A 223,584-nucleotide genomic window follows, 5' to 3' on the forward strand; every position below is an offset into this window, starting at 1 on the left:
TTCGCCGCCCAGCGCCTGCCACAGGGCGAAGCACACGTGCGGGGTGAACGGATACAGCATGCGAACGACGGCCAGCAGCGCTTCCTGCAGCAGCGCGCGATCCTGCTCGCTCTCCTGCGGCGCACGGGCCAGTTTGTTCATCAGCTCCATCACGGCGGCGATCGCGGTGTTGAAGGTCTGGCGGCGGCCGATATCGTCGGTCACTTTGGCGATGGTTTTATGCAGATCGCGGCGCAGCGCTTTCTGCTCTTCGTTCAGCGACGCCACGTCCAGCGGCTGCACCGCGCCTTTTTCCACGTGATCGTAGGCCAGTTTCCATACGCGTTTCAGGAAGCGGTTAGCCCCTTCCACGCCGGATTCCTGCCACTCCAGCGTCATTTCTGCCGGTGAAGCGAACATCATGAACAGACGCACGGTGTCCGCGCCGTATTTTTCCACCATCTCCTGCGGGTCGATGCCGTTGTTCTTCGACTTCGACATTTTGCTCATGCCAGCATAGACCAGTTCACGGCCTTGCGGATCGGTGGCCTTGATGATGCGGCCTTTGTCGTCGCGCTCGACGGTGGCGTCAACCGGGGATACCCAGACGCGCTCGCCGCTGTTGCCGGTGTAGTAGAAGGCGTCGGCCAGCACCATGCCCTGACACAGCAGGCGCTTGGCCGGCTCATCGGAATCCACCAGGCCCGCATCGCGCATCAGCTTGTGGAAGAAGCGGAAGTACATCAGGTGCATGATGGCGTGTTCGATACCGCCGATATATTGATCGACCGGCAGCCAGTAGTTAGCGGCGGCCGGATCCAGCATGCCCTGGTCATACTGCGGGCAGGTGTAGCGCGCGTAGTACCAGGAGGACTCCATAAAGGTGTCGAAGGTGTCGGTTTCGCGCAGCGCTGGCTGGCCGTTGACGGTGGTCTTCGCCCACTCAGGGTCGGCCTTGATCGGGCTGGTGATGCCGTCCATGACCACGTCTTCCGGCAGGATCACCGGCAGTTGGTCTTCCGGCGTCGGCATCACGGTGCCGTCTTCCAGGGTCACCATCGGGATTGGCGCGCCCCAGTAACGCTGACGGGAAACGCCCCAGTCGCGCAGACGGTAGTTGACCTTGCGCTGGCCGACGCCTTTGGCGACCAGTTTGTCGGCGATGGCGTTAAAGCCCGCTTCGTTGTCCAGACCGTCAAACTCGCCGGAGTTGAACAGCGCGCCTTTGTCGGTCATCGCTTCGGCGCTCACGTCAGGCTGGCTGCCGTCGAGGTTCAGGATCACCGGTTTGATCGGCAAATCATATTTGGTGGCGAATTCCCAGTCGCGCTGGTCGTGCGCCGGCACCGCCATCACAGCGCCGGTGCCGTATTCCATCAGCACGAAGTTGGCGACCCACACCGGCAGCTTCTCGCCGCTCAGCGGATGGACAACGAACAGGCCGGTCGGCATGCCTTTCTTCTCCATCGTCGCCATTTCGGCTTCGGCCACTTTGGTGTTGCGGCATTCGTCGATGAAGTCGGTCAGCGCCGGGTTGTTGCGCGCGCCCTGTTGCGCCAGCGGGTGGCCCGCGGCGACCGCCACGTAGGTGGCGCCCATGAAGGTGTCGGGACGGGTGGTGTAAACCGTCAGCTTCTCTTCGCTGCCAGCCACGTCGAAGGTGATTTCCACGCCTTCGGAGCGGCCAATCCAGTTGCGCTGCATGGTTTTCACCTGTTCAGGCCAGCTTTCCAGCGTGTCCAGATCGTTCAGCAGCTGATCGGCGTAGGCGGTGATTTTGATGAACCACTGCGGGATCTCTTTACGCTCGACCTTGGTGTCGCAGCGCCAGCAGCAGCCGTCGATAACCTGTTCGTTGGCCAGCACGGTCAAATCGTGCGGACACCAGTTCACCGCCGAGGTCTTCTTGTAGACCAGGCCTTTCTCATACAGCTTGGTGAAGAACCACTGTTCCCAGCGGTAGTATTCCGGCTGGCAGGTGGCGATTTCGCGATCCCAGTCGTAGCCGAAGCCCAGCAGTTTCAGCTGGTTCTTCATGTATTCGATGTTGTCGTAGGTCCACGGGGCCGGCGCGGTGTTGTTTTTCACCGCCGCGCCTTCCGCCGGCAGGCCGAACGCATCCCAGCCGATCGGCTGCAGTACGTTTTTGCCCAGCATGCGCTGATAGCGCGAGATCACGTCGCCGATAGTGTAGTTACGAACGTGGCCCATGTGCAGTCGGCCGGACGGGTAAGGCAGCATGGATAGGCAGTAGTACTTTTCCTTGCTGTCGTCTTCGGTAACTTTGAAAGTCTGCTTCTCTTGCCAGTGAAGCTGTACGTTCGATTCTATGTCTTCTGGACGGTATTGCTCTTGCATGGCGGCCGGTGGTCCTGTAGGTGTAAACCGTTGCCCCGGTCAGAGGCAACGCAATGAACATTTAGTATTCGTAGATCCGCATAGCATAGCTGATAAGACCTCCCGGCAACAACTCCAAGCGCCTGACTCGGCGCATTTAAAAAAAACGCCGCCATGACGCGGCTCACAACCTGCGGATCCCGCGTCTTGCCAAGTGACATCAGTCATTTACGGCTAAAATAAGAACAAGTAGCTTAAGGGTATCCCCATGGCCAAGTCCGGCGCAGCGTTTATCGAGGAGAGTCTATGAACAAGGTTGCTCAGTATTACCGCGAATTGGTGGCATCGCTGACCGAACGTCTGAAAAACGGCGAACGCGATATCGACGAACTGGTGGCCAGCGCGGAGCGGCGGTTGAACGAGGCCGAAGATCTGACGCGCGACGAGGTGCGGCAGGTGACGCAGGCGGTGCGGCGCGATCTGGAAGAGTTCGCCCGCAGCTATCAGGAAAGCCGGGACGAGTTTACCGACAGCGTGTTTATGCGGGTGATCAAAGAGAGCCTGTGGCAGGAACTGGCGGATATCACCGACAAAACCCAGCTGGAGTGGCGCGAGGTGTTCAAGGATGTCAGCCACCACGGCGTTTACCACAGCGGTGAAGTGGTGGGGCTGGGCAATCTGGTCTGCGAGCAGTGTCACTACCACCTGGCGTTTTACACGCCGGAAGTGCTGCCGCTTTGCCCGAAATGCGGTCACGACCAGTTCCAGCGTCGGCCATTTGAACCCTGATGACGTCCCCCGCCGCGGCGGGGAACGCTGACGTTTACCGTTAACGGAACAGTTTCTTCAGCAGGTTGCTCAGGAAGCCGCCGCTGACGGCTTCTTGGGCGACGTTTGCCGGCGCCGGTGCGCTGGCCGGGACGGCGACGCCGGCCGGGATTTTCTGCGCGACCGCGATGCGGCTGTCCTGGGCGGCTTTCTCCGCCGCTTCCGGGCCGTAGGCGAAGCCTTCCGCCAGCACGAATTCAACGTCGGTGATGCCGATAAAGCCCAGGAACAGTTTCACGTACGGGGTGATCAGATCCGTCGGCGTGTCGGCGTGGATGCCGCCGCGGCTGGAGATGACGATCGCTTTCTTGCCCGTCACCAGCCCTTCGGCACCGGCGGAGGTGTAGCGGAACGTCTGACCGGCGCGGGCGATCAGATCGAAGTAGATCTTCAGCTGCGTCGGGATGTTGAAGTTGTACATCGGGGCGCTGATGATCAGCGTGTCGTGCGACTTCAGCTCGGCAATCAGCTCATCGGACAGCGCCAGGGTGCTTTGCTGATGCGGCGTCAGCGGGTTGTCGCCGGCGGTAAAGCCGGCCATCACTTCGCCATCCAGCTCCGGCAGCGTTGGGTTGGCCAAGTCGCGCACGGTGAAGGTGTCTTCAGGATGAGTTTCACGCCATTGTTCAACAAAAAAATCGACTAATTTTCCAGACTGGGAATATTCACCCAGAATACTTGATTTCAGGACCAGTACGCGGCTCATTGGCTTATCTCCAGGCGAAGTGTAATCGGTAACGGTGTCAATCGGTGTAAACGCATGGTAGAGGCAAGCCATCAACAGTGATAGCGCAAAAATTCGCTGAGTTAAATCAAAAAAGTTGAATGAGGGCGCGAGCGCGCCCCGAGAGGATCAATAACGCGCGACGCGCTCGGCCAACAGATCGATAAAGCCTGCGCGATCGATGCCGGTCAGCACTTCCACGTTGGCCGCGTTGCCGGTTTGCTGGAAATAGTCCACCACCGTCATGCCGACGGTGTACTCCCCTTTGGTTTCCACACCGACCCAGCGTTCAACGCCGGTAAACAGCTGCGGCGCCAGCAGCCAGGCGATGGTGCAGGGATCGTGCATCGCCGCGCCAGGCAGGCCGCGCGGGTGGCTGAGATACAGCGGCAGGTAAAAATCGAGCATCTCCGCCACCGCCTGCGCGACCGGATTGGCTATCTGACGAATGCGCTCGATATCCTGCGGCAGCACCAGCGCCTGGTGGGTGACGTTCAGCCCGGCCATGGTCAGCGGCACGCCGGATTTCAACACCATCTCGGCGGCTTCGGGATCGACGAAGATATTGAATTCCGCCACCGGCGTGGTATTGCCGGCATTCATGCCGCCGCCCATAAATACGATGCGCTCGATACGGCTTTTCAGCTCGGCATGCTGGGCCAACAGCAGGGCGATGTTGGTCATCGGGCCGGTCACCACCAGGGTGATTGGCTGCGGGCTGGCGCGCAGCAGGTCGGCGATCAGCTCGACGGCGCCGCGGGGATCGGGTTTGAGGGCCGGCGTCGGCAGGTGGGTGTTGCCCATGCCGGTTTTGCCGTGGACATAGTCGGCGATCACCAGCTCGCGCATCAGCGGGCGAGCGGCGCCGGCGGCGACAGGGATGTCCTCGCGTTGCATCAGGGTCAACAGACCCAGCGCGTTATGCAGGGTTTTCTCCGGCGTCTGGTTGCCGGCGGAGGTGGTGATGGCTTTGATGTCCAGCTCCGGCGAGCGCAGCGCCATAGCCAGCGCGATGGCGTCGTCGAGGCCGGGATCGCAATCGATGATAATAGGGCGGGGCATGTTCTTTCTCCTCTGTTTGTTATCCGGCGAGCATCGGATCAAAAACGAGGAGATACAAGCGCTTTTCGTGCCGGGAGAAAAGATGCGCCCCTGGCGGGGCGCATAGCGAGAACTTAGTGCAGGATCTTGGCGAGGAAGTCCTTGGCGCGATCGGACTCGGGGTTGTTGAAGAAATCGTCTTTGTTGCGGTCTTCGACGATTTTGCCTTCGTCCATAAAGATCACGCGGTTCGCCACCTTGCGGGCGAAGCCCATTTCGTGGGTCACCACCATCATGGTCATGCCTTCGTTCGCCAGCTCGACCATCACGTCCAGCACTTCGTTGATCATTTCCGGATCGAGCGCCGAGGTCGGTTCGTCGAACAGCATGGCGATCGGATCCATGCACAGCGCGCGGGCGATGGCGACGCGCTGTTGCTGGCCGCCGGAGAGCTGACCGGGGAACTTGTTGGCATGGGCGGACAGGCCGACGCGTTCCAGCAGCTTCAGGCCCTTCTCGCGTGAGGCGGTCTTGTCGCGCTTGAGCACTTTTACCTGCGCCAGCGTCAGGTTGTCGATAATGGACAGGTGCGGGAACAGTTCAAAGTGTTGGAACACCATGCCGACCTTGGCGCGCAGCTGCGCCAGGTTGGTTTTCTTGTCGTTGACGGGCGTGCCGTTCACCAGGATGCTTCCCTGCTGGATCGGCTCCAGGCCGTTGACGGTTTTGATCAGGGTGGACTTGCCGGAGCCTGAAGGACCGCAGACGACGACCACTTCGCCTTTTTTCACTTCGGTGGTGCAATCGGTCAACACTTGAAAGTGACCGTACCACTTGGAAACATTTTTCAGGGATATCATCAAACAGTCCTTTTCTTCAAATAGCTTACCAGCGCCGAGGCGGCGAGGCTGATAACAAAATAGACAAAGCCGGCGAACAGGATCATTTCAACCTGGGTGCCGTCGCGTTCGCCGATGGTCGATGCGGTGCGGAAGAAGTCGGCCAGGCTCAGTACGTAAACCAGCGAGGTATCCTGGAATAGGACGATGCCCTGGGTCAGCAGCAGTGGCACCATGGCGCGGAACGCCTGCGGCAGGATCACCAGCCGCATGGATTGCCAATGCGTCATGCCCAGCGCCAACGCGGCGGAGGATTGGCCGCGCGAGATGCTGATGATACCGGCGCGGATGATTTCCGAGTAATAGGCCGCTTCAAACAGGGAAAAGGCTACCATAGCCGAGATCAGGCGAATATCGGTTTTCGGCGACAGGCCTAGAACCTGTTGTAATAAGCTTGGAACCACAAGATAGAACCACAGCAGCACCATCACCAGCGGCACCGAGCGGAACAGGTTGACATACAGGGTGGCGAACCAGCTGATGGGCTTGAACGGCGACAGACGCATCACCGCCAGCACGGTGCCCCACAGAATGCCGACCACGATGGCGGTCACGGTGATCTTCAGCGTGATCGCCATGCCCTGCAGCAGATAAGGGAAGCTTGGGACGATCGACGCCCAGTCAAATTCGTACATTATTTACTCCCCAGGTTGCCAGGCAACTGCACTTTCTTTTCGACCAGACGCATAAACAGCATGATCACGGCGTTGATGCCGATATAAGCCAGCGTAATGGCGGTAAAGGATTCATAGGCGTGTGCGGAGTAATCCAACAGCTTGCCGGCCTGTGCGGCCATGTCCACCAGGCCGATGGTGGAGGCGATGGCGGAGTTTTTGACCAGGTTGAGCATCTCCGAGGTCATCGGCGGCACGATAACCCGGTAGGCGTTCGGCAACAGCACGTAGCGGTAGGTTTGCGGCAGCGTCAGGCCCATCGCCAACCCGGCGGCTTTCTGGCCGCGCGGCAGGGATTGAATGGCGGCGCGCACTTGCTCGCAAACGCGGGCGGCGGTAAACAGCCCCAGACAGAGCATGGAAGAGACGAAGAACTGCACGTTGGGATCCAGCTCGGTCTTGAACCAGGTGCCGATATTGGCCGGCAGCAGCTCGGGGATCACCAGATACCAGGTAAAGAATTGCACGATCAGCGGCACGTTGCGGAACAGTTCGACGTAACAGGTGCCGAGAGTGGAAAGAAAGCGGTTGGGCACGGTACGCAAGATACCGAACAGTGAACCGACGAAGAAAGCGATAATCCATGCACAGACGGAGAGGGCCACCGTGACCTGAAAGCCGGACCAGATCCAGCCGAGGTAAGTGGTGTTCCCAAACGGGGCCTGCTGCAGGAAGATACCCCAGTTCCAATCTATTGACATAACAAACTCCGATAAACGGGCGCAGGGCGCCGAAAAGTGATGACTTGATAGGCGCCGATCGCCGCGCGGCCAGTCGGGCTGGCTTGTTGTGTGCGGAGATCGGTGACGCGCCTTGGGGAAAATGAGGGAGGGGAACGGCCCCCCTCATTCCTGTCTGTCCCAGTCATCAACTGGGCCGGTTTGGCTTGGCGGCCGCCCCGGCTTTATTCTATTGAGTCAGTTCAACGCTTTGTCGTTAGGCGCTTTGAACAGTTGCTTCATGTCGTCCGACAGCTCGAAGTTCATGTTGAGGTTTTTCGGTGGGATAGGCTGCTTGAACCATTTATCAAACCACTTGGCCGCTTCACCGGAGGTTTGCGCCTGGGCGATAGTGTCATCGACCAGTTTCTTGAACTCAGGATCGTCTTTACGCAGCATGCAACCGTAGGCTTCTTTCGACTGCGGCGTGCCGATGATTTCCCATTGATCCGGCTTCTTGGCTTTGGCGCGCTCGCCCGCCAGCAGGGCGTCATCCATCATGAAGGCCACCGCGCGGCCGCTTTCCAGGGTGCGGAAGGAGTCGCCGTGGTCTTTGGCGCTGATGATGCGCATGTTCATTTTGTCGCTGTCGTTCAGTTTGTTCAGCAACACTTCGGACGTGGTGCCGGAGGTGACCACCACCGGTTTGCCGGCCAGGTCTTTAAAGTCTTTGATGTCGGAGCCTTTCTTCACCAGCAGGCGGGTGCCGACCACAAAGATGGTGTCGGAGAAGGCGGCCTGTTTCTGGCGCTCTACGTTATTGGTGGTAGAGCCGCATTCGAAGTCATAGGTGCCGTTTTGCAGCAGCGGGATGCGGTTCTGCGAGGTAATCGGCAGCATTTTCACCTGCAGATTCGGTGCATTCAGCTTTTTCTTAACGGCTTCAACGATTTGGTTGGAGTAGTCCTGAGAGTAGCCCACAACTTTTTGCTGGTTGTCGTAGTAGGAAAAGGGCACAGACGATTCGCGGTGGCCGACAACGATAACGCCGTTGTCTTTGATTTTCTTCAGCGTACCGGTCAGGTCTTCCGCGTGCGCCACGCTACCTGCCATACCGAGCAGCAGTAACGATAACGCCAATTTACGCATTTGCATGGTCCAACTCCTTTGCTGTTGTGGTGGCTCTGACTAAAGAGCGTCAGGTTTAAATCGACTATTTATTGCTCAGGTTATAAAGATAGTCTTAGAACGGATAGCCGTTAAAAAATAACCGATTGTGAATATCTTGAAACTAAAATGTTTCATTTTTTGAGACGCCGCGCGCACCAAATCAATGCAACCAAACCCAGACGCACCTGCATGGTGCGTTCGGCGCCTCCAAAATGTGCACGGGTGCGACAAAACGTCAGCAAAAGTTAACCGACGTGCGATGTCACCTTAGATAAAGCAAGGAGTGTGCCAGCCGCGTTGATTTAACGACGTTTTCTGACCGAGGTGGGGGAACGTTTACGGAAACGCGGGGCGCGGCGGGCGCGCCCCGGCGAAGAGGACTATTTGCGGCGCAGGCCCAACATCAGCGCCCAACCGCCCAGCAACAGGGTGATCACCCACAGCGGCGTGGCGCCGAAACGCGCGTAAGGCGTGACGCCGGTGGTCGGTGTGACCTTCACTTCAAGCACCTGACGAGTGAACTGCGGGATCTCGGCGATCACGTCGCCGTTCGCGTCCACCGCGGCGGTGACGCCGTTGTTGGTGCTGCGCAGCAGCGGCCGGCCCAGTTCCAGCGCCCGCATGCGCGCCATCTGGAAGTGCTGCCATGGGCCGATGGAGTGGCCGAACCAGGCGTCGTTGGAGATGGTCAGCAGGAAGTTGGTGTCCGGGCGGAAGTTATCGCGCACCTGCTGGCCCAACACGATTTCGTAGCAAATGGCCGCCGTCAGGTTGTAGCCGCGTACGCTGAGCTGCGGTTGTACGTAGTCGCCGCGGCTGAAGGAGGACATCGGCAGGTCGAAGAACGGCGCCAGCGGCCGCAGCAGCGTCTCCAGCGGCACAAACTCGCCGAACGGCACCAGGTGGTGCTTGTTGTAGCGATCGTTGGCGGGGTACCTGTACGGCGTCGGTTCACCGAGCACGATGGCGCTGTTGTAGATTTGCTGGCCCTGCGGCGTGGCGCGCACGTCGACGATGCCGGTGATGAGGCTGCTGTTCTTCGCCCGCATCAGGTCGTCCATCATCGTCAGGAAGCCGTTCTGATTGGCTTCATAATCCGGGATGGCGGATTCCGGCCAGATGACGATCGGCGCCTTGCCCATGTAGGGACGGGTTTCGTCCAGATAGGTTTGCAGCGTGCTGACCAGCGCTTTCGGATCCCATTTCATCGATTGAGCGATGTTGCCTTGCACCATGGCGACATTCACCGCTTTATCCGTCTGCGGAGTAAACCACTGCAGCTGGCGCAGCGGCCATGGCAACAACAGCAGCGCGGCGGCGATCACCGCCGCCGAGAGGCGGCGCTGATTGACGGCGTACACCAGCAGGCCGGCGATGGCCATCAGCACAAAGGTGATGGCGTCGACGCCCAGCAGCGGCGCGATGCCTTTCAGCGGGCCGTTGATCTGGCTATAGCCGAACTGCAGCCACGGGAAGCCGGTCAGCACCCAGCCGCGCAGGAATTCCGTGACCTGCCACAGCGCCGGCGCGGCGATGGCCAGCCGCCACCAGCGAGTCGCCGGCCACAGGCGGGTCAGCAGCCCGGCGAACAGCCCGGTATACAGCGACAGGTAAGCGGCGAGCAGCGCCACCAGGAAGACGTTGACGGCGAAGGGCATGCCGCCGAAATCGGCGATGCTGACATACACCCAGTTGATCCCGCTGCCGAACAACCCGAAGCCCCAGACAAAGCCGAGCAGGGCGGACTGTTTGGTGGTGCGATTGAGGGTAACGGCCAGCAGGCCGAACAGGGAGACGATGGCCGCGGGCCAGAAATCGTAGGGCGAGAACGCCAGCGTCCCGCCGGCACCTGACAACAGCGCCAGCAGGGCGCGAACCCACTGGCGTTCAAGTAATGAGGCTTTAGCCATGTTGGATTTAATCTTCCAGTTTCGGTGGTGGAGAGTCGTCCGGAATTTTTACATGAACCTGGATGATACGTCGACTGTCTGCCATGGCAACTTTAAATAGGTAACCTTCGATTTCAATGGTTTCCCCGCGCGCAGGCAGATGGCCGAAGGCCTGCATCACCAAACCGCCGATGGTATCGACCTCGTCGTCGCTGAAATGGGTGCCGAAGGCTTCGTTGAAGTCTTCGATCGGTGCCAGCGCGCGTACGGTGTACATGTGGCGGCTGAGCTGGCGGATATCCAGATCGTCTTCGTCGTCGTATTCGTCTTCGATCTCGCCGACGATCAGTTCCAGAATGTCTTCGATGGTGACCAGGCCGGACACGCCGCCGAATTCGTCAATGACAATCGCCATGTGGTAGCGCTGGGAGCGGAACTCTTTCAACATCCGGTCGACGCGCTTGCTTTCCGGCACCACCACCGCGGTGCGCAGCACTTTGTCGATGCTGAACGGCTCGGAGTCTGCGCGCATGAACGGCAGCAGATCCTTGGCCATCAGGATGCCTTCGATGTGATCTTTGTCTTCGCTGATCACCGGGAAGCGCGAGTGGGCGGAGTCGATAATCACGTCCAGGCACTCTTCCAGCGTCTGGTTGCGCTTGAGCGTCACCATCTGGGAGCGGGGGATCATGATGTCGCGCACGCGCTGTTCGGCGATATCCATCACGCCTTCCAGCATGTCGCGGGTATCGGGATCGATCAGGTCGTTTTGTTCGGAATCACGGATCAGCTCGACCAGATCGCCACGGTTTTTGGGCTCGCCGTGGAACAGCTGGTTAAGGATAAGAGTAAAGAACCCCTTCTTGGGACTGGGGCTGTCATTGCTTTGTGAATGGTCGTCGCTCATGGCGTTTTCGTTACTGTCACTCATGTCAGAGTTAAGGGGCGTCAGCGACAGCCCCGTTAGGGGCTGTAAGGTAAACGGCTGACGTCAGACGGGGTCTTTTTCCGCCAGGTACGGATCAGGGTAGCCCAGTCCGTGCATGATTTCGGTTTCCAAAGACTCCATTTCTTCGGCTTCATCGTCTTCGATGTGGTCATACCCTAGCAGATGAAGGCTGCCGTGGACAACCATATGCGCCCAGTGGGCCTCCAGCGCCTTGCCTTGCTCAATCGCTTCCTGTTCAACCACCTGGCGGCAGATGATCAGATCGCCGAGCAGCGGCAGCTCGATGCCCGGCGGGGCTTCGAACGGGAAAGAGAGCACGTTGGTCGGCTTGTCTTTGCCGCGATAGGTCAGGTTCAGCTCGTGGCTTTCCGCTTCGTCCACCAGACGTACGGTGACCTCGGCCTCTTCCTGAAATTGCGGCAGCACGCCTTCCAGCCAGCGCTGGAACGTGGCTTCATCCGGCAGGCCGTCGCTGCTTTCACAGGCAATCTGCAGATCCAAAATCACCTGACTCATGGTGTCTCCTGCTCGGAAGCGGCGAGCGCCTCGCGCTTACGTTGTTCGGCAATTGCGTCTTTGCGTTTCTGTTCGGCCGCTTCCCAGGCCTCATAAGCGATGACCACGCGGGCCACCACCGGGTGGCGCACCACGTCTTCGCTGTGGAAGAAGTTGAAGCTCAGTTCTTCCACGTCCGACAGCACTTCCACCGCGTGGCGCAGGCCGGATTTCTGGTTGCGCGGCAGGTCGATCTGGGTGACGTCGCCGGTGATGACCGCCTTCGAGTTGAAACCGATGCGCGTCAGGAACATCTTCATCTGCTCGATGGTGGTGTTCTGGCTCTCATCCAGAATGATAAAGGCGTCGTTCAGCGTACGGCCGCGCATATAGGCCAGCGGCGCGACTTCGATCACGTTGCGCTCAATGAGCTTCTCCACGCGCTCGAAGCCCAGCATTTCGAACAGGGCGTCGTACAGCGGGCGCAGATAAGGATCAACCTTCTGGCTCAGATCGCCCGGCAGGAAGCCCAGCTTTTCGCCGGCTTCGACCGCGGGACGGGTCAGCAGAATGCGGCGAATTTCCTGGCGTTCCAGCGCATCCACCGCGGCGGCGACCGCCAGGTAAGTTTTGCCGGTACCGGCCGGGCCGATGCCGAAGGTGATGTCGTGATCGAGAATGTTGGCGATGTACTGCGCCTGGTTAGGCGTGCGCGGTTTCACCATGCCGCGCTTGGTTTTGATGGTGACCGCCTTGCCGTAATCCGGCACGCTGTCCGCCACCTGTTCCAGCACCCGGCTCTCTTTGATAGCCAGATGGATTTGCTCCGGATCGATATCCGGGATCACGCCGCGAATCGGCGCGGTATCCACGTACAGATGGCGCAGGATATCGGCGGCGGCGACCACGCACAGGTTTTTGCCGACCAGCTTGAAGCGGTTGTCGCGACGATTGATTTCGATGCCCAATCGGCGCTCGAGTTGCTTGATGTTGTCATCAAACGGGCCGCACAGGCTGAGCAAACGCTTGTTGTCTGCGGGCTCCAACATAATTTCTTGTGTTGCGACGTTCAAACTATTCCTCTAGGTCACATCGGGCCTGGTTGATGTCACATAGCGCGTCCGGGACGCGCGCGTTCAGGGCGAGCCTGAATACTCTCTTTCTTGAATTATTCATGGTGCGCCGCAACGGCGCAAGTTTACCGCTGATCTATCTGTGCGCCGTCGGCGGAATTCAAGGGAAGATAAGGAAAAAACGCGGCGGGGCGCAAAGCCCGCCGCGTCATCACAGGACAAGGCCGCCGAGAATCAGTTCTTTTTCACGAACTCGGATTTCAGCTTCATCGGGCCGAAGCCGTCGATTTTGCAGTCGATGTTGTGGTCGCCTTCCACCAGACGAATGTTTTTCACCTTGGTGCCGATCTTCAGCATCGAGGAGCTGCCTTTAACCTTCAGGTCCTTGATCACGGTGACCGCATCGCCGTCCGCCAGCAGGTTGCCGTTGGCGTCTTTGACGATCAGCGCGTCCTGATCTTCCGCCGGGGCGCTGTCGCTCCACTCGTGAGCGCACTCAGGGCAGATGAACAGGGCATTGTCCTGGTAGGTGTATTCGGAGTTGCACTTCGGGCAGTGTGGGAGTTGCATGTTATGTCGCCTCTTCAACAATAAAAAATAAAAAAAGAACATCACCGGGCGCGGACGCCCGGCGGAGAAACGGTAAGGAGTAGCGCGAACGGGCGGCGATAAGGCGGGCCGCCGCGGCGTCAGGGCTGGTAAATGCCGACGCCCAGCGCGTTTTCTTTGCGGGTACGGGCGATCACCGACTGCGGGGATTCATGTACGCGCAGATCCATCTGCTGTTCGGTGCGCACCACTGCGCCACGCAGGGTGTTGGTCAGCACCTCGGTAATTTCCACGTCGACAAACTGGCCGATCATGTCGGGCGTGCCTTCGAAGTTTACCACACGGTTGCACTCCGTGCGCCCGGCCAGCTCCATCACGCTTCTGCGCGAGGTGCCTTCCACCAGAATGCGCTGGACGGTGCCGAGCATGCGGCGGCTGAACTGCAGCGCCTGCTGGTTGATGCGATCCTGCAGAATATACAGCCGCTGTTTTTTCTCTTCTTCGCTGACGTCGTCAACCATGTCCGCCGCCGGCGTACCGGGGCGCGACGAATAGATGAAGCTGAAGCTGACGTCGAAGTTGACGTCGGCGATCAGGTTCATGGTTTGTTCGAAGTCGGTCTGGCTCTCGCCCGGGAAACCGACGATGAAGTCGGAGCTGAGCTGGATGTTCGGGCGCGCCTTGCGCAGCTTGCGGATAATCGCCTTATACTCCAGCGCGGTATGGGCGCGTTTCATCATGGTCAGGATGCGATCCGAACCGCTCTGCACCGGCAGGTGCAGGAAGCTGACCAGCTCCGGTGTGTCTTCGTACACCGCGATGATGTCATCGGTGAACTCGATAGGGTGGCTGGTGGTGAAGCGAATGCGATCGATGCCGTCGATGGCGGCCACCAGGCGCAGAAGTTCGGCGAACGAGCAGATATCGCCGTCATGCGTGGCGCCGCGGTACGCGTTGACGTTTTGGCCGAGCAGGTTGACTTCGCGCACGCCCTGCGCCGCCAGTTGGGCGATTTCGAACAGCACGTCGTCGCTCGGGCGGCTCACTTCCTCGCCGCGGGTGTATGGCACCACGCAGAAAGTGCAGTATTTGTTGCAGCCTTCCATGATCGACACGAACGCGGTCGGGCCTTCGGCGCGCGGCTCCGGCAGGCGGTCGAACTTTTCGATCTCCGGGAAACTGATATCGACCACCGGGCTGCGGGTGCCCTGAACGTGGTTGATCATTTCCGGCAGGCGGTGCAGGGTCTGCGGGCCGAATACCACGTCGACGCAAGGCGCGCGGCTGCGGATCAGTTCGCCTTCTTGCGAGGCCACGCAACCGCCGACGCCGATGATGACAGACGGGTTCTTCTCTTTCAGCAAGCGCCAGCGCCCCAGCATGGCGAAAACTTTTTCCTGCGCTTTTTCACGGATCGAGCAGGTGTTTAGCAACAGCACGTCCGCTTCCTCGGCGTTGTCGGTCCACTCGAAGCCGTGCGTGCTGTTCAACAGGTCGGCCATTTTCGATGAATCGTACTCATTCATCTGGCAGCCCCAGGTTTTGATATGTAGTTTTTTCGTCATTGACTTGCCATTACTCAGTGCGGAGCGAAAGTTGCGTTACGCGACATGCAGGGCGCGTATTGTAATCATTTGCCGCCGTTGTGACCAGCGCGGGGGAAAATGGCACGCAACCTGAAGCCGAAGCGAAAATCCGGTACACTGCGCAAAACGCCATGTCGGGTGGGATGGCGAGCATTCACATAGAAAACATAGCCAATATGAAGACATCTCAAAATCGGTACGACGCGGTGGTGGTGGGCGGCGGCATGGTCGGCGCGGCGGCGGCTCTGGGCCTGGCGCAGGCGGGCTGGTCGGTGGCGTTGCTGGAACATCAGGCGCCGCAGGCGTTCGAGGCGCAAAGCCCGCCGGACCTGCGCATTTCCGCTATCGGCTGCACCTCGGTGGGGCTGCTGAAACAGCTCGGCGCCTGGCCCGCCGTGACGGCGATGCGCACGGCGCCATATCGCCGGCTGGAGACCTGGGAATGGGCGTCGTCGCGCGTGGCGTTCGATGCGCTATCTCTGGGGCTGCCGGAGTTGGGCTTTATGGTGGAAAACCGCATTTTGCAGCTGGCGCTGTGGCAGCAGTTCGCACAGTGCGCCAATTTGACGCTGCTGTGCCCCGCCAGGCTGCAATCGCTGCAGCGGGCGGACAAGGCCTGGCAACTGACGCTGGACAGCGGTGAAACGCTGCAGGCGCGGCTGGTTGTCGGCGCCGACGGCGCCAACTCGCAGGTGCGCAAGCTGGCGGCGATCGGCACCAACGGCTGGCAGTATCGTCAGGCGTGCATGTTGATCACCGTCGATACCGGCGCGCCGCAGCAGGATGTGACCTGGCAGCGCTTCTTCCCGTCAGGGCCGCGCGCTTTCCTGCCGCTGTACGACAGCTGGGCGTCGCTGGTGTGGTATGACAGCCCGCAGCGCATTCGCCAACTGCAGGCGATGCCGCCGGCGCAGCTGGAGCGCGAGATCGCCGCCGCTTTTCCGGCGCGACTGGGCCCGGTCAAGGTGCATGCCGCCGGATCGTTCCCGTTGACGCGTCGTCATGCGCAGCGCTACGTGCTGCCGGGCCTGGCGCTGCTGGGCGATGCGGCGCATACCATCAACCCGCTGGCCGGGCAGGGCGTCAATCTGGGGTATCGCGATGTGGATGCCTTGCTGAACGTGCTGAGCGAGGCGCGAGAGCAGGGAGAAGACTGGAGCGGCGAGGCGGTGCTGCTGCGCTATCAACGCCGCCGCCGTACCGACAATCTGCTGATGCAAAGCGGCATGGATCTGTTCTATACCGCCTTCAGCAATAACCTGGCGCCGCTGACCGTGGCGCGCAATCTGGCGCTGATGGCCGCGCAGCGGGCGGGCAAGCTGAAAGAGCATGCGTTGAAGTACGCCTTGGGATTGTAACCGACAGGGCTCAGCGGTGGCTGGGCCTATTTTAGGTTGGCTGAACGGCAGACAGCAAAAAGCCCGCCGAAGCGGGCTTTTCTAAATATGGCTGGGGTGCCAGGATTCGAACCTGGGTATGCTGGTATCAGAAACCAGAGCCTTACCGCTTGGCGACACCCCAATTATGGTGGCTACGACGGGATTTGAACCTGTGACCCCATCATTATGAGTGATGTGCTCTAACCAGCTGAGCTACGTAGCCGATGTTACTTTTTACTTCTTTGATTTGCAAACAGTTTGTTATGGCTGGGGTACCTGGATTCGAACCAGGGAATGCCGGTATCAAAAACCGGTGCCTTACCGCTTGGCGATACCCCACCTGCAAACAAATCTTATGTTGAAACCCCGTTCCCGAAAGAATATGGCTGGGGTACCTGGATTCGAACCAGGGAATGCCGGTATCAAAAACCGGTGCCTTACCGCTTGGCGATACCCCATCAACATACTGCGCCGACGATGAAGAGAAATGGTGCGGGAGGCGAGACTTGAACTCGCACACCTTGCGGCGCCAGAACCTAAATCTGGTGCGTATACCAAATTTCGCCACTCCCGCATATTAGCTACGACAGGATTTGAACCTGTGACCTCATCATTATGAGTAATGTGCTCTAACCTACTGAGCTACGTAGCCCTCTTTTTTTTGCTTTGCCTTCATCGGCGTTGCGGGGCGCATTATGCGTATATGACCGATTTGCGTCAACAAGTTTTTTCCCGAAAAAGCGCCCGGAAGCGCCGTTTGTCTGGGTTGTGAACATTATGGCGATAAAATCGGCAATTCAGGCAGTTGGCGGGCGGAAAAGGCAACAAAAAGGCGGGCCAAAAGGCCCGCCCCGGGGAAAATGCCGCGCGATTATTTATAGGCGGCCTGGTGCACGCCGACGGCGCGGCCGGAAGGATCGTCCATCTTCTTGAACGATTCATCCCACTCGATGGCCTTGGCGGACGAGCAGGCGACGGATGGGCCGCCCGGCACGCATTCGGCGGCGCTCGGCAGCGGGAACAGCTCCTCGAAGATTTCGCGGTACAGGTAGCCTTCTTTCGACGTCGGCGTGTTGTACGGGAAGCGGAAACGCGCGGTTTCGAGCTGTTGATCGCTAATTTGCTGCGCAGCCACCTCTTTTAGCGTGTCGATCCAGCTGTAGCCGACGCCGTCGGAGAACTGCTCTTTCTGGCGCCAGGCCACGCTGGCGGGCAAATAGGACTCGAAACATTCGCGAACGATGTGTTTTTCCATTTTGCCGTTGCCGCACATTTTATCTTTCGGGTTGATGCGCATTGCCACATCGAGGAATTTCTTGTCCAGGAACGGCACGCGGGCTTCGACGCCCCAGGCGGACATCGCCTTGTTGGCGCGCGCGCAGTCGAACATGTGCAGCGCCAGCAGTTTGCGTACGGTCTCTTCGTGGAATTCGCGGGCGTCCGGCGCCTTATGGAAGTACAGGTAGCCGCCGAACACTTCGTCCGCGCCTTCGCCGGAAAGCACCATCTTGATGCCCATCGCCTTGATTTTGCGCGACATCAGGTACATCGGCGTCGACGCGCGGATGGTGGTGACGTCATAGGTTTCGATGTGGTAAATCACGTCGCGGATGGCGTCCAGCCCTTCCTGCACGGTGAAGTGGATCTCATGGTGCACGGTGCCCAGATGGTTGGCCACCTCCTGCGCGGCGCGCAGATCCGGCGAGCCTTCCAGCCCGACGGCGAAGGAGTGCAACTGCGGCCACCAGGCTTCGCTGCGTTCCTGATCTTCCACGCGGCGCGCGGCGTACTTCTTGGTGATCGCCGAAATGACCGAGGAATCCAGCCCGCCCGAGAGCAGCACGCCGTAAGGCACGTCGGACATCAGGTGGCTTTTCACCGACTCTTCCAGCGCGGTGCGCAGGGCGGCGGCGTCGGTCACGTTGTCCTTGACGCTGTCGTAATCGAACCAGTCGCGGCGATAGTATTCGCGGATCTGGCCGTCCTGGCTCCACAGGTAGCTGCCGGCCGGGAATTCCTTGATGGTGCGGCACACCGGCACCAGCGCTTTCATTTCCGAGGCAACGTACAGGTTGCCGTGTTCGTCATGGCCCATATACAGCGGGATGATGCCCAGGTGATCGCGGCCGATCAGGTAGGCGTCTTTTTCGGTGTCATACAGGGCAAAGGCGAACATGCCTTGCAGATCGTCGAGGAACTCCGGGCCTTTCTCCTGATACAGCGCCAGGATCACTTCACAGTCGGAGCCGGTCTGGAAGGCATAGCGGTCGCTCAGCTGTTGGCGCAGCGCCTGGTGGTTGTAAATTTCGCCGTTGACCGCCAGAACGTGGGTGTGCGCAGCGTTGTACAGCGGTTGAGCGCCGTTGTTGACGTCGACGATCGACAGGCGTTCGTGAGCCAGAATGGCTTTGTCGCTGGCGTAAACGCCGGACCAATCCGGGCCGCGGTGGCGCATCAGACGTGACAGCTCCAGCGCTTTCTTACGCAGTTCAACGGGATCGGACTTCAGATCGAGCACACCGAAAATAGAACACATACAACTCTCCTAACGGGCTTTTATGACTGTGATGTTGTTTTTACTGTTATGGGCAGCATTGCCGATTTATCAGCGATAACGCGGTTTTGCTGCGCTGTGGTTATGAAAATGCGCCAAAAGCTGCAGAGGATGCAAGCGTTTTAGCCATGCGCTGAGAAATAGTTGTTTGCGTAGCTGAGGTTTTTAACGGATTTTCAGTTATCGGCGTGAAAAATTATCGATTATGCAATTTTTAGCGTGATGGCGGGATTGCCGGCCAGTTTGACCGGCAATCGATTAGCGATTAGGCGATGAGCTGCCAGAGGGTGAACGCGGCATCCGGCGTCCAGCCGGCATTGGAGGTGTGCGCCTGAATACAGGTGTATTTCTTGCCTTTATAACTCACGACGTCGCCGGCTTTGTAGCTGTGGTTGTTCTGCCACTCGGGCGCGCCCGGATCGGGCGGCGTACCGTCATTGGCGGTTTTGACCGCCAGCGCGCTGCTCGGCAGGGAGGTATTGCCCAGGGTGTCGGTCGCGGTAACGAAGTAGCTGTACTGGGTTGCCGGCGTCAGACCGCTGTCGGCCAGCGACAGACCGGCGGTTTGGCCGATCGGGTTGCCGTTGCGGTAGACGGTGTAGCTGGCGATCGGTGAGGCGCCGGTGGCGGCGGCCCAGCTCAGTTTCAGCGAGGTGGCGCCCAGCTCGGCGACCGTCAGCGCCGTCGGCGCATTAGGCTTTCCCGGCGGCGGGGTGACGCCGCCCTGAATCAGCGGCGCATAGCGGGTTTTGAACTCCCAATTGTAGGCGACGCCGGCTTTGCTCTTGCCGTTATCCCAGTTGATTGACCAGGTCATCAGGCCCTTGATCGACAGGTTTTTGGCGTCGAGACGCGAGAAAGCGTTATACACCGCCTGTTTGTTGACCACGTAGCCGGTGGCGGCGGCATCGTTATTGCTCGGCAGGCCGATGACGAATTTCGCCGCCGGGATCTTCGCATAGCCGCGGGTGCCGGTAACCAGGCTTTCCGTCAGGTAGTAGAGGAAGTCCTCTTTCATTGCGTCGTTATTCTGCGTGATCCAGGCATTGAGTTCATCCACCCAAATACCGTCGCCGCCCTGGTTATAATATTGCGGCGCGATAAAGTCGTAATAGCCTTCGAGGGCGTTAATATAATCCAGGTAGGTGCCGTTGGTGCGTAAATACGGGAATTCCGGCGCCATGCTGATAATAAAGTTTTTCCCCTGGGCAGCGTAATGGTCTTTTACTTTTTTCAGCGCAGCAGGCAAGACGGTTTTATTATTGGCGGCGCCGATCGCCGCCTGTTCCAGATCGATATCCAGGCCGTCGAAGCCATAGACTTCCACCAGGCGAATAATCTCGTCTTTCAGCTTGTCTTCGTCGCCGGTTTTCAGCTCGATATGCGCGTCTGCGCCGCCGAGGGAGATCAGCACCGCGCGGCCCTGGCTGTTCAGCACGCCCACCTGGCGGCGGAACTCGGCATCGGACAGGTTGTAAGGCTTGAAGGTCGGGATGCCCTGGCCTTTCATAAAGGCGACGGCCACCACGTTGTACTCGGCGGGAATGTCGGTCAGGTTCATATTGGTGAACTGGCCCTGCTGATAGCCGTCACTGGCGCCGGCGGCCCAGTTGTGCCAGAAACCCATCAGGATCTTTTTATTGGCGATAGACGGCATAATGGCCGCGTCATCGGCGGCGCCGGCATTAATCGTGTTATTTGTGCTCATGGTAGCCTCATTCATTAGGGGTAAGAGTTTTTCGCTCGCCGGCAATATCAGCTATTGGCGGGGCGTAACGTTATAATGAGGATTTTTAACGCAGGCAGGCTGAAACCTTTTACGGCCATGAACGAATTAAATTCAAACTGACGCTGAGGGAGAAGGAAATAATGGCGGCCGGGCGGCCGCCATGGCCGCATCAGAAGATGGTGATATCGGCGACGGAAGGGTAGACGTAGCTCGGGCGGAACGGCATGGTTTCGATGTCGCTCAGCGTGGAGACGCCGGACAGCACCAGCACGGTTTCCAGGCCGGCCTGGAAGCCCGCCAGAATGTCGGTGCGCAGGTTATCGCCGACGATCACCGTCTCTTCCGAGTGCGCCTGCATTTTGTTCAGTGCGGCGCGAATGATCCACGGGCTGGGCTTGCCGACGTAAAACGGCTTGCGGCCGGTGATCTTCTCAATGGGGGCGCACAGCGCGCCACAGGCCGGCGAGAAGCCGTGGCCGTGACTATCCGGGTTGGTGGCGATAAAGCGCGCGCCGTTGCTCACGAAGTAGGCGGCTTTATGCATCATGTCCCAGTTGTAAGAGCGGGTTTCACCGACGATCACGAAGTCGGGGTTGATGTCGGTGATGGTGAAACCGGCTTTGTACAGCTCATGGATCAGGGCGCCTTCGCCGACCACATAGGCTTTTTTGCCTTCCTGACGGCGCAGGAAATCGGCGGTGGCCATCGCCGAGGTGTAGAACGCGCTCTCCGGCACTTCCAGCCCGGCGGCGGCGAAGCGGTTCGCCAGATCCTGCGCGGTCTGTGACGGGTAGTTGGTCAGCACCACCAGCGGCATGCCTTGTTCCTGGATGCGCGCCAGGAACAGGTCGGCGCCGGGCACCGGCGTATTGTCATGCAGCAGCACGCCGTCGATATCGCATATAACGTTTTTGATTTTCATTTGTCGCTGTTTCTCATGATTACGGCAGGCGAAGGGTGAAGATAACACGCCTGCCAGAAGCGGCGGATCAGCTTTCCAGCAATCGCTGCAAGAGCACGCCGTTGAGCATCGCGCGTTTGGCCAGGGCGAAAGCGCCGATCGCCGAGCGATGATTGAGTTCGGAGGTCACCACCGGCAGATTTTTGCGGAAGTCCTTCAGCACCTGGGTATTGATGCAGCTCTGGATCGCCGGCAGCAGCACCTTGTCCGCTTCGGTGATCTCACCGGCGATCACCACCTTCTGCGGATTGAACAGGTTGATGGCGATGGCCACCGCTTTGCCCAGATAGCGGCCTACGTGTTCGATCACTTCGCTGGCCAGCAGATCGCCGCGGTTGGCGGCCTTGCAGATGGCGTTGATGCCGCAGTCTTCCAGCGTCAGTTTGCTCGGGTAGCCCTGGCTCAGCAGCTGGCGCACGCGCTGTTCGATCGCGGCGTTGGCGGCCACGGTTTCCAGGCAGCCGAAGTTGCCGCAGTGGCAGCGTTCCCCCAACGGATCGATCTGGATATGGCCGATCTCGCCGACGTTGCCGTTGTTGCCGAGAAAAATCTGCCCGTTGACGATGATGCCGGCGCCGGTGCCGCGGTGCAGGCGCACCAGAATCGAGTCTTCGCAGTCGCGGGTGGCGCCGAAGTAGTGCTCCGCCAGCGCCAGGCTGCGGATGTCGTGGCCGACGAAGCTGGTGACGTTAAAGCGCTGCTGCAGGTTGTCCACCAGCGCCCAATTGCTGACGCTGATGTGCGGCATGTAGCGCACCACGCCCAGCGCCGGATCCACCAGGCCGGGCAGGATCACCGCGATGGCGATCAGCTCGCGCAGGCGGCGCTGGTTAGCGTCGATGAATTGGGCGATGGCGGCGAACAGCGCATTCTCCAGCGTTTCTTGAGTGCGTTCCGGCAGCGGATAGTGTTCTTCGCTGAGCGACTTGCCGCTCATGTCATACAGGGTTATGGTGGCGTCGTGGCGGCCGAGACGCACCGCGACGGTATGGAAATGACGGGTTTCCGACACGATGGAGATCGCGCGGCGGCCGCCGGTGGAGGCCTGCTGATCGACTTCTTTGATCAGCCCGCGCTCCAGCAGCTGGCGAGTAATTTTGGTGACGCTGGCGGGGGCGAGCTGGCTGAGTTCGGCAATCTGAATGCGCGAGATCGGGCCCTGCTGGTCGATCAGGCGGTAAACTGCCGCGCCGTTAAGTTGTTTGACTAAGTCAACGTTCCCTATTTGTGCTTGTCCGCCAGTGCTCATCAATAATTTTACTCGCTGTTCATTGAATTAAACCTCGTTACCGTTAACGAGCGTTTTGGTGATCTTGAAATCACGGGTGAAGGCGGTCAGGTTAGCCACCTTGCCGGCTTCGAGGGTGCCCAGACGGTGATCGACGCCGATGGCGCGCGCCGGATACAGCGTCGCCATGCGCAGCGCTTCGTCCAGCGCGATACCGATATGCTCGACGCTGTTTCGCACCGCTTCGATCATGGTCAGCGCGGAACCGCTCAGGGTGCCGTTCTCATCCACGCACAGCCCATCCCGATAGTATATTGTTTTACCGGCGAAAATAAATTGGTCAATATCTGCACCCGCCGGTGCGGTGGCATCGGTGACCAAGACCAATTTATCACCTTTCAGGCGTTTGGCGTTACGGATACTCGCCCAGGCCACGTGATGGCCGTCGGCGATGATGCCGGTATAGACCTCCGGCGTATCGAAGATTGCCCCCATCAGCCCCGGTTCGCGGCCGGTGATATAAGGCATGGCGTTGTACAGGTGGGTGGCGAAGCTGATGCCGGCGGCGAAACCGGTGCGCGCCTGATCGTAGGTGGCATTCGAGTGGCCGGCGGAGATCACGATGCCGGCCTCGGTCAGCTGCTTGATAAAGTGCGGCTCAACCATTTCCGGCGCCAGCGTCACCTTGGTGATCACGTCGGCGTTGGCGCACAGGTAATCGATCATTTCCTGGGTCGGCTTGCGAATGAACGCCGGATTGTGGGTGCCTTTTTTCACCGGGCTGAGATATGGCCCTTCCAGGTGCAGGCCCAATGCCTGGTTTTGGTGCTTTTTCAGATAAGCGCGCATCACGTCGACGCTGTGCTTCATGAATTCGTCGCTGCTGGTGATCAGCGTCGGCAGATAGCTGGTGCAGCCGGATTTCTCGTTGGCGCGCTGCATGATCTCCAGCGTTTCTTCCGAGATCGCTTCCAGCGAATCGTTGAACTGTACGCCGCCGCAGCCGTTCAGCTGCACGTCGATAAGCCCGGGGGCCAGGATGGCGCCACCCAGGTCGCGCGTTTCGATGCCGGCGGGCAATTCAGCCGCCGGGCAGACTTTCTCGATCAGCCCATCAGCGATAATGACTGCATGGTCATCAAGTACGTCGTGGCCGGTATAGATTCGGCCGTGGGTTAAAGCGAACATCGTAGCCCCCTGCAAAGATTAAAGACTTTTAACGCTTTCCGCTTCTAACTCGCGGAAATATTTGACGGTTTTGACTTTCAGCTCCATGGTGGCCGGTTCGTCGCACACCACTACCGCTTTGGCGTGCAGCTGCAGACAGCTGATGGTCCACATGTGGTTGATATTGCCTTCCACTGCGGCTTCCAGCGCCTGCGCCTTGGCGTGGCCGGTGACCAGGATCATCACTTCTTCCGCGTCCAGCAGCGTGCCCACGCCGACGGTCAACGCATATTTCGGCACCAGGCTGACGTCGCCGCCGAAGAAGCGCGAGTTGGCGATGCGGGTGTCTTCGGTCAGCGTTTTGATGCGGGTGCGCGAAGCCAGGGACGAAGCCGGCTCGTTGAACGCGATATGGCCGTCGATGCCCACGCCGCCCATGAACAGGTTAATTTTGCCGTAAGACTTGATCTTCTCTTCGTACTGGCGGCACTCGGCGTCGACATCCGCGGCGTTGCCGTTCAGCAGGTTGATATTTTCGCGAGGGATATCAACGTGATCAAAGAAGTTGCGGTACATGAAGGTGTGATAGCTTTCCGGGTGTTCCTGCGGCAGGCCAACGTACTCGTCCATGTTGAAAGTCACAACATGCTTAAAGCTTACTTCACCTGCTTTGTGCATCGCAATCAGATGTTTGTAGGCTTCCAGCGGCGTGCCGCCGGTGGGCAGGCCGAGAACAAACGGGCGCTCTGCGGTTGGCTTGAATGCGTTGATGCGTTGAACGATATGACGCGCGGCCCATTTGCCGACTTGTGCGGTATCTTTCAGTGGGATAAGTCTCATCTAACACCTCTTGGGATAAGTAAACTAAAGCTATACTGTACGGGCCTGCGGGAGTCGTAAGCGTAACCCAGCTTTATGATTCTCGCGTGAATCGTCCGTCCGGTTGATTTTTTGAATGATAAAATAAGTTTTGTGTGATGGCCAGCAATCTGGGAGGTAAAGACTACTTTTTGGTGATATTTATCACAAAAAGGGAGGTTTTAATTTGCGATACAAAATAAATTTTTTACACTCGGCATGAGTGATACGTGCCAAGCGCTGTTTCTAAAAAGGTAGTGAGAGCTCCAAATAAACTACTAATAGGGTCCGTCCGCGGACAACATAGGGGGAAAAGGTGAACATTCTTAGTTATTTGCAAAAGGTGGGACGGGCGCTGATGGTGCCGGTCGCCACGCTGCCCGCCGCCGCCATCTTGATGGGCGTCGGGTACTGGATTGACCCTGTTGGTTGGGGCGGCGACAACGCGCTCGCCGCTTTCTTCATTAAATCCGGCTCCGCTATCATCGACAACATGTCGGTGCTGTTCGCTATCGGCGTGGCCTACGGCATGTCCAAAGACAAGGACGGCGCCGCCGCGTTGACCGGCTTCGTCGGCTTCCTGGTGCTGACCACTCTCTGTTCGCCGGCCGCCGTGTCGATGATTCAGAAGATCCCGCTCGATCAGGTGCCCGCCGCGTTCGGCAAGATCCAGAACCAGTTCGTCGGTATTCTGGTGGGCATCATCTCCGCCGAAGTGTACAACCGCTTCAGCGGCGTCGAGCTGCCCAAGGCGCTGTCGTTCTTCAGCGGCCGCCGTTTGGTGCCGATCCTCATTTCCTTCCTGATGATCCTGGTGGCTTTCATCCTGATGTACATTTGGCCGGTGATCTTCAACGGTCTGGTGAACTTCGGTGAACACATTCAGAAAATGGGCTCGGTCGGCGCGGGCATTTACGCCTTCTTCAACCGCCTGCTGATCCCGGTCGGCCTGCACCACGCGCTGAACTCGGTGTTCTGGTTCGACGTGGCCGGCATCAACGATATTCCTAACTTCCTTGGCGGCCAGCAGTCGATCGAAGCCGGTAAAGCGGTTGTCGGCATCACCGGCCGTTATCAGGCGGGCTTCTTCCCGATCATGATGTTCGGTCTGCCGGGGGCGGCGCTGGCCATTTACCACTGCGCGCGTCCTGAGAACAAAGCCAAAGTGGCGGGCATCATGCTGGCGGCCGCTTTCGCCGCCTTCTTTACCGGTATTACCGAACCGCTGGAATTCTCCTTCATGTTCGTGGCGCCGGTGCTGTACGTGATCCACGCCGTGCTGACCGGTATCTCGGTGTTCATCGCCGCCAGCATGCATTGGATCGCCGGTTTCGGCTTCAGCGCCGGCCTGGTGGATATGGTGCTGTCGTCTCGCAACCCGCTGGCGACCCACTGGTACATGCTGATCCCGCAAGGCCTGGTGTTCTTCGTCATCTACTACGTGGTGTTCCGCTTCACCATCAAAAAATTCAACCTGATGACCCCGGGCCGCGAGCTGGCGGTTGCCGGTGACGAAACCGACGGCTACGACGTCAACGTCGACAGCAACGCCGGTAAAGACGAGAGCGAAACCACCACCCTGGCTCGTCGTTACGTCGGCGCGATCGGCGGTTCCGACAACCTGACCGGCATCGACGCCTGCATCACCCGCCTGCGTTTGAATGTGAAAGACTCCGCGCTGGTGAACGACGCATTGGCGAAACGCCTCGGCGCGTCGGGCGTTATCCGCCTGAACAAGCAGAGCGTGCAAGTGATCGTCGGCACCCGTGCCGAACTTATCGCCAGCGCAATGCGCAACGTGATTGCAGCCGGCCCGGTAGCGGCAGCGGCGGCCCCGGCGGCGGCGCCTGCCGCGGAAGCCAAACCGCAGGCGGTGCCGAACGCGCCGAAAGCCGCGTTTGAAACGCTGGTGGCGCCGGTGACTGGCGAAGTGGTGGCGCTCGAACAGGTGCCGGACGAAGCTTTCGCCAGCAAGGCGGTAGGCGACGGCCTGGCGATTCGCCCGACCGACAAGATCGTGGTGGCGCCGGCTGACGGCACCGTGGTGAAAATCTTCAATACCAACCACGCATTCTGCCTGGAAACCGACAAGGGCGCCGAGATCGTGGTGCACATGGGGATCGACACCGTCGCGCTGGAAGGCCAGGGCTTCAAACGCCTGGTGGAAGAGGGCGCGGAAGTGAAAGCCGGTCAACCGATTCTGGAACTGGATCTGGATTACCTGAATGCCAATGCGCGTTCGATGATAAGCCCGGTGGTGGTCAGCAACTCTGACGAGTACGCCGGCCTGGCGGCGCTGGCCAGCGGCTCTGTGGTCGCCGGTCAAACCAAGCTGTATGAGATCCAGAAATAAGGCTGTTTTTACCTGAGTAGTGCCTGGGGCCGAACACGCATCATGGCGGCGTTTGCCCCGACTTGGCGGGAAGAGAGCGATCTCTTCCCGCTTTTTTTATCCCGTTTCGCCCCACGGCGGTGCGCTGCGCGCCGATGGTGCAACGCGCCGCATTTTTCATGAAACAAACGGTTGTTTCCAGACGTGGCTTGTTGGATCATAGGCGGTTATGTGTAGCGCTTTGCATTGAGGAACAGTGAAATGAGTGAGGCTGAAGCCCGCCCAACCAATTTTATCCGTCAGATCGTCGATGAAGATCTGGCGTCGGGGAAACACACGTCAGTACATACCCGTTTCCCGCCGGAGCCTAACGGCTATCTGCATATCGGCCACGCCAAGTCCATCTGCCTGAACTTCGGCATCGCCAAGGACTATCAGGGCCAGTGCAACCTGCGTTTCGACGACACCAACCCGGTGAAAGAAGACATCGAGTTCGTCGAGTCTATCAAGCACGACGTGGAGTGGCTGGGCTTTGAGTGGAGCGGCAACGTTCGTTACTCCTCAGACTATTTCGATCAGCTGCACCAGTACGCGGTGGAGCTTATCAGCAAAGGGCTGGCCTACGTCGACGAACTGTCGCCGGAGCAGATCCGCGAATACCGCGGCACCCTGACTGCGCCGGGCAAAGACAGCCCGTACCGCGGTCGCAGCGTGGAAGAGAACCTGGCGCTGTTCGAGAAGATGCGCAATGGCGAATTCGCCGAAGGCGCCGCCTGCCTGCGCGCCAAGATCGATATGGCTTCGCCGTTTATCGTGATGCGCGATCCGGTGCTGTACCGCATCAAGTTCGCCGAACACCACCAGACCGGCAATAAATGGTGCATCTACCCGATGTACGATTTCACCCACTGCATTTCCGATGCGCTGGAAGGGATCACCCATTCGCTGTGCACCCTGGAATTCCAGGATAACCGCCGTCTGTATGATTGGGTGCTGGATAACATCACCATTCCTTGCCACCCGCGCCAGTACGAGTTTTCGCGTCTCAACCTCGAATACGCCATCATGTCGAAGCGCAAGCTGCACCAGCTGGTGGCCGAGAAGATCGTCGAAGGTTGGGATGATCCGCGCATGCCGACCGTCTCCGGTCTGCGCCGCCGCGGTTATACTGCCGCCTCGATCCGCGAGTTCTGCCTGCGCATCGGCGTAACCAAGCAAGACAACAACGTCGAAATGGTGGCGCTGGAATCCTGCATCCGCGACGATCTGAACGAGAACGCGCCGCGCGCCATGGCGGTGCTGGATCCGGTGAAAATCGTCATCGAGAACATGGGCGATGCGGTGGAAATGGTCAGCATGCCTAACCACCCGAACAAGCCGGAAATGGGCAACCGCGATGTGCCGTTCAGCCGTGAGATCTATATCGATCGCGCCGACTTCCGCGAAGAAGCCAACAAGCAGTACAAGCGTCTGGTGCTGGGCAAAGAAGTGCGTCTGCGCAACGCGTACGTGATCAAGGCCGAGCGCGTCGAGAAAGATGAAGCCGGCGAGATCACCACCATCTTCTGCAGCTACGATGCGGAAACGCTGAGCAAAGATCCTGCCGACGGCCGCAAGGTGAAGGGCGTGATCCACTGGGTGTCTGCGGCGCACGCGCTGCCGGCGGAAATTCGCCTGTACGATCGCCTGTTCAGCGTGCCTAACCCGGGCGCGGCGGAGGACTTCCTCTCCACCATTAACCCGGAATCGCTGGTGATCAAGCACGGTTTCGTTGAGCCGAGTCTGGCGGCCGCACAGCCGGAGAAAGCCTATCAGTTCGAGCGTGAAGGCTACTTCTGCGCCGACAGCCATTACTCTTCGGCTGAGCACCTGGTGTTTAACCGCACCGTCGGTCTGCGTGACACCTGGGCGAAAATCGAAGGCTAATCTTAATCGCCTCGAAAATTAATGTATCAGCGCGGCTCAGGCCGCGCTTTTTTATGCCTGCTATTGAGTAAATCATCTATTCTCGCCACGTTTTTCCGGGCTGCGTTTAATTAACTGCGGTGCGTTAATCAATAAGTTTTCTTATATTGGGCTTAGTAGTCTTAATCTTTACTTATATATTCGTGATGCGAATTAATTTCATTTAGAGAGCGCTCTCAAATTTTATCTCCTGACTGACGGATTTAGTCAGGCTGAAACCATTAATCGTCTCTGGTTGACCTGGTATCCGTATTTATTCTGATTTAATTGAATTTTTTATTCGACACCTTCCATGAATGCCAGCGTAACAAATTATCACCGATATGTGCTCCTTGTCATACTTTGACAAATCTTCCGCATTTTTCATTTGATAATTCGCGTCGCGAAAAATAGTCTGTCTGTAGCAATTAGTGCTGTGGGAATAACATCTCGTCGGCAATATTTTTTACCCGTTCGGGTTTTTTATTGGCAGTCGTGCAGGGCAGTGGTGAACACAGGCGGCTGCAACTTTTAAGTTAAGTCAAAGAGGAATTTCAATATGGGTACGCACGGTGCTCAGCGTAAAACGCTGGCGCTCGCAGTCGCGGGCGCGCTGTTGGGAACAGGGTTTGCCATGGCGCCTGAGGCGAAAGCCGCAGGGTTTATCGAGGATTCCACGCTGACCGGCGGCATTTATTACTGGCAACGTGAGCGTGACCGTAAAGATCTCAATCCGGACAGCAAGGATTACAATCAATACACCACCAACCTGTCCCACTCTACCGCCAACCTGAGCCTGGATTTCGCGTCGGGCTACGCCTGGGACATGTTCGGTCTGGATGTCGGCACTTTTACCGCCATCGAACTGGCTGAATCCAGCGCCAGCGGTCACCCGAACGAAATCGCGTTCTCCTCGAAGAACCGTACCTACGACGAAGACTACTCCGGTGATAAGGGCGGTATCAGCCTGTACAAAGCCGCCGCCAAATTCAAATACGGCCCGGTCTGGGCGCGCGCCGGCTATATTCAGCCGAGCGGCCAAACCCTGCTGGCGCCGCACTGGAGCTTCATGCCGGGCACTTATCAGGGGGCTGAAGCCGGCGCCAAGTTCGACTACGGCGATGCCGGCGCGTTGAGCTTCTCCTACATGTGGGCCGACAAATACAAAGCGCCGTGGCATATCGAGATGGACGACTTCCGCCAGAACGATAAGAAAACCCGTGTCTCCTACCTGCACTCGCTGGGCGCCAAGTACGATTTCAAAAACGATCTGGTGCTGGAAGCCGCTTACGGCCAGGCCCAGGGGTACGTGAATCAGTACTTCACCAAGGCGTCTTACAAATTCGATCTGCTGGGCAACCCGCTGACCACCAGTTACCAGTTCTATGGCGCGGAAGACCGCATCAGCAACAAGAACGATCCGAACAGCATTTATGACGGCCTGGCCTGGCTGCAGGCGTTGACCTTCGGTTACACCACCGGCCAGTTCAACTGGCGTCTGGAAGGCACCATGGTCAAGGCGGAAGGCAATCAGGGCTTCTTCCTGCAACGTATGACCCCGACCTACGCCTCGTCAAACGGTCGCCTGGACGTGTGGTGGGATAACCGCTCCGACTTTAACGCCAACGGCGAGAAAGCGGTGTATGCCGGCGTGATGTATGACCTCAGCAACTGGAACCTGCCGGGCATGGCGGTCGGCGGCTCTTACGTTTACGCCTGGGACGCCAAGCCGAGCACCAACCCGATCTACGATCAGAGCCAGCGCCTGAAAGAGAGCGCCTGGAGTCTGGACGCGATGTACACCATCCAGGAAGGGCGAGCCAAGGGCACGCTGCTCAAGCTGCATTACACCCAGTATGACAACCACACCAACATTCCGAGCTGGGGCGGCGGTTACGGCAACATCTTCCAGGACGAGAAAGACGTCAAGTTCATGGTCATCGCGCCATTCACCATCTTCTGATGCGTTCCCCGGCCTTGCCGCCGGGGCAGTTAAGGGAATTCAACGATGAAAAAAATCATGCTGATGTTGGCGGCCGCTGCGGCGCTGAGCGCCTGTGCGCAACCCGCCGCGCCGTCGGAAGACGCCAAGTTGAAACAGGCTTACAGCGCCTGCATCAATACCGCGGAAGGCTCGCCGGAGCGTCTGCAGCCGTGCAAGGCGGTGCTGAACGTGCTGAAACAAGAGAAACAGCACCAGCAGTTCGCCGCGCAGGAAACGGTACGGGTGATGGATTATCAGAACTGCATTATGGCGGTTCACAGCGGTAACGGTCAGGCTTACGACGCCAAGTGCGGCAAGCTGTGGCAAGAAATTCGCGATAACAATAATTAAGAAGGACGAGAAGATGAACGCATTCAAACTGAGCGCACTGGCCGCCTTGACGGCAACGATGGGATTCCTGGGCGGCATGGGGAGCGCCATGGCCGATCAACAGCTGGTGGATCAGCTGAGCCAACTGAAGCTGAACGTGAAAATGCTGGATAACCGCGCCGGGGAAAACGGCGTGGATTGCGCGGCGCTGGGCGCAGACTGGGCCTCATGCAACCGGGTGTTGTTCACCCTGAGCAACGACGGGCAGGCGATCGACGGCAAAGACTGGATCATTTATTTCCACAGCCCGCGCCAGACTCTGCGGGTAGACAACGATCAGTTCAAGATCGCTCACCTCACCGGCGATCTGTACAAGCTGGAGCCGACCGCCAAATTCAGCGGTTTCCCGGCCGGTAAGGCGGTGGAAATCCCGGTGGTCGCCGAATACTGGCAGCTGTTCAGAAACGACTTCCTGCCCCGCTGGTATGCCACGTCCGGCGACGCCAAGCCGAAAATGCTGGCGAATACCGACACCGAAAATCTGGATCAGTTTGTGGCGCCGTTTACCGGCGATCAGTGGAAGCGCACCAAGGACGACAAAAATATTTTGATGACGCCGGCTTCGCGTTTTGTCAGCAACGCCGATCTGCAGACGCTGCCCGCCGGCGCGCTGCGCGGCCAGATCGTGCCGACGCCGATGCAGGTGAAAGTGCACGCGCAGGACGCCGATCTGCGCAAAGGGGTATCGCCGGATCTGAGCACGTTGGTCAAGCCGGCGGCGGATGTCGTCAACCAGCGTTTCGCGCTGCTGGGCGTGCCGGTTCAGGCCAACGGTTACCCGATCAAGACCGACATCCAGCCGGGCAAGTTTAAAGGCGCGATGGCGGTGCCGGGCGCTTATGAGCTGAAGATCGGCAAGAAAGAGGCGCGGGTGATCGGCTTCGATCAGGCCGGGGTGTTCTACGGGTTGCAGTCTATCCTGTCGTTAGTGCCGACCGACGGCAGCGGCAAGATCGCCACGCTCGACGCCAGCGATGCGCCGCGCTTCCAGTATCGCGGCATTTTCCTCGACGTGGCGCGCAACTTCCATAAGAAGGATGCGGTGCTGCGCCTGCTGGATCAGATGGCGGCTTACAAGCTCAACAAATTCCACTTCCACCTGAGCGATGACGAAGGTTGGCGTATCGAAATTCCCGGCTTGCCTGAGTTGACGGAAGTCGGCGGCCAGCGCTGCCACGATCTGAGCGAAACCACCTGCCTGCTGCCGCAGTACGGCCAGGGGCCGGATGTCTACGGCGGTTTCTTCACTCGTCAGGACTACATCGACATCATCAAATACGCCCAGGCGCGCCAGATTGAGGTGATCCCGGAGATTGACATGCCGGCGCACGCCCGCGCGGCGGTGGTCTCGATGGAAGCGCGCTACAAGAAACTGCATGCCGCCGGCAAAGAGCAGGAGGCCAACGAGTTCCGCCTGGTGGATCCGACCGATACCTCCAATACCACCTCGGTGCAGTTCTTTAACCGTCAGAGTTACCTGAACCCGTGCCTGGATTCCTCCCAGCGCTTTGTCGACAAGGTGATTGGCGAGATTGCCCAGATGCATAAAGAAGCCGGCCAGCCGATTAAGACCTGGCACTTTGGCGGCGACGAAGCGAAAAACATCCGCCTGGGCGCCGGCTACACCGACAAGGCGAAACCGGAACCGGGTAAAGGCATCATTGACCAGAGCAATGAAGACAAGCCGTGGGCCAAGTCTCAGGTGTGCCAGGTGATGATCAAAGAGGGCAAAGTGGCCGACATGGAGCACCTGCCGAGCTACTTCGGCCAAGAGGTCAGCAAGCTGGTGAAGGCGCACGGCATCGACAGAATGCAGGCCTGGCAAGACGGCCTGAAGGACGCCGAGAGTTCGAAGGCGTTCGCCACCTCGCGCGTGGGGGTCAACTTCTGGGACACCCTGTACTGGGGCGGTTTCGACAGCGTCAACGACTGGGCCAACAAAGGGTATGAAGTGGTGGTCTCCAACCCGGACTACGTCTATATGGACTTCCCTTACGAGGTGAACCCGGACGAGCGCGGTTACTACTGGGGCACCCGCTTCAGCGACGAGCGCAAGGTGTTCAGCTTCGCGCCGGACAACATGCCACAGAACGCGGAAACCTCGGTTGACCGAGACGGCAACCACTTCAACGCCAAGAGCGACAAGCCGTGGCCGGGGGCATATGGACTTTCCGCTCAGCTGTGGAGCGAAACCCAGCGCACCGACCCGCAGATGGAATACATGATCTTCCCACGCGCGCTGTCGGTGGCGGAGCGCGCCTGGCATCGCGCCGGTTGGGAGCAGGACTATCGCGCCGGCCGCGAATACAAAGGCGGGGAAACCCACTTTGTCGATACCAAGACGCTGGAGAAAGATTGGCTGCGCTTCGCCAATATTCTGGGCCAGCGTGAACTGGCCAAGCTGGACAAAGGCGGCGTGGCTTATCGTCTGCCGGTGCCGGGCGCTCGCGTGGCGGGCGGCAAGCTGGAGGCGAATATCGCGCTGCCGGGGTTGGGCATCGAGTACTCCACCGACGGCGGTAAGCAGTGGCAGCGCTATGATGCCAAGGCTAAACCTGCGGTCTCCGGCGAAGTACAGGTGCGCTCGGTCAGCCCGGACGGCAAACGCTACAGCCGCGCCGAAAAGGTCTAAGAAGGGCGGTGCGGCACGCAGTTTTGGCGGCGGGCCGCATCATAACGAAGGGGGAATGCGTTCGTCCGCGCGTGTCGGCGCAGGGCGGACGTTGTAGTGAGAGTAGTACGTGGAGTCGCAGTGCCGCTGCAATTGTGGTATTTCATGACATGATTTTCCCCGGCTGGTCCGGGGATTTTTTTGTCTGCTGCATGGCGGGCATAAAAAAACCGCCTCAAAATGAGGCGGTTTTTCATAGCCGGTCAGGGCTTATTTCTTGTCGTGCAGCGTTTCGTCTTCGCGACAGTCACCGGTTTCACAGTGGCCGTACAGGTACAGACTGTGGTTGGTGAGCTTGATGCCGTGCTGCTTGGCGATGTCACGCTGGCGCACTTCGATGGATTCGTCGCTGAATTCGATCACTTTGCCGCAATCCAGGCAAATCAGGTGATCGTGGTGATGCTGTTGGGTCAGCTCGAACACGGACTTGCCGCCTTCGAAATTGTGACGTGTCACAATGCCCGCATCGTCAAACTGGTTCAGTACGCGATAAACCGTCGCCAGCCCGATCTCTTCGCCCATATCAATCAGTTTTTTGTACAAATCTTCCGCACTGACGTGATGGCATTCTGGATTTTGCAGTACTTCCAGGATTTTGAGTCGCGGAAGCGTGACTTTTAAGCCGGCCTTCTTCAATGCGATGTTGTTGTCGGTCATGCGAATTCAGTCCTGTTACTATGCTAATCAAGTTGAGGCGTACTCGCCTGTGGCATCGGTCGGCACAAAGAGTTAATGCGTCTCATTATAGAACCGGTTGTACTAAATGGAAACCGCCGGTTGTTAACAAAGATATAATTGCACTATTGCATGTTTTGCATGCAACGCCTTGATGGATGGGATAAACCGATATCTCAGTCTACCGTGACGGGGTGGGAAGTTACAAATCTGTAGCTTCTATCGCAGCAATCCCTGTTGCCGATGACGGCCCTGTCGGCACACTATGCACTTTACAGGGCCTTTGTTCAACCTTTCGCCAGTCCCGGCGTTTAGCCGACGATATCGGCCAGGCTCAGCTCTTCGACGATCTGTTTGACCCAGGCGTCGACACGCTCGTTGGTCAGCTCCGGCTGACGGTCTTCGTCGATCGCCAGACCGATGAAGTGGTTGTCGTCCGCCAGGCCTTTGGAGGCTTCGAAGTGGTAGCCTTTGGTCGGCCAGTGGCCCACGATGGCCGCGCCGCGCGGTTCGATGATGTCGCGGATGGTGCCCATCGCGTCACAGAAATATTCCGCGTAGTCTTCCTGGTCGCCGCAGCCGAACAGCGCCACCAGTTTGCCGTTGAAATCGACTTCTTCCAGCGTCGGGAAGAAATCGTCCCAGTCACACTGCGCCTCACCGTAGTACCAGGTTGGGATGCCCAGCAGCAGGATATCGAACCCTTCCAGGTCTTCTTTGCTGCTTTTAGCGATGTCATGCACTTCAGAGACGTCGTCGCCAAACTGTTTCTGGAGAATTTTCTGGATCATTTTGGCAATGTTTTCGGTATTGCCAGTGTCGCTGCCAAAGAAAATGCCTACAGTAGCCATATCGCGTATAACCTTTAAATTCAAGTAATTGCATTACTCGATGCCAGCACTGCCGCCGCTGACGCCGATTAAAATGATGCCATGGCAAGAGCCGTTCGCCGCGGGGGGCGGGGCGCCGACAGGCGCAGTCTCTTACCGGTAAATGCGTATCATGCCAGAAAGTGGCGCCGGGGTTTTATCGCATTTATGCGATGCCGGAGATGAAGAAAAGCGTGCCGATCCGGCGTTGTCCTTAACGCCGTGCCGCGCGTGCGGCCGAAGAGATCAATGTTCCGGCTGTTCTTCCGCCAGTTGCGCCAACAGCATCTGCTCGATGAGTTCGCTGCGGCTGATGTTGCGCTGTTCCGCCAGTTTGTTCAGGGCGTCCACCGCATCCGCGTTGATTTTCAGCTCTACGCGCCGCAATCCACGCACTTTATCGCGCCGTAACTGATTGCGCTTATTGATTCTAAGCTGTTCATCGCGGGAAAGCGGGTTGGTTTTCGGGCGCCCCGGACGGCGTTCATCTGCGAACAGATCCAGCGTCGTGCGATCCGTTTGTTCTTTTGCCATAGGTAGCGGTACTGCAAGGGAGTTTGCATCAAAAAGCGCTCTCACGCTTCCGGAGGCATCGGTTAACACACTTCGGGCCAATAAACCCTAACCCAAATTCACCCCCGACCCGGCGTTCGCGAACGCACTGGCGCGGCGGCAAAATTATAGCGCGCCATATTACCCCAGCAGATGGAGCGGCGACAATGCCTAACTGCGGGCTAAACGCGCTAAGCCGTTATCTTTAGCGCGTTTTTTCGCCAGGTGAGCGTGTTTTTCAGGCTTCGTCGAGGAAACGGTGAATGGCGCGCAGCACCGCCTCCGGTTTTTCGGCGTGCACCCAATGGCCGGTGCCGGCAACGACGTGCGCGCGGGCCTGCGGGAACTGGCGGGCGATGTCCGCACGGTAGCTGTCCTGCACGTACGGCGACAGGCCGCCGCGAATGAACAGGGTCGGGTGCGGCCAGGCCGGCACGTCCTGCCAGCCGGTGATGTCATCATAGCGCTCAATCAGCACCGGCAGGTTGAAGCGCCATTCGCCGTTATGGAAGGATTTCAGCAGGAACTGGATCACGCCTTCTTCCTGCAGGTAATCGCGCATCAGCTGGGCGGCGGCCTGGCGCTGGGTGATGCCGGCGGCGCTGACGGCCTTCAGGGCGGCGAAAATCTCGTCGTGACGTCGGGTCTGGTAATTCACCGGCGCGACGTCGATGACGATCAGCTTGGCGACGCGCTCGGGTGCGATGGCGGTCAGCGCCATCGCCGCTTTGCCGCCCATCGAATGGCCGATGACGATCGCTTTCTCAAGCCGCAGTTCGTCGAGCAGCTCCAGCAGATCCTGCGCCATCGCGGGGTAGTTCATCTCGTCGGCGCGCGGGGAGAGGCCGTGGTTGCGCAGATCGACCTTAATTACGCTGTGACGCTGATGCAGATCGCGCGCCAGCACGCCCAGGTTGTCCAGATTGCCGAACAGCCCGTGGATCAGCAGCACCGGCAGCGCGTCTGACTCGGCGGCCAGCAGTTGATAATGTAATTTCATGGCGAAGTTCATACTGAGAGAGATTCAGATTAGGGTATCATGATTGAATCGCACGATGAATCATGCGGAATTTTCGCGGCGCGGGCTTGGCAGTGCCGGCTATAGGTATTAGTCTGCATTTGCCGTCCGGAGGCACATTGTTGTGTTCGCCCCAGCGCTTTTAACCTTATAATCCCATGGCTTGAATGCAGGATCTGGCTTCAGGTTCTAAGTAGAAAAAACAGTATTGGATAAAGATGAAAACTATTGAAGTCGACGAAGAGCTTTACCGTTATATTGCCAGCCACACGCAACACATCGGTGAAAGCGCGTCCGATATTTTACGCCGCATGTTGAAATTCACCGCCGGTCAGCCGGTGCGCGCGTTGCCTGCCGCCAGTGCGTCGCCGTCCGTCGAACCGGAAAAAGCGGCGCCGGTTCAGCGCCCGCGCGATCGCGTACGCGCCGTGCGTGAACTGCTGCTGTCGGATGAATACGCCGAGCAGAACAAAGCGGTCAACCGTTTCATGCTGGTGCTGTCCACGCTGTATACCCTCGATGCCGCCGGTTTTGCCGCCGCCACCGAGGCGTTGACCGGCCGTACCCGCACCTATTTCGCCGGCGATCAGCAGACCCTGCTGGCCAACGGTACGCATACCAAGCCGAAGCATGTGCCGGGCACCCCTTACTGGGTGATCACCAATACCAATACCGGCCGCAAACGCAGCATGATCGAACACATCATGCAGGCGATGCAGTTCCCGGCGGAACTGATCGAGAAAGTTTGCGGTACCGTCTAATTTAGCGAACAGCCCGTCATGATGGCCGTGCGCGACGTATTTGCCCGGTCACCGACAGGGATGAGGGAGATATGTCGATGGCGAATAATCCACGTGCCGGGCAGCCCGCCCGTCAAAGCGATCTGATCAACGTAGCCCAGCTGACGTCGCAGTACTATGTGCTGCAACCGGAAGCCGGCAATGCCGCACATGCGGTGAAGTTTGGCACCTCCGGCCACCGCGGCAGCGCGCAGCGCCACAGCTTCAACGAAGCGCACATCCTCGCCATCGCTCAGGCGATCGCCGAAGTTCGTCATCAGCAGGGCACCACCGGCCCGTGCTACGTGGGCAAAGACACCCATGCGCTGTCCGAGCCGGCCTTTATTTCCGTGCTGGAAGTGCTGACCGCCAACGGCGTCGATGTGATCGTGCAGGAAAACAACGGCTTCACGCCAACGCCGGCGGTATCGCACGCCATTTTGTGCCACAACCGCCGCGGCGGCGCGCAGGCCGACGGCATCGTCATTACGCCGTCCCACAACCCGCCGGAAGACGGTGGCATCAAATACAATCCGCCGAACGGCGGCCCGGCGGACACCAACCTGACGTCGGTGATCGAAAAGCGCGCCAACGAACTGCTGGCGCAGCAGCTGAAAGGCGTGCAGCGTCAGTCGCTGGACAAGGCCTGGAACAGCGGCCACCTGCACGCCAAAGATCTGGTGCAGCCTTACGTCGAAGGGCTGGTGGAGGTGGTCGACATGCCGGCCATCCAACGCGCCGGCCTGAAGCTGGGCGTGGATCCGCTCGGCGGTTCCGGCATCGCCTATTGGCAGCGGGTGGCGGAACACTACAAGCTGGATTTGACGCTGGTGAACGATTCCATCGATCAGACGTTCCGCTTTATGCACCTGGATCACGACGGCATCATCCGCATGGACTGCTCGTCGGAGTCGGCGATGGCCGGCCTGCTGGCGCTGCGCGACAAATTCGATTTAGCGTTCGCCAACGATCCGGATTACGACCGCCACGGCATCGTCACGCCGAAGGGGCTGATGAACCCGAACCACTATCTGGCGGTAGCCATCAACTACCTGTTCCAGCATCGCCCGCAGTGGGGCGCCGATGTTGCGGTAGGTAAAACGCTGGTGTCCAGCGCGATGATCGATCGCGTGGTGGCCGATCTGGGCCGCAAGCTGGTGGAAGTGCCGGTCGGCTTCAAGTGGTTCGTGGACGGTCTGTTCGACGGCAGCCTGGGCTTTGGCGGCGAAGAGAGCGCCGGGGCCTCGTTCCTGCGCTTCAACGGCCAGCCGTGGTCGACCGACAAAGACGGCATCATCATGTGCCTGCTGGCGGCTGAAATCACCGCGGTAACCGGTGAGAACCCGCAGCATCACTATGACGATCTGGCCAAGCGTTTCGGTGCGCCAAGCTACAACCGCATCCAGGCGCCGGCAACCCATGCGCAGAAAGCGGCGCTGTCCAAGCTGTCGCCGGAGATGGTCAAGGCCAGTACGCTGGGCGGGGACCCGATCACCGCACGTCTGACCGCAGCGCCGGGCAACGGCGCGTCGATCGGCGGCCTGAAAGTGATGACCGACAACGGTTGGTTCGCGGCTCGTCCTTCCGGCACCGAAGAGGCTTACAAGATCTACTGCGAGAGCTTCCTCGGGGCGGAGCACCGCGAGAAGATTGAGCACGAAGCGGTCGAGATCGTCAGCGAAGTGCTGGCTTCCGCCAAGTAATCACTTTTCTTGATTGATAAAAAGCGCTGTTTTTACAGCGCTTTTTTTATGGGCGCTATTTAGATATATCTTTTTCACGGCACGCGCTTGCGCATTTAGATATATCGATCTAGATTAGCGCTATCGATGCTGTTTAGATATATCTAAACAACCTCGTATTGATGTTCCCAACTAAAGCGAGGTCTCACCTTATGTTTCATCGATTAGGTTTACACCAGCATCATCATCACCATGAATGCGAAGAGGGTCGTCGTCATCGCGGCGGGCGCCATCACTTCGGCGGCGAAGGCGAAGAGCACGGCCGGGGTGGGCGCGGCGGCCGGGGCGGGCGTCATCGTCTGTTCGAACACGGCGATCTGCGCCTGGTGCTGCTGGCACTGGTGGCGCGCAAGCCCAGCCACGGGTACGAATTGATCAAGGCGATCGAGGAAGCGTCATCCGGCCTGTACGTGCCGAGCCCGGGGGTGATTTACCCCACGCTGACGCTGCTGGAAGAGCAGGACTTCCTCGAACCGCTCACCACCGGCAACGGCCGCAAAAGCTACCGCATCACCGCGGCGGGCGAGAGCGAGCTGCAAAAGCATCAACAGGTGGTTGAGGTCATTCTGGCGCGTCTGGCGGGCGCCGGCCGCGAGCGTCATCGGCACGGCAACCTGGCGGAAGGCATCTACGACGCCATGAACCGTCTGCGTAGCCTGCTGCGCGGCAACGTGATGCGCGCCGATCTCACGCCGCAGCAGGTGGAGCGCATCAACGCCGCGTTGCTGACCGCCGTGGCGGCGATCGAAAGCGAAATGCAGATTCAACCTTCGCAACAGGAGAAGAACTGATGCCCGGCCACCGTTTTAACATTACCGTTGAAGCCCTGAGCGATCGCCAGGGCAATCCCGTCGAGAAAGCGCCGCTGAGTTTTGAAGTGAGCAACCACGACGATATTCTCGAGATCGTCGAACGCATTCGGGCGCGTGACGATCTGAACTTCGGCCCCGAGCAGAGCGCGGCTTTTGCCGTGGGGTTGAAGCTGTTCTCCGAAGTGATGATCGAAAACCGCAAACACCCGGTGTTCGCTCCGCTGCGCGAGGCGTTTAAGGAGTTTATGGTCGGATTGAAGAAGGGCCCGGCGGCGTAAAGGCGCGGCAAACCGCGCCCTCCGGGGTTAAGGCATGAAGCGATAGCCGACGCCGGTTTCGGTCAGCAGGTGTTTGGGCCGGGCCGGATCGGCTTCGAGCTTCTGCCGCAAATGGCCCATGTAGATGCGCAGATAGTGGCTGTGCTCCACGTAGTTCGGCCCCCAGACGTGGCTCAACAGCTGGCGTTGGGTGATCACCTTGCCGGCGTTGGCCAGCAGCTCCGCCAACAGGCGAAACTCGATCGGCGTCAGATGCAGATCTTCGTCGTTGCGCAGCACCCGGCGATTCACCAGATCGACGGTAATCGCCGAAAAGCTCACCAGCGGGCTTTCCTGTTGGTTAGCTGAGTGGCGGCGCAGCGCGACCCGCACCCGCGCCAGCAGCTCACCGATGCCGAACGGCTTGCTGAGGTAGTCGTCGGCGCCGGCGTCCAGCGCGGCGATCTTGTCCTCTTCGGCGTTGCGCGCCGACAGCACGATCACCGGAATGGCGCTCCACTGCCGCAGATCGCGGATGTAGCTCAGCCCGTCGCCATCCGGCAACCCCAAATCCAGGATGATCAGATCCGGTTTGCGCGTGCCGGCCTCAATCAGCCCCCGCTGCAGCGTTTCACTTTCAAACACCCGCAGGCCTTCGCTCTCCAGCGCGGTGCGCACGAAGCGGCGGATCTCTTTTTCATCTTCAACAATCAGAATGTTGGTTGGCGTTATGCTCACGTTTCCCCTGCGTTGATTACAGATCGAAGGCGTCGCCGTCGATCTCGGGCGGTTTTTCCAGCGGCAGCACGAAGCGGAAGCTGGCGCCGCCGTTGGCGCCGTTTTCCGCCCAGATGCGGCCATCATGCACTTCAATAATGGCACGACAAATCGCTAACCCCAAGCCGACGCCGGGGATCGCCGACTCTTTATTGCCGCGTGAAAACTTGTCGAAAATCAGCTGCAGCTGATCGGCGGGGATGCCGGGGCCGTTATCCCAGACCTCGACTTCCAGCCACTCGGGCAGCGTGCGGGCGCGAATGCCGATGGTGGCCTCGGCGCCGGCGTATTTATTGGCGTTTTCCAACAGGTTGGTGAACACCCGTTCCAGCAGGCTGCCGTCGCAGTTGACCAGGATCTGTTCCGGCGGCAGATCGACCTCGATCGGATGCTGGCTGAGCAGCGGCTCCAGCATGTGCAGCGAAGCGCCGACGATCTCTTCCAGCGACTGCCACTCTTTACGCAGGCTGAAACCGCCGGACTGGATGCGCGCCATATCCAGCAGGTTGTTCACCAGCCGGGTGGTGCTCAGCACCTGCTGGCGGATCTGGCTGGCCTGGGTGGCGTGATTGGAACCTTCGGCCGCCAGGTCCAGCGTGAGAATTTCCGCCTGGCCGAACAACACGGTCAGTGGGGTGCGCAGATCGTGCGACAGCGCCGCCAGCAGCGAGTTGCGCAGCTGTTCGCGTTCGGCGTCCAGCTTGGCTTCTTCGGCGCTGCGCGACAGGTGCAGCCGTTCCAGCGCGCTGGCGATCAGCACTGCGAAGGTTTGCAGCAGCCGCTGTTGTTCCGGCACCATCAGCTGGCGCAGGTTGTTGGGCTCGATCGCCAACAGGCCGAAGGTCTGTTTGGGGGTATTGAGCGGCAGCAGCTGGTAAGGCACGCCGGGCAGGGTGTCGGTGCCAGCGCCGGCCGGCAAGCCTTTATCGAAACTCCAGCGCGCGATGGCTTCGTCTACCGACAGCAGCCCGCCTTCCTCGCCGATCATTTGCTGCAGCCGGCCGTCTTCCTGTGGCAGCAGCAGCACGGTTTTCGCCTGGAAGCTGCTGGAGAGGAAATGACGGCTGGTGTTGGCGATGTCGGCCACGGTCAGCGCGCGGCTCAGCCCGCGTGACATTTCGTACAGATGGCGCGCCCGCTGCTCGCGATAGCGCGCCACCCGGGCCTGATAACGCACCCCGGCGGTCAGGTTGCCGATGATGATGCCGACGGCGAGCATCACGCCGAAGGTCAGCAGATACTGCATATCGCTGACGGCGAACGACCATTCGGGCTGAACGAAGAACAGATCGAAACTGGCGACGTTGATCACCGCCGCCAGCACCGATGGCCAGCGGCCGAAGAACAGCGCGACGATCGCCACGCCGAGCAGGTAGACCATCACCAGGTTGGCCTGATCGAAGCCCGGCAGCAGCCACTGCGAGAGCAGGGTGATCAGCGCGCACAGCGCCACCGCCACGGCGCAGCCGCGCAGCTGCATGCGCCATTTCTCATTGAAGCTGCGGCCGTCGTGCTCCTTGCCCGGCGGCGGCTGCGCGGCGTCGCTGTCCAGCGCGACGATCACCAGATCGAGATCCGGGCCCAGCCGGCCGAGGCGATCGGCGAAACTGCCGCGCAGCTTCCAGCGCTGCTCGCTGCGGCGGCCGATGATGATTTTGCCGAGGTTATGTTCGCGGGCGTAGCGCAGCACTGCGCGCTCTTCGGACGGATCGGCCAGGGTGGCGGTTTCGGCGCCCAGCTCCTGCGCCAGCCGCAGCGCGCGCAGAATGGCGCGGCGTTGGTTTTCCGGCAGCCGGTGCAGCTTGGGGGTTTCCACGTAGACCGCATGCCAGTGGCAGCCGAGCCGCGCCGCCAGCCGTGCGGCGATGCGCACCAGCTTTTCGTTACCGCTGTTGTGGCCGACGCACAGCAGAATGCTGTCGCGGGTATGCCACACTTTCTCGCGCCCCTGGGTGTCGCGAAACTCGCGCATCTGGTCATCGACCCGATCGGCGGTGCGGCGCAGCGCCAACTCGCGCAGGGCGATCAGGTTGCCTTTACGGAAAAAATGCTCGATGGCGCGCTCGGCCTGGCCGGGAATATACACTTTGCCTTCATGCAGCCGTCGGCGCAGATCGTCCGGCGGTAGATCGACCAGCACCACTTCGCTGGCCTCGTCAAACACGTGGTCGGGCACCGTTTCGCGCACCCGCACGCCGGTCACGCCGCCCACCACGTCGTTCAGACTTTCCAAATGTTGCACGTTGACGGTAGTCAGCACGTCGATGCCGGCGTCCAGCAGCTCTTCCACATCCTGCCAGCGTTTGGGGTGGCGCGAACCGTGGGCGTTGCTGTGCGCCAGTTCGTCCATCAGGATCAGCGCCGGATGGCGCGCCAGCGCGGCGTCGAGGTCGAATTCATGCACCAGTCGCCCGCGATGCTGGATGCGCTTTTGCGGCAACAGCGCCAGGCCGTCGAGCAGGGCGGCGGTCTCGCTGCGGCCGTGGGTTTCCACCACGCCGACCAGCACGTCCAGCCCCTGGGCGCGCAAGCGCTGGGCCTCCTGCAGCATGGCGTAGGTTTTGCCCACGCCGGCGCAGGCGCCGAAAAATACCTTCAACCGGCCGCGCGGTTTTTCATTGGCCAGCGCCAGCAGGCTGTCGGGATCGGGACGCTGCTGTTCTTCTTCGACCATGACAATTCCTTGTGTTACCAAGCAAAAAGGGGTTCGGCACGCCGAACCCTATCACTATGCTGAATACCGCGCGTTACTTCAACGCATCCAGCGCCAGGTTCAGCTTCAGCACGTTGACCACCGATTCGCCCATGAAGTTGGGCGTGGCCCGATCGGTGTTGTCTTCGATCAGTTTAGCGATCTGCTCCGGCGGCAGATGACGCGCCGCCGCGACCCGCGCCAGCTGATACCGCGCCGCGGCGATCGAGATCTGCGGATCCAGCCCGCTGCCGGAGGCGGTCAGCAGATCCACCGGGATCGGGCCGCTCATGGCCGGATTGGCCTGGCGCAGCTGCGCCGCGCGTTCGGCGATAGCCTTATCCAGCGCCGGGTTGGTGGCCGCCAGGTTGCTGCCGGCGGAGGCCAGTGGATTATAGGCTGAATCGCCGGTCGCAGACGGGCGGCCCCAGAAATAGTCGGCGCGCGTGAAGTTCTGGCCGATCAGCGCGGAGCCGACCGCCTTGTCGCCCTGGTACAGCAGCGAACCGTTGGCCGCGCCCGAAAACAGCAGCTGCGCCAGCCCGGTGGTCAGCAGCGGATAGGCGATGCCGGTGAGCAGCGTCAGCAGGATCAACATCACCAGCGCAGGTCGTAAATACGTCATGTTCATTTCCCTCAATGGTTAACCGGCGACGTGCAGCGCGACCAGGATCAGGTCGATCAGTTTGATGCCGACGAACGGCACCAGCAGACCGCCGACCCCGTACAGCCACAGGTTGCGGCGCAGCAGAGCCGCGGCGCTCATCGGTTTGTAGCTCACCCCTTTCAGCGCCAGCGGGATCAGAAACACGATCACCAGGGCGTTGAAGATCACCGCCGACATGATGGCGGAGGCGGGGGAGTGCAGGTGCATCACGTTCAGCGCGTTCAGCTGCGGATAGGTGGCCGCGAACGCCGCCGGAATGATGGCGAAGTACTTGGCCACGTCGTTGGCGATGCTGAAGGTGGTCAGCGAACCGCGCGTCATCAGCATCTGTTTGCCGATATGTACCACTTCGATCAGCTTGGTCGGGTTGGAATCCAGATCGACCATGTTGCCCGCCTCTTTGGCGGCCTGGGTGCCGGAGTTCATCGCCACCGCCACATCGGCCTGCGCCAGTGCCGGGGCGTCGTTGGTGCCGTCGCCGGTCATCGCCACCAGACGGCCTTCCGCCTGATACTGGCGGATCAGCGCCAGTTTGGCTTCCGGCGTGGCTTCCGACAGGAAGTCGTCCACCCCGGCTTCGGCGGCGATCGCCGCCGCGGTCAGCGGGTTATCGCCGGTGATCATCACCGTTTTGATGCCCATCTTGCGCAGCTCATTGAAGCGCTCTTTGATGCCGCCCTTGACGATATCCTTCAACGCCACCACGCCCAGCACCCGGGCGCCTTCCGCCACCACCAGCGGCGTGCCGCCGGTGCGCGCCACGCTTTCCACCAGATCGTCCACCGCCCGCGGGAAGTGCCCCTGATTGGTTTCGACGTGACGGCGAATGGCGTCCACCGCGCCTTTGCGGATCATGCGCTCCTGCACGTTGACGCCGCTCATGCGAGTCTGGGCGGAGAAGGGCACGAAGGTGGCGTTCAGCGCCTGCAGATCGCGCTCGCGCAGGTTAAAGCGCTGTTTGGCCAGCACCACGATGCTGCGGCCTTCCGGCGTTTCGTCCGCCAGCGAAGCCAGCTGCGCGGCGTTCGCCAGCTCTTGTTCTTTCACGCCCGGCGCTGGCAGGAACTCCGAAGCCTGACGGTTGCCCAGCGTAATGGTGCCGGTTTTATCCAGCAGCAGCACGTCCACGTCGCCGGCGGCTTCCACCGCGCGGCCGCTGGTGGCGATCACGTTGGCGCCGAGCATGCGGCTCATCCCGGCCACGCCGATGGCGGACAGCAGGCCGCCGATGGTGGTGGGGATCAGGCAAACCAGCAGCGCGACCAGTACGGTGATGGTGACCACGCTGCCGCTGCCGGCCGCCTCGACGCTGTATTGCGAGAACGGGAACAGGGTGGCGGTGGCCAACACGAACACGATGGTCAGCGCCACCAGCAGGATGGTCAGCGCGATTTCGTTCGGCGTTTTGCGGCGTTTGGCGCCTTCCACCATGGCGATCATGCGATCGAGGAAGGTTTCCCCTGGGTTGACGCTGCACTGCACCACCAGCCAGTCGGACAGCACGCGGGTGCCGCCGGTGACCGAGGAGAAGTCCCCGCCGGATTCGCGGATCACCGGGGCGGATTCCCCGGTGATGGCGCTTTCATCCACCGAGGCGCCGCCCTCCAGCACTTCGCCGTCGCACGGAATGGTGTCGCCGGCTTCCACCAGCACGATATCGCCTTTGCGCAGGTTCTCGGCGGCCACTTTCTCCGTGGCGCCGTCGCGGCGCGGGCCGGCCAGTTTTTTCGCCCAGCTGGTTTTCTTGGTGCCTTTCAGGCTTTCCGCCTGGGCCTTGCTGCGGCCTTCGGCCAGCGCCTCGGCGAAGTTGGCGAACAGCACGGTGAACCACAACCACAGGGAGACGCTGCCGGTAAAGGCGGCGGCGCCGTCGGTTTGGCCGGCGAGGATCGCCAGCCAGATGGCGGTGGTCAGCAGGCTGCCGATATACACCACGAACATCACCGGGTTGCGCCATTGAACGCGAGGGTCCAGTTTTTTCACCGCATCGATCAGCGCGGTGCGCACCAGAGCCGGTTCAAACAGCGCGCGTTGTTTGCGAGTCATCTCTTATTCTCTCTCTGTGACGTCTGTTAGTTTGCCAACCAAAGTTGCAAATGCTCGGCCACCGGGCCCAGCGCCAGCGCCGGCACGAAGGTCAGCGCGCCCACCAGCAGCACGGTGCCGATCAGCAGGCCGATAAACAGCGGCCCATAGGTCGGCAGGGTGCCGTTGCCCGCCGGCTGGCGTGGCTTGGCGCTCAGCGAACCGGCGATCGCCAGCACCGGCAGGATCACCCCGAAGCGGCCGACGAACATGGCGAAGGCCAGCAGCAGGTTGTAGAACGGCGTATTGACGCTCAACCCGGCGAAGGCGCTGCCGTTGTTGTTGGCGGCGGAGGACAGGGCATACAGCACTTCGCTGAAGCCGTGGGCGCCCGGATTGAGGATGCCGGCGCGGCCCGCGTCGGTGCCGATAGCCAGCGCGCTGCCCAGCAACACCAGCGCCGGCGTGACCAGGATCGCCAGCGCGGTCATCTTCATGTCGTAAACGTCGATCTTCTTGCCCAGATATTCCGGGGTGCGGCCGATCATCAGACCGGCGATAAACACCGTCAGCAGCACGAACAGCAGCATGCCGTACAGGCCGGAGCCGACGCCGCCGAACACCACTTCACCGATCTGCATCAGCCACATCGGCACCATGCCGCCCAGCGCGGTGAAGGAGTCGTGCATGGCGTTGACCGCCCCGCAGGACGCGGCGGTGGTCACCACCGAGAACAGGCTGGTGGCGAGAATGCCGAAGCGCGACTCTTTGCCTTCCATATTGATGTTGCTGTCGGCGCCCAGCGCGCTCAGGTGCGGGTTGCCCGCCAGCTCGGCGTACATCACCACCACCACCGCCACCACGAAGATCAGCGCCATCGCCCAGATCAGCGCGTGGCCCTGACGGTTTTCACCGGCCAGTTGTCCGAAAGAGAAGCACAGCGCGCAAGGGATCAGGAAGATGGCCAGCATCTGCACGAAGTTGGTCAACACGGTCGGGTTTTCGAACGGGTGCGCCGAGTTGGCGCCGAAGAACCCCCCGCCGTTGGTGCCGAGCATCTTGATCGCTTCCTGCGAGGCGACCGGCCCCATCGGCAGCGTCTGCTGCGCGCCTTCGAGCGTGGTGACGTGCAGGTAAGGCAGGAAGTTTTGCAGCGTGCCCTGGCTGACGAAGAACAGGGCGATCAGAAGCGCGATCGGCAGCAGCACATACAGCGTGATGCGAAACAGATCGGCCCAGGCGTTGCCGACGGTCTTGCCGGCGCGGCGGGTAAAGGCGCGGATCAGCGCAAAGGCCACGGCGATGCCGGTGGAGGCGGAAACGAAGTTCTGCACCGCCAGCCCGGCCATCTGGCTGAAATAGCTGAGGGCGCTTTCACCGCTGTAGGCTTGCCAGTTGGTGTTGGTGACGAAGCTGACGGCGGTGTTGAGCGCCAGATCCCAGGAGAGGCCAGGGAAGCCTTGCGGGTTGAGCGGCAGTGAGCCCTGCGCCATCAGCAGGGCGAACAGCAGCGCCAGGCCGAGCAGGTTAAACGCCAGGATCGCCAGCGCGTACTGCCACCAATTCATCTCGGTGGGGCGGATGCCGCAGGCGCGCCAGACGCCGGCTTCCACTGCGCGCAGCGCAGGCAGCGGCTCACCTTCGATCAGGCGCGCCATAAAACCGCCCAGCGGCCGGGCCAGCAGCAGAAGCACCAGCAGGAAACTGGCGATCAGTAAAAAGGCTGAAGCCGCCATCAGAAATCCTCCGCGTTAAACAGGGCGTAGACCAGATAGGCCAACAGCAGCAGAACCAACAGCGCACCACCAATAACGCTGAAACTCACGGGACACCTCCAGAGGTGTTGTTTTTGATAGAGGCAGTGTAGGGAGCGGGGTAGAAAGAAGATGAAAAAATCGCGCGGGCGGGTGTAAAAAAAGTATAAAAATGGCTGAAATTTCAGCAAAAATTGAGCATTTCAACCAGCAGGTTGGCGGCGAGATTGCGCCTGATGAGTGAATAAGCAAGGGCAGCGGCGTGGAAGCAGGAACCGGATAATAACCACAACGTAACCAATGTTAAGTTAAAAATTAACTTGGTTGTAACAAAATTACGAATCGCCGCGGTGATTAGCGATTTTTTGTGCGATTTAGTGGTCGGATGAGTAGTAAACTTTCATCAAGTGCGCTAAAATTTTGTCCAGTTACCAAATTACCGATTGTTCATTTGATACGCCCACGCCGTTTTCCCTGACAAATCAACGGCAGGCGTTTTTAAGGAGGTTCGCATGTCTACGACCTATCACGCTTATTCACTGCATCGGATTCTCCTGCGCCGCAGCGCAGTGGTGATCGCGGGCATTTTGGCCCTGCCGGTGATGCTGTTCCGCAGCGATCGCGGGCGTTTTTACAGCTACCTGCACCGCGTCTGGTCAAAAACCAGCGATAAGCCGGTCTGGCTGCAGCAGGCGGAACTGGCGTCCTGCGACTTCTACTGAGTCACTGCCGACTCACGAACAACCCTCGCCCTGCGGCGGGGGTTTTTTTATGCCCCAAGCCCGCTGCCGTCAAGCGCAAGGTCGTATTTGGCAAGCCATTCTTCTACACTTTCCTCATCGACCAACACCACGAGAGAACGGTATGAGTGACAAGATCCCTATCGGCATCAGCGCCTGTTTACTGGGCGACGCGGTGCGTTTCGACGGTGGCCACAAGCGGCTGGCCTTCGCGGTGGAACAGTTGGCGCCCTATGTGCGCTTTGAGCCCGTATGCCCGGAAATGGCGATCGGCCTGCCCACGCCGCGCCCGGCGCTGCGCCTGGTGAAACAGGCGCAGCCGTGGCCGGCGATGCGCTACAGCAACGACGCCGGCGTGGATCTGACCGAGGAGATGCGCAGTTTCTCCGCGCAGCGCGTGGCTGCGTTGCAACACCTGTGCGGCTATATCGTCTGCGCCAAGTCGCCGAGCTGCGGCCTGGAGCGGGTGCGGGTCTACAGCGAGAACGGCAAGGACTCGCGTAAAAACGGCGTCGGGCTGTTTACCGCCGAGCTGCTGCGCCAGATGCCGTGGCTGCCGGTGGAAGAGGATGGGCGTTTGCAGGATGCGGCGCTGCGGGAAAACTTTATCGAGCGAGTGTACGCGCTGTATGAGTTGAACATGCTATGGCGTCAGGGGCTGACCCGCGGCGGGCTGATCGCGTTTCACAGCCGCTACAAGCTGTCGCTGCTGGCGCATTCGCAGCCGGCGTACCGCGAACTGGGGCGTTTCGTCGCCGACATTCATCGCTGGGACTCGCTGGAAGACTTCGCCGTGGAGTACCGCAGCCGCCTGATGGCGCTGTTGGCGCACAAGGCGACGCGCCGCAACCATACCAACGTGCTGATGCACGTGCAGGGTTACTTCCGCCGCCAGCTCAGCGCGGCGCAGCGCCAGGAGCTGGCGCACCTGATCGACCGCTACCGGCAGGGCATGCAGCCGCTGCTGGCGCCGATCGCCTTGCTTAAGCATTACATGGCGGAATACCCCGACAGTTATTTGGCGGAACAACGCTATTTCGAACCTTATCCGGAGGCGCTGCGTTTGCGTTACGGCCATTGATTGACAAGGGAATTTTATGACCACGCATCTGGTCTGGTTGCGTAACGATCTGCGTATCACCGACAACAAAGCGCTGCACGCTGCCTGCAGCGATCCCAAAGCCCGGGTGCTGGCGGTGTTTATCGCCACCCCGCAGCAGTGGCGGGAACATGAGATGGCGCCGCGGCAGGCGGCGCTGATCCACGCCAGCCTGCGGGCGGTACAGCAGGCGCTGGCGCAAAAGGGCATTGCGCTGCATTGCCATGCCGGCACGGACTTTGCCGCGTCGATCGACTGGCTGGCGGAGTATTGCCGGCGAGAGCAGGTGGACGCGCTATTTTACAACCGCCAGTACGAACTGAATGAACGGCGACGCGATGCGCGGCTGGAGCAGCAGTTGAATGGACGGGTAACGTGCCACGGTTTTGATGACAGCCTGCTGTTGCCGCCGGGCAGCGTGCTAACCGGCGGCGGCGAGATGTACAAGGTTTATACACCGTTTCGCAACGCCTTTATTCAGCGCCTGACTGAGTCCGACGTGAGCTGCCTGCCGGCGCCGAAGATCCGTGCCGATGGCGCGTTGCCTGCGCCTGAGGCGCCGGCGGCGTTCGATTACCCCGCGGCGGACATCGGGGATGACTATCCCGCCGGCGAGGAGGCCGCGCTGCAGCGGCTGCGCGCCTTTTGTCGTGAGCAGGTGCAAGATTACCTTCGGCAGCGCGATCTGCCCGCCATCGCCGGCACCAGCAGCCTGTCGCCCTATCTGGCGATCGGCGCGCTGTCGCCGCGCCAGTGTTTTAACCGCCTGCGCGCCGAATGCCCGCAGCTGCTGGAAGATCGCGAGAGCGGCGCTTTCGCCTGGCTGAACGAGCTGATTTGGCGCGAGTTCTATCGCCACCTGCTGGTGGCCTATCCCGAGCTGTGCCGCCATCGTCCCTTTATCGCCTGGACGGACAAGGTGCGCTGGAGCGCTGACGCGGCGAAGCAGCAGGCCTGGCAGCGGGGCGAAACCGGCTATCCGATCGTCGATGCCGCCATGCGCCAACTGAACGCTACCGGCTGGATGCACAACCGGCTGCGCATGATCAGCGCCAGTTTTCTGGTGAAGGATCTGCTGATCGACTGGCGCGCCGGGGAGCGCTATTTCATGTCGCAACTGCTGGACGGGGATCTGGCGGCCAATAACGGCGGCTGGCAGTGGGCGGCCTCCACCGGCACCGACGCCGCGCCGTATTTCCGCATCTTTAACCCGACCACCCAGGGTGAACGTTTTGATCCACAAGGCACTTTCATCCGTAAATGGTTGCCGGAACTGGCGGATGTGCCCGACAATGACATCCATTACCCCCACCGCTGGGCGGAAAAGCAGCGCCGTACGCTGAACTACCCGCTGCCGATCGTCGATCACAAACAAGCCCGCGTGGAGACGTTGGCGGCGTTCGAGGCGGCGAAACGGGGAGAGTCTTGAGGCAACTGCAAGGAGCGACGTAATGATGAAAAAGGTGCTGGCCCTGTGCCTGAGCGGCTATTCCGCGCTGGCGATCGCCGGCTTTGACGTGGTGGCGCTGGGCGTCGACGGCGGCGTCAGCGACGGCAACCTGACCTCTTATCTGATCCGCAGCGATAATCAGCCGCAGTATGTGGCGCTGGACGCCGGCTCGCTGCTGCCGGGCATCGCCAAAGGGCTGGAGAAGGGCAGTTTCCCGCAGGTGACCCCCGAGCTGGCTGCGCCTTACACGCCGCAGGGCTATGTGTTCCGGCAGTTGATCGGCGGCTATTTCATCAGCCACGGCCATCTGGACCACGTGGCGGGGCTGATCGTCGGCTCGCCCGAGGATAATAAAAAAACCGTTTACGCCCAGGCGGACACCGTGCTGACCCTGCGCAACCATTACTTCAACTGGAAGGCCTGGCCGAACTTTACCGACGCCGGCAACGGCTCGCGGCTGGGCACCTACCGGCTGCAAACGGTGCGGCCGCAGCAGCGCTTTACCCTCGGCCTGACCGGGTTGACCGGCGTGATGTACCCGCTCAGCCACGATCGCTACCCGTCGTCAATGCTGCTGATTTCCAACGGCAACGAGTTCTTCGCCTACTTCGGCGATACCGGGCCGGACAAGGTGGAGCAGTCGCGCGATCTCGATGCCGTGTGGCGCGTGCTGGGGCCGCTTGTCGAGCAGAAAAAGCTCAAGGGCATGATTATCGAAACCTCTTACCCTAACGGGGTGGAGGACAAACATCTGTACGGCCATCTGACGCCGGCCTGGCTGCTGAAGGAGCTGAAGAACCTGACGCAGTACAGCGGCGGCGAAGGCTCGCTGAACGGTCTGCCGGTGGTGATCAGCCACATCAAACCGAGCCTGAAGCAGGGCGAAGACGCGCGCGCCGCCATTGCGCAGCAGCTGGCGCAGGGCAACGATCTGGGGGTGAAATTCATCCTGATGGCGCAGGGCGACCGGCAGACATTTTGACTATGAAGAGAGAAGAGAATGCGTAACCTCGATCTGGAACAACTGATCAACACGGAACTGAACGCCGCGGCGTTTCAGGACTATGCCCCCAATGGATTGCAGGTGGAAGGGCGCCCGCACGTGCAGCGCATCGTGACCGGCGTCACCGCCTGTCAGGCGCTGTTGGACGCCGCGGTGGCGCATCAGGCCGACGCGATCATCGTGCATCACGGCTATTTCTGGAAAAACGAGGCGCCGGCGGTGCGCGGCATGAAGCGCAACCGTCTGAAAACGCTGTTGACCCACGACATCAATCTGTACGGCTACCACTTGCCGCTGGACGCGCATCCGGTGCTGGGCAACAACGCGCAGCTGGCGCAGGCGCTGGGCATTCGGGTGATTGGCGACGTCGAGCCGCTGGTGCCGCACGGGGAATTCGAACAGCCGCTGACCGGCGAAGCGCTGCAACAGCGCATCGAAAGCCGGCTGGGGCGCGCGGTGCTGCACTGCGGCGATAACGCGCCTGAGCATATTCGCCGAGTGGCCTGGTGCACCGGTGGCGGCCAGGGCTTTATTGACAGCGCGGCGCGCTTCGGCGTCGATGCTTTCATCAGCGGTGAAGTGTCTGAGCAGACCATTCACAGTGCGCGCGAAATGGGCGTGCATTTCTTTGCCGCCGGCCACCACGCGACCGAGCGCGGCGGCGTGAAAGCGCTGGGGGAATGGCTGGCTCAGCACCACGGTTTTGATGTGACCTTTATCGATATCCCGAATCCCGCCTGATTTTTTTCTGCGTCGGATCCAGCCCGGCCTGCGCGCCGGCTGAATCCTTTTATCGCGCTATTTCCTTATTTTCCTTATGGTTGCGTTCTATTGACAGCCGGGGCTGCGTCACGCATAACTGGTGTGTTTTTCAGCGCGATAATAATAAGGAGAATAAGGGTGCAACAAGCGCGTTATTACCTTTTAGGTGAAAGAGCGGTAGTGCTTGAACTGTCACCGCCGGTGACGTTGCCGAGCCAGCAGCGCATCTGGGCGCTGGCGGAAAAGCTGAATCATCATCCTGACGTGCGGGAAGTGGTGCCGGGAATGAACAACCTGACGCTGCTGTTGCATACGCCGCAGGCCGACGCCGAAGCGATGCTCGCGTTACTGCAGCAGGGGTGGGAAAGCAAAGAGCGCCTGACGCCGGAGTCGCGTCAGGTGGAGATCCCGGTTGTCTACGGCGGGGAACAGGGCCCTGATCTGGATGAGGTGGCGCGCCATACCGGCATGACGCCGCGACAGGTGGTGGAATGCCATGCGGCGGCGGCTTACGTGGTCTATTTTCTCGGCTTTCAGCCGGGCTTCTCCTATTTGGGCGGCATGCCGGAAAAACTGGCGACGCCGCGCCGCGCCGAACCGCGTCTGGCGGTGGCGGCCGGCTCCGTCGGTATCGGCGGCGGCCAGACCGGCATCTATCCGCTGGCGACGCCCGGCGGCTGGCAGCTGATCGGCCGCACGCCGCTGGCGTTGTTCAATCCCCATGAAATGCCGCCGACGCTGCTGCGCCCGGGCGATAGCGTACGCTTTGTGCCGCAGAAGGAGGGCGTATGCTGATTATTCTGCGCGCCGGCATCTATACCACGGTGCAGGATTTGGGCCGTGAAGGATTTCGCCGTCTGGGCATCAGTACCGGCGGCGCGTTGGATCAACCGGCGCTGAAGATCGCCAACCTGCTGGTGGGCAACGCGCCGGAGGCCGCCGGGCTGGAGATCACGCTCGGCCAGTTCAGCGCCGAGTTTACCCGTCCCGGCTGGATCGCCCTGACCGGCGCCGGCTGCGACGCGCAGCTGGACGGTAAGCCGCTGTGGACCGGCTGGCGCTACCCGGTGAAAAAGGGGCAGCGGCTGGTGCTGGGCACGCCGAAGCGCGGCATGCGCAGTTATCTCGCGATCGCCGGCGGTATCGCCGTGCCGGAAATGCTGGGCTCGCGCAGCACCGACATGAAAGCCGCTTTTGGCGGGTGCGAGGGGCGTAATCTGAAGGACGGCGATCGGTTGCCGCTGGGCAAATCCACCGCGCTGCCGCAAACCCGCTGTGGCGTGAAGCAGTTGCTGTTCACCAATCGCATCCGTGCGTTGCCGGGGCCGGAGTACGCCGAATTCAGCGAAGAGGCGCAAGATGCGTTTTGGCGCGCCGCCTGGCAGCTCAGCCCGCAGAGCAACCGCATGGGCTACCGTCTGCACGGCGGCACGCCGCTGGCACGCACCACCGACAGAGAGATGCTGTCGCACGGCCTGATGCCCGGCGTGGTGCAGGTGCCGCACAACGGCCAGCCGATCGTGCTGATGGCCGATGCGCAAACCACCGGCGGTTACCCGCGTATCGCCTGCGTGATCGAAGCCGATCTTTACCATTTGGCGCAGATCCGTCTCGGCGAACCGATCCATTTCGTTCTCTGTTCACTGGCCGAGGCGCAGCGCGCCAAGGCCGAGCAGGATCTTTTCCTTCGACAGATTGCCTGGGGGTTACATGATCGTTGATTTGAACGCCGATCTCGGCGAAGGCTGCGCCAACGACCAAGCGCTGTTGCAATTGGTGAGCTCGGCCAACATCGCCTGCGGCTTCCACGCCGGCGATGCGCAGACCATGCGTCAGTCGGTGCGCTGGGCATTGCAGTACGGCGTGGCGATCGGCGCCCACCCGAGTTTTCCCGATCGGGAGAATTTCGGCCGCACTCGCATGCAGCTGCCGCCGGAAACGGTGTACGCGCAGGTGGTGTATCAGCTCGGGGCGCTGGCGGCCATCGCCCGCGCCGAGGGCGGGGTGATGGTGCACGTTAAGCCGCACGGCATGCTGTACAACCAGGCGGCGGTTGAGCCGGCGCTGGCGGAAGCCATCGCCCGGGCGGTGCAGGCGGTCGATCCGGCGCTGCGGCTGGTGGGGCTGGCCGGCAGCGAGCTGATCCGCGCCGGGCAACGGCTCGGTCTGACCACCCGGCAGGAGGTGTTCGCCGATCGCGGTTATCAGGCCGACGGCACGCTGGTGCCGCGCGGTTTGCCGGGGGCATTGATCGAGGATGATGAACAAGCGCTGGCGCAAACCCTGGAGATGGTGCGCCATCACCGGGTGCGCAGCGTCGATGGCGTTTGGACCGCCGTACAGGCGGAGACCGTCTGCCTGCACGGGGACGGCGAGCATGCGCTGGCGTATGCGCGCAAGCTGCGGGACAGTTTTGTTCAACAGGGCATCCGCGTCAGCGCAGAGCAGTAAAGCAAGACACAACATCACAAACAAAAAATTATTAGAAAATATCGAGGGAAGACTATGGAACAGGCCGTGAATCTCTGGCCACTGATCGGCATCGCCGCGATCGTGGTCGGGTTTGTATTGCGTTTCAATCCGGTGCTGGTGGTGATCGCCGCCGGCATCATTACCGGTCTGGCGGCGCTGATGCCGCTGGACGTCATTCTGGAAAAGCTCGGCGAGGGCTTTCTCAATACCCGAAACCTGCCGCTGATCCTGCTGCTGCCGCTGGCGGTGATCGGCCTGCTGGAACGTCACGGGCTTAAAGAGCGGGCGCAGGCGTGGATCGCCAAGATCAAAAGCGCCACCGCCGGCCGTTTGCTGATCGTGTACCTGTTCGTGCGCGAGATCACCGCGGCGATGGGGCTGACCAGCCTGGGCGGGCATCCGCAGATGGTGCGGCCGCTGCTGGCGCCGATGGCGGAAGGGGCGACGGAAAACCGCTACGGCGAGCTGCCGGAGCGTACCCGCCACCGCCTGCGCGCCATGTCGGCCGCTACCGACAACGTCGGGCTGTTCTTCGGCGAGGATATCTTCGTGGCCTTCGGTGCGATCATCTTCATGCATAACTTTATGCTGGAGTCCGGCGGCATTCAGACCGAGCCGCTGCATATCGCGCTGTGGGGCATTCCGACCGCCATTTTCGCTTTCCTGATCCACGCGTTCCGGTTGTATCGGATGGATAAACAGCTGAGCGCCGAGCTGGCGCAGCTGAATCAGGCGGCGCTGCAGGCGAAGGGGGAGGCGCGATGAACTTCCAGCAACAATACCTTTACTGGCTGGCCGGCGCGGTGCTGCTGATTGTGGCGGTGATGTCCTTGCGCGATCGCGCCAACCCGCGCCGCATCACCACCGGGCTGTTTTGGGGGCTGTACGGCCTGGTATTCCTGGTCGGCGACTGGACTTATCGCCTGCTGGGCGATGTACTGGGCGAGGGCAGCAACGAAAAACGCATGCTGCATATCATCGTTGGCGTGGTGGTGGTGGTGATGGCCCTGATTGCCGGCTTCGGCGGCGTGCACCTCGGCAGCTATCACCAGCGGACGCCGCAGGAGCGCGAGGCGAGCGCCAAGCGCCTGGGCAACAAGCTGTTCATTCCCGCGCTGGCGATCCCGGTGGTGACGGTGGTCGGCGTGCTGCTGTTCAACAACGTGCCGGCGTTGCAAAACGCGGTATTCGGCAGCGGTAACCACGCGACGCTAATTACCCTGTTCTCGATGACCGTCGGCTGCCTGATCGGGTTGGCGATCGCGGTGACAATGACCCATGAGAAGGCGCTGCAGCCGATACAGGAAGCGCGGCGCCTGCTGGATTCGATCGGCTGGGCGTTCATTCTGCCGCAGATCCTCGCCTCGCTGGGGCTGCTGTTTACCGTCGCCGGCGTTGGCACTGCGATCTCGCATTTGACCCAGGAATATCTGGCGGTCGATAACCGTTTTATCGCCGTGGCGGTCTACGCTATCGGTATGGCGGTGCTGACCATGGTGATGGGCAACGCCTTCGCCGCTTTCCCGATCGTTACCGCCGGCATCGGCATTCCGATCCTGGTGTTGCAGCACGGCGGCAACCCGGCGGTGATGGCGGCGATCGGCATGTTCTCCGGCTATTGCGGCACCCTGATGACGCCGATGGCGGCGAACTTCAACATTGTGCCGGCGGCGCTGCTGGAGTTGCCGGACAAGAATGCGGTGATCAAGGCGCAGGTGCCGACCGGCGTGCTGCTGCTGTTGGTTAACGTGTTCCTGCTGTATTTCCTGATGTTCCTGTAGGAGTAAGGATGCAAAAAGTATTGATTACCGGCTTCGAGCCGTTTGGTGGTGAGCGCCTCAATCCCTCCTGGGAAGTGGTGAAGCAGCTCAACGATATGGAACTGGTCGGCACGCGCATTGTGGCGCGCCAGCTGCCGTGCGTGTTCGGCGCGGCGCTGGAGGCGCTCAACGCGGCGATCGACGAGGTGCAGCCGGTGATGGTACTGGCTATCGGCCAGGCCGGCGGCCGCACCGACATCACGATTGAACGGGTGGCGATCAACGTCGACGACGCGCGTATCCCCGACAATCAGGGGCAGCAGCCGGTGGACGAACCGATCGTCGCCGGCGGTCCGGCGGCCTATTTCAGCACTTTGCCGATCAAAGCGATGGTGAGTTCGATGCGCGAGGCCGGTATTCCGGCCGCCGTTTCGCAGACTGCCGGCACCTACGTGTGCAACCATGTGATGTATGGGCTGCTGCACCGTTTGAGCGGCCAACGCGAGGTGAAGGGCGGTTTTATCCATATCCCGTATTTGCCTGAGCAGGCGGCGGCGCACCCCGGCGCGCCGAGCATGGCGGCTTCGACGGTGCTGTTTGCGCTGGAGCTGGCCGTTTCCATCGCTTTGCAGGTGGAACACGATCTGAAAGTGGTGGGCGGCGCGACGCACTAATCAAGAACACTCCCGGCGCACCGGGTTGCGCCGGGTCTACGCAAGGAGTGGTCTATGCCGGAAGGACCGGAGATCCGCCGGGCGGCGGACAAACTGGCGGCGGCGGTGATCGATCAGCCGCTGACCGCCGTCGATTTCACTTTTCCCCAGTTGAAGCACTACCGTCAGCGTTTGCTCGGCGAGCGCATCGTCGCCATCGAGCCGCGCGGCAAGGCGCTGCTGACCCATTTCTCCAACGGGCTGACGATGTACAGCCATAACCAGCTGTATGGCGTGTGGAAAGTGGCGGCGGCGGGGGAGACGCCGGAGACCAAACGCGAACTGCGGGTGCGGCTGGAAACCGCTCGCAGCGCGATATTGCTCTACAGCGCGTCCGACATCACCGTCGGGCCGCGCGAGGAAATAGAACAACACCCGTTTTTGCAACGCATCGGTCCCGACGTGTTGGACATGTCGCTGACGGTGGATGAGGTGCAGGAGCGTTTGCTGACGCCGCGTTTTCGCCGCCGGCAGCTGGGCGGCATGCTGCTCGACCAGGCGTTTCTTGCCGGATTGGGCAACTATCTGCGCGCCGAAATCCTGTGGCAGGCCGAGTTGGCGCCGCAGCACAAACCGCAGGATCTGGCGCCGGAAGCGCTTTGGCGTCTGGCGGAGGCGCTGCTGGCGGTGCCGCGTCTTTCCTATCAGACGCGTGGGCAGGCGGATGAGAACCGCCATCACGGCGCGCTGTTTCGCTTCAAGGTGTTTCATCGCAGCGGCGAGCCCTGTGAGCGCTGCGGCGCGATGATTGTGCGCACCGACCTGTCGTCGCGGCCGTTTTATTGGTGCCCGGGCTGCCAGAAATAAGCAAAAAAAACGCCGCCCGAAGGGGCGGCGCTGTGCGGTTTCAGCCGGGGAAGCGGCTTACTTGGTTTTCAGCTGGGATTTGAAATCACGCTCGGCATAGCCGGTGTACAGCTGACGCGGACGGGCAATTTTGATGCCTTCGTCGTGCATTTCGTTCCAGTGCGCGATCCAGCCGATGGTGCGCGCGATGGCGAAGATCACGGTGAACATGGAAGAAGGAATGCCCATCGCCTTCAGGATGATGCCGGAGTAGAAGTCGACGTTCGGGTACAGTTTCTTCTCGATGAAGTACGGGTCGTTCAGCGCGATGTGCTCCAGCTCCATCGCCACCTGCAGCAGGTTGTCGTCCTTCTTGTTCAGCTCTTTCAGCACTTCGTGACAGGTCTCGCGCATCACGGTGGCGCGCGGATCGTAGTTCTTGTACACGCGGTGGCCGAAGCCCATCAGGCGGAAGGAGTCGTTCTTGTCCTTGGCGCGCTTGATGAATTCCGGAATGTGATCGACGGTCTTGATCTCTTCCAGCATTTTCAGCGCCGCTTCGTTGGCGCCGCCGTGCGCCGGCCCCCACAGGGAGGCGATGCCGGCCGCGATGCAGGCGAACGGGTTGGCACCGGAAGAGCCGGCGGTGCGCACGGTCGAGGTAGAGGCGTTCTGCTCATGGTCGGCGTGCAGGATCAGGATGCGATCCATGGCGCGTTCCAATACCGGGTTCACCACGTACTCTTCGCACGGGGTGGCGAACATCATGTGCAGGAAGTTGCCGGCATAGGACAGATCGTTGCGCGGATAAACGAACGGCTGGCCCAGGGAGTATTTGTAGCACATCGCGGCTACGGTCGGCATTTTGGACAGCAGACGGAACGCGGTGATTTCACGGTGACGCTCGTTGTTGACGTCCAGCGCATCGTGGTAGAACGCCGCCAGCGCGCCGGTCACGCCGCACAGCACCGCCATCGGGTGCGAGTCGCGACGGAAGCCACGGAACAGATGGGTGATCTGGTCGTGGATCATGGTGTGACGGGTAACGGTCGTTTTGAAGGTCTCGAACTCTTCCGGCGTCGGGGTCTCGCCGTACAGCAGGATGTAGCACACTTCCAGGTAGGAAGATTCTTTCGCCAGCTGTTCGATAGGGAAGCCGCGGTGCAGCAGCACGCCTTTGTCGCCGTCGATGAAGGTAATCTTGGATTCGCAAGAAGCGGTGGAGGTAAAGCCGGGATCAAATGTGAAATAACCTTTGGAACCCAGAGCGCGGACATCGAGGACATCAGGGCCCAGTGTCGGTGTCAATACGCCCAGTTCGATCGGAGCTTCGCTGTCGTTAATGGTTAGCGTCGCTTTCTTATCAGTCATTTACTGTCTCCTTAGCGCCTTATTTTAAAAACCACTAACAACTGAAATACCTTAAATCTCTGCAGGTTGCCCGCAAAAAATGGTGCGGACGCTAACTCTGTGAGCGACTGCGCAACTGTGCGCGGGTAGGGTACAGAGTGCTGACCAGGCGAACGAGACGGGTGACCAGTTGTTAACGATTCAGAGTAATTCGTTATAGTCTGTTAATCTTACCTATGAGCTGTTCGAAGAGATGTGAACCTATCCCAATAAACTGTTTTTATTTGCTTTATTTGCTTTTTGACGCCGGCAAAATCGAGCGGGAAACAACGGCTATTGGGATAGGTTCGCCAAATACACTGTTGCATAACTCGAACCCGGGGGGAAGTGTATCTGCTGACCCGTAGCGCATCATAGGACCGTTTGTGCCCCTATATGTAATGGAAATGTTGATCTCTTGTCAAATCAGATAATTAATTTTGCACTAATTGTGAAATCCGTGATCTGAATCACTGTTCGGGGGAAATGTTATCAAAGCGGTTGTATGAGAATTGTAATCAGAATGTGATCCTCCTATACTGCCGCCAGGTCTCCGGATTACCCTGAAGTAGGAGCACCCAGCGTTATAAATGCGCGCCGTTTGAGCACAGAGGATGTTGATGTTTGAGCGCGTGACGTGTAAGGGTTTTAGGCTCTTAACGCTGTCTGATCCCCGCCCAGGCCCGGAGGAAGGAAAATAATAAGAGCTGTGTGGGCAAATACGTGAAAAAACAACGACCTGTCAACTTGGATCTGCAAACGATCCGGTTCCCCGTAACTGCGATAGCGTCTATCTTACACCGAGTCTCTGGCGTAATTACCTTCGTTGCCGTGGGTATCCTCCTCTGGCTGCTGGGCCTGTCACTCTCTTCCCAAGAGGGGTTCCTGCAGGCGGCCGCCATCATGAATAGCTTCATCGTCAAATTCATATTCTGGGGCATCCTCACGGCGCTGGCCTATCACATTTGCGGTGGCATCCGTCACTTGTTAATGGATTTTGGCTACATCGAAGAGAGTTTGGCCGCCGGCACCCGTTCCGCCCAGGTGGCGATCGGTCTGACCGTCGTGCTGTCAGTTCTGGCTGGAGTCCTCGTATGGTAAACAACGTTTCTGCATTAGGGCGCAACGGCGTGCACGATTGGCTGCTGCTGCGTGCTTCCGCTATCATCATCACCCTGTACGTCCTGTATATCCTGGGCTTTTTCGTCACGGCTCCGGAACTCACTTATGACATCTGGCGCGGTTTCTTCGCCACTTCCATTACGAAAGTGTTCACTCTGCTGACCTTGCTGTCGATTCTGGTTCACGCCTGGATCGGGCTGTGGCAGGTGCTGACGGACTACGTCAAGCCGCTGGCGGTTCGCCTGGTGTTGCAGCTGGCTGTCGTGGTCGCGTTGCTGGTCTATTTACTGTACGGAACAATCGTAGTGTGGGGTGCTTAAATGAAACTGCCAGTCAGAGAGTTTGATGCCGTCGTAATCGGCGCCGGCGGTGCGGGCATGCGTGCCGCGCTGCAAATTTCCCAAGCGGGCTCGACCTGTGCCCTGCTGTCCAAAGTTTTCCCGACCCGTTCCCATACCGTGTCCGCCCAGGGCGGCATTACCGTCGCGCTTGGCAACAGCCACGAGGACAACTGGGAATGGCATATGTACGACACGGTGAAAGGTTCCGACTATATCGGTGACCAGGACGCCATCGAATATATGTGTAAAACCGGCCCGGAAGCGATTCTGGAACTGGAACACATGGGCCTGCCGTTCTCTCGCCTGGACGACGGCCGCATCTATCAGCGTCCGTTCGGCGGTCAGTCGCTGAACTTCGGCGGCGAGCAGGCGGCGCGTACCGCAGCCGCAGCCGACCGTACCGGCCACGCGCTGCTGCACACCCTGTACCAACAGAACCTGAAAAACCACACCACCATTTTCTCTGAGTGGTATGCGCTCGATCTGGTGAAAAACCAGGACGGCGCGGTGGTCGGCACCACGGCTATCTGCATCGAAACCGGTGAAGTGGTTTACTTCAAAGCCAAGGCCACCGTGCTGGCGACCGGCGGCGCAGGCCGTATTTACCAGTCCACCACCAACGCCCACATCAACACCGGCGACGGTGTCGGCATGGCGCTGCGCGCCGGCGTGCCGGTGCAGGACATGGAAATGTGGCAGTTCCACCCGACCGGCATCGCCGGCGCGGGCGTGCTGGTGACCGAAGGCTGCCGCGGCGAAGGCGGTTACCTGCTGAACAAACACGGCGAGCGCTTCATGGAGCGTTATGCGCCGAACGCCAAAGATCTGGCGGGGCGCGACGTGGTTGCCCGTTCGATCATGATCGAAATCCGCGAAGGCCGCGGCTGCGACGGTCCTTGGGGCCCGCACGCCAAGCTGAAGCTGGATCACCTGGGCAAAGAGGTGCTGGAATCCCGTCTGCCGGGCATTCTGGAGCTGTCCCGCACCTTCGCGCACGTCGATCCGGTGAAAGAGCCGATCCCGGTTATCCCAACCTGTCACTATATGATGGGCGGCATTCCGACCAAGGTGACCGGTCAGGCGCTGACCGTAAACGAGAAAGGCGAAGACGTGGTGATCCCGGGGCTGTTCGCCGTGGGCGAAATCGCCTGCGTATCGGTGCACGGCGCCAACCGTCTGGGCGGCAACTCGCTGCTGGACCTGGTGGTGTTCGGCCGTTCCGCCGGCATGCACCTGCAGGAATCGTTGGAAGAGCAGGGCGTGAGCCGTGACGCCAGCGACTCCGACGTGGAAGCTTCGCTTGATCGTCTGAACCGTTGGAACAATACCCGTTCCGGCGAAGACCCGGTCGAAATTCGCAAAGCGCTGCAGTCTTGCATGCAGCACAACTTCTCGGTATTCCGCGAAGGCGATGCGATGGCCAAGGGCCTGGAAGAACTGAAAGTGATCCGTGAACGTCTGAAGAACGCACGCCTGGACGATACCTCCAGCGAGTTCAACACCCAGCGCATCGAGTGCCTGGAGTTGGATAACCTGATGGAGACCGCGTATTCCACCGCCGTGTCGGCCAACTTCCGTACCGAGAGCCGTGGCGCGCACAGCCGCTTCGACTACCCGGAACGCGATGACGCCAACTGGCTGTGCCATTCGCTGTATCTGCCGCAATCGGAAAGCATGACGCGTCGTGAAGTGAACATGCAACCGAAGCTGCGCCCGGCATTCCCGCCGAAAGTGCGTTCTTACTAATTGCGGAGATCGACAGATGAAACTCGAATTTTCCATTTATCGCTACAATCCGGATGTCGACGACGCGCCGCACATGCAGGACTACACCCTGGAAGCGGAAGAAGGCCGTGACATGATGCTGCTGGATGCGTTGATCCAGCTGAAAGAAAAAGATCCGACTCTGTCGTTCCGTCGCTCATGCCGCGAAGGCGTGTGCGGTTCCGACGGCCTGAACATGAACGGTAAAAACGGCCTGGCGTGCATCACCCCGGTTTCGTCGCTGCGCAAAGGCAACGGCAAGATCGTGATCCGTCCGCTGCCGGGGCTGCCGGTGGTGCGCGATCTGGTGGTGGATATGGGTCAGTTCTACACCCAGTATGAAAAGATCAAGCCATACCTGCTGAACGACGGCAAGAATCCGCCGGCGCGTGAGCACCTGCAGTCGCCGGAACAGCGCGCCAAGCTGGACGGTCTGTACGAGTGCATCCTGTGCGCCTGCTGCTCGACTTCGTGCCCATCGTTCTGGTGGAACCCGGACAAGTTCATCGGGCCTGCCGGTCTGTTGGCGGCGTATCGCTTCCTGATCGACAGCCGTGACACGGAAACGCAAGAACGTTTAGATGATCTGGACGATGCTTTTAGTGTTTTCCGCTGCCATAGCATTATGAATTGTGTCAGTGTATGTCCTAAAGGCTTGAACCCGACGCGTGCGATCGGGCATATCAAGTCCATGCTGCTGCAACGCGGCGCATAAACGGAATGAGATGCTGCGCCGGGCTCTTTTCCGGCGCACATCCCATAGGGGAGGGAACCTCTAAAAACTGACCCGCGGCTGCGGCGCTATGCAGCCTGGTTCTTCCGCCGGTTTTTAGAGGTTCCTTGTAAGGGACCGCAAGGTCCATAACAGAACGTATCGGGCCGTCATGGCCGCAAGTACGTCGAGTGAACCGTTTTACGGCAAACCGTATTCATCACGGTAATTATGTTAACCACGGCGAAAACTAAAGCTTCAAAGCTTAAGGGATCATGATGCAGAACGGCGCAATGAAGGCCTGGCTGGATTCCTCCTATCTGGCGGGCGCGAACCAGTCTTACATAGAGCAGCTCTATGAAGATTTCTTAACCGATCCGGGTTCCGTTGAAGATAGCTGGCGTTCCATTTTTCAACAGCTACCAACCGCGGGTGTCAAACCCGATCAGCTCCACTCTCAAACGCGCGACTACTTCCGCCGCCTGGCGAAAGACTCCGCGCGCTACAACACCACCATCACCGATCCGGCAACCGACGCCAAACAGGTCAAGGTACTGCAGCTGATCAACGCCTTCCGCTTCCGCGGACATCAGCATGCCAACCTCGATCCGCTCGGCCTGTGGCAGCGTGAGCAAGTTCCTGACCTTGAGCCCGCTTACCACAACCTGACCGAAGCCGATTTCCAGGAAACCTTCAACGTGGGTTCTTTCGCCATCGGCAAAGAAACCATGAAGCTGGGCGATCTGTACGCCGCGCTGAAGCAGACCTACTGCGGTTCGATCGGCGCTGAATACATGCACATCACCAACACCGAAGAGAAACGCTGGATCCAGCAGCGCATCGAGTCGGTGGTGGGGCGCGCCAGCTTTACCGCCGACGAAAAACGCCGTTTCCTGAACGAGCTGACCGCTGCGGAAGGCCTGGAACGCTACCTGGGCGCCAAATTCCCGGGCGCCAAACGCTTCTCGCTGGAAGGCGGCGACGCGCTGGTGCCGATGCTGAAAGAGATGGTGCGCCACGCCGGCAAGAACGGCACGCGTGAAGTGGTGTTGGGCATGGCCCACCGCGGCCGTCTGAACGTGCTGATCAACGTGCTGGGCAAAAAGCCGGCCGACCTGTTCGACGAATTCGCCGGCAAGCATAAAGAACACCTTGGCACCGGTGATGTGAAATATCACCAGGGCTTCTCCTCCGACGTGGAAACCGAAGGCGGCATGGTTCACCTGGCGCTGGCGTTCAACCCGTCGCACCTGGAGATCGTCAGCCCGGTGGTCATGGGGTCGGTTCGCGCCCGTCGCGATCGTCTGGACGAAGCGCGCAGCAACATGGTGCTGCCGATCACCATCCACGGCGACGCCGCCATTACCGGCCAGGGCGTGGTTCAGGAAACCCTGAACATGTCTCAGGCTCGCGGCTACGAAGTGGGCGGCACCGTGCGCATCGTCATCAACAACCAGGTTGGCTTCACCACCTCCAACCCGCTGGATGCGCGTTCTACCGAATATTGCACCGACATCGCCAAAATGGTTCAGGCGCCGATCTTCCACGTTAACGCGGACGATCCGGAAGCCGTGGCCTTCGTCACTCGCCTGGCGTTGGATTTCCGTAACACCTTTAAGCGTGACGTGATGATCGATCTGGTCTGCTACCGTCGCCATGGGCACAACGAGGCCGATGAGCCGAGCGCCACCCAGCCGGTGATGTATCAGAAGATCAAGAAACACCCTACGCCGCGCAAAATCTACGCTGACATTCTGACCGAACAGAAAGTGGCCAGCCTGGAAGATGCCACGGAAATGGTCAACCTGTATCGTGATGCGCTCGACCGCGGCGATTGTGTGGTTGAAGAATGGCGTCCGATGAATCTGCACTCCTTCACCTGGTCGCCGTACCTGAACCACGAGTGGGACGAAGAGTACCCGAGCAAGGTTGAGATGAAGCGTCTGCAGGAACTGGGCCGCCGCATCAGCACCGTGCCGGAAGCGATCGAAATGCAGTCACGCGTGGCGAAAATCTACGCTGACCGCGCCGAGATGGCGGCGGGCAACAAGCCGTTCGACTGGGGCGCCGCCGAAACGCTGGCCTACGCCACCATGGCGGATGAAGGCATTCCAATCCGCATCTCCGGCGAAGACGCCGGCCGCGGCACCTTCTTCCACCGTCACGCGGTGGTGCACAACCAGAAAAACGGTTCGGTCTATGTTCCGCTGGCGAATATCCACAGCGGCCAGGGCGAATTCAAGGTCTGGGACTCCGTGCTGTCTGAAGAGGCGGTGCTGGCGTTCGAATACGGCTACGCCACGGCGGAACCGCGCACGCTGACCATCTGGGAAGCGCAGTTCGGCGACTTCGCCAACGGCGCGCAGGTTGTTATCGACCAGTTCATCAGCTCCGGCGAGCAAAAATGGGGCCGTATGTGCGGCCTGGTGATGCTGCTGCCGCACGGCTATGAAGGCCAGGGCCCAGAGCACTCCTCCGCGCGTCTGGAACGTTATCTGCAGCTGTGCGCTGAGCAGAACATGCAGGTGTGCGTCCCGTCCACGCCGGCGCAGGTTTACCACATGCTGCGTCGTCAGGCGCTGCGCGGTATGCGTCGTCCGCTGGTGGTGATGTCGCCGAAGTCGCTGCTGCGTCACCCGCTGGCGGTCTCTTCGCTGGACGAGCTGGCCAACGGCACCTTCCTGCCGGCGATCGGCGAGATCGACGATTTGGATCCGAAAGCGGTCAAGCGCGTCGTGCTGTGCTCCGGTAAGGTTTACTACGACCTGCTGGAACAGCGTCGCAAGAACGAGCAGAAAGACGTGGCCATCGTGCGCATCGAGCAGTTGTATCCGTTCCCGCATCAGGCCGTGCAGGCCGTGCTGGAGCAATACTCGCACGTGCATGACTTCGTCTGGTGTCAGGAAGAGCCGCTGAACCAGGGCGCCTGGTACTGCAGCCAACACAACTTCCGTGAAGTGGTGCCGTTCGGGGCTTCTTTACGTTACGCAGGACGTCCGGCCTCCGCCTCTCCGGCGGTGGGTTATATGTCCGTACACCAGAAGCAGCAGCAGGCTCTGGTGAATGATGCGCTGAATATTGACTAATGTTCGCTCGCTTGCCGGCCGAGGGGCCGGCAAGCAGATGATAAAAAACTTAAGGGAAAGCTAAATGAGTAGCGTAGATATTCTGGTTCCTGACCTTCCTGAATCGGTTGCCGATGCGACCGTAGCCACCTGGCACAAGAAACCGGGCGACAGCGTTCAGCGTGACGAAGTCCTGGTTGAAATCGAAACCGACAAAGTGGTGTTGGAAGTGCCGGCCAGTGAAGCGGGTATTCTCGATGCTATCGTGGAAGAAGAGGGCGCGACCGTACTGTCTCGCCAACTGCTCGGCCGCATCCGTCCGGGCGACAGCTCCGGCAAGCCGACCGCTGAGAAGAGCCAGGAGAAAGAAGCCACGCCTGCACAGCGCGCGACCGCGAGCCTGGAAGAAGAAAGTAATGACGCGCTCAGCCCGGCGATTCGCCGCCTGATTGCTGAACACGATCTCGATGCCGGCGCCATCAAAGGCACCGGCGTAGGCGGCCGCATTACGCGTGAAGACGTGGAAGCGCACCTGGCCAAAGGCGGCGCTGCTGCCAAACCAGCCGCCGCTGAAGCCGCGCCGCAGCCAGCTCTGGCCGGCCGCAGTGAAAAACGCGTGCCGATGACCCGCCTGCGCAAACGCGTCGCCGAGCGTCTGCTGGAAGCGAAAAACAGCACCGCGATGTTGACCACCTTCAACGAAATCAACATGCAGCCGATCATGGATCTGCGCAAGCAGTACGGCGAAGCCTTCGAGAAACGCCACGGCGTGCGTCTGGGCTTCATGTCCTTCTACATCAAGGCGGTGGTTGAAGCGCTGAAGCGTTTCCCGGAAGTGAACGCGTCGATCGACGGTTCCGATGTGGTTTACCACAACTACTTCGACATCAGCATCGCGGTTTCTACTCCGCGCGGCCTGGTGACGCCGGTACTGCGCGATGTGGACGCCATGAGCATGGCTGACATCGAAAAGAAAATCAAAGAGCTGGCCGTTAAGGGCCGCGACGGCAAACTGACCGTGGAAGAGCTGACCGGCGGTAACTTCACCATTACCAACGGCGGCGTATTCGGCTCCCTGATGTCCACCCCGATCATCAACCCGCCGCAGAGCGCCATCCTGGGCATGCACGCCATCAAAGATCGCCCAATGGCGGTCAATGGTCAGGTGGTGATCCAGCCGATGATGTATCTGGCGCTGTCTTATGACCACCGCCTGATCGACGGTAAAGAATCCGTCGGTTATTTGGTGACGGTCAAAGAGATGCTGGAAGATCCGGCTCGTCTGCTGCTGGACGTCTAGTAACCCTTGCCGGGCGCGGCATGCCGCGCCCGCACTCTGTGCTATGTGGCCGGAAAACCATGCGGTTTACCGCGTAATAATGGCCCGGCTAAAAACCTTCAGAACTGAATGGATAGAACATCATGAATTTACACGAATATCAGGCAAAACAGCTGTTTGCTCGGTATGGCATGCCGGCACCAACCGGTTACGCCTGTACCACTCCGCGTGAAGCAGAAGAAGCCGCATCCAAAATCGGCTCCGGCCCGTGGGTGGTGAAATGTCAGGTTCATGCTGGCGGCCGCGGTAAAGCGGGCGGCGTTAAAGTCGTCAACAGCAAAGAAGATATCCGTGCCTTCGCGGAAGCCTGGTTGGGCAAACGTCTGGTGACTTACCAGACTGACGCGCTGGGCCAGCCGGTTAACCAGATCCTGGTAGAAGCGGCGACCGACATCGATAAAGAGCTGTACCTGGGCGCCGTTGTAGACCGCGCGACCCGTCGCATCGTATTCATGGCGTCTACCGAAGGCGGCGTGGAAATCGAGAAAGTGGCGGAAGAAACCCCGGAACTGATCCACAAAATGACCATCGATCCGCTGGCGGGTCCACAGCCTTATCAGGGTCGTGAGCTGGCCTTTAAACTGGGCCTGACCGGCAAGCAAGTCAGCCAGTTCGCCAAGATCTTCATGGGTCTGGCGACGCTGTTCCTGGAGCGCGACCTGGCGATGGTTGAGATCAACCCGCTGGTGATCACCAAGCAGGGCGATCTGGTGTGCCTGGACGGCAAACTGGGCGCCGACGGCAACGCCCTGTTCCGTCAGCCTGAACTGCGTGAAATGCGTGATCCTTCGCAGGAAGACGAGCGTGAATCCCGTGCGGCTCAGTGGGAGCTGAACTACGTTGCCCTCGACGGCAACATCGGCTGCATGGTGAACGGCGCCGGTCTGGCCATGGGCACCATGGACATCGTTAAACTGCACGGCGGCGAACCGGCCAACTTCCTGGACGTTGGCGGCGGCGCGACCAAAGAGCGCGTGACCGAAGCGTTCAAAATCATCCTGTCCGACGACAAGGTGAAAGCGGTTCTGGTTAACATCTTCGGTGGTATCGTACGTTGCGATCTGATCGCTGACGGCATCATCGGCGCAGTGGCTGAAGTGGGCGTTAACGTCCCGGTCGTTGTGCGCCTGGAAGGGAACAATGCCGAACTGGGCGCCAAGAAACTGGCGGACAGCGGCCTGAATATCATTGCTGCGACCAGCCTGACTGATGCGGCTCAGCAAGTTGTTGCAGCAGTGGAGGGTAAATAATGTCCATCTTAATCGATAAAAACACCAAAGTAATTTGCCAGGGCTTCACCGGTAGCCAGGGGACTTTCCACTCCGAACAAGCTATCGCTTACGGCACCAAAATGGTTGGCGGCGTCACCCCGGGCAAAGGCGGCACTCAGCACCTGGGTCTGCCGGTGTTCAACACCGTGCGCGAAGCGGTTGAAGCGACCGGCGCGACGGCCTCTGTCATCTACGTTCCAGCGCCGTTCTGCAAAGACTCCATTCTGGAAGCGATCGATGCCGGCATCAAACTGATCATCACCATCACCGAAGGCATCCCGACCCTGGACATGCTGACCGTGAAAGTGAAACTGGACGAAGCCGGCGTGCGCATGATCGGGCCGAACTGCCCAGGCGTGATCACCCCGGGCGAGTGCAAAATCGGCATCATGCCTGGCCACATCCACCTGCCGGGCAAAGTGGGCATCGTTTCACGCTCCGGTACCCTGACCTATGAAGCGGTGAAACAAACCACCGATGCCGGTCTGGGCCAGTCCACCTGCGTGGGCATCGGCGGCGACCCGATCCCGGGCTCCAACTTCATCGATATCCTGAAGATGTTCCAGCAGGATCCGCAGACCGAAGCGATCGTGATGATCGGTGAGATCGGCGGCAGCGCTGAAGAAGAAGCGGCAGCTTACATCAAAGAACACGTCACCAAACCGGTCGTGGGTTACATCGCCGGCGTGACTGCGCCGAAAGGCAAGCGTATGGGCCACGCGGGCGCCATCATCGCAGGCGGCAAGGGCACGGCGGACGAGAAGTTTGCTGCGCTGGAAGCGGCGGGCGTGAAAACCGTTCGCAGCCTGGCGGACATCGGCGACGCGGTAAAAGCGGTGCTGAAGCGCTAAGCATTGAGTACGAAATAACACTATCTCGACATGTTTGGCCACCCATTGGGTGGCCTTTTTTATGGGTGAAGATCAGAAATCGTTGAGCGCCTTGATCAGCGCGATCCGATCCTGCAGGCGGCGCTGCCGCACCGGATCCGCGGCGGTTTGCCGCTGTTGCTCCAGCGAGGTGAGGGCGGTGCGGTAATCGTCGGCATTGTTGAACAGCGCGTCTTTGACGTTGATCGAGGCGACGTTGGTGTAGCGCCCGTCGTCGGTGGTCGGCACCTGGATAACGCCTTCATTGAGCAGCCGTTTGACGATCGCCCGCTGCGGTTCGTACCCTTCCATGCCAACCAGTTTCCAGCGCTGCGGCGGCACGCTCTGATACTGGCCGTGTTTCACTTCCGTCAGGTAGCGCAGAGTCAGGTTGCGAATGGTGCCTTCTTCTTCACCGTATTGCGCTTTGCTGTCGAACAGCACCGGGAAGGATTGCCCCTCCAGCGCGCCGCCCTTCTGCGTCAGGTGGCCCATACGGTAACTGTTCATGCCCAGGCGGATCGGCATGTCGTCGGTGACCGGCGTGCCGTCTGCCAGGCGCAGACTGACGATGCGTGAACCGGCCGGTTGACGCAGATCGATGGTGTAAGTGACGCCGTCGAAGAAATCGTTGGTGGAATATTTGGACGAGCGCCGCGCCGGGTTAAAGCTGTAGGTGACGTCGCCCGGCTGCAGCTGATTGAAATAATCGGCAGACCACTCCATGTAGCGTTTAAGCGCTTTGCCGTTGAGCTGATAAACGGTGATCTCGCCGCCGGCGTATTGGTAGTTAAAGGCGATATCCTTGGCCTTGATGTCGCCGACATCCAGTTTGGCGCGATCGTTGTCGATCTGCAGGGCGATCACCTGCGCCAGCGGTGCATAGTGACGGGCGGCCTGCTGGAATAACTCACTGATGCCGGTATCTTGAACGTGTACCTGAGGAATGCCGCGGAACTCGTCGGCAGGCACCAGATCGCTGCCGCTCAGCTTCGCCACGACTCGGTTGGCGTTGGCGCGCAAAATGTCATGATACGGCTGGTAGAGAGCCTGCATGGCGCTGTCCGGCGCCAGCCCCTTGATGGAATAGGTGTAGCTGTTTTTGTCGATCAGCGTGAATTTGCCATCGCGGCGTTCAAATTGCAGGTCAATGCGTGACAGCGCGCGACCGTACTTATCCGGCTCCGTGATGATGACGCCGCTCACCACCGCTTTGTCGATTTTCACATGCATGTGGCCGGCGACGATCGCCGCCAGCTCCGGGTTGGCGTTGGCGATGTCCGCCACGCCGGTGCCGGGGCGCTGGTTCTCGTTGTCGATGCCCATATGCGCGACCAGCACGATCGCGTCGACCTGGCCGTCGATCTGCCTGATGACCTGTTTCACCGCCTGTACCGGATCGGTGAAGTTCAGCCCTTTGATGCGATCGGTGCCCTTGGCGAATTCCGCAGTCATCGGCGTGTCCATGCCGATGATGCCGATCTTCACGCCCTGGCGTTCGAGGATGGTATAGGCCGGCAGATAAGGTTTGCCGCTGTCCCAGACGATGTTGCCCGCCAGCGCCGCGCCTTTAAACTGTTTGAGCGGCGTGGCCAGCGCCGGCAGACCGAAGTCGAATTCGTGGTTGCCCATCACCCAAACGTCGTAGTCAAGCGCGTTGAGGCCCAGCATCATCGGGCTGACGGCCTCCTGTTTGAAGGTTTCGACGAAGTTGCCCTGGATGGTGTCGCCGGCGTCCACCAGAATCAGGTTGGGCTGTTCGGCGCGCACCTTTTTGACCTGGGTGGCTATCTGGCTCAGGCTGCCCGCCAGGTTTTCCGTGTCGCTGGCGTAGTCCCAGGGCACGAAAGTGCCGTGCAGATCGGAGGTGCCCAACAGGGTGATATTTACCGTTTCGGCGGCCATGGCGTTTCCCGAGAGTCCCAAGACAGAGGCAAAGATGATTTTTTTCATAAGTTATTGTCACTCAATGCAATTTTAACATAAGTGGTCATTTTGCTACAAAATCGCAACCTTTACGATCCCATTGCGAGAAATAGACTAATATTGGAGAGAGATTTGTTGTTTTGTGACTGCTATCACTGTCACGGCTTATTGGAAATAAAAGGTTAATTATGTCGCATAATAAGTGCGTAATAATACAATGGCGGCTCTTTTTAATTACATTTATTTAACACAAAAATATCATTAAAAAACAATTAAACCATTGCGCAACATGACCCTAAGAAAATTATGCGAAATGTGCTGATGAATATGGAAATAATATGCAGATAGGCTTAAATTGTCTCAGATCAAATTAGGCCGAAGTACCTCTTTCGGCTAAGATTTGACCTGTAACCAAAAGTCCAACCCACGTCACGTAAAAACCTATTTATTGTGTGGGATTGGGCGAGTATCATCCATGTTGTGATTATGGATGGTTGATCTTGTTGCATTTGTTACCCGTTGTCGGTTTTCAGTGGCGTGCTTGTCGACGGCCCGTGCGGGCTATTGGCCGAGTGTGCGGTTGAAAGCGGAGAAGCTGGATCAAATTTGTTGTGTTTAAGGGCATTCACTGCGGGGCGTTACTGGCGGCTTTGAAAGAAGCGTGCCGATAACCGCGTGTCGGAGTCTTCCTGCGAGGAGCAAGGAGTCAAGATGTTTGATATTGTCGAACTGTCGCGCTTACAGTTTGCTTTAACGGCGATGTACCATTTCTTATTTGTCCCATTAACGCTCGGTATGGCGTTCTTGTTGGCAATTATGGAAACGGTATATGTCCTGTCTGGCAAACAAATCTATAAAGACATGACCAAATTCTGGGGAAAGTTATTTGCGATTAACTTTGCTCTGGGTGTGGCCACCGGTTTGACCATGGAGTTCCAGTTCGGGACTAACTGGTCATATTTCTCTCATTACGTCGGCGATATCTTCGGGGCCCCACTGGCTATCGAAGGTCTGATGGCGTTCTTCCTTGAATCGACGCTGGTCGGCCTGTTCTTCTTCGGCTGGGATCGTCTGAGCAAGGTGCAGCACATGGCGGTAACCTGGTTCGTGGCCCTCGGCTCCAACCTGTCCGCGCTGTGGATCCTGGTCGCCAACGGCTGGATGCAGAACCCGATCGCGTCGGATTTCAACTTCGAAACCATGCGCATGGAGATGGTCAGCTTCTCCGAGTTGGTGCTTAACCCGGTTGCGCAGGTGAAATTCGTTCACACCGTGGCTGCAGGCTACACCACCGGCGCCATGTTCGTGCTGGGCATCAGCGCTTACTACCTGCTGAAGGGCCGCGACATCGCTTTCGCCAAACGCTCCTTCGCCATCGCCGCCAGCTTCGGCATGGCAGCGGTGCTGTCGGTGATCGTGCTGGGTGACGAATCCGGTTACGAAATGGGCGACGTACAGAAAACCAAACTGGCCGCCATCGAAGCGGAGTGGGATACCCAGCCGGCGCCGGCGTCCTTCACCCTGTTCGGCATCCCCGATCAGGACAAGATGGAAAACTCCTTCTCTATTCAGATCCCGTATGCGCTTGGCCTGATCGCCACGCGTTCCACCGACACTCAGGTCACCGGCCTGAAAGATCTGCTGGCGCAACATGAAGTGCGCATCCGCAACGGCATGAAAGCCTACCAGCTGCTGGAAGAGCTGCGCGGCGGCAATACCGATCCTGCGGTGCGTGCGGAATTCAACAAAACCAAGCAAGACCTGGGCTACGGCATGCTGCTGAAGCGTTATACCCCGAACGTCAGCGACGCGACGGAAGCGCAGATCCAGCAGGCGACCAAGGACTCCATTCCACGCGTGGCGCCGCTGTACTTCGCCTTCCGCATCATGGTGGCCTGTGGCGTGCTGATGCTGCTGATTATCGGTCTGTCCTTCCTGAGCGTGGTGCGCGGCCGCATCGGCCAGAAAAAATGGCTGTTGCGTGCGGCGCTGTATGGCTTGCCGCTGCCGTGGATCGCGGTGGAAGCCGGCTGGTTCGTGGCGGAATACGGCCGTCAACCGTGGGCGATTGGTGAGGTGCTGCCGACCGCAGTCGCCAACTCTTCGCTGACCGCGGGCGACATTCTGTTCTCGATGGGGCTGATTTGCGGCTTGTACACCCTGTTCCTGGTGGCTGAAATGTACCTGATGTTCAAGTTTGCGCGTCTGGGTCCAAGCAGCCTGAAAACCGGCCGCTACCACTTTGAACAACCGACTGCCGCCGTGCAGGAAGCGCGCTAAACAGGAGTCCACGTATGTTTGACTATGAAGTACTGCGATTTATCTGGTGGGTGCTGGTTGGCGTACTGCTGATCGGCTTCGCCGTCACCGACGGTTTCGACATGGGCGTCGGCATCCTGGTGCGCATCATCGGTAAAACCGATACCGAGCGCCGGGTGATGATCAACTCCATCGCCCCTCACTGGGACGGTAACCAGGTGTGGCTGATCACCGCCGGCGGCGCGCTGTTCGCCGCCTGGCCGATGGTCTACGCAGCGGCCTTCTCGGGCTTCTACGTCGCCATGATCCTGGTGCTGGCGGCGTTGTTCTTCCGCCCGGTCGGTTTTGACTACCGTTCCAAACTGGAGAGCAGCCGCTGGCGCAACATGTGGGACTGGGGCATCTTCATCGGTTCCTTCGTGCCTGCGTTGGTGTTCGGCGTGGCGTTCGGCAACCTGCTGCAGGGCGTGCCGTTCCATGTGGACGAGTACCTGCGTCTGTTCTACACCGGCAACTTCTTCCAGCTGCTGAATCCGTTCGGTCTGTTGGCGGGCGTGGTCAGTCTGACCATGCTGGTCACTCAGGGCGCGACCTACCTGCAGATGCGCACCACCGGCGAGATCCACCTGCGGTCACGCGCCGCAGCGCAGATCGCGACGCTGATCATGGCGGTATGCTTCCTGCTGGCGGGTGTGTGGCTGGTTAAAGGCATCGACGGCTACGTGATCACTTCAGCGCTGGACACCATGGCGGAATCCAACCCGCTGCGTAAAGAAGTGGCGCATCAGGCCGGCGCATGGCTGATCAACTTCAACAAGTATCCGCTGCTGTGGGCTTTGCCTGCACTGGGCGTAGTGCTGCCGTTGTTCACCATCCTGTTCTCGCGTCTGGAGAAAGGCGCGCTGGCGTTCGTCACCTCGTCGCTGACCATCGCCTGCGTCATCCTCACCGCCGGGGTCACCATGTTCCCGTTCGTGATGCCGTCCAGCACCGTGCCTAACGTCAGCCTGACCATGTGGGACGCGACGTCGAGCCTGTTGACGCTGAAAGTGATGACCGTCGTGGCGGCGATTTTCGTGCCTATCGTTTTGGCGTACACCAGCTGGTCGTACTACAAAATGTTCGGTCGTCTCGACAAGAACTACATCGAAAACAACAAGCATTCGCTGTACTAAGGATAAGGAGCTAAACCATGTGGTATTTTGCCTGGATTCTCGGAACGCTTCTTGCCTGCGCCTTCGGCATCATCACGGCGCTGGCGCTTGAGCAGAGCGAAGCGACCAAAGCTCAGCAAGACGGTAAGTAATGAGCTCGTCCGTGATTGACAAGCTGTACGCTGTCACCGACAAGGGCCCGGTTCGGGCCCTTTCCCTGGTGCTGGCGTTGATTTTGGCGGGGTGCGTGTTCTGGGATCCGACGCGTTTCGCCGCCAAAACCAGCTCGCTGGAGGTTTGGGAAGGGCTGTTGCTGATTTGGGCCGTCTGCGCCGGAGTGATCCACGGCTTCGGATTCCGCCCGCAGCGCAGCGTCTGGCGCGCTTTTTTCGCGCCGCTTCCTGCAATTGTGATCTTGTGCGCAGGATTACTTTACGTTTCTTTATAATCTCCCCGATGTCCCCACGTTATGGGCCCTCACGGCCCATAATTATTTTCATTCCCATCTTGTAACCCATTCCCAACCCGATCTGTCTTGCGTATAGTAGCAGCGTTAAATTGCATTGCTGGGAAGTAGAGTGAGTAATACGTTGTTTCGATGGCCGGTTCGCGTTTACTACGAGGATACCGATGCCAGTGGTGTGGTCTATCACGCCCGCTACGTCGCCTTTTTTGAAAGAGCGCGCACAGAGATGCTGCGTCAGCACAACTTTCATCAACAGCAGCTGCTCAGTGAACAAGTCGCTTTTGTCGTCCGGCGCATGACGGTGGATTATCTGGCTCCGGCTCGTCTCGATGAGCAACTGGAGGTCCAGAGTGAAATCACCTCTCTGCGCGGGGCTTCTCTCACGTTTGCTCAACGCATTGTCAATTCTGACGGGGCCCTACTGAGCCAGGCAGATGTCCTGATTGCCTGTATTGATCCACACCAAATGAAGCCAAGAGCGCTTCCTAAGTCTATTGTCGCGGAGTTTAAGCAGTGACTGACATGAACATCCTAGATTTATTCTTGAAGGCGAGCCTGCTGGTTAAGCTTATCATGTTGATTTTGATATGCTTCTCGGTAGCCTCTTGGGCGATCATCATTCAGCGCACCCGCATCCTCAATGCGGCGACGCGTGACGCCGAAGCCTTTGAAGACAAATTCTGGTCCGGTATCGAGCTTTCCCGTTTGTACCAGGAAAGTCAGGCGCGTCGCGATAGCCTGACCGGTTCCGAGCAGATCTTCCATTCCGGCTTCAAAGAGTTCGCCCGCCTGCACCGCGCCAACAACCATGCGCCGGAGTCGGTGATCGAAGGGGCGTCGCGTGCGATGCGCATTTCGATGAACCGCGAGCTGGAAACGCTGGAAACCCATATTCCGTTCCTCGGCACCGTCGGTTCGATCAGTCCGTACATCGGCCTGTTCGGCACCGTGTGGGGGATCATGCACGCCTTTATCGCGCTGGGCGCGGTGAAGCAAGCCACGCTGCAGATGGTGGCGCCGGGTATCGCCGAAGCGCTGATCGCCACCGCGATCGGTCTGTTCGCCGCCATCCCGGCGGTAATGGCCTATAACCGTCTCAACCAGCGCGTCAACAAGCTTGAGCAGAATTACGACAACTTTATGGAAGAGTTCACCGCTATTCTGCATCGTCAGGCCTTCTCCAGCGACAGCAAATAAGTAGGAGGTAGCATGGCGAGAGTACGTGGACGTAGTCGGCGCGAGCTGAAGTCCGAAATTAACATCGTTCCGCTGCTCGACGTGTTGCTGGTGCTGCTGCTGATCTTTATGGCAACTGCGCCAATCATCACGCAGAGCGTGGAGGTTGACCTGCCGGACGCCACCGATTCCAAAACGGTGTCCAGCGATGACAATCCGCCGGTGATCCTCGAGGTTTCCGGCGTAGGTCAATACACCCTGGTGGTGGATCACAACCGTATGGAGCTGCTGCCGCCTGAACAAGTCGCGGCCGAAGCCAAGTCGCGTTTGGCGGCTAACCCGAAAACGGTCTTTTTGATCGGCGGTGCGAAGGAAGTCCCTTACGATGAGATTATCAAGGCATTGAATATTCTCCATCAGGCGGGCGTGGCTTCCGTGGGGCTGATGACCCAGCCGATCTGACCGTAAGGCGAACGGCAACCCGGTTCCTGCGCTGCGGCCCAGGAACCCCGTATAAGCAACACCAGTTTTTGGGAATCTATTTTGGTAAAGGCAACTGAGCAAAACGATAAGCTGAACCGCGCCGTTATTGTTTCGGTCGTTCTGCACTTCATACTGATTGCCCTGCTGATTTGGGGATCGCTGCAGGAAAAGGTCGACATGAGCGCCGGCGGCGGCGGCGATGGTTCTGTAGTGGGCGCGGTGATGGTCGATCCCGGCGCGGTGGTGGAGCAGTACAACCGCCAGCAGCAGCAGAGCAACGATGCGCAGCGTGCCGAGAAGCAGCGCCAGAAAAAAGCGGAGCAACAGGCCGAAGAGCTTCAGCAGAAGCAGGCGGAGCAACAGCAGCGCCTGAAAGAGCTGGAGAAAGAGCGTTTGGCGGCGCAGGAGAAAGCCGCGCAGAACGCCAAGGCGCAGGCTGAGCAACAGCAGAAGGCGGCGGAGCAGCAGAAGCAGGCCGCCGAGCAGCAAAAAGCGGCGGAAGCCGCCGCTGCGAAGGCCAAAGAGCAACAGAAGGTCGCCGAAGCCGCTGCCGCCAAGGCGAAGGCCGAAGCGGACAAGGTCGCCAAGGCGCAGGCGGACGCGCAGAAAAAAGCCGAAGCGGAAGCCAAGAAAGAAGCGGCCGCTGCCGCCGCCGCCAAGAAACAGGCGGAAGAGGCGAAGAAAGCCGCCGCCGCCGCGGCAGAAAAGAAAGCTGCAGAGGCCGCGGAGAAGAAAGCGGCTGCTGAAGCCGAGAAAAAAGCCGCAGCGGAAGCCGAGAAGAAGGCTGTCGCCGAGGCAGAGAAGAAAGCGGCGGCCGAGAAAGCCGCTGCCGCCAAAAAAGCCGCTGCGGACGCCAAGAAGAAGGCCGCCGCCGAGGCTGCGAAACAATCGGAGGAAGTTAGCGATCTGTTTGGCGGCTTGGCGGATGGCAAGAACGCGCCGAAAGGCGGCGGTGCCAAATCGAAGGGCGACGGTAAACCGGCCGGGCAGGGCAATGCCAAGACGGCTGGCGCCAGCGGGGCGGATATCAGCGGTTATATGGGACAGATTCAAGGGGCGATTCAGAGCAAGTTCTATGACGCCAGTTCGTTCGCCGGCAAAACCTGCGACCTGCGTATCAAGCTGGCGCCGGACGGCCTGCTGATAAGCGTACAACCGGCTGGTGGCGATCCGGCATTGTGTCAGGCCGCGGTGTCTGCCGCCAAGTTGGCGCATATACCGAAGCCGCCGAGCGATGCCGTTTATCAGCACTTTAAGAATTCTATACTTGAATTCAAGCCGCAATAACGGTTGATTGAGTGAGTGTTATCACAGGGATGTACTAAGGTAACCAACAGGGATTATGTAGTTTTACGTGAGTTGGTTTGTTAAAATTCTGCTAATTTATCGCAGGCATCCCGCCTGGATAAGGGAGATGAGATGAAGCAGGCATTTCGAGTAGCGCTAGGTTTTTTAATTCTGTGGGCGTCCGTGTTGCACGCGGAAGTTCGCATTGAAATCACCCAAGGGGTCGACTCCGCTCGTCCGATTGGCGTGGTGCCGTTTAAATGGGCGGGCCCAGGCACGCCGCCGGAAGATATCGGCAAGATTGTCGGCGCAGATCTGCGCAACAGCGGCAAATTCAACCCGATCGACGTGGCGCGCATGCCGCAGCAACCCACCTCCGCGTCTGAAGTGACGCCGGCGGCCTGGACTGCATTGGGCATCGACGCCGTAGTGGTCGGTCAGGTTCAACCTGGCGCCGACGGCAGCTACCTGATCTCCTACCAGTTGGTGGACACCTCGGGTTCGCCGGGCACCGTGTTGGCGCAGAACCAGTATAAAGTGACCAAACAGTGGTTGCGTTATTCTGCCCATACCGCCAGCGACGAAGTGTTCGAGAAGTTGACCGGCATCAAGGGCGCGTTCCGCACCCGTATCGCCTATGTGGTGCAGACCAACGGCGGGAAATTCCCGTACGAGCTGCGCGTAGCGGATTACGACGGTTACAACCAGTTCACGGTGCACCGTTCGCCTGAGCCGCTGATGTCGCCGGCCTGGTCGCCGGACGGCAGTAAACTGGCTTACGTGACCTTCGAGAGCGGCCGTTCCGCGCTGGTGGTGCAAACCCTGGCTAACGGTGCCATCCGCCAGATCGCTTCGTTCCCGCGCCACAACGGTGCGCCGGCGTTCTCGCCGGACGGCAGCAAGCTGGCCTTCGCGCTGTCCAAGAGCGGCAGCCTGAACCTGTACGTGATGAACCTCGGCTCCGGCCAGATCACGCAACTGACCGATGGCCGCAACAACAACACCGAACCGACCTGGTTCCCGGATGGCCAGTCTCTGGCGTTTACCTCCGACCAGGGCGGGCGTCCGCAGATTTATAAAATCAGCGCCAGCGGCGGTGCCGCACAGCGTCTGACGTGGGAAGGCTCTCAGAACCAGGATTCTGAAGTCAGCTCCGATGGTAAATTCCTGGTGATGGTCAGCACCAACAGTGGTGCACAACACATCGCCAAACAAGATCTTGGATCAGGCGCCGTTCAGGTTTTGACCGGCACCTTCCTGGATGAAACGCCTAGTATTGCGCCAAACGGCACCATGGTGATCTATAGCTCCACGCAAGGTATGGGCTCCGTGCTGCAGTTGGTGTCAACTGATGGGCGTTTCAAAGCGCGTCTTCCGGCAACTGATGGACAGGTCAAATTCCCTGCCTGGTCGCCGTATCTGTGATGCATGTGTAAATATGTATGGCAAACTATAAAAGGATCAAAGAAATGCAACTGAACAAAGTGCTGAAAGGGCTTCTGCTGGCACTGCCAGTTCTGGCTGTAGCAGCTTGTAGTTCTAACAAAAGCGCGAACAACGACCAATCTGGTATGGGCGCTGGCGCCGGCACTGGTATGGAAAACGGCAGCAGCAACCTGTCTTCCGAAGAACAAGCTCGTCTGCAGATGCAAGAACTGCAGAAGAACAACATCGTTTACTTCGGCCTGGACAAGTATGACGTAAGCTCCGAATTCGCTCAGATGCTGGACGCGCACGCTGCATTCCTGCGTAACAACCCGTCTTACAAAGTGACCGTTGAAGGCCACGCTGACGAACGCGGCACGCCGGAATACAACATCGCTCTGGGTGAGCGTCGTGCTAACGCCGTTAAAATGTACCTGCAGGGTAAAGGCGTTTCCGCTGACCAGATCTCTATCGTTTCTTACGGTAAAGAAAAACCAGCAGTACTGGGCCACGACGAAGCGGCTTATGCTAAAAACCGTCGTGCCGTTCTGGTTTACTAAGAGAATCGCATGAACAGTAACTTCAGACGTCACCTGTTGAGTCTGTCGTTACTGGTTGGCGTAGCGGCCCCTTGGGCCGCTACTGCCCAAGCGCCAATCAGTAATGTCGGCTCCGGCTCGGTCGAAGACCGCGTCACCTCGCTTGAGCGCATCAGCAATGCTCAAGGCCAGCTTTTAAACCAACTCCAGCAACAACTCTCTGACAATCAACGCGACATTGATTCTCTCCGTGGGCAAATCCAGGAAAGCCAGTATCAGTTGAATCAGGTCGTTGAACGCCAGAAGCAAATCTATCAACAGATGGATAGCCTCAGCCAGGGCGGCGCTCAGAGCGCCTCTGCGGCAGCGGGCGCTGCCGGCGGGGCAGCCGCAGGCGCATCTTCCGATGCGGGCAGCAGCGCGCCTGCAGCCGCTTCTGCAACGCCGAGCGGCGGTGATGAGAACAGCGACTACAACGCCGCTGTTTCTCTGGCGCTGGAAAAAAAACAGTATGACCAGGCGATTTCCGCCTTTCAGTCCTTCGTAAAACAGTACCCGAAGTCTACTTACCAGCCCAACGCCAACTATTGGCTGGGCCAGTTGTTCTACAACAAGGGTAAAAAAGACGATGCGGCCTATTATTTTGCGGTGGTGGTGAAGAATTACGCTAAATCACCGAAGGCGCCGGACGCCATGTACAAGGTGGGTATCATCATGCAGGAAAAAGGGCAGGCCGATAAAGCCAAGGCCGTGTTCCAGCAGGTGATTAAACAATACCCAACCAGTGCGGCGGCCAAGCAGGCGAAAAGTCGCGTAGGCGGTTAACGGTTAGAAAAATGAGCCCAGAAGTTAGTCGATTTGACCGATTTCCGGGCTCATTCGCGTGAAGAACAAGCAGTTGAACGCATCGGTAAAAAATTTAGGTTGCGCTGCCAAGATAAATTAGTAATATATGCCGCCGTTGCCAAGACATCTTGCAAGATGTTAAAGCGGCAGGGAAATTGGGTCGTTAGCTCAGTTGGTAGAGCAGTTGACTTTTAATCAATTGGTCGCAGGTTCAAATCCCGCACGACCCACCAATTTCTGAAGTAGCAGTAACCACAACAGTGGGTGATTAGCTCAGTTGGTAGAGCATCTCCTTTACACGGAGGGGGTCGGCGGTTCGAGCCCGTCATCACCCACCACTGTTATGGGTCGTTAGCTCAGTTGGTAGAGCAGTTGACTTTTAATCAATTGGTCGCAGGTTCGAATCCTGCACGACCCACCATTCTTCGAGAATGGCTGCGATAGAGAATCGTAAAGGATGAGAACCGTAAAGGTTCGAGTCTCGCGAAGCGAGACAACATCACTCCGGTGATGGCCCGCAAGGGCGAGGCCAAAGGCCGAGTTATCCTGCACGACCCACCATTCTTCGAGAATGGCAGCTTCAGAATCGGTTTGATGTGGCAAAGTAAAGGTCCGAGTCGAGTACCCGTCGAGTTGTCCTGAACATCCCCATCCTTGTTTTCCGCGAGTCGGTTTTTGTAACCTATTCGCCATCAGCAGTAAACCACATCAGTGGGTCGTTAGCTCAGTTGGTAGAGCAGTTGACTTTTAATCAATTGGTCGCAGGTTCGAATCCTGCACGACCCACCACTCTTTGATAGAGCAGGATGTGAAAAATAGCAGTACCACAGCAGTGGGTGATTAGCTCAGTTGGTAGAGCATCTCCTTTACACGGAGGGGGTCGGCGGTTCGAGCCCGTCATCACCCACCACACTGCGGGTCGTTAGCTCAGTTGGTAGAGCAGTTGACTTTTAATCAATTGGTCGCAGGTTCGAATCCTGCACGACCCACCAATTCAGAAAAAAGCGCCTTTTGGCGCTTTTTTCGCATCTGCGCCTACCTGGCTCTGCCTTTATCTTCTTGCTGACATAGCCCACTGAGTCGTGCGGGTGAGATCCTGCGTTCAGGTTCGAGCATCGCGCAGCGATACGACAACGCGCAGCGTTGCCCGTAGGGTGAGGCCACAGGCCGAATCAATCCTGCACGACCCACCCATTCAGAGAAAAGCGCCTTTTGGCGCTTTTTTCGCCTCCGCAGCACCCCAACCTGAATCCCTGCTTTCTCGTTTCAACTCTGCGCCAATCGGCATCCGGGTCTTCCCTGGGCGTTATGCGTCTTCGCCAGGCCATTATCCGCTGTGTTCTGCGCGGCTCATTCCAGTGTTTTTAATCTATTAAACACTAAGTGCGCAAATTTGAAAATATCAGCGGACTTTTCGCGCAATTTTAGGTATTTTGTTTAGTATATAAAACTAAGGGCGTTGCGGCAGGCGATATTCAAATGGCAGGCGCCCAGCCTAGCATGAGATTGCAGCGATGAGTGAAATGTTTGATGTCAACGCGGCGGTGTATCCTTTCCCGCCCAAACCGGTACCGCTGGACGTAGCGGAAAAAGCCTTTTATCGCGAAAAGATCAAAACCTTGCTCAAGCAGCGCAATGCGGTGATGGTCGCCCACTACTATACCGATCCGGAAATCCAGGCGCTGGCGGAAGAAACCGGTGGCTGCGTGGCGGATTCGCTGGAAATGGCGCGCTTCGGCAGCGCCCATCCGGCTTCCACGTTGTTGGTGGCCGGCGTGCGCTTCATGGGGGAGACCGCCAAGATCCTCAGCCCGGAAAAACAGGTGCTGATGCCGACCCTGTTTGCCGAATGTTCGCTTGACCTGGGTTGCCCGGAAGAGGAGTTCCATGCGTTTTGCGACAGCCATCCCGATCGCACCGTGGTGGTCTATGCGAACACCTCGGCGGCGGTCAAAGCGCGCGCCGACTGGGTGGTGACCTCCAGCATCGCCGTCGAACTGATCGAGCATCTGGATAGCCTGGGCGAGAAAATTATCTGGGCGCCGGATCGCCATCTCGGCAGCTACGTGCAGAAGCAGACCGGCGCCGACGTGCTGTGCTGGCAAGGCGCCTGCATTGTCCATGACGAGTTCAAGACCCAGGCGCTGCGGCGCATGAAGGCGCTCTATCCGCAGGCGGCTATCCTGGTGCATCCCGAATCGCCTCAGGCGGTGGTCGAGCTGGCGGATGCGGTGGGGTCTACCAGCCAGTTGATTCAGGCGGCGAAAACATTGCCGCATCAACAGCTGATCGTTGCCACCGATCGCGGTATCTTTTACAAGATGCAGCAGGCCTGTCCGGACAAGGAGCTGTTCGAAGCGCCGACCGCCGGAGAAGGCGCGACCTGCCGCAGCTGCGCGCATTGCCCGTGGATGGCGATGAATGGCCTGAAGGCGATTGCCGAAGGTCTGGAGCAGGGGGGCGCACAGCATGAGATCCACGTGGACGCTGCGTTGCGTGAAAAGGCGCTGGTGCCGCTGAACCGCATGCTGGATTTCGCCGCTCAGCTTAAGATGCAGGTTAAAGGCAACGCTTAACCGTTTAAAAGGATGACCTCATGAGCTTCTTCAGTACCAGCAATATTTTGGTGCACATTCCGCTTGGCGCGGGCGGTTACGATCTGTCGTGGATCGAAGCCATCGGCACCCTGTTCGGATTGCTGTGCATCTGGTACGCCAGCAAGGAAAAAATCGTCAACTACCTGTTCGGTCTGATCAACGTCACGCTGTTCGCGGTGATTTTCTTCCAGATCCAGCTGTACGCCAGCCTGCTGCTGCAGCTGTTTTTCTTCGGCGCCAATATTTACGGTTGGTATGCCTGGAGCCGCCAGACGCAGGATAATCAGGCTGAGCTGCAGATCCGCTGGCTGCCGCTGCCGAAAGCGCTGGCTTGGGCGGCGGTGTGCATCATCGGCATTGGCCTGATGACCTTTAACATCGACCGCGTGTTCGCCTGGCTGACGCAGATTGCGGTGGCGGTGATGCAAGGGCTGGAGCTGAACGTACAGATGCCGACGCTGCAGCCGGACGCCTTCCCGTTCTGGGATTCGGCGATGATGGTGCTGTCCATCGTGGCGATGATCCTGATGACGCGCAAGTACGTGGAAAACTGGCTGCTGTGGGTGGTGATCGATGTCATCAGCGTGGCGATCTTCGCTTACCAGGGCGTTTACGCGATGGCGCTGGAGTACGTCATTCTGACGTTGATCGCGCTGAACGGCTCCTGGCTGTGGATCAAGAGCGCCGGGCGCAACCATTCCAATCCGTTATCTTCCGCTCCGTAACAACGCAGAGGGCGCCGTGATGGCGCCCTCTTGGCTTAGTGGTGATGCCCCAGGTGCGAATGCGCTTCGGCATGTGAGTGTTCACTAGGCTCCGGCGCCCGATTGATACCGCAGTCCGGCGTCTCGCAGTGCCGGTACTCCATCTGAATGGTCACGTGGCCGATCTTGTAGTGTTGCAACAGATAAGCCTGGATGCGTTGCAACAGCCCATCGTGGTCATGTGGCGGGATCACCTGCGCATGCAGCGTCATCAGCTTCTGTTCGCCGATCTGCCAGACGTGTACGTGGTGGATATTGCGCACTTCCGGGATGTTCAGGCACAGGTCTTTTTGCAGCTTGGCGATATCGACCTCCTGCGGCGTGCCTTCCAGCAGCTCGTGGAAGCTCTCCTTCAGCAGCCGCCAGGCGCTGCGCAGCACCAGACAGGAGACCAGTACCGACAGGATCGGGTCAATCGGCGTCCAGCCGGTGGCGAGAATAACGATGGCCGCGACGATAGCGCCCACCGAGCCGAGCAGGTCGCCCAGCACATGCAGCGCGGCGGCGCGCACGTTGATATTTTTCTCTTCGCTGCCGCGATGCAGCAGCCAGAAGGCGAACAGGTTCGCCAGCAGCCCCGCTATGGCGATGATCAGCATCGGGGTACCCATCACCGGCTGCGGTTCGAAGAAACGCCGTATCGCCTCCCACAGGATGAATACCACGATCACCAGCAGCGCCGCGGCGTTGAGGAAGGCCGCCAGCGTGGTCAGGCGGAGGTAGCCGAAGGTGTGGCGCGCGTTGGGCTTGCGCTGGGAGAAGTGCACCGCCATCAGCGCCACCAGCAGCGCGGCAGCGTCGGTCAACATATGGCCGGCGTCGGCCAACAGCGCCAGCGAGCCGGACAACAGGCCGCCGACCACCTCGGCCACCATAAAGACGGCGGTGACTAAAAAAGCGGTCAGTAGGCGTTTACTATTACTGTCTTTCGGCAGGTGTACGTGTGGAGTGTCCGACATTATTCATCCTTATGCATAGCGAAAGAGGGGGCGGCGGCGAGCAGAGCGTCCAGCTCCGGTTCTATCTGCGCCACTAACGCCTTTAATTTAGTATAAGCGGCGGCGGCAAGCTCGCCCCGACGTGCGGTATCCACCAGCTGTTGGCACAGCTGCGCGGCTTCCGGCAGCTGCAGCATCAGCAGGCTGCCCTTGATGCGGTGTGCCGCCTGCTCCAGGCGAGGCCAGTCGTTCGCGGCGACGGCGTCCGCGAGCCGCTGCCGGTCTTGCCGCAGCGTATCGCCGAGCGTCTGCGCCAGCCGCTGCAGCATGGCGCGATCGCCGCCCGCCATGTCGGCCAGCGTTTGCCGTAGGTCAGTAAGGACTGACTTTTCTTCCTGAGCCTGCGGTTGCTGAGCCAATACCTGGCCGATCGCCGTCAGCGAAATCGGCTTGGTCAGGAAGTGATCGATCGCCACCAGCCCCGGCGGGATGCGGGTAAACTCCTGCACGTCCGCCGAACAGAGCACGATGCGGCAAGGTGGGCGCTGCAGCCGCTGTTCGTCGCGCCGGATCAGCCTGGCCAGCGTCAGGCCGTCCGGGCGCGGCATGTTATAGTCGATAAACAGCAGGTCAAACGGCTGCCGGCGCTGGGCCTTCAGCAGCGCATAGCCTTGTTCGAAACGGGCGGGTTGCTGCCCGAAGTGGCGCAGTTGGCGTTCCAGCAGCAACAAATTGGTGGGATGATCGTCGATCAGCGCGGTACGCAAGGCGGAAGACGGCAGAGCGAAGGTGTGCTCCTCCTGAGCGCCAGCCGGCGCGTCGCCGCTCAGCTCGACCGGTATCACTACCTCGACGCGGGTGCCGACGCCCGGCTGCGAGTGCAGCTCTATGCGGCCGCCCATCTGTTCGACGATTTCTTTGCAGATAGACAGGCCCAAACCGGTACCTTGCACCGAGATGCGTTGCGCGCCGCGCGCGCGGTAAAACGGTTGAAACAGCTTGCCTACCTCATCGGCGGCGATGCCGCAGCCGCTGTCGTTCACCGTTAACTGCAACTCTCCCCGTCGTTCATCCTGCGCGCGCCAGCCGACCTCGACCTGAATGGTTCCGCGCGTCGTGAACTTTATCGCATTGTTTATCAGGTTGTTAGCCACCTGAAGTAAACGCTCACCATCAATGACCACCGCCTCCGGCAGCGCCGGATCTGCTGTCACCTTCAACGTCAACGGCCGTTCGCCGATAAGCGGCCGGTAAAGGGCGTCAATACGCGCGACCCAGGGGCGCAGCGCCACCGGTTTTGGCGCCAACGTCAACGCCCCGGTTTCCAGTCGGGCGTGATCCTGCAGGTCGTTGAGCAGGTTGAGCAGCGATGAGGCCGAACTGTAAATCACCGGCAGGCCTTCCGGCGCCGGTTGGCGTTTGAGCTCCAGTTCCAGCAGGCCAAGGATGGCGTGCATCGGCGTGCGCAGTTCATGGCTGACGGTGGCGAGGAATTTGCTCTTCATGCGGTTTTCCGCTTCGGCGCGGCGGCGCGCCTGCTCGAGCTCTTCGCGTTCGCGTTTTTCACGGCGCTGCAGCATGAAACGGCGCAGCGTCAGCGCCAACAGCAGCACGGTGGCGGCGGCCAACAGCGCCAGCAGCCAAGTGGTCTGCGGCGGCATGCGGTTGTCGTTCACCGCGTCGATAAGGTTGCTGCGGTCGACGATCCACTCATCGCGCAGCGATTGCAGGGTATCCGCCGGGATCTGCATCAGGTTCTTATCGAGGATCGCCAGCAGCAGCGGCTGATCGCGGCGTACGCCGAAGGCTACCGGATAGGGGATGTTGTTGGCGGCGAAGGCCAGTTTGATCGCGCCGGAATAGCGCGACAGCGCCAAAAAGTTGGCGGAAATGACGTTATCCACCAGCGCATCCAACTGGCCGTTGGCCAGCGCGTCGTACATCGACTTGCTGTCGGCGAAGCTGACGGTCTGTTCCTGCTCCGGCACCAGCCCCTGAGCCAAATCGCCCTGCAGCACGCCGATGCGCTTGCCGGCCAGATCGCTCCAGGTCGAGACGCCGTTGGCATACTGGCCGACGTAAACGCCCCACAGCGAACGGTGGATCGGCATACTGGCGCCATAGCGCGCCTTGACGCCGCGCGCCAGCGGCAGGGCGGCGCGGAAGCTGGCCTGGCCGGATTGCACCAGCTGATCGGCCTGCTCGGCGTTGCGCGCCCACAGCGGCGCGAAACGCAGCCCGGTGTTTTGCGCGATGATGTTGAGAATATCGATGGCGTAGCCGCGCGGCTGGCCGTCGGAACCGCGGTAGGCGAACGGGAAGTTGTTCTCGATGGCGGCATAGTAAACCACGCGGTGGCTCGCCACCCAATTCTTCTCCATCGTCGTCAGATCGGCATTGCCGGTATCGAGGTAGCTGGGGATCTTTTTGCTCCAGCGGCTCTGCAGGGCATTCATCAGTTCCATCGGCGCGTCGGCGATGGCGGTGTCCAGTGTTTCTATCAGGCGCGGATCGGCGGCGGCGAACACGAAGGACAGGTTGCCCAGGTTCTCGTTGCTTTCAATTTGATAGAGCTGGCCGAGCTGCAGCTGGTCGATGATAAAGCTGGCGCTGGCCTCGTCGGCGATAAAGTAGTCGCTGCTGCCGTTGAGCAGCGAATAGACCGCCTGCAGGTTGTTGTCGTAGCGCTGGATCTGCGACGCCACCGCCTGCAGGGCGCCGCCGGACTGCATGTCGGTCAGCGCGCCGATCGCGACGCGGGCGTTGGCGGAATTGAGCATCACCGGCCTATCGTTGCTGCGATCGCGCAATACGCGCAGGTTGCTGATGTAGTAAGGCTGGGAGATCTCCAGCCCGTGCAGCGCTTCGCTCTGCGGGATGCCGTACAGCAGATCGACCTTGCCGTCGTGCAGCGCCTGTTCCAGCTGGGTCAGGTCGGCGAAGCCGTAAATGGCGAAGCGGATGCCGGTCACCTGCTGAATGTAGCCGAGGTAGTCGGCGTTCAGCCCATACAGATCGTCGTCCACGATGATGTTGTACGGGCTGGTGTTCTCACTGATGATGCCGACGCGCAGTGTGCGATCGCGCCAGGGATTTTTCTCGCCGACGATCAGCATATTCTCGGGGGTATTGAGGTTGCTGACCAGCTGATAGCGCACCGGCTCCGCCGCCTGCGCCAGGCCGCACCACAGGATCAGCAGCAGCAGGGCGCGGCGCATCATGGCGCCAGCTCTTTAAACACCGCCACCAGCTCCAGCAGGTTGCCGGCGCCGGTTTTGCGCTGGATGTTTTTTTTGTGCGTGCTGACAGTCTTGTTGCTGATGTGCAGCCGGTCGGCGATCTGCAGGTTGGACAGCCCCTGGCTCAGCAAGCCCAGCACCTCGAGTTCCTTAGGGGTGAGCAGCCCGCCGTCCGCCGTCGGCGCCTCTTCGGCCAGCGCGGCGGCGGGGAAGCTGATTTCACCGTCCAGCACCTGCTCTATCGCCTGCACCAACTCCGCCAGTGAGCTGCCTTTATTGACGAAACCGTCGGCGCCGGCGGCATGCGCCATGCGCGCATAGACATCGGCTTCCTGCGCGGTGTAGATCAGGATCTTTTGTTGCGGATAGCGGCGGCGGATTTTTTTCAACAGCTGCAGCCCGTCGACCTGCGGCAGGCCGATATCCAGGATCACCAGGCCGAAAGCGGCCTCGGCCAGCAGGGTCAGCGCCTGTACGTCATCCTGCGCCGCCTGCAGGCGGTAGGGGCGGGATGATTTCATTAGCGCCGCTTCCAGTGCGACATGAACCACCGGGTGGTCATCAACTAATAGCAGAGAGGGCATGTTCAACTCGGGTCACTTTATATTCTGATCGCTAGCATAGCGAAAAAGGAGGCTCTGCGCTCGCCAGATGAAACAGCACAATCTGCTGTTAATTTGGCGGTTCCAGCGGCGGGGGGCAAAGGTGATTTACAGCGCCATTCTCACAGGCTAGATTGTTGGGATCTACACCGTTACGCACTGCGAAATACCCCACGATACCGAATGGAAAAGCTATGAATTACCAAAACGACGATTTACGCATTAATGATATTAAGGAACTCCTGCCGCCGGTGGCTTTGCTGGAGAAATTCCCGGCCACTGAACGCGCGGCAAAGACGGTGTCCCAGGCCCGCAGCGCAATTCACAATATCCTCCGCGGCAGCGACGATCGCCTGCTGGTGGTAATTGGCCCTTGCTCCATCCATGATACCCAAGCCGCCAAAGAGTACGCGGGGCGCCTGCTGGCGCTGCGTGAAGAACTGAGCGGCGAGCTGGAAGTGGTGATGCGCGTGTACTTCGAAAAACCGCGCACCACCGTGGGCTGGAAAGGCCTGATCAACGATCCGCAAATGGACAACAGCTTCAACATCAACGACGGCCTGCGCCTGGCGCGCAAGCTGCTGGTGGAGATCAACGACAGCGGGCTGCCGGCCGCCGGCGAATTCCTCGACATGATCACGCCGCAGTACCTGGCGGATCTGATGAGCTGGGGCGCCATCGGCGCGCGCACCACGGAATCGCAGGTGCACCGTGAACTGGCCTCTGGTCTCTCTTGCCCGGTCGGCTTCAAGAACGGCACCGACGGCACCATCAAGGTGGCGATCGACGCCATCAACGCCGCCGGCGCGCCGCACTGCTTCCTGTCGGTGACCAAATGGGGCCACTCGGCGATCGTTAACACCAGCGGCAACGGTGACTGCCACATTATCCTGCGCGGCGGCAAAGAGCCGAACTACAGCGCGGCGCATGTGAAGGACGTCAAAGCCGGTCTGAGCAAAGCGGGGCTGCCGGCGCAGGTGATGATCGACTTCAGCCATGCCAACAGCAGCAAACAGTTCAAAAAACAGATGGACGTGAGCGCCGATGTTTGCGGGCAAATTGGCGGCGGTGAAAAAGCGATTATCGGTGTAATGATCGAAAGCCACCTGGTGGAAGGCAACCAGAGCCTCGAAAGCGGCGAGCCGCTGGTTTACGGCAAGAGTGTCACCGACGGCTGCATCGGCTGGCAGGATACCGAAACCGTGCTGCGCGATCTGGCGGCGGCGGTGAAAGCGCGCCGCGGTTAATCGCGTAAAGAGGGGCTCGCCAGCGGGCCCTTTTTCTATTTACCTTAAAATTTTATATCTCCTGTCAATTTAAGGCCTACAGTCAATAGGCTTATTAAATCATTAGGCGGCCGTATTCGCATTATTCCTATTTAATAAAAGAATAATTGTCACCGCTCTCGGCATTGTGCTTATATAAGACGCTTTTTTTATTCCATAAACCCCGCAGGCCTAATAAGTGGGGAGTGGTATGACCTTATTCCTTTCAGGATGAAAGAATTATGACAAACAATACCTCGCAGCCGCTGGGGCTGCACCGGATTAAATTCCATGGGAAAGGTGGTGAGTACTTCGCTATTTGGTTAGTCAACGCGTTATTGACCGCTCTGACCCTGGGCATCTATTCCGCCTGGGCGACGGTGCGTCGTCGTCGCTATTTTTACGGCAACACGGAATTGGACGGCGATCGTTTCGATTATCATGCGCAGCCGCTGCAAATTCTGAAAGGACGGCTGTTGGTGATCGGCGGCATCATCGTATTTTATTTCCTGCTGGCGGTGACGCCATTGCTGGGGCTGTTGGCGCTGCTGGTATTGCTTGCCCTGTTGCCGTGGATTGTTATCCGCAGCTGGCGCTACAATGCGATTATGTCGAGCTATCGCGGCGTGCGCTTTAATTATGTCTGCCGCACCGGGCGCGCCTATTGGGCTTTGCTGTTCTGCCCGTTATTGCTGATTATCGGACTGTATGTCGGTCTGATCGTCTTGCTCGGCATTGGCAGCGGTCTTGGCAGCATCAACGCCATCGCATTTATGCTGGTGCTGACGCTGATTTTGGCTGTGCCGGCATTTGCGGCGGTAAACGGCATTATTAGCGCACTGCAGCATGATTTGTACGTTAATAACCTGTTTTTCGGGAACACGCCGTTTATTGCCGAACTGAAGAAATCGGCCTTTATCAAATTTGCCTTGATCGGCCTGCTCATATTCCTGCCGTTCATGTTGGTCGCGCTGGTGTGCATCGGTTCGTTCTTCTTTACCCTCTATCAGATGGTGTTGATGGGCCTGTTGACCAACGAAGCCATCGATGTGCTGGTGCTGGACAATATCAGCAGCCTTCTGCTGATGATGGTGGTGCTGCTGATCGGTGCCCTGGTGGCCAGCAGCTACCAGGTTGTCGCCCAACGCAACTACCTGTTTAACCAGGCAAGGCTGAACGGCGACATCAAGCTGCATTCCTCAATGAAAACGCTGCCGTACATGGGATTGTTGATCACCAATACCCTGATTACCCTGTTCTCGCTCGGTTTGGCGGCGCCGGTGGCGGAAGTGCGTCATGCCCGTTATCTGGCGGCGTGCACGGCGGTTGAAGGCGATCTGGCGCTGCTGGAAATTACGGCGCATCAGGAAACCGCCAACAGCGCGGTGGCCGAAGAAGCGGTGCAGGCGCTGGATCTGGGCGGCAGCTTCTGAGGCGCCGATGATCCTTGAAGGCGCTTATCAGTTGCCGGGGCGGGCCGCACGTGAGGCGGCTCGTCTGCTGGTGAACGAAAGCGGCGAAGGCGTGACGCTGCAGCGGCAGGATGAACAGCGTTACATCCCGCTGACGGACATCACCGTTTCTGCCGCGCTGGGCAATATTCCGCTGACGCTCACCTTCAAGGGGGGCGGGCGCTTTGTGCCCGACGACGACGCGGCCTTTCGCCGCTGGTTCTATCAGCGCCGTTCGCCGGGGTGGGTGCATCGCCTGGAACGCCATAAACGCGGCGTCGCCCTGGCGCTGCTGATGACGCTGCTGGCGGTAGTGGCTTACGTTTACGTGGTGCTGCCGTGGGCGAGCAGCGAGATCGCCATGCGCATCCCCACCTCGGTGGAACAGAAGCTGGGCGAACATACGCAGACGTTCTTGGAGCAGAGTGGCTTCGCGCCCTCGGCACTGCCGGCCGAGCGGCAACGGGCGCTGCAGCAGCTGTTCCGGCAGGTGATGCCGGCCGACATGCGCCAAGAGCGCACGCCGCTCTCGCTGAAGTTGATGGCGGCGCCCGGCGCGCCGAACGCCTTTATGTTGCCGGACGGCACGCTGGTGCTCAGCGATAGCCTGGTCACCTTGTCGAAAAACGACGATGGCTTGGCGGCGGTGATGCTGCACGAAATGGGGCATCACGCTTATCGCCATCCGATGCGCATGTTGGTGCGCTCGTCACTGGTGGCGTTGACGCTGATGTGGATGACGGGTGACGTCAGCGGCATCGGCGATACGCTGCTGCAGTCTGCGTCCTTCGTGAATGAGATGCAGTTTTCTCGCGGGATGGAGCGTGAGGCGGATGCGTTTGCGATAGCGGAAATGCAGCGCCAGGGGCGTTCGCTGGCGGAAATGGCGGCGATCTACCGCGCGTTGGCGCAGGCGCCTGAACGAGAAAAGACCGATGACTGGGCGCTGCCTGCCTGGCTCAGCACTCATCCGGCGATGCAGGAACGGCTGGATGCGGTAAATGAGGCGATGGTGCAGCAGAAATAAAAAAGCCCCCGGTGAAAACCGGGGGCTTTTTCGTGAACGGGCGAAATTACTTCGCTTTACCCTGGTTCGCCACGGCCGCCGCTTTTGCAGCGATCTCATCGGCGTTACCCAGGTAGTAACGTTTGGTTGGTTTGAAGTTCTCGTCGAACTCATACACCAACGGCACGCCGGTTGGGATGTTCAGCTCGAGAATTTCGTCTTCGCTCAGGTTATCCAGGTATTTCACCAGCGCGCGCAGCGAGTTGCCGTGCGCCGCAACGATCACGCGTTCGCCGCTCTTGATGCGTGGCAGGATCTCTTCGTCCCAGTAAGGGATAACGCGATCGATGGTCAGCGCCAGGCTTTCGGTCAGCGGCAGCTCTTGCTCGCTCAGTGAAGCGTAGCGCGGATCGTGGCCAGGGTAACGTTCGTCTTCTTTGGTCAGCTCCGGCGGGGTCACCGCGAAGCCGCGACGCCATTGTTTTACCTGCTCGTCGCCGTATTTTTCAGCGGTTTCCGCTTTGTTCAGACCCTGCAGCGCGCCGTAGTGGCGTTCGTTCAGCTTCCAGGATTTTTCGGTTGGCAACCAGGCCTGATCCAGCTCGTCGAGGATGTTCCACAGGGTGTGGATCGCGCGCTTCAGTACGGAGGTGTAAGCGAAGTCGAAAGTGAAACCTTCTTCTTTCAACAGCTTGCCTGCTGCTTTCGCTTCGGTGCGGCCCTTGTCGGACAGATCAACATCATACCAACCGGTGAAGCGGTTTTCTTGGTTCCACTGGCTTTCGCCGTGACGCACCAGAACCAGCTTAGTTACAGCCATAGCTTAACTCCTTAATAATCTGACATTTCAATGATAACGAAAATCATTATATTGCCGCGGGCCGGGGCTCGGCAATCGATAGTGTCTAACCATAGCCAATTTCTTGCCGCAAAGTAAGGGCTGGAGAAAGGAAAAAGCTGAATCGTTCAGCCTGAGGCGGAAGGGGGAGAAACGGCGCGTCGGAATCGCTTCGGACGCGCCGTGGCAGAGGGAGAATCAGGCCGATTTTTTCAGGCAGTTGCTCATGAAGGTTTTACGCGCGTCGCCCTTCAGATCCTTGGTCTTGGCGTCGGCGTTGCAGGTTTTCATCTTCTGCTGCTGCGGCGTCAGGGTTTTGCCCGTCGCAGCGGCGCCTTCGGATTTCAGACAGGTGCTCATAAAGGTGGAGCGATCCGCGCCTTTCAGCGACTTGGTGGATGCCTGCTGGTTGCAATCGGTCATGCGTTTCTGTTGGGCCGCCTGCGCCGGCGAAGGCGTTTTCGTCGCCGTCGTCGCGTCGGCCGCCATCAGATTGGTGCTCAGCATTAAGCCCGCCAGCAATGGAAGTGCAGTAATCAGACGCATAGGTGTTCCTTCAGCTATTGATTGGCCGCCATCGGCCGAAAATTGTGACGTTGCACAAGGCGTTGTGCTTATCACGGTAGCCTGAGTGTAGTGCGCGCTTTGGAATAAGGGAAGGTGGGCGCCGGCGGGGGGATAGGGCTAAAAGGTAAGCATTTATAACAAATCGCCCCCGGCCGCACGGCGAGGGGCATGGCGGGTTAGATAGGATAAAACTGATAATGCGTGGCGCTGCGGTAGCGGCTCCCCGGCTGCAGCCAGCAATCCGGCTGCGGCCACTCGGGATGGTGCGGGCTGTCCGGCAAAAACTCGCTTTCCAGCGCCACGCCGGCATGGTTGGCATAGCTGCCGCCGTCGCGCGCTGGCGTGCCGGCCAGAAAATTGCCGCTGTAGAGTTGCAGCGCAGGTGCGTCGGTGAACACGCTCATTTGCACCTGCCCGTCGGCGGACCATAAATGGGCCGCCGGGCTTTCCAGCGCGCCGCAGATGCGGTGCAACAGAAAGGCGTGATCGTAGCCGTTGACCCGCTGTTGGTCGCGATCGCGCAGGAAATCCTGCAGCAGCGTTTTCGGTTGACGAAAATCCATGCCGCTGCCGTCCACCGGCGTCAGCTCGGCGCAGGGAATGCCCTCGGCGTCGACGGGCAGATAGCGATCGGCGAACAGCTGCAGCCGTTGGGCGCGGGCGTCGGTGCCGGGGCTGTCCAGATTGAAATAGGCGTGGTTGGTCAGGTTGACCGGGCAGGGGCGATCGGCCTGCGCCAGATAGCTGATTTCCAGACGATTATCGGGGGTCAGGCGGTAGCAAACCTGCACGTCGAGATTGCCGGGGAAGCCCTGATCGCCATCCGCTGAATGCAGCGCATAGCAGACCTGGTGCGCATCCTGCTGTACCCGGCGCCAGCGGCGGGCATGAAAACCGTCGGGGCCGCCGTGCAACTGGTGCGCGCCCTGATTGGCGAGCAGCGCATGGGATTTACCGTCGATGGGCAGGCTGGCATTGGCGATGCGGTTGGCGTAACGGCCAACGGTGGCGCCCAGATAGGCGCCCTGACGTTGATAGTCCGCGGCGCTGCGGCAGCCGAGCAGCAGCTCGCGTTTTTCGCCGGATGTGAGCGGTAATACCGCGGACAACCAGGTGGCGCCCCAGTCCATCAGGGTGACGGTCATGCCGCCGGCGTTTTGCAGCCGCGTCAGCTGGTAAGGCTGCCCATCGGGCGCCGCTTCCGTGCTCACCGTCAGCATGTGCCGGCCCCCTGCGAAGCCTGGCAGACGTAAAACGTTTCCCGCAATCCGCCGGTTTGCAGCGGATACTCGTGCGCCACGGCGGCGCGCACCGTTTCCACGAGGTCCTGTGGCATCAGCGCGACGATGCAGCCGCCAAAGCCGCCTCCGGTCATGCGCACGCCGCCGCGCGGGCCGAGGGTCGCTTTGACAATCTCGACCAACCGATCGATTGGCGGCACGGTGATTTCGAAGTCGTCACGCATCGAGGCGTGGGACTCCGCCATCAGCCGACCCATGCGTTGCAGATCGCCGGCCGCCAGCGCATCGGCCGCCGCCAGTGTGCGGGCATTCTCGCTGATGACATGGCGCGCGCGTTTGGCCACCAACGGATCCAACTCATGTTGACGCGCTGCAAACTGTTCGGGGCTGACGTCGCGCAGCGCCTTGACGCCGAAGAAACGCGCCGCTTCTTCGCACTGTTTGCGGCGGGTGTTGTATTCGCTGTCCACCAGCCCGCGTTGCACATTGGAGTTGATGATCACCACCGCCACGCTGTCCGGCATCGGCACCGCGCGAGTCTCCAGCGAGCGGCAGTCGATCAGCAGAGCGCTGTCGCGCCGGCCGAGCGCGGAGATCAGCTGGTCCATGATGCCGCAGTTGCAACCGACGAATTGGTTCTCCGCCTCCTGGCCGTTCAGCGCCAGCGCCACGCCGTCCAGCGGCAGCTGATAGAGCGCCTGCAGCGCCTGGCCCACCGCCACTTCCAGCGCGGCGGAGGAGCTGAGCCCCGCGCCCTGCGGCACATTGCCGGCGATCACCAGATCCGCGCCGCCGAAATCGGCGTTACGGCGCTGAAGGTGCTTCACCACGCCGCGGACATAGTCGGACCAGCGCTGGTCGGGATGGCTGACGATCGGATCGTCGAGCGAGAATTGATCCTGCTGATTCTGATAATCGGCGGCCAGCACGCGGATCTGACGGTCGTCGCGCTTGGCGCAGGCGATAACGGTTTGGTAATCAATGGCGCAGGGCAGCACGAAGCCGTCATTGTAATCGGTATGCTCGCCGATCAGGTTCACCCGCCCCGGCGCCTGGATGGTCAACGCCGGCGCATAGCCGAAGTGTTCGGTAAACAGGGAATGGGTAAGCGGTTTCAGGCTCATGCTTGGGCTCCGGCTTCACGGTAATGAATATCGCTGACGGCGCGCAGACGCTCTGCGGCCTGTTCGGCGGTCAGGTCACGCTGGGTTTCCGCCAGCATCTCGTAACCGACCATAAATTTGCGCACGCTGGCTGAGCGCAGCAGCGGCGGATAGAAATGGGCGTGCAGCTGCCAGTGCCGGTTGTCGGCGCCATTGAACGGCGCACCGTGCCATCCCATCGAATAGGGGAACGAGCACTGGAACAGGTTGTCGTAGCGGCTGGTCAGCTTCTTCAGCGCCAGCGCCAGATCGCGGCTTTGCGCCGCGCTGAGATCGGTGATGCGCTGCACCGCCGTTTTCGGCAGCAGCAGCGTTTCAAACGGCCAGGCGGCCCAGTAGGGCACCACCGCCAGCCAGTGTTCGGTGTTCACCACGATGCGTTCGCCTGCGGCCAGCTCGCGCTGCGCATAGTCCAGCAGCAGCGGGGAGGCATGTTCCCGGAAATAGTCGTGTTGCAGGCGATCTTCGCGTTCGGCCTCGTTCGGCAGAAAACTGTTGGCCCAGACCTGTCCGTGCGGGTGCGGGTTGGAGCAGCCCATCGCCGCGCCTTTGTTTTCGAACAGTTGCACCCAGGGGTAGTGCTTGCCCAGCTCCTCGGTTTGCGCCTGCCAGGCGGCGATCACCTGCTCCAGCGCCGGCAGCGTCAGTTCGGGCAGGGTCTTGCTGTGATCGGGAGAGAAACAGATAACCCGGCTGACGCCGCGCGCGCTCTGGCTGCGCATCAGCGGATCGTGGCTGTCGGGCGCCGGCGGCGTATCGCTCATCAGCGCGGCGAAATCGTTGGTAAAGACATAGGTGCCGCGATATTCCGGATTGCGATCGCCGGTGACGCGCGCATTGCCCGGGCACAGGAAACAGTCGGGATCGTGCGTCGGCAGCGTTGCCGTGGGGACGCTCTCCTGTTGGCCCTGCCAGGGGCGCTTGGCGCGGTGCGGTGAGACCAGCACCCACTGGCCGCTCAGCGGGTTAAAGCGGCGGTGCGGATGGTCGATAGGGTTAAATTCCGTCATACGGTTCCTTTCTTGGCGTCGACGAGGGTGTAATCGCTTCCAATTACCGTCTTGATACGCCCATTGCTGAACAGGGAGTGGTCAATGCGCAAAAAGATAGCATGGCTACAGCGATAAAAAGGTGATCCAACGCGAAAAATGGAATCGTTTACACTTCGGTGAAAAGCGCCGGACAGGCGGCGTAAAGCAGCATGCAAAGCGGTTGATGGCGGGGCGGTGAGGCGCTTGTGATAGCGTTTTCATCCAGCCACCGGCAGAGAAGCACTCTCTGCCGGCGTCAGACGTTAGGGATGCTGATACAGCGGGTAGGTGAAGAACAGCAGATGGGTCAGGTTCAGTCCGAAATGGAACAGAATCGGCACCCACAGACGGCCGCTCCACATCCACGCCAGGCCGTAGATCACGCCGGCGAGGGTCGCGAAGATCACCATCAGCGTACCGCCCGCCAGATGCGCGGCGCCGAACACCAGGGAGGCGACAATCAGCGCCGGCCAGGCCCCCAGCCACTGGCTGAGGCGCTGCTGCAGGTAGCCGCGAAACAGCGCTTCTTCGGCCATGCAGACGAAGAACAGGTTCGCCATGACGAAGGGCAGGATCCAGGCAGGCGCATGCAGCTCGATTTTTAAGCCGCCCAGCGCTACCGCCAGCAGCAACAGCGCCGGCACGGCCAGCAGCAGCGCAATCCAGCCCGCCTTGCCGCCGTTGCCGCCGCGTTCGGCGGAAAACAATGTGGGCAAGCAGGCGAACAGCAGGAACGGCACCATCGCCTTGTCGAAGTTGTAATACATGGTGAACGGTGCGCTGAGCGGGCCGGCCTTTTCGCCGTCGATCATCAGCTGGTTGTGGATGCCCGGCACCAGATGCAAGAACAGCGCCACGCAGCCGGCGATCACCAACCCTTCGAGCGCGATCGCCAGATTACGTTGCGCGCGAAAATAATGACGTAGACCCGCCAGCGCCACGATGGCCAACAGGCAACCCAGGCTGAGTGGCGTCAGCACCCCATGATAAAGCCCCATGCCCGCCGAGGCGGCCAGGATCACCCAGGCTATCAGCCGGTTAAACGGCAAGAAAAATAACGAAGCAGCCAGTACGCCCCACATAATATATCCCTTAAATATGTACACGGCGCTCAGCGCCTTTGCGGCGTGCGATGATGGCGAAATTGAGCGCTAAAGCGGATAGTAGCACACCAGAATGACGCTAAAGGTCGGGGCAGTGATGCATTCGTGCATTATGCCGGCTGACACAACCGGCGGCGATGCGGGTTAGCCTCTCATCCAGGCCTGCGAACGGGTGATTTCGGCCAGATTTTGCAGGGTATCCAGACTCTGCTGGTGGATCTCCTGCGTAGGGGCTGCGCACAGATCGTGCAATACGGTCACCTGAAAGCCGGCGTCGTGCGCCTGACGCGCGGTGCTTTCGATGGCGAGCGGCGTGCTGATGCCCGCCAGCAGCAAATGGTGGCACCGATGTTGCCGCAGCCAGGCTAACAAATTGTTACCGGAGAAGGCGCTAACCGCCGTTTTTTCAAACTGCAGATCGGTCTCTTCCCGGTGCAGTTCGGGCACCCAGCGGCATCCCGGGCCGTTTAGCCGCAGCGCGCCGATCTGCTTGAGATGGTTGAACAGCGGCGAGTGAGGCGGGATGTCATGATAATCGTCGGCGAATCCCACCCGCACCCAAATTACCGGGATTTTTCGCACCCGCGCATAGGCCGCGGCGGCATTGACGTTGGCGAGCAGGTGGGTCGCCGCCACCTGTTCACGGCAGTGGTTGGCGCGGCCTTTGGGCCCGATAAGATCCTCGATCAGGTCGATGATAATCAACGCAGCGGACATGGCGTCTCCAGAAAATGGCCTTCTTTCTTTCTATGATAAAAGGCCAAATGTGATGTGCTGCGGTGAAGTGTTGCCGGATATGTTTACGCCGCGTTTCAGACGGAGGCTGCCTCCAGCCGCTGGTGTTGATAGCCGTAGCCGCCCTCGCCGTCGGGCACGAAGCTGAGGCGGTGGGTGATGCACTGCGGCGCATCTTCGGCATGGTGCGAAACGAACAGCAACTGCGTGGCGCCCTGGCCGATCAGCACGTCGATGAAGCGGCGCACCAGCTGGCGATTGAGCGGATCCAACCCTTGCAGCGGCTCGTCGAGGATCAGCAGCGCCGGGTGCTTCACCAGCGCGCGGGCGATCAGCGCCAATCGCTGTTGGCCCCAGGAAAGGCTGTGGAACGGGGCGTCACCGCGCGCGCCGTCGAGCCCGAGCAGCGCCAGCCATTGCTCGGTCAGTTGCCGCTGGCGATCCGAGACCGCCTGATAAATGCCGATCGAATCGAAGAACCCCGACAGCACCACGTTGCGCACGCTGGTGTTGACGCGATAATCCAGATGCAGGCTGCTGCTGACGTAGCCGATATGGCGTTTGATTTCCCAGATGGTTTCCCCCGCTGCCGCGGCGGCGGCCGAACAGCGTCAGATCGTTGCTGTAGCCCTGCGGGTGATCGCCGGTGATCAAACTGAGCAGGGTGGATTTGCCGGCGCCGTTTGGGCCGACGATCTGCCAGTGTTCACCAGGGTTAACCTGCCAGTCGAGATGATTGAGGATCGGCCGATCGTTATAGCTGACCACGCCGTCACGCAGGACGATCAGCGGACGATCCGCCGGCAGGACCTCTTTTTGCGTCGGATCCTCCGTTTCCGGCAGCGCCAGCCCGCTGAGGTTTTCGCTGTGCGCCAGCTGCGCCACCAGCGCGTCCGCCATCACCTGGCTGCGCGGCCCGCGGTTGGTCAGGGTGCAGTCCGCCAGCACGCCCACCTGCCGGACAAAATCCGGTATTTCGTCGAAACGGTTGAGCACCAGCACCACGGTCTGCCCCTGGGCGGAAAGCTCGCTCAGCAGCGCGGCGAGCTGCGCGCGCGAGTGCACGTCCAGCCCGTCGAAAGGTTCATCGAGGATCAGCAGGTCGGGCTGCGGCATCAGCGCGCGGCACAGCAGGGTTTTGCGCGTTTCGCCGGTAGACAGGTATTTGAAGCGGCGCGTCAGCAGGGCGGTAATGCCGAACTGCGCGGCCAGTCGCTCACAGCGCGCGGCGTCTTTCACCTCTTCCTGAATGATCTCCGCCGCGGTACGGCCGGTGTCGTCTTCGTCCGCGCTGAGCAGATCGGTATTGTTGCGTTGCCACTCGTCGCTGACCATCTTTTGCAACTGTTCGAAGGAGATGCGCACCGCATGCTGAAAGTCGCTGCGGCGTTCGCCGCGCAGCAGAACCAGTTCGTCGGCCAGCGCGCGCGCCAGGGCGGATTTGCCGCTGCCGTTGGCGCCGACGAAGGCCCAGCTTTCACCGGCCTGGATCGCCAGCGCTTCCAGCGTCAGGGTGCGGGTATCGCTCAAGCGGAATGAACCTTGCGAAATGTGCAACGACGACATCACCTGTTCCTTTTTTTGCAATTATTTGCCTTAGAAATAGGCGCATTGCAGGGTGATGTCAATCAACAAAAACGCAACATCACGTTGCGCTTAACACAACGTGGCGACAATCACCCGATCGGCGTTGAACAGGGCGTGTACGGCGTCGCCGACGCTCAGTTGCAGGCGCTGCAGCTCCGCCGTCGTCAGGGTGGCGCACAGGGTTTCGCCGCCCGCCAGCGTCACCAGCACCTCGCTGTGTTCGGCGCCCGGCTGAATGCCGGCCACCACGCCCGCCAGCGCATTCTCCGCGTCGGCGTTATCGGCCGCATCGACGCTCAGACGCACCCAGGGCGCCTTGATCAGCGCCAGCACCTCTTTGCCGGGCGTCAGCTGCAGCCGATCGGCGCTTTGCTGGGTAATGGCCGCCGTCAGGCGAGTGCTGCCGTCGTTCAGCAGGATCGCCAGATGCTGCTGTACCTGCTGGTGGTCGCGTTCGATCACGGTGCCGAAAAACTGATTGCGCGCGCTGGTTTGCAGCGAGAAGCGCGAGATGGCCGCCAGCAGGCTGTCGAGCGGCAGATCGTCCTGCTGCAGCACGTCGAAGGCTTTTTGCTGCACCTGGCCCAGCAGATCGTACAGCTGGATCAGCCGTTGGCCGTAGTGCGTCAAATGCGCGCCGCCGCCGCCTTTGCCGCCGGTGGCGCGTTCCACCACCGTTTGTTCCGCCAGTTGGTTCATCTCATTGATGGCGTCCCAGGCGCTTTTGTAGCTGATGCCCGCCAGTTTGGCGCCCTGGCTGATGGAGCCGGTGTGCTGCACCTGTTTCAGCAGCGCGATGCGGCGCGGATCGGCGAACAGCTTTTGCTGGAGTTTGAGAGTCAGAAGAATTTCGGCCTGCATAAGCGCATCCTGTCGGCGGCAAAAATCGTATTGTCGCCGATTTGGCGGCAAAGCGCCAAAGGGCACGTTTGGCCGATCACAATTTCGCCTCGCTGGCTAAAATAACTCCGGTTTTAGCGATTTTTTGGGTTAGAATAACCTGATATGCGGTGAAAGGCATTTGCCGCTCAATGGGCAGTTAAGCGAGGCTATCATGTTGGAATTATTGAAAAGTCTGTTATTCGCCGTGGTGATGGTGCCGGTGGTCATGGCGCTCATTCTCGGCTTGATCTACGGTTTTGGCGAAGTGTTCAACGTCTTCTCCAAAGTGGGCCGTTCGAAAGAAAACCGCACCCAGCACTGACCGTTCCCCATCCCGATACCCGTCGGCATCGCCCGGCGGGCATTCCTCAAGTTATCTCACGCTTTGCCGATAAACCGCATGACAAGCTTTCGCGCAACGTTATATTATTTTTTATATAACGAAGAGTGATAATGCACGTTAACTTGCGGAGAAAAACAATGAAACAGCAATGGACCAAATGGGTTGGCGGGATCGTGTTGGCATCAAGCCTGGTGGCTCAGGCCTCGGCAGCGGAAAAGATCACCGTGTTCGCCGCCGCGTCGCTGACCAACGCGCTGCAGGACATCGCCACCCAGTATCAAAAAGGCAAGGACGTGCAGGTGGTTTCCTCCTTCGCGTCGTCCTCGACGCTGGCGCGCCAAATTGAGCAGGGCGCCCCGGCCGATCTGTTTATCTCCGCCGATCAACAGTGGATGGATTACGCCATCGACAAGCAGCAGATGGTGAAAGACACCCGCTATACGCTGCTGGGCAACGAACTGGTGCTGATCGCCGCCAAGAACGATAAACAAGACAAGATCGCCATCGACAAGCAGACCGATTGGGCCAAACTGCTGAACGGCGGCCGCCTGGCGGTGGGCGATCCGGATCACGTGCCGGCCGGCATCTACGCCAAAGAGGCGCTGGAGCATCTGGGCGCCTGGCGCGCGCTGGAGCCTAAACTGGCGCGCGCCAACAATGTACGCAGCGCGATGGCGTTGGTGGAGCGCGGTGAAGCGCCGCTCGGCATCGTCTACGGTTCCGACGCGGTCGCCAGCGACAAGGTGAAAGTGGTGGGCGTGTTCCCGGAAGACAGCCACAAACCGGTTGAATATCCGATGGCGATTGTGAAAGATCGTCAAAATCCGACGGTCAGCGCTTTCTATACCTATTTGAAGAGCCCGGAAGCGGCCGCTATTTTCGAACATTATGGATTCACCCCGCGTAAATGATTCTGAGCGAGTACGAGTGGCAGGCGGTTGAGCTTAGCCTGAAAGTTTCCGGTTTGGCGGTAGTCTGCAGCCTGCCGTTCGGCATTCTGATGGCCTGGGTGCTGGTGCGCTGCCGTTTTCCCGGCAAGGCGCTGCTCGATGGCGTCATTCACCTGCCGCTGGTGCTGCCGCCGGTGGTGGTCGGTTATTTGCTGCTGATCGCCATGGGGCGGCGCGGCGTCATCGGCGAGCGGCTGTACGATTGGTTCGGCTTCAGCTTCAGCTTTAGCTGGCGCGGCGCCGCGCTGGCGTCGGCGGTGGTGGCGTTTCCGCTGATGGTGCGCGCCATTCGGCTGGCGCTGGAGGCAGTGGATACCCGGCTGGAACAGGCGGCGCGCACGCTGGGCGCCAATCCGTGGCGAGTATTTTTCACCATCACGCTGCCGCTGTCGCTGCCCGGCGTCATTGTCGGCGTGGTGCTGGCCTTCGCCCGTTCGCTGGGGGAGTTTGGCGCCACCATCACCTTCGTCTCCAACATTCCCGGTGAAACCCGCACCATTCCGCTGGCGATGTATACGCTGATTGAAACGCCGGGGGCGGAGGCCGCCGCCGCGCGTCTGTGCGTGATCGCCATCGTGCTGTCGCTGGCTTCGCTGATGGTGTCCGAATGGCTGGCCCGCTGGGGCCGCAAACGGATGGGGGTGTAAATGCTGGAGCTGGATTTCTCGCAGCAGCTGGGCGACCTCAATCTCAACGTCCGCGCCGATTTGCCGGCGCAGGGCATCACCGCGATTTTCGGCCTGTCCGGCGCGGGCAAAACTTCATTGATCAACGCCATCGGCGGCCTGACCCGTTTGCAGCAGGGGCGCATCGCGCTCAATGGCCGCACGCTGGTGGATACCGCCGCGGGCCTCTGCCTGCCGCCGGAAAAGCGCCGTATCGGCTATGTGTTTCAGGAAGCGCGCCTGTTCCCGCACTATCGGGTGCGCGGCAACCTGCAGTACGGCATGGCGGCCGGCATGCGTGCGCAGTTCAACACCATCGTCGAGCTGCTGGGCATCGGGCCGCTGCTTAGTCGGCTGCCCCTGACGCTCTCCGGCGGTGAAAAACAGCGGGTGGCGATCGGCCGCGCGCTGCTGACGGCGCCGGAACTGCTGCTGATGGACGAACCGCTGGCCTCGCTCGATCTGCCGCGCAAACGCGAGCTGCTGCCGTATCTGGAGCGGTTGGCGCAGGACGTGAACATCCCCATCCTCTATGTCAGCCACAGCCTGGACGAGATCCTGCGCCTGGCCGAGCAGGTGTTGGTGCTGGATCGCGGCGAGGTGCGCGCGTTCGGCGGGCTGGAAGCCGTCTGGGCCAGCAGCGCGCTGCGGCCGTGGCTGCAACGTGAAGATCAGAGCAGCGTGCTGCGCGTCAGCGTGATTGAGCATCATCAACGTTATGCCATGACCGCGCTGGCGCTCGGCGATCAGCGGCTGTGGGTCAGCGGCATCGACGCCGAGTTGGGCACTCAGCTGCGCATTCGCATCAATGCCGCCGACGTCTCGCTGGTGCTGCAGCCGCCGGTCAACAGCAGCATTCGCAACGTGTTGCCGGCCAAGGTCAGCGAGTGTCTGGACGTGGGCGGGCAGGTGGAAGTGAAGCTGGCGGTCGGGGAACACGTGCTGTGGGCGCGCATCACGCCTTGGGCGCGAGACGAACTGGCGATCCGCCCCGGGCAGTGGCTGTACGCGCAGGTGAAGAGCGTGTCGATCAGCCGCGAGAGCCGTTAAGGCGGGCCCTCCCGGCGGGAGGGCGAAAAGACTAGAGTACGCGGGTGCGGATCACCTCGGCGATGCCCGGCTGCAGGTTATCGGCGATCACCAGATCGGCGCGTTCCTTGATCGCGTCATCGGCGTTGCCCATCGCCACGCCCAAACCGACCGCTTCCAGCATGCTGATATCATTGTAGTTGTCGCCGAACGCCACCACCTGATCCATGCTCAGTCCCTGCGATTCCACCCATTGGCGCAGGCGCTTGCCTTTGCTGTTGCCGCCTTTGGCGATATCCACCTGATCGTGCCAGGACCATTCGCACGCCAACCCCAGCTCTTTTTCCACCGTGTCGGCAAACTTGCGCAGCGCCGGAATATCGGCGTGCGAGGTGGCGAATTTCCAGATCGCCTGCGCGTCGTCGGCCGCCTGCGCCAGGCTGCCGACCTGCAGCAGCGTCGGGCGCTGCGCCGCAGGCAGGGTTTCGGCCCAGGCCAGCGAGCGAGTCACGTGGCCGCTCGGTTCCTGATACAGCATGGCGTCGTCAACGTACATCAGCCCGTGAATGTCGGTCTGTTTGAGCATCCGCAGCACCTGTTTGGCCTGCTCCTTCGCCAAGGGATCGGCGGCCAGCACCTTTTTCTGCTGAAAATCATACAGGTAAGTGCCGTTGCAACAGATGGCCGGGGTGTCAATCTGCAGCGCCTGGTAGAACGGATGGATGGCGACGTGATGGCGGCCGGTGACCACCACCACCTGGACGCCGGCGGCGCGCGCCTGCGCCAGCGCTTCCAGCGACTGCGGTAAGATGCGTTTTTGATTGTCCAGCAGGGTGCCGTCAAGATCGAGGGCGATGACGCGGTAGCTCATAGGGTTCTCGTTATCGTTAGCCATAAAATTAATCCGATGGTACACCGGATAGCCAATGGAGAAAACCGCGTGAGCTTCCGGTGCTAAGCAGGGTTGCCATGCGACGGATGTGCGGTAAGCTAGGGACAATCGAACGGCCTGAAACCGGTTCCTCTTTTACCCTTTGCAAGGAGAACACATGAAGCAAATCGTTTATGTCGCCAGCCCGGAGAGCCAGCAGATCCACGTCTGGCAGTTGGACGACGCCGGCGCGCTGACGCTGCTGCAAACCGTTGACGTGCCGGGCCAGGTGCAGCCGATGACCCTTCATCCGGACAAGACTCACCTGTACGTCGGCGTGCGTCCGGCGTTCGGCATCGTCAGCTACCGCATCGAGGCGGACGGCACGCTGCAGCAGGCCGGCATGGCGCCGCTGCCGGGCAGCCCGACCCATATCTCCACCGATTTGCAGGGGCGTTACCTGTTCTCCGCTTCCTACAGCGGCAACTGCGCCAGCATCAGCCCGATCGGCCACGACGGCGTGGTCACGGCGCCGATCCAACAGATCGACGGCCTGAGCGCGCCGCACTCCGCCAACATCGATCCGACCAACCAGCTGGTGCTGGTGCCGTGTCTGAAAGAAGACCGCATCCGTCTGTTCAACCTGAGCCTGGCGGGCCAGCTGACGCCGCACGCGCAGGACGCGGTGGATATCGCCGCCGGCGCCGGTCCGCGCCATATGGCGTTCCACCACAACGACAAGTTCGCTTATTGCGTCAACGAGCTGAACGGCACGGTGGACGTGCTGGCCATTTCGGAAAACGGCGGCAAATACACCGTGACGCAAACGCTGGATATCATGCCGGACGATTTCGACGGCACCCGCTGGGCGGCGGACATTCATATCACGCCGAACGGCCGCTTCCTGTACACCAGCGATCGCACCGCCAGCATTCTGACCCTCTTCAGCGTCTCCGAAGACGGTGGCACGTTGAGCGTGGTCGGCTATTATCCGACCGAAGCGCAACCGCGCGGTTTCAATATCGATCACAGCGGCCGCTTCGTGATTTCGTCCGGCCAGAAGTCCGATCACATCGCGGTGCATGAAATTGATCAGGCCAGCGGTCAGCTGACTATGTTGGCGCGTTATCCGGTGGGCAAAGGCCCGATGTGGGTAAGCGTGCTGGCGAAGTAATTCGGCGGGCAGAGTAGAAAAGCGCGGTTCGGTTGAGCCGCGCTTTTTTATGGGCGGAGATCAATCAGTTGAACATCACCGTCAGCGTGGCGCTGCCGAGGCTGTGGAAATGCACGTTAAAGCCCACCAACGCGCCGCTGGAACCTTCATCCACCTCAATGCTTTCCACGTCCAGCGCATGCACGGTGAACTGATAGCGGTGGCGTTCGCCATTCGGCGGCGCGGCGCCGCCGTAACCGGCCGAGCCGAAGTCGGTACGGGTTTGCAGCGCGGCGCTCGGCAGCGGCGCTTTGCCGGAGCCTGCGCCCTGCGGCAGCTCGCGCACGTCGGCCGGAATATTGGCCACCACCCAGTGCCACCAGCCGGAGCCGGTCGGGGCATCGGGATCGTACAGGGTGATGACGAAGCTTTTGGTGCCGGCGGGCACGCCGTCCCAGGCCAGGTGCGGCGACAGGTTATCGCCGCGGTAGCCCATGCCGTTGAAGACCTGCGTCTGCGGCATTGTGCCGCCGTCCTGCAGATCGTTGCTGTACAAACGAAAAGCCATAATGACTCCCAGTTGTCGATAAACGCGGACCCTTAAGCTAGATCTTTTCGGTGGAACAATACAACCCCTTGCGCCAGCGGCGGACGGTTGATCTCGACGGTGACATGCACCAGTTCGGGATGCGCGGCCAACAGTTGGCGCACCCGATCGGCGGTGAGGGCGCGATCGGCGCTGCTCAGGGCGAGGACACAATGATATTTTCCTTTGCCGATGCGGCCTACATGCAAATCGGTCAGCGTGAGCGCGTGGCCGGAAGCGGCCAGGGCCTGGCGGATCTCTTGCGCCACCGGGGCGTCCATTTCGGCATCCAGCAAAATCTTTCCGCTATCGCGCATCAGGCTATAGGCCCAGGCGGCCACCATCGCCGCGCCGACGATGCCCATCAGCGGATCGAGCCAGGCGGCGCCCCAAAGCTTGCCGCCGAACAGCGCGACGAGCGCCAGCACCGAGGTGGCGGCGTCGGCGAGCACGTGAACATAGGCGGAACGCAGGTTGAGGTCATGATGAGTGTCGTCGTGGTCATCCCCGTGATGATGATGGTGGCCGCCACCGCGCAACAGCCAGGCGCAGAGCAGGTTGACGGCCAGCCCGATCGCGCCGATGGCGATGGCTTCGTTGTAATGAATCGGGCTGGGATTCAGCAGCCGCTGCCCAGACTGAAACAGCATCAGCGCCGCCACCAGCACCAACAACACCGCGCTGGTGTAACCGGCCAGCACTTCGATCTTCCAGGTGCCGAGGCTAAAGCGGCGATCCTTGGCCAGCCGGCGTGCGGCGCCGTAAGCCAGCACCGACAGGCCCAGGGCCAGCGCGTGCGAACTCATGTGCCAGCCGTCGGCCAGCAGCGCCATCGAGTTAAACAGCCAGCCGCCGGCGATCTCGATAGCCATCATACTGGCGGTGAGTATCACCGCCCATCTGGTGTTTCTTTCGGCCAATGGGTTACCATCGTCAAAAACGTGGCTGTGCTCGCGGTGCAAAACGGGCGCGTGAGACGTCATGGTGAAGTTCCTCAGCAAAAGATAGTGTGCTGAAATATACTATACCCCAGTATAGTAAATAACAATCAGGCGGAAATGATGAGCCATACCCACAGAGATCAAAAGAAGCTGTTGGCGCGGGTGCGCCGCATTAAAGGGCAGGCCGAAGCGCTGGAACGCGCGCTGGAGAGCGGCGGCGAATGTTCGGCTGTTCTGCAGCAGATCGCGGCGGTGCGCGGTGCGGTCAACGGCCTGATGGCGCAGGTGCTGGAAGGGCATGTGCGCGAACATCTGGCTGCCGCGGACGCTACGCCGCAGCAGCGCGAGCAGGACATCGAGCAATTGATGACCGTTTTACGTTCTTATATGAAGTAATCATGATTTCACTGAAAAAACGCACGCCGTGGTTCGGCTGGCTGCGCCGTTGGGCCAAAGGCATCAAGCGCGATATCTACGCGCTGTGGCTGGCCGCCCGTGATAAGCGCACCCCGTGGTACGCCAAGCTGATCGCGCTGCTGGTGGCCGGCTATGCGATCTCACCGATCGATCTGATCCCGGATTTTATTCCGGTGCTGGGCTATCTGGACGATGTGATCATCGTGCCGTTGGGCATCATGTTGGCGGTGCGGCTGATCCCCAAACCGCTGATGGCCGAGCTGCGCGAGAAGGCGCAAAAGCGCGTCGATAATCCCACCGGCCGCATGGCGGCGGCGATGATCATTTTACTGTGGCTGCTGTGTTTGGGATTGCTGGCCCGCTATCTGGACCAGCATTGGTAAGGCATTAACGCGCGGCGGCGGCGACGGCGGCGGTCAGGCGGCTGAGCTGGTCCGCTTCGATGATGTAAGGCGGCATCAGGTAAATCAGCTTGCCGAACGGCCGGATCCATACCCCGCGCTCGACGAACCCGCGCTGCAGCTCGGCGACATCCACCGGTTCGTGCATCTCCACCACCCCAATCGCGCCCAGCACCCGCACGTCGGCCACTTTCGGCAGCGCCGCCAACGGCAACAGTTCCCGCTTCAACTGGGTTTCGATGGCGCTCACCTGCGCCTGCCAGCGATTTTCCGCCAGCAGCGCCAGACTGGCGCCCGCCACGGCGCAAGCCAGCGGATTGCCCATAAAGGTCGGCCCGTGCATAAAGCAGCCGGCCGCGCCGTTGCTGATGGTCTCCGCCACATGGCGGGTAGTCAAGGTGGCGGAAAGGGTCATATAGCCGCCGGTCAGCGCCTTGCCCAGACAGAGAATGTCCGGCACCACCTGCGCGTGCTCGCAGGCGAACAGCTTGCCGGTGCGGCCGAAACCGGTGGCGATCTCGTCGGCGATCAGCAGCACCTGATGGCGATCGCACAGCTCGCGCACCCGCTTGAGATAGGTCGGATGGTAGATGCGCATGCCGCCGGCGCCTTGCACCACCGGTTCCAGGATCACCGCCGCCACTTCACCGGCGTGCTGGTCCAGCAGCGCGGTGAACGGCGCGATATCCTCTTCACGCCAGTCCTCGTCGAAGCGGCACTGCGGCGCGGTGGCGAACAGGTGCGGCGCCAAATACCCCTGATAAAGGCTGTGCATCGAATTGTCCGGATCGCAGACCGACATCGCGCCGAAGGTATCGCCGTGATAGCCGTGGCGCAGCGTCAGGATGCGCTGCCGGCGCTCGCCGCGCGCCTGCCAGTACTGCAGCGCCATTTTCAGCGACACTTCTACCGCCACCGAACCAGAGTCCGCCAGGAACACGCACTGCAGTGCTTCCGGCGTCATTTCCACCAGCCGACGGCACAACGAGATGGCGGCCGGATGGGTAATGCCGCCGAACATCACGTGCGACATCTTCTCCAACTGCTGGCTGGCGGCCTGATTCAGGCGCGGATGGTTGTAACCGTGGATCGCCGCCCACCAGGAGGACATGCCGTCCACCAGACTCCGGCCGTCCGCCAGCTGCAGTTCGACGCCGCTGGCCGATTCGATCGGGTAACAGGGTAACGGGCGGCTCATGGAGGTGTAGGGGTGCCAGATATGGCGTTGGTCAAACGCCAGGTCGGAAGCGGTGACAGACATTGTTGTAAACCAAATTGGATTAAGATTGGTTGACAGTATATCCACAATATTTAAACTGGCGACACTTTTTCGTTTTGGAGACGCCATGATGGCCGACCGCATTCACTGGACAGTAGGGCAAGCCCAGGCCCTGTTTGATAAACCGCTGCTGGAACTGCTGTTCGAAGCGCAAACCGTACACCGCCAGCACTTCGACCCGCGTCAGGTGCAGGTCAGCACGCTGCTGTCGATCAAGACCGGCGCTTGCCCGGAAGACTGCAAATACTGCCCGCAGAGCTCACGCTACAAGACCGGCCTGGAGTCGGAGCGGCTGATGCAGGTCGAGCAGGTGCTGGAATCGGCGCGCAAGGCCAAGGCGAACGGTTCGACCCGTTTTTGCATGGGCGCGGCGTGGAAGAACCCGCACGAGCGCGATATGCCTTATCTGCAGCAAATGGTGCAGGGCGTGAAAGCGATGGGCATGGAAACCTGCATGACGCTGGGCACATTGGATGGCACCCAGGCCGAGCGGCTGGCGGAGGCCGGGCTGGATTACTACAACCATAACCTCGACACCTCGCCGGAGTTCTACGGCAACATCATCACCACCCGCAGCTACCAGGAGCGCCTGGATACGCTCGACAAGGTGCGCGACGCCGGCATCAAAGTGTGCTCCGGCGGCATCGTCGGGCTGGGTGAAACGGTGCGCGATCGCGCCGGGTTGCTGGTGCAGCTGGCCAACCTGCCAAAACCACCGGAGAGCGTGCCGATCAACATGTTGGTGAAGGTGAAAGGCACGCCGCTGGCGGATAACGATGACGTCGATCCGTTTGATTTCATCCGCACCATCGCGGTGGCGCGCATCATGATGCCATCTTCTTATGTCCGTCTCTCCGCAGGCCGCGAACAGATGAACGAACAGACGCAGGCGATGTGCTTCATGGCCGGCGCCAACTCGATCTTCTACGGTTGCAAGCTGCTGACCACGCCGAATCCGGAAGAAGACAAAGACCTGCAGCTGTTCCGCAAGCTGGGGCTCAACCCGCAGCAGACCGCAACCGAACACGGCGACAACCAGCAACAGCAGGTGCTGGCCAAGCAACTGCTGAACGCCGATACCGCCGAGTTTTACAACGCGGCGCCGTGATGAGCTGGCAGCAACGCATCGAGCAGGCGCTGGCTGAGCGGCGCCTGAACGCCGCCTACCGCCGGCGACAGACCACCGAGGGCGGCAACGGCCGCCAGATCCGGCTCGGCGATCGTCTCTATCTGAACTTCTCGGGCAACGACTACCTGGGCTTGAGCCAGGATGCGCGGGTGATCGCCGCCTGGCAGCAGGGCGCGCAGCGTTACGGCGTCGGCAGCGGCGGTTCGGGCCACGTGACCGGTTTTAGCGCAGCGCATCAGGCGCTGGAAGAGCAACTGGCGGCTTGGCTCGGCTATCCGCGCGCGCTGCTGTTCATCTCCGGCTACGCCGCCAACCAGGCGGTGCTGGCGGCGTTGATGCAAAAGGGCGACCGCATTTTGGCCGATCGTCTCAGCCACGCCTCGCTGCTGGAGGCGGCGGCGCAGTCGCCGGCCGAGCTGCGCCGGTTCCAGCATAATCAACCGCAGGCCTTGGCGGATCTGCTGGCCAAACCCTGCGACGGGCAGCGGCTGGCGGTCACCGAAGGGGTGTTCAGCATGGATGGCGACGGCGCGCCGTTGGCAGAGCTGCATCGCTTAACCCGTGCGGCGGGCGCCTGGCTTATGGTGGACGACGCCCACGGCATCGGCGTGCGCGGCGAACAAGGCCGCGGCAGCTGCTGGCAGCAGGGCGTGCGCCCTGAACTGCTGGTGGCGACCTTCGGCAAGGCGTTCGGCGTCAGCGGCGCGGCGGTGCTGTGCGATGAGGCGACCGCCGAGTATCTGCTGCAGTTCGCCCGCCATCTGATCTACAGCACCGCGATGCCGCCGGCGCAGGCCTGCGCGCTGCAGGCGGCGCTGGCCCGTATTCGAGAGGGCGATGATCTGCGCGCCCGGCTGCAGGACAACATCCGGCGTTTCCGCCAGGGCGCGGCGCCGTTGGCGCTGACCCTGACGGATTCCGACACCGCCATCCAGCCGCTGCTGGTGGGGGATAATCAGCGCGCGCTCGATCTGGCGACCCGCCTGCGCGAGTGCGGCCTGTGGGTGAGCGCCATCCGCCCACCGACGGTGCCGCCGGGCGGCGCGCGGCTGCGCATTACCCTGACGGCGGCGCATCAGCCGCAGGATATCGATCGCCTGCTGGAGGTGCTGAATGACGTCAGCCAATGACACAGTGAACAAACAGGCGGTCGCCTCGGCCTTCAGCCGCGCGGCCGGCAGCTACGACGCCGCCGCCGAGCTGCAGCGTGACGTTGGCGAGCGCTTACTGGGGATGGGGAGTTCCCACTCGGGCGAACAGCTGCTGGACGCCGGCTGCGGCACCGGCTATTTCAGCCGTATGTGGCGTGAGCGCGGCAAACGGGTGACCGCGCTCGATTTGGCGCCGGGCATGCTGGACGTCGCCCGCCAACGGCAGGCGGCGCATCATTATCTGCTGGGCGATATCGAACAGGTGCCGCTGCCCGATGCGGCGATGGACATCTGTTTCAGCAGCCTGGTGGTGCAGTGGTGCAGCGATCTGCCTGCCGCGCTGGCAGAGCTGTATCGCGTGACCCGTCCCGGCGGCGTGATCCTGTTTTCCACGCTGGCGGCGGGCTCGCTGCAGGAATTGGGGGACGCCTGGCAACAGGTGGACGGCGAACGTCACGTGAACGCCTTTTTGCCGTTGACGCAGATCCGCACCGCCTGCGCCGCCTATCGACACGAACTGGTGACGGAGTTGCGTATCCTGAACTACCCGGACGTGATGACGCTGATGCGTTCGCTCAAGGGCATCGGGGCGACGCATTTGCATCAGGGGCGCGAGGGCGGCCTGATGTCGCGCGGCCGCCTCGCCGCGCTGCAGGCGGCTTACCCGTGTCGGCAGGGGCAGTTCCCGCTCAGCTATCATCTGGCTTATGGAGTGATTTATCGTGAGTAAACGTTGGTTCGTGACCGGCACCGACACCGAAGTGGGGAAAACCGTCGCCAGCAGCGCCTTGCTGCAGGCCGCCAACCGGGCGGGCTACCGCAGCGCCGGCTATAAGCCGGTGGCCTCCGGCAGCGAGATGACCGCCGAGGGGCTGCGCAACGGCGACGCGCTGGCGCTGCAGGCCAACAGCGGCGTGGCGCTGGATTACGACGAAGTGAACCCTTACGTATTTGCCGAACCGACCTCGCCGCATATCGTCAGCGCCGATGAAGGCCGGCCGATCGACGCGGCGCGGCTGTCCGACGGCCTGCGCCGGCTGGAGCAGCGCGCCGATTGGGTGCTGGTCGAGGGGGCCGGCGGGTGGTTTACCCCGTTGTCGGCGGAGTACACCTTCGCCGACTGGGTGCGGCAAGAGCAACTGCCGGTGATCCTGGTGGTGGGCATCAAGCTGGGCTGCATCAACCACGCGGTGCTGACGGCCCAGGCGGTGCAACAGGCCGGGCTGACGCTGGCCGGTTGGATCGCCAACGACGTGGCGCCGCCGGGGCGGCGGCATCAGGAATACCTGGCTACGCTGCGCCGTATGCTGCCCGCGCCGCTGCTGGGCGAAATCCCGCACCTGCCGCAGGCCGAACGGGCGCCGCTGGGGCAGTATCTGGATATCAGCCTGCTATAAATTCCCATGAGGGGGGCCTCTCCCTCATTCTCCTTCCGATCCCGCCAGCCCGGCGCCGATCAGCGCCTCATCCAGCTGCGCCAGCGCGCCGTGCGCCACGGTGCGCCCGCTATCGAGCAGACAAAAACGATCCGCCACCCGGCGCACGAACGGCAGCTGATGCTCTACCAGCAAAATGGTCATGCCCAACTCATAGTTGAGCCTGCGGATCACGTTGCCGATGTCGGCGGCGATCGAGGGCGGTACGCCCGTTGTCGGTTCGTCGAGGATCAGCAGCGCCGGCTCCTGCGCCAGAGCACGACCAATCGCCAACTGGCGCTGAGCGCCTTCGCACAGATCGCCGGCGCGGCGGGTGCGCATCTGGCGCAAATTGGGAAACAGGCTGTAGATCAGCGGCGGAATGCGGTAAGGGGCGCCGCGCACGGCCATCTGCGCTACTTGCAGATTCTCTTCCACGCTCAGCTGCGAGAAGAGTTGCCGCCCTTGCGGGACGTGGCTGATGCCGAGTGCGGCGCGGCGCTCCATCGGTTGCAGCAGCAGGTTTTGCGGCGGCTGATCCGCCGGCTGCCAGGTCATGCTGCCGCTCACCACCGGCAAATGCCCCATGATGCAGTTGACCAGCGTGGTCTTGCCCACGCCGTTGCGCCCGAGCAGCACGGTGCACTGGCCGCGCGGCAGCTCCAGGTTGATGTCCCACAGGGTATGATTTTGCCCGTAAAATTGATTGACCGATCTCAGACTCAGCATGTGGCATTCTCCTCATAGACATAGGCGCCCGTTCCACTCGTTGGTGGGGTGCTGCAAAGGCCGCATTGGCGGTTGATTTCCCGAGTGTGGCAATGTCCGGAACAAAATGCCGTCCCTCCGATTCACCTGAGCAATGTCTGCGGTGGACGGAAAGACAGTCAATATGTCGTGAAAAACGACGTTTATGACGACTTGGTGTCGTTCTCGCGCTTTTACGAGGCATAGCCAGGCGGCGGTTGCACGCCGCATTCGGCAGCGCATTATGCTGTCGCGCCTCGTTCGCACGCGGGAAGATAAAGCAACTCCCAGGCCAGTTTTGCCACTGGCCGAAAAGAGGGAGTGTTATCGCTTTGTTAACCGCCTGTCAGGCCCGACGCGCTCTGCCGCGGCGGCCTGAAAATACGCCGGGAAGTTAACCCGGACGTTTTTTGCACTCTTGTGGTGCTCTCCGGCGTGGGCGTGGTGCAAGGCGTTGCGCCGCCGTCAAGCGCGATCGGCGTGAAAGGGGGCAATGCGATTTTGGCAATGGGGATTTTTAGTATTAATCGGCATAAACAAAGCGATATTTTTATGAAAAAATAACTAAAAAAGCCATTTTGGCGAGTGTAAAGGGCGAAAAGCTTTCTTTCTCTAACTCCCGCCACGGGCGGGGCGGTGAGAGTTATCCACTATTCCTGTGGATAACCTTGTGCATTAGATTTAGAAAAACGCTGTAAAGCGAGAGCCGACGCGGGTTCTGTTCGCTTTGTCCGCAATCTCGTCTTTTTATTAAAACTATTAATTATCAATAAATTAACTAAAATCAAGACGCCAGAGCATTGATCGGGTTTCTATGTGTGATTTTTCGCCGCGGTGCTATCAATAAGTTAATTTTCGGCAAGTTCTGGGGATAAATCTGTTATTGACAATAAAAATGTCACCCCGCTGTAACCTCACGGTGCAACGGCGTTGCCGCGCTGCCGGGCGCAGCGACGAATCCGCTTGAAGCTGGTTTTATATCCAGTATCATGGGCACTGGCGCAAATCGCCGACACTTTCCATAATTAGGGGCCACGTCCGGCGCAGAGCCGGCTGGCCGCCTGAGCGCGCGCATCTCCACAGGGTAGCCGAGCAATGAGTAAACTTTTCAAACTGCATTCTGATTTCAAACCGGCCGGCGATCAGCCGGAAGCCATCCGCAAACTGGAAGAGGGGTTGGAAGACGGCCTGGCGCACCAGACGCTGCTGGGGGTAACCGGCTCGGGAAAAACGTTCACCATCGCCAACGTGATAGCCGATCTGAATCGGCCGACCATGGTGCTGGCGCCGAACAAGACGTTGGCGGCGCAGCTGTACGGCGAGATGAAAGAGTTTTTCCCGGAGAATGCGGTGGAGTACTTCGTCTCTTACTACGACTACTACCAGCCGGAAGCCTACGTGCCCAGCTCCGACACCTTCATTGAAAAAGACGCTTCGGTGAATGAGCACATCGAGCAGATGCGCCTTTCCGCCACCAAGGCGCTGCTCGAGCGGCGCGACGTGGTGGTGGTGGCGTCGGTGTCGGCGATCTACGGCCTGGGCGATCCGGATCTTTACCTGAAGATGATGCTGCATCTGACCAAGGGCATGATCATCGATCAGCGCTCCATTTTGCGCCGGCTGGCGGAGCTGCAGTATTCCCGCAACGATCAGGCTTTCCAGCGCGCCACCTTCCGCGTGCGCGGCGAGGTGATCGACATCTTCCCGGCGGAGTCGGACGAGCTGGCGCTGCGCGTCGAGCTGTTCGACGACGAAGTGGAGCGGCTGTCGCTGTTCGATCCGCTGACCGGGCAGATTGAGCAGGTGGTGCCGCGTTTTACCATCTACCCGAAGTCGCACTACGTGACGCCGCGCGAGCGGATCATTCAGGCGATGGAAGAGATCAAGGTCGATCTGGCGGACCGCCGCAAGGTGCTGTTGGCCAACAACAAGCTGCTGGAAGAGCAGCGCCTGACGCAGCGCACCCAGTTCGATCTGGAGATGATGAACGAGCTGGGTTACTGCTCGGGCATCGAAAACTACTCGCGCTACCTTTCCGGGCGCGCCGAGGGCGAGCCGCCGCCGACGCTGTTCGATTACCTGCCGGCGGACGGCCTGCTGGTGGTCGACGAATCCCACGTCACCATTCCGCAAATCGGCGCGATGTTCAAGGGCGACCGCGCGCGCAAGGAAACGCTGGTGGAGTACGGTTTCCGCCTGCCGTCGGCGCTGGACAACCGCCCGCTGCGCTTCGAGGAGTTCGAGGCGCTGGCGCCGCAGACCATCTATGTCTCCGCCACGCCGGGCAAATATGAGCTGGAGAAATCCGGCGGCGATCTGATCGACCAGGTGGTGCGCCCGACCGGGCTGCTGGATCCGATCGTGGAAGTGCGGCCGGTCGCCACTCAGGTGGACGATTTGCTCTCCGAGATCCGCAAGCGTGCGGCGATCAACGAGCGCGTGCTGGTGACCACCCTGACCAAACGCATGGCGGAAGACCTGACCGAATACCTGGAAGAGCATGGCGAGCGCGTGCGCTACCTGCACTCGGATATCGACACCGTGGAACGCGTCGAAATCATTCGTGACCTGCGTCTGGGCGAGTTTGACGTGCTGGTGGGCATCAACCTGCTGCGTGAGGGGCTCGACATGCCTGAGGTGTCGCTGGTGGCGATTCTGGACGCCGACAAGGAAGGTTTCCTGCGTTCCGAACGTTCGCTGATCCAGACCATCGGCCGCGCGGCGCGTAACCTGAACGGCAAGGCGATCCTGTATGGCGATCGCATCACCGATTCGATGGCCAAAGCGATCGGTGAAACCGAGCGGCGGCGCGCCAAGCAGCAGGCTTACAACGAAGCCAACGGCATCGTGCCGCAGGGGCTGAACAAGAAGATCGGCGACATTCTGCAGATTGGCCAGCCGGTCAACCGCGCCAAGGGTAAAGGCAGGGGCAAGGCGGCGGACAGCGGCGCTCAGCTGCAGAACCTCACGCCGAAAGCGCTGGATCAGAAAATCCGCGATCTGGAAGCGCAGATGTATACCCATGCGCAAAATCTGGAGTTCGAGCAGGCGGCTGCGCTGCGCGACGAGATCCACCAGCTGCGCGAGCAGTTCATCGCGATTTCCTGACCGTTGGACGGCGCCCGCGCTGTGGGCGTCAAAATTCCTTGTCGGCCGCGTCAAAGCTGTTATGGTGTGCGGCCCGATTTGACCACGAAGAGTACCGAACATGAGCCAACACCAGTCTAAAGACCCGCTGCACGGCGTGACGCTGGAGCAACTGCTGAATAAACTGGTGGATCACTACGGTTGGTCCGAGCTGGGTGCGCGCATTCGCATCAACTGCTTCCGCAGCGATCCGAGCATCAAGTCCAGTCTGAAATTTTTGCGTCGCACGCCCTGGGCGCGTAAAGAGGTGGAAGATCTGTATATCGATATGGTCAGCCATCCCGCCCCAGCCAGCGATAATCCCTGGCTGCGCGGGCGAGACGGTTAAATTCGGTCAGCGGCGGTCGGCCAGCTCCACCAGCGCTTGATCCAGCGCCTGGCGCAGCAGCTGGCGATCGTGGCGATAAGGGATGTCGCTCGCTTCCAGCGGTTGCTGAATCACCACCCGATCCTGCACTTCACTGGCGTCCACCGCCGGGCCGACGATCAGCGCATCGATCATCCGGCGGCCGATCTTCTCTTCCATCAGCGTCAGCTTATCCTTTAACGACAGCGCCGCGGCGGCCACGCTCAGCTCGCGGCCGAGGTTGCCGATATAGATCATGCTGGCGCTGCTGCGGCGCAGCGCCTGGGTGAGATCGTCGAGCAGCAGCAGCGGCATCAGGCTGGTGAGAAAACTGCCCGGCCCAATCAGGATCACGTCGGCCTGCGCGATGGCGTCCAGCGCTTCGCGCGTGGCGTTGACCGGGGGAGACAGCATCAGCTCCTGCGGCATATGAGTCAGTTGGTCAACATTCACTTCACCGTAAACATGGTTGCCTTCGTGATCGTGCGCCATCAAATCCACCGGCTGTTCCGACATCGGAATCAACGCCGCGTCCACCTTCAACAGGCTGCGCACCAGGTTGATCGCTTCCAGCGGGCGCACGCTCAAGTGATCCAGCGCTTTCAACATCAGGTTGCCGAGGTTATGGCCGGCCAGTTCGCCGTTGCCGCTGAAGCGGTATTCGAACATCGCCGAGGCGACGCTCGGCTCGGTGATCAGCTGGTTGAGACAGTTGCGGGTATCGCCCCAGGCAATGCCGCCTTCCGAACGGCGGATGCGGCCGGTGGAACCGCCGTTGTCGGTGGTGGTAACGATGCCGGTCAGGCGGGAGCCTAAGGACGACAGGGCCGACATCACACGGCCCAGGCCGTGTCCGCCGCCCAACGCCACCACGCGGTCGAGATCGGCCAGGGTACGATTACGCATAAATTTCCTTACAAAGGGGCTGAACTGCCCGCATAAGGTAGCGGATCCGGCGTAAAAACGCGATATACCCGTTATCCTTGACGTTGCCTCTGGGGTGAACGCGCTTGCCGTCGGGAGGCGACGCCCATTATTTAGGGGATAAAGAGTGCCATTTGCGTGATTCTGGTCAATTCGCCCTCGTAAGCGATGTTTATCATGGTTTACCCGATTACGCGGCGTCTAAAAGCGCTGTATATACAGTTATATAGCGAATTAACGCGTTGGCTATCGTTGCCGATTAGCGCTAGAATTCTGCAGAAAACCACGGTTTCATTCCGGCTACTCAAGGTAGCGGGAAGAGAAATCAAACTCCTAGCCCCTGCGCCTACGTTGTTCATCCGGAACGATATGGCGCCTGGGCCGTGGCGAAGTCAGCCACCAGGGTGCAGAGGGGAAACGCTCGCATCTCCCGACTTTGGAAAGGTGTTATGGTACCGCAACTCATTGATGCTTATGAGCGCAAGTTCTATTACCTGCGCTTGTCGATCACCGACGTGTGCAACTTTCGTTGCACCTACTGTCTGCCCGACGGCTACAAGCCGAGCGGCAGCCCGAAAAGCTTCCTGTCGCTGGATGAAATCCGCCGCGTCAGCCGCGCGTTCGCCGAACTGGGCACCGAAAAGGTGCGTCTGACCGGCGGCGAGCCTTCGCTGCGCCGCGACTTTACCGAGATCATCGCCGCCGTGCGGGAAAATCCGGCCATCCGCACGCTGGCGGTCACCACCAACGGCTACCGTCTGGCGCGCGACGTCGCCGCCTGGCGTGACGCCGGTCTGACGGCGATCAACGTCAGCATCGACAGTCTGGATCCCCGCCAGTTTCACGCCATTACCGGTCAGGACAAGTTCCGCCAGGTGATGGACGGCATCGACGCCGCCTTCAGCGCCGGTTTCAGCAAGGTCAAGGTCAACGCCGTGCTGATGCGCGACGTCAATCACCAGCAACTCGGCGCGTTTCTCGCCTGGATCAAGGATCGGCCGATCCAGCTGCGCTTTATCGAACTGATGGAAACCGGCGAGGGGGGCGAACTGTTTCGCAAACACCACGTTTCCGGCGAAGTGATTCGCCTGCAGCTGGAGCAGCAGGGTTGGCAGCGCCAGGCGCGCGGCCGCAGCGACGGCCCGGCGCAGGTGTTCAGCCATCCGGACTACCAGGGTGAGGTGGGTCTTATCATGCCGTATGAAAAAGACTTCTGCGCCAGCTGCAACCGGCTGCGCGTTTCTTCCATCGGCAATCTGCATCTGTGCCTGTTCGGCGAGCAGGGGGTGCCCCTGCGCGATCTGCTGGCGGACGACGGCCAGCTCGACGCGCTGAAGGCGCGCATTCAGAGCGGGCTGCTGAGCAAGAAGCAGACCCATTTCCTGCATCAGGGTAACAGTGGGATCACCCAGAACCTGTCGTTTATCGGCGGCTGACAGCCAATAGGAGCTTATTGAACCATGAGCCATGCGAGCAGCGAGTTTATTCCGGCGCATATCGCCATCCTGACCGTGTCCGACAGCCGCGGCGCGGCGGAAGACACCTCCGGCCAATATCTGCAGGAAGCGGCGCAGGAAGCCGGCCATCAGGTGGTGGATCGCGCCATCGTCAAAGATGACATTTACCAGATCCGCGCACGGGTTTCCGCGTGGATCGCCGATGACAACGTGCAGGCGGTGCTGATCACCGGCGGCACCGGTTTTACCGCGCGCGACAACACGCCGGAAGCGCTGTTGCCGCTGTTTGACAGAGAGGTGGAAGGGTTCGGCGAACTGTTCCGCATGGTGTCGTACGAAGAGATCGGCACCGCGACGATCCAGTCGCGCGCGCTGGCCGGCCTGGCCAACCGCACGGTGATTTTCGCCATGCCGGGCTCCACCCGCGCCTGCCGCACCGCCTGGGAGCGGATTATCGAAGAGCAGTTGGACGCGCGCCATCGCCCGTGCAACTTCCAGCCCCATTTGAAGAAGCCCTGAGTCATGACACAGCTAACCCACATTAACGCCGCCGGCGAAGCCCATATGGTCGACGTTTCCGCCAAGGCCGAAACGGTGCGCGAGGCGCGCGCCGAAGCCTTCGTCGACATGTTGCCCGCCACGCTGGCGATGATCGTCGACGGCAGCCATCACAAGGGCGACGTGTTCGCCACGGCGCGCATCGCCGGCATTCAGGCGGCCAAACGCACCTGGGAACTGATCCCGCTGTGCCACCCGCTGATGTTGAGCAAGGTCGAAGTGCAGCTGGAGGCGCAAACGGAGCACAGCCGGGTGCGTATTGAAACCTGCTGCCGGCTGACCGGCAAAACCGGCGTCGAGATGGAAGCGCTGACCGCCGCCTCGGTGGCGGCATTGACCATCTATGACATGTGCAAAGCGGTACAGAAAGACATGGTGATCGGCCCGGTGCGCCTGCTGGCGAAAAGCGGCGGCAAATCCGGCGATTTTAAGGTGAACGCATGATCGATATTCTTTTCTTCGCGCAGGTGCGCGAACTGGTGGGCACCGGCGCGCTGTCGATGCCGGCGGATTACCCGACCGTCGAGGCGCTGCGCCAGGCGCTGTGCGCGCGCGGCGATCGCTGGGCGCTGGCGCTGGAGTCCGGCAAACTGCTGGCGGCGGTCAATCAGTCGCTGGTGGCGGCGGATCACCCGCTGCGCGCCGGCGATGAAGTGGCCTTCTTCCCGCCGGTTACCGGGGGGTAAGCATGGAAAACACCCGCATTCGCGTGGGCGAAGCGCCGTTCAACGTCGGCGACGAGTATCAGTGGCTGGCGCAGTGCGACGCCGACGGCGCGGTGGTGACCTTCACCGGCAAGGTGCGCAACCATAACCTCGGGGACGACGTCAGCGCGCTGACGCTGGAACACTACCCCGGCATGACCGAGAAGGCGCTGGCGGAGATCGTGGCCGAGGCGCGCAGCCGTTGGCCGCTGGAGCGCGTGACGGTGATCCACCGCGTCGGCGCGCTGTATCCCGGCGACGAGATCGTGTTCGTCGGCGTGACCGGCGCGCACCGCGGCATGGCGTTCGCCGCCAGCGAGTTCATCATGGACTACCTGAAGACCCGCGCGCCGTTCTGGAAGCGCGAAGCGACCGGCCAGGGCGATCGTTGGGTGGACGCTCGCGACAGCGATCGTCAGGCCGCGCAGCGCTGGCATGACGCGGCTAAATAACGCCTCAACAGCGGAAACAAATCAAGACCTTTGCCGCTTTCGCGCGGCCTATTCTGTGGTACGCTTATAGCAGGCGAAGCCCCGTTTACGGGGCTTCGGAATCTTGTTTACAACGCAAAAGGTAACCGTCATGGACCGATATCCACGCTCTAATGGTTCAATCGTCGAACGTGCCAACAGCGGCATTCAGGCCTACATGGCGCAGGTTTACGGCTGGATGACCTGCGGTCTGCTGCTGACGGCGTTCGTTTCCTGGTATGCGGCCAATACGCCCGCGATCCTCAACTTCATCTTCTCCAGCCAGATCACCTTCTTCGGTCTGATCATCGCCCAGTTGGCGCTGGTGTTCGTGATTTCCGGCATGGTCAACCGCCTGAGCGGCGCGGTGGCCACCTCGTTGTTCATGCTGTACTCGGCGCTGACCGGGCTGACGCTGTCGAGCATCTTTATCGCGTACACCTACAGCTCGATCGCCAGCACTTTCGTAGTCACCGCCGGCATGTTCGGCGCGATGAGCCTGTACGGCTACACCACCAAGCGCGATCTGAGCGGCTTCGGCAGCATGTTGTTCATGGCGCTGATCGGCATCGTGCTGGCTTCGCTGGTGAACATCTGGCTGAAAAGCACCGCGCTGATGTGGGCGATTACCTACATCGGGGTGGTGGTGTTCGTCGGCCTGACCGCGTACGACACGCAGAAACTCAAGGCGATGGGCGAGCAGCTGAACGCCGATGATAAAGACGGCTTCCGCAAGTACGCCATCGTTGGCGCGCTGACGCTGTATCTCGACTTCATCAACCTGTTCCTGATGTTGCTGCGCATTTTCGGCAACCGCCGCTAAATCCGTCGTCTTTCATGCCTTAGGGTATTTGGCGATCAAAAAGCTCCGCATGTGACATGCAGAGCTTTTTTTATGCGATCTTGCGGCGGAACAGCGCGTAGGCGGCGCTGCCGGTGGTGGCGGTGATCACCAGCAGCGGCCACAGGCTGCGCCAGATAATGCTGAAGCTGGCGTCCTTCAGGTAGATCTGCTTGGTGATGTCGGTGAAGTGGCGTATCGGATTCACCCAGGTCAGATCCTGCAGCCACACCGGCATATTCTCCACCGGCGAGACATACCCCGAGAGCAGGATCGCCGGCATCATGAACACGAACACGCCGATAAACGCCTGCTGCTGAGTGGCGCACAGCGACGAGATCAGCAGGCCGAAACCGACCAGCGACAGCCCGTAGATCAACATGGTGGCGTAGAACAGCAGCAGCGATCCGGCGAACGGGATCTGATACAGGAAGATGCCGATCAACAGCACGATGCTGGCCTGGAAGCTGGCGACGATCAGCGCCGGCACCGCCTTGCCGATAAAGATCTGCCAGGTGGTGAGCGGCGAGACCAGCAGCTGTTCCAGCGTGCCCTGTTCACGTTCGCGCGCCACCGACAGCGAGGTGACGATCAGCACGCCGATGGTGGTGATCATGGCGATCAGCGACGGCACCACGAACCATTTGTAGTCCAGATTCGGGTTATACCAGTTGCGCACCACCAGTTCGCTGTTGTTGGGTTTCGCGCGCTTGCCGAGCAGCTCGTTCTGATATTCCTGCACGATCTGCTGCACGTAGTTGGCGGCGATCTGCGCGCTGTTGGAGTTGCGCCCGTCGAGCAGCAGCTGCAGCGGCGCGGTGTTGCCGGTGGCGATATCGCGCGAGAACTGCGCCGGGAAGCGGATCAGCAGCAGCGCCCGCTGGTTGTCGATGGTGGTCTTTATCTCCTGCGGATTGCGCAGCAGCAGGACATGGGAGAAGGCTTTGGCCTTGGCGAAGCGCTGGGTCAGCTCCACCGAGGCCTGGCCGCTGTCCTCGCTGTAGACCGCGATGGTGGCGTTGGTGACTTCCAGCGTCGCGGCGAACGGGAACAGCAGCACCTGCAGGATCACCGGCATGATCAGGATAGCGCGGGTTTGCGGATCGCGCAGCAGCGCCTGCATTTCCTTGATGATGAGCGTCAACAGACGGTGAAACATCACTCTTTCTCCTCAATCCAGCCGGCGCTGGGTTTTCCAGGCCGTCAGGCCGATGAACACCACGGCGGAAGCGATCAGGAACAGCAGATTGATCGCCAGCACGGTGCCGACGTTGCCCGCCAGGAACAGCGTTTGCAGCGTGCTGACGAAGTAACGCGCGGGAATGATGTAGGTCACCGCGCGTACGATGGCCGGCATGCTGTCGATCTGGAAGATGAAGCCGGACAGCATGATCGACGGCAGGAAGGCGGCGTTCAGCGCCACCATCGCCGCATTGAACTGGTTGCGGGTGAGGGTGGAGATCAGCAGGCCCATGCCGAGGGTGCTGGCGAGGAACAGGCTGCTGATCAGCAGCAGGATCGGCAGCGAACCGCGATAGGGCACGCCGAGCACCCAGACCGCCACCGCCATGCACAGCGCCATGGCGATCATGCCGAGGAAGTAATACGGGATCAGCTTGGAGAGCAGCAGCTCGCTGCGCGTCACCTGGGTGGAGAGCAGGGCTTCCATGGTGCCGCGCTCCCATTCGCGGGCGATCACCAGCGAGGTGAGAATGGCGCCGATCACCGTCATGATGATGGTGATGGCGCCGGGAATGATGTAGTGCCGGCTGATGGCCGCCGGGTTGAACCAGTAGCGCATCTGCACGTCAATCAGCGGCTTGTCGTTGCTCCCCCGATCGGCGGCGCGCTGCTGCTGCCAAACTTGCCATACGCCCTGGGCATAGCCCTGCACGAAGTTGGCGGTGTTCGGCTCGCTGCCGTCGGTGATCACCTGGATGGGGGCGCTGTCGTGCGGGCGCGCCATGCGCTGGTCGAAATCCACCGGGATCACCACCAGGCCGCGGATCGTGCCGGCCTGCATCTGCTGGATCAACTGCCGGCGGTTGTCGCTGATGGTCGGTTCGATATAGGGCGAACCGGCGAACGCCTGGGCCAGATCGCGCGCGTCTTCGCTCTGTTGCTCCATCAGAATGCCCAGATGCAGCTTGCTGGAGTCCAGGTTGATGCCGTAGCCGAAGATAAACAGCAGCATCAGCGGGATAACGAAGGCGATCAGGCCGCTGCTGGGATCGCGCAGTATTTGCCGCGTCTCCTTCAGGCACAGCGCGCGCAGTCGGCGCCAGGAGAAGCCGCCGTCGTCGATTGGGGCTCGGTTGTCGCTCACCGTGGTTCCTCCTCGTCGTAGCCCTGCACCAGTTCGATAAACGCCTGTTCCATCGAGGGGTTGGGGTTGTCGTCGCGCGCTACCTGTTGTTTGAGATCGTCCGGCGTGCCGGCGGCGATGATCTTGCCGCGATACACCAGGCCGATGCGGTCGCAGTATTCCGCCTCGTCCATAAAGTGGGTGGTCACCATCACCGTGACGCCCTTGTCGACCATGCCGTTGATGTGCAGCCAGAACTCGCGCCGCGTCAGCGGATCGACACCGGAGGTCGGTTCGTCGAGGAACAGAATATCCGGTTCGTGCATCAGCGCGCAGGCCAGCGCCAGGCGTTGCTTGAAGCCGAGCGGCAGGGCATCCGGCGTCTGATCGAGGATCGGCGCGAAGTTGAAGGCGCGGGACATCTCGTCGATTTTGTCGCGCTGCGCCTTGCCGCTCAGGCCGTAGACGCCGGAGAAGAACTTCAGGTTCTGCGCCACCGTCAGGTTGCCGTACAGCGAGAATTTTTGCGCCATGTAGCCGAGGCGTTGGCGCGCCTTGCCGGAACTGGTCTTCAGATCCATCCCCAGCACCAGCGCCTTGCCGCCGGATGGCACCAGCAGGCCGCACATCATTTTGAAGGTGGTGGACTTGCCGGCGCCGTTCGGGCCGAGCAGGCCGAAGATTTCGCCACGCCGCACCTGAAAATCGACGTGATCGGTGGCGGCGAAATCGCCGAATTTCTTGGTCAGCTGCACCGCTTCAATCACCGTTTCACCGCTTTCTCCGTCAACGGTCGGCATGATCTCCGCCAGCGCCGAGCGATGGTTGGGGCCGCCGCCGAGCAGATCGATAAACGCATCCTCGAAGCGCGGATCCGCTTCGTCCAGTTCGGCGTCCGGCAGATCCAGCGCCTGCAGCAGCTGCCGATGATCTTCGCCTTCTTTCAGGATCAGGCGCAGGTACTTGCCCTGGATCACGCCGTCGGTGACCGCCGGCAGGCAGATCGCCCGCTGCAGCAACGATCGATGGCTGCCGGGCGGCGCGGCGATCAATACCGTGCGTCCGGCCATGCGCTGGGTCAGATCCTGCGGCGCGCCGCTGAACAGCAGCTCGCCCTCGTTGAGCAGCAGCACTTCGCGACACTGCTCGGCCTCGTCGAGATAAGAGGTGCTCCACAGGATCAACATGCCGTCATTGGCCAGCTCGTGCACCATGCGCCACAGCTCGCGGCGCGAGATCGGATCGACGCCGACGCCCGGTTCGTCCAGCAGCAGCACCTGGGGTTCGCCCACCAGCGTGCAGGCCAGTCCCAGTTTTTGCTTCATGCCGCCGGACAGCTTGCCCGCCAGACGCCCGGTGAAGCGGGTCAGATCGGTGAATTTCAGCAGCCGTTCGAAGGTCTGGCGGCGAAGATCGCCGGTGACGCCGCGCAGATCGGCGTACAGCGTCAGGTTCTCCATCACCGTCAGATCCTCATACAGCCCGAATTTCTGCGGCATGTAGCCGAGGATCGCATGCAGTTGGCGATCCTGGCCGATCGGATCCAGCCCGGCGACCCGCAGTTTGCCGCTGCTTGGCTTCAGCAGCCCGGCCAGCATGCGCAGCAGGGTGGTTTTGCCGGCGCCGTCCGGGCCGACCAGCCCGATGACCGCGCCGCTGTGCAGGGTGGTGGTCAGGCTGGCGACCGCCGGTTTCTCAAGCGACGGGAAGCGCTTTTCCAGCCCTGCCAACTCGATGGTGTGCGCCTGTTCCATGGCCGGCCTCAGGGTTTGGCGAAGCGCAGGGTGACCGGCATGCCCTGACGCAGCGCATCGTCGGCGTCGGTGACGATCACCCGCAGGCGATACACCAGATCGGTGCGCAGATCCGGCGTTTCAACGCTTTTCGGCGTGAATTCCGCGGTCGGCGAGACGAAACCGATCTTGCCGTGGTAAGGCTTGTCGGGGCGGCCGTCGGTGTAGATCTCCAGCTCGGTGCCGGGTACCGCCTGGTTCAGGCTGGTTTCGTTGACGTAGGCGCGCACCCACACCGGCCGGGTCAACGACAGGGTGAACACCGTGCCGCCGGCGCCGAGCATGGTGCCCGGCTCTACCGCACGGGTCAGCACCGTGCCGGCGGAAGGGGAGAGCAGCGTGGCGTCTTGCAGGTTTAATTGCGCCTGCGCCAACGCCGCTTCGCTTTGCGCCACCTCGGCCTTGGCCTGTTCAATTTCTTGCGGGCGGTTGCCGCTGCGGTATTGCGACAGTTTGTCTTTCGCCGCTTGCAGGTTGGCCTGCGCCTGGTTGCGGGCGGTGCGCGCATCTTCCAGCGCGTCGGCGGAGGTGGCGTTTTTCGCCCACAGCCCTTGCTGGCGCTTCAGGAAACTGTCGGCGTAGGCGAAAGCGGACTGGCGCTGCGCCATTTCTGACTGCACCTGGGCTATCTCTTCGCTGCGATAGCCGGCCTGCAGCAGCGACAGTTTGGCGCGCGCGCTGCCGACGTTGGCTTCGGCCTGTTGCAGCGCGTTGCGGTAGGGAGCATCGTCCAGTTTGCCGAGCAGCTGGCCCGGCTGAACGGTATCGCCTTCATCCACCGTCAGCGACGCCAGGCGGCCGTCGACGCGAAAGCCGAGGTTGACCGTGCGGATATCGACGTTGCCGTACAGCGTCAGCGGCCGCTCCTGCTGCTGTTGGTAATGCCATACCCCGTAAGCGACGGCCGCGATCAGCAGAATCAACAACACGATCAAGGCACTGCGTTTTTTGTTCATAACACTCCCTGCCTGAATTTACGCGCCGTGACGTTGGCGCAGCCCAATAACTAAAATCTCGATATGCTCGCTCAGCACCGCCGCGATTTGCGCCGCTTCGCCTTCACCAATCTCTTGCCAGCCGGCCTGACGGCGGATGGTCTCCCGCGCTACGCGGAACGACAGCACCTCGCCGATCAGCGCATGGGTATGCAACACGAGGCGGGCGGCGCGTTCGTCGATGCCGGTGGCGGCCGACAGCAGGCGGCACAGCCGTTCGTGCATCGGCGCGATCACCTGGCGGTGGATCAGCGGGTAGGCGTCGGTTGGGGCAAGCTGTTCGCGCGACATGATTTTGCTCAGATTCAACGTGTGCGGCTGGGTCATCAGCTCGCTGAAGGCCAGCAGGCCACGCTGCAGCAAACGCAGCGCCGCGTCGGGCGATCGCTGTGCGGCAGGCTGCTGCCCAAAGCGATCGACCTCTTCGGCCAGCGGGGCGAACGCCTGCTGGATGAAATCGGCGAGCGACTGCGCCACGGCCAGATACAGCCCCTCTTTGGAGCTGAAGTAGTAGGTGATGGCGGCGATATTCTGGCCGGCGCGCTGGGCGATATCGCGGGTGGTGGCGCCCTGCAGGCCATATTCACCGAACAGGTCGGTCGCCGCGGCGAGCAGTTGCCGACGCGTTTGCTCGCCGCGCGCCCGGCCGGCAGCCTGATGAGGGACGGAAGCTGGCATAGGTCACGCTCAAAGTTAATCAATCATATGATTAACTTTATGCCAGATTGTTTAAAACGCAACCGCTAACCACAATGAGTTATGTGACCGACTTCAGATAATGCTGAATTTACGGCAGATTGTGCTCTCTGCACGTAAAAGTGCTTTTTATTGCGCGACTTCTGTTACAATCGCCGCCTGGTGCACTGCAGTTTGTGCCAATCCCTCGTGGTCATGCTTAATGCCCCGTCTGATCATCCTCCCAGGAAACTGCACCGAACACTGTTAGGTTAGGGGGGATCTGGAGTTTTTCTCTTTATGTCATTTGAAACCCTCGGCTTAAGTGCTGAAATTGTGCGCGCTGTTGAAGAACAGGGCTATCGCGAACCGACGCCAATTCAGCGTCAGGCTATCCCTGTCGTGCTGGAAGGTCGTGACCTGATGGCCAGCGCCCAGACCGGCACCGGTAAAACCGCCGGTTTTACCCTGCCGCTGTTGCAGCTGCTGAGCAAGCATGACCATCCGGTCAAAGGCCGTCGCCCGGTGCGCGCGCTGATCCTGACGCCAACCCGTGAGCTGGCGGCGCAGATCGGCGAAAACGTCGATGCCTACAGCAAACACCTGCGCCTGCGTTCGCTGGTGGTGTTTGGCGGCGTGAGCATCAACCCGCAGATGATGAAGCTGCGCGGCGGCGTCGATATCCTGGTGGCGACGCCGGGTCGTCTGCTGGATCTGGAACATCAGAACGCGGTTGACCTGTCCAAAATCGAAATTCTGGTGCTGGACGAAGCGGACCGCATGTTGGACATGGGCTTTATCCACGACATCCGCCGCGTGCTGGCCAAGCTGCCGGCCAAGCGCCAGAACCTGCTGTTCTCCGCCACCTTCTCCGACGACATCAAGGCGCTGGCCAACAAACTGCTGCATAACCCGGCCTCGGTGGAAGTGGCTCGCCGCAATACCGCGTCCGAGCAGATCGAGCAGAGCGTGCACTTCGTCGACAAGAAGCGTAAGCGGGAACTGCTGTCGCAGATGATCGGCGAAGGCGACTGGAAACAGGTGCTGGTCTTTACCCGCACCAAGCACGGTGCCAACCACCTGGCGGAACAGCTGAACAAAGACGGCATCACCGCTGCGGCGATCCACGGCAACAAGAGCCAGGGCGCCCGTACCCGTGCGCTGGCCGATTTTAAAGACGGCCGCATCCGCGTGCTGGTGGCGACCGACATTGCGGCGCGCGGTCTGGATATCGACCAGTTGCCGCACGTGGTGAACTACGAGCTGCCTAACGTGCCGGAAGACTACGTGCACCGCATCGGCCGCACCGGCCGCGCGGAGCGTACCGGCGAAGCCATCTCGCTGGTGTGCGTGGATGAACACAAGCTGCTGCGCGACATCGAGCGTCTGCTGAAGCGTGAAATTCCGCGCATTGCTCTGCCGGGCTACGAGCCGGATCCGACCATCAAGGCTGAGCCGATCATCAACGGCCGCCAGGGTGGCGGACGCGGCGCGCCGCGCGGCAACGGCGGTGGCCAGCGTTCCGGTAACGGCGGCGGTCAGCGCAGCGGTAACGCCAACGGCGGCCAGCGTGAAAACCGTGGCAACGGTAACGGCAACGCTCGCCCGCAGGGTGACGGCCAGCGCCGTTCCGGCGCGCCGGCCTCGCGTCGCCCGCGCAGTCGCAAACCGGCCGAATAAGCCCGATTGCGCAAAAGCAAGCCGCCTGTATGGGCGGCTTTTTTTTGCCTGGCGGAACGGCATTTTCGTACTAGGCTGGACGGTGGCTACCCCTACATTCCAGGAGACGGAGATGAAATTGAAGTGCGCAATTCTCGATGATTACCAGCAGGTGGCGCTCAACATGGCGGACTGGTCGGCGCTGGCCGATCGGGTGGAGGTGTCCGCCATCAGCGCGCACTTTACCGATGAGGCGGAGCTGGCGGTGCATCTGCAGGAATGCGACATTCTGGTCATCATGCGCGAGCGCACGCCGATAACCGCCTCGCTGCTGGCGCGGTTGCCGCAGCTGAAGCTGCTGATCACCTCCGGCATGCGCAATGCCGCTATCGATTTGGCCGCCGCCGCCGAGCGCGGCGTGGTGGTGTGCGGCACCCGCAGCGGGTCGGCGGCGCCGATGGAGTTGACCTGGGCGCTGCTGCTCGGGCTGGCCAAGCATATCGTGCCGGAAAGCGCCGGGCTGCGGAACAACGGCCCGTGGCAGCTGGGCTTGGGCGTCACGCTGCAGGGGAAGACGCTGGGGCTGCTGGGGCTGGGCAAGATCGGCGGCCAAATGGCCAGGGTGGCACAGGCGTTCGGCATGCGGGTGCTGGCTTGGAGCCAGAACCTGACGGCGGAACGGGCAGCGCAGGAGGGCGCCCTGCTGGCGCCGTCCAAACGTGCGCTGTTCGAGCAGAGCGATTTTGTCTCCATTCACCTGGTGCTGAGCGATCGCAGCCGCGGGCTGGTAGGGCGGGACGAATTGACGGCGATGAAACCCACCGCTTACCTGATCAACACCTCGCGCGCGGGGATCGTCGATCGGGCGGCGCTGGTGGACGTGCTGCAACAGCGGAAGATTGCCGGCGCCGGGCTGGACGTGTTCGAGACGGAGCCGCTGCCGGCCGACGATGTGTTTCGTCAACTGCCCAACGTGCTGGCGACGCCGCATGTGGGTTACGTGGCGGACGACAACTACCGCGCCTACTTCACCGAGGCGGTCGAGGACATTGCGGCGTTTCTCGCCGGTCAACCGATCCGTCGGCTGGGCTGACGGCGTTTTTAATGCCCGCAGAGGCTTGTCTGGCGCGGGCATTCACCCGTATCATTGCGGGTCTTTTTTTAGCTGGGATTGGTCATGCGCGTATTATTGGCTCCGATGGAGGGCGTTCTCGACTCTTTGGTGCGTGAGTTACTCACCGAAGTGAACGACTACGATCTGTGCATCACCGAATTTTTGCGTGTGGTCGATCAGCTGCTGCCGGCCAAGTCGTTCTACCGGCTGTGCCCGGAGCTGCGTCACGCCAGCCGCACGCCGTCGGGCACGCTGGTGCGGGTACAGCTGCTGGGGCAGTACCCGCAGTGGCTGGCGGAGAACGCCGCGCGCGCGGTGGAATTGGGCTCTTACGGCGTCGATCTCAACTGCGGCTGCCCGTCCAAGCTGGTGAACGGCAGCGGCGGCGGGGCGACGCTGCTCAAAGATCCGGAATTGATCTACCAGGGGGCCAAAGCGATGCGCGCGGCGGTGCCGGCCCATCTGCCGGTCACGGTGAAGGTGCGCCTGGGCTGGGACTCTTCCAATCGCAGCTTTGAAATCGCCGATGCGGTGCAGCAGGCGGGCGCCAGCGAACTGACGGTGCACGGTCGCACCAAAGAGGACGGCTATAAGGCGGATCGCATCAACTGGGCGGCGATCGGCGAGATCCGTCAGCGGCTGAGCATCCCGGTTGTCGCCAACGGCGAGATCTGGGATTACCAGAGCGCTCAGGATTGCCTGCAGACGACCGGCTGCGACGCCATCATGCTGGGGCGCGGCGCGCTCAACGTGCCGAACCTGAGCCGGGTGGTGAAATATAACGAACCGCGCATGCCCTGGCCGCAGGTGGTTGAGCTGCTGCAAAAATACGTCCATCTGGAAAAGCAGGGCGACACCGGCCTGTATCACGTGGCGCGCATTAAACAGTGGCTGGGTTATTTGCGTAAAGAATATGATGAAGCAACTGAACTGTTCAGCGAAATACGCGCGCTGACGACGTCCGGGGATATTGCGCGCGTCATCTGCCGCAGCTGAAAATAAACCCGCGCGTGGCGGGTTTATTTAAATCGGCATTATCAGGCGGCTTTATCAAGACGGTTTAATTCTATCTCGATATCCTGAATGGTTTTTTCCAGTCCTTCCAGACAGGCGCCCTGTTTATTCAATAGGTCGTTAATGGCTTCGGCGAATGCCTTATTTTTGCATTCCCCCTGATCGAAGGCCAGCCAGTGTGCGGAGAGCGTCTCGATATTCGACTGCGCGTAGTGGCGCATTTCCTTCAGCTGGGAAGCGACATTGCGTAAATTATCCAGCTGCGCCTGTGCATTTGCATTATTGCTCATGAATTTCTCCTTGAGTTGGCCGTTAAATAATTTCGACTGCGGGATCAAGCTTACCCTATTTAAATAAAAATATCACCCTGAGTGGTCTGGGTGGTTATTTTTGAGTGGGTGTGGATATATTTATTGTTCGGCTGAACAAGGACTTGGGTGGAATTGTAAAAATAGATAAATAAGGTGTTTTTGGCGATTGTTTTCGGCCATCCCGTTCGGGATGGCCGTTATTCTACCCCTTAAGCGTGAGGCCGACTATGCCGCGTCCGCCAGCATAAACATGCCGTAGGGGTGAATTTCCAGATAATACTGCTCGCCGACGTTCGGTTGCAGGCGGGTGGCGTTAACCTGCAGCAAAATCTGTTGCCCGTGCCACGCCACCGTCACCTCAAACTGCGGCCCCATGTAGGCGACATGCTGGATCTCGCAGCGCTGGCTTTCATCGCCATGCTCGCTCAGCGTGATCGCTTCCGGCCGCACGCCCACCGTGCCGGCGCCCTGGGCGGCAAAGTGCGCGGGGCGCGGCAGGCGATAGCCGCTGATATCGACATGATCGGCGCTGAAGCTGGCCGGGAACAGGTTGGCGTCCCCCATAAAGCTCGCCATAAAGCGCGAGGCGGGTTGCCGATAGAGATCCTGCGGCGAGCCCATCTGCATGATATGCCCCTTGTTCATCACCAGTACGGTGTCGGAGACTGCAAAAGCCTCGCTCTGATCGTGGGTGACGTACAGCGACGTGATATCAAACTGCTTTTGCAGCTCGCGGATCTTTTCGCGCATGCTGCGGCGCAGGTTGGCGTCGAGGTTGCTCAACGGCTCGTCGAACAGCAGCACTTTCGGCTTGAGGATCAGCGCGCGCGCCAGCGCCACGCGCTGCTGTTGGCCGCCGGAGATCTGATCGACATAGCGATCGTCGAACCCCGCCAAGTCCACCATCGCCAGCGCTTCCTGCACGCGCGCTTTCACTTCGGCGCGCGGAATGCCGAGCATCTTCAGGCCATAGCCGACGTTCTCCCCCAGCGACATGTGCGGGAACAGGGCATAAGACTGGAATACCATGCAGATGTCACGCTGCTGGATGGAACGATGGGTGACGTCTTCACCATCAATGAATATCTGCCCGTCGCTCGGTTTTTCCAGCCCGGCGACCAGGCGCAAAATGGTGGTCTTGCCGCAGCCGGAAGGGCCGAGCAGCGTCACCATTTGCCCCCGTGGGATGGTGAGCGTGATGTTATCGATTACCGTGTTGCTGCCGAACCGTTTGGAGACGTTACGCAGTTCAACGAAATTTTTCTGGCTCATCATGGGCTCCATTACGCCTGGTTTTTGGCTTTTGAACGGGAGATGCGTGCCTCGCCGATCAGCCAGTCAAAGAGGAAAATAATCGCCAGCATCACCACGATCAGAATTGAACCGTAGGCGATCGCCACGCCGTATTCGCCGTCTTCCACGCGGTTGAGGATGTAGGCGGTGGCCACGCGGGTATCGGGGGTGACCAGGAAGACGATGGCGCTGACGGTGGTGATGGCGCGCACGAAGCTGTAGATCAGCGCCGACAGGATCGCCGGGCGCAGCAGCGGCAGCAGGATGTGCGTGATGGTGCGCAGCGAGCCGGCGCGCAGGCTGAGCGAGGCTTCGTCCAGCGATTTGTCTATCTGGCCCAGCCCGGCGATCCCGGCGCGAATGCCCACCGGCACGTTGCGCATCACCATCGAAATAATCACGATGGCGGCCGTCCCGGTGAGGTACACCGGCGCGCCGTTAAAGGCGAGAATGTAAGAGACGCCGGCCACGGTACCCGGCACCGCAAAGCACAGCATGGTGGTGAACTCGATGGTCTTTTTGCCCTTGAACTGTTGGCGCACCACGATCCAGGCGATCAGCAGGCCGAACGCGGCGGTGATCGGCGCGGCGATCCCGGCGTACAGCAGCGTGTCGAGCAGCGAAGGCCACGCGCCGTCGCTCATGCCCTGGCCGAACAGTTTGATGAAGTTATCCAGCGTCAGCGTGTAATCCACTCCCCAGTTGACGGTGAAGCTGCCGTAGAAAATGCTGCCGTAAAGCAGGGCGTTAAAGGCTACCCACACCGCCAGCAGCGCGATCACGCCCCACACCAGCGTGGCCGGCAGCGGCTGCACGTCGCCGCGATACGATTTGCCGGACACGGTGACGTAAGAACGTTTGCCGATCCACATATACTGGATGCAGAACACCAGCAGTGAGAACAGCAGCAGGAAGGCGCCGAGGGTGCTGGCGGCCTGATAATCGAGCTGCGAACCGGTGATGTAAAAATAGATTTGCGTCGCCAGCACGTCGAAGTTGCCGCCGAGCACCAGCGGGTTGCTGAAATCAGCCAGCGATTGCACCACCACGATCAAAAACGCGTTGGCCAGCGCCGGTTTCAGCAGCGGCACGAACACGCCGTTAAAGGTTTGCCAACGGCTGGCGCGCAGGGTGTAGGAGGCCTCTTCCAGCGAAGGATGAATGGTCTTGATCGCGCCGTCGAGGATCATGAACGCCATCGGGGTGAACGCCAGCACCTGCGCCAGCCAGATGCCGGTAAAGCCGTACAGCCAGTTGGTGTTGGTCAAACCGAACCAGGCCACCATCCACTCGGTGACGTAGCCGGAGCGCCCCATCATCAGCGTGACCCCCAGGCCGACGACGAACGGCGGCGTGACGATGGGCAAGATGGAGAAGATGCGGCCGATAATGGCGCTGCGCCTGGCGATGCGGGTAGTGTAAATCGCCAGCACCAGGCCGAAAAAGGTGCAGCCGGCGCCCACCGCGATCGACAGGGCGATGGAGTTGAGGATCACCTGAATGATATGCGCCTGCGACAGCACGTTCATAAAGGCCAGCGGCGCGAACGCGCCCGTCTGGTCGGTGAACATCGGAATGAAAATCGCGATGCTCGGCCAGACGATGAAGACGCCGATCAGCGTCACGATGGTGACCAGCGCGCCGATAACGAAACGGTCGCCGCCCAGCCAGTCGAGGCGGGTCAGCGCCAGCGTCATGATGGCGCCCAGCGCGGTCAACTGCACCAGGGTGGCGTAGCCTAAACCGCGTCCCGCCACCGTGGCGCTGACAACGATAAAGGCCATGCACAGCAGCGCCCAGCCGGCATCGAACGCGTGGCGGCGCCGCTGCTCACGGCCCGCCGCAGCGTAAGGGCGCAGCAGCAGCAGGCTCGGCAGCAGGCACCAAAGCCAGCTGATATTGCGGTGTGACCAGCCGTAGGCCGCGAGGATCTCTTCGCCGGTGGACTCCAGCAGGCCGTAATCCAGGCTCCAGCTCGGCAGCAGGGCGAACGCCAGCCAGCCAAGCAAAACCCAAAGGGATATCGCATCTCGTTTTTTCACGAGATGGAGTGCATGTGTATGTGACATAAGTTTCCCGGATGTTCAGGCCGGGCAAGCCGTGAGGCTTACCCGGCAACAGGCGCAGAATGTGGGCTTATTTACCCATCTTGACTTCGCTGACCCATTTATTGATCAGCGCCTTGCGGACCTCGGTCGAACCGTACTTGTCCATGTCGTAGTTGATCAGCTTCAGGTCGTCGAGCTTCAGCGAGTTCGGCGAGGTATCGGCGGTGGTGTTGGTCAGGATCTGATAGGACTTGCCTTGCTTCCACGCCAGCTCCTGCGCCTCTTTCGACAACACCCAGTCCACGAACAGCTTGGCGTTATCGAGGTTGCGCGCGCCTTTGAGGATGCTGACGCCGCCGATTTCGTAGCCGGTGCCTTCACACGGCGAGATCAGCTCAAGCGGCGCGCCCTGTTCCTTTTCGAGCGAGTAATCATGCAGGAAACCGATGCCGATCGCCGTTTCGCCGCGGGCGGCGTTGCGCGCCGGGGCAATGCCGGACTTGGTGTACTGCGAGACGTTGGCGTTCAGCTGTTTGAGGTAAGCGAACGCCTGATCGTCTCCCCACAGCTGGGCAAAGGTCGCCAGCGCGGTGTAGGCGGTGCCGGAGCTTTGCGGATCGGCGATTTGAATTTCGCCTTTGTATTCCGGCTTGGTCAGGTCTTTCCAGCACTTGGGCACCGGCAGGTTTTTCTCTTTCAGGCGCTGGATATTGACGCCAAAGCCGAGAATGCCGACGTAGACCGCCGAGGAGTAGTTGCCTTTCAGCTTGGCCGGATCGCGGAATTGCGTCATGACCTGGTCGAGATTCGGCGATTTGTACGGCTGCAGCAGCCCCATTTCACCGGCCTGGGATTGCGGATCGAGCGTGCCGCCGTACCAGACGTCCGCCTGCGGGTTCTTCTTCTCGGCGTCCACTTTTGCCAGCGTGCTGCCGGAACCGTTGCGGATGAACGCGGTTTTCACGTCATATTTCTCGCCGAAGGCTTTGGTTTCCGCTTCGCACATTTCATTGGTGGCGCTGCAGTAGACCACCAGGCGGCCCTTGGCGTGCGCGGCGCCGCTCAGGGTCGCCAGCGCGATGCCGGACGCTATCAGGGTAGTGACCCACGTTTTTTTCATTGTTTTATCCTTCTCTCGGTAGAGGTGGTAACGCTCGCCATCAGCAGCGGCATCAGCAATAAACCCATAAGAACGGCGGCGATCGACAGCAAACTGAACATGCCTGACCAGCCGTAGCCTTCGATGACCCGCGACAGCGGCCAGCCCGCCAGCGCCGCCCCCAGATAGGCGAACAGGCCGAGAAAGCCGGTGATGGAGCCCGCGGCGCCTTTGTGCCCGCATTCCACGGCGGCGAGGCCAATCAGCATCTGTGGGCCGAAGACAAAAAAGCCCACCGTAAAGAAACAGCCCGCCAGCAGCGCGTAGTGATGCACCGGCGCCAGCCACAGCGCGGCGACGGAAACCATCAGCCCGAGCGTGAACAGCAGAATCATCGGCGCGCGCTGCCCGCCGAACAGCACATCCGAGCCCCAGCCGGCGAACAGCGCGCCGAGCAGGCCGCCTATCTCGAACAGCATCACCGTCGCATTGGCGCTGAGCAGGTTGACGCCGTGGCTTTCCGTCAGCCACAGGTTGCCCCAGTCGTTCAACGCAATGCGGATCAGGTAGACCAGCACGTAAGAGACGCCGAGCAACCAGATCATCGGGTTCTTCAGCATCGTGGTGCGCAACATTCGCCACAGCCCCATCGGCGGGCTTTGCTGTTCCTGGCGCAGCTCCAGCGGATCGTGGCGCCACTGGCCGACCGACGGCAGGCCTTCTTCCTGCGGCGTGCCTGTCAGCTGCCGCGTGAGCCAGATGCCCAGCACCATGCTGACGGCCCCCGGGATCAACATCGCCGCCTGCCAGCCCCAGCGCTGGGCGGCGAAGGCGCTGATCAGCGGCACAATCGCGCCGCCGAGGTTGATCGACATATTCCAGCAGCCCCACCAGAAGCCGCGCTCGTTGCGCGAATACCAGTGGGTCAGCAGCCGCGCGCAGGGCGGCCAGCCCCAGCCCTGAAAGAAGCCGTTCAGCGCCCAGACCGCCAGCAGCAGCGTCAGCGATTCGCCGAAGGCGAACGCCACGTTCAGCAAACCGGTGGCGAACAGGCCGATCCCCATAAACCCGCGCTGCCCATGGCCGTCGTGCCACAACCCGGCAGCGAATTTCGACAGGCCGTAGCTCAGATAAAACAGCGAGCCGAGCAGGCCGATGTCTCCTTTATCCAGCCCCAAATCCGTTTGCAGCGCCGGCAGCACGTAATTCACGCTTTTGCGCGTCAGGTAAAAGGCGGCGTACCCGATGACCATGTACAGCAGCAGCGGCGGGCGCAGCGCGCGGTAACGATGATCGATTTCAGATGCTGAGCGTGCTTGCATAGCCGCCTCCCTGGTGCTGACTATAAGAAGGTGAAAAGGAAAGGGGATGAGATAAAGTCCGGAGTGGCTAAGACTTTTTCCTAGTTAGTCGGCGGTTTGTTGCAAATTTGTGGGCAGGTTAACAATTACCCGGGTGCCGCGCTGCGTTTCCAGCGTCAGTTCGCCGCCGAGCGCGCTGACCCGTTCGCGCATTCCCTGAATGCCGAAGCCCGGCGCGTTGCCCGCATGGATGCCGACGCCGTTGTCCCGTACCTCGAGGTGCAACATGGCGCCTTGCTGATACAAAACGATGGCGACTTCGCTGGCCTCGGCGTGTTTGCACACGTTGTTGAGCAGCTCTTGCAGCAGCCGGTAGAGGGTGAAGCGCACCGTCTCGCCGGCGGGCGTGTCGGTCAGGCGGTAGTCGAAACGGCAACGGATGCCCCGTTCGCTAAAGGCGAATTCGCTCAGCAGGTGGTGAAGCGCGTCTTTGAACGCCAGCTCGTCCAGCGCGGGCGGGCGAAGTTGGCGCAGCAGCTGGCGCGTGGAGTGATGAATGCGCCGGGCGAGATCGCCTATCTGGTTCGCGGCGGCCTGGGTTTGCGCCGGATCGCGCGCCCGCTTGACCAGCTGCGACTGAATTTGAATGGCGGTGATGTTCTGGCCGATTTCATCGTGCAGCTCGCGCGCCAGGTTCTTTCGCGTGTCTTCTTCGGTGTGGATCAGTTTTTCGGTTAATGCCCGCCGCGCCGCCAACTCTTCTTCCAGGCGTCGGCGATAGTGGTGCAGGTTTTGCGCCAGGTGCTGCTGACGGCTGATGGCGATGCCCAGACCGATGCCGAGCAGCGCCTGGGTCGCCAGAAAGATTTCCAGCTCGACCAGATTGCCGAACCCCACGCCGACCTGCCGCGCGAGGGTGATCATCATGCTGCCGAGCAGGCCGGACAGCACGCCGCCCTGCCAACCGAACTTCCATGCCATCACCACGTTCGGCAGAAACACCACGATCAGCAGCAGGCGCTCGATTTCCGGCGACAGCACCATCTGCGTACCGATGCCGATAACGAAAAACAGGCTGCACCAGATGATTAAGGACGCGCGCAGCGGCGGGTTGGCGGTGTCCAGCCCCAGCAGATGGTAGCGGTGCTGCTGGCGCAGAAATTCAAAGATCAGGTAGACGAACGGGGTCAACAAAACACCGCCGGTAAACGACGCCAGGCCGAGCAGCATCGCCGGGCTCTGCGCGAAAGGCGACAGCAGGGCGGTATTGAGCAGCGAGGCGGCGGTCACTGCGGCCAGCAGCAGCGTCAGCCGTTGCCAGTAGAGCGGAAAACGGCGCCAGAATCGCTGCGCGAGCGCGGCCGGGAGCAGGGTGATGAACGGCGCGGCCAGCAGGCCATAGCCGCTCAGCAGGCGTTCGCCGTGCAGCCAGAACAGCAGCAGCGCCGGCGGCGCTATCAGGGCGGGCCAATAGCGGCGCGCCAGCAAGATCAGCAGCGCGAGATAGACACCGTGAGACAGAAACAGCGCCGCCTGATTGCCGTTGTGGGTCAGATAGAAACCGAGCGTCCACAGCATCAGCCAGCCGCTGCCCCAGGCCAACAGGATAAACAGCGAGATAACCCAGCGCCGTGAGCGGAGTGACATCAATGCCCCGCCAGCAGCTGATGATCGAGGGCGAAATGCACCAGCTCGATGGTGCTGTTGCACTGCAGCTTGCCCAGGACGTTGGCGCGATGTACGTGTACCGTTTTATGGCTGAGATCGAGCTTGAAAGCGATCTCCTTTACGCTGTCGCCTTTGACCAGCAGCTCGAAGATTTCACGCTCGCGCGGGGTCAGCACTTCCAGCGCCGTGGCCGGCTGCTCGCCGCCGCGCAGCGCCCGCAGCGCGTCGGCGCACAGGTAATGGCCGCCCATATCGACGGAGCGCACCGCCTGCACCAGCTCTTCCGGCCCGCAGCGTTTGGTCAGATAACCGCTGGCGCCGGCATCCAGCGCGCTCTGCACGAAGGTGGGGGAGTCATAAATGCTGAGTATGATCGCGCGAAACTGCGGCTTCTGCGCCCGCAGGCGTTTCAACAGGCTCAGGCCGTTTTCATCCGGCATGGCGATGTCCATCACCGTGACGCTGACGTCGTCGCGCAGCAGCGCCGGCCAGGCCGCCGCCGCGCTGCTGTATTGCCCCGCCACGTCGATGTCTGCTTCGAGGCTGAGCAATTGCGCAAACCCGGAGCGCACCACCACATGGTCATCGACCAGTATCACACGGATCATTTTTCGCACTCTGTTGCCGAATTATGATCCTATGATGCCTGCCGCCGCGATGCTGGCAATCAGCCAAGCGCGGTTATGCAATCGATGTAACAGAATCGTAATAAAAGGACGCCGCCCGCGCCGTCAACGATCCACATCGATGGCGAAATGCCGCCACAGCGCGGCTCGCTGTTCCTCTTCCGAATGCAGCGTCGTTTCGTGGCGTTGGTGATCTTCGGTCACGATCAGCTTCATGTCGCTGAGGGTCACCCGGCCCTGTTCGGTCGGCCGTGAACACACCAGGCGCTGGGTGAAGTGCGACTGCGGCGAGGTGCTGTGGAAGTGGCACATCTCGTCGAATTCATGCGGTTCGCGCGGCTGAACGGTAAAGCGATACAGGGTTTTGGCATGCGAGCGCTGGTCGCCGTTGCGGCGTTCCAGCAGGTAATATTCGCCTTCCCGCTCCAGGTGGAAGGTGCCGCTGGCCTGCGGTTGCGGCTCGGCAACGACGATTTTGAGCGGCGTCAGGAAGGAATCGCCGAAACCGACGTCCACCAGCCAGGCCTGGCCCGCCAGATCCACCCGCAGCGCCAGATGGTCGTAAGGAGGGCCGAAATGGCCGTCGCGCGCGCGGATCTCGCCGGAGATAAAGCTCACCCTGAAACCGATCTCCCGCAGCAGCAGGGCGAACAGCGTATTCAGCTCATAACAGAAACCGCCGCGGTTACGCTCGATCACTTTGCTGAACAGCGCTTCGGGCGCCAGCTGAATACCCTGATGATAAATAATGCTCAGGTTCTCGAACGGCACGCTCAGCATGTGGCGATGGTGCAGCTGTTGCAACGTGGGGAGATCGGGGCGGGCGACGCCGGTAAAGCCGATATGCTGCAGGTAGCGTTGGGTGTCCACAGGGTGTCTCGCATGAGAAAAAGTAGGCTTAAAATAGCGGGCTTTGCGGCGTTTGTGAGCGCATTACGTGCTGCGCCACGGCAGCCGGATTACTTTCCCGACGGGCGTCTTAGGTAAAGCGCCGGGTTCAGTGAGCGCAGATGCATTTTCAGTACGGCACCCCGTTGAAAGAGATAGTTGAGTACGGTCAATGACAGCAGTTCGGTCAGCAAGGTGCTGTAAGCGGCGCCCATCATGCCGTATTGCCGAATCAGGCCGTATGACAGGGGAATGTTAATGATAAACACCAACAACATTTTGCGGGAAAGGAAGCCGTAACCGGAAAACAGCACGATGTATTTATAGGCCACGGTCCCCAGGGCGGAGAGCAGGGTGGCGACGGCCAACACCCCCATGGCGGCATAGGCCGCCAGGTATTGCTCGCCGTACAACAGTGCGATGACCGGTTTGCCCAGCCAAACGATCCCGGCGACGATGGCTAAGGCGATGGCCAGCACCAACCCATTCAGTTTGGCCGCGGCGCGCATCGCGTCTTCGCGCCGATAGGCGAATATTTTCGCGAAGAACGAGGTGATGACGGCATCGGTAACGAACATCCAGGCGGTCGCCAGGGTAATGGCGACCGAGTAAATGCCCAGTACCGCGGCGGAAACGAACCACATCAAAAACAGCTGCGCCAGCCGGGTATAGATGGCGATGGAAACATTGGATACCGCCAACGGCAGGCCGCTGGCGAGCAGATAGCGCACATATTTGCGCCGAATACGGCCGGGGGCCGAAAAGCCCGGATGGCGGCGATGATAAAGGTGATGACGGATCAGATAGGGGATGAGGTACACCATCACGATAGGGATGGCCAGAAAGTACAGGTGCAGATCAAAAAACACGATCAGCCAGCGAGCCAACAATGCGCTGGCTAAGCCGGCCACGTTGGCCAGGGTATTGAAACGCGATTCCAGCCGGGCGTCATGGTAAATGGCGAAGACGTCTTTGAGTGAAAAAAACGAGGCCAGGAATGTGGCGGCGCAAAAGTAAAAGGTCGTGAAGTCTTCCCGCAGCCCGGTATAAAGCAAGATGATCGCAGAAAAGGCCAGGAAACAGGCTTGCCTCAGCCGGTTGGTGGAGAACATCAGCGCTGCGCCGGAGCGCGGATTACGGCTAATGCGTTTGAAGAGGATGGTGTCCGACCCCAGCAGCGCCAACGTTTGGGTAATGGCGAAAATCGCCGTGGCAAAGGTAATCTTTCCGAAGCTTTCCGGCCCAATATATTTGGCCATGTAGGCGGTGATGAATATAACGCCGAGGATTGATACCGTCTTTTCCGCTATCATCCAGGAAGCGTTTCTTATTATGCTGAAGTCTATGATCTTTAGTTTCACTGACGCTTCCCTGAATACCTTATGATATAGGATTATTCCGTTTTTTATCCTTTAATAATCACCAAGGCTTTTTTTATATTTTACAATTGAAGTCAATTGCATTTAAACTTTAGCTGGGTCTTTTGTTATGTTGGATTAATGGATGAATCAACGGAATGAGAAAATTCGTAAAATACCTCTATAAGGTTTCGCCTGACTTTATTTATTATCAGCTGTCGCATTATTCTGTTCACGGAAGCTTTGTCAACTTTTTGAATCCTAAAAGTTTTTCCGAAAGGATTTACCACAGAATGCGCTACCCGCGCGAAGAGTTCAGCCTGTTGGCGGACAAGGTGGCGGTGAGGGATTATATATCCAGTCGCGTTTCGGAAAAATACCTAACGCCGGTCATCATGATAACGGAGAACTTCACTGAGCAAGACTATTTGTCGTTGCCTCAATCTTTTGTTATCAAAACAAATAATGCCTCGCAGCAAGTTAAGATTGTCAGAGATAAAGCGCGGGTGAGTTATGATGAGATTGCAAGCACTCTCAAGAAATGGTCAAAAATAACGTATTGGAAGCGCTTTCGTGAGAAGCACTATGCGAAGATCCCACTGCAAATTGTGGTTGAAAACCTGTTGGACATCGAACGCGACGGTGAATTGATCGACTATAAAGTGCATGTTTTTAACGGCAGCCAGCCTTATCTGTTCGTGGAGTTGCTGCGGGGCGGCCCGGAGCCGACGTCGCTGGAGTTTTTGGACCGCCATGCGCATCACTGCTTTTTTACCCAGAAAGATATTCCCCAGATCAACACGTTGCACGCGAAGCCTGACTTTTGGGATGAGATGATTGAGGTCGCCCAAGCCGTTGCCGCCGATCTGGACTACTGCCGGGTCGATTTCTACCTGACGCAAGACAGGCTCTATATCGGCGAGCTGACGCTCACCCCCGGTGCAGGCAATGAAGTGTACCAACCGCGCGCCACCAACCTGCTGCTGGGCGAGCTGATGGCCAAAACCTGAACGCTATGCCGAGCGTTGAGCCAGCTCCCGCAGCCAGCCCAAAAACGCCGCGGCGCCGGGTTTTTCCAGCGTGCGCGGCGGGTAAACCACGTAGTAGGGCTTGCTAAGCGGCAGCGCCGGTTCGGCCAGGGTGACCAGCCGGCCCTCCGCCAGTTCACGGGCGATCAGCCGCCGCTGGCCGAGCAGCACCCCGCGTCCTTGCACGGCGGCGTCGATGGCCAGCGAAGTCAGGTTATAGGTCAGCCCGCGGCGCGGCGGCGGCGAACGGTCGGCGGCGGTGAACCATTCGTGCCAGCCCGGCAGAAACTGGCTCTCCTTGCCCCAATCGACGTGGAGCAGCGGCAGTTGCGTCCAGTCGCCGCGATCGCGCAGCGCCGGGCTGCATACCGGCTGCACCCGATCCTGAAACAGCTGCACCTTTTCCAGCAGCGGGTAATCCTGATCGCCGAAGCACAGCGCGAAATCCGCCGCCGAATGGGCGAAATCGACCGCCGCATGGGTCGCGTGCAGCCGCAGATCGCCGTCGGGGCACTGCGCCAGCCAGTCGCCCAGCGCCGGATTCAGCCATTTAGACGCCAGCGCCGGCAGGGCGAACACCGTCAGCGCCTGTTTGCCGCGCTGGCGTTCCACGTGTTGCTGCGCCACGCGCAGCGTTTCAAACGCCTCCTGCACGTAGGCCAGGTAGTCCGCGCCCTGTTCGGTCAGCGTGACGCCGCTTTTAGCGCGAATGAACAGCGTGATGCCCAGATGTTGTTCGAGCTGGCGGATCTGTTGGCTGACGGCGGCGGCGGTCAGCGCCAGCGCATCCGCCGCACGGGCCAGGCTGCCGGTGCGAGCGGCGGTTTCGAAAGCCAGAATGGCGCTCAGCTTGGGCAAGCGCGCACGGGACGGTGAGTGCATGAGCAGGGCTTATCGCTAAGAATTCGTTAGCTTATCCATAACGTATTTTTGTTATGGCGGCAATGCGGCATTCGCTACAGTGGGAGGCATCCGGCTTTCGCACACGAGGGGAACGTCATGCCGCAACTTGCCGATATTATCGATCTGTCCGCCCACCCCATCGACGACGCCGCGTTCCGCGTCCGCTGCCGGCAAACGCTGGCGCGCGCCGGCGCGCTGGTGCTGCCGGGATTTCTGCGCGAAGCCGCGCTGGCGACGGTGCGGCTGGAAGGCGCCGAACAGCACCATGCGGCGTTTTACGCCACCAGCAAACACAACGTGTATCTACGGCCGCAGGACGACGCGCTGCCGGCCGAGCATGCACGCAACCGGCTGGTGGTGTCGTCCAAGGGCTGCATTACCGACGAAGATATTCCGCCGCAGTCGCCGCTGCGCACGTTGTACGACGCTCCGGCGTTTCGCGCGTTCCTGTGCGCGGTGCTTGACGAGGCGCAGCTCTATCCCTACGCCGATCGTCTGTCGTCGATCAACCTGCATTATGCCCACACCGGCCAGGAGCTGGGCTGGCATTTTGACAACTCCTCGTTCGCCATCACGCTCCTGATCCAGAAACCGCAGGCGGGTGGGCGCTTCGAATACGTGGAGAACCTGCGCGATGCCGATCGCGGCGAGATGAACTATGCCGGGGTCACGCAGGTGCTGGACGGCGAGCGGGCGGTCAAACAGCTGGCGATGGAGGAGGGGGATTTGGTGCTGTTTCGCGGGCGCAACGCCATGCACCGGGTGACGCCGACCGAAGGCGACACCACGCGCATGCTGGTGGTGCTGGCCTACAATGCGCAGCCGGACGTGATGCTGTCGGAAAGTGCCAGAATGACGTTCTACGGGCGGTTATAGCGGATAAAAAAACCGCCCCGGAGGGCGGTTTGTCGATTCAGTGCGGGTTCTGCTCTTCGTGAGCCTGCTGTTCCAGCTTCACTTCCTGCGCGCGTTTGCGCAGGCCGAACCAGCCCAGCGTCAGCAGCACCGCCAACACCGGAATGGTGGCGATGGTCCAGGTGCCGTTCGGGTAGTCGAAGGCCATCATTACCACCACGATCAGCAGGAACGCCAGCGTCAGCCACGAAGTGAACGGCGCGCCCGGCATTCTGAACGACACCGGCTGAGCGCGGCCTTCGCGCACGGCTTTGCGCAGGCGCATCTGGCAAACGATGATAAACGCCCAGGAGGCGATGATGCCCAGCGAGGCGATGTTCAGCACGATCTCGAACACCTGCGACGGCACCAGGTAGTTGAGCACCACGCCGATCACGTAGATGCCGCAGGTGACCAGGATGCCGGCGTAAGGCACCTGCTGGCTGCTCATTTTGGCCATCAGCTTCGGCGCGGAGCCGCCCATCGCCAGCGAACGCAGGATGCGGCCGGTGGAGTAGAGGCCGGAGTTGAGGCTGGACAGCGCGGCGGTCAACACCACGATGTTCATGATGGTGCCGATGTAAGGCACGCCCAGCTTGCTGAAGAAGGTGACGAACGGGCTTTGGCCGGCCTGATAGGCGTTCCACGGCAGCAGCAGCACCAGCAGCACCACGGAGCCGACGTAGAACAGACCGATACGCCAGATCACGCTATTGATCGCTTTAGGCATCATTTTGGCCGGATCTTTACACTCGCCGGCGGCGGTGCCGATAAGCTCGATGCCGGCGAAGGCGAAGATCACCCCTTGCACCAGCACCAGCGCAGGCAGTAGGCCGTGCGGGAACATGCCGCCGTTTTCGGTGATCAGGTGCATGCCGGTGGTGTGGCCGGCCACCGGCGTGCCGGTACCGAGGAAGACGACGCCGACAATCAGGAACAGCGCGATGGCGGCGACCTTGATCAGCGCGAACCAGAACTCCATCTCGGCGAACCACTTCACGCCGATCATGTTCATGGTGGCGACGATGCCGAGCGCGCCGAGGGCGAACAGCCACTGCGGCACGTCGGCGAAGGTGCCCCAATAGTGCATGTACAGCGCCACGGCGGTGATGTCGACGATGCCGGTCATCGCCCAGTTGAGGAAATACATCCAACCGGCGACGTAAGAGGCTTTTTCACCGAGGAACTCGCGAGCGTAAGAAACGAAGCTGCCGCTGGAAGGGCGATGCAGCACCAGTTCGCCCAGCGCGCGCAGGATGAAGAAAGAGAAGATCCCGCACACCAGATAGACCAGCGCCAGCGCCGGCCCGGCCAGTTCGAGACGGCCGCCGGTACCGAGGAACAAGCCGGTGCCGATGGAGCCGCCGATGGCGATCATTTGGATTTGCCGGTTGCCCATGCTTTTGTGATAACCGGATTCATGAGAGTCTAGCCAGCGTCTTCTGGCGGCGTGTTTTTCATCCGCAGACTGTTTTTGTGAGTGCATTATCCGTCCTGTTTACCTGTCTATGTTAACCCTGCTCTTACCGAGAGCAAACGATTGCTATGACCAATCGTCATGAGAATGAGGTCGTGGCATCATTCCGCTGTTTATTGTGTATACAGCCATCATTAAAATAACGGCGAAGCATGCTACCTTTTCTCCGTAATGGTGGCAAAAAATACTGCGCATAAAACGTGAACAAGTGTGTTTATTTTTTAATCCAAATATAAAAGGATATATTATTCAAAAAGATGTGATGTTTTATCAAGACGGAAATATCGAGGAATAAAAAGTGATTAAAATCACAAAATAATAATTACCGTGCAAATTACAGGGTGTTGTTCTTATATTTCGCGGTGAGAAATAAGGGGAAAGGAAATGGCGACCCGCGCAGAAAATGGCATCAGCAGCGGGTCGGTGGGCGCGTAACGAGTCTTAGGCCGATTCGCCGGCCGGCAGGGCCGATGCGGGCAGGCCGAACAGCTTGTCGAATGCCCAATTGAACACGAAGGTATAACAAGGAATGATGACGATCAACGCCATATCCAGCAGCAGCGCCTGCCACAACGTGATGCCCATCCACCAGGCGATCAGCGGGATCAGATACACTACCAGCGTCAACTGAAAGCCGACGGCGTGCAAAATGCGGCGTTTGAGCGTGCGGGCGCGCGACGCCTGGCGGCTTTCCCACCACTCGAATACATAGTTGTAAATAAAGTTCCAGCTTACCGCGATGGTGGTGATCACCACCGCCAGCGGCCCGGTGCTGCTTGGCGCGTGGCCCGACAGCAGCGCCAGCCCCAGCGCCGAGATCGCCATGCCGATGATTTCATAAGCGGTGACATACACCAGTTTGCGTTTGACGCCTTGCATCGTTTTCTCCCGATCTGTTTTTAGTTGCCTCTGTGGCGACGGCGGCTAAGATAACGTCAATCACATTGATAGAAAAAGTCAGGAGTTGTCAGTTTTTCTGACAGGTTGAACAATGAATTTTTCCAGCGATAACATCGAACTGTTTTTGGCGGTGCTCGATCGCGGCTCGTTTTCCGCCGCCGCCCGCGCGCTGCGGCGCGTGCCCTCCGCCGTCAGCATGGCCATCGCCAACATGGAGGCGGAGCTCGGATTCGCCTTGTTCGACCGTTCTCACCGTGAACCGACGCCGACCGCACTGGCGTTGGCCCTGGCGCCGCACGCCCGCCTGATCGCCGGGCAGCTCAAGCAGCTGCAGGTGCACGCCATCGAACTGTCCCAGGGGCTGGAGAGCCGGCTTTCGATCGGCGTGGCGTCGGATATCAACGGCGCCGGCCTGCTGGCGGCGGTGAAAACGCTGTCGCAACGTTATCCGCTGCTGAACATCGAAGTGCTCAGCGCGCCGCAGGACGACGTGTTGCACATGCTGCACGAGGGGCGCATCGGCGTTTGTCTTGCGTTCGGCGGGCTGAACGTCAACAGCGCGGAACAGTTCCACTTCGTGGGCGCGGAATCGCTGGTGGCGATGCTGTCGCCGCAGCACCCGGCGCTGGACGGCGCGGCGGGCGAGCTGTTTCTCGAGGATCTGGTCAACGTGCGGCAGATCATGGTGGCCAGCCGCGATCTGCCGATCGGCGATCTGCGTCCCCAGGTGGCGGAGGCTTACTGGCGCACCGACAGCCTGCCGATGGCGCTGAACATGGTGGAAGCGGGTCTGGGGTGGGGCAATTTTCCGCTGTCGTTGGCCGAGCCGCTGCTGGCGCAGGGGCGGTTGGTGCGGCTGAAGTTCAAAAACACCAAGAACGAGCTGCGCTTGCCGATGCATTTGATCTGGCTTAAGAATCGCCCGTTGGACAAAGCGGCGCGCGAACTGGTCGCGCTGATGCGCGAGGCGCCGCAGGAAAGCTGACGCCCGCTGCGTTTGCTTACTCCGGGTGGCGTTTACGCCACCAGAAACGCACCAGCAGGATGGCGGCGATCGCCAGCGCGACAAACAGCAGGCTGGATAGCTTTTTGTCGAAGCCGGTAACGAAGCGTTCGATCGCCTGGCCGCCAAAATAACCGAGCATGACGAAGATCGTCGCCCATAAAATGGCGCCGAGGATGTTCAACGGCACGAAGCGCGACGGCGGCAGGCGGCTGGCGCCGATCAACACCGGGCCGATGATGCGGAAACCGTACATGAAACGCACCCCGATAACGAACAGCATCGGGTGGCGGGCGATCAGCCTTCTGGCGCGCGCGATGCGCTTTTCCTGTCCCTTGAGCCGCGAGATGACGCGGCCTTCAAACCGGCGGCCGGCGAAGTACAGCAGCTGGTCTCCCATCATGCCGCCCAGCGCCACCACTGCGATCACCCACGGCCAGTGCAACAGCCCTTCATGAGCGGCGATGCCGCCCAGCAGCGTGATGGTTTCCCCTTCCGCCAGGCAGCCGATAAACAACGCCCAGTAACCGTAGTCCGTAATATAGTGGGCTAAATCGGTCATTCCTTACTCCTTATGTGGCTGACGCATAAGGGCAAGTATACGCCCGATTGCTAACCTTGGGCGATCTGGGCCACCAACGCTCTGCGCCGCTGCAGGCTCTCCGCCATCTGCGCCTGTACCCTGGCGTAAATGTGCGGCGGGGCCAATTCCGGCGTGCCGCCCTCGAACGGCGGCGCCGGGGCGTATTCCAGATAGAGCTGGATCATTTGGGCGGTCTCTTCGCCGTGCAGTTCGGCGATCAGCGCCAGCGCGAAATCGATGCCGGCGGTGACGCCGCCGCCGCTGATCACATTGCCGTCGCGCTCCACGCGCGCTGAGCTCGGCACGGCGCCGAACAGCTTCAGGCTGTCGCGCATCGACCAGTGGCAGGCGGCGCGTTTGCCTTGCAGCAGACCGGCGGCGGCCAGGATCAGCGAACCGGTGCACACCGAGGTCAGGTAGCGGGCATCGGCGCCCAGCCGACGGATCTGCTGCATGAAGGCCTCATCTTGCAGCGCCTGGGTGCAGCCGCTGCCGCCCGGCACGCACAGCACGTCGCAGCGCGCGATCTCCGGCAGCGGGCGCAGCTGGGTGAAGTGCAAGCCTTCCGACTCGACATCCGCGCCGTCTACCGAGGCGACGATGATTTCCGCGCCCGGCATGCGGCGCAGGAACTGCAAGGGGCCCGTGAAGTCGAGCTGGGTGACGCCTTGATAGATGGGAAATACAATCACGAGTGATTCAGACATGATATTCGCCTCATTTTTATCGTTGGACCTGGGTCATAATAGCCGCCCTGTTTTTGGCTGATATGACAGATAACCCTCAAAAAGCGCCATCATGAAAACGATCGGTTTTGTGGTTTTTCCCGGTTTTAACCTGCTGGACTTTGCCGGGCCGCTGGCGGCGTTCGATAACGTCAGCCAGTTCACCGACCCGCCGGCCTACCGGTGTGTGGCGATCTCGCCGCAGGGCGGCATGGTCGCCAGCTCGGCCGGGGTGGAAATCGCCACGCAGCCGTGCGGCGACGAGCGTTTCGATACGCTGGTGGTGGCCGGCGGCAGCGGCAACGTGATGGCGGCGCAGTCACCGGCGCTGACGGGGTTTCTGACTACCCACAGCCGGCGAGCGCGGCGCATCGCCAGCGTATGTACCGGCGCGTTTATTCTGGCGGCCTGCGGGCTGCTGGACGGCAAGCGCGCCACCACTCATTGGTATCACGCGGCGCGGCTGCAGCAGAACTACCCGCGCATTCGCGTCGACAGCAACCGAATCTTCATTCGCGACGGGGATATCTGGACCTCGGCCGGCATCAGCGCCGGCATCGATCTGGCGTTGGCGCTGATCGAAGACGATCTGGGCGCCACCCTGGCGGCGGCCGTGGCGCGGCAGCTGGTGGTCTATCACCGCCGCCCCGGCGGGCAGTCGCAGTACTCACTGCTGCTGGCGCTGAATCCGTCGTCGGATCGCATGCGCACCGCGCTGTCGTACGCGCGCGAGCATTTGCATCTGCCGCTGTCGGTGGCGGATCTGGCCGACGCCGCCTGCCTGAGCGAGCGGCAATTCGGCCGGCTGTTCCGCGCCGAAACCGGGCAGACGCCGGCCAAGGTGATCGAGCAGCTGCGGGTAGAGGCGGCCAGAGGGCGTATTGAAGAGAGCGCCGAACCGCTGGAGGCGATCGCCCGCTCGGTGGGGTTCAGCGATCCGGAGCGTATGAGGCGGGCGTTTATCCGCGTATTTGGCCTGTCGCCGCAGGCGATCCGCCGGCTTGGCCGCGCGGGATAACTTTTTTGCCACGCCTGGCGGCGGGGCGCATCAGAGGAGCAACGGATGTATCAGGATTTTGAGAGCGAATTGAGCTGGGCGATGCGTCATATGCCGCGCACCCGGGCGGCGGTGGCGGCATTGCCGGACCTGCACGGGGTGCGGTTGGCGTGCAATATGCACCTGGATCTGAAAATGGCGCCGCTGGTGGCCGGCCTGCTGGACAAGGGCGCGGCGATCTTTCTGACCACCTGCAATCCCACCACGGTACAGAACGACGTGGTGGCCTGGCTGGAACGGCGGGGCGCGCAGGCTTACGCCTGGCGCGATATGAGCGCCGGCGAATGGTCGGAATCTTTCGATCGCGCGCTGGCCTGGCGGCCGACTCACCTGTGCGAAATGGGAGCGGATCTGACCACCCGTCTGCACCAATCGCCGAACGGCCCGCAGATCGTCGCCGGGCTGGAGGCCACCGGATCAGGCATCAGCCGGTTGAACGGCGTGGCGCCGCGCTACCCGATCTTCAACTGGGACGATCTGCCGGTGAAAGAAGGGCTGCATAACCGGCACATGGTTGGGCTGACCGCCTGGCATACCTTCTTCCAGACCACCCATTTGACGCTGCACGAGAAGCGCGTGCTGGTGATCGGTTACGGCCTGGTCGGGCAGGGTACGGCGGCCGCGGCCAGAGCCTACGGCGGCCAGGTGATGGTGGCGGAAATCGATCCGGCGCGTGCGCTGCAGGCGCGTTATGACGGCTGGCAGGTGGTGGATCTGGCGAGCGCGGTCGCGCAGGCGGACGTTATCGCCACCGCGACCGGCGCGAAAAACGTGCTCTCGGCGCAGCATCTGCAACAGGCGCAGGACGGCGTATTTATCCTCAACGTCGGCCACGTGGCCGAAGAGATCGATGTCGGCTTCCTCAAGAGCCTGCCGCACCACGAGCCGATGCCTTATGTGAATGCTTACCAACTGAATGAAAAGACGGTCTATTTGCTGGCCAACGGCTCGATGTTCAACCTGACCGCCGGCTATGGCGACAGCCTTAACGCCTTCGACGTCACGCTGGCGGTGATGGCGGCCGGCATCGGCCATATCGTTGGCGCGGGAGCGCGGCAAACGCCGGGGCTGTACCTGTTGCCGCAGTCGGCGTGGCAGCCGGCACTGTAACTTTTTCCCCGCGGGCGTTCATCCCAGAGCGCCCGCGGGCTGTACCGATTTTCGGCCGACAGAATTTGTCACAAATCCGCCATACAATCCCAGTGCCAAGCGCTGAACCCTCACATATAATTCGCTGAGTTCAAGCCCCCATTTCAGAGTAATGCCTGTGAAAATACGTGTTTTGGTTCTGACTCTGCTCGCTTTACAGACGGGCGCGGGCTTTGCGCCGCGCGCGCTGGCCAGCGATAACGCCGCCGCCCTGCACGCCGCCCAGCCGGAGCTGGCTTCCGGCAGCGCGATGGTCGTCGATATGCAAACCCATAAGGTGATGTACGCGCGCAACCCGGATGAGGTGGTGCCGATCGCCTCGATCACCAAGCTGATGACCGCCATGGTCACGCTGGACGCGCACCTGCCGCTCGACGAGATGCTGTCGGTGGACATCCACCAGACGCCGGAGATGAAAGGGGTGTATTCGCGGGTGCGGCTGAACAGCGAAATCAGCCGCAAGGATATGCTGCTGCTCGCGCTGATGTCGTCGGAAAACCGCGCGGCCGCCAGCCTGGCGCACCACTATCCGGGCGGCTACAACGCCTTCATCAAAGCGATGAACGCCAAGGCCAGGGCGCTCGGCATGACCAATACCCATTATGTGGAACCGACCGGGCTTTCTATTCATAACGTGTCGACGGCGCGCGATTTGACCAAACTGCTGATCGCCACCAAGCAATATCCGTTGATCGGCCAGCTCAGCACCACCACCGAACGCATGGCCAGCTTCAAGGATCCCAACTACACGCTGCCGTTCCGCAACACCAACCACCTGGTGTACAACCCGAAATGGAACATTCAGCTGACCAAGACCGGCTTCACCAACCAGGCGGGGCACTGCCTGGCGATGCGCACCGTGATCGGCAACCGCTCGGTGTCGCTGGTGGTGCTGGACGCCTTCGGCAAATACACCCACTTCGCTGACGCCAACCGGCTGCGCAGCTGGATTGAAACCGGCAAGGTGACGCCGATCCCGGCCGCCGCGCGTGACTATCGCCGCCAAAAAGACGCCCGTCTGGCGAAGAACGACAGCGAATAACCCGCCTGGCGGTCCGCCCGTTTGCGGCGGGCCGCTATCGGCCCTCGGGCCGTCTGATGACAAATCCCCGCTCGCGATCGCCGTCGAAGCCCGCTTTCAGGTAGAGCTGGTGCGCGCCGGTGCGTTGCTGCCCCGACAACAGCATCACCTTGTAACAGCCTTTGCGCCAGGCCAGCTGCAGCGCGTATTCGATCATGGCGAGCGCCACGCCGTGGCCGCGGTAGGGCTCCGCTGTCACCACGTGTTCAATGACGCCGAACGGCTGCGCCTGATGCGCCAGCCCCGGGATCAGCGCCAGCATGCAGGTGGCGATCGGGTATTCTTCTTTCGCCGCCACCACCAGACGGATCGCCGGATCGTCCAACAGGCGTTGCAGGGTACGGCGCGCATCGTCGGCGCGCAGCGGCGCGTCCTGCGGGCGCAGCTCGCGATACAAGGCTAACAGGCCGTTGAGATCGTCCGGCTGCGCCAGGCGATGAATGATGCTCATGGTTGCTCCTTTCCGCCGCTTCAACGGTAATCCGCTATCCTCCATTAATACCACAACGTTTGCCGGAGGGGATGTTATGAGCCAGGTTTCGACCTTTGTCATGTTCCAGAGAGAGGCGCAGCGGGCGATCGATCTCTACAGCCAGGTGTTCGAGCGTTTTCGGCTCATGCAGGTGCAGCATTACGATCCGACGCCGGACGGCCGGCGGTTGATCAAGCATGCGTCCATCGATTTTGATCGGCAGAACCTGGTGTTTACCGATAGCCCGATCAGCCATGACTTCAGCTTTACCCCGGCGGTGTCGCTGTTCATCAACCTGCCTAACGAAGAAGCGTTGGAGCGGGCGTTCCACCGGCTGGCGGAGGGCGGCAAGGTGCTGATGCCGCTCGATGACTACGGATTCAGCGCCCGTTTCGGTTGGCTCAACGATCGTTTCGGCCTTTCCTGGCAGCTCAATGTGCCGGCGGGCGATCTGCCCTGAGCTCAGCGCGCGGCGTGCAAAAGGGATGGTAGTGCCTACTGTTGTTTCATATGCTTATCGGCATGGCGGCAGGGCTCTCTGCCGTAGGAAATACCGACAACATCATGGAAAGGTGCGCTTTGATTGATTTTGACCGCTATGTTGAGCAAGCGAAGTCTTACGGCGAGTGGCCGGGCGGGCATGTGGACATGTCGTCCGGTTGCGTCGAGGGGTTGAGCTATCGTCTGTATCGGCACGCAGCCGAGAGTGAAGACGCGATCGTGGTTTATCACGGCGGCGGGGTTAACAGCGCTGCCGGGTATGACGTTCTTGCGCGCCAGCTGGCCGCCGAGCCAACGCTCGTGGTGTGCCTGGTGGATATCCGCGGACATGGCGATTCCACGGGAGAGCGGGGGACGGTTGAGCGGCCTGAGCGTATTTGGCGCGATGTCGATGTCATCCTGGCGGAAATGCGCCGCCGGTTTCCGTTGGCGCGCAGGCACCTGCTGGGCCATTCGAGCGGCGCCGGCATGTTGCTCAACTACCTGACCCGTTACCCTGGCGAACAGCAGGCGGACAGCCTGATCATGCTGGCGCCCGAGCTGGGGCCATTTTCCGGGATGGCCCGCGATCTGGCGGCGACGGCCCGTTTTGCGCAGGTGCGACAATGGCCGTTTGTCGCCAATGCGCTCAGCGGCGGGCGCTGGTTTGGGCACGTTCGGGCGGTCAGCCTGAATTTTCCCCCGGCTGTGCTGGCCGCCGCCCCCGATTTTGTCTGCCAATACAGCGTCAATATGGCTAACGCGTTGACGCCTCGCGCCCCGGCCAGGCAACTGGCGGCGCTGCGATTACCGACCTTGCTGCTGGCGGCAGCGCAGGATGAGTTGTTCAATGCGCAAGCGATGCAGCGCTTCGTCGAACAGCATGGCAACGCCCAAACCGCCTTTGGTTTGCTTGAAGGCAGCACGCATTTATCGTGCGTATTTGATGCCCATCGCCTTGTCCTTCAACATATCTCGCGTGCGGCCGCTACCGGATCCGATGAGGGGCCGGCGGGCGAGGGGGCTTAACGTCGGCGCGGGGCGGCCATTGCTGGCCTGGCGTTTTCCTCTCTCATCCTATATCCCTGCATGGCGCTTAACCGCTATGCTAAACAAATAATAAATGTGAATGTAAAAGGATGAATCATTTTGGCAGGAAGTAGCTTACTCACTCTCATCGACGACATCGCCTCATTGCTGGACGATGTCTCTTTAATGAGCAAGATGGCGGCGAAAAAAACCGCCGGGGTGCTGGGGGACGATCTGGCGCTCAACGCGCAGCAGGTCACCGGCGTTAAAGCCGACCGCGAGCTGCCGGTGGTGTGGAGCGTCGCCAAAGGCTCGCTGATCAACAAGGCGATCCTGGTGCCGTTGGCGCTGCTGATCAGCGCCTTCGCGCCCTGGGCGATTACGCCGCTGCTGATGGTGGGCGGCGCCTACCTGTGTTACGAAGGGTTCGAAAAGGTGTTCCACAGCCTGAGCCCCGGCAAGGCGGCGCAGGAGGAGACATCGGACGGGCCCGGCGCCAATGAGGACGCCGCGGCCTATGAAAAGCGCAAGGTGAAGGGGGCGATACGCACCGATTTTGTGCTGTCCGCCGAGATTATCGCCATCACCTTGGGCACGGTCGCCGGCGCCACCTTCAGCCAGCAGGTGATCGTCTTGTGCGGCATCGCCGTCGTGATGACGCTCGGTGTGTACGGCATTGTCGCCGGCATCGTCCGCCTGGACGATCTGGGGCTGTATCTGAGCCGCAAACGCAGCGCGGTGGCGCGCTCCCTCGGCGGCGGCATCGTGCGCGCCGCGCCTTATTTGATGAAAACGCTGTCGATCGTCGGCACTGTCGCCATGTTTATGGTCGGTGGTGGTATTCTGACCCACGGTTTGCCGCCGGTGCATCATCTGTTCGAAGACTGGGCCTCGTACACCACTGTGGTGCCGACGTTTGGCCATCTTTTGCAGGGGGTGATCCCGGCGCTGTTGAACGTGGCGTTCGGGCTGGTGGCCGGCGGTGTCGTGCTGGCGGTGGTGTCGGCGCTGGGCGCCGTGCGCGCGCGTTTCAAGGCTTGATGAAAAGTCTCGCCCCGGGAGGGGCGGGACGTATCAGACGAATTAAAAGATCAGTTTGAGAACGCCGGTAATCGTCAACAAACCCACGATGAAGATGATGGCGACAATCCACAGAATAATTTTCATTGGCTTCTTCCTTACCGGTTAAAGGTGGGGCGCGATTGGCGCTAACTTAATGAAATCATTCTTCACTATAGACGCTATCTCTCTATCGTGCGTCGTCATGCCTTCACGGGCGCCGCTTGTCGCCCGCGCCCAGCGCGCGCTGCATAATCTGCGTGTCGCGCCATTCCCCCAGCTTGAACCCCACCGCTTTTAACGTCCCTGCACTGGTGAAGCCGAGTGACTGATGCAAGGCCAATGAGCCGCGGTTGGCGGCGGAATCGCCGACGATCGCCAGCATCTGGCGCCAGGGGCCTTGTTCGCAGCGGGCGATCAAGGCGCTCAGAAGCGCGCTGCCGATGCCTTTACCCTGTTCCCCTTCGGCGATGTACACCGAGTCTTCCACGGTAAAGCGGTAAGCCGGCCGGGGGCGATAAGGCGTGGCATAACAGTAACCCACAATGACGCCTGCGCTTTTCGCCACCAGCCAGGGCAGGCCGGCCTCCCGCACCTTGCTCAGGCGCAACTGCATTTCCGCCAGCGTCGGCGGCTGCTCTTCAAATGAGGCCGCGCCGTACAGCACGTGCTGGGTGTAAATATGCAGCACGGCGGCCATATCGTCCGGTGTGGCGTCAAGAAGGCTGAGTACGGGGGCGGAGAGCGTTGTCACGTGTCTGTTTACCTTGAAAATCAGCGGATAAACGCCATTATGCGCGCTGCTCGCCGCCGGGATAAATCGGGTTTTCTTATGGTGAGATAAGAAAAGGCGATGATGAGCGGGAAGGGGCTCTTTGGGGAGAGCCCCTGAGGCGGTTTGCCTGGCATTACCAGCCTTTCACCGCGCCGCCGTTGAAGATTTTTTCGGCGGCTTTGGCCACTTCATCCGATTCATAGGCCTTGATGAAGTTCTGCACGTTCGGCGCGTCCTTGTTGTCTTCGCGAGTGACGATGATGTTGGTGTACGGCGAGTCTTTATCTTCGATGAAGATGCCGTCTTTGGTCGGCGACAGGCCGGTTTGGTTGATGTAGGTGGTGCTGATGACGGCGACGGTGACCTTCGGATCGTCCAGCACATGCGGCAACTGCGCGCCTTCCAGCTCCATGATCTGGTAATGATGCGGGTTGGCGCTGATGTCCAGCGCGGTAGGCAGCAACCCTTTGCCAGGCTTCAGGCTAATCAGCCCGGTTTTTTCCAGCAGCAGCAGGGCGCGTCCCAGGTTGGTCGGATCGAGCGGAATGGCGATCACCGCCCCGTCCGGCAACTCTTTCAGCGATTTTATCTTTTTGGAGTAGCCGGCCATCGGGAAGACGAAGGTATTGCCGACCGCCACCAGCTTATAGCCGTGATCTTTGTTTTGCTGTTCGAGGAACGGGCGGTGCTGGAACACATTGGCGTCCAGTTCGCCTTTGTCGGTGGCGTCGTTCGGCAGCAGCGAGCCGCTGAAACCGACCAGTTCGACGTCCAGCCCGTATTTCTCTTTCGCCACCTGCCTGGCGACTTCCGCCACGTCCTGTTCCGCGCCGTTGATGACGCCGACTTTGATATGGTTTTGGTCGGTTTTTTGATCGCAGCCCTGAAGCGCCAAGACGGCGGCGAAGGCCGCCGCCAGAGGGGTGATACGCCAGCGTAAGGTCATCGAACTCTCCCTGAAAAGAACAATAAAATCAGTTGGTTTTTGTTCTTACAGCTAAGCCTGAACCGCCGATGAAGTCAAACGCTCGTTCAGCATAAACGGCTATAGCTTATAGCCGTTATGCGATGGGGGATTATCGGCTGAGCGAACGCAGCACCACGATGCCCGGCGTGGCCATCACATAATCCATAAAGGGCGAATCGACGACCTGCATGTTGGCCTTGCGCGATGAGGCGTTGCGCAGCACCGGGCCGTTGTCGGTCATGACGAAGATGCCGGTATGGGTCACGTCCAGCCCGGCGAGGTTGGTGTAAATGCCGATGTAGTCGCCGGTGCGCAGCTGGGCCAGCACCTTGTCGTCGACGCGGTCGCTGGGAATGTAGGTCACGCTGCGCTGCACGACGGGCAAGCCGGGCAGGTAACTGCCGCCGTCGGCTTTCTGATTGAGGTTTTTCACGAGGCTGACGGCGTGCGGGCTGAGCTGGGCGGTGATGTCTTCGGCCACTTTTTTCGGCCGCTGCGCCCAGTCGGTGAAGAAGTGTTTGCGCTGCGGGAAGGCGATTTTGCCGTCGACATAGCGGATGTCCACCAGGCGCTGAACGAACTCGGCTTCGCTGCGGGCGGTGCTGAGCGCTTCGACATAATCGATGTAGGTGAAGCAATCCAGCCCGCGGAAGTCGATCACCAACTGCTCGGGCGTGCTCTGCGAACCGATCAGGCGGTTGGCGAGATAGGGCGTGCCGAGGAATTCGCGCGAAATCAAATCGACGGTGCGGCCATGCGGCTGCGCGGCGGGCCAACCGGCGCGCAGCGCGAGGATCTCACGCAGCTTGCTGCGGGTGCTGTCATCCATCTGCGGTTGCAGGTTCGGCGGCGAAACGGCGGCGTCGGTCGGCGGCGTTGCGGGGGTGACGGCGGTGGGGCGATCGGCGCATCCGCTCATGGCGATAGCTAACATCAGTAAAACAGCCTTGTTCTTGTTCATACGGCCCTCCATGGGTGTCGCTGGCTTATCAGAGTAAGTGATAACAGTTCTCATCCGATGGTAGGGGTTAAAAAGTAAACATAACCTCAATGGCAATCGATAAATCAGTAACCGATTTCGCTATTGAACGGCAAATACCAGAACAGCGCGATTTCGTGATCGGCGATCTCCGGTTCGGCGCGGTACAGCAAGCGGTCGATGCCGCCGAGGATAAACCCATAGTGCTGGTAGCAGCGGCAGGCCGCCAGATTGTTGTTCTGCGTTTCGAGCATCATACCTGAGGTTTCCTGCTGCCGCGCCCACTGTTTGGCGCAGTCCAGCAGCGCCCCGGCGATGCCTTGGCGGCGCGCGTCAGCGCTGACGGCGATCTCGTCGATCAGGGTGTAGCCGTTCCAGTTTTTGCTCAGCGTGATGTGGCCAACGGCATCGTTCTGGCGATAAGCCAGGAAGGTCACGCTGTCTTCGTTGGCGAACGGCGCCAGGGGATAGCGTTTGCGAAACGGCGCCACCGGGCGGGTTGGCCAGCTGTCCACCGGGCTGTCGAACTGCGGCAGGGCGTAACAGGCGATGGTGAAGCTGAAATCGCCGCGGGCCAGATAATCGTCGGGCAACGTCTCAATGGCAGCGATGCGGATGGCCGGGTTCATTACGGCAGCTCCCGCAGCAGACGCGCCGGGTTGCCGGCGTAGATCCCCTTGCGGGTGATGTCGCGGGTCACGACCGCCCCGGCGCCGATCACCGTGTCGCTGCAGATCGTCACCGCCAGGATCGTGGCGCCGGAACCGATGGACACCCGATCGCCGATGCAGGTGCGCCCCCAGCTGGCCGGATCGGCGTTGGGCGCGCCGTCTTTGAACAGATCGTTGGCGAAGGTGACGCCGTGGCCGACAAAGCACGCTTCGCCGAGGGTAACGTATTCGCAGATAAAGCTGTGCGACTGAATTTTACTGCGCGCGCCGATGCTGACGTGGCGCTGGATCTCGACGAACGGGCCGACGAAGACATCGTCGCCGAGCCGGCAGCCGTAAAGATTGCAGGGTTCTACCACGGTGACGTTGCGCCCGGCGTCGACGTCGACGATCCCCGCCTGGCGGGTGATGATAGCGGATGACATAACCTTCCTCACAGCCTGGGTTTAATGGGGGGAGTATAAGACAAAGCGCCGCGCCTTTCGCTTTCCGCACGTTTTTTCGCCAAAAGACTATAATTAGTACAGGGGAGAGAGCCCCGTGGCCGCAATCCTCGCACGGGTAGCTGTCCGTCAGAGGTGTGAAATTCGTTCGCCGATCGCGGCCTACGGCGAGATAGGAGGTGTCTCATGGTCAGTCATGTTTGGGGACTTCTGGCGCATCCCAGCGCCGAGTTCGAACAGATCAAAAGCGAGAATGAAAGCGTCTCGCACCTATACACCCATCATGTGTTGCTCTTGGCAGCAATCCCGGTGGTCTGCGCCTTTATCGGCACCACCCAGTTGGGCTGGCTCTCCGGCGAGGGACATGCCATCAGGCTCGACATGTTTACCGCGTTTTATACCGCCGTGGCGTTCTACCTGCTGATGCTGGCAGGCGTAGCGGCCATGGGGAAAGTCATTCACTGGATGGCGCGGCGTTATGAATCGCGCCCAAGCCTGCACCGCTGCATGGTGTTCGCCGGCTACGTGGCGACCCCGATGTTCCTCAGCGGGGTAGTGGCGCTTTATCCGGTCGTCTGGCTGTGTCTGTTTGTCGGCATTATCGGCCTGTGCTATTCGGGCTATCTGCTGAATCTGGGGATCCCGCACTTCCTGAATATCGACAGTAAGGAAGGGTTCATCTTCTCCAGCTCGACCTTCGCCATCGGCATTCTGTTGCTCGAGCTGCTGCTTGGGGTGACGGTGCTGCTGTGGGGGTACGGTTCCTGGTTGTTCTGAGTTAACGGTTGTTGTTATCGCCCCCGCGCCGGTGGAACGGCGCGGGGGCTTTTGTTTTTAGGCTATGCGCGGCGGAAAACCAGCATCACGCCGAGCACGATGCCCACCATGCCCAGCAGGCTCAGCGCGGCCAGCGCGTGGCCGAGCAGCAGATAATCCAGCAGGGCGGTGACCGCCGGGATCAGGTAGAACAGGCTGGTCACCTGCACCAGGTTGCCGCGCTGGATCAGCCGATACAGCAAGAACGTCGCCAGCACCGAGATCACCACCGCCATCCACAGCAGCGGCAGCACGAACTCAGGCTTCCATTCGACCCGCAGCGGCTCAAACGGCAGCGCCAACGCACACATCAACAGCCCGACGGCATACTGCAGCGGCAACACCGCCAGCGGCGGCTGCGTCATGCCCTTTTGCAGCAGGGTGCCGGCGGTCATGCAGCCCAAGGCGATAAAGGCGAACAGCATGCCGCTCAGCGAGAAATGGGCCACCATCAGGCTTTGGTACACCACCAGCGTCAGCCCCGCCAACGCCAGCGCCAACCCGAGCGCGCGCAGCCCGGCGCAGCGCCGTTCGGTAATGAACTGGGTCAGGATCGGCTGTACGCCAAGCAGCGTGGCCAGCACGCCGGGGGTAATGCCCCGTTCGAGGGCCAGCAGATAGCAGATCTGATAGCTGCCGATCATCAGCACGCCGATCAACGCGACGCGCCGACGGGTGCCGGCGGCGGGCAGGCACTGGCGCTGCCACAGGCCGATGGCCAACAGCACCGCCAGCGCGATGGCGCAGCGGAAGAACAGAAAAGCGAAGGCGGAGGCGTGCTCCAACCCCCAACGGGAGAAGATCGCGCCGCTGCTCCAAAGCAGGACGAACAGCGTAGCCAGGCCGGCATTGGCCCAGAGAGAAGGTAATCGCATATCAATTTCACCTGTCGTGAAAATTACAGGCTCCGGCGCGCGCGGCGGTCTACGCCTGAACGCAACAAATCAACATAAGCCGGAGGTAAAAAGTCGGTGTGGCTTAGCGCACGACCACAAGGCGTGGCGGGTAAGCGGCAACCGCGGAAACGACAGAGAAAACGGCGGGTGGAGCGGAGGAAGCACACAGCAAAACGACGGCCGGAACGGTCGCGTTTGTCGGATCTGTGCTGTGCGCCAGGTAGGTCATGTGAGTTCCTGAAAACCGTGAATGAAACCAATCGCTTCAAACATAGCCAAGTTCAGCGGGGCGCGCAACCGAAAATCACAGAAGCTTAAGTGATAATGAAAATCATTATCATTAAATTAAAGGTGTGCTATGTTGCTGCAAAAACGCAGTTTTAACGCCAGCGCGAGGCGCAAGGGGGTAGGCTCCCCGCCGCCGTTTCCCGTCATGCGTGCGGTGAGAGACTTTACGATTCGTTTTTGCAGAGGGCGCGCAATCGTGATAAAAATATTGATATGTTATAATATAACAATTAACGCATGATGAATTCAGCTCACGACATCCTCCATGTTGATGGGGTTAGCCTGACCGGCCGCGGCGGGGCCTCGATACTCGACAACATCCATTTCACGCTGCGCGCCGGTGAGAAGCTGGCGGTGATCGGCCCTAACGGCAGCGGCAAATCCAGCCTGTTGCGCACGCTGATCGGCGAAACGCGGCCGGACAGCGGCGAGATTTACTGGCGAGGGCGCGCTTTGTCCGGCTTGTCGGCGGCGGAACGCGCCAGAAGCATCGCCTTTCTGGCGCAAAACGATCTGCCGGATTTGCGGCTGTCGCTGGAGGACTATGTGGCGTTAGGGCGTTTGCCGCATGGCGAACGGCCCGCGGCGGGAAAACGCATCGTTGACGAGATCATCGGGGAAACCGGCCTGGCGCCGCTCAGGCACCATCCGTTGGGGCGGCTCTCGGGCGGCCAGCGTCAGCGCGCTGCGTTGGCCCGGGCGTTGGCGCAGACTCCCGACCTGTTGTTGTTGGATGAGCCGACCAATCACCTCGATCCTCCCGGGCGTTCGGCGCTGCTGTCGTTAGTAAAACATAAAGCTATCGCCGTGATTGCGGTGCTGCATGACCTGCCCGTGGCGGAGGCGTTCGCCGATCGGATCCTGGTGCTCAACGAAAGCCGCCAGGTGGCCTGCGGCTCGCCCGCGGCGGTGTTGCAAACCCCGGTAATTCTGCCGGTGTTCGGCATGCACAGTTTCAGCGTGGCGCATCCCGTCAGCGGGAAAACGCTGCGTATTTTTGAAGTTCCCCATTGCGCTTGATAAACCAGAGAGAAACATGAACATACGCGTATTCCCCTTGCTCCTGCTGTTGGCCGGCGGAGCGGCAGCGGCTGAAAAATTTCCCGTCACCGTAGAAAGCTGCGGTAAGCCGATCACTTTCAATCAGGCGCCGCAGCGCGCCGTCATCAACGACATCAATATGGCCGAGATGGCCTTTGCGCTTCATCTGCAGGATCGGATCGTCGGGCTGACCGGCATCACCGGCTGGTACAAATTGACGCCTGATTTCAAGGCGGCGATGGGCGCCATTCCCGAACTGGCGCCGAAGTATCCCGCTCTGGAAACGTTGCTGGCGGCGCAGCCGGACTTTTTCTTCGCCGGTTGGAATTACGGCATGAAGATCGGCGGCGACGTCACGCCGGAGACGCTCGCGCCGTTCGGCATCAAAACGCTGGTGCTGAGCGAGAGCTGCGTACAGGCCGGCGGCCGGCCGCAGAAGGCCGATATGAACCTGCTGTATGACGATGAGCTGAAGCTCGGCAAGATTTTCGGCAAGCAGCGAGAGGCCGCCGCGCTGGTTGAGGGCTGGCGCCGCCGATTAGCCGCACTGCCCGCCAGACCGGCGGGTCAGGCGCCGCTCAAGGTGTTCGTGTATGACTCGGGAGAAGAGAAGCCTTTTACCAGCGGTAAATACGCCATGCCGACGGCGATTGTCGAAGCGGCGGGCGGCCGCAACGTGATGGACGGTTTGGCGGCGAGCTGGACGACGGCATCCTGGGAGGCGGTGGCGGCGGCGGAACCCGACTTCATCATTCTGCTGGATTACCAGACCGGGTCAGGCGCCGAGGCGCTGCGGCGTTTCCTCGAGTCTCATCCGTTGATGAAGTTGACGCCTGCGGTACGGCACCATCGTTATCTGAAACTGCAGTATGCGGAGCTGACGCCGGGGCCGGCCAACATCGGCGCGGTGGAAAAGCTGGCGCGGGCGCTGTACGCGCCGGAGGCTGAATGAACTCGCCGACACGGCGGTTTATGGTGCTCGCGCCGCTGGCGCTGTTGACGTTGTGCGGATTAATGGTCTGGAGCCTGCAATTGGGCAGCGTCGCGCTGTCATGGCGGCAGGCGTTGGCGGCGTTAGGGATAGGTTCGGCGCCGCTTTCCGGCATGTTGGACACTATCGTCGTGCAACTGCGCGTGCCTCGGGCCTTGTTGGCGGCGTTGACCGGCGCCGGGCTGGCGATGACCGGCGCGCTGCTGCAGACCACCACCCGCAATGAGCTGGCCGATCCTTTTTTGTTTGGGCTCTCCTCCGGCGCCGCCGCCGGCGCGGTGCTGGTCATCACGCGCTTCGGCGATGCGCTGGGGGCGCTGACGTTGCCGCTGTCCGCTTTCGTCGGCGGCATTCTGTCCGCGTTGGCGGTGATGATCCTGTTTCGCGTCAGCCGGGTCAGGCGCGCCGAGCAGCTTATCGTCTGCGGCCTGGCGGTCTCATTTTTGTTCAGCGCGCTCACCAGCTATCTGGTTTTTTCCGGCGATCAGCGGGCGGCCGGTTCAGTGTTGTTCTGGTCGCTGGGCGGCTTGGGGTTGGCGCGTTGGGATAATCTGTTCATTCCGCTGGTGAGTTTCGCGCTGCTGGTCGGGTTTACGGCGCTGCGTTGGCGGGCGCTGGATGCGCTGCTGGCGGGCGAGCAAACCGCCCATTCGATGGGCGTCAACGTGGCGCGCCTGCGCACCGAGACCTTTCTGTGCTGCGCATTGTCTACGGCGTTTCTCGTTTCGCTGACGGGCGTGATCGGTTTTGTCGGGCTGATGGTGCCTTATCTGGCCCGGCGCCTGGTAGGTGTGCGCCACCGCTTGTCCGTGCCGATGTGCGGCCTGCTGGGGGCGATGCTGCTGACCGGCGGCGACATGCTCAGCCGCAGCCTGATCCCCAATCAGGAGCTGCCCATCGGCATCATTACGGCGGGGCTGGGGGGCGCGTTCATCGTCTCCTTGCTGTTGCGCGCGGAGCGGTGAACGCCGCCCTGTCTCAATAGAGTTCCAGGTGCAGCCGCTGCTGCTCAATCAGCGTCTGCCACAGGTTTTCCGCCCCGCAGGCTTGCTCCAGCGCCGTCGCCACGGCATGTTCCAGATACTGACGATTGCCGCACAGGTAGACATGCGCGCCCCGTTGCAGCAGGCCGCTGACGGCATCGGCGTGATCGTCGATGGCGTGTTGCACGTAATACTTGTCGGCGGCGTCGCGCGAGAATGCCGTGATGAGCCGTGTGAGTACGCCCGTCGCGTTCAGCGTGACCAACTCCTCGCCATACAGGAAGTCTTCATCGCGCCTTTTCTCACCGAAGATCAGGACGGTTTCACGCCGTTCGCCCTGGGCGGCCATTTCGCGCAGTAAGCCAATCAACGGTGCGATGCCGGTACCGGTACCGATAAGCAGCACCGGCAAGGCGGTGTCGCGCGGCAGGTAAAAGCCGGGGTTGGCGCGGCAGAAGAGGCGGAAAGGGCCGGGGTGCTTGAGCAGCCAGCCGGTCGCCGTGCCGCGCCGCGTGCGGCCGCCGCGTTCATAACGCACGTCGCGCACGCACAGATCAAGGCTCTCTTCCCGCGTTGCCGAAGCGATGGAGTAGGCGCGCGGCAGGCAAATGGGCAGCAGCGCCAACAGGTTCTCCAGCGTGATCGCGTGCGGCGGGCAAAAATCGTGCAGCACGTCCAGCAGATCGGCGCCGTACAGATAACTCTCTAGGGATTTGCGCTGACGGATCTTGAGCAGGCTTTTGAGCTCTTCGCTGTCGGCCAACTGCGCCAGTTCGCGCAGCGTCGTTTTGCTGATCTGGCGCAGCTCCCGGCGCCGCAGCGCGTCGATGGCCTCCGTCCTGCCGAGCCACTCTGCCAGCCGGATCAATAATCCTTCGTCGTTCTCCGGCAACAGATAGACGGTATCCCCTGCCCGGTAAACGATGCCGCTGCCGGCGATATTCAGCCGCAGATGCCAGGCTTGCGGCGTGCGTGCGCTAAGCGGCCGCCGTTCGAGGAGGGCGGCGTTGAACGCATGGTCTTCACCGTAGGCGGTCACGCGCAGATGCAAATCGCGGCCCGCCTGGGCATCGCCGGCCAGCACCTTATCCAGCGTCGTTAGCCAGGTGGTGAAGAACCGTTCGACGTTAACGTCGGCGTCAACGCGATTGATGATGGCACGGGCGCCGTATTGCGTCAGGCGCGCATCCAGCGCCTGGGTAAACCCGCAGAAATGCGGGTAAGCGGTGTCGCCGAGACCGAAGATGGCGTAGCGCAACCGGTGGCGATCCGGCCATTGCGCCAGCGCGTCGGGAAAACGTTCGGCGTTGGCGGGCGGTTCGCCGTCGCCAAATGAGCTCGAGACAATCAACAGGGCGTCGCGTTCGCCCACATCGGCGGGCTGGATGGCGTTGAGTTCTTTAACGACGGGGCGGTAGGGTTGCAGGCTGCTTTGCTCGCCCAGACGCATCGCCAGCGCCCGGGCGTTGCCCGACTCCGAACCGTAACCAATCAGGATGCGTTCGATAATGTCGGCCATAGCGGTTACTTGTCGTAGTGGTTGTCGAACTGTTCTTTGGCGAATTCCACCGATTCGAAGTCGGTCATCAGATCGTTAATTACGCGGCGGATGCTGATATAAGCCTCGATATTGCCTTGGGCGTCATACAGCGGTTGCACCGTGGTGTCGACCACGTACAGCACGCCGCCCTTGCCGACGTTCGGGATGATGCCGGTCCAGATGCCGCCCGCCTTGATGGTGTCCCACATTGCTTTGTAAACGGCTTTCGGCACGGAAGGGTGACGCACGATGCTATGGGGCTGGCCCACCAGCTCTTCCCGGGAAAAGCCGGTCAGTTGGCAGAACAGGTCGTTGACGTAGGTGATGGTGCCCTGCAGATCGGTGGTGGAGATCACCATCACTTTATCGAGCGCGGCCAACAGCTGGGCGGAATCGAGGGTCTGACTCATGGTAGGTTCCTTCTCATTAAGTTCGCGGTGAATGCCACGGCGGATGTCATGTATCCGTCACGACAGCTTTGTAATTAATTCTCATTTGCGATGAATGGTAATCGGGAGTTTTATAAGTTGCAATAAAAATGCATCTTTATAAGCGGAAAGGTCATGACGAGGCGGGCAGGGGCGGTGAGGCCCGCGCCGGGTGGGCGGCGGGCCGATCGTGCGGCGTTTAGCGGGGGGCTTCGGCCCAGCCTTTGCGTTTGCTGGTTTTGCCGATGCCGGGGTTGAAGCTGTTGGTCGGATCGGCGGTGCGGTAGAACGCTTGCAGATCCGGTTTGGCGTGGTACAGGTGGCCGACGTTATGCTCCGCCGGGTACTCGGCGCCGCGCCGGTTGAGGATCTCGAGCATCTTTTCTTTCAGTGCATGGCTGTCCACGCCTTTTTTCACCACGTAGTCCTGGTGGAAGACGTGGCACATAAAGTGGCCGTAGTACAGCTTATGCACCAACTGACTGTCGATTTCCGGCGGCAGCGTTTCGAACCAGTCGGTGTCGTTGCGGCGCAGGGCGATGTCCAGCGCCAAAATATCCTCCACCTTGTCGGCGTGCACCGCGTGGTAGCGCACGGCGGCGCCGGCGGCGGCGAAGCGGTGCAGGAAAGCCTTTTTGCCCTCGTCAGGCGTGCAGGCGAAGAAGGCACCTTCGGCCTGGGCGAAATAGTCGGTCAGGTAGCGCTGGGCCTCTTCCACGCCGGGGCCGGCCATCTTCAGCAGCAGATGGTGTTCGAAACGTTCGCGGTATTCCTTCATGCGTTTCGGCAGGTGGCTCGGCGCCAGATGGCTCAGGCTCTGCATCAGCCGATCGGTCAGGTTGTGCGGCAGCAGCGGCAGCTTGTTGAGGCTGGCGTCCATGCGGCCTTTCAGGGTGAAGAAGCGCGGCATCTGATCGGTGCCGAGCTTGTCGATCATCATGAAGGTGTCTTTGCCGTACACCTCGGCGATGTCGAAGATATCGCGGTGCATGTATTCACCGGCCACCGGCAGGTTTTCGAACTGGCTCAGCATGTGGCGGCGCAGTTCGGTCAGCACCGCGGTGTCGTTGGTGCCGATATAGAACACCTGCTCTTTGCCCTCTTTCTCGAAGGTGTCGAGCCGCACCGCGAACACCGCCAGCTTGCCGGCGCAACCGGAGGCTTCGTACAGGCGGCGTTTGTCGGCGTTAAAGCGGGAAGGGGTGTCGGCGTCGACGTCGCGCACCCGGCTGGCGTACTCGTTATCCGAGGCGCGCAGCTCGCCGTATTCGACGTCGCTCGGGCGATAGTCGCCTTTTTCCAGCCGGGTGAGGATCTCTTCCGGCGTGTCGCCAAGCCGGATGCCCAGATGGTTCACCAGGCGCAGCTGGCCGTCTTCTCCTAACTGGGCGTACAGCGCCATTTCGGTATAGGCCGGGCCGCGTTTCACCAGCGAGCCGCCGGAGTTGTTGCACACGCCGCCGATCACCGAGGCGCCGATGCAGGAAGAGCCGATCACCGAATGCGGTTCACGGCCGTAGGGCTTGAGCAATTTCTCGAGGTGGTGCAGGGTGCTGCCGGGGAAGCCGACCACCTGCTTGCCGTTGTCCAGCACCTGAATATGGTCGAGGCGCAGGGTGCTGACGATGACGATATCGCGATCATAGTCGTTGCCGCTGGGGGTTGAGCCCTCGGTCAGGCCGGTGTTGGCGGCCTGCATGATGACGATTTTATCGGCGGCCACGCAGGCCTGCAGAATGCGCCACAGCTGCAGCAGGCTAGTGGGAAACACCACCGCCAGCGCCTGGCCTTCGCCGGAGCGGAACCCTTTGCGATACCGTTCGGTGTTGCGATCGCCGGTCAACAACTGCGGGCCGCCGACGATGTCCTTAAGCTGGTTGAGAAACGCCTGATTGCCTGACTGCATGCTGCCTGTCTCCCTGTCATCCCCGTCGCTTTAACCGCGGCGCCGGAGTGCCGCGCAGTCAGCTAAGAGGCTATCAATTAAATAACTTATCAAGCCATTAGCTTATTAAGCTAATGGCTTGCGGATTTAGTAGCGTTCGGCGTAACCGGCCCGACGCTCTTCGTCGCGCAGCGTCAGGATTTCCACGCCGTCGGCGGTGACCGCTACGGTGTGTTCCCACTGCGCCGACAGTTTTTTGTCGCGTGTCACCACCGTCCAGCCGTCCTTCTTCTGCTTGATGCGGCGGTCGCCCTGGTTGATCATCGGCTCGATGGTGAACACCATGCCTTCCTGCAGCGCCATGCCGCTGCCGGGTTGGCCGTAGTGCAGCACCGCCGGCTCTTCGTGCATGTCGCGGCCGATGCCGTGGCCGCAATACTCCCGCACGATGCTGTAGCCGGCCTGCTCAGCGTGGCGCTGGATGGCGTGGCCGATATCGCCCAGGGTGGCGCCCGGTTTCACCGCGCGAATGCCCTGCCACATCGATTCATAGACGTTGTTCACCAGCCGTTTGGCCAGCGGCGTCACCTGGCCGATGCAGTACATCTTGCTGGAGTCGGCGATGTAGCCGCCGTTTTCCAGCGTGATGTCCACGTTGACAATCATGCCGGAACGCAGGATTTTGCTGGCCGACGGCACCCCGTGGCATACCACGTCGTCTACGGAGGTGTTGAGCACATAGGGGAAATCATACTGCCCCTTGCTGGCCGGGCGCGACTTCAGTTCTTCGACGATAAACGCCTCGGCGCGGTCGTTGATCTCCATGGTTGAGATGCCTTCGACGATGACCTCATCGAGCATAGCAAACACTTTAGCCAGCAGGGCGCCGGAATGGCGCATTTTGGCAATCTCTTCCGGCGTTTTAATCACAATCTGTTTCACCCGACAATCTCCTTCAGCGTCAGCGCATTATCTTTCATCATTTTTTTTACCAGCTGCGGGTAGGTCAGTTCCGGATGGAACTCCGCCAGCATGCCGATCTTGATCCAGTACTCGGCCTGCGCGTTGATCGAACGCGTCATGGTCAGGCTGGCGAGGCGCAGATCGTCATGCAGCGCGTCCGAAATTTTTACGATGCCCATCGGCGTCTCCATAAATGAACGATATACGAAGTGTATACGCTTTGGATGGTCGCGATGTGGCATTCTGTGGCGTAAGAAGATTCTGGCAACAACGATTGCCGCCGCCAGGCAATGCGTTTATTGTGATGAACGACTTTTTTGCCATGATTTTTCAGAAGGATTTAAGGCGTGACTAAACTACGTGTTGGGGTGATTTTTGGCGGTAAATCGGCGGAGCATGAGGTGTCGCTGCAGTCGGCCAAAAACATTGTGGATGCAATCGACAAAGAGAAGTTTGACGTCACGCTGCTGGGGATCGACAAACAGGGGCAGTGGCACATCAACGACGCCTCCAACTACCTGCTCAACGCCGAGAACCCGGCGCTGATCGCGCTGAACCGCTCGAACAAGAACGTGGCGCTGATCCCGGGCCAGGAAAAACAGCAGCTGATCGAAGCGGGCAGCGCCGGCGCGCTGGGCCAGCTCGACGTCATCTTCCCGATCGTGCACGGCACGCTGGGGGAAGACGGCTCGCTGCAGGGGCTGCTGCGCATGGCCAATATGCCGTTCGTCGGCGCCGGCGTGCTCGGCTCGGCGGTCAGCATGGATAAAGACGTGACCAAGCGCCTGCTGCGCGACGCCGGGCTGGCGGTGGCGCCGTTCGTCACCCTGACGCGCGCCAACCGCGCCGGGTTCACGTTTGAGCAACTGAGCGAGCGCCTCGGCCTGCCGCTGTTCGTCAAGCCGGCCAACCAGGGCTCGTCGGTCGGGGTCAGCAAGGTGGAGAACCGCGCCGAGTTTGACGCGGCGGTGGCACTGGCCTTCAGTTTCGATCATAAAGTACTGGTGGAGTCGGCGATCGTCGGCCGCGAGATCGAGTGCGCGGTGCTGGGGAACGACGATCCGCAGGCCAGCGTGTGCGGCGAGATCGTGCTGAGCGACGCTTTCTACTCCTACGACACCAAATACATCAATGAGCAGGGCGCTCAGGTGGTGGTGCCGGCGGCGATCGCGCCGGAAGTGAGCGACCACATCCGTGAGGTGGCGCTGAAGGCGTTCCGCGCGCTGGAGTGCTTCGGGTTGGCGCGGGTGGATGTGTTCCTGACGCCGGATAACCAGGTGGTGATCAACGAGATTAACACGCTGCCGGGCTTCACCAACATCAGCATGTATCCCAAGCTATGGGCCGCCAGCGGCGTCAGCTACCAGGCGCTGATCACGCGCCTGATCGAATTGGCGCTGGAGCGCCACCAGCAGGATCGCGCGCTGAACAGTTCGGTGTTCGATCGCTAAACGCGGCAGGGGGCGGCGGTGCCGCCCTCGTCCATCACTTCACCGTCACGTCGATATCGCCGAAATACTTCTTCGACAGCGCCGTCACCGTGCCTTGTTGTTTCACTTTGGCGATGGCGGCATCCAGTTTCTTCTTCAGCGCCTCATCCCCTTTGCGCAGGCCGAAGGCGATGCCTTCACCGAGGATCTTGTCGTCGCGCACCGCCTCGCCGACGAAGGCGAAGCCTTTGCCGTCCGGCTGTGACAGGAAGCCGCTTTGCCCCGAGGGCGCCATCACCAGCGTGGCGTCGAGCCGACCGGCCGCCAGATCGAGATACACCTGATTCTGATCCTGGTAAGACACCACATCCACGCCCGCCGGCGCCCAATGGGTTTTGGCGTAAATCTCCTGAATCGAGCCTTGCAGCACGCCCACGTGTTTGCCCGCCAGCGCTTTGGCGTCCGGCAGCAGGCCGCTGTCGGCCTTGGCGATCAGGCGGTTCGGCACCTGATAGATGGCGTCGGTAAAGGCGATCGCCTGGCGCCGCTGTTCGGTCACGTTCATCGCCGAGTTGATGGCGTCGAACTTGCGCGCCTGCAGCGCCGGGATCAGGCTGTCGAACGAGGTTTCCACCCAGCTGCATTGCAACTGCGCGGCGGCGCACACCGCGTCGCCCAGTTCAATGTCGAACCCTTCCAGTTTGCCGCTGGCGGATTTGGATTCGAACGGCGGATACAGCGCTTCCAGACCGAAGCGCAGGCTGTTTTCCGCCGCCAGAGAAGAGCCGGCGGCCAGCAGGCATCCGGCGGCGAACAGCGTTTTCAAAGCTTTCATAGGCAGTGCCCCTTTCCCATGGTCGGACAAAAAATTACACCTGGCTCAGGCGGCGCGCGCCTTCCAGCAGGGTCTCGTTATCTTTGGAAAAACTCAGCCGAATAAGGCCGGTATCGGTGCCGTCGCTGTAGAACGCCGACAGCGGGATCGTCGCCACCTTCGCTTCGCGGATCAAGCGCACGGCGAAATCATTGTCGCTTTCGTGACTGAAGCCGCTAAAGCGGGCCAGCATGAAGAAGCTGCCGCGGCTGGGCAGCAGCTCAAAGCGCGAATCCTGCAGGGCGTTGGCCAGCAGATCGCGCTTTTGTTGGTAAAACGCCGCCAGCCCCAGGTAACTCTGCGGGTTGGCGAGCGCGGCGGCGAAGGCGTGCTGCATCGGCGTATCGGCGGAGAACACCATGAACTGGTGCACCTTGCGGATCTCGTCCATCAACGCCGCCGGCGCCAGGCAGTAACCGACGCGCCAGCCGGTGACGTGGTAGGTTTTACCGAACGACGACACGACCACGCTGCGTTCCGCCAACTGCGGGTAGCGCGCCATGCTGTGGTGAATATCGCCGTCGAACACCACATGCTCGTAGACCTCGTCGGACAGGATCACGATGTCGGTGTTGCGGGTCAGGGTGGTCAGGTGGTCGATATCCTGCGCGTCGAACACCGCGCCGGTCGGGTTGTGCGGCGTGTTGACGATGATCATGCGCGTTTTGCCGTTGATGGCGGCGGCCACTTCGTCCCAGTCGACGCGAAAGTCCTGCAGCGACAGTTTGATCGCCACCGGCGTGGCGCCCTGCAGGCGCACGATCGGCGCATAGCTGTCGAACGCCGGTTCGAAATAGATCACCTCGTCGCCGGGATGCACCAGCGCGCTGATCGCCGAGTACAGCCCTTCGCTGGCGCTGGCGATCACCGTGATTTCTTCGTCGGCGTCATAGCGCGCGCCATACAATCGTTCAGCTTTTTCCGCCAGAGCAGCACGTAACGTCGCCACGCCGCTCATCGGCGCGTATTGGTTATGACCTGCGCGCATGGCTTGCGCCGTTGCCTCGATCAGCTGCGGGTCACCGGCGAAGTTGGGCGCGCCCTGCGACAGGTTGAGGGCCTGATGTTCGGCGCTGAGTTGGCCAATAACGGTGAAGATGGAGGTGCCGACGTCCGGCAGCTTCGAGCGGGATGAGCAGGCGCTCTGCATGATGGGCTCCAGGCAAACAGGGAAGTGTTGAGCGATTAAGCATCAGGCGGCGTAGGCGGACAAGGGAAAGTTTGTCATACTTGCCATGCACTACGATCATACCTAATCGAGGCACGCTATGCCGATATCCCTGCCGTCGCTCGACGTATTGAAAACCTTTGTGGTGGTGGCGCAACGCCTCAACTTTACCCATGCCGCCCGGCAGCTGCACCTGACGCAGGGGGCGGTCAGCCGGCAAATTCTCGGGCTGGAACAGCGTCTGGGCTATCCGCTGTTCAGCCGTCAGGCGCGCGGTTTGGCGCTGACGCCGCAGGGCGCGCAGCTGCTGGCGCCGGTACAGCAGGCGCTGGGGCAGTTGGATGAAGCCCTGACGCGGGCCGCCGCTCCGCCGGGGGCGCTGCGCATCAAATGCCCGACCTGCGCCATGCGCTGGGTGCTGCCGCGCATCATTCGCCTGCAAAATGAACGGCCGGACATGCATATCGAGCTGACCGCCTCGGTGTCGCACGGCCTGGATTTCAGTACCGAGCAGTTTGACGCCGCGGTGGTATTCGGCCGGCCGCCGGGTAAAAAGCTGACCGCGCACTTGCTGTTCGATGAAATCCTCACGCCGGTCTGCACGCCGACGTTCCTGCCGCCGGCAGCCCGGTTGACGGACTTGACGGACAAAACCCTGCTGCACCCGACGCGCGATCGGCGCGACTGGCTGCGCTGGCTGAAGGCGGCGGGCGCCGATGTGTTGCCGTCCGGCAAGGCCCAGCATTTCGATACCCTCGATCTGGCGATGAGCGCTGCGCTGCAGGGATTCGGCATCGCCATCGGCGATCTGTGCCTGCTGGAGGAGGATATTCAGGCGCAGCGCATCGTAACGCCGTTCCCGCTCTGCGTCAGCAGCGGCGCGGCCTATTATTTGGTCTATCCTGAACGCACGGTGGCGCCGCCGACGTTAACCGCGCTGATCGATTTTCTGGCGACGGAGGCCGCCGACAGCCGCGCCCGGCTGCAGAATTACCTGCCGATAACCTGTAATGCTTTGTAAACATTAGCGATGCGAATTCCCTTGGCGATGAAACAGAGTGTGGCAAACTGTTTCTTCACTCCGATTAAACTCCGCGGCGTTGGCGGCGGAAACACGCCTGAGATAAAACAAGATGAAATGGCTTTGTGTGGTGAGTATGTTGTCCGGTCTGGCCCTCAGCCCGGTTTTTGCGCAGGAAACGCCGATAACGCAGGGCATTCACGCCCAGCAGCGCGACGCCTTCGTGTCCAATTTGATGAAGCAGATGACGCTGGAAGAGAAGATTGGCCAGCTGCGGCTGATCAGCGTCGGGCCGGATAACCCGAAAGAAGCGATCCGCGAGGGGATCCGCAAAGGGCAGATCGGCGCCATCTTCAATACCGTCACCCGGCCGGATATCCGGGTGATGCAGGATCAGGCGATGCAGCTCAGCCGCCTGAAAATCCCGTTGTTCTTTGCCTATGACGTGGTGCACGGCCAGCGCACCGTGTTCCCGATCAGCCTGGGGCTGGCGGCCAGCTTCGATCTGGAAGCCATCGCGCTCAGCGCCCGGGTCGCGGCGCAAGAGGCCAGCGACGACGGCCTGAACATGACCTTCGCGCCGATGGTCGATATCACCCGCGATCCGCGCTGGGGCCGGGTCTCCGAAGGCTTCGGCGAAGACACCTGGCTGGTCTCGAAAATCGCCAAGGTGATGGTCGACGGTTTCCAGAACGGCGATCCGGCCAAACCCGGCTCGGTGATGGCCAGCGTTAAGCACTTTGCATTGTACGGCGCCGTCGAAGGCGGCCGCGATTACAACACCGTCGACATGAGCCCGCTGCGCATGCATCAGGACTATCTGCCGCCTTACAAAGCGGCGGTGGACGCCGGCAGCGGCGGAGTGATGGTGTCGCTCAACTCGGTGAACGGCGTGCCGGCCACCGCCAACCCGTGGCTGCTGAAAGATCTGCTGCGCGAGCAGTGGGGTTTTAAAGGCATCACCATCAGCGACCACGGCGCGATTAAGGAACTGATTAAGCACGGCGTGGCCGCCGACGCGCGCGACGCGGTGCGCCTGGCGATCACCTCCGGCGTCGACATGAGCATGAGCGACGAGTTCTACGACAAATACCTGCCGGGTCTGGTGAAGGACGGACTGGTGTCTGAAAGCGATATCGACCGCGCCTGCCGCGACGTGCTGAACACCAAATACGACATGGGGCTGTTCACCAATCCTTACGTGCATCTGGGCCCGGCGGGTTCCGATCCGCAGGACACCAACGCCGAAAGCCGTCTGCACCGCGCCGAAGCGCGGGTGGTGGCGCGCAAGACGATGGTGCTGCTGAAGAACGATAAGCAGACGCTGCCGCTGAGCAAGCAGGCGACCATCGCGCTGGTCGGGCCGATGGCCGACAGCCAGCGCGACGTGATGGGCAGTTGGTCGGCCGCCGGGGTGGTCAAGCAGTCGGTCACCCTGCGCGAGGGGCTGGAGCGGGCGGTGGGCGACAAGGCGCGCATTCTGTACGCCAAGGGCGCCAACGTTACGCAGGATAAAGGCATCATCGACTATCTGAACGAGTATGAGCCGGCGGTGGCGTTCGATACCCGTTCGCCGCAGCAGATGATCGACGAAGCGGTGCAGGCGGCGAACAAGGCCGATGTGGTGGTGGCGGTGGTGGGGGAATCGCAGGGCATGGCGCACGAGGCCTCCAGCCGCGCCGACATCACGATCCCGCAGAGCCAACGCGATCTGATCGCCGCGCTGAAAGCCACCGGCAAGCCGCTGGTGCTGGTGCTGATGAACGGCCGCCCGCTGGCATTGAGCTGGGAGAGCGAGCAGGCGGACGCGATGCTGGAAATCTGGTACAGCGGCACCGAGGGCGGCAACGCGGTGGCGGACGTGCTGTTCGGCGATTACAACCCGTCGGGCAAGCTGCCGATGACCTTCCCGCGCTCGGTCGGCCAGATCCCGATGTACTATAACCACCTGAACACCGGCCGGCCGTTCGGCAAGGAGAACCCGGGCAAGTACACCTCGCGCTACTTCGATTCGCCGAACGGCCCGCTGTATCCGTTTGGTTACGGTTTGAGCTACACCACCTTCAGCCTGTCGGATCTGAAGTTATCCAGCCCGACGATGGCGCGCAACGGCAAGTTAACCGCCAGCGTCACGCTGAAGAATACCGGCAAGTACGACGGCGCCACGGTGGTGCAGCTGTATCTGCAGGACGTCACCGCGTCGGTCAGCCGCCCGGTGAAAGAGCTGCGCAACTTCAAGAAAGTGACGCTGAAGGCCGGTCAGTCGCAGCAGGTTGAGCTGCCGATTAGCGAAGACGATCTGAAGTTCTACAACGCCAGCCTGAAGTGGGGGGCGGAGCCGGGCAAATTCAACGTGTTCGTCGGCCTGGATTCCGACAACGTGCAGGCGCAAAGCTTTACGCTGAAGTAACCTTTTCCCCCTCTTTCACTGCGGTGGGAGAGGGGGCATCCATCCCTTTCCGCTAACGTCACCGGAGCTTGCCTCATGAAACGCTATCTGGACTGCAGCGCCAGCGATCTGGCCGATATCGGCAAAGCCGATCTGCTCTACGCCATCCGCGCCAGCGAAGGGCGCATCTTGGTCAGCGAAACCATCGCGGTCACTCAGCCGCTGCTCAATAACGTCACCAACGCCGAACTGGCGGCCAGCCAGGGCGCCGACCTGCTGTTGTTGAACCTGTTCGACGTCGATCGTCCGCATATCGCGGGCCTGCCCGCCGACGTGCCGCCGCAGGAGGCGCTGCGCACGCTGCAGCGCCTGACCGGGCGGGTGATCGGGGTGAACCTGGAGGCCGTCGATCCGGCTTTCGCCAGCGAACATAACGACTTTTGGCAGATGACGGCGGGCCGCGCCGCCACCGCCGAGAATGCGCGCAAGCTGTATCAGCTCGGCGCGCGCATGCTGGTGCTGACCGGCAACCCGAACAACGGCGTCAGCAATCAGGCGATCGCCGCCGCGCTGAAAGCGATCCGCGATGAAGTGGGCGACGAGATGGTGCTGGTGACCGGCAAAATGCACGGCGCCGGCATTGTGCGCGAAAGCGGCAGCCAACTGATCGGCGAGCAGGACATCGCGCTGTTCGTGGAGAACGGTGCGGACATCGTGCTGCTGCCGGCGCCGGGCACCATTCCCGGCATGTCGCAGGAGAAAGTGGCGGCGCTGATCGCTTTTGCCCAGCGGCAGGGGGCGCTGGCGATGACGGCGATCGGCACCTCGCAAGAGGGGGCCGACGTGCAGACCGTGCGGCAGATTGCGCTGATGAGCAAAATGGCCGGCGCGGACCTGCACCATATCGGCGATACCGGCTTTCTGGGGCTGGCGCTGCCGGAAAACATCTTCGCCTACAGCGTGGCGATTCGCGGCGTGCGCCACACCTACAGCCGCATGGCGCGTTCAATTAACCGCTGAAATGGCTGCCGCTTGCGGGCTTTTCTTCCGATAGGCAACACTCGCAACGCATAGCCTAATAACGCCGGCAGACAAAGGTCGGGCTTTGAAGCGTACTGACCACATACAGGTTGCCGAGTACGTGTTCGATGGCGACATGGTAGGAGATTCGGGGATCTTCCGACTGCAAAAAGGTCGCCCAAAGGGGGGCGGGAACCGTATCTCCGGCATGTTTACGGTCGGCGGCGAATCGCAGCGTGTACCCATCGCCGCCGCCATCCTCTTCAGCCGCCTCATCGCCGGGGGTGTCATACACATAGTGAAGTTCGCGGTTCAGCACATAGGTCTTTTCTTGTCGCTCGATAAAGCCATTGAGTCTGATAAAGCCAGTGCCGTTGTGGTAGAGGAAAAAATACATCTTTGCTTTTAAAACCGCGGCGGGCTCCATGGCTGGGCCATAGCGGTTGCGCGCGGTGATCTCCGCTTCGCAACGCAGTAAGGTTTTAGGATGGTGCGACAGCTGGGCGACCTGGCTTGCCAGGGGCGCCATCAGCAATAACAAGCCGACGATAAAGCGTGTTTTTTTGTTCATGGCGTCATACCGTCGGTGTTTTTGATCGTGCGGCACCGGCCATATTGACCGGGTTGCGCCAGATTGCAGATGGCGATGAAGGTGACCTGAAAAGGAAGATTGGGGTTGGCGATTTTGGTGTAGAACAGATCGGCGGGCGTTGTGCCGCAGTCGGTCGCTTCAGCTTTCAATGCAGCGGCAATTTGCGCTTGCGTTTCACGCCGGTCGTTCAGCGCGGCGGTTTCCAACGTAAAAACGTTGCACTGCTCATGGCGATAAAAAAAATCGACCCTGGCGTTTTTGAACGCGTGAACCGGCCGGTTGAACCACAATAAAGCGCAGACGAGGCTAAAGCACGCAATCATCATCAATGCTGCGGCAAGGGGCGCTTTATTTGCCTGGCAGATATTCCCACGCCGTTTTAACAGTGCGCCGGCCCGGGTCAACAGGGTGGGAATAACCGCTTTTTGGTTTTCCGGTGAGCGCATGTTTTCGCATGAGGTAATTTCCGCTTCAAGAATGAACCCCAGTTTGGGGATGGTAATAATGATTTGCGGATCCAGCGCCAGCGATTCAAACGCTTTTCTTATCTCACTGATGCAACCATTCAGATTATTGTTTGAACCCACAAAACCATTATCTTCCCAGACCCGCTGCATCAAATGCCTGCGGGTGAGCATCTCTTTATGATGGGTAACCAACTCTAACAACAAGCGGGTGGCAGGGTTAGATAACGGCATAAAAGATTCCCGTTCATTGATGATGAACAATGCGCGTTCGGCAGGTGAGAAAATAATCATCTGATTAATGACGTATTCCATAATGTGCTGCTTGCCCTTATAGCGACGGCGAAATTTAGCGAGGACAGAGTCATCTATTATTTTTCACCCGTCAAGATGATGGCGATTTTTTCATGTTGTGAAATTTTTGGCGAAAGTTCAAACGTACGGATGTCGCCAGTTTTATAATATTAGGTTTTCTTTGTTTTAGTTTTTAATTCTTTATTTTTATTATTTTTAGGAATTAAAAACTGTTTTTATGGTTAAATTTAATACATATATCTTGATTTTGGCTGCGGCGATACTATGGATCTCGCTGGGGAATGCGACAGGATTTTGCCGGTAATCCACGTTTAAATTGCGGGCTTTCTTTGCTTGAAGCCTGAATGGCCAAGAGGAAAAGGTATGTTTAAAAGAAACTGGACGCTTTTACGCTACAGGCGAAAGCTTTTTGAAGCTATTCAATCTGTCGGGATTGTGATGGCGATAGTTACCGGGCTGGTGTTGCTGACAGGCATTTCTTTTATTGCAATTGAAAAATGGCTTAGCCTTTTCTGATGATTTTTCAGATAGATATTTTGGGATGAAATTATTATGTCTATTCCATGTTTAAAGTTCATGGTGATGGTCTATGTCAGCGTATTGCTTTTGTTGGGTGGCTATATTTATCACTATGATATGAACTATTTCTCGCTGACGTTTCCATATTCTCTTGTGATTGGGATTGTCCTGTTTGCTTTATTGGGCGTCGGCGGCGCGCTCCTTTTTTTGCGAAAAGCGTGGGGGATGACCCCCGCGTGTTTTTTCTTTGCGCTGGGCGCGGTGATATTGCTGCTGCCCCTTTTTTATTCTCGTGCCGAGTGGGGCGTGCTTACCGTCGGGCGAATGGCCTGCCTGTTTGGCAGTTGGATTATTTACTTTATCCTATTGCAATATCGGGTCATGCAACACGTGCGTATTGCGTTTATCTATACGCTGGTATTAGCCGCAGCCGTGGGAGGCATTTGGCTTTTTTCCTCCCCGGCCGAGGCGGCGGCGGGCTATGCCGGCAGCGGGGGGCGTTGGCCGGATGCCGCGAGCAGTTTATTGGCGAGCGGATTATTGGCGGGATGGGGTCTGACGGTGTTGCCTCGGTTCCGCATGTTGCGCCGAGATAACGAGCGATGGCGTATTTTACTCTTGCTGCCGCTCTTGATCGGTTTATCCGCCGCGCTGGGCTGGGGGGCATCGCAGACCGTTTGTCTCAGCGTGCTATTGGGTGCCGCGCTGTTGACCCTGATGTTTGTGCGCAGATACCCGCTGCATTGCGTGCTCGCGCTGCTGATGACGGCATTGGGATTCTGCCTGGCGATATTGGCGGATGAATTGAACGCCGGCGTTCGTTTGTCGAATGCCGCGCCGTGCTGCGATACGCTGCTTGACTCGCTGGCGCTGGTGGTAGAGCGGCCCTGGTTGGGATGGGGCTATGGCCGATTCGAGCATGGCTTTGAGCATTTACAGGCCCATGCGCTGCCCGCGGTGGCGCGGGCAGGCGCAGCGCGGCAACCCTATAATGAGCTCCTGCTGTGGTGAATAGAAGGCGGCGTCGTTGCGTTGGCGGGCATGCTGTGCCTGCTGGCGGGCGTGGCGGCGCTGGTGCACCAAACATGGCGACGGGAGCGCATCGCCGCCCGCTTGCACAGCCCGGCCGCCGGGGAAGAGGCCGCGTTGGCGACGAGCGGCATTCCCTTGCTGCTGTGCGCGCAGTTTTCCTACCCGTTCGGGCTGTCGCTCATCCAATGGGCGGTTTTGACGCTGCTGCTCGTTACGTTGGATGGGCGCAGCAGGCTCAATGCCGGCCGGTTTTGCCGGTTTGTTTTCGCGCGGAGGGAAACGGCGTGAACACGGTCATCAATATCGCCTTCCTGGATATCGACTGCTTTTTTGTCGCCGGGGCGTATCGGGCGTTGAGCGACTATTTTAGTGAACGTGGCATCGAGGCGCGCTGCAGCGAGCCGATGAATGCCGACCTTGTGTTCCAGGCGATCGCCAAAGGCGACATGGCGCGTTTTTGCCATCCTCCCCATGCTCCTCACGCCCTTTATCTCGCCGTTTACGATCTCAGAGAAGCCCGCATTCGCGCCATTTCGGGGTGCCTGAGGGAAGCGGGCAGGGTGTACCGCAATGAAGGCGTCGCAAAGCTGTTGCACACGGTAGCGCGGGTGATAAAAGGCCGAACCGGCGGCGCCTGCGGTTTTTCTTGTTGCGCCTGGTGCCAGCCGTTGCCATTGACGCCGCAGGAAAAACAAGTGATGCGTTACCTGAGTTGGGAAATGACGCCGACCGCCATTGCCCGTCGGCTTCGGGTCAGCATCAAGACGGTGAGCACGCATAAACGGGCGGTGATGAGAAAGATGCATTTTCAGCGCGATGCGGAGCTTTACCGCTGGTTGCGTCTGGGGGAGTTCGGTCAGGGAAATGGCGATAGCCACGTCGTCTGAGCGATGGCATGGCAGGTCCGGGCCTGGCGGCCCGGAGCGACTTACCAAAACAGCGGCGTGGTGCTTTCGGCAAGAAACGCCAGCAGCGTTTCATTGACCGCCGCCGGATTTTCCTTGTTGCTGATATGCCCGGCGTTGGGGATCAGCACATGTCGGCAGCCGAGAAGATCCGCCATGCGCTGGCCTTCCGCCGGCGGGCGCGGCTTATCCTGCGCGCCGGTGATGACGATGCTGGCGGCGGTGATGTGTTCCAGCAGCGCCAGCTTGTCGGGGCGGCCGAAGATCATCCGGCCCAGCGGCACGATGCTTTCGCGCAGGCGCTCGGCGGGCAGGCTTTGCAGATGGGCCAGCAACGGCTGCGACAGCGCAGCGGGCACTTCGTCGGAATAGAACTGCGCGGCGATATATTCCAGCAGCGGCGACGTGATGGCGCCGGCCTGTTCCACGGCGGCCAGCATGCCCATATAGCGCTGCCGCGCCTCTGGAGTTTCGTCGCCCAGGTAGCTGTCCAGCAGCGCCAGCACTTTCACCCGCTCCGGTGCCAGCGCCGCCAGTTCGGCGCCCCACATGCCGCCGACGGACAGGCCGACGATGCCGAACTCTTCAATATCCAAATGATCCATCAGCGCCAAATGATCGGCGGCGATATCCGACAGGCTGTTTCGCCCGGGTGGCAGCGCCGGTGAATCGCCGTGGCCCCAGAGATCCGGTACGATCAGGCGGTAGCGTTTAGCCAGCGCTTCTAACTGCGGCGCCCACATATTCAGATCGAACAGATAGCTGTGGCCCAGCAGCAATGGAAAGCCTGAACCTACGTCGAGATAATGCAGGGATTTGCCCATCGTTGGCATCTTATCGGTTCCTTATATAAAAAGAGTCCCGGCTGCTTATATCACACTCATATTCAACCCACGGTATTAATTTACCTTAAATTACTCAGGTGGAGGCTTATTTTTAATTATCCATTGCTAACAAGACGTCAATAAAAGGTGACATTAAGGATAATATTCTGGTCGATGCCGGAGCCTTGGTTTATGCTGGCGCTCCTTTCGGTATGGAATAGATAAACAGGGAGTCGCGATGAAAAGACTTTTCAGACTATTAATTATTTTGCTTGTCATTTTGCTGCTGGCGGCGGTGCTGTGGTGGTTCTTCGGGCGCGGCAATCCGAATGCGCTGTGGCAGATAGTCAGCCAACAGTGCGTGCCCAATCAGCAGCAGAACCACGATCCTGCGCCCTGCTTAAAGGTGGATTTAACCGAGGGATATGTGCTGTTTAAGGACAGCAAGGGCCCTTACCACGATCTGGTGATGCCGACCGAAAAGGTCAGCGGCATCGAGAGCCCGATATTGCAAGCGGATCGAACGCCGCCTTATTTCGCCCAGGCCTGGAATAACCGCGAACATATATCCAGCGAGCTGGGTAAACCGTTAAAAGACGCATGGGTTTCTCTGGCGGTCAATTCGAAATATGGCCGCTCTCAAAATCAGTTGCATATTCACGTTGCCTGCTTGCGCCAGGATGTCTATAACGCGCTGGGGGAACAGGCTGAGCAATTAGATCAACAGTGGCGGCCGCTGGCGGTGAAATTGGTCGGCCATCAATATCTGGCCAGAAAATTGGCGGGCACCGATTTAACCCAGGAAGATCCTTTCCGCTTGTTGCAAAACTACGTGGTCGAGCAGGGCGACAGCATCGGCAATTACGGCCTGGCGCTGGCGGTCAGCCCGCAGGGCGAGATGCTGCTGTTGGCAAACCGTTTGAAGTTGACCGATCTCAACCTGGGGTCGGCCGGTGAAATTCAGGACTACCGGTGCGAGGTCGCGGGGAACTGAGTTTTTCTTATCGCTCCCCGTCGTTGGGGAGCGTACGCCGTGCGATACAAACTAACCAAATGTATTAAATCGCTTTTATTTTATTCTCCCTCCTCTGCTTGATCCTGTTCTCATGTTCGATCTACTATTTGTTTGCACAAGCAAATAAATAATCGAGAGTAACCCGACATGTCACAACCACGTAAACTTCCTGCTGCACTGGGCATCCATCTGGATGTGACCAATCGCCTGTGGCGCACGGCGATGGACCAGTCGGTGAAAATGACCAATCTGACGCGCCCGCATTGGCTGGCGCTGAGTGCGATTGCCGATCTGGGGGATGGCTGCACGTTGAAAGACGTTTCGCAGCATTTGAACGCCGAAGTCTCGACGATGTCGCGCGCGCTGCTGTTTCTGGAAAAAAATCGGCTTATCGCCCGCGATGCTCTGTCCGAAGATAAGCGCGCCAAAGGGGTGAGAATGACCGAGGCCGGGCAGGAGATGCTGGCGCAGTTGGATCATTCCAGCCAGCAAGCGCGGGAAAAACTGCTCAACGGCATTTCGGCCAACGATCTGGAGGCTTTTTACCGCGTATTGTTTGGCATCAAGCATAACGCGATAGCGATGCTCGAACAGGAAAATCTGTTGCCGGACGAGTTTGCTCTTCTGGCGGAGGAGCGAGCGGGTGCGATGAAGCCGGAAGGTGAAGCGTGAACGGCCGCTGGCGGAGAGCACAACAGCTGTGCGTTATCGCGTTGGGGATCTTCTCCTGCTCGGTCTTCGCCAGCCAGAATGACCAACAGGTCATCGCACGGGGAAAATATCTGGCTACCGCCGCAGATTGCGCGGCTTGTCACCGCGGCAGCAGTCAACAGGACGCCCCCTATGTCGGCGGTTATGCCATCGCGTCGCCGATGGGCGACATCATCGCCAGCAATATCACGCCCGCCAAAGGAACCGGCATTGGCGACTACAGTGAACAAGAGTTTCGCCGCGCGTTAACGCAGGGCATTCGGCGGGACGGCCAACCCTTGTATCCCGCCATGCCTTATACCGCTTATCGGGGGCTGAGTGATGACGATCTGCACGCGCTGTATCGCTATTTTATGGCCGGTGTCGCACCGGTCGATCGTGCGGTGCCTGAGACCCAACTGACGTTCCCTTTTTCCTGGCGTTATGCGATCCACGGCTGGAACTGGCTGTTTCTGAAAAAGACGCCCGTCGATGCAGACGAGAGGAAGGCGCGTGGCCGCTATCTGGTGGATGTGTTGGGGCATTGCTCGGCGTGTCACAGCCCGCGTAACGGGATGATGGCGGAACGCGGCGATCGCTATCTGGCAGGAGGAGAAGCCGGCGGTTGGATCGCGCCGAATATCACCTCGGATCCCGTGAGCGGCATCGGCGGCTGGAGCCAGAAAGAATTGGTGCAGTATCTGCGTACCGGCCGCAATGACAAAGCTCAGGCTGCCGGCGGCATGGCGGAGGCGGTGGAGCATAGCCTGCGTTTCCTGAGTGACGACGACCTCGGCGCCATCGCCGATTGGCTTAAACAAACGCCGCCGATCGTCACCGTACAAGGAACGAAAGCGGCCTATCAATATCAGGGGGGCGGTAAAGGCCGTGCCGCCGGACAGGCGCTGTATGCCGTTTCCTGCGCCAGCTGCCATCGTCTGGGCGGCGAGGGGGCTTATGACGGCCATTTCCCTTCTTTGACGCACAACACCACCGTAGGCAGCGAACGGGCCAATAACCTGATCATGGTGATGCTGTATGGCGTGCAGCGTCAGGGGGAGACGCTGCAGACCTGGATGCCGGGTTTCGCCGATAGTCTGGATGACCGGCAACTGGCTGAATTGGGCAATTACGTATTGCAGCAATTCGGCAATCCGGCGGTCAGGATAACGCCGGAGCAAGTGGCTCTGCAGCGGGCGGGCGGTGAAAAACCGCTGTTGATTACGTCATTGCCTTATGTGTTCTGGGGCGGCGTATTGCTGGTATTGATCGTCATTGGGGCGTGGGTGAAACGTCGGGTGAAGCATTGATCCAAGAGAGGATGGCATGAAGTTCAATCTGAACGGCCAGGCGGTCGAATTTAACGGCGAGCCGGATACGCCGCTGCTGTGGGTGATCCGAGAACATTTTAAATTAACCGGCACCAAGTTCGGCTGCGGTATCGGCGCCTGTGGCGCTTGTACGGTACATGTCGACGGTAAGGCTGTGCGTTCATGCTGTTATCCGCTGCAATTGGTGCGCGATCGGCAGGTGACCACCATCGAAGGGCTGTCCATCGATCGCCGTCATCCGGTGCAGCAGGCCTGGATTGCGGAGGACGTGCCGCAGTGCGGCTACTGCCAATCAGGCATGATCATGGCGGTCAGCGCGCTGCTGGCGGAACACCCGAGGCCGGACGATCGGCAGATAGATACGGGCCTGACCAATCTGTGCCGCTGCGCCACTTACCACCGTATCCGTGCGGCGGTGCACCGCGCCGCCGACAAGGGAGAACCCTGAGTATGGCGATCACCCGCAGAACCTTGATAAAAGGCAGCGCGTTGGCAGTGGCCGCCATGCTGCTGCCGATATCGACGCGCAGCCTGGCGGCCGTGGTTTCACAAGACGTGGCGCCACCGGACAGTCAGCATGAATTGAACGATTGGATCTGGATCGACCGCGATGGGCGCATCGTCATCGGCGTGTCGCAATGTGAGGTTGGGCAGGGGATTTACACCGGCCTGGCCGAAGTGGTGGCGGCGGAGATGGATGCCGATTGGGCGCAGGTGACGGTGAAATTCGTCACCGGCCGTGACGCTTACCGTCAGGTTGCCGGGGGCGAGGCTTTCGCGCAGTTTGTCGCCGCCTCAACCTCCATGACCAAATTTTATCAGCGTGCCCGGCTGGCCGGCGCACAGGCGAGAGATTTCTTTCTGCGGGCCGGCGCAAAACATTTCGCGCTTTCACCATCGCAGTGCCGCACGGAGAAAGGCTGGGTGCTTGAGAAAGACGGGAAGCGCAAGGTCGCCTATGGCGATTTGGTGCGCTATGCCGCCGAACTGCCGTTGGATCCGCAGCCTGCTTTAAAGAGTGAGGCGCAAGAGCGAGAGAGTGTCATTGGCAAGCCGCTGTTGCGGGTCGATACGCCGGAGAAAGTGGATGGCAGTGCGATTTACGGTATTGATATCGACTTGCCGGAGATGCTGATCGGCGTTCCCTGGATGGTGCCCGACCTTAGCGGAAAGCTGGTCGCCGTGCGTAATGAACGACAGATTCGGGCCATGCCGGGCGTGGTGGATCTGGTGTTGACCCGGCAGTGGTCGATGAACAACATGGTCGGATTGGATCATGATATGTCGCTCAATACGGTGATCGTGGTGGCGGCGAGCTACTGGCAGGCCAAAAAGGCGGCTGATTTGCTGGAGGTCGACTGGCTGCCGGGCGCAGGAAAAGCGCTGACCGATAGCGCGATTGCGGCGGAGAATCTGGCGATGTTGGATGGCGATACACTGGTGCCGGCGGTCGATCGCGGCGAGGCGTCGGCGTTGATTCGTGGCGTTGAACAAGGTTCGCGCTTGCATGAGGCGCGTTACAGCGCACCTTATGTGGCGCACGCCACCCTGGAGCCTTGCAATGCCACCAGCCATTACGGCGAGGGCCGTATCGAAACCTGGGGCCCCTTCCAGGGGCAGGACATGGTGCGCAACGTTCTGGCGAAAATGTTCGGGCTGAAGCCGACGGATGTGGTGGTGAATACGACCTATCTGGGGGGCAGCTTTGGGCGCAAATATCTGCCGGATGCCGTGATGCATGCTACCGCCGCCTCCCGGGCGGTGGGGAAACCGGTCAAAGTGATCTATCCGCGCGAGATCGACATGCGGCATGAATACTATCGTCCGGCCTGCATCAGCCATTATCGGGCGCTGTTGGATGAAAACGGCTACCCGCAGGCGCTGTGGGCGCGCTATGCCGGGCAGTCGCTCTTCTGGCAAATGCGGCGCGAAACGGTCAACGAGGCCGGGGGATGGGATGAAAGTATGGTGGAGTGCGTTTACAGCACGCCGTATCGCATCCCACACCTGAAGGTGGAGGCCGGCATCGTCGAACAGCCTATTTCCCTGAGCTATCTTCGCGGTGTCGGCAGCGTCGCCAGTCTGTTCTTTTTGGAAAGCTTTATCAGCGAACTCAGCCATAAGGCCAACCGGGACGAATATTCGTATCGGCGGCATCTGTTGCAGGGCAGCCCGGAAGCGTTGCGCGTCCTGGACGCCACCGCAGCGGCGGCGGGGTGGCAGCATGAGCCGCCGTCGGGCGTTTCTCGCGGTATGGCGTGCAATATTTGGGTCGGCCGCAATAATGCTTTCACCACCTACGTCGGTTTGGTGGTTGAAATCGCCATTCAGGAGGGGCGACTGCGGGTGCTGCGCGCGGTATGTGCGATTGACTGTGGCAAGGTGATAAACCCGAACCTGGTGCGCGCCAACGTAGAGGGCGGCATCGGCTTTGCGCTGACCACCTGTCTGCACAGCGAGCTGCATTTTGAACGGGGCGGCGTGGTGGAAGGGAATTTCGATCGCTATCCGCTGCTCGCGATCGCCGAAATGCCCAAGGTGGAGGTCGTGATACTCGACAGCGCGCGTGCGCCGCAGGGATGCGGGGAAGTGTCGACTGCGGTGGTCGCCCCGGCGATGGCCAGCGCGCTGCATAAGGCCACCGGCAAAACCTATCGTACTATGCCGTTCCCACGCGAGTTCTCGTCGGTGTAACGGCCCGCCGGCTCGATCAGCCGGCGGCTGCCGTGCGGTCAGAGTTTTTTCAGCAGTTCCAGCAATTGCGCTTCGCTTTTCTCCGCCAATCCGTCGATCGCCAGCTTGATGATGTCGGAGCGGGTGATACGCACGATGCCGCTGCGCGCCGCCTGCACGATCACTTCATCGATAGCCTCAATGTGGTTGTCCGTCAGGCTGACGGAGATCGCCTTATAAGTGCGCTTGCGGCCGGCCGGTTTGGTTTCCGGCGCGGGCGCCGCGACCGGCAGTGTGTGTGAGGTGGCGCTGTTGATGAATTCGTCTTCCGACATCCGGTGGGTGGGGGTGCGTTTCTTCACAGGATCACCTCTTTCACCAGGCATTCAATTTCGGTCTGCGCCTTTTCATTATTCGCCTCGTGCACGGTGATGGCTTCACCCCAGGCGTCGCGGTAAATCTTGCGGTCGCACAGGCGATTGCTCACCAGGGTGAACTCCGGGTATTCACTCAGCACCTGCGCCGCTTCGTTGGCTTCATTAATGAAGATATTGGTCGGGCACATGTTCAATACGATGTAGCCTTTGACCTTCTCGTTGTATTCCTGCGCGGTGGAGAACATCTCCGACAGATAGCCGATGGTGTCGAGATCCATCTGCGAAGGGCGCAGCGGCGATAGGAACAGATCGGCGGCCAGCAGGCCGGAGCGCAGTTCGGCGCTGTCGCGGCCGGCGGTATCGACGATCACGTAGTCGTAATGGCGATCGAGCTCCAGCAGCGTTTCCTTGATTTTACCCGACGCGGCCACCACCGGAATGTGCGGCAGCCCCTCGACGTTCTGACGGTCGTTGTACCAGGTCATGATCGATTTCTGGTCGTCGGCATCGACGATGATCGCCGTCTTGCCTTGCTTAAGAATCAGATACCCGGCGATATTCACTGCTTTCGTCGATTTGCCGACGCCGCCTTTTTGCGAGCCAATCAGAACAATCATGCTGCCATCTCTCAAGTTATTAAGCGGGTAACTTATTAAGTTAATGTGCTTATTAGGTTGATAATCAAACAGGTTAACAAGAACAACTCGCGAACAATATGCACCAACTGCGGCGGCTTGCCAAGCCAGTATGTTGTTAACTGCGCAGCTTATTTTGCGGTGAATGGACCGGATGGGTAAGTAGGAATTCTCTGGGAAGTGGCGGAACGGAAGAGTTTTTTGTTAATTTAACAGCTTAATAAGTTAGTGGCTCATTAAGCTGTCGATGGCGTTACTTCTTCATCATTGCCTTCAGGTTGGCGAACGGGTTGTGGGTGGCGACGCCGATATCTTTTTGCGCATCTTCACCGGCCACCACCGTCGAACCGTATTGATCGGCCTCGGTGTATTTCGAGTGTTCGTGGTCGTGGCAATACAGACACAACATTTCCCAGTTGCTGCCGTCTTCCGGGTTGTTGCTGTGATCGTGATCGATGTGGTGCACCGTCAGCTCGCGCAGGTTGGAATAAACGAATTCGCGCGAGCAGCGCCCGCACACCCAGGGGAACAGTTTCAGCGCTTTTTCGCGGTAGCCGGTTTCCAGCTTCGCATAGTTTTTGGGGATATAGGCCATGGTGGTCGTCCGTCGTGAATCACTATGCGGCCAATAATACCACACTGCGTGCGGCTACAACGTGCGGCTCATCCTGCCGCTAGCGAAACGTCTCCACCGCCCAGTCGATAAACGCCCGCAGCTTGCCGCTGAGGTGGCGGTTGGACGGGTAGACCACGTACATCTGCTCCGGCGGCGGCTGCCAGTCGTGCAGCAGGCTGACCAGCTCACCGCTGTCGAGGTGCGGCTGCGCCATAAAGCGATAGGTCTGGATGATGCCCAACCCGGCCAGGCTCGCCGCCAGCAGCGCGTTGCCTTCGTTGATGCTGACCGGATAGCGTTGCTGGATGGCGATCTCTTTGCCGCGCTCGACATAGCGTTGCGGATGGATGCGGTCGTTGACCGGATGGCGATAGTGCACCATCGGGAAACCCTGCTCCAGATCGCACGGGTGGCGCGGCGTGCCGTGGCGCGCCAGGTAGGCCGGGGTGGCGCAGCTCACCCAGTCCAGATCGAACAGGCGGCGGGCGATCAGGCTGGAATCGGCCAGCGGACCGCTGCGGATCACGCAGTCAGCGCTGTCGCTGATCAAATCGATAACGCGATCGCCGATGCTGAGATCGATCTGGATTTGCGGGTAGCGTTCCAAAAAGCCGGGCAGCGCCGGCAACAGCAGTTGGCGGGCGGTGCCGCTGCCGGTATCGATGCGCAGCACGCCCTGCGGAGAATTCTGCGACTCGGTCAGACAGCCCTCCATCTGCTCCAAATCCGCCAGCCATTTCACCGTATTCTGGTAATAGCATTCGCCTTCGCGGGTGACCGACACGCTGCGGGTGGTGCGCTGGAACAGTTTGGTCTGCAGGTGATCCTCCAGATTTTGGATCAGCTTGGTGACCGTCGCTTTCGGCATGCCCAGCGAATCGGCGGCGCGGGTAAAGCCGCCGGTTTCCACGACGCGGTTAAATACCCGGATAGCGAGCAAATGATGGTCCATAGGTTCTCAACGCCATGCCCCGGCGGTGGCCGGGGCATGTTTCTGCAGATAGATAATGATTAACACTGTTTAGCGCCAATCGCGCCGGAGCGCAAGCTGAGGCCGAATACCAGCGTGGCGGAGAGGATCAGCGCGCCGCCAAACAGCATGGCGCTGCTGACGCCCTGCCAGTCCACCACTTCACCGCCCAGCAGTGCGCCGGAGGCCAGCGCGATCTGGATGACGCACACCAACAGCGCCTGACCGGCTTCCGGCGCCTGCGGCACGGCGGCGAACATCCAGTTGGTGGCGCAGACCGGCACGGCGCCAAAGGCCAGCCCCCATACCAGCACCATCAGCGTGGCGCCAGCGAGGCCGCTGAGCAGCGGCGAAACGATCAAAATGCCCGCCAGCATGGCGGCGATCAGTATGAAGGTGGCGCGCAGGCTGTGTTCCGCCAGACGCTCGCCGAGAAAGGTGCCCAGCAGACCGATGGCGCCATAGGCCAACAGCTGCAGCGAGATCGCCGATGGGCTGAGCACGAACACCTGCTGCAGCAGGGGCCGCAGATAGGTATAGGCGGCGAAGTGGCCGATGAACAACAGCACGATGGCGATCAGGCCGATGCGCGCCATCGGCAGGCGTAGCGGCAGCACCAGATCGCGCGGCGTGACCGGTCGGGAAGGCGGTACCGACGTGAGCAAACGCAGCTGCGCCAACAGGACGCCGACTGCCAGCGCCGCACCGCCGAAGAAGGCGGCGCGCCAGCCGAACAGATCGCCGATCAGCGCCCCGGCCGGCACGCCGCATACCGCGCCGACCGAAATGCCGCTGAGGATCAGCGCAGTGGCGCGGCCCTGGCTGGCTTCCGGCACCAGATGGCGGCCGTAGTTGGCGGCGAACGACCAGAAGCCGCCGACGCAGATGCCCAGCAGCACGCGGCCCAGCAGCATCATCGGGAAGTTGACGGCCAGCGCCGCCACCAGGTTGGACACCATCAGCAGCAACGACAGCCCCAGCATCAGCAGGCGTCTGTCCAGCCGGCCGGAAGCCAGACTCAATACCGGCGCGGCCACCGCCGCCACGATGCCGGGCATGGTCACCATCAGCCCGGCGGTGCCGGTGCTGACGCCGAGCGAAGGGGCGATGTTGGTCAGCAGGCCGATCGGCAAAAACTCGGTGGTGACCATGACAAAACAGGCGACCGTCAGCGAGAAGATCGCCGGCCACGGGGATGATGCAGGGTTATCTTTATTATTCAGCATAATGCCGCTCTTCTCAGGTGAATGCGCAGGCCGCGCTCGGGGCGCGGCGTGATCAAAGTCACAATCTACGGCAGGCTGAAGGCGCAGATAAATCCATCTGCGGTGGTTACACTGTTTCTGAGGGGGAACAATGACGGCAGCGAGTTAAAACGCGGCTTGCGCCGCGCCGAGGGGAGCCGAGGGGAAAGGAATAAAACGGTATAAGGTTATGACCGGGCCGCGCGCGGCGCTAGAGCCCCGGCGCTTTCCACAATGAGGTGGTCAGGCCGCTATCCACCAGCGTCAGCTGATCGGCGTAAATCCGCCGCCAGTTTTCTTTCTGTTCCTGATACCGCGCATGGTTGGTGAGATCCGGCTGATGCTCGCGCTCCCAGCGCACCAGCTGCTCGCCGGTTTCAGCCAGCGACGCGTAAAGCCCGGCGCCGACCCCGGCGGCGATCGCGCAGCCCAGCGCGGTGGCTTCTTTCACCACCGGCACCCGCACCGTCAGGCCGGTGACGTCGCTGAGGATCTGGCTCCACAGTTTGCCCTTCGCACCGCCGCCGGCGAACACCAGCGAGCGGGCCTGCACGCCGGAGAAGGCGGCGATCTGCTCCAGATTACAGGCTGAGACGATGGCGGCATTCTCCTCCAGCGCGCGGAACAGCGTCTGTTTGTTGCAGCGTTCAGGATCGATAGACATGTTGATGAACGACGGCGCCGCGTGATACCAGGTTTTGAAATGCATGGCGTCGGAAAAGATCGGCATCACGCCGTAGGCGCCCGGCGGCACCCTGGCCGCCATCTCTTCCAGCAGGCTGTAAGCGTCGAGCCCCAGTCGCTCCGCCAGCAGTTTCTCTTCGGCGCAGAAAGCGTCGCGGAACCAGCGCATGGTCAGGCCGGTAAAGAAGCTGATGGATTCCGCCTGCGCCATGCCGGGAATGACATGAGGGTTAATGCGGATGTTCATTTCCGGATCGATGGCCGGTTCCGGCAGGTTGACGATTTGCTGCCAGAAGGTGCCGCCGAGCACCGCCGTCTGCCCGGCGCGCACGATGCCGAGGCCCAGGCTGCCGAGCTGCACGTCGCCGCCGCCCATCACCACCGGGGTGCCGCGCAGCAGCCCGCTCTCCTGGGCCGCCTGCTCGGTGACGCGCCCCAGCACGACGCCGGTCTCTTTCACCGGCGACAGAATATCGGCGCGCAGCCCGGCCATATCGAGCAGCGCCGGCCGCCAGTCGCGGCTGGTCAGATCCAGCATGCCGGTAGTGCCGGCGTTGGAAGGATCGACCGCCAGCTCGCCGCTCAGCATGTAGGCCAGCCAGTCGCTGATCATGGTCAGCGTCGCCGCCTGGCGATAGATGTCCGGCCGGTGGTGCGCCAGCCACAGCAGGCGCGGCATGGCGCTCAGCGCCAGCGTCTGGCCGGAGTACTGGTAGACCTCACGTTCGAAGCCGTGGTTGTGCAACTCTTTCAGTTCGCTGACTTCATGGCTGGCGCGCGCATCGACATTGGCGCAGGCCCAGATCGGCACGCCGTTGCGATCGTACAGAACGATGCCTTCACGCATCGAGCAGCAGGCTACCGCACGGATCGCCTGCGCGCTCAGCCCCGCGCGCTGCAACGCCTGGCGGATGCACTGGCAGGCCAACTGCCAGTTGCGGTTGAGATCGAATTCCATCGAGCCGGGTACGCCCGGCACCGCGAGGTGTTGCCACTCGGCCTGGCCGTGCGCGATCTGATTGCCCGCCAGATCGAAGATCACCGCGCGAATGCTGCCTGTTCCTGCGTCCAGCGCCATCAAGTAGTTATCCATAGCCTATGCTCTCAGGGGGAGGAATAGTAACTATAGATGCCGCCGTCTTCCCTCGCCGGGGGCGGGGTGGGCATCGCCGGTGCGATTTGTGAGCCAGGCGGCAAAATTGCCGTTGCGGCAGGGCAATCGACGGGAATAAACCTATGGTTGGAAAGCGCCATGCTGCGGCGCACCGTTTAAACAAGGAGCTGTCATGCACGTCACATTGGTAGAGATCAACGTTAAACAGGACAAGATCGACGAATTTATCGACGTTTTCCGCGCCAATCATCTGGGGGCGATCGAAGAGCCGGGCAACCTGCGTTTCGACGTGCTGCAGGATGAGCATATTCCGACGCGGTTTTACATCTACGAAGCCTATCGCGACGAGCAGGCGGTGGCGGCGCACAAGCAGACCCCACACTATCTGCAGTGCGTGGAGAAGCTGGAAGCGCTGATGACCGGCCCGCGCAAGAAAACCACCTTCATTGGCCTGATGCCGGAATAAACGCCGGCGTTTGCCGGTGTCCATGCGCCCGGTTTGGTTGTAACCTGCAAGGCAAAGCGAATTTTCAATGGGATAAGCGGGGCGAGGATGACATTGCGCGATCGGTTGTTGGCGCTGTTGGTGGTGGTGATCTGGGGCGTGAATTTCGTGGTAATCAAGTTCGGCCTGCAGGGGATGCCGCCGTTCCTGTTGGCCGGGATGCGTTTTTTACTGGTGGCGTTGCCGGCGATCTTCTTTATCCCGCGCCCGACCATCCCGTGGAAATGGCTGTTGCTCTACGGCATGACCATGAGTTTCGCGCAGTTTGCCTTTCTGTTTGTCGCCATCAAGGTGGGCATGCCGGCGGGGCTGGCCTCGCTGGTGTTGCAGGCGCAGGTGTTCTTCACCCTGCTGTTGGGTGTCGTGCTGATGGGCGAAAAGCTGCGCGTCAATCATTTCGTCGGCATCGCCATCGCCAGCGGCGGCATGCTGGCGCTGGCGCAGGCCAGCCTGCATAAGCCGGGCAGCGGCGCGGTCCCCCTGGCGGGCCTGCTGCTGACCCTGGCGGCGGCGTTCTCCTGGGCGCTGGGCAACCTGACCAACAAGAAGATCCTGGCCGGTTTCCCGCAGCGCAACATTTTGTCGCTGGTGGTGTGGAGCGCGCCGATCCCGGTACTGCCGTTCCTGATTTGCAGCTGGCTGTTCGACGGCCCGCAGGCGGTGTTGGCCAGCCTGAGCCATGTGCAGGTCGGCACCTGGCTGGCGGTTGCCTATCTGGCGTTCGCCGCCACGCTGTTCGGTTATTCGGTATGGGGCAGCCTGCTGGGGCGCTACGAAACCTGGCGCGTCGCGCCGCTGACGCTGCTGGTGCCGCTGGTCGGGCTGTTCGCCGCCTGGCTGCTGCTGGACGAAGCGCTGTCGCCGGCGCAGTTCGGCGGCGCGTTGCTGGTGCTGGCCGGCATGGCGGTCAATACCTTCGGGTTGCCGCGCCGGCGGGCCGTCGCGGTGCGCTAAACCTAACAGGGCAATTCTGTTCAATACGTTGTCGGCGCGGCCCGGCATTCTGGCGTCTGTGAATTTTTCCTCAGGTGCCCTCATGAATAATATCTACCTTTCCATGGCCGCATTTGCGCTGGCGGCCTCCATCACGCCCGGCCCGGTCAACATCGTCGCATTGAGCGCCGGGGCGCAGTTCGGCTTTGGCGCGACCCAGCGTCACGTGTTCGGCGCCACGCTGGGGTTTACCCTGTTGCTGGTGCTGCTGGGTTTGGGCATGCACCAACTGCTGATCCTGTGGCCGGCGTTGACCCGCTTGATCCAATGGGCCGGCGTGGCCTTCCTGCTGTTTATGGCCTACCGGCTGGCGTTTGACGACGGCAGGCTGGGCAACGGCGAGGCGCAGGCGCCTTCCTGTTGGTACGGCGCGCTGATGCAATGGCTGAACCCCAAGGCATGGCTGGCGTCGGTGGCCAGCCTCGGGGCGTTTGTCGGCGACGGTGACATCCGGCTGCTGTGGCAGTTCGCCGGGCTCTACTTCGTGATTTGCTATGCTTCGGTGGCCTGCTGGGCTTACGTTGGCGCGATGTTGCGCGGCCTGCTCAGGCAGGCGCGCAACGTACAACGCTTCAATCGCGCGATGGCGGCGTTGCTGGCGGCCAGCGCCTGCTATCTGTTGGCGGAGGGTTTTTGATACTGGCCGGGTGTCGCGGCCAGCAGCTGTTTGAAGGTGCGCTGGAAGTGCGCCTGATCGGCAAAGCCGCTTTCGCTGGCGGCCGCGGCGATCGGCAGGCCGCTTTTCAATAGCCGATGGCCGTGCTGCACGCGGCGATTGACCAGATAGGCGTGCGGCGTCATGCCGTAGCGCTGGCGGAAGGCGCGGATCAGGTAGGAGGGCGAGAGCGCGGCGGCGTGGCAAATGTCTTCCAGCGTCAGCGACTGAGTGCAGTGCGCGTCGATAAACGCCGCCGCCGCTTCCAGTCGGGGGTGCGGAGGCGTCTCCGGCTGGCGGCCGCTGCCCAGCGCGAGCTGCAGGGCGCTGAAATACTCCACCAGGGCGATCTGTTTTTCCAGCGCGCCGCACTGCGCGTTCGTCAGCAGCGCGTACAGTTGGTTCAGCCCGTTGAACAGCGCCGGATCGCGGCTGAGCGGCCGGCTGAAGGGGACAAAGCGGTCGCCGTCGCCGCCCATCATTTCCTGCTGCAGCGCGCCGAGCCAGGCGAGATCGAGATAGAACATGATGTATGACCAACGGCGGTCGGCGATCGGGTTGCAGGCATGCGCCTGCTGCGGATTGATGATCACCACATCGCCGGCGCCGACCTGCATGCGCCGCTCGCCGTTGACATAGGTGCTGACGCCGCCGGTGATGGCGCCGATGGAAAAGAATTCGTGGCTGTGCAGGCTGTAGCACACTTTGCGGCCATCATTGATGGCGCGCGCTTCGACAAAAGGCAACTGCGGGTCGCGCCAGAACTGGGGCGTTTTTTCACTCATGCGCTTTCCTTTTCACTGCGGCGGCATCACAGTGTTATAGCCTGAAAGCGACGAAAAGGGGAATGGCGGATGATGATTTTTAACGTGTTCGGCCGCCTGGTAGGCGTGAAGCGTATCGGGGACGAATGGCGGCTGTTCCGCGTGACGCTGCCGGAGCGCAAATATGCCCCCAGCTACGATATCGTGTTGCCGGCGGATCTGCGCGAAGAGGAGATCGCCGGCTATCTGGGGGATATCTATCACGAAGCCGCGACCCCGCAGCGGCCGGACGTGTTTCGCGTCGAGTAGCGCGGGCGTTACTCTTCCGCGTTGCGCGCCATGAGGCGGCGCTGATGTTCCTCGCTGGCGGCCTGGATCTCTTCCAGCACCGAGCCGACGTCGGCGCGCTTCTGAATTTCGCTGAATCGGCCGCTGAGGACGCTGTCCGGCGTCAGCGTGCCTTCCTGATACAGCGCCCAGATCTCTTTGGCATATTGGCTGTCGCGCAGCTCCGGCGCAAATTGGCCGTAATATTCCGCCAGATTGTCGATATCGCGCTCGAACATGCTTTTGGCGTGGTTGTTGGCGGCGGCGTCCACCACCTGCGGCAGATCGATGATCACCGGCCCGTCTTTATCCATCAGCACGTTGAATTCCGACAGATCGCCGTGCACCAAGCCGGCGCACAGCATGCGCACCGCGTAGTTCATCATCAGAGCATGATCGGCGCGCGCCTGTTCCGGCGTCAGGATGACATCGCTCAGACGCGGCGCCACCAGGCCTTCCTCGTCGGTGATCAGCTCCATCAGCAGCACGCCGTCCAGGCAGATGTCCGGCTGCGGCACCCGCACCCCGGCTCTGGCCAGCAGATACAGCGCGTCCACTTCGGTGTTCTGCCAGGCTTCTTCCTGTTGCTGACGGCCGAATTTGGAGCCTTTGCTCATGGCGCGCGCGTCGCGGCTGTTGCGCACCTTGCGCCCTTCCTGGTAGTGCACGGCCTGCTTGAAGTTGCGCTTCTCGGCTTCTTTGTACACTTTGGCGCAGCGGATCTCATCGCCGCAGCGCACGATAAACACGTCGGCTTCTTTGCCGCTTTTCAAACGGCGGATGACTTCGTCGATTAACCCGTCATCCACCAGCGGCTGGAGTCGTTTTGGAATTTTCATGCAGCCTTGTACCCTATTTAGGCTCCGGTGTGAATGGCTTGCGCAGTTGATAGCGTAAGTTAGACCCGAAAGGCAAACATTAGTTTTGCCGCCGCGGCATCATTGCGCGGCGGCGGGCGTTCACAGGCTGCCTGTCGGCACCCAGACGCTGACGCTGCCGGCGTTGACCGGGAAATGGGCGCTGCCCTGGTCGTCGGTGGTGATTTCCTCCTGGCGGTTACCGAGGAAATCGCGCCAGGCGGTGCGCGCCAGATCGGCGCCGAGCGCGACCGTCTTGCCGCTTTCGCCGCCGTTGGTCAACACCACCACGCAGCCGGGGGCGTCGGCGGTGCCGGCGCGGCTGAAGGCCACGCAGTGGCTGTCGTCGAAGTAGTCGGTTTGCGGGCCGTTGGCGAAGCGCTGGCGGGCGGCAATCAGCTTCTCCAGCTCTGGGATCGCCGGCATGTCAATCTGGTACTCGCCGCCGTCACGCCCTTTATCGCGGTAACTGGCGCCATAAAGGTCGGGGTAAAACACGCAGGGCACGCCCTGTTCGCGCAGCAGGATCAGCGCGTAGGCCAGCGGTTTGAACCAGGGTTCCACCGGCGCCTCCAGCGATTGCAGCGGCTGGGTATCGTGGTTGGCGACCAGCGTCACCGCGTGGGCCGGATCGACGGCGGTCAGGGTATCGGTGAAGATCTGCGCCATGTCGAAGCCGTCGCCCTGTTTTGACGCCTGATGAAACTTCAGGTGCAGCGCCACGTCGAACAGCATTACTTTGCCGTCCACCAACTCGATGTATTGTTGCAGCGCGCTGAGATCGTGCGACCAGTATTCGGCGACGATAAACAGATCGCGCTGCGCGCTGTCGCGCACGTGATCCGCCCACTCTTTGAAGAACCAGGCGGGAATGTGTTTGGCGGCGTCGAGGCGAAAGCCGTCGCACGGCAGCGTGTCCAGCAGCCAGCGCGCCCAGTATTTGAGCTCCTCCGTCACGGCGGTATTGCGGAACTCCACGTCGGCGCCCATCAGGTAGTCGTAGTTGCCTTTCTCGTCGTCGACCTGATCGTTCCAGCCGTCGTCGCCGTAGTCGTTGGCGATTTTAAACACCCCTTTATCGTCCGGCTGCTCAACGTAATCGACGCCGCTGAAGCATTTGTAATCCCAGATAAACTCGGAATGCGCGCCCTGGCGGCCGGGGAAGGTAAAGCGGGTATAGGCCAGCGCGTCGAAGCCCTGGTCGTCGATGTCGTTGCGGTTGTTGGCGTCCACCTTGAACACGTGCACCCGTTCTTTCTCGTCCGCGCCGAGCTTGTGGTTGAACACCACGTCGTAGAGCACCCCCACGCCGTGTTCGCGCAGCGCAGTGGCGGCGTGTTCGAGCGCCGCCTTGTCGCCGTATTTAGTGGCCACGCTGCCTTTCTGGTCAAACTCGCCCAGATCGAACAGATCGTAGGTGTCGTAACCGACGGAGTAGCCGCCGGAAGCGCCTTTGTAGGCGGGCGGCAGCCACAGATCGGTAATGCCCAGTTCGGCGAGGTGCGGGGCGCGTTCGGCGGCCTCCTGCCACAGTTTGCCGCCGTCGGGGTAGTACCAGTGGAAGAATTGCAGCAGGGTGGTTTTTTTCGTCATGAGCCAGCGTCCCGGTTAGCCAGAAGGAAAGGAGCAGTTAAAGCATGGGCTACTTTTGGCAAAAGGGACAATGGCGCAGGCAGGCGCGTGAAGGCAGGCGTAAATATGTAACCGACGTTGACGAGATAGCGGTTAAGTTGTTTATATCAAGTTTTCGTTTTTTTATTTTTATTGTTTATTTTTCATGTAGATATTCTCTTTGTTTTTTTATTTATGAATTTTTGATGTTTTTGTGTTCATTTTTTCTGGGTTTTTATTTTAATTTTAAATGCTAATTTGGTTTTTAATTTTAAAAATAATTATTTAATTGGGTTTAAGTTCTTTTAACTGAAATATTTTGACATATTCAGGTGACCTGTTGGTTATTCATTCGCAATTGTTTATGCGTTATCGTTATTTTCGAAATTAGGTAACACTATCAACTAAATCTCATTTTTTATCGGTAGCTAATTGGGGATATCAATTGTGAACATCAGGGATTTCAGAGCATTGGCGCGCAATTTGGTCAGAGAATTCGGCATGTTGAACAAGCAGAGCAACGGCTCGCGCTTTTCGCCGCTGCAGATCCATCTGATGATCGAAGTCAGCGAGCAGCCGCTGGGCGTCACTGAGCTGGCGGCCCGGCTGTGCATCGACAAGGCCAGCGCCAGCCGGGCGCTGCGCAGCCTGGTGGCCGCCGGCGTGATAGAAACGGTAGATCATCCGGATGACAGGCGGCACAACCTGCATCGGCTGAGTAAACAGGGCGGCAAGGCGCTGGCCGGCATCGAGAGCGACGCCGACGGCTTTATGCAGGCGGCGCTGGCGCAGTTGGACGACGATGAGCTGGCGAGCACCACTGCGGCGATGAAAAAGATGACTGCGGCGCTGCGCAGCGCGCGCAAACAGCGCGACGCCAACCTGCGGGTGCGGCCGATCGCTGAGCGCGACGATGCGGCGATGGCGGCGATCGTTCGCGAGGTGTTTCGCGAGTACGGCATGGACAAGATGGAAGGGGTCAGCCTGCACGATCCGGATCTCGATCGGCTGACCGGCCTGTATCATGACAACGGCGGCCGCTACTGGGTGCTGGAGCGGGACGGGCTGGTGGTGGGGGGCGTCGGCATGGCGCCGCTGGCCGGCGAAGAGCCCGGCTATTGCGAACTGCAAAAACTGTTCTTCAAACCCGGCGCGCGCGGGCTGGGCATGGCGCGCTATATGGTGGTGCAGGCGCTGAAGGCGGCGCGGGCGGCGGGGTACCGCTACTGCTACCTGGAAACCACCGAACAGTTGAAAGAGGCGATCGGGTTATATTACGCGCTGGGTTTCACGCTGCTGACGGAACGGCGCGGCAATACCGGCCACCACGGCTGCAATGTGTGCATGCTGAAAAATCTGCAGAACGACGATATGTGAGCGGTTTCAAGGTTAACGCCCGCGCCTTGTGTCACCCTGTTAACCGTTTGATAACAATCACAACGTTTTATCAGGGAGAAGAATTATGTTGGGGGATCCCATGGCGCTGTCTGCGCTGGTCACGCTGGTGGTCATCGCGCTATGGGCCAGCGCCCGTTTGCCGGAGTATTTGGTCGCGTTGCTGTTCTTTGCGGCGGTGATGGTATTGCAGCTGGCACCCGCCGCGGTGACCTTTTCCGGTTTCGCGTCTTCCGCATTCTGGCTGGTGCTCAGCGGTTTCGTGTTGGGCACCGCCATCCGCAGCACCGGCTTGGCGGATCGCCTGGCCAACCGGCTCTTGCCGCATCTGGCCGGTTCCTGGCCGCGCCTGGTGGGCGGCGTGGTGGCGATAAGCTACGCGTTGGCGTTTGTCATGCCCTCCAATATGGGGCGCATTACGCTGCTGATGCCGATCGTCATGGCGTTGGCCGAGCGCGCCGGCCTGGCGGAAGGCTCGCGCGGCCGCATCGGTTTGGCGCTGGCGGTGGGGTTCGGCACCTTCCAGCTTTCCGCCAGCATCCTGCCGGCCAACGTGCCTAACCTGGTGATGAGCGGCGCGGCGGAAAGCGCCTACGGCAGCCATTTCGCATATCTCTCTTATCTGCTGTTGCACGCTCCGGTGCTCGGGGTGGCCAAAGGCGCGCTGCTGACGCTGTGCATCTGTGGCCTGTTCCGTGCCCGGCCGCAGCCGGTGGCGGCCGAGGCGGCACAAACGCCGCTCAGTGCCGCCGAGTGGCGGCTGATCGCGCTGTTGGGCATTACGGTGCTGCTGTGGATGACCGACAGCTGGCACGGCATCGCCCCGGCCTGGATAGGGTTGGCGGCGGCCTGCTTCTGCCTGTTGCCGCGCGTCGGTTTTCTCAACGGCGAGCAGTTCGCCGCCGGGGTCAACGTGCGCACCTGTATTTACGTGGCGGGGATCCTGGGGCTGACTGCATTGGTCAGCCACTCGGGGCTCGGCGATCGGTTGGGCGGCGCGCTGCTGGCGATGATGCCGGATCTGCACGGCAAGCCGTTTACCGCATTCGGTTCGCTGGTGGGGGTCACCGCGCTGTTGAATTTCGTGGTGACCGCCAACGGCGTGCCGGCGCTGTTTACCCCGCTGGCGCAGGCGTTGTCCGCAGGCAGCGGCTTGCCGCTGCTGACGGTGCTGATGACCCAGGTGATCGGTTATGCCACGCCGCTGTTGCCGTATCAGGCCTCGCCGATCGTGGTGGCGATGGGGATGGGCAAAGTGCCGGCGCGCGAAGGGCTAAAGCTGTGCCTGCTGTTGGCCGCGCTCAGCTTCGCACTGCTGGTGCCGTTGGACTATCTGTGGTTCAGGCTGCTGGGGTGGATCCCGTAAACAGCCCCGCGCCGCCGGCAAAGCAGTCTTCGTCCAGCGTCAGGGTGGCGATTTTATGCACAGGTCCGCGCATGCTGACCTGAAAATCGCCGCTGAAGGCGATCTGCAGTTCGCCGCCCGGCATCCGCACACTAACCCGATCGCCGACTCGTCCCAACTTGCGCATCACGCTGGCGGCGGCGCAGCTGCTGCTGCCGGAGGCGAGGGTAAAGCCGGCGCCGCGCTCCCAGATGCCGATGCGCAGCGTCTGGCGATCGACCACTTCCACCAGTTGTACATTGGTGCGTTTCGGGAACAGCGGATGGCGCTCAATCTGCGGTCCGAGCCGATGCACCTGCGCCAGATCCAGTTTTTCCACCGGCACCACGCAGTGCGGGTTGCCCATCGACACCAGCGAAACGCTTAACGTCTCCTCCTTCAGGGGCAGCGGATAGTTCAGCGCCTCCGGCAGATCGATCAAGGCCGGCAGCGCCGCCGGGCTGAAATTGGCGCGCCCCATCTCCACGGTTATCTGATGCGCGTCTTCCGCCACCTGGCAACGCACGTCGCCGCCGGCGGTGTGCACCAGAAACGGCTGATGCGCCACGCGCTTGCTGTCGAACAGATACCGCGCGTAGATACGCAAGCCGTTGCCGCTTTTCTCCGCTTCGGAGCCGTCCGGGTTGATGATGCGCAGGGTGGGATTGACGGCGTCGCCGCTGTCGATCAGCAGGCCGTCGGAACCGATGCCGTAATGCGGGTGGCACAGCAGGCGGATTTGTTCCAGGCTCAGGCGATCGGCGACCGAACGATGGCATACCAGGTAGTCGTTGCCCAGACCGTGATATTTGTGAAACAGCAGGGGAGTCATGGCGTTGCTCGGCTCAGCGGGAAGAGGTCGCTACAGCTTACAACAGAACGTTGGCGTTAAAGCAAACAAAAGGCGGCCTGAGCCGCCCTTTTGCACGATTGCCGATCCGGCCATTAATTGTAGATGATCGCGGTGCCGTGCAGTTTGTTGTCACCGGTAGTGGCGATGATCTGGAAGGATTTGGCGCCCGCCGCGTCGGCTTTGGCCGCCAGTTTGTTTTCCAGGCTGCTCAGGTCGGACGCGCCGCTGACGGTAACGACGCCGGCTTTTTGCAGGTCGGCGGGTTGCGCGTTAACCAGTTCGGCGGCGAAGCTGCCGAAGGAGGCGGAAGCCAGTGCGATGGCTGCGATGGTCATTTTCAGGTTTTTCATGGTCTTATTTCCTATCAGTGTTCTTTACGATGTTTGTTTTGTAAGGTCGTTAAATTAATTAACGATCGATAATTTAATGTTAGATGCCGGTTTGACGGATTGCAAGTATTTTTTTAATGCTCGTTAATTAATTTTTTTACGCCCTGGCGTTGTGAGCAATAAGGATATGCAGTCCACAGGCTTAATGCTTTGTTATTGATAGATTTCTGCAGTGCCATGCAGCTGGTTGTTGCCGCCGGCGCTGGTGATGCGGAAGGATTTGGCGCCGGCCTGATCGGCTTTGGCGGCCAGGCTGTTTTCCAGCGAGGTCAAATCGGACGCGCCGCTGACGGTGATGACGCCCACTTTTTGCTGGTCGGCCGGTTGGCTAGTGACCAAATCGGCGGCGAAGCTGCCGAAGGAAACGCTGGCCAGAGTGAGGGCGGCTAAGGTTAGTTTTAAGCTTTTCATGATGTTAATTCCTTTTCGATAACGGTCAATAGAGGGTTTTAATCCGGTTCGCTAATTTTTATTAACGATCGATAACTAAATGCTAATCGGTTCTCGACGAGGGCGCAATATTTTTTTATAATGATCGTTAAGTTATTTGTGCTAAGCCTGCTGTGGAGCGGGATAGGAGAGGAACGATGAGCATCAATGAAGCGGTCTGCGGCAAGAAAAGCCGTGGCAGACCCAAACAATTTGATCGCGACCGGGCGTTGGAAAGCGCACTCGATCTGTTCTGGCGGCACGGGTATGAAGCCACCTCGCTGGCCGATCTGGTGGAAGTGACCGGCGCCAAGGCGCCGACGCTGTATGCCGAGTTCGGCAACAAAGAAGGGATGTTCCGCGCGGCGGTGGAGCGCTATCTGCAAAAATACACCACCTGCACCAACCAGCTGTTGGAACAGGATGTGCCGGTGGCCGAGATCGTCGAGGCCTACGTGCGTTCTTCGGTTCAGGTCTTCACCGATCCCGATACCCCCTCCGGCTGCTTTATGGTGTGTGCCTCCGCTGCGCTGTCGTCCGCTTCCGACGACGTCGCCCAGATGCTGCGCAAAAAGCATCATGCGCAGGAAGCGGCGCTGAAGGCCTGCTTCGATCGCAAGGTGCAGCAGGGCGAGCTGCTGGCGAAAACCGATACCGCGCTGCTGGCGAAATACGTGATTTGCACCATTGAAGGCATGTCGGTGCAGGCGCGAGAAGGGGCAAGCCGGGACGATCTGTTGCGGTTGCTGGAGGCGCTGATGCTGGTGTGGCCGCGGCTCAGCCAGATTGGCAATAAGGTGTAGAAACAGGCCCGGTTTTTACCGCAATGCTGATCAGTTAGCGTTTTTCTGCAGGCGTTCGTGACATTTTCGGTCGATAAAAGTGAGATGCCCCATGTGGCTCAGGCACCTCGACCGAGTCAGGGGCCGAAGGCGCGGCCCCTGGCAACCCGCGCCTTTGCCCTATCAGACGGTTGGCTTTGCCAACTCCCTTGCTCCGCCATAGCGCATTGAGGCCGGTTGCGACAGGCGTCCCTGCCTGTCTCACCTGAAACCGCCGTCCATGGCGGTTTCGCCTAATGCGCTATGCCTGCGTTCGGCGTCTTCAAGGGCGCCCAACACCGCGCTCATCTCCAACTTCTCTACCAGAACCTCATAAGCGACAGATTTCCCGGTAGCAGCCAGCTCAGGTGTTGACCTTTAGCGCGCATCACCGGCTGCCGAGCAAGACGGCGTTGTCAGGGGCAACCGGCCAGGGAAGGCCGGTTGAGGCGAGACTAACAGGGACGTTTGTCGCAGCCGACCCGCCCGACAATGCAGACGCGGCGAGGGTATCCGCATAGCGGACAGACGGTGTTAAGCGAAGGCGCGGGTGGAGGGGCCGCGCCTTCGGCCCCTCCAATTGCCGTTCATATTGGCCACAGAGAAATGCGGACATTTACGGCAATTCCCCTGCACAGAACGTCCAGAGGCTGGATAAAAAAATGCCACTCAGGCTTAAGTGAGCGGCATTGCGGCTTTTACCGGGCCATTTAACCCACTACTGGTTGACCGGGATCACCGCGCCCTGGTACTTCTCGAGGATAAAGTCTTGAATCGGCTTGGAGTGCAACACTTTCACCAGCGCCACGATCTCCGGCTTGTTCACGTCGGCTTTGTGCACGGTGATGATGTTGGCGTACGGGTTGTTTTCGCCGCTTTCGACCGCGATCGGATCCTTGGTCGGATTCAGCCCGGCGTCGATGGCGTAGTTGGCGTTGATCACCACGGCGTCACCTTCGTTGTTGTTGTACATCTGCGGCAGCAGCGCGCCTTCAACGTTAGCCTGGAACTTCAGGTGTTTCGGGTTTTCCACCACGTCGGCGATGCGTGCATCCACTTTGCTCACCCCTGGCTTCAGCTTGATCACGCCTTCCCGTTCAAAGATTGACAGAATGCGGCCTTCTTCCGCCACCGCGTCGCGCATGATGATTTTGCCGTTTTCCGGCAGATCTTTCAGGCTCTTGTACTTCTTCGAGTAGATGCCGATAGGCTCAATATGGATCGCGCCGGCGCTGACGAAGTCGTAGCTCTTGTCGTCGGCGTGGTCTTTCAGCACCGAGTTCAGGTAAGGCACGTGCTGGAAGTAGTTGGCGTCGATGTCGTGGCTGGCCAGCGCGGTGTTCGGCAGGATGTAGTCCTGGAAGCGCTTGATCTGCAGATCGATGCCTTCCTTCGCCAGTATCGGTTTGGCCTGTTCGAGGATCTCGGCGTGCGGCACGTTGGAGGCGCCAACCACCAGCTTGGTTGCCGCGGCGGCGCCGTAAGAGGCGAGGGTGGCGACAGAGGCGAAAGCCAACATCAGTAGGTGCTTTTTCATCATCGTTTTCCTTGGTTAATTAACGTTTATCGAGCGTTCTTGTCAGGGTGTCGCCAATGAACTGAATGACGAAAACGATCAGCAGGATCGTCAGCGTCGCCACCAGCGTCACGTCACTGTGGTTGCGTTGGAAGCCTTCCAGATAGGCCAGGTTGCCCAGGCCGCCGGCGCCGATCACCCCGGCCATCGCGGTGTAGCTCACCAGCGCGATCAGGGTGACGGTGATGCCGGAAACCAGCGCCGGCGAGCTCTCCGGCAGCAAGACGCGGAAAATCAGGGTGCGGTTTTTGGCGCCCATCGAGCGCGCCGCTTCGATTACCCCTTTGTCGACCTCGCGCAGCGCGATCTCCACCAGCCGGGCGTAGAACGGCGCGGCGCCGACGATCAGCGCCGGCAGGGCGGCGTCCGCACCGAGAATGGTGCCGATCAGCGACTTGGTGAACGGGATCAGCAGCACGATCAGAATGATGAACGGAATGGAGCGGAAGACGTTGACCAGCACGGAGATCAGGGTGTAGACCGTGCGGTTTTGCAGCAACTGCCCCTTCGAGGTTAAAAACAGCAGCACGCCGAGCACGATGCCCAGCACCAGCGTGGCCAAACCGGCGATGCCGGTCATGTACAGCGTTTCCCAGGTGGCGTCCCACAGTTGGTCCAGACGCAGGTGGGGGAACAGGGATTCAATCATGTTGGATAACCTCGACGGCGATGTCTCTTTCGTTCAGCAGGCTGAGCATGTCGGCGACGTGTTGTTCGTTGCCTTCGGCGTGGATGTACAGTTCGCCGAACGAACCGTTGAGGGTGTGGCTGATCTTGCCGTGCAGAATGTTGACGGTGAGTGGGTAGCGCCGAATCACCTCGGCGATTACTGCCTGATGAGTTTGTTCGCCGACGAAGGTCAGCTTGAAGATCGCCCCCGGCAGGTGGGCGGTGAGCTGCGGGTTGAAGCTCTCAGCCGTGTCCGCATACTGCGACACCTGTTTGACGAACTGCCGGGTGATCGGCTGCTGTGGCCGGGTGAACACCTTGAGCACCGGCCCCTCTTCGACGATGCGGCCGTTTTCCATTACCGCCACGCGGTGGCAGATTTTGCGCACCACGTGCATTTCGTGGGTGATCAGCACGATGGTCAATTTCAGCTGGCGATTGATGGCCAGCAGCAGGTCGAGAATGGCGTCGGTGGTTTGCGGATCGAGCGCTGAGGTGGCCTCGTCGCACAGCAGCACGCTCGGGTTATTGGCCAGCGCGCGGGCGATGCCGACGCGCTGTTTCTGGCCGCCGCTGAGCTGCGACGGGTAGGCGTTTTCGCGCCCCTGCAGGCCAACCAGCGCGATCAGTTCCGCCACGCGCGGGGCAATCTGCGCCTTGGGGACGCCGGCTATCTGCATGGAAAAAGCGATGTTTTGGCTGACGGTGCGCGACCACAGCAGGTTGAAGTGTTGGAACACCATGCTGATTTTCAGCCGCGCCTGGCGCAGGTGGCTGCCTTTGGCGCGGGCGATATCGAATCCGCCCACGTCAATGCGGCCGCTGGTGGGCTTTTCCAGGCCGTTGAGCAGGCGGATCAGCGTGCTTTTGCCGGCGCCGCTGTAGCCGATGATGCCGTAAATTTGCCCGGCTTCTATCGCCAGGCTGACGTCGTCAACCGCCACGACGCGGCCCTGTGCGCTGTCAAAAGTTTTGCAAACGTTCGAAAGAACGATCATAGCGAAGCGGATCCTTATTGATACATCACAGCATTCCGTCCGGGGCGCGTCGCGCCGGACAAGGATCGTTCGGCTTTTCGGCGGGGCACAACCCGGCGGGAAGTGACGGACGGAACCTCTGTTGCGGGTGAATACCGGGCAATCCTACCGAGGGTTGATAGTGACAGGAAGAATGTAAAATCTATTACTTATTCTGATTTGATATATTAGGTAGCGGGCGAGAGAAGGGGGAGAAAACCGGCCGCAGGGCGGCCGGCGGGGGCGGACTAGCGTTTTTCCAGCTTCATGTGCAGCAGCGGGAACGGGTTGCCCTGGCCGTCGAGCGGTGAGCGGCCGGTGATGACAAAACCGTAGTGGCGGTAGAAGCCGCTGGCCTGCGGGTTTTGCTCGTTCACGTCCAGCTGCAGCTCATCGTGCAGCGTTTCCGCGTGGGTCAGCAGCGCTTTGCCCACGCCTTTGCCGCGCTGATCGGCATCGATAAACAGCATCTCCACCTTGTTGCCGTTCAGACCAATAAAGCCGCAGGGATGCCCCGGCTGCTCTTCGGCCACCCAAACGTTGACCGCCGGCAGGTAGTCGTTCAGCACCAGCGGGAACAGCTGTGCGATGTTGTCTTCGGTTAAAAAGTGGTGAGTGGCGCGCACCGAACGCAGCCAGATATCTGCCAATTGCGCGTTGTCTTCCGCCGCGCGTGCTCTGATGGTAATCATCGAACTCTCTGCTATCTAAGTTGAAGGAAAAGAAACTAGATAGAGGTTTTGTGGGGTTAGTGCCGAATTAACGTGGGTTAACGCCCTGCAAAGCGCCTCTGCAGTGGATCGAATAGGCCCGCCTGGTTGCAAGCGGTATAACAACTGTAATTCAGTAAGTTAAAGCTTTCAACCGCCGCAGGGCGCAATGAGGCGCTCGCCGCGTGATACACTGGCCGCTGAATGAGCAAGAGGGCGGCAGGATGGAAGCGGTACGCGCAGCGATAGAAAAACAGGTGCTCAGCCTGACCGGGCTGGCACTCGGCGGCGTCGATTTTGAGAATCCGCCCGGCGATCCGGGGCTGTTCGGCCCGCAGTCGGTCATCTGGCAGGTACACCGCGATTTCACCCCGATGCTGTGCGGCGGCGTCAGCGCCTTGCTGTTGCAAATGCTGCACCCGTTGGCGCTGGCCGGCGTATGGGATCACTCCAACTTCCGCGACGATATGATTGGCCGCCTGCGCCGCACCAGCCAGTTCGTGTCGGTCACCACCTTCGGCCCGACCGCCGAGGCGGAGCGGCTGATCGCCAAAGTCAAAGCCATCCACCTGCGGGTGACCGGCGTCGGCAGCGACGGCACGCCCTATGCCGCCAGCGATCCAGCGCTGCTGACCTGGGTGCACGTGGCGGAGAGCAGCCGTTTTCTGGCCAGCCACCTGCGCTACCGCAACCCGCATCTTTCCCGCGATTTGCAGGATCAATACTATCGCGAAGCGGCGCGCGTGGCCGCCGCGCTGGGGGCGACCGCTATCCCTCAGTCCTGCGCGGAGGTAGACGACTATCTGCAGGCGATGCGGCCGCAGCTGGTCTGTGACGAACGCACCCAAGAGGTGGCGCGCATTCTGCTGAAGGCGCCGGCGCCGAGCGCGTTGGCGCGCCCGCTCGGCGGGGTGGTGATGCAGGCGGGCATCGATCTGTTGCCCGATTGGGCGCAGCGGCAGTTCGGCTTTCATCCGGGCGCGTTGCGGCGGCGGTTGGTGCGAACGGGGGCTGCAGGCCTCGGCAAAGTGCTGGGCGCGTCGATGCGCAACGGTTCCTATCAGCGCGCGGTGCGGCGCATCACTCAGCCGTCATGAGCCGCAGCCGCTATAATTAACCTTTGTTTATCTTCGTTTACGGCCGTTTTTGAGACTTTTACGGGTGATTCGGCCAGTAATGCGTTTTACACTTGAGGGCAAAGCCACATTCCATTTTTTGCGCGCAGCCGATTCTGCCGCGCCCTGACCCTATTGAGGTGATATGAACGAGTCATACGTACTTGCTGAAGTCAGCAATGAGAACCAGACGCTGGTCGCGGTGGTTCAGCAAGATCACCGGGCAGCCTATTTTTACATTTATCCCGCCGAAGCCTACAGCGATCGCTATCAGGTGCGCGCCTGCTGGCTGCGCAATCTGGCCGCCGCGCCGCTGCAGGAAGATCGCGCCGCGCTGGAGCAGGGGCAACCGCCGATGCTGGCGGCGGAATTTTGCCGCAACCTGGAAGGGGAAGCGCCGCTGAACCCGGAAGGGCTGATGGTGGTGTGGAGCGAAAGCGACGACGGCGCGGCCCTGTGGTATTACGGCCAATTGCTGGCGGTGATCCCCGGCTGGAGCCTGTATATCGACCATTCGGTGTGCTATTCGGCCAGCTGCATCAAGGAGAGCCCGTTGGCCTATCCGCTCGGTTCGGCCTCGACCAACACGCAATATGCGCAGGCGGAAAGCACCCGCCAGTTTTGGCGTAGCTGGCAGCGTGAAGAGGGCAATCCGTGGCCGAAGATGCAGCGCGATTTTCAGGCGCGCTATGAGCAGCATTTCGGCCCTTCGGTAAAATACTACGCCATCGATCAAGGCAAGTGGCCGCCGATGGCCATCACTCAGCACGAGCGCGACGGCATCTATTACTTCCTCACCATGGGCGTCAGCATTCGGCCGATGCCGTGGGTGGAGATCCTGTTCAACGATGAGGCTTCGCGCTATCGCCGCATGGAGATGGCGATCGCCATCGACAGCCAATACATGACCGAAGACAACGCGGTGCAGATGGCCAGCGCGCTGGCCGGTTTCGCTCACGCGCCTTGGGCGCGGCTGACCTGGATCGGCGAAGGTCATACGCTGGAGTCCGACGTGGCGCCGTTGGGCTACGAAGGCTATATTTTATCGTCGTCCTTCTACCCGCATAGTGCGCACCTGACTCTGCCGCAGCAGTACGGCGATCCGGTGAACCTGTTTTGGGCCAGCCCGGTGTTTACCGCCGAGCGGCAGCTGGCGCACGCCACGCCGAACGGCGGGCACGATCTGGTGCACAGGTTGCGCGAGCAGGGCGTCGACCATATTTTCCGCCCGCGCCAGCCGGTGTGCTGACGCGACTTGTCTCGTCTTCTCTTCGGGAGCCGCCATGACCAGCGCGCTGTTGATTATCGATGTGCAGGAAGGGTTGTTTACGCCGCCGCCGGCGGATGCCGCGGGCACCGTTGCGCGCATCAACCAACTGAGCGAGCGCGCCCGCCGGGCGGGCGTGCCGGTGATCGTGATTCAGCACCATACGCCGGACGACGAACTGCCGCACGGCAGCGCCGCCTGGCAAGTGCTTGCGGCGCTGAAGGTGGCGCCGGGCGACCATCGGGTGGATAAAACCACGCCGGACTCGTTCCTGCGCACTTCGCTCGGCGCGTTACTGATCGCCAACGGCGTATCGCAGCTGGTGGTTTGCGGCTATTCCACGCCGTTTTGCATCGATACCACGGTGCGCAGCGCGGCGGCGCACGGCTATCCGGTGACGCTGGCGGCGGATGCGCATACCTGCCACGACAAATCCTATGCCGACGGTTTGCTGATCCGCACCCACCATAACGAGACGCTGTCGAATATCGACAGCTTCGGCGTGCCGATCCGCGCCGTGCCCGCGGCGGACATCGTGTTCTGAGTACGGAAAACGGGGGCCAACGCCCCCGTTCGTTATTTCAGGCCCGCTCGTCGCGCCGCTACCTTGGCCAGCGCCGCCCAGTCCAGATCCGCATCCCCCTGCGCCATCGCGTCGAGGAAATTGTCTTTCAGCACCCCGGCGAACGGCATCGGCGTATGGCTGTCGGCGCCGGCGGCCAGCGCCAGCCCGACGTCCTTCAGCCCCAGCGCCAAGCGGAATCCGGCGGGTGAATACTTCTCGGCGGCGATCAGCGCGCCATAGCCCTGATAGGCCGGGGCGGCGAAGACGGTGCCGCTCAGCATCTGCAGGTAGTCGGCGCCGGAAACGCCGTAGTTGCGCACCAGCGCGCTGCCTTCCGCCATCGCTTCAATGGCGCTGGCCAGCGTAAAGTTGGTGGCGATTTTGACCACGTTGGCCTGCGCCGGATCGGCGCCGAAGTGCCAGGTTTTCTGGCCGAGGGCATCGAACAGCGGCTGCGCTTGCTTCAGCCGCTCGCTATCGCCGGCCGCCAGAATATTCAGCTTGCCGGCGGCGGCCACGTCGACCCGGCCCAGCACCGGCGCGGCGAGATAACCGATGCCGTGTTCCGCATGCAGCGTCGTCAGGCGTTTGGCGAGTTCGACCGAGATAGTCGCCATATTGATATGCAGCGCGCCCGGTTTCATCCGCTGCAGCAATCCGCTGTCTACCACCACCTGTTGCGTCGCGGCATCGTCGGCCAGCATGGTGATCAGCACGTCGGCATCGGCCAACTGTTCCGGCCGTTCGGCCTGCCGCGCGCCGGCGCTCACCAGCGGCTGCGCCGCCTGCGGCGAACGGTTCCATACCGTCAACGCAAATCCCGCCTTCACCAGGTTAGCCGCCATGGCGCTGCCCATCCCACCCAGTCCGGCAAATCCGATCTTCATCATGCGCTCCTTTTTCAGGTTGAAGGTTTTACCCTAGCGCGCCGGGCCAGGAACGCAAATGCCGGAGTGTAACGCCGTCTTACGCGCCGGCGGCGGGCTATTGACGCATTGCCGCTGCGGGTATACCTTGATGGCATGAATATATCTATGCACTCCACCCACAATCAGTCATGGTGGCGCCTCTTCTGAGGCGGCACGAGTATTCACATCTCTTTTTAATGCCGCCGGTTTGGCGGCATTATCTTTTGTGGCGTTGATCCGGCGGTCTACAGACCTTCAGGAGCACTGTCATGAGCTACACCATTCTTACCGGCGATCGCGCCACCGGCCCACTGCATTTAGGTCACTTCGTCGGCTCGCTGCGCCAGCGCGTCGAACTGCAGCACCAGCATAACCAAACGGTGATGGTGGCGGATTTGCAGGGCCTGACCGACAACGGCAACAACCCGCAAAAAATCAGCGCCAACGTGCTCAACGTGGTGGCCGACTATCTGGCGGTCGGCATCGATCCGCACAAGACCACCATTTGCCTGCAGTCGGCGCTGCCGGCGTTGGCCGAGCTGACGATGTACTACCTCAACCTGGTCAGCGTGGCGCGGCTGGAACGCAACCCGACGGTGAAAAGCGAAATCGCCGAGAAGGATTTCGCCCGCAGCCTGCCGGCCGGTTTTCTGATCTATCCGGTCAGCCAGGCGGCGGACATCACCGCCTTCGGCGCCACCCACGTGCCGGTCGGCGAGGATCAGCTGCCGATGCTGGAGCAAACCAACGAGATCGTGCGGCGCTTCAACCACATCGTCGGCCAACCGGTGCTGACGGAGTGCCAGCCGTTGTTAAGCAACGTCGGGCGTCTGCCGGGGCTGGACGGGCAGGGCAAAATGTCAAAATCGCGCGGCAACGCCATCCCGCTTGGCGCCGGCGCCGACGAGGTGCACAAGGCGGTGATGAGCATGTTCACCGATCCCGGCCATCTCAACGTCAGCGATCCCGGCCGGGTGGAGGGCAACATGGTGTTCACCTATCTGGACGCCTTCTGCGAAGACGCCGCGCTGGTGGCGGAGCTGAAGGCGCACTACCGGCGCGGCGGGTTGGGGGACGTGAAAATCAAACGGCTGCTGGAGGATTGCCTGCAGAGCCTGCTCGAACCGATCCGCACCCGCCGCGCCGAATTCATCGCCGATAAAGGCGAGCTGACGCGCATCCTGCAGCACGGCACCCGCCGCGCGCATCAGGTCAGCCAGCAGACGCTGCAACAGGTCAAGGCGGCGCTGGGGCTGGACTTCTTTAGCCTGGAATGATGCGCACGCCGGGGCGGCACGCGTCACGCCCCGGCCATAAAACCATCATCCCACTGTCATAAACTTATCCGTTAATAGGTGCCCATAATGATTAGCCACTGAAACCAGAGAAATCATATGGCTCAGGCACTGTTAAAATTGGCGCAGCACGACTTTCCAGGGCAGCACGCCGCCGCATCCCGCAAAGTGTTATCGGTAAAGGGGCTCGGCAAAGCTTACAAAGCGAAGCAGCGCGTGCTGGATGACATCAATTTCGATCTGCACGCCGGCGAATTCGTGGCGGTGATCGGCCGCTCCGGCGCAGGCAAGTCCACGCTGCTGCATACCCTCAATGGTACCATTCCTTCCAGCTGCGGCGAGATGCTGCACTTCGAAGACGATGGTGTGGCGCAGGATATCGCCCAGCTTGCCGGCCGCCAGATGCGCCAATGGCGCGCGCGCTGCGGCATGATCTTCCAGGATTTCTGCCTGGTGCCGCGGCTGGACGTGATGACCAACGTGCTGCTGGGGCGCCTGAGCCATACCTCCACCCTGAAATCCTTCTTCAAACTGTTCGATGACGCCGACCGCGCTCGCGCCATCGAGCTGTTGCAGTGGCTTAACATGCTGCCGCACGCGCTGCAGCGCGCCGAGCACCTCTCCGGCGGCCAGATGCAGCGCGTCGCCATCTGCCGCGCGCTGATGCAAAACCCGCAAATCCTGCTGGCCGATGAGCCGGTGGCGTCGCTCGATCCGAAAAACACCCGCCGCATCATGGACGCGCTGCAGAAAATCAGCGAAGACGGCATCGCGGTGATGGTGAACCTGCACTCGGTCGAACTGGTGAAAGAGTATTGCTCGCGGGTGATCGGCATCGCCCACGGGAAGATCGTGTTTGACGGGCATCCTTCGCAACTGAACGAACGGATCCTGCACCAGCTGTATGGCGAGGAAGCCAATCAGATCCATTGAAGCACTTTTGACCTTTACCCTTTACACACAAGGCACACCTAATGAAAAAAGTATTGAGTCTGACCACCCTGATGGCCGGCGCGATGATGGTATTTAATGCTGCCGCAGCGGATGCGCCGAAAGAGCTGAACCTGGGCATTCTCGGCGGCCAGAACGCCACCCAGCAGATCGGCGATAACCAGTGCGTGAAGCAGTTCCTGGATAAAGAGTTGAACGTCGATACCAAGCTGCGCAACTCATCCGACTATTCCGGCGTGATCCAGGGCCTGCTGGGCGGCAAGATTGACCTGGTGCTCAGCATGTCGCCGTCGTCGTTCGCTTCGGTTTACATCAAGGATCCGAAAGCGGTGGACATCGTCGGCATCGCGGTTGACGACGTCGACCAGTCGCGGGGCTACCACTCGGTGGTGGTGGTGAAGGCCGGCAGCCCGTACCAGAAACTGGAAGACCTGAAGGGCAAGGCCATCGGCTTCGCCGATCCGGATTCCACCTCCGGCTTCCTGATCCCGAACCAGGCGTTTAAAAAGCTGTTCGGCGGCACGGTCGACAACAAATACAACAACACCTTCTCCAGCGTCACCTTCTCCGGCGGCCACGAGCAGGACATCCTCGGCGTGCTGAACGGCCAGTTCGAAGGCGCGGTGACCTGGGCGTCGATGATCGGCGACTACAACACCGGCTACACCAGCGGCGCGTTCACCCGCATGATCCGCATGGATCATCCGGACCTGATGAAACAGATCCGCATCATCTGGCAGTCGCCGCTGATCCCGAACGGCCCGATCCTGGTGAGCAACTCGCTGCCGGCCGACTTCAAGGCCAAAGTGGTCACCGCCATCAAGAAGCTGGATAAAGACGATCACGCGTGCTTTATCAAAGCGATGGGCGGCAAACAGCACATCGGCGAAACCACCCTGGCGGAATACCAGACCATCATCGATATGAAGCGCGAGCTGACCAAAGGCGACCGTTGATTCCCGGCTGCCTCGGCCGCCCGAATGAAGGGGTTCAGCATGCTGAACCCCTTGTTCCATAACGATGGAAGACCTGTTTTGAATACCGATTTCGCACACTATTACCAACGGATCCGCAGCAAGCAAAAGCGCGAAGCGCTGCTGTGGTCGCTCGGGCTGGTGGTGCTGTACCTGGGCGCCGGCAACCTCGCCGAGTTCAACCTGCACACCGTCTGGGTGTCTATTCCGCACTTCTTCGACTACCTGGCCGAAACCGTGCCGACGCTGCACTGGAACCTGCTGTTCGCCGATGGGCGTACCGAAGGCTCGCTGGCCTACTGGGGCTATCGCCTGAACATTCAGCTGCCGCTGATCTGGGAGACCCTGCAGCTGGCGCTGGCGGCGACCATTTTCTCGGTGCTGGTGGCGACCGTGCTGGCATTTCTGGCGGCCGGCAATACCTATACTCCGGCCTCGGTGCGGCTCGCGATCCGCACGCTGGTGGCGTTCTTGCGCACCATGCCGGAGCTGGCGTGGGCGGTGATGTTCGTGATGGCGTTCGGCATCGGCGCCATTCCCGGCTTCCTGGCGCTGGCGCTGCACACCATCGGCAGCCTGACCAAGCTGTTCTACGAATCGATCGAAACCGCCTCCAACAAACCGGTGCGCGGGCTGGCGGCCTGCGGCGCCACGCCGCTGCAGCGCATGCGCTTCGGCCTGTGGCCGCAGGTGAAGCCGGTGTTTCTCTCCTACAGCTTCATGCGGCTGGAGATCAACTTCCGCCAGTCGACCATTTTGGGGCTGGTGGGGGCGGGCGGCATCGGCCAGGAGCTGATGACCAACATTAAACTCGACCGTTACGATCAGGTCAGCATGACGCTGCTGCTGATCATCGTGGTGGTTTCCGTGCTCGACTACGTGTCGGGCGAGCTGCGCAAGCGCGTGGTGGAGGGGGCAAAATGACAGCGGGCACTCCGGCATCGGCGGAAACGCTTCGCCAGTTGAAACAGCAGCATCCGGCGATCTTCGCGCAGCAGGGGCGCTACCTGCGCACCGTCGGCCTGATCGCCTTGGCGATCGTGCTGTACTACGTGTTCTTCTTCCTGGTCTTCGGCATTAGCTGGCCGCAGTTTATCAACGGCTGCCAGCAGCTGGGGCGCTATTTCCTGCGCATGTTCGTCTGGCATGACTTCGCCAACTGGCCGTTCATGTACTACTTCCAGCAGATCGGCATCACCATCGCCATCGTGTTCGCCGGCACCATCACCGCGTCGCTGATCGCGCTGCCGCTGTCGTTCTTCGCCGCGCGCAACGTGATGTCGACGCCGCTGCTGCGGCCAATTTCGGTGCTGGTGCGCCGCTTGCTGGACGTGCTGCGCGGCATCGACATGGCGATCTGGGGGCTGATCTTCGTGCGCGCCGTCGGCATGGGGCCGCTCGCCGGGGTGCTGGCTATCGTGATGCAGGACGTCGGGCTGCTGGGCAAACTGTACGCCGAAGGCCATGAGGCGGTGGACAAGTCCCCCAGCCGCGGCCTGACGGCGGTGGGCGCCAACGGGTTACAGAAGCACCGCTACGGCATTTTCACCCAGTCGTTCCCCACTTTCCTGGCGCTCAGCCTGTACCAGATCGAATCCAACACCCGCTCTGCGGCGGTGCTGGGCTTCGTCGGCGCCGGCGGCATCGGCCTGGTGTATGCGGAGAATATGCGGCTGTGGAACTGGGACGTAGTGATGTTCATCACCCTGATCCTGGTGGTGGTAGTGATGATCATGGACAAGGTCTCGTCGATGCTGCGCAACAAGTACATCATCGGCGAAGATATCCCGCTGTATCAGCAAAAAAGCCAAATCGATTGAGAAACCCCTTGCCGATCCCTATACTGCCGCACATTCAAGGTGTGTGGCAGTCATTTCGTTTCGCAATGTGCGCACGTCCCCGTTAGACAAGTAAAGGCAATGCAATCCCATGATGAACAACGACGTGCTGCGCAGCGTGCGCTATATGCTGAGCATTAACAACGCCAAAATGGTCGAGATTATCAAACTGGACGATTTCGAGGTGGCGGTGTCGGCGATGGACGCTTACGTGATCAAAGAAGGCGAGCAGGGCTACGAGAAGTGCCCTGACGAAGTGATGGCGCACTTCCTCAACGGCCTGGTGTTCTTCAAGCGCGGCAAGGACGACAAGTTCCCGGCGCCGGCGGTTGAACTGCCGATCACCAATAACCTGGTGCTGAAAAAGCTGCGCGTGGCGTTCGAGCTGAAAGACACCGACATGCACCAGATTTTCACCGCGGTGGACTTCCGCATCTCCAAGCCGGAGCTGAGCGCGCTGTTCCGCAAAGAGGGCACCAAGAACTACCGCCCGTGCGGCGATCAGATGCTGCGCTACTTCCTCAAAGGGTTGGCGCAGCGCGTTCGCGGCGAGTAACGCGCAGCGTTCACCGAACATCAGGCGCAATCGCAAGGTTGCGCCTTTTTTTTGTCTCCTCCCTCCTACCTTTGTTGTACTGGCCCTCAGCCACCCGCCATCGATGGAGGGCGTGCCGCCCATCCGGTTACTTTTTCATGGTCAATTCAATCACCCAAACCATGAGGAAAGCAGGATGCCAACCATCACGAAAACCCAATCACTTTACACGTTGACCCGGCCGGTCTGGCTGGATGCGGCAGGCATGAGCAAAGGCATCGATCACGATCGCCAGCACCTGGGCGTCATTCTCGCCGCCGGGCAGGTGCTGCGAGTGCGTCAGACCAACGCGGCGTTTACCGGCAAGCTCACGCTGCGCTTGCTGAATGACGACAGCAAAACGGAAGCGGAATTCAGCGTCGGCGCGAGCTGGGTCGAGGCCCAGGTCAATGCCGTCTCGGTGCCGTTCATCGATACGCCGTATGGGCAGGGCGAGCCGGCGCTGGAGTTCGAGTACCCGGACACGGCGAAAGCGCTGCCGGTTTATCGCCGTGGCGAAAACGAAGCCGCATTCTTTGCCCGCTGGGACGATCGGGACGCCGAGTTTGCCCTGGTCGATGCGGAATACGCAGTGTTGCTGGTGCCGAAAATCAGTAAACCGACGCTGAAGTCGCTGGGCGACGCGAAAAACATCGACGGGCTGATCGCCTACTACGATCGCATTTTCACTTTCTACAATGCGCTGACCGGTGTCTCGTTCGAGGCTGAACACGAATCCGATCGCAATATTCGCAACCGCTACTTTATGAAGGCCGATAAGCACGGCGCCGGCGCCGCGTATTACGGCGGCCGCTGGACGGCGGAAACCAGCAACTCGGTCAGCAGCTTCTGGCTGACGCCGAAAGACAGCAACTGGGGCAGCCTGCATGAGATCGCGCACGGCTATCAGGGGCACTTTATGGGCGACAAATATTTCTCCACCGGTGAGATGTGGAACAATATTTATGCCGCTTGCTATCAGGACGTGATGCTGGGGGAACGCAAATACCAGGAGGGGTGGCTGTATAACTACGGCAACGCGGCCGCCGTCGAGAAGAAAATCATCGATTTGATCGCTCAGGGCATGCCGCTCAACCAGTGGGATCTGCGCTCCAAGCTGTTCTTTGCGATGCTGATGGTCGACAAGGCAGGCAAGAACGCCTTCACGCACTTTAATCAGCAATATCGTCAAAGCTGCAATACGCCGGGCTTCGTGCCGTCGGAACATGCCTTGCTGGACCTGCTGTCGGCAAGCTTCGCCGCGGCCGGTGAGCAGATCGACGTGACGCCTTTCGTCGAGCTGACCGGCGGCGTGATCACCCAAGCGCAGCGCGATCGCAACGCGTTCAGCCACGCCAAGGCGGTGTATCCGCTGTATCAACTGGTGGACGCGCAGAGTCTGCCGGCGGTGCAGGCGCAGCTGAAACTGGATTCCTCGCTGCGGCTGGTCGATTCCTGCCAGCTCAAGGCCAGCGGGCTGAAAGGCGACGTCACCCTGAGTCTGGATATCGATGACTTTGCGCAGATCTACGGTGAAGACCTGATCCTGATGGAAGGGGCGCGCTATGCCCACAAAGTCCGTATCGACACGCCGACCCTGGCGCTGACTGCGCTGCCGATCGGCGTGTATACCTTGCGGTTGCCGACCGGCAAAGATCGTAAATATCGGCCGACGGCGGGTTACCTGACGGTGAAGCAGGGGAAAAACGCGGTGACGCTTCGCTTCGAGCGCAAAGCCGCTTCGCCGATCGTTTCGCAGGAGATCAATCTGTTGGGCCTGAGCGATGCGGTCTTCGCCACCGTGGTCGTCGATCGCGCCAAAGGAGCGGTGGTGGTTGACGTGACCAGCACCACGCCGCACGCCTACTTCCCCGGTGAAACCTATGCCCGGGTGACGCTGCGCGATCGGCAGGGCGCGGTGCGCTTCAGCAAGGAGATTCAGGGCACTCAGGCTACGTTAAGTCATGACGAGCTGCCGTTTGCCGAGGGCGATGACATCGAGATTTACCATGTGGAGCCGAGCCGGGTGCGTTTGAATCCGGCGGCGGCCGACGTCATCGATAACAAAAACAAAACCAACGTACTGCGCATCGAAACCAGCGGGCTGAAAAACCCGGCGTTGCCCGGCGATCCCGAGCAGGCGCTGCTGGCGCGCCTGGAACAGGCGGC

Annotated in this window: 215 protein-coding genes, 12 tRNA genes, 2 other RNA genes, 1 pseudogene and 1 riboswitch (2 of these 231 cut by a window edge); of the genes and pseudogenes, 121 read left to right on the plus strand and 109 right to left on the minus strand. The window is 60.5% G+C overall.

Going from position 1 to position 223,584, the window contains the following annotated elements; all coding sequences use genetic code 11:
* Nucleotides 1-2,337 carry the 5' portion of a leucine--tRNA ligase gene (gene leuS, locus ACORQT_RS05670; RefSeq protein ID WP_047572364.1) on the minus strand. The gene continues 246 nt to the left of window position 1, outside the view, so the window shows 2,337 of its 2,583 coding nt (coding positions 1-2,337); its start codon is at nt 2,335-2,337; its stop codon lies off the left edge, out of view.
* Between the two features lie 285 nt (nt 2,338-2,622).
* On the opposite strand from leuS, the gene ACORQT_RS05675 reads away from it, so the two are divergent.
* Entirely contained in the window at nt 2,623-3,105 is a 483-nt protein-coding gene (locus ACORQT_RS05675; RefSeq protein ID WP_025301844.1) for a zinc ribbon-containing protein, read from the plus strand.
* A 40-nt stretch (nt 3,106-3,145) separates the two neighbouring features.
* Here ACORQT_RS05675 and ACORQT_RS05680 read toward each other — a convergent pair whose 3' ends face one another.
* The 12 genes from ACORQT_RS05680 to miaB all read right to left on the minus strand — a co-directional run bounded on the left by ACORQT_RS05680 (nt 3,146) and on the right by miaB (nt 14,831).
* A complete protein-coding gene (locus tag ACORQT_RS05680; RefSeq protein ID WP_147880892.1) occupies nt 3,146-3,850 on the minus strand; it encodes an FMN-dependent NADH-azoreductase in 705 nt (234 codons plus the stop codon).
* 147 nt (nt 3,851-3,997) lie between these two features.
* Nucleotides 3,998-4,930, minus strand: a complete 933-nt coding sequence (gene rihA / locus ACORQT_RS05685) for a pyrimidine-specific ribonucleoside hydrolase RihA (protein WP_072628193.1) — start codon at nt 4,928-4,930, stop codon at nt 3,998-4,000.
* Between the two features lie 113 nt (nt 4,931-5,043).
* Nucleotides 5,044-5,769 carry an amino acid ABC transporter ATP-binding protein gene (locus tag ACORQT_RS05690; RefSeq protein WP_004939983.1) on the minus strand — a complete coding sequence of 242 codons (726 nt, stop codon included), beginning with the start codon at nt 5,767-5,769 and terminating at the stop codon, nt 5,044-5,046.
* Nucleotides 5,769-6,443: a glutamate/aspartate ABC transporter permease GltK gene (gene gltK / locus ACORQT_RS05695; protein ID WP_015376945.1), complete on the minus strand. Its 675-nt coding sequence runs from the start codon at nt 6,441-6,443 to the stop codon at nt 5,769-5,771. Before gltK ends, ACORQT_RS05690 begins: the two co-directional genes overlap by 1 nt.
* Complete coding sequence (locus tag ACORQT_RS05700) at nt 6,443-7,183, minus strand: amino acid ABC transporter permease (RefSeq protein ID WP_004939979.1); 741 nt, start codon at nt 7,181-7,183, stop codon at nt 6,443-6,445. Before ACORQT_RS05700 ends, gltK begins: the two co-directional genes overlap by 1 nt.
* Before the next feature lie 216 nt (nt 7,184-7,399).
* The gene (locus tag ACORQT_RS05705; protein ID WP_033642166.1) at nt 7,400-8,296 is read right to left on the minus strand and encodes an amino acid ABC transporter substrate-binding protein; all 897 of its coding nucleotides are present in this window, start codon (nt 8,294-8,296) and stop codon (nt 7,400-7,402) included.
* Nucleotides 8,297-8,691: 395 nt separating this feature from the next.
* Nucleotides 8,692-10,221 (minus strand): apolipoprotein N-acyltransferase, encoded by a 1,530-nt coding sequence (gene lnt / locus ACORQT_RS05710; protein ID WP_047572360.1) that lies wholly within the window; start codon nt 10,219-10,221, stop codon nt 8,692-8,694.
* 7 nt (nt 10,222-10,228) lie between these two features.
* Entirely contained in the window at nt 10,229-11,107 is an 879-nt protein-coding gene (gene corC, locus ACORQT_RS05715) for a CNNM family magnesium/cobalt transport protein CorC (RefSeq protein ID WP_004939973.1), read from the minus strand.
* 84 nt (nt 11,108-11,191) lie between these two features.
* The gene (gene ybeY / locus ACORQT_RS05720) at nt 11,192-11,665 is read right to left on the minus strand and encodes an rRNA maturation RNase YbeY (RefSeq protein ID WP_004939970.1); all 474 of its coding nucleotides are present in this window, start codon (nt 11,663-11,665) and stop codon (nt 11,192-11,194) included.
* Complete coding sequence (locus ACORQT_RS05725; RefSeq protein ID WP_170853105.1) at nt 11,662-12,693, minus strand: PhoH family protein; 1,032 nt, start codon at nt 12,691-12,693, stop codon at nt 11,662-11,664. The genes ybeY and ACORQT_RS05725 overlap by 4 nt, the downstream gene beginning before the upstream one ends.
* Before the next feature lie 258 nt (nt 12,694-12,951).
* Nucleotides 12,952-13,287, minus strand: coding sequence for a zinc ribbon domain-containing protein YjdM (locus tag ACORQT_RS05730; RefSeq protein WP_004939967.1), 336 nt, complete (start codon nt 13,285-13,287; stop codon nt 12,952-12,954).
* A 119-nt stretch (nt 13,288-13,406) separates the two neighbouring features.
* Nucleotides 13,407-14,831 carry a tRNA (N6-isopentenyl adenosine(37)-C2)-methylthiotransferase MiaB gene (gene miaB, locus ACORQT_RS05735; RefSeq protein WP_342174008.1) on the minus strand — a complete coding sequence of 475 codons (1,425 nt, stop codon included), beginning with the start codon at nt 14,829-14,831 and terminating at the stop codon, nt 13,407-13,409.
* Between the two features lie 197 nt (nt 14,832-15,028).
* Here miaB and ubiF point away from each other — a divergent pair, with 197 nt between their 5' ends.
* Nucleotides 15,029-16,210 (plus strand): 3-demethoxyubiquinol 3-hydroxylase, encoded by a 1,182-nt coding sequence (ubiF, locus tag ACORQT_RS05740; protein WP_089191295.1) that lies wholly within the window; start codon nt 15,029-15,031, stop codon nt 16,208-16,210.
* 88 nt (nt 16,211-16,298) lie between these two features.
* On the opposite strand, the gene ACORQT_RS05745 is transcribed toward ubiF, so the two are convergent.
* The 12 genes from ACORQT_RS05745 to nagB all read right to left on the minus strand — a co-directional run bounded on the left by ACORQT_RS05745 (nt 16,299) and on the right by nagB (nt 24,710).
* Nucleotides 16,299-16,373: transfer RNA gene (locus tag ACORQT_RS05745), tRNA-Gln, on the minus strand.
* Between the two features lie 4 nt (nt 16,374-16,377).
* Nucleotides 16,378-16,454, minus strand: a tRNA-Met gene (locus tag ACORQT_RS05750).
* A 41-nt stretch (nt 16,455-16,495) separates the two neighbouring features.
* A tRNA-Gln gene (locus ACORQT_RS05755) sits at nt 16,496-16,570 on the minus strand.
* A gap of 44 nt (nt 16,571-16,614) precedes the next feature.
* Nucleotides 16,615-16,689, minus strand: a tRNA-Gln gene (locus ACORQT_RS05760).
* Nucleotides 16,690-16,719: 30 nt separating this feature from the next.
* A tRNA-Leu gene (locus ACORQT_RS05765) sits at nt 16,720-16,805 on the minus strand.
* 4 nt (nt 16,806-16,809) lie between these two features.
* Nucleotides 16,810-16,883 (minus strand) — tRNA-Met (locus tag ACORQT_RS05770).
* Between the two features lie 219 nt (nt 16,884-17,102).
* Nucleotides 17,103-18,767, minus strand: coding sequence for an asparagine synthase B (asnB, locus tag ACORQT_RS05775; RefSeq protein WP_033642171.1), 1,665 nt, complete (start codon nt 18,765-18,767; stop codon nt 17,103-17,105).
* A gap of 283 nt (nt 18,768-19,050) precedes the next feature.
* The gene (locus ACORQT_RS05780) at nt 19,051-20,493 is read right to left on the minus strand and encodes a carbohydrate-binding protein (RefSeq protein WP_108680280.1); all 1,443 of its coding nucleotides are present in this window, start codon (nt 20,491-20,493) and stop codon (nt 19,051-19,053) included.
* 190 nt (nt 20,494-20,683) lie between these two features.
* Nucleotides 20,684-21,436, minus strand: a complete 753-nt coding sequence (locus ACORQT_RS05785; protein WP_004939957.1) for an HAD-IIA family hydrolase — start codon at nt 21,434-21,436, stop codon at nt 20,684-20,686.
* Nucleotides 21,437-21,503: 67 nt separating this feature from the next.
* Nucleotides 21,504-22,724, minus strand: a complete 1,221-nt coding sequence (gene nagC / locus ACORQT_RS05790; protein WP_019454064.1) for a DNA-binding transcriptional regulator NagC — start codon at nt 22,722-22,724, stop codon at nt 21,504-21,506.
* Between the two features lie 27 nt (nt 22,725-22,751).
* Complete coding sequence (nagA, locus tag ACORQT_RS05795) at nt 22,752-23,891, minus strand: N-acetylglucosamine-6-phosphate deacetylase (protein WP_444859338.1); 1,140 nt, start codon at nt 23,889-23,891, stop codon at nt 22,752-22,754.
* An 18-nt stretch (nt 23,892-23,909) separates the two neighbouring features.
* Entirely contained in the window at nt 23,910-24,710 is an 801-nt protein-coding gene (gene nagB, locus ACORQT_RS05800) for a glucosamine-6-phosphate deaminase (RefSeq protein ID WP_004939952.1), read from the minus strand.
* Between the two features lie 334 nt (nt 24,711-25,044).
* Here nagB and nagE point away from each other — a divergent pair, with 334 nt between their 5' ends.
* From nagE to ACORQT_RS05825, 5 genes are all read left to right on the plus strand, one after another.
* Entirely contained in the window at nt 25,045-27,081 is a 2,037-nt protein-coding gene (gene nagE / locus ACORQT_RS05805) for an N-acetylglucosamine-specific PTS transporter subunit IIBC (protein ID WP_325960404.1), read from the plus strand.
* A 240-nt stretch (nt 27,082-27,321) separates the two neighbouring features.
* Entirely contained in the window at nt 27,322-28,986 is a 1,665-nt protein-coding gene (glnS, locus tag ACORQT_RS05810; RefSeq protein WP_033642175.1) for a glutamine--tRNA ligase, read from the plus strand.
* Between the two features lie 577 nt (nt 28,987-29,563).
* A complete protein-coding gene (gene chiP / locus ACORQT_RS05815) occupies nt 29,564-30,967 on the plus strand; it encodes a chitoporin ChiP (protein ID WP_033642176.1) in 1,404 nt (467 codons plus the stop codon).
* 45 nt (nt 30,968-31,012) lie between these two features.
* Nucleotides 31,013-31,339 carry a ChiQ/YbfN family lipoprotein gene (chiQ, locus tag ACORQT_RS05820; RefSeq protein ID WP_164057452.1) on the plus strand — a complete coding sequence of 109 codons (327 nt, stop codon included), beginning with the start codon at nt 31,013-31,015 and terminating at the stop codon, nt 31,337-31,339.
* A gap of 13 nt (nt 31,340-31,352) precedes the next feature.
* Nucleotides 31,353-34,010 (plus strand): beta-N-acetylhexosaminidase, encoded by a 2,658-nt coding sequence (locus ACORQT_RS05825; protein WP_047572350.1) that lies wholly within the window; start codon nt 31,353-31,355, stop codon nt 34,008-34,010.
* 249 nt (nt 34,011-34,259) lie between these two features.
* On the opposite strand, the gene fur is transcribed toward ACORQT_RS05825, so the two are convergent.
* The 4 genes from fur to ybfF all read right to left on the minus strand — a co-directional run bounded on the left by fur (nt 34,260) and on the right by ybfF (nt 37,157).
* Nucleotides 34,260-34,706: a ferric iron uptake transcriptional regulator gene (gene fur, locus ACORQT_RS05830; RefSeq protein WP_019454058.1), complete on the minus strand. Its 447-nt coding sequence runs from the start codon at nt 34,704-34,706 to the stop codon at nt 34,260-34,262.
* Nucleotides 34,707-35,035: 329 nt separating this feature from the next.
* A complete protein-coding gene (gene fldA, locus ACORQT_RS05835; RefSeq protein WP_004939938.1) occupies nt 35,036-35,575 on the minus strand; it encodes a flavodoxin FldA in 540 nt (179 codons plus the stop codon).
* A 264-nt stretch (nt 35,576-35,839) separates the two neighbouring features.
* A complete protein-coding gene (gene ybfE, locus ACORQT_RS05840; RefSeq protein ID WP_004939936.1) occupies nt 35,840-36,127 on the minus strand; it encodes a LexA regulated protein in 288 nt (95 codons plus the stop codon).
* 256 nt (nt 36,128-36,383) lie between these two features.
* Nucleotides 36,384-37,157, minus strand: a complete 774-nt coding sequence (gene ybfF / locus ACORQT_RS05845) for an esterase (RefSeq protein ID WP_080273370.1) — start codon at nt 37,155-37,157, stop codon at nt 36,384-36,386.
* A gap of 224 nt (nt 37,158-37,381) precedes the next feature.
* Between ybfF and seqA the strand changes: the two genes are divergently transcribed.
* From seqA to ACORQT_RS05865, 4 genes are all read left to right on the plus strand, one after another.
* Nucleotides 37,382-37,924 carry a replication initiation negative regulator SeqA gene (gene seqA / locus ACORQT_RS05850; protein WP_046896779.1) on the plus strand — a complete coding sequence of 181 codons (543 nt, stop codon included), beginning with the start codon at nt 37,382-37,384 and terminating at the stop codon, nt 37,922-37,924.
* 77 nt (nt 37,925-38,001) lie between these two features.
* The gene (gene pgm, locus ACORQT_RS05855; RefSeq protein WP_033638690.1) at nt 38,002-39,645 is read left to right on the plus strand and encodes a phosphoglucomutase (alpha-D-glucose-1,6-bisphosphate-dependent); all 1,644 of its coding nucleotides are present in this window, start codon (nt 38,002-38,004) and stop codon (nt 39,643-39,645) included.
* Between the two features lie 191 nt (nt 39,646-39,836).
* Nucleotides 39,837-40,475, plus strand: a complete 639-nt coding sequence (locus tag ACORQT_RS05860; protein WP_072628181.1) for a PadR family transcriptional regulator — start codon at nt 39,837-39,839, stop codon at nt 40,473-40,475.
* Complete coding sequence (locus ACORQT_RS05865) at nt 40,475-40,774, plus strand: DUF3861 domain-containing protein (protein ID WP_033642181.1); 300 nt, start codon at nt 40,475-40,477, stop codon at nt 40,772-40,774. The genes ACORQT_RS05860 and ACORQT_RS05865 overlap by 1 nt, the downstream gene beginning before the upstream one ends.
* A 27-nt stretch (nt 40,775-40,801) precedes the next feature.
* Here the strand turns inward: ACORQT_RS05865 and kdpE are convergent, their stop codons facing one another.
* From kdpE to ACORQT_RS05895, 6 genes are all read right to left on the minus strand, one after another.
* Complete coding sequence (gene kdpE / locus ACORQT_RS05870) at nt 40,802-41,491, minus strand: two-component system response regulator KdpE (protein WP_016928747.1); 690 nt, start codon at nt 41,489-41,491, stop codon at nt 40,802-40,804.
* A gap of 16 nt (nt 41,492-41,507) precedes the next feature.
* Nucleotides 41,508-44,204, minus strand: coding sequence for a two-component system sensor histidine kinase KdpD (gene kdpD, locus ACORQT_RS05875; RefSeq protein ID WP_164057451.1), 2,697 nt, complete (start codon nt 44,202-44,204; stop codon nt 41,508-41,510).
* A 73-nt stretch (nt 44,205-44,277) separates the two neighbouring features.
* Complete coding sequence (kdpC, locus tag ACORQT_RS05880) at nt 44,278-44,847, minus strand: potassium-transporting ATPase subunit KdpC (protein WP_164057450.1); 570 nt, start codon at nt 44,845-44,847, stop codon at nt 44,278-44,280.
* A gap of 18 nt (nt 44,848-44,865) precedes the next feature.
* A complete protein-coding gene (kdpB, locus tag ACORQT_RS05885; RefSeq protein ID WP_164057449.1) occupies nt 44,866-46,935 on the minus strand; it encodes a potassium-transporting ATPase subunit KdpB in 2,070 nt (689 codons plus the stop codon).
* Between the two features lie 26 nt (nt 46,936-46,961).
* On the minus strand, nt 46,962-48,650 hold the full coding sequence (gene kdpA / locus ACORQT_RS05890) for a potassium-transporting ATPase subunit KdpA (RefSeq protein WP_072628177.1): 1,689 nt from the start codon (nt 48,648-48,650) through the stop codon (nt 46,962-46,964).
* Nucleotides 48,650-48,739 carry a K(+)-transporting ATPase subunit F gene (locus ACORQT_RS05895; protein WP_016928742.1) on the minus strand — a complete coding sequence of 30 codons (90 nt, stop codon included), beginning with the start codon at nt 48,737-48,739 and terminating at the stop codon, nt 48,650-48,652. Before ACORQT_RS05895 ends, kdpA begins: the two co-directional genes overlap by 1 nt.
* Before the next feature lie 441 nt (nt 48,740-49,180).
* Here ACORQT_RS05895 and ACORQT_RS05900 point away from each other — a divergent pair, with 441 nt between their 5' ends.
* The 12 genes from ACORQT_RS05900 (at nt 49,181) to nei (ending at nt 59,474) form a co-directional block, all read left to right on the plus strand.
* Nucleotides 49,181-49,390, plus strand: a complete 210-nt coding sequence (locus ACORQT_RS05900) for a YbfA family protein (protein WP_004939916.1) — start codon at nt 49,181-49,183, stop codon at nt 49,388-49,390.
* 142 nt (nt 49,391-49,532) lie between these two features.
* Nucleotides 49,533-50,489 (plus strand): YbgA family protein, encoded by a 957-nt coding sequence (locus tag ACORQT_RS05905; protein ID WP_033651168.1) that lies wholly within the window; start codon nt 49,533-49,535, stop codon nt 50,487-50,489.
* Between the two features lie 16 nt (nt 50,490-50,505).
* Nucleotides 50,506-51,936 carry a deoxyribodipyrimidine photo-lyase gene (phrB, locus tag ACORQT_RS05910; protein WP_164057448.1) on the plus strand — a complete coding sequence of 477 codons (1,431 nt, stop codon included), beginning with the start codon at nt 50,506-50,508 and terminating at the stop codon, nt 51,934-51,936.
* A 22-nt stretch (nt 51,937-51,958) separates the two neighbouring features.
* Nucleotides 51,959-52,939 carry an MBL fold metallo-hydrolase gene (locus ACORQT_RS05915; RefSeq protein WP_042783859.1) on the plus strand — a complete coding sequence of 327 codons (981 nt, stop codon included), beginning with the start codon at nt 51,959-51,961 and terminating at the stop codon, nt 52,937-52,939.
* An 18-nt stretch (nt 52,940-52,957) separates the two neighbouring features.
* A complete protein-coding gene (locus tag ACORQT_RS05920) occupies nt 52,958-53,701 on the plus strand; it encodes a type 2 GTP cyclohydrolase I (protein ID WP_016928738.1) in 744 nt (247 codons plus the stop codon).
* A gap of 159 nt (nt 53,702-53,860) precedes the next feature.
* The gene (gene pxpB / locus ACORQT_RS05925) at nt 53,861-54,517 is read left to right on the plus strand and encodes a 5-oxoprolinase subunit PxpB (protein ID WP_071997796.1); all 657 of its coding nucleotides are present in this window, start codon (nt 53,861-53,863) and stop codon (nt 54,515-54,517) included.
* Nucleotides 54,511-55,443 (plus strand): 5-oxoprolinase subunit PxpC, encoded by a 933-nt coding sequence (gene pxpC, locus ACORQT_RS05930; RefSeq protein ID WP_069100736.1) that lies wholly within the window; start codon nt 54,511-54,513, stop codon nt 55,441-55,443. The genes pxpB and pxpC overlap by 7 nt, the downstream gene beginning before the upstream one ends.
* The gene (pxpA, locus tag ACORQT_RS05935; protein WP_004939906.1) at nt 55,433-56,173 is read left to right on the plus strand and encodes a 5-oxoprolinase subunit PxpA; all 741 of its coding nucleotides are present in this window, start codon (nt 55,433-55,435) and stop codon (nt 56,171-56,173) included. Before pxpC ends, pxpA begins: the two co-directional genes overlap by 11 nt.
* Nucleotides 56,174-56,227: 54 nt before the next feature.
* A complete protein-coding gene (locus ACORQT_RS05940) occupies nt 56,228-56,959 on the plus strand; it encodes a DUF969 domain-containing protein (protein ID WP_016928734.1) in 732 nt (243 codons plus the stop codon).
* Nucleotides 56,956-57,975 carry a DUF979 domain-containing protein gene (locus ACORQT_RS05945; RefSeq protein ID WP_164057447.1) on the plus strand — a complete coding sequence of 340 codons (1,020 nt, stop codon included), beginning with the start codon at nt 56,956-56,958 and terminating at the stop codon, nt 57,973-57,975. The genes ACORQT_RS05940 and ACORQT_RS05945 overlap by 4 nt, the downstream gene beginning before the upstream one ends.
* An 8-nt stretch (nt 57,976-57,983) precedes the next feature.
* On the plus strand, nt 57,984-58,628 hold the full coding sequence (gene pcp / locus ACORQT_RS05950; protein WP_016928732.1) for a pyroglutamyl-peptidase I: 645 nt from the start codon (nt 57,984-57,986) through the stop codon (nt 58,626-58,628).
* Between the two features lie 54 nt (nt 58,629-58,682).
* Nucleotides 58,683-59,474, plus strand: coding sequence for an endonuclease VIII (gene nei / locus ACORQT_RS05955; RefSeq protein WP_164057446.1), 792 nt, complete (start codon nt 58,683-58,685; stop codon nt 59,472-59,474).
* A gap of 57 nt (nt 59,475-59,531) precedes the next feature.
* On the opposite strand, the gene ACORQT_RS05960 is transcribed toward nei, so the two are convergent.
* Entirely contained in the window at nt 59,532-60,824 is a 1,293-nt protein-coding gene (locus ACORQT_RS05960; RefSeq protein WP_033642196.1) for a citrate synthase, read from the minus strand.
* Between the two features lie 729 nt (nt 60,825-61,553).
* Between ACORQT_RS05960 and sdhC the strand changes: the two genes are divergently transcribed.
* From sdhC to sucD, 8 genes are all read left to right on the plus strand, one after another.
* On the plus strand, nt 61,554-61,943 hold the full coding sequence (sdhC, locus tag ACORQT_RS05965; RefSeq protein ID WP_004939893.1) for a succinate dehydrogenase cytochrome b556 subunit: 390 nt from the start codon (nt 61,554-61,556) through the stop codon (nt 61,941-61,943).
* The gene (gene sdhD, locus ACORQT_RS05970; protein ID WP_004939891.1) at nt 61,937-62,284 is read left to right on the plus strand and encodes a succinate dehydrogenase membrane anchor subunit; all 348 of its coding nucleotides are present in this window, start codon (nt 61,937-61,939) and stop codon (nt 62,282-62,284) included. Before sdhC ends, sdhD begins: the two co-directional genes overlap by 7 nt.
* Nucleotides 62,285-64,051, plus strand: a complete 1,767-nt coding sequence (gene sdhA / locus ACORQT_RS05975) for a succinate dehydrogenase flavoprotein subunit (RefSeq protein WP_015376974.1) — start codon at nt 62,285-62,287, stop codon at nt 64,049-64,051.
* Nucleotides 64,052-64,067: 16 nt separating this feature from the next.
* Complete coding sequence (locus ACORQT_RS05980) at nt 64,068-64,784, plus strand: succinate dehydrogenase iron-sulfur subunit (RefSeq protein ID WP_015376975.1); 717 nt, start codon at nt 64,068-64,070, stop codon at nt 64,782-64,784.
* Nucleotides 64,785-65,059: 275 nt separating this feature from the next.
* A complete protein-coding gene (sucA, locus tag ACORQT_RS05985) occupies nt 65,060-67,867 on the plus strand; it encodes a 2-oxoglutarate dehydrogenase E1 component (protein WP_033644215.1) in 2,808 nt (935 codons plus the stop codon).
* A gap of 64 nt (nt 67,868-67,931) precedes the next feature.
* Entirely contained in the window at nt 67,932-69,146 is a 1,215-nt protein-coding gene (gene odhB / locus ACORQT_RS05990; RefSeq protein WP_033642197.1) for a 2-oxoglutarate dehydrogenase complex dihydrolipoyllysine-residue succinyltransferase, read from the plus strand.
* 122 nt (nt 69,147-69,268) lie between these two features.
* A complete protein-coding gene (gene sucC / locus ACORQT_RS05995; protein ID WP_015376978.1) occupies nt 69,269-70,435 on the plus strand; it encodes an ADP-forming succinate--CoA ligase subunit beta in 1,167 nt (388 codons plus the stop codon).
* Nucleotides 70,435-71,307: a succinate--CoA ligase subunit alpha gene (gene sucD / locus ACORQT_RS06000; protein ID WP_004939878.1), complete on the plus strand. Its 873-nt coding sequence runs from the start codon at nt 70,435-70,437 to the stop codon at nt 71,305-71,307. Before sucC ends, sucD begins: the two co-directional genes overlap by 1 nt.
* A gap of 72 nt (nt 71,308-71,379) precedes the next feature.
* On the opposite strand, the gene ACORQT_RS06005 is transcribed toward sucD, so the two are convergent.
* Nucleotides 71,380-73,278 carry a bifunctional metallophosphatase/5'-nucleotidase gene (locus ACORQT_RS06005; protein WP_197801184.1) on the minus strand — a complete coding sequence of 633 codons (1,899 nt, stop codon included), beginning with the start codon at nt 73,276-73,278 and terminating at the stop codon, nt 71,380-71,382.
* A gap of 684 nt (nt 73,279-73,962) precedes the next feature.
* Between ACORQT_RS06005 and cydA the strand changes: the two genes are divergently transcribed.
* From cydA to pnuC, 21 genes are all read left to right on the plus strand, one after another.
* Nucleotides 73,963-75,531 (plus strand): cytochrome ubiquinol oxidase subunit I, encoded by a 1,569-nt coding sequence (cydA, locus tag ACORQT_RS06010; protein WP_004939873.1) that lies wholly within the window; start codon nt 73,963-73,965, stop codon nt 75,529-75,531.
* Nucleotides 75,532-75,545: 14 nt separating this feature from the next.
* A complete protein-coding gene (cydB, locus tag ACORQT_RS06015) occupies nt 75,546-76,685 on the plus strand; it encodes a cytochrome d ubiquinol oxidase subunit II (protein WP_015376980.1) in 1,140 nt (379 codons plus the stop codon).
* A 17-nt stretch (nt 76,686-76,702) separates the two neighbouring features.
* Nucleotides 76,703-76,816, plus strand: coding sequence for a cytochrome bd-I oxidase subunit CydX (gene cydX / locus ACORQT_RS06020; protein ID WP_004939868.1), 114 nt, complete (start codon nt 76,703-76,705; stop codon nt 76,814-76,816).
* Nucleotides 76,816-77,112 carry a cyd operon protein YbgE gene (gene ybgE / locus ACORQT_RS06025; protein ID WP_164057444.1) on the plus strand — a complete coding sequence of 99 codons (297 nt, stop codon included), beginning with the start codon at nt 76,816-76,818 and terminating at the stop codon, nt 77,110-77,112. The genes cydX and ybgE overlap by 1 nt, the downstream gene beginning before the upstream one ends.
* A 130-nt stretch (nt 77,113-77,242) precedes the next feature.
* On the plus strand, nt 77,243-77,647 hold the full coding sequence (ybgC, locus tag ACORQT_RS06030; RefSeq protein WP_004939863.1) for a tol-pal system-associated acyl-CoA thioesterase: 405 nt from the start codon (nt 77,243-77,245) through the stop codon (nt 77,645-77,647).
* Entirely contained in the window at nt 77,644-78,327 is a 684-nt protein-coding gene (gene tolQ, locus ACORQT_RS06035) for a Tol-Pal system protein TolQ (protein WP_004939862.1), read from the plus strand. Before ybgC ends, tolQ begins: the two co-directional genes overlap by 4 nt.
* A gap of 12 nt (nt 78,328-78,339) precedes the next feature.
* Nucleotides 78,340-78,768: a colicin uptake protein TolR gene (tolR, locus tag ACORQT_RS06040; protein ID WP_004939859.1), complete on the plus strand. Its 429-nt coding sequence runs from the start codon at nt 78,340-78,342 to the stop codon at nt 78,766-78,768.
* An 81-nt stretch (nt 78,769-78,849) separates the two neighbouring features.
* Nucleotides 78,850-80,076, plus strand: a complete 1,227-nt coding sequence (gene tolA / locus ACORQT_RS06045; protein WP_164057443.1) for a cell envelope integrity protein TolA — start codon at nt 78,850-78,852, stop codon at nt 80,074-80,076.
* 132 nt (nt 80,077-80,208) lie between these two features.
* Nucleotides 80,209-81,501, plus strand: a complete 1,293-nt coding sequence (gene tolB, locus ACORQT_RS06050) for a Tol-Pal system beta propeller repeat protein TolB (RefSeq protein WP_004939856.1) — start codon at nt 80,209-80,211, stop codon at nt 81,499-81,501.
* A 44-nt stretch (nt 81,502-81,545) separates the two neighbouring features.
* A complete protein-coding gene (gene pal, locus ACORQT_RS06055; RefSeq protein WP_004939853.1) occupies nt 81,546-82,061 on the plus strand; it encodes a peptidoglycan-associated lipoprotein Pal in 516 nt (171 codons plus the stop codon).
* A 9-nt stretch (nt 82,062-82,070) separates the two neighbouring features.
* Nucleotides 82,071-82,865, plus strand: a complete 795-nt coding sequence (gene cpoB, locus ACORQT_RS06060; RefSeq protein WP_004939852.1) for a cell division protein CpoB — start codon at nt 82,071-82,073, stop codon at nt 82,863-82,865.
* A 178-nt stretch (nt 82,866-83,043) separates the two neighbouring features.
* Nucleotides 83,044-83,119, plus strand: a tRNA-Lys gene (locus ACORQT_RS06065).
* A 29-nt stretch (nt 83,120-83,148) separates the two neighbouring features.
* Nucleotides 83,149-83,224 (plus strand) — tRNA-Val (locus ACORQT_RS06070).
* Between the two features lie 7 nt (nt 83,225-83,231).
* A tRNA-Lys gene (locus tag ACORQT_RS06075) sits at nt 83,232-83,307 on the plus strand.
* A 15-nt stretch (nt 83,308-83,322) separates the two neighbouring features.
* Nucleotides 83,323-83,447: non-coding RNA, RtT sRNA (locus ACORQT_RS06080), on the plus strand.
* A gap of 152 nt (nt 83,448-83,599) precedes the next feature.
* A tRNA-Lys gene (locus ACORQT_RS06085) sits at nt 83,600-83,675 on the plus strand.
* 45 nt (nt 83,676-83,720) lie between these two features.
* A tRNA-Val gene (locus ACORQT_RS06090) sits at nt 83,721-83,796 on the plus strand.
* Between the two features lie 6 nt (nt 83,797-83,802).
* Nucleotides 83,803-83,878, plus strand: a tRNA-Lys gene (locus ACORQT_RS06095).
* 76 nt (nt 83,879-83,954) lie between these two features.
* A non-coding RNA gene (locus ACORQT_RS06100) (RtT sRNA) lies at nt 83,955-84,079 on the plus strand.
* A 321-nt stretch (nt 84,080-84,400) separates the two neighbouring features.
* Complete coding sequence (nadA, locus tag ACORQT_RS06105) at nt 84,401-85,462, plus strand: quinolinate synthase NadA (RefSeq protein WP_015376982.1); 1,062 nt, start codon at nt 84,401-84,403, stop codon at nt 85,460-85,462.
* Between the two features lie 20 nt (nt 85,463-85,482).
* Entirely contained in the window at nt 85,483-86,208 is a 726-nt protein-coding gene (pnuC, locus tag ACORQT_RS06110) for a nicotinamide riboside transporter PnuC (RefSeq protein WP_164057437.1), read from the plus strand.
* Nucleotides 86,209-86,243: 35 nt separating this feature from the next.
* Here the strand turns inward: pnuC and zitB are convergent, their stop codons facing one another.
* The 3 genes from zitB to ACORQT_RS06125 are packed head-to-tail and all read right to left on the minus strand — an operon-like array spanning nt 86,244 to nt 91,008.
* Nucleotides 86,244-87,206, minus strand: coding sequence for a CDF family zinc transporter ZitB (zitB, locus tag ACORQT_RS06115; RefSeq protein ID WP_164057436.1), 963 nt, complete (start codon nt 87,204-87,206; stop codon nt 86,244-86,246).
* Nucleotides 87,206-90,406, minus strand: a complete 3,201-nt coding sequence (locus ACORQT_RS06120) for an ATP-binding protein (RefSeq protein WP_164057435.1) — start codon at nt 90,404-90,406, stop codon at nt 87,206-87,208. The genes zitB and ACORQT_RS06120 overlap by 1 nt, the downstream gene beginning before the upstream one ends.
* Nucleotides 90,403-91,008: a response regulator gene (locus ACORQT_RS06125; protein ID WP_042783867.1), complete on the minus strand. Its 606-nt coding sequence runs from the start codon at nt 91,006-91,008 to the stop codon at nt 90,403-90,405. The genes ACORQT_RS06120 and ACORQT_RS06125 overlap by 4 nt, the downstream gene beginning before the upstream one ends.
* A 212-nt stretch (nt 91,009-91,220) precedes the next feature.
* Between ACORQT_RS06125 and aroG the strand changes: the two genes are divergently transcribed.
* The 3 genes from aroG (at nt 91,221) to ACORQT_RS06140 (ending at nt 94,769) form a co-directional block, all read left to right on the plus strand.
* Nucleotides 91,221-92,273, plus strand: coding sequence for a 3-deoxy-7-phosphoheptulonate synthase AroG (gene aroG / locus ACORQT_RS06130; RefSeq protein WP_025301893.1), 1,053 nt, complete (start codon nt 91,221-91,223; stop codon nt 92,271-92,273).
* A 260-nt stretch (nt 92,274-92,533) separates the two neighbouring features.
* Nucleotides 92,534-93,724: a YjgN family protein gene (locus tag ACORQT_RS06135; RefSeq protein WP_042783868.1), complete on the plus strand. Its 1,191-nt coding sequence runs from the start codon at nt 92,534-92,536 to the stop codon at nt 93,722-93,724.
* Between the two features lie 7 nt (nt 93,725-93,731).
* On the plus strand, nt 93,732-94,769 hold the full coding sequence (locus ACORQT_RS06140; RefSeq protein WP_042783869.1) for a M48 family metallopeptidase: 1,038 nt from the start codon (nt 93,732-93,734) through the stop codon (nt 94,767-94,769).
* A gap of 46 nt (nt 94,770-94,815) precedes the next feature.
* On the opposite strand, the gene gpmA is transcribed toward ACORQT_RS06140, so the two are convergent.
* From gpmA to modE, 9 genes and pseudogenes are all read right to left on the minus strand, one after another.
* The gene (gpmA, locus tag ACORQT_RS06145; RefSeq protein WP_016928714.1) at nt 94,816-95,568 is read right to left on the minus strand and encodes a 2,3-diphosphoglycerate-dependent phosphoglycerate mutase; all 753 of its coding nucleotides are present in this window, start codon (nt 95,566-95,568) and stop codon (nt 94,816-94,818) included.
* A gap of 216 nt (nt 95,569-95,784) precedes the next feature.
* Entirely contained in the window at nt 95,785-96,132 is a 348-nt protein-coding gene (locus ACORQT_RS06150) for a PsiF family protein (RefSeq protein WP_033652343.1), read from the minus strand.
* A gap of 197 nt (nt 96,133-96,329) precedes the next feature.
* The gene (gene galM, locus ACORQT_RS06155) at nt 96,330-97,373 is read right to left on the minus strand and encodes a galactose-1-epimerase (RefSeq protein WP_164057434.1); all 1,044 of its coding nucleotides are present in this window, start codon (nt 97,371-97,373) and stop codon (nt 96,330-96,332) included.
* Nucleotides 97,367-98,518, minus strand: coding sequence for a galactokinase (galK, locus tag ACORQT_RS06160; RefSeq protein ID WP_046686587.1), 1,152 nt, complete (start codon nt 98,516-98,518; stop codon nt 97,367-97,369). Before galK ends, galM begins: the two co-directional genes overlap by 7 nt.
* Nucleotides 98,515-99,567: a galactose-1-phosphate uridylyltransferase gene (galT, locus tag ACORQT_RS06165; protein ID WP_089191311.1), complete on the minus strand. Its 1,053-nt coding sequence runs from the start codon at nt 99,565-99,567 to the stop codon at nt 98,515-98,517. Before galT ends, galK begins: the two co-directional genes overlap by 4 nt.
* Nucleotides 99,568-99,851: 284 nt before the next feature.
* On the minus strand, nt 99,852-100,670 hold the full coding sequence (locus tag ACORQT_RS06170) for a CPBP family intramembrane glutamic endopeptidase (RefSeq protein WP_033652347.1): 819 nt from the start codon (nt 100,668-100,670) through the stop codon (nt 99,852-99,854).
* 165 nt (nt 100,671-100,835) lie between these two features.
* On the minus strand, nt 100,836-101,408 hold the full coding sequence (locus ACORQT_RS06175) for a cysteine hydrolase family protein (protein WP_033642216.1): 573 nt from the start codon (nt 101,406-101,408) through the stop codon (nt 100,836-100,838).
* Between the two features lie 95 nt (nt 101,409-101,503).
* Nucleotides 101,504-102,992, minus strand: a pseudogene (gene modF / locus ACORQT_RS06180) (molybdate ABC transporter ATP-binding protein ModF).
* 90 nt (nt 102,993-103,082) lie between these two features.
* Nucleotides 103,083-103,874, minus strand: coding sequence for a molybdenum-dependent transcriptional regulator (modE, locus tag ACORQT_RS06185; RefSeq protein WP_103101847.1), 792 nt, complete (start codon nt 103,872-103,874; stop codon nt 103,083-103,085).
* A 193-nt stretch (nt 103,875-104,067) separates the two neighbouring features.
* On the opposite strand from modE, the gene ACORQT_RS06190 reads away from it, so the two are divergent.
* From ACORQT_RS06190 to modC, 4 genes are all read left to right on the plus strand, one after another.
* Complete coding sequence (locus ACORQT_RS06190; RefSeq protein WP_004939813.1) at nt 104,068-104,217, plus strand: AcrZ family multidrug efflux pump-associated protein; 150 nt, start codon at nt 104,068-104,070, stop codon at nt 104,215-104,217.
* 158 nt (nt 104,218-104,375) lie between these two features.
* Entirely contained in the window at nt 104,376-105,149 is a 774-nt protein-coding gene (gene modA, locus ACORQT_RS06195; RefSeq protein ID WP_042783875.1) for a molybdate ABC transporter substrate-binding protein, read from the plus strand.
* Nucleotides 105,146-105,835: a molybdate ABC transporter permease subunit gene (gene modB, locus ACORQT_RS06200; RefSeq protein WP_033642225.1), complete on the plus strand. Its 690-nt coding sequence runs from the start codon at nt 105,146-105,148 to the stop codon at nt 105,833-105,835. The genes modA and modB overlap by 4 nt, the downstream gene beginning before the upstream one ends.
* Nucleotides 105,836-106,903 carry a molybdenum ABC transporter ATP-binding protein ModC gene (modC, locus tag ACORQT_RS06205; protein ID WP_164057433.1) on the plus strand — a complete coding sequence of 356 codons (1,068 nt, stop codon included), beginning with the start codon at nt 105,836-105,838 and terminating at the stop codon, nt 106,901-106,903.
* A gap of 31 nt (nt 106,904-106,934) precedes the next feature.
* Here the strand turns inward: modC and ACORQT_RS06210 are convergent, their stop codons facing one another.
* Nucleotides 106,935-107,753, minus strand: a complete 819-nt coding sequence (locus tag ACORQT_RS06210) for a pyridoxal phosphatase (protein ID WP_042785658.1) — start codon at nt 107,751-107,753, stop codon at nt 106,935-106,937.
* 178 nt (nt 107,754-107,931) lie between these two features.
* On the opposite strand from ACORQT_RS06210, the gene pgl reads away from it, so the two are divergent.
* Nucleotides 107,932-108,927 carry a 6-phosphogluconolactonase gene (gene pgl, locus ACORQT_RS06215; protein ID WP_033652352.1) on the plus strand — a complete coding sequence of 332 codons (996 nt, stop codon included), beginning with the start codon at nt 107,932-107,934 and terminating at the stop codon, nt 108,925-108,927.
* Nucleotides 108,928-108,991: 64 nt separating this feature from the next.
* On the opposite strand, the gene ACORQT_RS06220 is transcribed toward pgl, so the two are convergent.
* Both ACORQT_RS06220 and dmeF read right to left on the minus strand, forming a co-directional pair.
* Complete coding sequence (locus ACORQT_RS06220; protein ID WP_072628155.1) at nt 108,992-109,474, minus strand: kinase inhibitor; 483 nt, start codon at nt 109,472-109,474, stop codon at nt 108,992-108,994.
* A gap of 32 nt (nt 109,475-109,506) precedes the next feature.
* A complete protein-coding gene (dmeF, locus tag ACORQT_RS06225; protein ID WP_072628154.1) occupies nt 109,507-110,475 on the minus strand; it encodes a CDF family Co(II)/Ni(II) efflux transporter DmeF in 969 nt (322 codons plus the stop codon).
* A gap of 78 nt (nt 110,476-110,553) precedes the next feature.
* On the opposite strand from dmeF, the gene ACORQT_RS06230 reads away from it, so the two are divergent.
* Complete coding sequence (locus ACORQT_RS06230) at nt 110,554-110,829, plus strand: metal/formaldehyde-sensitive transcriptional repressor (RefSeq protein WP_025301915.1); 276 nt, start codon at nt 110,554-110,556, stop codon at nt 110,827-110,829.
* A 2-nt stretch (nt 110,830-110,831) separates the two neighbouring features.
* A complete protein-coding gene (locus ACORQT_RS06235) occupies nt 110,832-111,233 on the plus strand; it encodes a YkvA family protein (protein ID WP_025301916.1) in 402 nt (133 codons plus the stop codon).
* Between the two features lie 4 nt (nt 111,234-111,237).
* Here ACORQT_RS06235 and bioA read toward each other — a convergent pair whose 3' ends face one another.
* Complete coding sequence (gene bioA, locus ACORQT_RS06240) at nt 111,238-112,512, minus strand: adenosylmethionine--8-amino-7-oxononanoate transaminase (RefSeq protein ID WP_444859339.1); 1,275 nt, start codon at nt 112,510-112,512, stop codon at nt 111,238-111,240.
* An 88-nt stretch (nt 112,513-112,600) separates the two neighbouring features.
* On the opposite strand from bioA, the gene bioB reads away from it, so the two are divergent.
* From bioB to bioD, 4 genes are read left to right on the plus strand one after another with little or no spacing between them, the layout of a single operon-like run.
* The gene (gene bioB, locus ACORQT_RS06245) at nt 112,601-113,638 is read left to right on the plus strand and encodes a biotin synthase BioB (RefSeq protein WP_033652413.1); all 1,038 of its coding nucleotides are present in this window, start codon (nt 112,601-112,603) and stop codon (nt 113,636-113,638) included.
* The gene (gene bioF / locus ACORQT_RS06250; RefSeq protein ID WP_197801185.1) at nt 113,638-114,789 is read left to right on the plus strand and encodes an 8-amino-7-oxononanoate synthase; all 1,152 of its coding nucleotides are present in this window, start codon (nt 113,638-113,640) and stop codon (nt 114,787-114,789) included. The genes bioB and bioF overlap by 1 nt, the downstream gene beginning before the upstream one ends.
* Nucleotides 114,773-115,540, plus strand: a complete 768-nt coding sequence (bioC, locus tag ACORQT_RS06255) for a malonyl-ACP O-methyltransferase BioC (RefSeq protein ID WP_047025676.1) — start codon at nt 114,773-114,775, stop codon at nt 115,538-115,540. Before bioF ends, bioC begins: the two co-directional genes overlap by 17 nt.
* Nucleotides 115,533-116,207 (plus strand): dethiobiotin synthase, encoded by a 675-nt coding sequence (bioD, locus tag ACORQT_RS06260; RefSeq protein WP_089191315.1) that lies wholly within the window; start codon nt 115,533-115,535, stop codon nt 116,205-116,207. The genes bioC and bioD overlap by 8 nt, the downstream gene beginning before the upstream one ends.
* Nucleotides 116,208-116,231: 24 nt before the next feature.
* Here bioD and ACORQT_RS06265 read toward each other — a convergent pair whose 3' ends face one another.
* Nucleotides 116,232-116,954, minus strand: coding sequence for an ATP-binding cassette domain-containing protein (locus ACORQT_RS06265; protein ID WP_033652359.1), 723 nt, complete (start codon nt 116,952-116,954; stop codon nt 116,232-116,234).
* Between the two features lie 453 nt (nt 116,955-117,407).
* Here ACORQT_RS06265 and ACORQT_RS06270 point away from each other — a divergent pair, with 453 nt between their 5' ends.
* The 3 genes from ACORQT_RS06270 (at nt 117,408) to ACORQT_RS06280 (ending at nt 120,447) form a co-directional block, all read left to right on the plus strand.
* A complete protein-coding gene (locus tag ACORQT_RS06270; RefSeq protein WP_255326645.1) occupies nt 117,408-117,536 on the plus strand; it encodes a hypothetical protein in 129 nt (42 codons plus the stop codon).
* 531 nt (nt 117,537-118,067) lie between these two features.
* Nucleotides 118,068-120,080 (plus strand): excinuclease ABC subunit UvrB, encoded by a 2,013-nt coding sequence (gene uvrB, locus ACORQT_RS06275; protein WP_033642236.1) that lies wholly within the window; start codon nt 118,068-118,070, stop codon nt 120,078-120,080.
* Between the two features lie 100 nt (nt 120,081-120,180).
* A complete protein-coding gene (locus ACORQT_RS06280; RefSeq protein WP_004939783.1) occupies nt 120,181-120,447 on the plus strand; it encodes a VF530 family protein in 267 nt (88 codons plus the stop codon).
* A 6-nt stretch (nt 120,448-120,453) separates the two neighbouring features.
* Here ACORQT_RS06280 and yvcK read toward each other — a convergent pair whose 3' ends face one another.
* Nucleotides 120,454-121,371 carry a uridine diphosphate-N-acetylglucosamine-binding protein YvcK gene (gene yvcK / locus ACORQT_RS06285; RefSeq protein ID WP_033642237.1) on the minus strand — a complete coding sequence of 306 codons (918 nt, stop codon included), beginning with the start codon at nt 121,369-121,371 and terminating at the stop codon, nt 120,454-120,456.
* A 336-nt stretch (nt 121,372-121,707) separates the two neighbouring features.
* A riboswitch (molybdenum cofactor riboswitch) is annotated at nt 121,708-121,852 on the plus strand.
* Here yvcK and moaA point away from each other — a divergent pair.
* The 6 genes from moaA (at nt 121,839) to ACORQT_RS06315 (ending at nt 125,401) form a co-directional block, all read left to right on the plus strand.
* Nucleotides 121,839-122,825: a GTP 3',8-cyclase MoaA gene (gene moaA, locus ACORQT_RS06290; protein ID WP_016928681.1), complete on the plus strand. Its 987-nt coding sequence runs from the start codon at nt 121,839-121,841 to the stop codon at nt 122,823-122,825. Its footprint overlaps the riboswitch before it by 14 nt.
* A gap of 24 nt (nt 122,826-122,849) precedes the next feature.
* Nucleotides 122,850-123,365 carry a molybdenum cofactor biosynthesis protein B gene (gene moaB / locus ACORQT_RS06295; RefSeq protein WP_033642238.1) on the plus strand — a complete coding sequence of 172 codons (516 nt, stop codon included), beginning with the start codon at nt 122,850-122,852 and terminating at the stop codon, nt 123,363-123,365.
* A gap of 3 nt (nt 123,366-123,368) precedes the next feature.
* Nucleotides 123,369-123,848: a cyclic pyranopterin monophosphate synthase MoaC gene (moaC, locus tag ACORQT_RS06300; RefSeq protein WP_025301929.1), complete on the plus strand. Its 480-nt coding sequence runs from the start codon at nt 123,369-123,371 to the stop codon at nt 123,846-123,848.
* Nucleotides 123,845-124,090 carry a molybdopterin synthase sulfur carrier subunit gene (gene moaD / locus ACORQT_RS06305; protein WP_004939768.1) on the plus strand — a complete coding sequence of 82 codons (246 nt, stop codon included), beginning with the start codon at nt 123,845-123,847 and terminating at the stop codon, nt 124,088-124,090. The genes moaC and moaD overlap by 4 nt, the downstream gene beginning before the upstream one ends.
* Nucleotides 124,091-124,092: 2 nt before the next feature.
* The gene (moaE, locus tag ACORQT_RS06310; RefSeq protein ID WP_072628147.1) at nt 124,093-124,560 is read left to right on the plus strand and encodes a molybdopterin synthase catalytic subunit MoaE; all 468 of its coding nucleotides are present in this window, start codon (nt 124,093-124,095) and stop codon (nt 124,558-124,560) included.
* Between the two features lie 130 nt (nt 124,561-124,690).
* On the plus strand, nt 124,691-125,401 hold the full coding sequence (locus ACORQT_RS06315) for a Bax inhibitor-1/YccA family protein (protein WP_004939761.1): 711 nt from the start codon (nt 124,691-124,693) through the stop codon (nt 125,399-125,401).
* Nucleotides 125,402-125,471: 70 nt separating this feature from the next.
* Here ACORQT_RS06315 and ACORQT_RS06320 read toward each other — a convergent pair whose 3' ends face one another.
* Genes ACORQT_RS06320 through cecR form a run of 5 tightly spaced genes read right to left on the minus strand, consistent with a single transcriptional unit; the run spans nt 125,472 to nt 131,190 of the window.
* Entirely contained in the window at nt 125,472-126,578 is a 1,107-nt protein-coding gene (locus ACORQT_RS06320) for an ABC transporter permease (protein WP_047025671.1), read from the minus strand.
* A 12-nt stretch (nt 126,579-126,590) separates the two neighbouring features.
* Nucleotides 126,591-127,745 carry an ABC transporter permease gene (locus ACORQT_RS06325; protein WP_108680297.1) on the minus strand — a complete coding sequence of 385 codons (1,155 nt, stop codon included), beginning with the start codon at nt 127,743-127,745 and terminating at the stop codon, nt 126,591-126,593.
* The gene (locus ACORQT_RS06330) at nt 127,742-129,478 is read right to left on the minus strand and encodes an ATP-binding cassette domain-containing protein (RefSeq protein WP_164057430.1); all 1,737 of its coding nucleotides are present in this window, start codon (nt 129,476-129,478) and stop codon (nt 127,742-127,744) included. Before ACORQT_RS06330 ends, ACORQT_RS06325 begins: the two co-directional genes overlap by 4 nt.
* 8 nt (nt 129,479-129,486) lie before the next feature.
* Complete coding sequence (hlyD, locus tag ACORQT_RS06335; RefSeq protein WP_164057429.1) at nt 129,487-130,473, minus strand: secretion protein HlyD; 987 nt, start codon at nt 130,471-130,473, stop codon at nt 129,487-129,489.
* A gap of 18 nt (nt 130,474-130,491) precedes the next feature.
* Nucleotides 130,492-131,190, minus strand: coding sequence for a transcriptional regulator CecR (gene cecR, locus ACORQT_RS06340; RefSeq protein WP_033642245.1), 699 nt, complete (start codon nt 131,188-131,190; stop codon nt 130,492-130,494).
* Nucleotides 131,191-131,487: 297 nt separating this feature from the next.
* On the opposite strand from cecR, the gene rhlE reads away from it, so the two are divergent.
* The 3 genes from rhlE to dusC all read left to right on the plus strand — a co-directional run bounded on the left by rhlE (nt 131,488) and on the right by dusC (nt 134,956).
* Nucleotides 131,488-132,867, plus strand: coding sequence for an ATP-dependent RNA helicase RhlE (gene rhlE, locus ACORQT_RS06345; protein WP_046686602.1), 1,380 nt, complete (start codon nt 131,488-131,490; stop codon nt 132,865-132,867).
* A 112-nt stretch (nt 132,868-132,979) separates the two neighbouring features.
* Nucleotides 132,980-133,939 (plus strand): D-2-hydroxyacid dehydrogenase family protein, encoded by a 960-nt coding sequence (locus tag ACORQT_RS06350; protein ID WP_108680300.1) that lies wholly within the window; start codon nt 132,980-132,982, stop codon nt 133,937-133,939.
* 84 nt (nt 133,940-134,023) lie between these two features.
* The gene (gene dusC / locus ACORQT_RS06355; protein WP_033652368.1) at nt 134,024-134,956 is read left to right on the plus strand and encodes a tRNA dihydrouridine(16) synthase DusC; all 933 of its coding nucleotides are present in this window, start codon (nt 134,024-134,026) and stop codon (nt 134,954-134,956) included.
* Between the two features lie 41 nt (nt 134,957-134,997).
* Here dusC and ACORQT_RS06360 read toward each other — a convergent pair whose 3' ends face one another.
* The 9 genes from ACORQT_RS06360 to ACORQT_RS06400 form a co-directional block, all read right to left on the minus strand.
* Entirely contained in the window at nt 134,998-135,264 is a 267-nt protein-coding gene (locus ACORQT_RS06360) for a hypothetical protein (protein ID WP_033642249.1), read from the minus strand.
* A 246-nt stretch (nt 135,265-135,510) separates the two neighbouring features.
* Nucleotides 135,511-136,557 carry a ferric ABC transporter ATP-binding protein gene (gene fbpC / locus ACORQT_RS06365; RefSeq protein WP_147837725.1) on the minus strand — a complete coding sequence of 349 codons (1,047 nt, stop codon included), beginning with the start codon at nt 136,555-136,557 and terminating at the stop codon, nt 135,511-135,513.
* A gap of 11 nt (nt 136,558-136,568) precedes the next feature.
* Nucleotides 136,569-138,647, minus strand: coding sequence for an ABC transporter permease (locus ACORQT_RS06370; protein ID WP_164057427.1), 2,079 nt, complete (start codon nt 138,645-138,647; stop codon nt 136,569-136,571).
* A 67-nt stretch (nt 138,648-138,714) separates the two neighbouring features.
* Complete coding sequence (locus ACORQT_RS06375; RefSeq protein WP_164057426.1) at nt 138,715-139,746, minus strand: ABC transporter substrate-binding protein; 1,032 nt, start codon at nt 139,744-139,746, stop codon at nt 138,715-138,717.
* Nucleotides 139,743-141,047: an MFS transporter family glucose-6-phosphate receptor UhpC gene (gene uhpC / locus ACORQT_RS06380; RefSeq protein WP_444859340.1), complete on the minus strand. Its 1,305-nt coding sequence runs from the start codon at nt 141,045-141,047 to the stop codon at nt 139,743-139,745. The genes ACORQT_RS06375 and uhpC overlap by 4 nt, the downstream gene beginning before the upstream one ends.
* Nucleotides 141,048-141,131: 84 nt before the next feature.
* Complete coding sequence (locus tag ACORQT_RS06385; protein ID WP_197801187.1) at nt 141,132-142,673, minus strand: MASE1 domain-containing sensor histidine kinase; 1,542 nt, start codon at nt 142,671-142,673, stop codon at nt 141,132-141,134.
* Nucleotides 142,673-143,302 carry a response regulator transcription factor gene (locus tag ACORQT_RS06390; RefSeq protein WP_164057424.1) on the minus strand — a complete coding sequence of 210 codons (630 nt, stop codon included), beginning with the start codon at nt 143,300-143,302 and terminating at the stop codon, nt 142,673-142,675. Before ACORQT_RS06390 ends, ACORQT_RS06385 begins: the two co-directional genes overlap by 1 nt.
* A gap of 123 nt (nt 143,303-143,425) precedes the next feature.
* Entirely contained in the window at nt 143,426-144,190 is a 765-nt protein-coding gene (locus tag ACORQT_RS06395) for an arylamine N-acetyltransferase family protein (protein ID WP_444859341.1), read from the minus strand.
* Between the two features lie 89 nt (nt 144,191-144,279).
* Nucleotides 144,280-145,521, minus strand: coding sequence for an oligosaccharide flippase family protein (locus ACORQT_RS06400; RefSeq protein WP_206191897.1), 1,242 nt, complete (start codon nt 145,519-145,521; stop codon nt 144,280-144,282).
* 203 nt (nt 145,522-145,724) lie between these two features.
* On the opposite strand from ACORQT_RS06400, the gene ACORQT_RS06405 reads away from it, so the two are divergent.
* A complete protein-coding gene (locus ACORQT_RS06405; RefSeq protein ID WP_033652375.1) occupies nt 145,725-146,576 on the plus strand; it encodes an ATP-grasp fold amidoligase family protein in 852 nt (283 codons plus the stop codon).
* Nucleotides 146,577-146,579: 3 nt separating this feature from the next.
* Here the strand turns inward: ACORQT_RS06405 and ACORQT_RS06410 are convergent, their stop codons facing one another.
* On the minus strand, nt 146,580-147,476 hold the full coding sequence (locus ACORQT_RS06410; RefSeq protein WP_033652376.1) for a LysR substrate-binding domain-containing protein: 897 nt from the start codon (nt 147,474-147,476) through the stop codon (nt 146,580-146,582).
* Between the two features lie 117 nt (nt 147,477-147,593).
* Here ACORQT_RS06410 and ACORQT_RS06415 point away from each other — a divergent pair, with 117 nt between their 5' ends.
* The gene (locus ACORQT_RS06415) at nt 147,594-148,373 is read left to right on the plus strand and encodes a HalD/BesD family halogenase (protein ID WP_033652377.1); all 780 of its coding nucleotides are present in this window, start codon (nt 147,594-147,596) and stop codon (nt 148,371-148,373) included.
* A gap of 37 nt (nt 148,374-148,410) precedes the next feature.
* On the opposite strand, the gene ansP is transcribed toward ACORQT_RS06415, so the two are convergent.
* Complete coding sequence (ansP, locus tag ACORQT_RS06420; RefSeq protein ID WP_033642262.1) at nt 148,411-149,877, minus strand: L-asparagine permease; 1,467 nt, start codon at nt 149,875-149,877, stop codon at nt 148,411-148,413.
* Between the two features lie 432 nt (nt 149,878-150,309).
* Nucleotides 150,310-150,747 (minus strand): PACE efflux transporter, encoded by a 438-nt coding sequence (locus tag ACORQT_RS06425; protein ID WP_047025658.1) that lies wholly within the window; start codon nt 150,745-150,747, stop codon nt 150,310-150,312.
* 112 nt (nt 150,748-150,859) lie between these two features.
* Between ACORQT_RS06425 and ACORQT_RS06430 the strand changes: the two genes are divergently transcribed.
* Nucleotides 150,860-151,753 (plus strand): LysR family transcriptional regulator, encoded by an 894-nt coding sequence (locus tag ACORQT_RS06430; protein WP_033642264.1) that lies wholly within the window; start codon nt 150,860-150,862, stop codon nt 151,751-151,753.
* Between the two features lie 16 nt (nt 151,754-151,769).
* On the opposite strand, the gene ACORQT_RS06435 is transcribed toward ACORQT_RS06430, so the two are convergent.
* Both ACORQT_RS06435 and ACORQT_RS06440 read right to left on the minus strand, forming a co-directional pair.
* Complete coding sequence (locus ACORQT_RS06435) at nt 151,770-152,333, minus strand: DedA family protein (protein WP_015377041.1); 564 nt, start codon at nt 152,331-152,333, stop codon at nt 151,770-151,772.
* A 50-nt stretch (nt 152,334-152,383) separates the two neighbouring features.
* Nucleotides 152,384-153,061, minus strand: a complete 678-nt coding sequence (locus tag ACORQT_RS06440) for a DJ-1/PfpI family protein (RefSeq protein WP_033652379.1) — start codon at nt 153,059-153,061, stop codon at nt 152,384-152,386.
* Nucleotides 153,062-153,152: 91 nt separating this feature from the next.
* Between ACORQT_RS06440 and ACORQT_RS06445 the strand changes: the two genes are divergently transcribed.
* From ACORQT_RS06445 to pbpG, 3 genes are all read left to right on the plus strand, one after another.
* Nucleotides 153,153-154,097 carry a GlxA family transcriptional regulator gene (locus ACORQT_RS06445; protein ID WP_089191325.1) on the plus strand — a complete coding sequence of 315 codons (945 nt, stop codon included), beginning with the start codon at nt 153,153-153,155 and terminating at the stop codon, nt 154,095-154,097.
* A 45-nt stretch (nt 154,098-154,142) separates the two neighbouring features.
* Nucleotides 154,143-155,246: an adenosylhomocysteinase gene (locus ACORQT_RS06450; RefSeq protein WP_072628133.1), complete on the plus strand. Its 1,104-nt coding sequence runs from the start codon at nt 154,143-154,145 to the stop codon at nt 155,244-155,246.
* 151 nt (nt 155,247-155,397) lie between these two features.
* A complete protein-coding gene (pbpG, locus tag ACORQT_RS06455) occupies nt 155,398-156,327 on the plus strand; it encodes a D-alanyl-D-alanine endopeptidase (protein ID WP_033652380.1) in 930 nt (309 codons plus the stop codon).
* A 34-nt stretch (nt 156,328-156,361) separates the two neighbouring features.
* Here the strand turns inward: pbpG and ACORQT_RS06460 are convergent, their stop codons facing one another.
* Nucleotides 156,362-156,817, minus strand: coding sequence for a GNAT family N-acetyltransferase (locus ACORQT_RS06460; protein ID WP_033652381.1), 456 nt, complete (start codon nt 156,815-156,817; stop codon nt 156,362-156,364).
* Nucleotides 156,818-156,893: 76 nt separating this feature from the next.
* On the opposite strand from ACORQT_RS06460, the gene ACORQT_RS06465 reads away from it, so the two are divergent.
* The 3 genes from ACORQT_RS06465 to ACORQT_RS06475 all read left to right on the plus strand — a co-directional run bounded on the left by ACORQT_RS06465 (nt 156,894) and on the right by ACORQT_RS06475 (nt 159,388).
* Nucleotides 156,894-157,298: a VOC family protein gene (locus tag ACORQT_RS06465; protein ID WP_072628131.1), complete on the plus strand. Its 405-nt coding sequence runs from the start codon at nt 156,894-156,896 to the stop codon at nt 157,296-157,298.
* Nucleotides 157,299-157,417: 119 nt separating this feature from the next.
* Nucleotides 157,418-158,347: an alpha/beta fold hydrolase gene (locus ACORQT_RS06470; protein WP_239507477.1), complete on the plus strand. Its 930-nt coding sequence runs from the start codon at nt 157,418-157,420 to the stop codon at nt 158,345-158,347.
* 120 nt (nt 158,348-158,467) lie between these two features.
* A complete protein-coding gene (locus ACORQT_RS06475; protein WP_033642270.1) occupies nt 158,468-159,388 on the plus strand; it encodes a DUF808 domain-containing protein in 921 nt (306 codons plus the stop codon).
* A 42-nt stretch (nt 159,389-159,430) separates the two neighbouring features.
* Here the strand turns inward: ACORQT_RS06475 and ACORQT_RS06480 are convergent, their stop codons facing one another.
* From ACORQT_RS06480 to ACORQT_RS06505, 6 genes are all read right to left on the minus strand, one after another.
* Nucleotides 159,431-159,514, minus strand: a complete 84-nt coding sequence (locus tag ACORQT_RS06480; RefSeq protein WP_016928643.1) for a membrane protein — start codon at nt 159,512-159,514, stop codon at nt 159,431-159,433.
* A 103-nt stretch (nt 159,515-159,617) separates the two neighbouring features.
* The gene (locus ACORQT_RS06485) at nt 159,618-160,106 is read right to left on the minus strand and encodes a GNAT family N-acetyltransferase (RefSeq protein ID WP_232091386.1); all 489 of its coding nucleotides are present in this window, start codon (nt 160,104-160,106) and stop codon (nt 159,618-159,620) included.
* Nucleotides 160,107-160,314: 208 nt separating this feature from the next.
* Nucleotides 160,315-161,127: a MetQ/NlpA family lipoprotein gene (locus ACORQT_RS06490; RefSeq protein ID WP_033642272.1), complete on the minus strand. Its 813-nt coding sequence runs from the start codon at nt 161,125-161,127 to the stop codon at nt 160,315-160,317.
* Between the two features lie 130 nt (nt 161,128-161,257).
* Nucleotides 161,258-162,109, minus strand: a complete 852-nt coding sequence (locus tag ACORQT_RS06495) for a DUF1460 domain-containing protein (protein ID WP_033642273.1) — start codon at nt 162,107-162,109, stop codon at nt 161,258-161,260.
* A gap of 104 nt (nt 162,110-162,213) precedes the next feature.
* Nucleotides 162,214-162,756, minus strand: coding sequence for a GNAT family N-acetyltransferase (locus ACORQT_RS06500; protein ID WP_033652386.1), 543 nt, complete (start codon nt 162,754-162,756; stop codon nt 162,214-162,216).
* Nucleotides 162,756-163,223, minus strand: coding sequence for an acyltransferase (locus tag ACORQT_RS06505; RefSeq protein WP_147880372.1), 468 nt, complete (start codon nt 163,221-163,223; stop codon nt 162,756-162,758). Before ACORQT_RS06505 ends, ACORQT_RS06500 begins: the two co-directional genes overlap by 1 nt.
* Nucleotides 163,224-163,427: 204 nt before the next feature.
* On the opposite strand from ACORQT_RS06505, the gene ACORQT_RS06510 reads away from it, so the two are divergent.
* Complete coding sequence (locus tag ACORQT_RS06510) at nt 163,428-164,018, plus strand: Yip1 family protein (protein WP_019453944.1); 591 nt, start codon at nt 163,428-163,430, stop codon at nt 164,016-164,018.
* Nucleotides 164,019-164,080: 62 nt separating this feature from the next.
* Here ACORQT_RS06510 and ACORQT_RS06515 read toward each other — a convergent pair whose 3' ends face one another.
* A complete protein-coding gene (locus tag ACORQT_RS06515; RefSeq protein ID WP_072628124.1) occupies nt 164,081-164,932 on the minus strand; it encodes a DMT family transporter in 852 nt (283 codons plus the stop codon).
* A 546-nt stretch (nt 164,933-165,478) separates the two neighbouring features.
* Here ACORQT_RS06515 and ACORQT_RS06520 point away from each other — a divergent pair.
* From ACORQT_RS06520 to ACORQT_RS06530, 3 genes are read left to right on the plus strand one after another with little or no spacing between them, the layout of a single operon-like run.
* On the plus strand, nt 165,479-166,261 hold the full coding sequence (locus ACORQT_RS06520) for an ABC transporter ATP-binding protein (protein ID WP_239507476.1): 783 nt from the start codon (nt 165,479-165,481) through the stop codon (nt 166,259-166,261).
* A gap of 16 nt (nt 166,262-166,277) precedes the next feature.
* A complete protein-coding gene (locus ACORQT_RS06525; RefSeq protein WP_042783910.1) occupies nt 166,278-167,234 on the plus strand; it encodes an ABC transporter substrate-binding protein in 957 nt (318 codons plus the stop codon).
* Entirely contained in the window at nt 167,231-168,238 is a 1,008-nt protein-coding gene (locus ACORQT_RS06530; RefSeq protein ID WP_164057422.1) for a FecCD family ABC transporter permease, read from the plus strand. The genes ACORQT_RS06525 and ACORQT_RS06530 overlap by 4 nt, the downstream gene beginning before the upstream one ends.
* A gap of 13 nt (nt 168,239-168,251) precedes the next feature.
* On the opposite strand, the gene ACORQT_RS06535 is transcribed toward ACORQT_RS06530, so the two are convergent.
* The 5 genes from ACORQT_RS06535 to ACORQT_RS06555 all read right to left on the minus strand — a co-directional run bounded on the left by ACORQT_RS06535 (nt 168,252) and on the right by ACORQT_RS06555 (nt 173,251).
* Nucleotides 168,252-169,775, minus strand: a complete 1,524-nt coding sequence (locus ACORQT_RS06535) for a flavodoxin domain-containing protein (RefSeq protein ID WP_164057421.1) — start codon at nt 169,773-169,775, stop codon at nt 168,252-168,254.
* Between the two features lie 5 nt (nt 169,776-169,780).
* Nucleotides 169,781-170,206, minus strand: coding sequence for a PAS domain-containing protein (locus tag ACORQT_RS06540; protein WP_023447580.1), 426 nt, complete (start codon nt 170,204-170,206; stop codon nt 169,781-169,783).
* Between the two features lie 217 nt (nt 170,207-170,423).
* Nucleotides 170,424-172,130 carry a D-lactate dehydrogenase gene (gene dld / locus ACORQT_RS06545; protein WP_164057420.1) on the minus strand — a complete coding sequence of 569 codons (1,707 nt, stop codon included), beginning with the start codon at nt 172,128-172,130 and terminating at the stop codon, nt 170,424-170,426.
* 126 nt (nt 172,131-172,256) lie between these two features.
* Nucleotides 172,257-173,051 (minus strand): type I methionyl aminopeptidase, encoded by a 795-nt coding sequence (map, locus tag ACORQT_RS06550; RefSeq protein ID WP_033642282.1) that lies wholly within the window; start codon nt 173,049-173,051, stop codon nt 172,257-172,259.
* Nucleotides 173,048-173,251, minus strand: a complete 204-nt coding sequence (locus ACORQT_RS06555) for a ParD-like family protein (RefSeq protein WP_006324220.1) — start codon at nt 173,249-173,251, stop codon at nt 173,048-173,050. Before ACORQT_RS06555 ends, map begins: the two co-directional genes overlap by 4 nt.
* A gap of 168 nt (nt 173,252-173,419) precedes the next feature.
* Between ACORQT_RS06555 and ddlA the strand changes: the two genes are divergently transcribed.
* Nucleotides 173,420-174,523 carry a D-alanine--D-alanine ligase gene (gene ddlA, locus ACORQT_RS06560; protein ID WP_015377061.1) on the plus strand — a complete coding sequence of 368 codons (1,104 nt, stop codon included), beginning with the start codon at nt 173,420-173,422 and terminating at the stop codon, nt 174,521-174,523.
* 34 nt (nt 174,524-174,557) lie between these two features.
* Here the strand turns inward: ddlA and ACORQT_RS06565 are convergent, their stop codons facing one another.
* Nucleotides 174,558-175,337 (minus strand): ABC transporter substrate-binding protein, encoded by a 780-nt coding sequence (locus ACORQT_RS06565; RefSeq protein ID WP_033633826.1) that lies wholly within the window; start codon nt 175,335-175,337, stop codon nt 174,558-174,560.
* Between the two features lie 34 nt (nt 175,338-175,371).
* Nucleotides 175,372-176,526, minus strand: coding sequence for a methionine aminotransferase (locus ACORQT_RS06570; protein WP_444859342.1), 1,155 nt, complete (start codon nt 176,524-176,526; stop codon nt 175,372-175,374).
* Nucleotides 176,527-176,644: 118 nt separating this feature from the next.
* Here ACORQT_RS06570 and ACORQT_RS06575 point away from each other — a divergent pair, with 118 nt between their 5' ends.
* The 3 genes from ACORQT_RS06575 (at nt 176,645) to ACORQT_RS06585 (ending at nt 180,974) form a co-directional block, all read left to right on the plus strand.
* Nucleotides 176,645-177,565, plus strand: a complete 921-nt coding sequence (locus ACORQT_RS06575) for a LysR substrate-binding domain-containing protein (RefSeq protein WP_164057418.1) — start codon at nt 176,645-176,647, stop codon at nt 177,563-177,565.
* 112 nt (nt 177,566-177,677) lie between these two features.
* Nucleotides 177,678-179,975, plus strand: coding sequence for a beta-glucosidase BglX (bglX, locus tag ACORQT_RS06580; protein ID WP_164057417.1), 2,298 nt, complete (start codon nt 177,678-177,680; stop codon nt 179,973-179,975).
* Between the two features lie 75 nt (nt 179,976-180,050).
* Complete coding sequence (locus tag ACORQT_RS06585; protein WP_069100130.1) at nt 180,051-180,974, plus strand: DUF7916 family protein; 924 nt, start codon at nt 180,051-180,053, stop codon at nt 180,972-180,974.
* Between the two features lie 55 nt (nt 180,975-181,029).
* Here ACORQT_RS06585 and ACORQT_RS06590 read toward each other — a convergent pair whose 3' ends face one another.
* Together ACORQT_RS06590 and ACORQT_RS06595 are read right to left on the minus strand one after the other, a co-directional pair.
* Nucleotides 181,030-181,545, minus strand: coding sequence for a hypothetical protein (locus ACORQT_RS06590; RefSeq protein ID WP_047025645.1), 516 nt, complete (start codon nt 181,543-181,545; stop codon nt 181,030-181,032).
* Nucleotides 181,542-182,345, minus strand: coding sequence for a winged helix-turn-helix domain-containing protein (locus ACORQT_RS06595; RefSeq protein WP_164057416.1), 804 nt, complete (start codon nt 182,343-182,345; stop codon nt 181,542-181,544). Before ACORQT_RS06595 ends, ACORQT_RS06590 begins: the two co-directional genes overlap by 4 nt.
* Nucleotides 182,346-182,708: 363 nt before the next feature.
* Here ACORQT_RS06595 and ACORQT_RS06600 point away from each other — a divergent pair, with 363 nt between their 5' ends.
* From ACORQT_RS06600 to ACORQT_RS06615, 4 genes are read left to right on the plus strand one after another with little or no spacing between them, the layout of a single operon-like run.
* Nucleotides 182,709-182,861, plus strand: a complete 153-nt coding sequence (locus tag ACORQT_RS06600) for a hypothetical protein (protein ID WP_154219866.1) — start codon at nt 182,709-182,711, stop codon at nt 182,859-182,861.
* A 36-nt stretch (nt 182,862-182,897) separates the two neighbouring features.
* A complete protein-coding gene (locus tag ACORQT_RS06605; RefSeq protein WP_444859343.1) occupies nt 182,898-183,875 on the plus strand; it encodes a hypothetical protein in 978 nt (325 codons plus the stop codon).
* Between the two features lie 21 nt (nt 183,876-183,896).
* A complete protein-coding gene (locus ACORQT_RS06610; protein ID WP_444859344.1) occupies nt 183,897-184,184 on the plus strand; it encodes a hypothetical protein in 288 nt (95 codons plus the stop codon).
* On the plus strand, nt 184,181-184,783 hold the full coding sequence (locus ACORQT_RS06615; RefSeq protein ID WP_047572241.1) for a helix-turn-helix transcriptional regulator: 603 nt from the start codon (nt 184,181-184,183) through the stop codon (nt 184,781-184,783). Before ACORQT_RS06610 ends, ACORQT_RS06615 begins: the two co-directional genes overlap by 4 nt.
* A gap of 41 nt (nt 184,784-184,824) precedes the next feature.
* Here ACORQT_RS06615 and ACORQT_RS06620 read toward each other — a convergent pair whose 3' ends face one another.
* Complete coding sequence (locus ACORQT_RS06620; protein ID WP_164057440.1) at nt 184,825-185,625, minus strand: alpha/beta fold hydrolase; 801 nt, start codon at nt 185,623-185,625, stop codon at nt 184,825-184,827.
* 238 nt (nt 185,626-185,863) lie between these two features.
* On the opposite strand from ACORQT_RS06620, the gene ACORQT_RS06625 reads away from it, so the two are divergent.
* From ACORQT_RS06625 to ACORQT_RS06645, 5 genes are all read left to right on the plus strand, one after another.
* A complete protein-coding gene (locus ACORQT_RS06625) occupies nt 185,864-186,619 on the plus strand; it encodes a CDP-diacylglycerol diphosphatase (RefSeq protein WP_033642291.1) in 756 nt (251 codons plus the stop codon).
* 168 nt (nt 186,620-186,787) lie between these two features.
* Entirely contained in the window at nt 186,788-187,312 is a 525-nt protein-coding gene (locus ACORQT_RS06630; RefSeq protein ID WP_080350166.1) for a MarR family winged helix-turn-helix transcriptional regulator, read from the plus strand.
* The gene (locus tag ACORQT_RS06635; protein WP_089191336.1) at nt 187,309-188,640 is read left to right on the plus strand and encodes a c-type cytochrome; all 1,332 of its coding nucleotides are present in this window, start codon (nt 187,309-187,311) and stop codon (nt 188,638-188,640) included. Before ACORQT_RS06630 ends, ACORQT_RS06635 begins: the two co-directional genes overlap by 4 nt.
* A gap of 16 nt (nt 188,641-188,656) precedes the next feature.
* Nucleotides 188,657-189,109 carry a (2Fe-2S)-binding protein gene (locus ACORQT_RS06640; RefSeq protein ID WP_033642292.1) on the plus strand — a complete coding sequence of 151 codons (453 nt, stop codon included), beginning with the start codon at nt 188,657-188,659 and terminating at the stop codon, nt 189,107-189,109.
* Between the two features lie 2 nt (nt 189,110-189,111).
* Nucleotides 189,112-191,355, plus strand: coding sequence for a xanthine dehydrogenase family protein molybdopterin-binding subunit (locus ACORQT_RS06645; protein ID WP_197850103.1), 2,244 nt, complete (start codon nt 189,112-189,114; stop codon nt 191,353-191,355).
* Nucleotides 191,356-191,393: 38 nt separating this feature from the next.
* Here ACORQT_RS06645 and ACORQT_RS06650 read toward each other — a convergent pair whose 3' ends face one another.
* The 6 genes from ACORQT_RS06650 to lsrK all read right to left on the minus strand — a co-directional run bounded on the left by ACORQT_RS06650 (nt 191,394) and on the right by lsrK (nt 196,953).
* On the minus strand, nt 191,394-191,696 hold the full coding sequence (locus ACORQT_RS06650) for a hypothetical protein (RefSeq protein WP_164057413.1): 303 nt from the start codon (nt 191,694-191,696) through the stop codon (nt 191,394-191,396).
* On the minus strand, nt 191,693-192,328 hold the full coding sequence (locus ACORQT_RS06655) for an AAA family ATPase (protein ID WP_016928620.1): 636 nt from the start codon (nt 192,326-192,328) through the stop codon (nt 191,693-191,695). The genes ACORQT_RS06650 and ACORQT_RS06655 overlap by 4 nt, the downstream gene beginning before the upstream one ends.
* A gap of 271 nt (nt 192,329-192,599) precedes the next feature.
* Nucleotides 192,600-192,941 (minus strand): HNH nuclease YajD, encoded by a 342-nt coding sequence (gene yajD, locus ACORQT_RS06660; RefSeq protein WP_004939576.1) that lies wholly within the window; start codon nt 192,939-192,941, stop codon nt 192,600-192,602.
* Between the two features lie 79 nt (nt 192,942-193,020).
* A complete protein-coding gene (locus tag ACORQT_RS06665; RefSeq protein ID WP_164057412.1) occupies nt 193,021-193,914 on the minus strand; it encodes a LysR family transcriptional regulator in 894 nt (297 codons plus the stop codon).
* Nucleotides 193,915-193,973: 59 nt separating this feature from the next.
* Nucleotides 193,974-195,158 carry an MFS transporter gene (locus tag ACORQT_RS06670; RefSeq protein WP_033652404.1) on the minus strand — a complete coding sequence of 395 codons (1,185 nt, stop codon included), beginning with the start codon at nt 195,156-195,158 and terminating at the stop codon, nt 193,974-193,976.
* A 229-nt stretch (nt 195,159-195,387) separates the two neighbouring features.
* Entirely contained in the window at nt 195,388-196,953 is a 1,566-nt protein-coding gene (gene lsrK / locus ACORQT_RS06675) for an autoinducer-2 kinase (protein WP_164057411.1), read from the minus strand.
* A gap of 193 nt (nt 196,954-197,146) precedes the next feature.
* Here lsrK and lsrG point away from each other — a divergent pair, with 193 nt between their 5' ends.
* The 3 genes from lsrG (at nt 197,147) to ACORQT_RS06690 (ending at nt 199,109) form a co-directional block, all read left to right on the plus strand.
* The gene (gene lsrG, locus ACORQT_RS06680) at nt 197,147-197,440 is read left to right on the plus strand and encodes a (4S)-4-hydroxy-5-phosphonooxypentane-2,3-dione isomerase (RefSeq protein WP_033642299.1); all 294 of its coding nucleotides are present in this window, start codon (nt 197,147-197,149) and stop codon (nt 197,438-197,440) included.
* 87 nt (nt 197,441-197,527) lie between these two features.
* On the plus strand, nt 197,528-198,433 hold the full coding sequence (locus ACORQT_RS06685; protein ID WP_033642300.1) for an EamA family transporter: 906 nt from the start codon (nt 197,528-197,530) through the stop codon (nt 198,431-198,433).
* Nucleotides 198,434-198,515: 82 nt separating this feature from the next.
* On the plus strand, nt 198,516-199,109 hold the full coding sequence (locus tag ACORQT_RS06690; protein WP_033642301.1) for a LysE family translocator: 594 nt from the start codon (nt 198,516-198,518) through the stop codon (nt 199,107-199,109).
* Here the strand turns inward: ACORQT_RS06690 and ACORQT_RS06695 are convergent.
* Nucleotides 199,085-199,912, minus strand: coding sequence for an AraC family transcriptional regulator (locus ACORQT_RS06695; RefSeq protein WP_033642302.1), 828 nt, complete (start codon nt 199,910-199,912; stop codon nt 199,085-199,087). The two genes, ACORQT_RS06690 and ACORQT_RS06695, sit on opposite strands and share 25 nt — an antisense overlap.
* 69 nt (nt 199,913-199,981) lie before the next feature.
* Between ACORQT_RS06695 and ACORQT_RS06700 the strand changes: the two genes are divergently transcribed.
* Nucleotides 199,982-200,200, plus strand: coding sequence for a DUF7661 family protein (locus ACORQT_RS06700; protein WP_033642303.1), 219 nt, complete (start codon nt 199,982-199,984; stop codon nt 200,198-200,200).
* A gap of 8 nt (nt 200,201-200,208) precedes the next feature.
* On the opposite strand, the gene ACORQT_RS06705 is transcribed toward ACORQT_RS06700, so the two are convergent.
* Together ACORQT_RS06705 and amyA are read right to left on the minus strand one after the other, a co-directional pair.
* On the minus strand, nt 200,209-201,057 hold the full coding sequence (locus ACORQT_RS06705) for a PA4780 family RIO1-like protein kinase (protein ID WP_033642304.1): 849 nt from the start codon (nt 201,055-201,057) through the stop codon (nt 200,209-200,211).
* Nucleotides 201,058-201,177: 120 nt separating this feature from the next.
* The gene (amyA, locus tag ACORQT_RS06710) at nt 201,178-202,668 is read right to left on the minus strand and encodes an alpha-amylase (protein WP_042783924.1); all 1,491 of its coding nucleotides are present in this window, start codon (nt 202,666-202,668) and stop codon (nt 201,178-201,180) included.
* Nucleotides 202,669-203,157: 489 nt separating this feature from the next.
* Here amyA and ACORQT_RS06715 point away from each other — a divergent pair, with 489 nt between their 5' ends.
* Together ACORQT_RS06715 and ACORQT_RS06720 are read left to right on the plus strand one after the other, a co-directional pair.
* Nucleotides 203,158-204,063 (plus strand): bifunctional helix-turn-helix transcriptional regulator/GNAT family N-acetyltransferase, encoded by a 906-nt coding sequence (locus ACORQT_RS06715; protein ID WP_164057439.1) that lies wholly within the window; start codon nt 203,158-203,160, stop codon nt 204,061-204,063.
* 85 nt (nt 204,064-204,148) lie between these two features.
* The gene (locus ACORQT_RS06720; RefSeq protein ID WP_164057410.1) at nt 204,149-205,447 is read left to right on the plus strand and encodes an SLC13 family permease; all 1,299 of its coding nucleotides are present in this window, start codon (nt 204,149-204,151) and stop codon (nt 205,445-205,447) included.
* Here ACORQT_RS06720 and dapF read toward each other — a convergent pair.
* From dapF to bhsA (ACORQT_RS06735), 3 genes are all read right to left on the minus strand, one after another.
* Entirely contained in the window at nt 205,422-206,297 is an 876-nt protein-coding gene (dapF, locus tag ACORQT_RS06725; RefSeq protein ID WP_042783928.1) for a diaminopimelate epimerase, read from the minus strand. The genes ACORQT_RS06720 and dapF overlap by 26 nt on opposite strands.
* A 113-nt stretch (nt 206,298-206,410) precedes the next feature.
* The gene (gene bhsA / locus ACORQT_RS06730) at nt 206,411-206,668 is read right to left on the minus strand and encodes a multiple stress resistance protein BhsA (protein ID WP_042783929.1); all 258 of its coding nucleotides are present in this window, start codon (nt 206,666-206,668) and stop codon (nt 206,411-206,413) included.
* Between the two features lie 192 nt (nt 206,669-206,860).
* The gene (gene bhsA, locus ACORQT_RS06735) at nt 206,861-207,118 is read right to left on the minus strand and encodes a multiple stress resistance protein BhsA (RefSeq protein ID WP_033642312.1); all 258 of its coding nucleotides are present in this window, start codon (nt 207,116-207,118) and stop codon (nt 206,861-206,863) included.
* A 176-nt stretch (nt 207,119-207,294) separates the two neighbouring features.
* On the opposite strand from bhsA (ACORQT_RS06735), the gene ACORQT_RS06740 reads away from it, so the two are divergent.
* Nucleotides 207,295-207,939, plus strand: coding sequence for a TetR/AcrR family transcriptional regulator (locus tag ACORQT_RS06740; protein ID WP_033642313.1), 645 nt, complete (start codon nt 207,295-207,297; stop codon nt 207,937-207,939).
* Nucleotides 207,940-208,675: 736 nt separating this feature from the next.
* Here the strand turns inward: ACORQT_RS06740 and ACORQT_RS06745 are convergent.
* The 4 genes from ACORQT_RS06745 to ACORQT_RS06760 all read right to left on the minus strand — a co-directional run bounded on the left by ACORQT_RS06745 (nt 208,676) and on the right by ACORQT_RS06760 (nt 211,910).
* Complete coding sequence (locus tag ACORQT_RS06745) at nt 208,676-209,494, minus strand: MetQ/NlpA family ABC transporter substrate-binding protein (protein ID WP_089191343.1); 819 nt, start codon at nt 209,492-209,494, stop codon at nt 208,676-208,678.
* Between the two features lie 19 nt (nt 209,495-209,513).
* The gene (locus ACORQT_RS06750; protein ID WP_033642316.1) at nt 209,514-210,182 is read right to left on the minus strand and encodes a methionine ABC transporter permease; all 669 of its coding nucleotides are present in this window, start codon (nt 210,180-210,182) and stop codon (nt 209,514-209,516) included.
* Nucleotides 210,175-211,200, minus strand: a complete 1,026-nt coding sequence (locus tag ACORQT_RS06755) for a methionine ABC transporter ATP-binding protein (RefSeq protein ID WP_444859345.1) — start codon at nt 211,198-211,200, stop codon at nt 210,175-210,177. The genes ACORQT_RS06750 and ACORQT_RS06755 overlap by 8 nt, the downstream gene beginning before the upstream one ends.
* Nucleotides 211,201-211,466: 266 nt before the next feature.
* Entirely contained in the window at nt 211,467-211,910 is a 444-nt protein-coding gene (locus ACORQT_RS06760) for an acetyltransferase (RefSeq protein ID WP_033642318.1), read from the minus strand.
* A gap of 242 nt (nt 211,911-212,152) precedes the next feature.
* Here ACORQT_RS06760 and ACORQT_RS06765 point away from each other — a divergent pair, with 242 nt between their 5' ends.
* The 3 genes from ACORQT_RS06765 (at nt 212,153) to ACORQT_RS06775 (ending at nt 214,854) form a co-directional block, all read left to right on the plus strand.
* Nucleotides 212,153-213,025 (plus strand): oxygenase MpaB family protein, encoded by an 873-nt coding sequence (locus ACORQT_RS06765; RefSeq protein WP_033652666.1) that lies wholly within the window; start codon nt 212,153-212,155, stop codon nt 213,023-213,025.
* 163 nt (nt 213,026-213,188) lie between these two features.
* Nucleotides 213,189-214,292: a suppressor of fused domain protein gene (locus ACORQT_RS06770; protein WP_042783930.1), complete on the plus strand. Its 1,104-nt coding sequence runs from the start codon at nt 213,189-213,191 to the stop codon at nt 214,290-214,292.
* Between the two features lie 34 nt (nt 214,293-214,326).
* Nucleotides 214,327-214,854, plus strand: coding sequence for a cysteine hydrolase family protein (locus ACORQT_RS06775; RefSeq protein ID WP_042783932.1), 528 nt, complete (start codon nt 214,327-214,329; stop codon nt 214,852-214,854).
* Between the two features lie 32 nt (nt 214,855-214,886).
* On the opposite strand, the gene ACORQT_RS06780 is transcribed toward ACORQT_RS06775, so the two are convergent.
* On the minus strand, nt 214,887-215,762 hold the full coding sequence (locus tag ACORQT_RS06780; protein ID WP_033652668.1) for an NAD(P)-dependent oxidoreductase: 876 nt from the start codon (nt 215,760-215,762) through the stop codon (nt 214,887-214,889).
* 290 nt (nt 215,763-216,052) lie between these two features.
* On the opposite strand from ACORQT_RS06780, the gene trpS reads away from it, so the two are divergent.
* The 7 genes from trpS to ACORQT_RS06815 form a co-directional block, all read left to right on the plus strand.
* A complete protein-coding gene (trpS, locus tag ACORQT_RS06785; protein WP_042783933.1) occupies nt 216,053-217,060 on the plus strand; it encodes a tryptophan--tRNA ligase in 1,008 nt (335 codons plus the stop codon).
* Nucleotides 217,061-217,177: 117 nt separating this feature from the next.
* Nucleotides 217,178-218,011: a phosphonate ABC transporter ATP-binding protein gene (gene phnC / locus ACORQT_RS06790; protein ID WP_042783934.1), complete on the plus strand. Its 834-nt coding sequence runs from the start codon at nt 217,178-217,180 to the stop codon at nt 218,009-218,011.
* A gap of 41 nt (nt 218,012-218,052) precedes the next feature.
* Nucleotides 218,053-218,985: a phosphonate ABC transporter substrate-binding protein gene (gene phnD, locus ACORQT_RS06795; RefSeq protein ID WP_042783935.1), complete on the plus strand. Its 933-nt coding sequence runs from the start codon at nt 218,053-218,055 to the stop codon at nt 218,983-218,985.
* A gap of 78 nt (nt 218,986-219,063) precedes the next feature.
* Nucleotides 219,064-219,927, plus strand: coding sequence for a phosphonate ABC transporter, permease protein PhnE (gene phnE / locus ACORQT_RS06800; protein WP_016928590.1), 864 nt, complete (start codon nt 219,064-219,066; stop codon nt 219,925-219,927).
* Nucleotides 219,924-220,823 (plus strand): phosphonate ABC transporter, permease protein PhnE, encoded by a 900-nt coding sequence (gene phnE / locus ACORQT_RS06805; protein WP_033642327.1) that lies wholly within the window; start codon nt 219,924-219,926, stop codon nt 220,821-220,823. The genes phnE (ACORQT_RS06800) and phnE (ACORQT_RS06805) overlap by 4 nt, the downstream gene beginning before the upstream one ends.
* Before the next feature lie 109 nt (nt 220,824-220,932).
* Nucleotides 220,933-221,397 (plus strand): DUF1456 family protein, encoded by a 465-nt coding sequence (locus ACORQT_RS06810; RefSeq protein WP_042783937.1) that lies wholly within the window; start codon nt 220,933-220,935, stop codon nt 221,395-221,397.
* Between the two features lie 175 nt (nt 221,398-221,572).
* A protein-coding gene (locus ACORQT_RS06815) for a putative mucin/carbohydrate-binding domain-containing protein (protein WP_042783939.1) crosses the window boundary here: on the plus strand, nt 221,573-223,584 show its 5' portion. Its footprint extends 556 nt past the window's final position; 2,012 of the gene's 2,568 nt are visible here — the first part of the coding sequence; its start codon is at nt 221,573-221,575; its stop codon lies off the right edge, out of view.

It is taken from the genome of Serratia sp. (in: enterobacteria) (assembly GCF_052400455.1).
GTDB lineage: Bacteria > Pseudomonadota > Gammaproteobacteria > Enterobacterales > Enterobacteriaceae > Serratia > Serratia ureilytica.

What these genes read in the sequence shown, in the direction of transcription:
- ACORQT_RS06765 (WP_033652666.1), top strand. Translation starts at nt 212,153, where the DNA reads ATGGAAGCGGTACGCGCAGCGATAGAAAAACAGGTGCTCAGCCTGACC.
- ACORQT_RS05960 (WP_033642196.1), bottom strand. Translation starts at nt 60,824, where the DNA reads ATGACTGATAAGAAAGCGACGCTAACCATTAACGACAGCGAAGCTCCG.
- nei (WP_164057446.1), top strand. Translation starts at nt 58,683, where the DNA reads ATGCCGGAAGGACCGGAGATCCGCCGGGCGGCGGACAAACTGGCGGCG.
- ACORQT_RS06415 (WP_033652377.1), top strand. Translation starts at nt 147,594, where the DNA reads ATGCCGCAACTTGCCGATATTATCGATCTGTCCGCCCACCCCATCGAC.
- ACORQT_RS06585 (WP_069100130.1), top strand. Translation starts at nt 180,051, where the DNA reads ATGAAACGCTATCTGGACTGCAGCGCCAGCGATCTGGCCGATATCGGC.
- ACORQT_RS06230 (WP_025301915.1), top strand. Translation starts at nt 110,554, where the DNA reads ATGAGCCATACCCACAGAGATCAAAAGAAGCTGTTGGCGCGGGTGCGC.
- ansP (WP_033642262.1), bottom strand. Translation starts at nt 149,877, where the DNA reads ATGCACTCACAAAAACAGTCTGCGGATGAAAAACACGCCGCCAGAAGA.
- ACORQT_RS05730 (WP_004939967.1), bottom strand. Translation starts at nt 13,287, where the DNA reads ATGCAACTCCCACACTGCCCGAAGTGCAACTCCGAATACACCTACCAG.
- ACORQT_RS06490 (WP_033642272.1), bottom strand. Translation starts at nt 161,127, where the DNA reads ATGACCTTACGCTGGCGTATCACCCCTCTGGCGGCGGCCTTCGCCGCC.
- ACORQT_RS06350 (WP_108680300.1), top strand. Translation starts at nt 132,980, where the DNA reads ATGAAATTGAAGTGCGCAATTCTCGATGATTACCAGCAGGTGGCGCTC.
- amyA (WP_042783924.1), bottom strand. Translation starts at nt 202,668, where the DNA reads ATGACGAAAAAAACCACCCTGCTGCAATTCTTCCACTGGTACTACCCC.
- ACORQT_RS06540 (WP_023447580.1), bottom strand. Translation starts at nt 170,206, where the DNA reads ATGAGTCAGACCCTCGATTCCGCCCAGCTGTTGGCCGCGCTCGATAAA.
- yajD (WP_004939576.1), bottom strand. Translation starts at nt 192,941, where the DNA reads ATGGCCTATATCCCCAAAAACTATGCGAAGCTGGAAACCGGCTACCGC.
- ACORQT_RS06390 (WP_164057424.1), bottom strand. Translation starts at nt 143,302, where the DNA reads ATGATCCGTGTGATACTGGTCGATGACCATGTGGTGGTGCGCTCCGGG.
- gltK (WP_015376945.1), bottom strand. Translation starts at nt 6,443, where the DNA reads ATGTACGAATTTGACTGGGCGTCGATCGTCCCAAGCTTCCCTTATCTG.
- asnB (WP_033642171.1), bottom strand. Translation starts at nt 18,767, where the DNA reads ATGTGTTCTATTTTCGGTGTGCTCGATCTGAAGTCCGATCCCGTTGAA.
- ybfE (WP_004939936.1), bottom strand. Translation starts at nt 36,127, where the DNA reads ATGGCAAAAGAACAAACGGATCGCACGACGCTGGATCTGTTCGCAGAT.
- ACORQT_RS06745 (WP_089191343.1), bottom strand. Translation starts at nt 209,494, where the DNA reads ATGAAAAAGCACCTACTGATGTTGGCTTTCGCCTCTGTCGCCACCCTC.
- sdhA (WP_015376974.1), top strand. Translation starts at nt 62,285, where the DNA reads ATGAAACTGCCAGTCAGAGAGTTTGATGCCGTCGTAATCGGCGCCGGC.
- ACORQT_RS05865 (WP_033642181.1), top strand. Translation starts at nt 40,475, where the DNA reads ATGCCCGGCCACCGTTTTAACATTACCGTTGAAGCCCTGAGCGATCGC.
- ACORQT_RS06690 (WP_033642301.1), top strand. Translation starts at nt 198,516, where the DNA reads ATGAATAATATCTACCTTTCCATGGCCGCATTTGCGCTGGCGGCCTCC.
- ACORQT_RS06670 (WP_033652404.1), bottom strand. Translation starts at nt 195,158, where the DNA reads ATGCTGAATAATAAAGATAACCCTGCATCATCCCCGTGGCCGGCGATC.
- ACORQT_RS06405 (WP_033652375.1), top strand. Translation starts at nt 145,725, where the DNA reads ATGAGAAAATTCGTAAAATACCTCTATAAGGTTTCGCCTGACTTTATT.
- fldA (WP_004939938.1), bottom strand. Translation starts at nt 35,575, where the DNA reads ATGGCTACTGTAGGCATTTTCTTTGGCAGCGACACTGGCAATACCGAA.
- galK (WP_046686587.1), bottom strand. Translation starts at nt 98,518, where the DNA reads ATGAGCCTGAAACCGCTTACCCATTCCCTGTTTACCGAACACTTCGGC.
- ACORQT_RS06535 (WP_164057421.1), bottom strand. Translation starts at nt 169,775, where the DNA reads ATGGCCGACATTATCGAACGCATCCTGATTGGTTACGGTTCGGAGTCG.
- ACORQT_RS05905 (WP_033651168.1), top strand. Translation starts at nt 49,533, where the DNA reads ATGAGTGACAAGATCCCTATCGGCATCAGCGCCTGTTTACTGGGCGAC.
- ACORQT_RS05980 (WP_015376975.1), top strand. Translation starts at nt 64,068, where the DNA reads ATGAAACTCGAATTTTCCATTTATCGCTACAATCCGGATGTCGACGAC.
- sucA (WP_033644215.1), top strand. Translation starts at nt 65,060, where the DNA reads ATGCAGAACGGCGCAATGAAGGCCTGGCTGGATTCCTCCTATCTGGCG.
- phrB (WP_164057448.1), top strand. Translation starts at nt 50,506, where the DNA reads ATGACCACGCATCTGGTCTGGTTGCGTAACGATCTGCGTATCACCGAC.
- moaE (WP_072628147.1), top strand. Translation starts at nt 124,093, where the DNA reads ATGGAAAACACCCGCATTCGCGTGGGCGAAGCGCCGTTCAACGTCGGC.
- bioA (WP_444859339.1), bottom strand. Translation starts at nt 112,512, where the DNA reads ATGTCTGTCACCGCTTCCGACCTGGCGTTTGACCAACGCCATATCTGG.
- pnuC (WP_164057437.1), top strand. Translation starts at nt 85,483, where the DNA reads ATGAGCTTCTTCAGTACCAGCAATATTTTGGTGCACATTCCGCTTGGC.
- moaC (WP_025301929.1), top strand. Translation starts at nt 123,369, where the DNA reads ATGACACAGCTAACCCACATTAACGCCGCCGGCGAAGCCCATATGGTC.
- ACORQT_RS06330 (WP_164057430.1), bottom strand. Translation starts at nt 129,478, where the DNA reads ATGGAACAGGCGCACACCATCGAGTTGGCAGGGCTGGAAAAGCGCTTC.
- lnt (WP_047572360.1), bottom strand. Translation starts at nt 10,221, where the DNA reads ATGGCTAAAGCCTCATTACTTGAACGCCAGTGGGTTCGCGCCCTGCTG.
- miaB (WP_342174008.1), bottom strand. Translation starts at nt 14,831, where the DNA reads ATGACGAAAAAACTACATATCAAAACCTGGGGCTGCCAGATGAATGAG.
- ACORQT_RS06600 (WP_154219866.1), top strand. Translation starts at nt 182,709, where the DNA reads ATGTTTAAAAGAAACTGGACGCTTTTACGCTACAGGCGAAAGCTTTTT.
- ACORQT_RS05915 (WP_042783859.1), top strand. Translation starts at nt 51,959, where the DNA reads ATGATGAAAAAGGTGCTGGCCCTGTGCCTGAGCGGCTATTCCGCGCTG.
- rihA (WP_072628193.1), bottom strand. Translation starts at nt 4,930, where the DNA reads ATGCCCCGCCCTATTATCATCGATTGCGATCCCGGCCTCGACGACGCC.
- galT (WP_089191311.1), bottom strand. Translation starts at nt 99,567, where the DNA reads ATGACGGAATTTAACCCTATCGACCATCCGCACCGCCGCTTTAACCCG.
- ACORQT_RS06400 (WP_206191897.1), bottom strand. Translation starts at nt 145,521, where the DNA reads ATGATAGCGGAAAAGACGGTATCAATCCTCGGCGTTATATTCATCACC.
- cydA (WP_004939873.1), top strand. Translation starts at nt 73,963, where the DNA reads ATGTTTGATATTGTCGAACTGTCGCGCTTACAGTTTGCTTTAACGGCG.
- ACORQT_RS06320 (WP_047025671.1), bottom strand. Translation starts at nt 126,578, where the DNA reads ATGTTTCACCGTCTGTTGACGCTCATCATCAAGGAAATGCAGGCGCTG.
- ACORQT_RS06265 (WP_033652359.1), bottom strand. Translation starts at nt 116,954, where the DNA reads ATGCTGAGTCTGAGATCGGTCAATCAATTTTACGGGCAAAATCATACC.
- rhlE (WP_046686602.1), top strand. Translation starts at nt 131,488, where the DNA reads ATGTCATTTGAAACCCTCGGCTTAAGTGCTGAAATTGTGCGCGCTGTT.
- ACORQT_RS06235 (WP_025301916.1), top strand. Translation starts at nt 110,832, where the DNA reads ATGATTTCACTGAAAAAACGCACGCCGTGGTTCGGCTGGCTGCGCCGT.
- yvcK (WP_033642237.1), bottom strand. Translation starts at nt 121,371, where the DNA reads ATGCGTAATCGTACCCTGGCCGATCTCGACCGCGTGGTGGCGTTGGGC.
- odhB (WP_033642197.1), top strand. Translation starts at nt 67,932, where the DNA reads ATGAGTAGCGTAGATATTCTGGTTCCTGACCTTCCTGAATCGGTTGCC.
- ACORQT_RS06140 (WP_042783869.1), top strand. Translation starts at nt 93,732, where the DNA reads ATGATCCTTGAAGGCGCTTATCAGTTGCCGGGGCGGGCCGCACGTGAG.
- ACORQT_RS06465 (WP_072628131.1), top strand. Translation starts at nt 156,894, where the DNA reads ATGAGCCAGGTTTCGACCTTTGTCATGTTCCAGAGAGAGGCGCAGCGG.
- ACORQT_RS06450 (WP_072628133.1), top strand. Translation starts at nt 154,143, where the DNA reads ATGTATCAGGATTTTGAGAGCGAATTGAGCTGGGCGATGCGTCATATG.
- kdpA (WP_072628177.1), bottom strand. Translation starts at nt 48,650, where the DNA reads ATGGCGGCTTCAGCCTTTTTACTGATCGCCAGTTTCCTGCTGGTGCTT.
- fur (WP_019454058.1), bottom strand. Translation starts at nt 34,706, where the DNA reads ATGACCGACAACAACATCGCATTGAAGAAGGCCGGCTTAAAAGTCACG.
- ACORQT_RS06525 (WP_042783910.1), top strand. Translation starts at nt 166,278, where the DNA reads ATGAACATACGCGTATTCCCCTTGCTCCTGCTGTTGGCCGGCGGAGCG.
- pxpA (WP_004939906.1), top strand. Translation starts at nt 55,433, where the DNA reads ATGATCGTTGATTTGAACGCCGATCTCGGCGAAGGCTGCGCCAACGAC.
- cydX (WP_004939868.1), top strand. Translation starts at nt 76,703, where the DNA reads ATGTGGTATTTTGCCTGGATTCTCGGAACGCTTCTTGCCTGCGCCTTC.
- dmeF (WP_072628154.1), bottom strand. Translation starts at nt 110,475, where the DNA reads ATGACGTCTCACGCGCCCGTTTTGCACCGCGAGCACAGCCACGTTTTT.
- ybeY (WP_004939970.1), bottom strand. Translation starts at nt 11,665, where the DNA reads ATGAGTCAGGTGATTTTGGATCTGCAGATTGCCTGTGAAAGCAGCGAC.
- ACORQT_RS06575 (WP_164057418.1), top strand. Translation starts at nt 176,645, where the DNA reads ATGCCGATATCCCTGCCGTCGCTCGACGTATTGAAAACCTTTGTGGTG.
- ACORQT_RS06430 (WP_033642264.1), top strand. Translation starts at nt 150,860, where the DNA reads ATGAATTTTTCCAGCGATAACATCGAACTGTTTTTGGCGGTGCTCGAT.
- ACORQT_RS06520 (WP_239507476.1), top strand. Translation starts at nt 165,479, where the DNA reads ATGATGAATTCAGCTCACGACATCCTCCATGTTGATGGGGTTAGCCTG.
- ACORQT_RS06445 (WP_089191325.1), top strand. Translation starts at nt 153,153, where the DNA reads ATGAAAACGATCGGTTTTGTGGTTTTTCCCGGTTTTAACCTGCTGGAC.
- pcp (WP_016928732.1), top strand. Translation starts at nt 57,984, where the DNA reads ATGCAAAAAGTATTGATTACCGGCTTCGAGCCGTTTGGTGGTGAGCGC.
- bioF (WP_197801185.1), top strand. Translation starts at nt 113,638, where the DNA reads ATGAGCTGGCAGCAACGCATCGAGCAGGCGCTGGCTGAGCGGCGCCTG.
- corC (WP_004939973.1), bottom strand. Translation starts at nt 11,107, where the DNA reads ATGAGCGACGACCATTCACAAAGCAATGACAGCCCCAGTCCCAAGAAG.
- fbpC (WP_147837725.1), bottom strand. Translation starts at nt 136,557, where the DNA reads ATGAGCCAGAAAAATTTCGTTGAACTGCGTAACGTCTCCAAACGGTTC.
- zitB (WP_164057436.1), bottom strand. Translation starts at nt 87,206, where the DNA reads ATGTCGGACACTCCACACGTACACCTGCCGAAAGACAGTAATAGTAAA.
- moaB (WP_033642238.1), top strand. Translation starts at nt 122,850, where the DNA reads ATGAGCCATGCGAGCAGCGAGTTTATTCCGGCGCATATCGCCATCCTG.
- ACORQT_RS05705 (WP_033642166.1), bottom strand. Translation starts at nt 8,296, where the DNA reads ATGCAAATGCGTAAATTGGCGTTATCGTTACTGCTGCTCGGTATGGCA.
- ACORQT_RS05860 (WP_072628181.1), top strand. Translation starts at nt 39,837, where the DNA reads ATGTTTCATCGATTAGGTTTACACCAGCATCATCATCACCATGAATGC.
- ACORQT_RS06700 (WP_033642303.1), top strand. Translation starts at nt 199,982, where the DNA reads ATGATGATTTTTAACGTGTTCGGCCGCCTGGTAGGCGTGAAGCGTATC.
- ACORQT_RS06775 (WP_042783932.1), top strand. Translation starts at nt 214,327, where the DNA reads ATGACCAGCGCGCTGTTGATTATCGATGTGCAGGAAGGGTTGTTTACG.
- ACORQT_RS06605 (WP_444859343.1), top strand. Translation starts at nt 182,898, where the DNA reads ATGTCTATTCCATGTTTAAAGTTCATGGTGATGGTCTATGTCAGCGTA.
- nadA (WP_015376982.1), top strand. Translation starts at nt 84,401, where the DNA reads ATGAGTGAAATGTTTGATGTCAACGCGGCGGTGTATCCTTTCCCGCCC.
- ACORQT_RS06510 (WP_019453944.1), top strand. Translation starts at nt 163,428, where the DNA reads ATGGTCAGTCATGTTTGGGGACTTCTGGCGCATCCCAGCGCCGAGTTC.
- ACORQT_RS06590 (WP_047025645.1), bottom strand. Translation starts at nt 181,545, where the DNA reads ATGAACAAAAAAACACGCTTTATCGTCGGCTTGTTATTGCTGATGGCG.
- ACORQT_RS05690 (WP_004939983.1), bottom strand. Translation starts at nt 5,769, where the DNA reads ATGATATCCCTGAAAAATGTTTCCAAGTGGTACGGTCACTTTCAAGTG.
- cydB (WP_015376980.1), top strand. Translation starts at nt 75,546, where the DNA reads ATGTTTGACTATGAAGTACTGCGATTTATCTGGTGGGTGCTGGTTGGC.
- ACORQT_RS06530 (WP_164057422.1), top strand. Translation starts at nt 167,231, where the DNA reads ATGAACTCGCCGACACGGCGGTTTATGGTGCTCGCGCCGCTGGCGCTG.
- ACORQT_RS06485 (WP_232091386.1), bottom strand. Translation starts at nt 160,106, where the DNA reads ATGGCCGCCGTGCTGCATATTTACACCCAGCACGTGCTGTACGGCGCG.
- ACORQT_RS06280 (WP_004939783.1), top strand. Translation starts at nt 120,181, where the DNA reads ATGAGCCAACACCAGTCTAAAGACCCGCTGCACGGCGTGACGCTGGAG.
- ACORQT_RS06665 (WP_164057412.1), bottom strand. Translation starts at nt 193,914, where the DNA reads ATGGACCATCATTTGCTCGCTATCCGGGTATTTAACCGCGTCGTGGAA.
- ACORQT_RS06620 (WP_164057440.1), bottom strand. Translation starts at nt 185,625, where the DNA reads ATGGGCAAATCCCTGCATTATCTCGACGTAGGTTCAGGCTTTCCATTG.
- ACORQT_RS06125 (WP_042783867.1), bottom strand. Translation starts at nt 91,008, where the DNA reads ATGCCCTCTCTGCTATTAGTTGATGACCACCCGGTGGTTCATGTCGCA.
- tolR (WP_004939859.1), top strand. Translation starts at nt 78,340, where the DNA reads ATGGCGAGAGTACGTGGACGTAGTCGGCGCGAGCTGAAGTCCGAAATT.
- ACORQT_RS06705 (WP_033642304.1), bottom strand. Translation starts at nt 201,057, where the DNA reads ATGAAAATTCCAAAACGACTCCAGCCGCTGGTGGATGACGGGTTAATC.
- bhsA (WP_033642312.1), bottom strand. Translation starts at nt 207,118, where the DNA reads ATGAAAAGCTTAAAACTAACCTTAGCCGCCCTCACTCTGGCCAGCGTT.
- ACORQT_RS05780 (WP_108680280.1), bottom strand. Translation starts at nt 20,493, where the DNA reads ATGAGCACAAATAACACGATTAATGCCGGCGCCGCCGATGACGCGGCC.
- moaD (WP_004939768.1), top strand. Translation starts at nt 123,845, where the DNA reads ATGATCGATATTCTTTTCTTCGCGCAGGTGCGCGAACTGGTGGGCACC.
- cecR (WP_033642245.1), bottom strand. Translation starts at nt 131,190, where the DNA reads ATGCCAGCTTCCGTCCCTCATCAGGCTGCCGGCCGGGCGCGCGGCGAG.
- ACORQT_RS06750 (WP_033642316.1), bottom strand. Translation starts at nt 210,182, where the DNA reads ATGATTGAATCCCTGTTCCCCCACCTGCGTCTGGACCAACTGTGGGAC.
- ACORQT_RS06190 (WP_004939813.1), top strand. Translation starts at nt 104,068, where the DNA reads ATGTTGGAATTATTGAAAAGTCTGTTATTCGCCGTGGTGATGGTGCCG.
- ACORQT_RS06555 (WP_006324220.1), bottom strand. Translation starts at nt 173,251, where the DNA reads ATGGGCATCGTAAAAATTTCGGACGCGCTGCATGACGATCTGCGCCTC.
- ybfF (WP_080273370.1), bottom strand. Translation starts at nt 37,157, where the DNA reads ATGAACTTCGCCATGAAATTACATTATCAACTGCTGGCCGCCGAGTCA.
- sucD (WP_004939878.1), top strand. Translation starts at nt 70,435, where the DNA reads ATGTCCATCTTAATCGATAAAAACACCAAAGTAATTTGCCAGGGCTTC.
- lsrG (WP_033642299.1), top strand. Translation starts at nt 197,147, where the DNA reads ATGCACGTCACATTGGTAGAGATCAACGTTAAACAGGACAAGATCGAC.
- sucC (WP_015376978.1), top strand. Translation starts at nt 69,269, where the DNA reads ATGAATTTACACGAATATCAGGCAAAACAGCTGTTTGCTCGGTATGGC.
- uvrB (WP_033642236.1), top strand. Translation starts at nt 118,068, where the DNA reads ATGAGTAAACTTTTCAAACTGCATTCTGATTTCAAACCGGCCGGCGAT.
- bioB (WP_033652413.1), top strand. Translation starts at nt 112,601, where the DNA reads ATGGCCGACCGCATTCACTGGACAGTAGGGCAAGCCCAGGCCCTGTTT.
- tolB (WP_004939856.1), top strand. Translation starts at nt 80,209, where the DNA reads ATGAAGCAGGCATTTCGAGTAGCGCTAGGTTTTTTAATTCTGTGGGCG.
- moaA (WP_016928681.1), top strand. Translation starts at nt 121,839, where the DNA reads ATGGTACCGCAACTCATTGATGCTTATGAGCGCAAGTTCTATTACCTG.
- ACORQT_RS05700 (WP_004939979.1), bottom strand. Translation starts at nt 7,183, where the DNA reads ATGTCAATAGATTGGAACTGGGGTATCTTCCTGCAGCAGGCCCCGTTT.
- ACORQT_RS06755 (WP_444859345.1), bottom strand. Translation starts at nt 211,200, where the DNA reads ATGATCGTTCTTTCGAACGTTTGCAAAACTTTTGACAGCGCACAGGGC.
- ACORQT_RS06410 (WP_033652376.1), bottom strand. Translation starts at nt 147,476, where the DNA reads ATGCACTCACCGTCCCGTGCGCGCTTGCCCAAGCTGAGCGCCATTCTG.
- ACORQT_RS06170 (WP_033652347.1), bottom strand. Translation starts at nt 100,670, where the DNA reads ATGTGGGGCGTACTGGCTGCTTCGTTATTTTTCTTGCCGTTTAACCGG.
- ACORQT_RS06120 (WP_164057435.1), bottom strand. Translation starts at nt 90,406, where the DNA reads ATGATGCGCCGCGCCCTGCTGCTGCTGATCCTGTGGTGCGGCCTGGCG.
- ACORQT_RS06135 (WP_042783868.1), top strand. Translation starts at nt 92,534, where the DNA reads ATGACAAACAATACCTCGCAGCCGCTGGGGCTGCACCGGATTAAATTC.
- hlyD (WP_164057429.1), bottom strand. Translation starts at nt 130,473, where the DNA reads ATGAACAAAAAACGCAGTGCCTTGATCGTGTTGTTGATTCTGCTGATC.
- ACORQT_RS05945 (WP_164057447.1), top strand. Translation starts at nt 56,956, where the DNA reads ATGAACTTCCAGCAACAATACCTTTACTGGCTGGCCGGCGCGGTGCTG.
- ACORQT_RS05900 (WP_004939916.1), top strand. Translation starts at nt 49,181, where the DNA reads ATGTCTACGACCTATCACGCTTATTCACTGCATCGGATTCTCCTGCGC.
- phnC (WP_042783934.1), top strand. Translation starts at nt 217,178, where the DNA reads ATGGCTCAGGCACTGTTAAAATTGGCGCAGCACGACTTTCCAGGGCAG.
- dld (WP_164057420.1), bottom strand. Translation starts at nt 172,130, where the DNA reads ATGCAGTCAGGCAATCAGGCGTTTCTCAACCAGCTTAAGGACATCGTC.
- uhpC (WP_444859340.1), bottom strand. Translation starts at nt 141,047, where the DNA reads ATGCAAGCACGCTCAGCATCTGAAATCGATCATCGTTACCGCGCGCTG.
- ACORQT_RS06435 (WP_015377041.1), bottom strand. Translation starts at nt 152,333, where the DNA reads ATGACCGATTTAGCCCACTATATTACGGACTACGGTTACTGGGCGTTG.
- ACORQT_RS06375 (WP_164057426.1), bottom strand. Translation starts at nt 139,746, where the DNA reads ATGAAAAAAACGTGGGTCACTACCCTGATAGCGTCCGGCATCGCGCTG.
- seqA (WP_046896779.1), top strand. Translation starts at nt 37,382, where the DNA reads ATGAAAACTATTGAAGTCGACGAAGAGCTTTACCGTTATATTGCCAGC.
- ACORQT_RS05920 (WP_016928738.1), top strand. Translation starts at nt 52,958, where the DNA reads ATGCGTAACCTCGATCTGGAACAACTGATCAACACGGAACTGAACGCC.
- ACORQT_RS06500 (WP_033652386.1), bottom strand. Translation starts at nt 162,756, where the DNA reads ATGAACCCGGCCATCCGCATCGCTGCCATTGAGACGTTGCCCGACGAT.
- dusC (WP_033652368.1), top strand. Translation starts at nt 134,024, where the DNA reads ATGCGCGTATTATTGGCTCCGATGGAGGGCGTTCTCGACTCTTTGGTG.
- ACORQT_RS06625 (WP_033642291.1), top strand. Translation starts at nt 185,864, where the DNA reads ATGAAAAGACTTTTCAGACTATTAATTATTTTGCTTGTCATTTTGCTG.
- kdpC (WP_164057450.1), bottom strand. Translation starts at nt 44,847, where the DNA reads ATGACGTATTTACGACCTGCGCTGGTGATGTTGATCCTGCTGACGCTG.
- ACORQT_RS06810 (WP_042783937.1), top strand. Translation starts at nt 220,933, where the DNA reads ATGATGAACAACGACGTGCTGCGCAGCGTGCGCTATATGCTGAGCATT.
- ACORQT_RS06595 (WP_164057416.1), bottom strand. Translation starts at nt 182,345, where the DNA reads ATGGAATACGTCATTAATCAGATGATTATTTTCTCACCTGCCGAACGC.
- pxpC (WP_069100736.1), top strand. Translation starts at nt 54,511, where the DNA reads ATGCTGATTATTCTGCGCGCCGGCATCTATACCACGGTGCAGGATTTG.
- pgl (WP_033652352.1), top strand. Translation starts at nt 107,932, where the DNA reads ATGAAGCAAATCGTTTATGTCGCCAGCCCGGAGAGCCAGCAGATCCAC.
- ACORQT_RS06740 (WP_033642313.1), top strand. Translation starts at nt 207,295, where the DNA reads ATGAGCATCAATGAAGCGGTCTGCGGCAAGAAAAGCCGTGGCAGACCC.
- glnS (WP_033642175.1), top strand. Translation starts at nt 27,322, where the DNA reads ATGAGTGAGGCTGAAGCCCGCCCAACCAATTTTATCCGTCAGATCGTC.
- trpS (WP_042783933.1), top strand. Translation starts at nt 216,053, where the DNA reads ATGAGCTACACCATTCTTACCGGCGATCGCGCCACCGGCCCACTGCAT.
- ACORQT_RS06630 (WP_080350166.1), top strand. Translation starts at nt 186,788, where the DNA reads ATGTCACAACCACGTAAACTTCCTGCTGCACTGGGCATCCATCTGGAT.
- ybgE (WP_164057444.1), top strand. Translation starts at nt 76,816, where the DNA reads ATGAGCTCGTCCGTGATTGACAAGCTGTACGCTGTCACCGACAAGGGC.
- ACORQT_RS05940 (WP_016928734.1), top strand. Translation starts at nt 56,228, where the DNA reads ATGGAACAGGCCGTGAATCTCTGGCCACTGATCGGCATCGCCGCGATC.
- ACORQT_RS06480 (WP_016928643.1), bottom strand. Translation starts at nt 159,514, where the DNA reads ATGAAAATTATTCTGTGGATTGTCGCCATCATCTTCATCGTGGGTTTG.
- ACORQT_RS06780 (WP_033652668.1), bottom strand. Translation starts at nt 215,762, where the DNA reads ATGAAGATCGGATTTGCCGGACTGGGTGGGATGGGCAGCGCCATGGCG.
- cpoB (WP_004939852.1), top strand. Translation starts at nt 82,071, where the DNA reads ATGAACAGTAACTTCAGACGTCACCTGTTGAGTCTGTCGTTACTGGTT.
- ACORQT_RS06645 (WP_197850103.1), top strand. Translation starts at nt 189,112, where the DNA reads ATGGCGATCACCCGCAGAACCTTGATAAAAGGCAGCGCGTTGGCAGTG.
- pal (WP_004939853.1), top strand. Translation starts at nt 81,546, where the DNA reads ATGCAACTGAACAAAGTGCTGAAAGGGCTTCTGCTGGCACTGCCAGTT.
- ACORQT_RS06440 (WP_033652379.1), bottom strand. Translation starts at nt 153,061, where the DNA reads ATGTCTGAATCACTCGTGATTGTATTTCCCATCTATCAAGGCGTCACC.
- modB (WP_033642225.1), top strand. Translation starts at nt 105,146, where the DNA reads ATGATTCTGAGCGAGTACGAGTGGCAGGCGGTTGAGCTTAGCCTGAAA.
- bhsA (WP_042783929.1), bottom strand. Translation starts at nt 206,668, where the DNA reads ATGAAAAACCTGAAAATGACCATCGCAGCCATCGCACTGGCTTCCGCC.
- ACORQT_RS05680 (WP_147880892.1), bottom strand. Translation starts at nt 3,850, where the DNA reads ATGAGCCGCGTACTGGTCCTGAAATCAAGTATTCTGGGTGAATATTCC.
- ACORQT_RS06695 (WP_033642302.1), bottom strand. Translation starts at nt 199,912, where the DNA reads ATGAGTGAAAAAACGCCCCAGTTCTGGCGCGACCCGCAGTTGCCTTTT.
- ACORQT_RS05785 (WP_004939957.1), bottom strand. Translation starts at nt 21,436, where the DNA reads ATGAAAATCAAAAACGTTATATGCGATATCGACGGCGTGCTGCTGCAT.
- ACORQT_RS06685 (WP_033642300.1), top strand. Translation starts at nt 197,528, where the DNA reads ATGACATTGCGCGATCGGTTGTTGGCGCTGTTGGTGGTGGTGATCTGG.
- ACORQT_RS06515 (WP_072628124.1), bottom strand. Translation starts at nt 164,932, where the DNA reads ATGCGATTACCTTCTCTCTGGGCCAATGCCGGCCTGGCTACGCTGTTC.
- ACORQT_RS06220 (WP_072628155.1), bottom strand. Translation starts at nt 109,474, where the DNA reads ATGGCTTTTCGTTTGTACAGCAACGATCTGCAGGACGGCGGCACAATG.
- ACORQT_RS06210 (WP_042785658.1), bottom strand. Translation starts at nt 107,753, where the DNA reads ATGAGCTACCGCGTCATCGCCCTCGATCTTGACGGCACCCTGCTGGAC.
- ACORQT_RS06460 (WP_033652381.1), bottom strand. Translation starts at nt 156,817, where the DNA reads ATGAGCATCATTCATCGCCTGGCGCAGCCGGACGATCTCAACGGCCTG.
- ACORQT_RS06425 (WP_047025658.1), bottom strand. Translation starts at nt 150,747, where the DNA reads ATGCAAGGCGTCAAACGCAAACTGGTGTATGTCACCGCTTATGAAATC.
- modC (WP_164057433.1), top strand. Translation starts at nt 105,836, where the DNA reads ATGCTGGAGCTGGATTTCTCGCAGCAGCTGGGCGACCTCAATCTCAAC.
- ACORQT_RS05675 (WP_025301844.1), top strand. Translation starts at nt 2,623, where the DNA reads ATGAACAAGGTTGCTCAGTATTACCGCGAATTGGTGGCATCGCTGACC.
- nagB (WP_004939952.1), bottom strand. Translation starts at nt 24,710, where the DNA reads ATGAGACTTATCCCACTGAAAGATACCGCACAAGTCGGCAAATGGGCC.
- bioC (WP_047025676.1), top strand. Translation starts at nt 114,773, where the DNA reads ATGACGTCAGCCAATGACACAGTGAACAAACAGGCGGTCGCCTCGGCC.
- modE (WP_103101847.1), bottom strand. Translation starts at nt 103,874, where the DNA reads ATGCAGGCCGAAATTCTTCTGACTCTCAAACTCCAGCAAAAGCTGTTC.
- phnD (WP_042783935.1), top strand. Translation starts at nt 218,053, where the DNA reads ATGAAAAAAGTATTGAGTCTGACCACCCTGATGGCCGGCGCGATGATG.
- dapF (WP_042783928.1), bottom strand. Translation starts at nt 206,297, where the DNA reads ATGACTCCCCTGCTGTTTCACAAATATCACGGTCTGGGCAACGACTAC.
- nagC (WP_019454064.1), bottom strand. Translation starts at nt 22,724, where the DNA reads ATGAGCACTGGCGGACAAGCACAAATAGGGAACGTTGACTTAGTCAAA.
- ACORQT_RS06315 (WP_004939761.1), top strand. Translation starts at nt 124,691, where the DNA reads ATGGACCGATATCCACGCTCTAATGGTTCAATCGTCGAACGTGCCAAC.
- bglX (WP_164057417.1), top strand. Translation starts at nt 177,678, where the DNA reads ATGAAATGGCTTTGTGTGGTGAGTATGTTGTCCGGTCTGGCCCTCAGC.
- kdpD (WP_164057451.1), bottom strand. Translation starts at nt 44,204, where the DNA reads ATGGTCGAAGAAGAACAGCAGCGTCCCGATCCCGACAGCCTGCTGGCG.
- lsrK (WP_164057411.1), bottom strand. Translation starts at nt 196,953, where the DNA reads ATGGATAACTACTTGATGGCGCTGGACGCAGGAACAGGCAGCATTCGC.
- ACORQT_RS06655 (WP_016928620.1), bottom strand. Translation starts at nt 192,328, where the DNA reads ATGATTGTTCTGATTGGCTCGCAAAAAGGCGGCGTCGGCAAATCGACG.
- ACORQT_RS06150 (WP_033652343.1), bottom strand. Translation starts at nt 96,132, where the DNA reads ATGCGTCTGATTACTGCACTTCCATTGCTGGCGGGCTTAATGCTGAGC.
- chiP (WP_033642176.1), top strand. Translation starts at nt 29,564, where the DNA reads ATGGGTACGCACGGTGCTCAGCGTAAAACGCTGGCGCTCGCAGTCGCG.
- ACORQT_RS06565 (WP_033633826.1), bottom strand. Translation starts at nt 175,337, where the DNA reads ATGAAAGCTTTGAAAACGCTGTTCGCCGCCGGATGCCTGCTGGCCGCC.
- ACORQT_RS05725 (WP_170853105.1), bottom strand. Translation starts at nt 12,693, where the DNA reads ATGTTGGAGCCCGCAGACAACAAGCGTTTGCTCAGCCTGTGCGGCCCG.
- ubiF (WP_089191295.1), top strand. Translation starts at nt 15,029, where the DNA reads ATGAAGACATCTCAAAATCGGTACGACGCGGTGGTGGTGGGCGGCGGC.
- sdhD (WP_004939891.1), top strand. Translation starts at nt 61,937, where the DNA reads ATGGTAAACAACGTTTCTGCATTAGGGCGCAACGGCGTGCACGATTGG.
- pbpG (WP_033652380.1), top strand. Translation starts at nt 155,398, where the DNA reads ATGCCTGTGAAAATACGTGTTTTGGTTCTGACTCTGCTCGCTTTACAG.
- ACORQT_RS06505 (WP_147880372.1), bottom strand. Translation starts at nt 163,223, where the DNA reads ATGTCATCCGCTATCATCACCCGCCAGGCGGGGATCGTCGACGTCGAC.
- gpmA (WP_016928714.1), bottom strand. Translation starts at nt 95,568, where the DNA reads ATGGCTGTAACTAAGCTGGTTCTGGTGCGTCACGGCGAAAGCCAGTGG.
- ACORQT_RS06495 (WP_033642273.1), bottom strand. Translation starts at nt 162,109, where the DNA reads ATGAACAAGAACAAGGCTGTTTTACTGATGTTAGCTATCGCCATGAGC.
- ACORQT_RS06640 (WP_033642292.1), top strand. Translation starts at nt 188,657, where the DNA reads ATGAAGTTCAATCTGAACGGCCAGGCGGTCGAATTTAACGGCGAGCCG.
- ACORQT_RS06570 (WP_444859342.1), bottom strand. Translation starts at nt 176,526, where the DNA reads ATGCAGAGCGCCTGCTCATCCCGCTCGAAGCTGCCGGACGTCGGCACC.
- ACORQT_RS06175 (WP_033642216.1), bottom strand. Translation starts at nt 101,408, where the DNA reads ATGTCCGCTGCGTTGATTATCATCGACCTGATCGAGGATCTTATCGGG.
- aroG (WP_025301893.1), top strand. Translation starts at nt 91,221, where the DNA reads ATGAATTACCAAAACGACGATTTACGCATTAATGATATTAAGGAACTC.
- pgm (WP_033638690.1), top strand. Translation starts at nt 38,002, where the DNA reads ATGGCGAATAATCCACGTGCCGGGCAGCCCGCCCGTCAAAGCGATCTG.
- ACORQT_RS06385 (WP_197801187.1), bottom strand. Translation starts at nt 142,673, where the DNA reads ATGTCACTCCGCTCACGGCGCTGGGTTATCTCGCTGTTTATCCTGTTG.
- galM (WP_164057434.1), bottom strand. Translation starts at nt 97,373, where the DNA reads ATGCTGACGGTGAGCACGGAAGCGGCGCCCGATGGGCAGCCTTACCAG.
- ACORQT_RS06770 (WP_042783930.1), top strand. Translation starts at nt 213,189, where the DNA reads ATGAACGAGTCATACGTACTTGCTGAAGTCAGCAATGAGAACCAGACG.
- phnE (WP_033642327.1), top strand. Translation starts at nt 219,924, where the DNA reads ATGACAGCGGGCACTCCGGCATCGGCGGAAACGCTTCGCCAGTTGAAA.
- ACORQT_RS06720 (WP_164057410.1), top strand. Translation starts at nt 204,149, where the DNA reads ATGTTGGGGGATCCCATGGCGCTGTCTGCGCTGGTCACGCTGGTGGTC.
- kdpB (WP_164057449.1), bottom strand. Translation starts at nt 46,935, where the DNA reads ATGACTCGCAAACAACGCGCGCTGTTTGAACCGGCTCTGGTGCGCACC.
- modA (WP_042783875.1), top strand. Translation starts at nt 104,376, where the DNA reads ATGAAACAGCAATGGACCAAATGGGTTGGCGGGATCGTGTTGGCATCA.
- nagA (WP_444859338.1), bottom strand. Translation starts at nt 23,891, where the DNA reads ATGTTCGCTTTAACCCACGGCCGAATCTATACCGGCCACGACGTACTT.
- ACORQT_RS06360 (WP_033642249.1), bottom strand. Translation starts at nt 135,264, where the DNA reads ATGAGCAATAATGCAAATGCACAGGCGCAGCTGGATAATTTACGCAAT.
- ACORQT_RS05825 (WP_047572350.1), top strand. Translation starts at nt 31,353, where the DNA reads ATGAACGCATTCAAACTGAGCGCACTGGCCGCCTTGACGGCAACGATG.
- chiQ (WP_164057452.1), top strand. Translation starts at nt 31,013, where the DNA reads ATGAAAAAAATCATGCTGATGTTGGCGGCCGCTGCGGCGCTGAGCGCC.
- ACORQT_RS06370 (WP_164057427.1), bottom strand. Translation starts at nt 138,647, where the DNA reads ATGTCACATACACATGCACTCCATCTCGTGAAAAAACGAGATGCGATA.
- ACORQT_RS06760 (WP_033642318.1), bottom strand. Translation starts at nt 211,910, where the DNA reads ATGATTACCATCAGAGCACGCGCGGCGGAAGACAACGCGCAATTGGCA.
- ACORQT_RS06005 (WP_197801184.1), bottom strand. Translation starts at nt 73,278, where the DNA reads ATGAAAAAAATCATCTTTGCCTCTGTCTTGGGACTCTCGGGAAACGCC.